At 64.9% G+C, this 230,686-nt stretch carries 197 protein-coding genes and 2 pseudogenes (2 of these 199 cut by a window edge); 102 read left to right on the top strand and 97 right to left on the bottom strand.

The genetic code is table 11. The features are described 5' to 3' along the window. Both LK459_RS08860 and LK459_RS08855 read right to left on the bottom strand, forming a co-directional pair. Positions 1 to 3,461: the 5' portion of a DUF4011 domain-containing protein gene (locus LK459_RS08860; RefSeq protein ID WP_227922816.1), read on the bottom strand. 2,590 nt of this gene lie to the left of the window's left edge; 3,461 of the gene's 6,051 nt are visible here — the first part of the coding sequence; its start codon is at positions 3,459 to 3,461; the stop codon falls past the left edge of the window. A 92-nt stretch (positions 3,462 to 3,553) separates the two neighbouring features. Next, positions 3,554 to 6,244 (bottom strand): AAA domain-containing protein, encoded by a 2,691-nt coding sequence (locus LK459_RS08855; RefSeq protein WP_227922814.1) that lies wholly within the window; start codon positions 6,242 to 6,244, stop codon positions 3,554 to 3,556. Positions 6,245 to 6,695: 451 nt separating this feature from the next. Here LK459_RS08855 and LK459_RS08850 point away from each other — a divergent pair, with 451 nt between their 5' ends. Next, positions 6,696 to 8,078, top strand: a complete 1,383-nt coding sequence (locus LK459_RS08850; protein ID WP_064868524.1) for an IS1380 family transposase — start codon at positions 6,696 to 6,698, stop codon at positions 8,076 to 8,078. A gap of 283 nt (positions 8,079 to 8,361) precedes the next feature. Here the strand turns inward: LK459_RS08850 and LK459_RS08845 are convergent, their stop codons facing one another. Next, a complete protein-coding gene (locus tag LK459_RS08845; RefSeq protein ID WP_227922813.1) occupies positions 8,362 to 9,819 on the bottom strand; it encodes a DNA phosphorothioation-associated putative methyltransferase in 1,458 nt (485 codons plus the stop codon). 203 nt (positions 9,820 to 10,022) lie between these two features. Between LK459_RS08845 and LK459_RS08840 the strand changes: the two genes are divergently transcribed. Together LK459_RS08840 and LK459_RS08835 are read left to right on the top strand one after the other, a co-directional pair. Continuing rightward, positions 10,023 to 11,165, top strand: coding sequence for a cysteine desulfurase family protein (locus tag LK459_RS08840; protein ID WP_227922806.1), 1,143 nt, complete (start codon positions 10,023 to 10,025; stop codon positions 11,163 to 11,165). Positions 11,166 to 11,178: 13 nt separating this feature from the next. After that, a complete protein-coding gene (locus LK459_RS08835) occupies positions 11,179 to 11,625 on the top strand; it encodes a DUF4007 family protein (protein ID WP_227922805.1) in 447 nt (148 codons plus the stop codon). Here the strand turns inward: LK459_RS08835 and LK459_RS08830 are convergent. The 5 genes from LK459_RS08830 to LK459_RS08810 all read right to left on the bottom strand — a co-directional run bounded on the left by LK459_RS08830 (position 11,603) and on the right by LK459_RS08810 (position 16,048). Then, positions 11,603 to 12,979, bottom strand: coding sequence for an IS1380-like element ISGbr1 family transposase (locus tag LK459_RS08830; RefSeq protein ID WP_064862420.1), 1,377 nt, complete (start codon positions 12,977 to 12,979; stop codon positions 11,603 to 11,605). The genes LK459_RS08835 and LK459_RS08830 overlap by 23 nt on opposite strands. An 83-nt stretch (positions 12,980 to 13,062) precedes the next feature. Continuing rightward, positions 13,063 to 13,722 (bottom strand): hypothetical protein, encoded by a 660-nt coding sequence (locus tag LK459_RS08825; RefSeq protein WP_227919371.1) that lies wholly within the window; start codon positions 13,720 to 13,722, stop codon positions 13,063 to 13,065. A gap of 102 nt (positions 13,723 to 13,824) precedes the next feature. After that, a complete protein-coding gene (locus LK459_RS08820) occupies positions 13,825 to 14,073 on the bottom strand; it encodes a hypothetical protein (RefSeq protein WP_227919372.1) in 249 nt (82 codons plus the stop codon). Between the two features lie 41 nt (positions 14,074 to 14,114). Continuing rightward, on the bottom strand, positions 14,115 to 15,491 hold the full coding sequence (locus tag LK459_RS08815) for an IS1380-like element ISGbr1 family transposase (protein ID WP_064862420.1): 1,377 nt from the start codon (positions 15,489 to 15,491) through the stop codon (positions 14,115 to 14,117). Positions 15,492 to 15,574: 83 nt separating this feature from the next. After that, complete coding sequence (locus LK459_RS08810; protein ID WP_227922804.1) at positions 15,575 to 16,048, bottom strand: HNH endonuclease; 474 nt, start codon at positions 16,046 to 16,048, stop codon at positions 15,575 to 15,577. Positions 16,049 to 16,175: 127 nt separating this feature from the next. Between LK459_RS08810 and LK459_RS08805 the strand changes: the two genes are divergently transcribed. Next, positions 16,176 to 18,134, top strand: coding sequence for a gamma-glutamyltransferase family protein (locus LK459_RS08805; RefSeq protein ID WP_227922803.1), 1,959 nt, complete (start codon positions 16,176 to 16,178; stop codon positions 18,132 to 18,134). 30 nt (positions 18,135 to 18,164) lie between these two features. On the opposite strand, the gene LK459_RS08800 is transcribed toward LK459_RS08805, so the two are convergent. Further along, positions 18,165 to 18,626, bottom strand: a complete 462-nt coding sequence (locus LK459_RS08800; protein ID WP_227922802.1) for an SRPBCC family protein — start codon at positions 18,624 to 18,626, stop codon at positions 18,165 to 18,167. 242 nt (positions 18,627 to 18,868) lie between these two features. Here LK459_RS08800 and LK459_RS08795 point away from each other — a divergent pair, with 242 nt between their 5' ends. Genes LK459_RS08795 through LK459_RS08785 form a run of 3 tightly spaced genes read left to right on the top strand, consistent with a single transcriptional unit; the run spans position 18,869 to position 21,638 of the window. Next, a complete protein-coding gene (locus tag LK459_RS08795; RefSeq protein ID WP_227922801.1) occupies positions 18,869 to 19,846 on the top strand; it encodes an amino acid ABC transporter permease in 978 nt (325 codons plus the stop codon). Continuing rightward, positions 19,843 to 20,649 (top strand): amino acid ABC transporter ATP-binding protein, encoded by an 807-nt coding sequence (locus tag LK459_RS08790; protein WP_227922800.1) that lies wholly within the window; start codon positions 19,843 to 19,845, stop codon positions 20,647 to 20,649. Before LK459_RS08795 ends, LK459_RS08790 begins: the two co-directional genes overlap by 4 nt. A gap of 53 nt (positions 20,650 to 20,702) precedes the next feature. Beyond that, complete coding sequence (locus tag LK459_RS08785) at positions 20,703 to 21,638, top strand: transporter substrate-binding domain-containing protein (RefSeq protein ID WP_227922795.1); 936 nt, start codon at positions 20,703 to 20,705, stop codon at positions 21,636 to 21,638. Positions 21,639 to 21,640: 2 nt separating this feature from the next. On the opposite strand, the gene LK459_RS08780 is transcribed toward LK459_RS08785, so the two are convergent. Beyond that, positions 21,641 to 22,087, bottom strand: a complete 447-nt coding sequence (locus LK459_RS08780; RefSeq protein ID WP_227922793.1) for a DUF5994 family protein — start codon at positions 22,085 to 22,087, stop codon at positions 21,641 to 21,643. 149 nt (positions 22,088 to 22,236) lie between these two features. Here LK459_RS08780 and LK459_RS08775 point away from each other — a divergent pair, with 149 nt between their 5' ends. The 3 genes from LK459_RS08775 (at position 22,237) to LK459_RS08765 (ending at position 24,297) form a co-directional block, all read left to right on the top strand. Then, positions 22,237 to 22,833, top strand: coding sequence for a sulfite oxidase-like oxidoreductase (locus tag LK459_RS08775; protein WP_227922791.1), 597 nt, complete (start codon positions 22,237 to 22,239; stop codon positions 22,831 to 22,833). 85 nt (positions 22,834 to 22,918) lie between these two features. Beyond that, positions 22,919 to 23,593, top strand: coding sequence for an FAD-binding oxidoreductase (locus LK459_RS08770; protein WP_227923638.1), 675 nt, complete (start codon positions 22,919 to 22,921; stop codon positions 23,591 to 23,593). A gap of 164 nt (positions 23,594 to 23,757) precedes the next feature. Beyond that, a complete protein-coding gene (locus LK459_RS08765) occupies positions 23,758 to 24,297 on the top strand; it encodes an SDR family oxidoreductase (RefSeq protein ID WP_227922790.1) in 540 nt (179 codons plus the stop codon). A 52-nt stretch (positions 24,298 to 24,349) separates the two neighbouring features. Here the strand turns inward: LK459_RS08765 and LK459_RS08760 are convergent. Both LK459_RS08760 and LK459_RS08755 read right to left on the bottom strand, forming a co-directional pair. Next, a pseudogene (locus LK459_RS08760) lies at positions 24,350 to 24,913 on the bottom strand (ABC transporter permease); the annotation flags it as partial. A 38-nt stretch (positions 24,914 to 24,951) separates the two neighbouring features. After that, the gene (locus tag LK459_RS08755; RefSeq protein WP_227922788.1) at positions 24,952 to 26,331 is read right to left on the bottom strand and encodes a serine hydrolase domain-containing protein; all 1,380 of its coding nucleotides are present in this window, start codon (positions 26,329 to 26,331) and stop codon (positions 24,952 to 24,954) included. A 484-nt stretch (positions 26,332 to 26,815) separates the two neighbouring features. Here LK459_RS08755 and LK459_RS08750 point away from each other — a divergent pair, with 484 nt between their 5' ends. Continuing rightward, entirely contained in the window at positions 26,816 to 27,313 is a 498-nt protein-coding gene (locus LK459_RS08750) for an HNH endonuclease (protein ID WP_007238754.1), read from the top strand. A gap of 51 nt (positions 27,314 to 27,364) precedes the next feature. Here the strand turns inward: LK459_RS08750 and LK459_RS08745 are convergent, their stop codons facing one another. Then, positions 27,365 to 27,937, bottom strand: coding sequence for a PE-PPE domain-containing protein (locus LK459_RS08745; RefSeq protein WP_227922786.1), 573 nt, complete (start codon positions 27,935 to 27,937; stop codon positions 27,365 to 27,367). Between the two features lie 431 nt (positions 27,938 to 28,368). Between LK459_RS08745 and LK459_RS08740 the strand changes: the two genes are divergently transcribed. Next, a complete protein-coding gene (locus tag LK459_RS08740) occupies positions 28,369 to 29,481 on the top strand; it encodes a ferredoxin reductase (RefSeq protein WP_227922785.1) in 1,113 nt (370 codons plus the stop codon). A 9-nt stretch (positions 29,482 to 29,490) separates the two neighbouring features. Continuing rightward, on the top strand, positions 29,491 to 30,732 hold the full coding sequence (locus LK459_RS08735) for a fatty acid desaturase family protein (protein WP_007238757.1): 1,242 nt from the start codon (positions 29,491 to 29,493) through the stop codon (positions 30,730 to 30,732). 28 nt (positions 30,733 to 30,760) lie between these two features. On the opposite strand, the gene LK459_RS08730 is transcribed toward LK459_RS08735, so the two are convergent. Continuing rightward, entirely contained in the window at positions 30,761 to 31,966 is a 1,206-nt protein-coding gene (locus tag LK459_RS08730) for a PucR family transcriptional regulator (RefSeq protein ID WP_227922783.1), read from the bottom strand. Positions 31,967 to 32,111: 145 nt separating this feature from the next. On the opposite strand from LK459_RS08730, the gene LK459_RS08725 reads away from it, so the two are divergent. Next, entirely contained in the window at positions 32,112 to 33,641 is a 1,530-nt protein-coding gene (locus tag LK459_RS08725; RefSeq protein ID WP_227922781.1) for a flavin-containing monooxygenase, read from the top strand. A gap of 195 nt (positions 33,642 to 33,836) precedes the next feature. Here the strand turns inward: LK459_RS08725 and LK459_RS23265 are convergent, their stop codons facing one another. The 3 genes from LK459_RS23265 to LK459_RS08710 form a co-directional block, all read right to left on the bottom strand. Then, entirely contained in the window at positions 33,837 to 34,478 is a 642-nt protein-coding gene (locus tag LK459_RS23265) for a DUF3558 family protein (RefSeq protein WP_227922779.1), read from the bottom strand. Positions 34,479 to 34,483: 5 nt separating this feature from the next. Then, the gene (locus tag LK459_RS08715) at positions 34,484 to 34,795 is read right to left on the bottom strand and encodes a hypothetical protein (protein ID WP_227922777.1); all 312 of its coding nucleotides are present in this window, start codon (positions 34,793 to 34,795) and stop codon (positions 34,484 to 34,486) included. Between the two features lie 337 nt (positions 34,796 to 35,132). After that, entirely contained in the window at positions 35,133 to 36,779 is a 1,647-nt protein-coding gene (locus LK459_RS08710; RefSeq protein ID WP_227922776.1) for a DUF6777 domain-containing protein, read from the bottom strand. A 274-nt stretch (positions 36,780 to 37,053) separates the two neighbouring features. Between LK459_RS08710 and LK459_RS08705 the strand changes: the two genes are divergently transcribed. Continuing rightward, a complete protein-coding gene (locus tag LK459_RS08705) occupies positions 37,054 to 37,686 on the top strand; it encodes a pyridoxamine 5'-phosphate oxidase family protein (RefSeq protein ID WP_007238763.1) in 633 nt (210 codons plus the stop codon). A 21-nt stretch (positions 37,687 to 37,707) separates the two neighbouring features. Here LK459_RS08705 and LK459_RS08700 read toward each other — a convergent pair whose 3' ends face one another. Next, the gene (locus LK459_RS08700) at positions 37,708 to 39,501 is read right to left on the bottom strand and encodes an AMP-binding protein (RefSeq protein ID WP_227922774.1); all 1,794 of its coding nucleotides are present in this window, start codon (positions 39,499 to 39,501) and stop codon (positions 37,708 to 37,710) included. Positions 39,502 to 39,612: 111 nt separating this feature from the next. On the opposite strand from LK459_RS08700, the gene LK459_RS08695 reads away from it, so the two are divergent. Together LK459_RS08695 and LK459_RS08690 are read left to right on the top strand one after the other, a co-directional pair. Next, on the top strand, positions 39,613 to 40,431 hold the full coding sequence (locus tag LK459_RS08695; RefSeq protein ID WP_227922772.1) for a LuxR C-terminal-related transcriptional regulator: 819 nt from the start codon (positions 39,613 to 39,615) through the stop codon (positions 40,429 to 40,431). Positions 40,432 to 40,433: 2 nt separating this feature from the next. After that, positions 40,434 to 41,228: an IclR family transcriptional regulator gene (locus LK459_RS08690; RefSeq protein WP_227922770.1), complete on the top strand. Its 795-nt coding sequence runs from the start codon at positions 40,434 to 40,436 to the stop codon at positions 41,226 to 41,228. Between the two features lies 1 nt (position 41,229). Here LK459_RS08690 and pcaC read toward each other — a convergent pair whose 3' ends face one another. From pcaC to LK459_RS08665, 5 genes are read right to left on the bottom strand one after another with little or no spacing between them, the layout of a single operon-like run. Then, complete coding sequence (pcaC, locus tag LK459_RS08685) at positions 41,230 to 41,598, bottom strand: 4-carboxymuconolactone decarboxylase (protein ID WP_227922769.1); 369 nt, start codon at positions 41,596 to 41,598, stop codon at positions 41,230 to 41,232. Beyond that, on the bottom strand, positions 41,595 to 42,836 hold the full coding sequence (locus LK459_RS08680; RefSeq protein WP_227922768.1) for a lyase family protein: 1,242 nt from the start codon (positions 42,834 to 42,836) through the stop codon (positions 41,595 to 41,597). Before LK459_RS08680 ends, pcaC begins: the two co-directional genes overlap by 4 nt. Then, a complete protein-coding gene (gene pcaG / locus LK459_RS08675) occupies positions 42,833 to 43,384 on the bottom strand; it encodes a protocatechuate 3,4-dioxygenase subunit alpha (protein ID WP_227922767.1) in 552 nt (183 codons plus the stop codon). Before pcaG ends, LK459_RS08680 begins: the two co-directional genes overlap by 4 nt. Continuing rightward, complete coding sequence (gene pcaH, locus LK459_RS08670; protein ID WP_227922766.1) at positions 43,381 to 44,223, bottom strand: protocatechuate 3,4-dioxygenase subunit beta; 843 nt, start codon at positions 44,221 to 44,223, stop codon at positions 43,381 to 43,383. Before pcaH ends, pcaG begins: the two co-directional genes overlap by 4 nt. Beyond that, on the bottom strand, positions 44,208 to 45,395 hold the full coding sequence (locus tag LK459_RS08665; protein ID WP_227922765.1) for a 4-hydroxybenzoate 3-monooxygenase: 1,188 nt from the start codon (positions 45,393 to 45,395) through the stop codon (positions 44,208 to 44,210). The genes pcaH and LK459_RS08665 overlap by 16 nt, the downstream gene beginning before the upstream one ends. A gap of 137 nt (positions 45,396 to 45,532) precedes the next feature. On the opposite strand from LK459_RS08665, the gene LK459_RS08660 reads away from it, so the two are divergent. The 9 genes from LK459_RS08660 (at position 45,533) to LK459_RS08620 (ending at position 56,804) form a co-directional block, all read left to right on the top strand. Then, on the top strand, positions 45,533 to 46,306 hold the full coding sequence (locus LK459_RS08660) for an IclR family transcriptional regulator (protein WP_227922764.1): 774 nt from the start codon (positions 45,533 to 45,535) through the stop codon (positions 46,304 to 46,306). Between the two features lie 81 nt (positions 46,307 to 46,387). Continuing rightward, on the top strand, positions 46,388 to 47,401 hold the full coding sequence (locus LK459_RS08655) for a PDR/VanB family oxidoreductase (protein ID WP_227922762.1): 1,014 nt from the start codon (positions 46,388 to 46,390) through the stop codon (positions 47,399 to 47,401). 63 nt (positions 47,402 to 47,464) lie between these two features. Beyond that, positions 47,465 to 48,703: a cytochrome P450 gene (locus LK459_RS08650; protein ID WP_227922761.1), complete on the top strand. Its 1,239-nt coding sequence runs from the start codon at positions 47,465 to 47,467 to the stop codon at positions 48,701 to 48,703. Positions 48,704 to 48,782: 79 nt separating this feature from the next. Next, the gene (locus LK459_RS08645; protein ID WP_227922759.1) at positions 48,783 to 50,219 is read left to right on the top strand and encodes an aldehyde dehydrogenase; all 1,437 of its coding nucleotides are present in this window, start codon (positions 48,783 to 48,785) and stop codon (positions 50,217 to 50,219) included. A gap of 139 nt (positions 50,220 to 50,358) precedes the next feature. After that, on the top strand, positions 50,359 to 52,860 hold the full coding sequence (locus LK459_RS08640; RefSeq protein ID WP_227922758.1) for an ATP-binding protein: 2,502 nt from the start codon (positions 50,359 to 50,361) through the stop codon (positions 52,858 to 52,860). A gap of 183 nt (positions 52,861 to 53,043) precedes the next feature. Beyond that, complete coding sequence (locus LK459_RS08635) at positions 53,044 to 53,244, top strand: ferredoxin (protein ID WP_007240886.1); 201 nt, start codon at positions 53,044 to 53,046, stop codon at positions 53,242 to 53,244. Continuing rightward, positions 53,241 to 54,428, top strand: coding sequence for an NAD(P)/FAD-dependent oxidoreductase (locus LK459_RS08630; RefSeq protein WP_227922756.1), 1,188 nt, complete (start codon positions 53,241 to 53,243; stop codon positions 54,426 to 54,428). The genes LK459_RS08635 and LK459_RS08630 overlap by 4 nt, the downstream gene beginning before the upstream one ends. A 16-nt stretch (positions 54,429 to 54,444) precedes the next feature. Further along, positions 54,445 to 55,629 (top strand): cytochrome P450, encoded by a 1,185-nt coding sequence (locus LK459_RS08625; protein WP_007240888.1) that lies wholly within the window; start codon positions 54,445 to 54,447, stop codon positions 55,627 to 55,629. 59 nt (positions 55,630 to 55,688) lie between these two features. Next, positions 55,689 to 56,804 (top strand): NAD(P)-dependent alcohol dehydrogenase, encoded by a 1,116-nt coding sequence (locus LK459_RS08620; RefSeq protein ID WP_227922754.1) that lies wholly within the window; start codon positions 55,689 to 55,691, stop codon positions 56,802 to 56,804. Here LK459_RS08620 and LK459_RS08615 read toward each other — a convergent pair. The 4 genes from LK459_RS08615 to LK459_RS08600 are packed head-to-tail and all read right to left on the bottom strand — an operon-like array spanning position 56,782 to position 61,240. Next, positions 56,782 to 57,669 (bottom strand): 2-hydroxyacid dehydrogenase, encoded by an 888-nt coding sequence (locus tag LK459_RS08615; protein ID WP_227923637.1) that lies wholly within the window; start codon positions 57,667 to 57,669, stop codon positions 56,782 to 56,784. The two genes, LK459_RS08620 and LK459_RS08615, sit on opposite strands and share 23 nt — an antisense overlap. A gap of 41 nt (positions 57,670 to 57,710) precedes the next feature. Continuing rightward, complete coding sequence (locus LK459_RS08610; protein ID WP_227922752.1) at positions 57,711 to 58,982, bottom strand: M20 family metallo-hydrolase; 1,272 nt, start codon at positions 58,980 to 58,982, stop codon at positions 57,711 to 57,713. 45 nt (positions 58,983 to 59,027) lie between these two features. Further along, positions 59,028 to 59,807: a class II aldolase/adducin family protein gene (locus LK459_RS08605; RefSeq protein ID WP_227922751.1), complete on the bottom strand. Its 780-nt coding sequence runs from the start codon at positions 59,805 to 59,807 to the stop codon at positions 59,028 to 59,030. A 47-nt stretch (positions 59,808 to 59,854) separates the two neighbouring features. Continuing rightward, a complete protein-coding gene (locus LK459_RS08600; RefSeq protein WP_007240893.1) occupies positions 59,855 to 61,240 on the bottom strand; it encodes an MFS transporter in 1,386 nt (461 codons plus the stop codon). A 291-nt stretch (positions 61,241 to 61,531) separates the two neighbouring features. On the opposite strand from LK459_RS08600, the gene LK459_RS08595 reads away from it, so the two are divergent. After that, positions 61,532 to 62,698, top strand: a complete 1,167-nt coding sequence (locus tag LK459_RS08595) for a helix-turn-helix domain-containing protein (protein ID WP_039994581.1) — start codon at positions 61,532 to 61,534, stop codon at positions 62,696 to 62,698. Between the two features lie 11 nt (positions 62,699 to 62,709). Here the strand turns inward: LK459_RS08595 and LK459_RS08590 are convergent, their stop codons facing one another. Beyond that, entirely contained in the window at positions 62,710 to 62,979 is a 270-nt protein-coding gene (locus LK459_RS08590) for a DUF7218 family protein (RefSeq protein ID WP_007240895.1), read from the bottom strand. A gap of 190 nt (positions 62,980 to 63,169) precedes the next feature. On the opposite strand from LK459_RS08590, the gene LK459_RS08585 reads away from it, so the two are divergent. The 3 genes from LK459_RS08585 (at position 63,170) to LK459_RS08575 (ending at position 66,184) form a co-directional block, all read left to right on the top strand. Then, positions 63,170 to 63,670: a hypothetical protein gene (locus tag LK459_RS08585; RefSeq protein WP_227922749.1), complete on the top strand. Its 501-nt coding sequence runs from the start codon at positions 63,170 to 63,172 to the stop codon at positions 63,668 to 63,670. Between the two features lie 125 nt (positions 63,671 to 63,795). Next, positions 63,796 to 64,851 carry an alcohol dehydrogenase catalytic domain-containing protein gene (locus LK459_RS08580; RefSeq protein ID WP_007240897.1) on the top strand — a complete coding sequence of 352 codons (1,056 nt, stop codon included), beginning with the start codon at positions 63,796 to 63,798 and terminating at the stop codon, positions 64,849 to 64,851. Positions 64,852 to 64,867: 16 nt separating this feature from the next. Continuing rightward, a complete protein-coding gene (locus LK459_RS08575; protein WP_373279046.1) occupies positions 64,868 to 66,184 on the top strand; it encodes a helix-turn-helix transcriptional regulator in 1,317 nt (438 codons plus the stop codon). A 29-nt stretch (positions 66,185 to 66,213) separates the two neighbouring features. Here the strand turns inward: LK459_RS08575 and LK459_RS08570 are convergent, their stop codons facing one another. Next, complete coding sequence (locus LK459_RS08570) at positions 66,214 to 67,989, bottom strand: sigma-54-dependent Fis family transcriptional regulator (protein ID WP_227922748.1); 1,776 nt, start codon at positions 67,987 to 67,989, stop codon at positions 66,214 to 66,216. Between the two features lie 188 nt (positions 67,990 to 68,177). Here LK459_RS08570 and LK459_RS08565 point away from each other — a divergent pair, with 188 nt between their 5' ends. The 8 genes and pseudogenes from LK459_RS08565 to LK459_RS08530 all read left to right on the top strand — a co-directional run bounded on the left by LK459_RS08565 (position 68,178) and on the right by LK459_RS08530 (position 77,124). Further along, positions 68,178 to 69,779, top strand: a complete 1,602-nt coding sequence (locus LK459_RS08565; RefSeq protein ID WP_227922746.1) for a flavin-containing monooxygenase — start codon at positions 68,178 to 68,180, stop codon at positions 69,777 to 69,779. Positions 69,780 to 69,842: 63 nt separating this feature from the next. Beyond that, entirely contained in the window at positions 69,843 to 71,048 is a 1,206-nt protein-coding gene (locus LK459_RS08560) for a serine hydrolase domain-containing protein (protein WP_227922744.1), read from the top strand. 129 nt (positions 71,049 to 71,177) lie between these two features. Next, positions 71,178 to 72,272 (top strand): S-(hydroxymethyl)mycothiol dehydrogenase, encoded by a 1,095-nt coding sequence (locus tag LK459_RS08555; RefSeq protein WP_007240902.1) that lies wholly within the window; start codon positions 71,178 to 71,180, stop codon positions 72,270 to 72,272. Further along, the gene (locus LK459_RS08550; RefSeq protein WP_007240903.1) at positions 72,269 to 72,898 is read left to right on the top strand and encodes an MBL fold metallo-hydrolase; all 630 of its coding nucleotides are present in this window, start codon (positions 72,269 to 72,271) and stop codon (positions 72,896 to 72,898) included. The genes LK459_RS08555 and LK459_RS08550 overlap by 4 nt, the downstream gene beginning before the upstream one ends. Before the next feature lie 70 nt (positions 72,899 to 72,968). Next, positions 72,969 to 73,145, top strand: coding sequence for a hypothetical protein (locus tag LK459_RS08545; RefSeq protein ID WP_227924031.1), 177 nt, complete (start codon positions 72,969 to 72,971; stop codon positions 73,143 to 73,145). A 39-nt stretch (positions 73,146 to 73,184) separates the two neighbouring features. Beyond that, a pseudogene (locus LK459_RS08540) lies at positions 73,185 to 73,646 on the top strand (DoxX family protein). A 125-nt stretch (positions 73,647 to 73,771) separates the two neighbouring features. Continuing rightward, positions 73,772 to 75,607 carry a SulP family inorganic anion transporter gene (locus LK459_RS08535; RefSeq protein ID WP_227922743.1) on the top strand — a complete coding sequence of 612 codons (1,836 nt, stop codon included), beginning with the start codon at positions 73,772 to 73,774 and terminating at the stop codon, positions 75,605 to 75,607. Next, positions 75,604 to 77,124, top strand: coding sequence for an ATP-dependent DNA ligase (locus tag LK459_RS08530; RefSeq protein ID WP_227922741.1), 1,521 nt, complete (start codon positions 75,604 to 75,606; stop codon positions 77,122 to 77,124). Before LK459_RS08535 ends, LK459_RS08530 begins: the two co-directional genes overlap by 4 nt. Positions 77,125 to 77,185: 61 nt before the next feature. Here LK459_RS08530 and LK459_RS08525 read toward each other — a convergent pair whose 3' ends face one another. The 13 genes from LK459_RS08525 to LK459_RS08465 form a co-directional block, all read right to left on the bottom strand. Next, entirely contained in the window at positions 77,186 to 78,010 is an 825-nt protein-coding gene (locus LK459_RS08525) for an IclR family transcriptional regulator (protein WP_227923636.1), read from the bottom strand. 175 nt (positions 78,011 to 78,185) lie between these two features. After that, positions 78,186 to 79,772 carry a GMC family oxidoreductase gene (locus LK459_RS08520; RefSeq protein ID WP_227922740.1) on the bottom strand — a complete coding sequence of 529 codons (1,587 nt, stop codon included), beginning with the start codon at positions 79,770 to 79,772 and terminating at the stop codon, positions 78,186 to 78,188. Position 79,773: 1 nt separating this feature from the next. Next, positions 79,774 to 81,333 carry an APC family permease gene (locus LK459_RS08515; RefSeq protein WP_227922738.1) on the bottom strand — a complete coding sequence of 520 codons (1,560 nt, stop codon included), beginning with the start codon at positions 81,331 to 81,333 and terminating at the stop codon, positions 79,774 to 79,776. 17 nt (positions 81,334 to 81,350) lie between these two features. Further along, positions 81,351 to 82,856: an aldehyde dehydrogenase family protein gene (locus tag LK459_RS08510; protein WP_227922736.1), complete on the bottom strand. Its 1,506-nt coding sequence runs from the start codon at positions 82,854 to 82,856 to the stop codon at positions 81,351 to 81,353. Further along, entirely contained in the window at positions 82,853 to 84,562 is a 1,710-nt protein-coding gene (locus tag LK459_RS08505; protein WP_227922732.1) for a BCCT family transporter, read from the bottom strand. Before LK459_RS08505 ends, LK459_RS08510 begins: the two co-directional genes overlap by 4 nt. A gap of 31 nt (positions 84,563 to 84,593) precedes the next feature. After that, complete coding sequence (locus LK459_RS08500; protein ID WP_227922730.1) at positions 84,594 to 87,050, bottom strand: GcvT family protein; 2,457 nt, start codon at positions 87,048 to 87,050, stop codon at positions 84,594 to 84,596. 77 nt (positions 87,051 to 87,127) lie between these two features. Further along, on the bottom strand, positions 87,128 to 87,976 hold the full coding sequence (gene purU / locus LK459_RS08495; RefSeq protein ID WP_007240913.1) for a formyltetrahydrofolate deformylase: 849 nt from the start codon (positions 87,974 to 87,976) through the stop codon (positions 87,128 to 87,130). Positions 87,977 to 87,990: 14 nt separating this feature from the next. After that, positions 87,991 to 88,572: a sarcosine oxidase subunit gamma gene (locus LK459_RS08490; RefSeq protein WP_007240914.1), complete on the bottom strand. Its 582-nt coding sequence runs from the start codon at positions 88,570 to 88,572 to the stop codon at positions 87,991 to 87,993. Continuing rightward, positions 88,565 to 91,369: a 2Fe-2S iron-sulfur cluster-binding protein gene (locus LK459_RS08485; protein ID WP_227922728.1), complete on the bottom strand. Its 2,805-nt coding sequence runs from the start codon at positions 91,367 to 91,369 to the stop codon at positions 88,565 to 88,567. The genes LK459_RS08490 and LK459_RS08485 overlap by 8 nt, the downstream gene beginning before the upstream one ends. After that, entirely contained in the window at positions 91,366 to 91,632 is a 267-nt protein-coding gene (locus LK459_RS08480) for a sarcosine oxidase subunit delta (protein WP_007239073.1), read from the bottom strand. The genes LK459_RS08485 and LK459_RS08480 overlap by 4 nt, the downstream gene beginning before the upstream one ends. A 31-nt stretch (positions 91,633 to 91,663) precedes the next feature. After that, positions 91,664 to 92,872, bottom strand: coding sequence for a sarcosine oxidase subunit beta family protein (locus tag LK459_RS08475; protein ID WP_007239072.1), 1,209 nt, complete (start codon positions 92,870 to 92,872; stop codon positions 91,664 to 91,666). Between the two features lie 8 nt (positions 92,873 to 92,880). Then, positions 92,881 to 93,939, bottom strand: coding sequence for a hybrid-cluster NAD(P)-dependent oxidoreductase (locus LK459_RS08470; RefSeq protein WP_039994077.1), 1,059 nt, complete (start codon positions 93,937 to 93,939; stop codon positions 92,881 to 92,883). Beyond that, positions 93,939 to 95,216 carry an aromatic ring-hydroxylating oxygenase subunit alpha gene (locus LK459_RS08465; RefSeq protein WP_039994083.1) on the bottom strand — a complete coding sequence of 426 codons (1,278 nt, stop codon included), beginning with the start codon at positions 95,214 to 95,216 and terminating at the stop codon, positions 93,939 to 93,941. The genes LK459_RS08470 and LK459_RS08465 overlap by 1 nt, the downstream gene beginning before the upstream one ends. Before the next feature lie 412 nt (positions 95,217 to 95,628). On the opposite strand from LK459_RS08465, the gene LK459_RS08460 reads away from it, so the two are divergent. Next, the gene (locus LK459_RS08460; protein ID WP_227922727.1) at positions 95,629 to 97,353 is read left to right on the top strand and encodes a flavin-containing monooxygenase; all 1,725 of its coding nucleotides are present in this window, start codon (positions 95,629 to 95,631) and stop codon (positions 97,351 to 97,353) included. Between the two features lie 66 nt (positions 97,354 to 97,419). On the opposite strand, the gene LK459_RS08455 is transcribed toward LK459_RS08460, so the two are convergent. The 11 genes from LK459_RS08455 to LK459_RS08405 all read right to left on the bottom strand — a co-directional run bounded on the left by LK459_RS08455 (position 97,420) and on the right by LK459_RS08405 (position 109,246). Further along, positions 97,420 to 98,217, bottom strand: coding sequence for an anti-sigma factor (locus tag LK459_RS08455; protein ID WP_007239068.1), 798 nt, complete (start codon positions 98,215 to 98,217; stop codon positions 97,420 to 97,422). Next, complete coding sequence (sigK, locus tag LK459_RS08450) at positions 98,210 to 98,779, bottom strand: ECF RNA polymerase sigma factor SigK (RefSeq protein WP_051997971.1); 570 nt, start codon at positions 98,777 to 98,779, stop codon at positions 98,210 to 98,212. Before sigK ends, LK459_RS08455 begins: the two co-directional genes overlap by 8 nt. Positions 98,780 to 98,883: 104 nt before the next feature. After that, a complete protein-coding gene (locus LK459_RS08445) occupies positions 98,884 to 99,714 on the bottom strand; it encodes a DUF1295 domain-containing protein (RefSeq protein ID WP_007239066.1) in 831 nt (276 codons plus the stop codon). Continuing rightward, positions 99,711 to 101,075 (bottom strand): class I SAM-dependent methyltransferase, encoded by a 1,365-nt coding sequence (locus LK459_RS08440; protein ID WP_007239065.1) that lies wholly within the window; start codon positions 101,073 to 101,075, stop codon positions 99,711 to 99,713. Before LK459_RS08440 ends, LK459_RS08445 begins: the two co-directional genes overlap by 4 nt. Continuing rightward, positions 101,072 to 101,947: a DUF1365 domain-containing protein gene (locus LK459_RS08435; protein WP_007239064.1), complete on the bottom strand. Its 876-nt coding sequence runs from the start codon at positions 101,945 to 101,947 to the stop codon at positions 101,072 to 101,074. Before LK459_RS08435 ends, LK459_RS08440 begins: the two co-directional genes overlap by 4 nt. Continuing rightward, positions 101,944 to 103,293: an NAD(P)/FAD-dependent oxidoreductase gene (locus LK459_RS08430; RefSeq protein ID WP_051997970.1), complete on the bottom strand. Its 1,350-nt coding sequence runs from the start codon at positions 103,291 to 103,293 to the stop codon at positions 101,944 to 101,946. The genes LK459_RS08435 and LK459_RS08430 overlap by 4 nt, the downstream gene beginning before the upstream one ends. Positions 103,294 to 103,371: 78 nt before the next feature. Continuing rightward, positions 103,372 to 103,788, bottom strand: coding sequence for a YccF domain-containing protein (locus LK459_RS08425; protein WP_039994079.1), 417 nt, complete (start codon positions 103,786 to 103,788; stop codon positions 103,372 to 103,374). 39 nt (positions 103,789 to 103,827) lie between these two features. Then, the gene (locus LK459_RS08420; RefSeq protein WP_227922725.1) at positions 103,828 to 105,762 is read right to left on the bottom strand and encodes a dipeptide ABC transporter ATP-binding protein; all 1,935 of its coding nucleotides are present in this window, start codon (positions 105,760 to 105,762) and stop codon (positions 103,828 to 103,830) included. Further along, positions 105,762 to 106,757, bottom strand: coding sequence for an ABC transporter permease (locus tag LK459_RS08415; RefSeq protein ID WP_007239014.1), 996 nt, complete (start codon positions 106,755 to 106,757; stop codon positions 105,762 to 105,764). The genes LK459_RS08420 and LK459_RS08415 overlap by 1 nt, the downstream gene beginning before the upstream one ends. Then, positions 106,750 to 107,643, bottom strand: coding sequence for an ABC transporter permease (locus tag LK459_RS08410; protein WP_039994061.1), 894 nt, complete (start codon positions 107,641 to 107,643; stop codon positions 106,750 to 106,752). Before LK459_RS08410 ends, LK459_RS08415 begins: the two co-directional genes overlap by 8 nt. A 37-nt stretch (positions 107,644 to 107,680) precedes the next feature. Then, complete coding sequence (locus tag LK459_RS08405) at positions 107,681 to 109,246, bottom strand: peptide ABC transporter substrate-binding protein (RefSeq protein WP_007239012.1); 1,566 nt, start codon at positions 109,244 to 109,246, stop codon at positions 107,681 to 107,683. 235 nt (positions 109,247 to 109,481) lie between these two features. Here LK459_RS08405 and LK459_RS08400 point away from each other — a divergent pair, with 235 nt between their 5' ends. From LK459_RS08400 to LK459_RS08380, 5 genes are all read left to right on the top strand, one after another. Beyond that, positions 109,482 to 109,739 (top strand): hypothetical protein, encoded by a 258-nt coding sequence (locus tag LK459_RS08400; protein WP_039994059.1) that lies wholly within the window; start codon positions 109,482 to 109,484, stop codon positions 109,737 to 109,739. 105 nt (positions 109,740 to 109,844) lie between these two features. Beyond that, positions 109,845 to 111,113: a helix-turn-helix domain-containing protein gene (locus LK459_RS08395; protein ID WP_039994058.1), complete on the top strand. Its 1,269-nt coding sequence runs from the start codon at positions 109,845 to 109,847 to the stop codon at positions 111,111 to 111,113. A gap of 178 nt (positions 111,114 to 111,291) precedes the next feature. Beyond that, positions 111,292 to 112,815: an acetaldehyde dehydrogenase ExaC gene (gene exaC, locus LK459_RS08390; RefSeq protein WP_007239009.1), complete on the top strand. Its 1,524-nt coding sequence runs from the start codon at positions 111,292 to 111,294 to the stop codon at positions 112,813 to 112,815. 128 nt (positions 112,816 to 112,943) lie between these two features. Next, complete coding sequence (locus LK459_RS08385) at positions 112,944 to 113,393, top strand: DUF779 domain-containing protein (RefSeq protein WP_007239008.1); 450 nt, start codon at positions 112,944 to 112,946, stop codon at positions 113,391 to 113,393. 153 nt (positions 113,394 to 113,546) lie between these two features. Next, on the top strand, positions 113,547 to 113,978 hold the full coding sequence (locus tag LK459_RS08380) for a beta/alpha barrel domain-containing protein (RefSeq protein ID WP_322590818.1): 432 nt from the start codon (positions 113,547 to 113,549) through the stop codon (positions 113,976 to 113,978). A 39-nt stretch (positions 113,979 to 114,017) separates the two neighbouring features. Here LK459_RS08380 and LK459_RS08375 read toward each other — a convergent pair whose 3' ends face one another. The 3 genes from LK459_RS08375 to LK459_RS08365 all read right to left on the bottom strand — a co-directional run bounded on the left by LK459_RS08375 (position 114,018) and on the right by LK459_RS08365 (position 115,677). Further along, a complete protein-coding gene (locus LK459_RS08375; protein ID WP_039994325.1) occupies positions 114,018 to 114,827 on the bottom strand; it encodes a PIG-L deacetylase family protein in 810 nt (269 codons plus the stop codon). Positions 114,828 to 115,033: 206 nt separating this feature from the next. Next, the gene (locus LK459_RS08370; RefSeq protein ID WP_227922723.1) at positions 115,034 to 115,474 is read right to left on the bottom strand and encodes a hypothetical protein; all 441 of its coding nucleotides are present in this window, start codon (positions 115,472 to 115,474) and stop codon (positions 115,034 to 115,036) included. Positions 115,475 to 115,530: 56 nt separating this feature from the next. Then, positions 115,531 to 115,677, bottom strand: a complete 147-nt coding sequence (locus LK459_RS08365) for a hypothetical protein (protein WP_169315827.1) — start codon at positions 115,675 to 115,677, stop codon at positions 115,531 to 115,533. Between the two features lie 36 nt (positions 115,678 to 115,713). On the opposite strand from LK459_RS08365, the gene LK459_RS08360 reads away from it, so the two are divergent. Then, positions 115,714 to 117,861: a DUF2254 family protein gene (locus LK459_RS08360; protein ID WP_227922722.1), complete on the top strand. Its 2,148-nt coding sequence runs from the start codon at positions 115,714 to 115,716 to the stop codon at positions 117,859 to 117,861. 16 nt (positions 117,862 to 117,877) lie between these two features. On the opposite strand, the gene LK459_RS08355 is transcribed toward LK459_RS08360, so the two are convergent. Then, positions 117,878 to 119,152 (bottom strand): sensor histidine kinase, encoded by a 1,275-nt coding sequence (locus tag LK459_RS08355; protein WP_007240071.1) that lies wholly within the window; start codon positions 119,150 to 119,152, stop codon positions 117,878 to 117,880. After that, positions 119,149 to 119,787, bottom strand: a complete 639-nt coding sequence (locus tag LK459_RS08350; RefSeq protein ID WP_039994316.1) for a response regulator — start codon at positions 119,785 to 119,787, stop codon at positions 119,149 to 119,151. Before LK459_RS08350 ends, LK459_RS08355 begins: the two co-directional genes overlap by 4 nt. Positions 119,788 to 120,151: 364 nt before the next feature. Here LK459_RS08350 and gltB point away from each other — a divergent pair, with 364 nt between their 5' ends. Next, positions 120,152 to 124,735 (top strand): glutamate synthase large subunit, encoded by a 4,584-nt coding sequence (gltB, locus tag LK459_RS08345; RefSeq protein ID WP_227922720.1) that lies wholly within the window; start codon positions 120,152 to 120,154, stop codon positions 124,733 to 124,735. Then, positions 124,728 to 126,182: a glutamate synthase subunit beta gene (locus tag LK459_RS08340; protein ID WP_227922718.1), complete on the top strand. Its 1,455-nt coding sequence runs from the start codon at positions 124,728 to 124,730 to the stop codon at positions 126,180 to 126,182. The genes gltB and LK459_RS08340 overlap by 8 nt, the downstream gene beginning before the upstream one ends. 87 nt (positions 126,183 to 126,269) lie before the next feature. Here LK459_RS08340 and LK459_RS08335 read toward each other — a convergent pair whose 3' ends face one another. Beyond that, positions 126,270 to 126,704, bottom strand: a complete 435-nt coding sequence (locus LK459_RS08335; RefSeq protein ID WP_227922716.1) for an SRPBCC family protein — start codon at positions 126,702 to 126,704, stop codon at positions 126,270 to 126,272. A gap of 220 nt (positions 126,705 to 126,924) precedes the next feature. Between LK459_RS08335 and LK459_RS08330 the strand changes: the two genes are divergently transcribed. Beyond that, the gene (locus LK459_RS08330) at positions 126,925 to 127,788 is read left to right on the top strand and encodes a cutinase family protein (RefSeq protein ID WP_227922715.1); all 864 of its coding nucleotides are present in this window, start codon (positions 126,925 to 126,927) and stop codon (positions 127,786 to 127,788) included. A gap of 131 nt (positions 127,789 to 127,919) precedes the next feature. Continuing rightward, positions 127,920 to 128,075 carry a hypothetical protein gene (locus tag LK459_RS08325; RefSeq protein WP_007240077.1) on the top strand — a complete coding sequence of 52 codons (156 nt, stop codon included), beginning with the start codon at positions 127,920 to 127,922 and terminating at the stop codon, positions 128,073 to 128,075. Between the two features lie 21 nt (positions 128,076 to 128,096). Here LK459_RS08325 and LK459_RS08320 read toward each other — a convergent pair whose 3' ends face one another. Next, positions 128,097 to 128,318: an RNA-binding S4 domain-containing protein gene (locus LK459_RS08320; protein ID WP_227922713.1), complete on the bottom strand. Its 222-nt coding sequence runs from the start codon at positions 128,316 to 128,318 to the stop codon at positions 128,097 to 128,099. Positions 128,319 to 128,387: 69 nt separating this feature from the next. On the opposite strand from LK459_RS08320, the gene lysX reads away from it, so the two are divergent. The 8 genes from lysX to LK459_RS08280 all read left to right on the top strand — a co-directional run bounded on the left by lysX (position 128,388) and on the right by LK459_RS08280 (position 139,743). Continuing rightward, complete coding sequence (lysX, locus tag LK459_RS08315; RefSeq protein WP_227922711.1) at positions 128,388 to 131,798, top strand: bifunctional lysylphosphatidylglycerol synthetase/lysine--tRNA ligase LysX; 3,411 nt, start codon at positions 128,388 to 128,390, stop codon at positions 131,796 to 131,798. A gap of 2 nt (positions 131,799 to 131,800) precedes the next feature. After that, a complete protein-coding gene (locus LK459_RS08310) occupies positions 131,801 to 132,727 on the top strand; it encodes an alpha/beta fold hydrolase (RefSeq protein WP_227922709.1) in 927 nt (308 codons plus the stop codon). A gap of 43 nt (positions 132,728 to 132,770) precedes the next feature. Continuing rightward, the gene (locus LK459_RS08305) at positions 132,771 to 133,565 is read left to right on the top strand and encodes a DUF3137 domain-containing protein (protein WP_007240081.1); all 795 of its coding nucleotides are present in this window, start codon (positions 132,771 to 132,773) and stop codon (positions 133,563 to 133,565) included. A 44-nt stretch (positions 133,566 to 133,609) separates the two neighbouring features. Beyond that, on the top strand, positions 133,610 to 134,161 hold the full coding sequence (locus LK459_RS08300; protein WP_407648788.1) for a LemA family protein: 552 nt from the start codon (positions 133,610 to 133,612) through the stop codon (positions 134,159 to 134,161). Between the two features lie 132 nt (positions 134,162 to 134,293). After that, positions 134,294 to 134,788: a ribonuclease E activity regulator RraA gene (gene rraA / locus LK459_RS08295; protein ID WP_227922705.1), complete on the top strand. Its 495-nt coding sequence runs from the start codon at positions 134,294 to 134,296 to the stop codon at positions 134,786 to 134,788. Between the two features lie 44 nt (positions 134,789 to 134,832). Continuing rightward, positions 134,833 to 136,386, top strand: coding sequence for a succinic semialdehyde dehydrogenase (locus tag LK459_RS08290; RefSeq protein ID WP_227922704.1), 1,554 nt, complete (start codon positions 134,833 to 134,835; stop codon positions 136,384 to 136,386). Positions 136,387 to 136,616: 230 nt separating this feature from the next. Beyond that, entirely contained in the window at positions 136,617 to 138,755 is a 2,139-nt protein-coding gene (locus tag LK459_RS08285; protein ID WP_227922702.1) for a glycosyltransferase family 39 protein, read from the top strand. 127 nt (positions 138,756 to 138,882) lie between these two features. After that, a complete protein-coding gene (locus tag LK459_RS08280; protein ID WP_227922701.1) occupies positions 138,883 to 139,743 on the top strand; it encodes an alpha/beta fold hydrolase in 861 nt (286 codons plus the stop codon). Between the two features lie 39 nt (positions 139,744 to 139,782). Here LK459_RS08280 and LK459_RS08275 read toward each other — a convergent pair whose 3' ends face one another. Both LK459_RS08275 and LK459_RS08270 read right to left on the bottom strand, forming a co-directional pair. Continuing rightward, positions 139,783 to 140,424 carry a hypothetical protein gene (locus LK459_RS08275; protein WP_227922699.1) on the bottom strand — a complete coding sequence of 214 codons (642 nt, stop codon included), beginning with the start codon at positions 140,422 to 140,424 and terminating at the stop codon, positions 139,783 to 139,785. 105 nt (positions 140,425 to 140,529) lie between these two features. Further along, positions 140,530 to 141,222 carry a DUF6474 family protein gene (locus LK459_RS08270; protein WP_007240091.1) on the bottom strand — a complete coding sequence of 231 codons (693 nt, stop codon included), beginning with the start codon at positions 141,220 to 141,222 and terminating at the stop codon, positions 140,530 to 140,532. 132 nt (positions 141,223 to 141,354) lie between these two features. Between LK459_RS08270 and LK459_RS08265 the strand changes: the two genes are divergently transcribed. Continuing rightward, positions 141,355 to 143,067 (top strand): TM0106 family RecB-like putative nuclease, encoded by a 1,713-nt coding sequence (locus tag LK459_RS08265; RefSeq protein WP_227922698.1) that lies wholly within the window; start codon positions 141,355 to 141,357, stop codon positions 143,065 to 143,067. Here the strand turns inward: LK459_RS08265 and LK459_RS08260 are convergent. Beyond that, positions 143,017 to 143,928, bottom strand: a complete 912-nt coding sequence (locus LK459_RS08260) for a hypothetical protein (RefSeq protein WP_227922697.1) — start codon at positions 143,926 to 143,928, stop codon at positions 143,017 to 143,019. The genes LK459_RS08265 and LK459_RS08260 overlap by 51 nt on opposite strands. A gap of 313 nt (positions 143,929 to 144,241) precedes the next feature. Between LK459_RS08260 and LK459_RS08255 the strand changes: the two genes are divergently transcribed. Genes LK459_RS08255 through LK459_RS08245 form a run of 3 tightly spaced genes read left to right on the top strand, consistent with a single transcriptional unit; the run spans position 144,242 to position 146,463 of the window. Then, positions 144,242 to 144,781: a helix-turn-helix transcriptional regulator gene (locus LK459_RS08255; RefSeq protein WP_007240094.1), complete on the top strand. Its 540-nt coding sequence runs from the start codon at positions 144,242 to 144,244 to the stop codon at positions 144,779 to 144,781. 21 nt (positions 144,782 to 144,802) lie between these two features. Next, positions 144,803 to 145,345, top strand: coding sequence for a hypothetical protein (locus LK459_RS08250; protein ID WP_227922696.1), 543 nt, complete (start codon positions 144,803 to 144,805; stop codon positions 145,343 to 145,345). Positions 145,346 to 145,356: 11 nt separating this feature from the next. Next, a complete protein-coding gene (locus tag LK459_RS08245) occupies positions 145,357 to 146,463 on the top strand; it encodes an MAB_1171c family putative transporter (RefSeq protein WP_227922695.1) in 1,107 nt (368 codons plus the stop codon). A 139-nt stretch (positions 146,464 to 146,602) separates the two neighbouring features. Here LK459_RS08245 and LK459_RS08240 read toward each other — a convergent pair whose 3' ends face one another. From LK459_RS08240 to LK459_RS08230, 3 genes are all read right to left on the bottom strand, one after another. Beyond that, positions 146,603 to 147,364 (bottom strand): SDR family NAD(P)-dependent oxidoreductase, encoded by a 762-nt coding sequence (locus LK459_RS08240; RefSeq protein WP_227922694.1) that lies wholly within the window; start codon positions 147,362 to 147,364, stop codon positions 146,603 to 146,605. Positions 147,365 to 147,487: 123 nt separating this feature from the next. After that, a complete protein-coding gene (locus LK459_RS08235) occupies positions 147,488 to 148,213 on the bottom strand; it encodes a TMEM165/GDT1 family protein (protein ID WP_227922692.1) in 726 nt (241 codons plus the stop codon). Between the two features lie 119 nt (positions 148,214 to 148,332). Beyond that, positions 148,333 to 148,857, bottom strand: coding sequence for a hypothetical protein (locus tag LK459_RS08230; RefSeq protein ID WP_007240099.1), 525 nt, complete (start codon positions 148,855 to 148,857; stop codon positions 148,333 to 148,335). Positions 148,858 to 149,032: 175 nt separating this feature from the next. On the opposite strand from LK459_RS08230, the gene LK459_RS08225 reads away from it, so the two are divergent. Beyond that, positions 149,033 to 151,159, top strand: a complete 2,127-nt coding sequence (locus LK459_RS08225; protein ID WP_227923635.1) for an ABC transporter ATP-binding protein — start codon at positions 149,033 to 149,035, stop codon at positions 151,157 to 151,159. Further along, complete coding sequence (locus LK459_RS08220) at positions 151,156 to 151,902, top strand: energy-coupling factor transporter transmembrane component T family protein (RefSeq protein WP_227922690.1); 747 nt, start codon at positions 151,156 to 151,158, stop codon at positions 151,900 to 151,902. Before LK459_RS08225 ends, LK459_RS08220 begins: the two co-directional genes overlap by 4 nt. A gap of 147 nt (positions 151,903 to 152,049) precedes the next feature. Here LK459_RS08220 and LK459_RS08215 read toward each other — a convergent pair whose 3' ends face one another. Then, the gene (locus LK459_RS08215; RefSeq protein WP_007240102.1) at positions 152,050 to 152,679 is read right to left on the bottom strand and encodes a superoxide dismutase; all 630 of its coding nucleotides are present in this window, start codon (positions 152,677 to 152,679) and stop codon (positions 152,050 to 152,052) included. A 541-nt stretch (positions 152,680 to 153,220) separates the two neighbouring features. Between LK459_RS08215 and LK459_RS23155 the strand changes: the two genes are divergently transcribed. Continuing rightward, positions 153,221 to 153,352, top strand: a complete 132-nt coding sequence (locus LK459_RS23155) for a hypothetical protein (RefSeq protein WP_265416860.1) — start codon at positions 153,221 to 153,223, stop codon at positions 153,350 to 153,352. Then, on the top strand, positions 153,349 to 154,422 hold the full coding sequence (locus LK459_RS08210) for a winged helix DNA-binding domain-containing protein (protein ID WP_227922688.1): 1,074 nt from the start codon (positions 153,349 to 153,351) through the stop codon (positions 154,420 to 154,422). The genes LK459_RS23155 and LK459_RS08210 overlap by 4 nt, the downstream gene beginning before the upstream one ends. A 16-nt stretch (positions 154,423 to 154,438) precedes the next feature. Here LK459_RS08210 and LK459_RS08205 read toward each other — a convergent pair whose 3' ends face one another. Beyond that, on the bottom strand, positions 154,439 to 155,182 hold the full coding sequence (locus LK459_RS08205) for a VOC family protein (protein WP_227922686.1): 744 nt from the start codon (positions 155,180 to 155,182) through the stop codon (positions 154,439 to 154,441). A 56-nt stretch (positions 155,183 to 155,238) separates the two neighbouring features. Between LK459_RS08205 and LK459_RS08200 the strand changes: the two genes are divergently transcribed. From LK459_RS08200 to LK459_RS08180, 5 genes are all read left to right on the top strand, one after another. Beyond that, positions 155,239 to 156,081: a S49 family peptidase gene (locus LK459_RS08200; RefSeq protein ID WP_227922684.1), complete on the top strand. Its 843-nt coding sequence runs from the start codon at positions 155,239 to 155,241 to the stop codon at positions 156,079 to 156,081. Positions 156,082 to 156,519: 438 nt separating this feature from the next. After that, positions 156,520 to 156,888: a rhodanese-like domain-containing protein gene (locus tag LK459_RS08195; RefSeq protein ID WP_227923634.1), complete on the top strand. Its 369-nt coding sequence runs from the start codon at positions 156,520 to 156,522 to the stop codon at positions 156,886 to 156,888. A 254-nt stretch (positions 156,889 to 157,142) separates the two neighbouring features. After that, positions 157,143 to 157,964, top strand: a complete 822-nt coding sequence (locus LK459_RS08190; RefSeq protein WP_227922683.1) for a DUF4328 domain-containing protein — start codon at positions 157,143 to 157,145, stop codon at positions 157,962 to 157,964. After that, the gene (locus tag LK459_RS08185) at positions 157,961 to 158,752 is read left to right on the top strand and encodes a glycerophosphodiester phosphodiesterase family protein (RefSeq protein ID WP_007240108.1); all 792 of its coding nucleotides are present in this window, start codon (positions 157,961 to 157,963) and stop codon (positions 158,750 to 158,752) included. The genes LK459_RS08190 and LK459_RS08185 overlap by 4 nt, the downstream gene beginning before the upstream one ends. 23 nt (positions 158,753 to 158,775) lie before the next feature. Continuing rightward, the gene (locus tag LK459_RS08180; RefSeq protein WP_227922681.1) at positions 158,776 to 159,762 is read left to right on the top strand and encodes a DUF5926 family protein; all 987 of its coding nucleotides are present in this window, start codon (positions 158,776 to 158,778) and stop codon (positions 159,760 to 159,762) included. A 4-nt stretch (positions 159,763 to 159,766) separates the two neighbouring features. Here LK459_RS08180 and LK459_RS08175 read toward each other — a convergent pair whose 3' ends face one another. Continuing rightward, positions 159,767 to 161,041, bottom strand: a complete 1,275-nt coding sequence (locus LK459_RS08175; protein ID WP_227922679.1) for a DUF7373 family lipoprotein — start codon at positions 161,039 to 161,041, stop codon at positions 159,767 to 159,769. Between the two features lie 336 nt (positions 161,042 to 161,377). Here LK459_RS08175 and LK459_RS08170 point away from each other — a divergent pair, with 336 nt between their 5' ends. From LK459_RS08170 to LK459_RS08135, 8 genes are all read left to right on the top strand, one after another. Further along, a complete protein-coding gene (locus tag LK459_RS08170; protein ID WP_227922677.1) occupies positions 161,378 to 163,210 on the top strand; it encodes a dynamin family protein in 1,833 nt (610 codons plus the stop codon). Then, positions 163,207 to 164,637 (top strand): GTPase, encoded by a 1,431-nt coding sequence (locus LK459_RS08165; protein ID WP_227922675.1) that lies wholly within the window; start codon positions 163,207 to 163,209, stop codon positions 164,635 to 164,637. Before LK459_RS08170 ends, LK459_RS08165 begins: the two co-directional genes overlap by 4 nt. A gap of 41 nt (positions 164,638 to 164,678) precedes the next feature. After that, positions 164,679 to 166,541, top strand: coding sequence for an Hsp70 family protein (locus LK459_RS08160; RefSeq protein WP_039994322.1), 1,863 nt, complete (start codon positions 164,679 to 164,681; stop codon positions 166,539 to 166,541). 111 nt (positions 166,542 to 166,652) lie between these two features. Next, positions 166,653 to 167,936 carry a hypothetical protein gene (locus tag LK459_RS08155; protein ID WP_227922673.1) on the top strand — a complete coding sequence of 428 codons (1,284 nt, stop codon included), beginning with the start codon at positions 166,653 to 166,655 and terminating at the stop codon, positions 167,934 to 167,936. 148 nt (positions 167,937 to 168,084) lie between these two features. Then, positions 168,085 to 170,400: an ATP-binding cassette domain-containing protein gene (locus LK459_RS08150; RefSeq protein ID WP_227922671.1), complete on the top strand. Its 2,316-nt coding sequence runs from the start codon at positions 168,085 to 168,087 to the stop codon at positions 170,398 to 170,400. 120 nt (positions 170,401 to 170,520) lie between these two features. After that, positions 170,521 to 170,949 carry a CD225/dispanin family protein gene (locus tag LK459_RS08145; RefSeq protein WP_007240116.1) on the top strand — a complete coding sequence of 143 codons (429 nt, stop codon included), beginning with the start codon at positions 170,521 to 170,523 and terminating at the stop codon, positions 170,947 to 170,949. An 81-nt stretch (positions 170,950 to 171,030) separates the two neighbouring features. Beyond that, entirely contained in the window at positions 171,031 to 171,444 is a 414-nt protein-coding gene (locus LK459_RS08140; RefSeq protein ID WP_007240117.1) for a hypothetical protein, read from the top strand. A 114-nt stretch (positions 171,445 to 171,558) separates the two neighbouring features. Continuing rightward, entirely contained in the window at positions 171,559 to 172,113 is a 555-nt protein-coding gene (locus LK459_RS08135) for an RNA polymerase sigma factor (RefSeq protein ID WP_227922670.1), read from the top strand. A 7-nt stretch (positions 172,114 to 172,120) separates the two neighbouring features. On the opposite strand, the gene LK459_RS08130 is transcribed toward LK459_RS08135, so the two are convergent. The 4 genes from LK459_RS08130 to LK459_RS08115 form a co-directional block, all read right to left on the bottom strand. Continuing rightward, entirely contained in the window at positions 172,121 to 173,482 is a 1,362-nt protein-coding gene (locus LK459_RS08130; RefSeq protein ID WP_227922668.1) for a MinD/ParA family ATP-binding protein, read from the bottom strand. A 200-nt stretch (positions 173,483 to 173,682) separates the two neighbouring features. Next, positions 173,683 to 175,305, bottom strand: coding sequence for an LCP family protein (locus LK459_RS08125; RefSeq protein ID WP_227922666.1), 1,623 nt, complete (start codon positions 175,303 to 175,305; stop codon positions 173,683 to 173,685). A gap of 86 nt (positions 175,306 to 175,391) precedes the next feature. Further along, positions 175,392 to 176,207 (bottom strand): CPBP family intramembrane glutamic endopeptidase, encoded by an 816-nt coding sequence (locus LK459_RS08120; protein WP_227922664.1) that lies wholly within the window; start codon positions 176,205 to 176,207, stop codon positions 175,392 to 175,394. Between the two features lie 195 nt (positions 176,208 to 176,402). After that, positions 176,403 to 177,200 carry a DUF2470 domain-containing protein gene (locus LK459_RS08115; RefSeq protein WP_227923630.1) on the bottom strand — a complete coding sequence of 266 codons (798 nt, stop codon included), beginning with the start codon at positions 177,198 to 177,200 and terminating at the stop codon, positions 176,403 to 176,405. Between the two features lie 171 nt (positions 177,201 to 177,371). On the opposite strand from LK459_RS08115, the gene pheA reads away from it, so the two are divergent. After that, entirely contained in the window at positions 177,372 to 178,364 is a 993-nt protein-coding gene (gene pheA, locus LK459_RS08110; RefSeq protein WP_227922662.1) for a prephenate dehydratase, read from the top strand. Continuing rightward, positions 178,364 to 179,044: a histidine phosphatase family protein gene (locus LK459_RS08105; RefSeq protein WP_227922660.1), complete on the top strand. Its 681-nt coding sequence runs from the start codon at positions 178,364 to 178,366 to the stop codon at positions 179,042 to 179,044. Before pheA ends, LK459_RS08105 begins: the two co-directional genes overlap by 1 nt. A gap of 520 nt (positions 179,045 to 179,564) precedes the next feature. Here LK459_RS08105 and LK459_RS08100 read toward each other — a convergent pair. Further along, the gene (locus LK459_RS08100) at positions 179,565 to 179,915 is read right to left on the bottom strand and encodes a metallopeptidase family protein (protein ID WP_227922659.1); all 351 of its coding nucleotides are present in this window, start codon (positions 179,913 to 179,915) and stop codon (positions 179,565 to 179,567) included. A gap of 15 nt (positions 179,916 to 179,930) precedes the next feature. Next, positions 179,931 to 181,310, bottom strand: a complete 1,380-nt coding sequence (locus LK459_RS08095) for a septum formation family protein (protein ID WP_227922658.1) — start codon at positions 181,308 to 181,310, stop codon at positions 179,931 to 179,933. A 64-nt stretch (positions 181,311 to 181,374) separates the two neighbouring features. On the opposite strand from LK459_RS08095, the gene LK459_RS08090 reads away from it, so the two are divergent. Genes LK459_RS08090 through LK459_RS08080 form a run of 3 tightly spaced genes read left to right on the top strand, consistent with a single transcriptional unit; the run spans position 181,375 to position 184,073 of the window. Beyond that, positions 181,375 to 181,770, top strand: a complete 396-nt coding sequence (locus LK459_RS08090; RefSeq protein ID WP_227922656.1) for an ankyrin repeat domain-containing protein — start codon at positions 181,375 to 181,377, stop codon at positions 181,768 to 181,770. 56 nt (positions 181,771 to 181,826) lie between these two features. Continuing rightward, a complete protein-coding gene (gene serS, locus LK459_RS08085; RefSeq protein ID WP_039994385.1) occupies positions 181,827 to 183,098 on the top strand; it encodes a serine--tRNA ligase in 1,272 nt (423 codons plus the stop codon). Between the two features lie 60 nt (positions 183,099 to 183,158). Further along, positions 183,159 to 184,073, top strand: coding sequence for a hypothetical protein (locus LK459_RS08080; RefSeq protein WP_007240300.1), 915 nt, complete (start codon positions 183,159 to 183,161; stop codon positions 184,071 to 184,073). A gap of 202 nt (positions 184,074 to 184,275) precedes the next feature. On the opposite strand, the gene LK459_RS08075 is transcribed toward LK459_RS08080, so the two are convergent. Beyond that, a complete protein-coding gene (locus tag LK459_RS08075; RefSeq protein WP_007240299.1) occupies positions 184,276 to 184,563 on the bottom strand; it encodes a GIY-YIG nuclease family protein in 288 nt (95 codons plus the stop codon). A 382-nt stretch (positions 184,564 to 184,945) separates the two neighbouring features. On the opposite strand from LK459_RS08075, the gene LK459_RS08070 reads away from it, so the two are divergent. After that, on the top strand, positions 184,946 to 185,800 hold the full coding sequence (locus LK459_RS08070) for a DMT family transporter (protein ID WP_227922654.1): 855 nt from the start codon (positions 184,946 to 184,948) through the stop codon (positions 185,798 to 185,800). Between the two features lie 93 nt (positions 185,801 to 185,893). Here the strand turns inward: LK459_RS08070 and LK459_RS08065 are convergent, their stop codons facing one another. Further along, on the bottom strand, positions 185,894 to 187,621 hold the full coding sequence (locus LK459_RS08065; RefSeq protein ID WP_227922653.1) for a glycerol-3-phosphate dehydrogenase/oxidase: 1,728 nt from the start codon (positions 187,619 to 187,621) through the stop codon (positions 185,894 to 185,896). Positions 187,622 to 187,706: 85 nt separating this feature from the next. Between LK459_RS08065 and LK459_RS08060 the strand changes: the two genes are divergently transcribed. Then, the gene (locus LK459_RS08060) at positions 187,707 to 188,690 is read left to right on the top strand and encodes a sugar-binding transcriptional regulator (protein WP_227922648.1); all 984 of its coding nucleotides are present in this window, start codon (positions 187,707 to 187,709) and stop codon (positions 188,688 to 188,690) included. Between the two features lie 28 nt (positions 188,691 to 188,718). On the opposite strand, the gene glpK (LK459_RS08055) is transcribed toward LK459_RS08060, so the two are convergent. Both glpK (LK459_RS08055) and LK459_RS08050 read right to left on the bottom strand, forming a co-directional pair. Then, the gene (gene glpK, locus LK459_RS08055; RefSeq protein ID WP_007240295.1) at positions 188,719 to 190,236 is read right to left on the bottom strand and encodes a glycerol kinase GlpK; all 1,518 of its coding nucleotides are present in this window, start codon (positions 190,234 to 190,236) and stop codon (positions 188,719 to 188,721) included. Between the two features lie 66 nt (positions 190,237 to 190,302). After that, complete coding sequence (locus tag LK459_RS08050) at positions 190,303 to 191,148, bottom strand: MIP/aquaporin family protein (RefSeq protein ID WP_007240294.1); 846 nt, start codon at positions 191,146 to 191,148, stop codon at positions 190,303 to 190,305. A 210-nt stretch (positions 191,149 to 191,358) separates the two neighbouring features. Here LK459_RS08050 and LK459_RS08045 point away from each other — a divergent pair, with 210 nt between their 5' ends. From LK459_RS08045 to LK459_RS08025, 5 genes are all read left to right on the top strand, one after another. Further along, entirely contained in the window at positions 191,359 to 192,117 is a 759-nt protein-coding gene (locus tag LK459_RS08045; RefSeq protein WP_227922646.1) for an IclR family transcriptional regulator, read from the top strand. Beyond that, entirely contained in the window at positions 192,114 to 193,619 is a 1,506-nt protein-coding gene (gene glpK, locus LK459_RS08040; protein ID WP_227922643.1) for a glycerol kinase GlpK, read from the top strand. The genes LK459_RS08045 and glpK (LK459_RS08040) overlap by 4 nt, the downstream gene beginning before the upstream one ends. Before the next feature lie 267 nt (positions 193,620 to 193,886). Continuing rightward, positions 193,887 to 196,430 carry an ATP-dependent Clp protease ATP-binding subunit gene (locus LK459_RS08035; protein WP_227922642.1) on the top strand — a complete coding sequence of 848 codons (2,544 nt, stop codon included), beginning with the start codon at positions 193,887 to 193,889 and terminating at the stop codon, positions 196,428 to 196,430. Between the two features lie 5 nt (positions 196,431 to 196,435). Then, positions 196,436 to 197,104, top strand: coding sequence for a hypothetical protein (locus LK459_RS08030; protein ID WP_227922640.1), 669 nt, complete (start codon positions 196,436 to 196,438; stop codon positions 197,102 to 197,104). A 121-nt stretch (positions 197,105 to 197,225) separates the two neighbouring features. Beyond that, a complete protein-coding gene (locus LK459_RS08025) occupies positions 197,226 to 198,443 on the top strand; it encodes a lipase family protein (RefSeq protein WP_227923628.1) in 1,218 nt (405 codons plus the stop codon). A gap of 27 nt (positions 198,444 to 198,470) precedes the next feature. Here LK459_RS08025 and LK459_RS08020 read toward each other — a convergent pair whose 3' ends face one another. Both LK459_RS08020 and LK459_RS08015 read right to left on the bottom strand, forming a co-directional pair. Beyond that, entirely contained in the window at positions 198,471 to 199,718 is a 1,248-nt protein-coding gene (locus tag LK459_RS08020; RefSeq protein ID WP_227922638.1) for an arginine deiminase, read from the bottom strand. Then, positions 199,715 to 201,271, bottom strand: a complete 1,557-nt coding sequence (locus tag LK459_RS08015; RefSeq protein WP_227922636.1) for a basic amino acid/polyamine antiporter — start codon at positions 201,269 to 201,271, stop codon at positions 199,715 to 199,717. Before LK459_RS08015 ends, LK459_RS08020 begins: the two co-directional genes overlap by 4 nt. Positions 201,272 to 201,477: 206 nt before the next feature. Between LK459_RS08015 and LK459_RS08010 the strand changes: the two genes are divergently transcribed. The 3 genes from LK459_RS08010 to LK459_RS08000 all read left to right on the top strand — a co-directional run bounded on the left by LK459_RS08010 (position 201,478) and on the right by LK459_RS08000 (position 205,809). After that, a complete protein-coding gene (locus LK459_RS08010; RefSeq protein ID WP_227922635.1) occupies positions 201,478 to 202,647 on the top strand; it encodes a Na/Pi symporter in 1,170 nt (389 codons plus the stop codon). A 158-nt stretch (positions 202,648 to 202,805) separates the two neighbouring features. Continuing rightward, a complete protein-coding gene (locus LK459_RS08005; protein WP_227922633.1) occupies positions 202,806 to 205,163 on the top strand; it encodes a sensor histidine kinase in 2,358 nt (785 codons plus the stop codon). A gap of 1 nt (position 205,164) precedes the next feature. After that, on the top strand, positions 205,165 to 205,809 hold the full coding sequence (locus LK459_RS08000; protein WP_227922628.1) for a helix-turn-helix transcriptional regulator: 645 nt from the start codon (positions 205,165 to 205,167) through the stop codon (positions 205,807 to 205,809). Here LK459_RS08000 and nhaC read toward each other — a convergent pair. The 5 genes from nhaC to LK459_RS07975 all read right to left on the bottom strand — a co-directional run bounded on the left by nhaC (position 205,801) and on the right by LK459_RS07975 (position 213,243). After that, entirely contained in the window at positions 205,801 to 207,318 is a 1,518-nt protein-coding gene (gene nhaC, locus LK459_RS07995; protein ID WP_227922626.1) for a Na+/H+ antiporter NhaC, read from the bottom strand. The two genes, LK459_RS08000 and nhaC, sit on opposite strands and share 9 nt — an antisense overlap. 173 nt (positions 207,319 to 207,491) lie before the next feature. Then, positions 207,492 to 208,853 carry a lipase family protein gene (locus LK459_RS07990; protein WP_227923626.1) on the bottom strand — a complete coding sequence of 454 codons (1,362 nt, stop codon included), beginning with the start codon at positions 208,851 to 208,853 and terminating at the stop codon, positions 207,492 to 207,494. Positions 208,854 to 209,373: 520 nt separating this feature from the next. Continuing rightward, complete coding sequence (locus tag LK459_RS07985; RefSeq protein WP_064862420.1) at positions 209,374 to 210,750, bottom strand: IS1380-like element ISGbr1 family transposase; 1,377 nt, start codon at positions 210,748 to 210,750, stop codon at positions 209,374 to 209,376. 194 nt (positions 210,751 to 210,944) lie between these two features. Further along, positions 210,945 to 211,583, bottom strand: a complete 639-nt coding sequence (locus tag LK459_RS07980) for a TetR/AcrR family transcriptional regulator (protein WP_227922623.1) — start codon at positions 211,581 to 211,583, stop codon at positions 210,945 to 210,947. Between the two features lie 10 nt (positions 211,584 to 211,593). Next, positions 211,594 to 213,243: a Rieske 2Fe-2S domain-containing protein gene (locus LK459_RS07975; RefSeq protein WP_227922621.1), complete on the bottom strand. Its 1,650-nt coding sequence runs from the start codon at positions 213,241 to 213,243 to the stop codon at positions 211,594 to 211,596. Positions 213,244 to 213,498: 255 nt separating this feature from the next. Between LK459_RS07975 and styD the strand changes: the two genes are divergently transcribed. The 3 genes from styD (at position 213,499) to LK459_RS07960 (ending at position 216,945) form a co-directional block, all read left to right on the top strand. After that, the gene (styD, locus tag LK459_RS07970) at positions 213,499 to 214,983 is read left to right on the top strand and encodes a phenylacetaldehyde dehydrogenase StyD (protein ID WP_227922620.1); all 1,485 of its coding nucleotides are present in this window, start codon (positions 213,499 to 213,501) and stop codon (positions 214,981 to 214,983) included. A gap of 65 nt (positions 214,984 to 215,048) precedes the next feature. After that, on the top strand, positions 215,049 to 216,161 hold the full coding sequence (locus tag LK459_RS07965; RefSeq protein WP_007238300.1) for an NDMA-dependent alcohol dehydrogenase: 1,113 nt from the start codon (positions 215,049 to 215,051) through the stop codon (positions 216,159 to 216,161). 13 nt (positions 216,162 to 216,174) lie between these two features. Beyond that, complete coding sequence (locus tag LK459_RS07960; RefSeq protein WP_227922618.1) at positions 216,175 to 216,945, top strand: alpha/beta fold hydrolase; 771 nt, start codon at positions 216,175 to 216,177, stop codon at positions 216,943 to 216,945. Between the two features lie 99 nt (positions 216,946 to 217,044). Here the strand turns inward: LK459_RS07960 and LK459_RS07955 are convergent, their stop codons facing one another. The 10 genes from LK459_RS07955 to LK459_RS07910 form a co-directional block, all read right to left on the bottom strand. Next, positions 217,045 to 217,995, bottom strand: coding sequence for an AraC-like ligand-binding domain-containing protein (locus LK459_RS07955; RefSeq protein ID WP_227922617.1), 951 nt, complete (start codon positions 217,993 to 217,995; stop codon positions 217,045 to 217,047). A 6-nt stretch (positions 217,996 to 218,001) separates the two neighbouring features. After that, positions 218,002 to 219,318 (bottom strand): phenylacetate--CoA ligase PaaK, encoded by a 1,317-nt coding sequence (gene paaK / locus LK459_RS07950; protein ID WP_007238297.1) that lies wholly within the window; start codon positions 219,316 to 219,318, stop codon positions 218,002 to 218,004. 80 nt (positions 219,319 to 219,398) lie between these two features. Then, positions 219,399 to 220,508 carry a 1,2-phenylacetyl-CoA epoxidase subunit PaaE gene (gene paaE, locus LK459_RS07945; RefSeq protein ID WP_227922614.1) on the bottom strand — a complete coding sequence of 370 codons (1,110 nt, stop codon included), beginning with the start codon at positions 220,506 to 220,508 and terminating at the stop codon, positions 219,399 to 219,401. A gap of 2 nt (positions 220,509 to 220,510) precedes the next feature. Next, positions 220,511 to 221,032, bottom strand: coding sequence for a 1,2-phenylacetyl-CoA epoxidase subunit PaaD (paaD, locus tag LK459_RS07940; protein WP_227922612.1), 522 nt, complete (start codon positions 221,030 to 221,032; stop codon positions 220,511 to 220,513). Position 221,033: 1 nt separating this feature from the next. Further along, positions 221,034 to 221,966, bottom strand: coding sequence for a 1,2-phenylacetyl-CoA epoxidase subunit PaaC (gene paaC / locus LK459_RS07935; protein ID WP_227922610.1), 933 nt, complete (start codon positions 221,964 to 221,966; stop codon positions 221,034 to 221,036). A 13-nt stretch (positions 221,967 to 221,979) separates the two neighbouring features. Further along, entirely contained in the window at positions 221,980 to 222,273 is a 294-nt protein-coding gene (paaB, locus tag LK459_RS07930; RefSeq protein WP_005178890.1) for a 1,2-phenylacetyl-CoA epoxidase subunit PaaB, read from the bottom strand. Further along, positions 222,270 to 223,247, bottom strand: a complete 978-nt coding sequence (gene paaA / locus LK459_RS07925) for a 1,2-phenylacetyl-CoA epoxidase subunit PaaA (protein ID WP_227922608.1) — start codon at positions 223,245 to 223,247, stop codon at positions 222,270 to 222,272. The genes paaB and paaA overlap by 4 nt, the downstream gene beginning before the upstream one ends. Before the next feature lie 59 nt (positions 223,248 to 223,306). After that, the gene (locus tag LK459_RS07920; RefSeq protein ID WP_227922606.1) at positions 223,307 to 224,095 is read right to left on the bottom strand and encodes an enoyl-CoA hydratase-related protein; all 789 of its coding nucleotides are present in this window, start codon (positions 224,093 to 224,095) and stop codon (positions 223,307 to 223,309) included. Next, positions 224,095 to 224,952, bottom strand: coding sequence for a 3-hydroxyacyl-CoA dehydrogenase family protein (locus LK459_RS07915; protein ID WP_227922604.1), 858 nt, complete (start codon positions 224,950 to 224,952; stop codon positions 224,095 to 224,097). The genes LK459_RS07920 and LK459_RS07915 overlap by 1 nt, the downstream gene beginning before the upstream one ends. After that, positions 224,949 to 225,719: an enoyl-CoA hydratase/isomerase family protein gene (locus LK459_RS07910; protein ID WP_007238291.1), complete on the bottom strand. Its 771-nt coding sequence runs from the start codon at positions 225,717 to 225,719 to the stop codon at positions 224,949 to 224,951. Before LK459_RS07910 ends, LK459_RS07915 begins: the two co-directional genes overlap by 4 nt. A 104-nt stretch (positions 225,720 to 225,823) precedes the next feature. Between LK459_RS07910 and LK459_RS07905 the strand changes: the two genes are divergently transcribed. The 5 genes from LK459_RS07905 (at position 225,824) to LK459_RS07885 (ending at position 230,176) form a co-directional block, all read left to right on the top strand. Then, positions 225,824 to 226,435, top strand: a complete 612-nt coding sequence (locus tag LK459_RS07905; protein WP_007238290.1) for a TetR/AcrR family transcriptional regulator — start codon at positions 225,824 to 225,826, stop codon at positions 226,433 to 226,435. A gap of 98 nt (positions 226,436 to 226,533) precedes the next feature. Continuing rightward, positions 226,534 to 228,564, top strand: coding sequence for a phenylacetic acid degradation bifunctional protein PaaZ (gene paaZ, locus LK459_RS07900; RefSeq protein WP_227922602.1), 2,031 nt, complete (start codon positions 226,534 to 226,536; stop codon positions 228,562 to 228,564). Positions 228,565 to 228,626: 62 nt separating this feature from the next. Continuing rightward, positions 228,627 to 228,944, top strand: a complete 318-nt coding sequence (locus LK459_RS07895; RefSeq protein WP_227922601.1) for an EthD family reductase — start codon at positions 228,627 to 228,629, stop codon at positions 228,942 to 228,944. A 52-nt stretch (positions 228,945 to 228,996) separates the two neighbouring features. Beyond that, the gene (paaI, locus tag LK459_RS07890) at positions 228,997 to 229,365 is read left to right on the top strand and encodes a hydroxyphenylacetyl-CoA thioesterase PaaI (RefSeq protein WP_407648787.1); all 369 of its coding nucleotides are present in this window, start codon (positions 228,997 to 228,999) and stop codon (positions 229,363 to 229,365) included. A 40-nt stretch (positions 229,366 to 229,405) separates the two neighbouring features. Continuing rightward, positions 229,406 to 230,176, top strand: coding sequence for a lysophospholipid acyltransferase family protein (locus LK459_RS07885; protein ID WP_227922596.1), 771 nt, complete (start codon positions 229,406 to 229,408; stop codon positions 230,174 to 230,176). A gap of 79 nt (positions 230,177 to 230,255) precedes the next feature. Here LK459_RS07885 and LK459_RS07880 read toward each other — a convergent pair whose 3' ends face one another. Next, positions 230,256 to 230,564, bottom strand: coding sequence for a hypothetical protein (locus tag LK459_RS07880; RefSeq protein WP_007238285.1), 309 nt, complete (start codon positions 230,562 to 230,564; stop codon positions 230,256 to 230,258). A 50-nt stretch (positions 230,565 to 230,614) separates the two neighbouring features. Between LK459_RS07880 and LK459_RS07875 the strand changes: the two genes are divergently transcribed. Beyond that, positions 230,615 to 230,686, top strand: partial view of a lysophospholipid acyltransferase family protein gene (locus LK459_RS07875; protein WP_007238284.1) — the start only. The gene runs 759 nt beyond the window's last position; 72 of the gene's 831 nt are visible here — the first part of the coding sequence; its start codon is at positions 230,615 to 230,617; its stop codon lies off the right edge, out of view.

Below are 230,686 nucleotides of genomic sequence, written 5' to 3'. Positions count from 1 at the left end.
CCCGACTCGGCAGCATCGGTATCCCACGCCTCCTGGGACTCAGTCCAACTCTCGATCCAGCCACGGCCGTTGAGCCAGCGCTTTGCATCATCGGTGGATGGACGCAGACGCCTGTGCCATGCCTCCCATGCCGACACGACGTGCTCAAGGACGCCGATGCTTGGTTCGTCGGGGAAGCCAACCGAGACCAGCAGGTTCCATGATGCAGCCTCGGACTGGGCGAATGCGGCTGTTGCCTCGACGTAAGTGAACGAATCACTCAGCGCGGCTTGCGCGTCCGGCGACAGCGGGTTCCAGCTGGCCGGCGCGTAGGGGCCGAGGGTCTGAGCGACGTCGGAGCGCAGGCGCATCGACGCATCTCGAATGGTGGGGATAGCGCGGAGCAATGGCAGTGCGCTCTCGGGGGCAAGTCCATTGCCATCTAGCGTGAATGGAGCGAGATCGCGTTGAAATTGCTCGTGGCGCTTCTTCTTTCCGAAGACCCCTTTCGACGCCTCCACGGCTTGGGCAATCAACGATTCGACGTCGCCGGACTCCACGAAGAGAGGAGTCAGTGCTGCGACGACGGATGCGCTACTGCTCTGCAGCGCCGTCAGCCCGGCGAACAGTGAGGCCTTCGTCGATGTGAACTGGGGTCCTTGCCACCACTGGACGATCTCTCTCTTGGGTATCGGTCGGCCGAGTTGACGACGTGCCTGGGGGAGTATCCGCGCGATTCGCTCGGGACCCTCGAGCTGTCGCAGCAGGTCGGTCAGCGAATGCTCGCTGACCAGCCGCAGCGACTGCGAGAGTTGAGCAGTAGCGGAAGAGATCTCATCCGCGGAAGAGGTTGACTCAGGACCGGCGATAGCCCATGGACTTCCCTTGGCCAACGTCACAGAACGAGCCGCACGAGAGAACTGTTCCAACGCGTCGACGATGGTGGATTGCGGTTCTTGTGGTTGCGTGACGTACGCCTTGGAAACGGGTGCCGACGGTCCATCACCGACAGCGACGACGGCTTCGTATGCGCGCCAGAGCGATTCGTCGATGCCATTGCGGCTGTGCACTTTGCTGGGATAGTCCTCTAGCGGCGCCGCCTTCGACCTGAACTCGGCAAGCCTGGCGCTCCACCCGTACTCGTTGTACGCGGTCGAGTTGTCCATTGCGCGACGTAACTGCTCGCGTATCTCGTTCGGGCGCAGCGATTTCCCGTGAAGATCTAGAGCGAAATCGGAGAGCCGGATTTTTGCCAGACGTGATTTCACGACGTCCAGTGCCGCTTGTTTCTCGGCCACGAAGAGGACGGTCTTGCCTTTGCTCAACGCGTGGGCGATCAAGTTGGTGATTGTCTGCGATTTACCGGTACCGGGAGGGCCTTCCAGCACGAATGAGCGTCCCTCCGCTGCGAGCGCGATCGCGCGCAGCTGCGACCCGTCCGCCGGGATAGGCACCGGAACCTGTGTCTCGTCGACAGGAATCTGTTCGAGAAGGGTGTCATCGTCGGCCTGTGGGTCGTGGAAGGAGGAGCCCGCATTGTGGGTTAGGTGCGCGACGATAGGGCTTTGTTCAAGGATCTCCCAGCTATCTTCGAGGTCTTTCCACATGCCGAAGGTGCCGAACTGGCAGATCGACACGGTCGCCACCTCGTCGATGCGTAGGTCGAGCTTCTCGGAGACGAGAGCCTCTCGGATGGACCGCAATGCATGGGAGATATCGATTCCGGACGCGTCGGTCTTGGGATTCTCGAGTGCGTCGATGATGACGTTGTGCTTGAGTTTGAGCCACTGGACGAGACAGTGGTTCGGAGTGGCGATTCCGGCCGAGTCGATCTCGATTCCGAACGGACTCCTCCCCGTCCCGCCGACGATCTTGATTGGTAGGAGGAACAAGGGTGCCCGCGCCTCAGTCCCGCTGGACACCTTGTGGATGATGGCGCCGAGCGTGAGGTAAAGGTTCGCGCTGCCGGTCTCTTCGAACATCGTTCGGGCTGTGCGTGACAGTTGCTTGAAGCGGCGCGTGTACGCGTCCTTGCTCAGCGCCACGTACACATTGCGGTCGCCCTGCAGGTATTCGAGAAGTAGTGACGGCTCGATGTCGGCCGCCCGGCGAGCACCTTGAAGCTGATGGATGGCGCTGAGTTCATCGCTCGGCGTGAATGTGATCCGCTTTCCTGCATGGGCTAGGTCGTCAAGTAGCGCGAGGCCACCACTGGGTACGTGAAGGTCGATAACCTCAGCGGAAGCCCGCAGGTTTAGGAGCCGGTTGCGCGTGCTGAGGTCGAGAAGGGACCTTTTCCAGTTCTGCACGCGTCGCGGTGCGTTGTCGTCGGTGGCCAGGATCGGATCGTCCGCCACGCTCGTGAGCAGTTCCGGGGGAAGCGACAGCGCGGGGCGCGGGCTCGACACCTCGTGTGCTGGTTGCGGTGGCGCGACTTCATCGGCGCTGGGCAGCGGCCTAACCCCATCGCGACGCGCGGCTGCGACACTGAGCACGCCCCTCAGCCGCGACGGGTCACCGAAGAACCTACGGCCCGACGACACTGCCGACGCGAAGGAACCCTCTTTGCCGCCCGCGTAGAAGATCGCATCGACGGGAATACCGATCCCGGACTCGACGAGATTGACCATCGCATTCTCTTCGAGGATGGAGCGCTGAGGGAGTGACGTCGAGTCGTCGCGCAGGAATCCGGCGAATGCATGGGTGTCCATGATCCACAGGAGAGGGCGCAATCCCGCGGCTTCGAGGCATGCTGCGTAGGCGACCGACAGGTCGATGCAGGTGCCAAAGCGCTCTTCGAGGACCTGCGACGTGGTGCGAACCTTCTGGCCTGTGTTTTCAAAGGACGCAGGCGGGTCTATATATCTGATCCCGCGGACATGTAGCGCCTCGTAGATGGCGGCGGCGATGAGCGCAGCGCGCTGCGGACCGCGCTGGTAGCCGCCGAGCGACGAGTCGCCGGTGTCGACGCGGAGGATCTCGGCAGCCTCGTTGAGGACCGCTGTTACGGAGTGCGTGTTGGGTTGCACGAATGCAGCGAGAGAGTCGTAGAAGACGGGCTGGGCGAACCATTCGTTGTGCGCGAGGACGCGAATCGGAATGGTGATCTGAGTTGGTGTCGCCCACACGCTCGATACCGACAGCGTGAGACTTCCGCGCTGACTTTCGTTCAAGGTCTTGAGGAACTCGGTAGCGGGCACGAACTGCGCGAAGTCGTCCCAGACGACGCTGGCTCCGGGCGCTATTCGGCCGTCGTGAGTGCGAGTGATCGGGGCAGTGAGTTCCGCCTCGCCGCTCAAGAGGTGAGCGGTGACCGTGAGATCGGTCAGCTCGACGTCGGCAGCGTTGGTGATCTCGATTGCCGATATCAGCGGGACGCCGTTATGGACGAGTGCCAGGTTGACCGCCGGCAGTGCGTGGATCGAAACTCGAAGACCATCCTGTTCCACGGTGTGGGTGGTTTCGACCGGCGTCGTGCTCATTGATCATCCTCCATCGCCCCTGGCGGGGCGTCGCGCTGAGAAGACAGTACGACGGGCGTACGACAGGGTTGCAGGAACCCGGACATTGCGCGCTACGCGGGTCGTGTCGACGCGAACTTGTCGCAGTACACGCACCACCCGCGGGTGCCGAATTTGAGGTTCTCGATTCGCGCCAACGGGCGGCCGCACTGGCATTTGTCCGGCCATTGGTCGCTGCCTTGGGCGCCGCCTTCAGTTCGGCGTCGGGTCATCATCCGTACCGCGTCGGCGAACTCCGCGCTTTCGGTCCGCAGCCAGGTCCCTCCGATGCGTTCTCCAAGTAGCGGTGTTGCCGACGACCAGACAACGTCACCGACGACCGCTAGTGACTCGTTCAGTGGCTTCGCGGGTCGCAAAAACACATCCGAAGTGGTGAGCCGTGTGACCGCCAAGGGGAGATCGCCATCCGGTTCTGGAGAGAACCACAGCGACACTGGTTGGTGTTGCGCCGCGTAGGCGAGCGGTTCGGTGAGTGGATGAAGGACGTCCGGAGAAACAGTCGCACTGCGGATCTCGATCGGTCCTGCGCTCTCGCAAATGTCGGTACGAAGGCGATCCAAATCGGTGACGACTTCGGTCGGTGCGCTCTGGCGCTGGCGAAAAACCTCGTCGATGCCGATGACGTTCGCGGTCTTGAGCAAATTCCGGAAGAACTCGTAGTTGGCGTCGGGCCGCCGGCGTTGGCGGTGAACGCGACCGAAGTCCGCAAGGAGTATCAATTGCTCGCGTGCCCTGCTGGCTCCAACGTTGATCAGCCGCGCGCCTTCGCCGCCAGCTTCACCATTGCCAAACCACGGATGTAGCTTGAAATTGCTGCCGTCGGCGTCGACGCAGTCGAAAAGCACAACATCCGCCTCGCCGCCCTGGAACCTGTGGACAGTCGAGCCAGATCGTTTGCTGTCCCTGGCAAATGCTCGAAGTAGAGACGATTGAGAATTGAACGGGGTGATCAACGCTGCCGATGCTGATGGCGGAATCGCCGCCACGATGGCTGCCGCGAGCTGGGCGTGCATCAGGTTGTAGCGCGAGCTCACCCCACCGCGTCGCGCGACCCATGTCCTCAGCTGCGACGTGTCGATTGCTACGGTTGGAGCCCCGTCGAAGGGAAGACCGCTAACTGGTTTCCTATCGGTTACCGAAGTTGCTGTGACGAGCGGACTTTCGCGGTAATAGCCTGCGCTGACCGCGTCACTGATGTTTGGACGCATGCGGTGCTGTGTTGTCAGCGCGACCAGTGATCGCGGTGGTCGTCCCCGTAGAACGTCGCTTGACACCTGTGAAGCTTCGAAAGGGCTCTGCGCCAGCCATTGTCGGGCATCGGGTGTATCGGAGAGCACGACAGGACTCAACTGGCGAAAATCGCCAGCGACGATGGTGTGACCGCTGCCGAGACCCGCGACCAGCATGGCGAGCGTGGTGGGCAGCATGCTGGCCTCGTCGATGACGACGACATCGAATGTCTGGTTCGCCAACGTATCGAGCACGCACTGGTGTGCTGTCGCCGCGACCAACTGTGCGTCACATACGACTTGCAGTCGGATATCACGAAGCGCTTCGTCAAGTTGCTTGATCAACTCCGAAGCTTCCGCGATCTGCTTGTGCACGTGTAGCTGCTCGGCATCCGACATCGTCGGCTCGCTGCTCAACGACTGCGCATGCAGACGTTCGGTAAGTGTCGCTTTGCGGTGCATCAGCTCGACGGACCGCCGAGCGATCCGCTCACCACGGGTTGCGGCGACTTCGTCGACGAGCACAGGATGCGGATTGTCGGCAAGTAACATGTCGACTGGCCTGCCAACGCGAACTATCCCACCGGGGGCCACGCTGGGGCACTGCTCCAAAATTCCGGAGAGCGCAACGTCAATTGCAGTATTCGTAGGGCCAGTCACCAAGACTCGCTTGCCCGCTGCCAACAGCTCACGGACGAGAACTGACAGTGTGGTGGTCTTGCCGGTACCGGGTGGCCCCCACAGCCAGGTGAGACCGTGAGAGAGCCCGAGTCGAACGGCATCGTTCTGCTCAGGGTTCAGGTGACTGTCCGGCTCGCGGTTGGGGAAGTGACGCGCGGGCTCATCGCTGCGCATCGCGACAGCGAGTGCGGCACTGGTGTTGAAACCATCTGGGCTATCAAGTAACGACATGAGTCGTCGCCGTTGCGACCGTAAGAGCCAGGTCAGGTCGATACGTAGCTGCCCTCGCGCGGTGTCAGGAAGGTCGTTTGGAACTACTAACGTGAGCCGGATTCCGAAGCGGCTGACCACTTCGACGGGATGTGTAGTTGCAGCTCCTCCGTAGCCGAGGACTAGCGTGGCCTCAGTTCCCTCGCGAACCTCGGTATCTTCTTCCATCTCGAAAACCATGAGATCGTGGATGTCCGTCGCCTGATGGCGTTGGCCGTTGTTCAGTCGGATTGTCTTCTCAGCTACCTGCTTCACGGAGGCGGTGATCTCAGCCGCGATCGCGTCGGCCGCATGCTGTCCGAGTTCATTCCACTGCGGGTGCAGTGGATAGGTCTTCGCCGCGGGTCGCGTCGGCGCATTGAGCCCGGCTTGCCGTCTGAGCTCCGCGACCTCCGTCTTCATCGCGGGGGTTCCGCGCTTGCCGATGCGGTATCCACTGCGCGGCTTGACCTGGTCTTCGATTACTCGGGTGCCCGGCAGCATCCACTCGGAGGTTGTCTGGTCGAACTGGGCAACGGGGCGCTCATTGCACAGCAGGAACAGCTCGCCGCTGGTAGACCGCAACCCGCGGCGACCGAGTTCTGCCACGACGGCGCTGTCCGCGATGGGGCCGTCGGCCAGTATCTTCGCTAGCTGGTCGAGGATCTGGTTACTTCTCGTGCGCTTCACAGTCCACCTTCATTCAGAGCTCAATGAGGTGTATCACACGAGTCGGACATACTGCCCGAAACGGTCGTTGGACAGCAAGTAGTTGCGCCGCGGACGGTCGCCTACTGGCCCTTTTGGCCAGGGCTAGAGTTTGCAGGCGCTGAGTCGTCGTACCGGGTAGCAGTCGAATACCTGGTTCAACTTGGTATTCGACAGAGTACAGACCTGCGTCCGCCTCTACGTCTTATCCTCGATCCACCGATTCGTATTCGTTTGGGCGGTGAGGGATAGACGAAATGCCCTGTCTGAGTGACAGAATGGGAATTGTCTAGGTTTCCATCCGTGCACGCAGAAGGGCATCTCGTAGATGCGATTGTCTCACAGTCATCCGGTCCGGTCTGCATCCTGTGATGATCCGAATCTCCTCGGCGCGGCGGGGTTGGTGCCGGTGATGACGTTGGCCGAGCAAGCGGGCCTGTCGGGGTTGGCTCTCGAGCATCTGACGGTGCCGACCGACAAGGGCGCCAATCCGGATCGGAAGGTGTTCTCGCTGGTCGCGGGCATGGTGGCCGGTGCCGACAGCATCGATGACATGGCCGTACTGCGGCACGGTGCGATGGGGAAGGTGTTCGACCATCCGTATGCCCCGTCGACGTTGGGGTCGTTTCTGCGCGAGTTCCGGTTCGGGCATGTCCGGCAATTGGATGCGATCGCCGCCCGCACGCTCGCTGGCCTGCACACCCACACCCCGGTACTGGCCGGGATCGACGGGCCGGTGATGGTCGACATCGACGACTCGATCATCGAGGTCCACGGCCCGGCCAAACAGGGCGCTGGGTTCGGCTACACCCGGGTACGGGGGCTCAACTCGGCGATCACCACCATCAGCACCGCCCACGGTGCACCGGTGATCGCTGCTCAACGACTACGCAAAGGAGCATGCAATTCCGCCCGCGGAGCCCATCGGTTGATCGCCGACACACTGGCTAGCGTGCGGCGTCTGCGGTCGACTGACGCGTCGGGGCCGGTGCTGGTGCGGGCGGATTCAGCGTTCTACGGTCACCGCGCCGTCAGTGCTGCGATCGGTGCCGGCGCCCAGGTATCGGTCACCGTGCGCCAAGACTTGCGGATACGTGCGGCGATCAGCGAGATCGCAGCCGATGCGTGGACAAAGATCGAGTACACCGACGCGATTCTCGACGCGGACACCGGACTGTGGATCTCACGTGCCGAGGTCGCCGAGATAGCGTTCACCGCGTTCACCTCCAAAGCCAAAGCGCTGCAGGTTCCCGGGCGGCTGGTGGTGCGCCGTATCCCCGACTTCCGACCCGAGGGCGACGGCCTGTTCGATGTGTGGCGATTCCACGCCTTCTTCACCACCAGCGACCTCGACACCGTCACCGCCGACAAGACCCACCGCGCCCACGCGGTCATCGAACAAGTTCACGCCGATCTCAAAGCCTCCGCGCTCGCGCATCTGCCGTCGGGAAAGTTCTGCGCGAACGCCGCCTGGCTGGTGTGTGCGGTCATCGCGTTCAACCTGACTCGTGCTGCCGCCAGCCTCAGCGGCGGGCGTCTGGCCAAAGCCACCACATCCACGGTCCGCCGCACCCTGATCTGCATTCCGGCGCGTATCGCGTCCTCAGCCCGGCGCATCACCATGCACCTACCCGCCCGATGGCCGTGGGAAACCGAATGGAACCTGTTGTTCGACAACACTATTCACCGAAGACCGCCAACCTGGCCCTAACCACCCCGGCCCAACAGCCTCGATCCCGAAACCCGGTGAAACAAGCCGACATCAGAGATCGGCAACTGACTCATGCCCGCCACCCAGGCCGAACGTGCTCAACACTTTTCACCACACCGCAAAAGCCGATCGGTGGATCGAGGCTTATTTATGCAGTCCGGTCCAATAGTCGCGTCCACGCCCAATTGTCATAGACCAAGCGAGCAGAATTGTTACAGATATTCGCGTTCGTTACCGCGATCTAATCACGATGAGAATCGGAGCCAAGCGCATTCTCGAAGGTTCAGAATACGCGGATAACCCGGTGCCCTCGTAGCATGACCCCACACCGCTTGAGCTCTGAATCCCATCCGCGCTCTAGTCCAATGAGCGTCGGGTTGGCGTACAGGCCGTGACGCACTTCAGAGGCGGTCAGGCGTCGATATTTGGCTGCCATGGGATCGGACGGGCTCAGAAATTCTTCTTTACGGTGCAGAAGTGGGCGGTTCTCCCTGTTTCCGAAGACTTGCCGCCTGCTCTCCAGGGTCGACATGTCAATCCCGAGGGTCCAGTCCAGCTTAGGGTGTGGGTCGGTGTCGAACTCGGGGTAGCTCGACCACGACACCCTTCGTCCGCGGTGGTCGAGCTTCAGGATGTTCCATCCGTCGGGGCGGCCAACCGCGACAGCTCCACAATGCTCGTACAGGCGTAGTACCACTGGAAGGTCTCGAAAGGCTCGAGTGTGGACATACAGTGCGGTAGCGGTCAGCTTTCCAACGGAGTTGCTCATGGCCCCGCGAATGTATGTGTCGTCGCGGATCTTGAGTAGTAGGCGGTCTGCTCGGGCACAGGCCTCCTTGTAGCTCGAGAAGCAATGCCGCACGTCGGCTTGGACGGTCACTGGGAGATTCGTGAACTGCGGTCTTCCACTGAAAATCGAGATTCCCAAGTAGAGGAGAGTGTCGAGTGTCGAGCGTTTGGTGCCTTCGGATAGCCTCGCCGGATCTGCCATCTTTTGGACAACACGTGCGAGTTCAGATCGATTGAGTTCGGCAACAAGCGCTGCGGCTTCTGAGGGGATCTCTTCGATGAGGGGAGGTCGGCCGCGACCCTCCGCAAATGCGACCACCCCCGCCAGCGCGGTGCCGCGGTCACTGCTCTCAGCCCATGTGTGGCTAGCAAAGGTAGTGCGCGCTAGGTACTGCAACTGATCCTCAGGGCGTCGGAACGCGTAGACCACGCCGGGCGTTGGGGAAACACAGCGTGTCCCGGTCGCTCCTTCGATCAGCGACTTCATCTCTTTCGTGGTGAACAGATGTTGAAAAGTGTCGCGCGAGGTAACGACACCGTCTCCGACGTTCGAGCCCTTGACCTGTGAGTCTTCCCATGTCAGGCGGCAACTGACGACAAGAGCTCGCTTTGTCAGGCCCCAAGCACAGGTGACAACTTCCTCGCGCTCGGCCGGGCTCTCAATGACGTTGAGAACGTACGTGAGCATAACGACGTCGGATTCCGTACGGGTGCCATCGGGCGCGTAGTGCGGGTCCCACCCCTGTGCTTCGTAACCCATGTGGCGAAGCCGCCGGAGGTCCTCTCCGCGGCCGCAACCGTAGTCGAGTAACGAGTTGCTGATTGTGAGCACCTGATCTCGGATCGTCACTCTCAGCGGCATAGAGATGTCGGCTCTGCGGATTGCCGTGAGTTGGCGTGACGTCCCCCACCCCACCGGTGTCCCATTTGAGCTATCAATCTTGTCGGACATGAGCGATAGCCTCCCTGGTGGATCACAGACCTGCGGCATTGAGTGGTTGTAAGGATGCTAGCTGCGCTGATGGCCTATTGGCGCAGATAGACCCCGATCAGAGGCTCATCTGCATCCAGGCAGGTGACGAGCTGGATCGAAGTGGACATGCGTCTGCGCGGCACATCGAACGAGCATCTCCCACGCGCTACGATCGGAGGATCATGATCTATCTCGACTACAACGGATCGACTCCCGTTGACCCCCGGGTTGCGAAGACCGTCGAGAGTGCTAGCTCAACGTACGCGAACCCGTCAAGCCTTCAGCATGGTGCGGGACAGGATGCCGCAGAGACTATCGAGGAAGCTAGAGAACGCGTGGCTGCGTTCGTCGGCCGCCCTGCTCGTGATGTGATATTTACGAGCGGTGCCAGTGAGGCTGCCGCAATCGGCATCGTGGGCCTTATGTTGGGCTTGGCTGACCGTCCCAACGTCGTCGTGAGCGCAACTGAGCACAAGGCGATCCTCGCTGCAGCGGAGCTGGGTACGCGCTTCACACAGGGCGAAGTGCGTAGTCTTCGTGTGCTCCTATCAGGAGAAATCGACCTCGATCACTTGACGACGTTGATCGATGACTCTGTCGGCCTGGTCATCGTGATGGCAGCGAACAATGAGACGGGCGTACTGAATCCCGTATCGGCCGCGCAGGAGCTTGTAGCGCCCTCGGGGGCACTGTTCTTTAGTGACATAACCCAGCTCGCCGGCAAGGCTGAGGTCCGAGGTATCTCGAGGTTGGCCGATGCGATGGTGATGAGTAGTCACAAGATTTACGGACCAAAGGGAGCAGGTGCGCTGGTAGCAGATCGCCGTGTGCAATCGCGTATCGTTCCGCTTTTGGCCGGTGGTGGACAAGAGCGGGGACTGCGCGGGGGAACCCAAAACACAGCTGCAATCGCAGGATTTGGACACGCTGCCGAGATAGCCGATGTGGAACTTCTTGCGGATAGCGTGCGTCTGAGCGCTATGACTAGGCAACTTTGGAAGAACCTCAACGACGCCCTCGACTCTGTGGAGCTGAACGGCCATGAAGCGCCTCGTGTGCCCAACACGCTCAACCTCCGTTTCGCAAATGCTGACGCAGACGCGGTGATGGCATCAATGCCCGACATCGCAGTTTCTTCGGGAAGTGCCTGCCAGTCTGCAACGCCTACTCAGTCACACGTGCTGCAAGCAATGGGATTAACAAGTCAGGCTGCATCGGAGTCGCTCCGTATATCGCTCGGTCGGCCAACCACCAAGTCAGAACTTGATTATGCGACAAGGGCGATTGTCGCCGCCGTCAGCCGGGTTCGCGAACTCGCGGCATAGGTAAGGAACAATAGTGACATTGGAGCAGGCTGCTCAGCCATTGTTTGCTAATCATCAAACATTTCACCCCCGGTTCGGCTGGATAAAGAAGGGGTACGACGCGGCCGAACATGATTATAATGCGTTCAGCGAGGTCGACGCGCCGGTCAAACTCGGTGTGGGCAAGAACATGGTCGAGGCTATTCGATTTTGGGCAACGGCAACCAGGGTTGTCATGCGACTTCCCGATCCCGAAAGGCCACGCCAGTCTATTTACGTCCCCACGCGCCTAGGCCAAGCGCTACTTAGCCTCGATCCACCGATCGGCTTTTTGATGTCTCGTGAAATGTGTTGTGTATGTTCGGGGTGGCGGTGGGCGTGGGTGAGTCGCCGATCTCTGGTGTCGGCGTGTTTCACTGGGTTTCGTGTCGGGGCCGGTTCTGGCCGATGGTTAGGGGTCAGGCTGAGTGTTGTCGTTTGATCGTGTTGTTGAACAACAGGTTCCACTCGCGTTCCCACGGCCATCGGGCGGGTAGATGCATCGTGATGCGCCGCGCTGAGGACGCGATTCGAGCGGGTATGCAGATCAGGGTGCGTCGGATGGTGGAGGTAGTCGCCTTCGCCAGACGCTGTCCACCGAGACAGGCTGCGGCGCGGGTCAGGTTGAACGCGATGACCGCACACACCAGCCATGCGGCGTTCGCGCAGAACTTTCCCGAGGGCAGATGCGCCAATGCGGAGGCTTTGAGGTCGGCGTGGACTTGCTCGATGATCGCATGACCGCGGTGAGTCTTGTCGGCGGTCACGGTGTCCAGGTCGCTGGTGGTGAAGAACGCATGAAACCGCCACACGTCGAACAAGCCGTCTCCCTCGGCTGCGAAGTCAGGGATACGGCGCACCACCAGCCGTCCGGATACCTGCAGGCGCTTGGCTTTGGAGGTGAACGCGGTGAACGGTACTTCGGCGACCTCGGCCCGCGAGACCCACTGGCCGCTGTCTTCGTCGAAGACGGCGTCGGTGTACTCGATCGGCGTCCATGCATCTGCCGGTACCTCGCTGATCGCTGCTCGGACGTGGGAATCCTGACGCACGGTGACCGACACCTGCGCACCGGCCCGGAGCGCGGTGGTGATCGCGCGATGGCCGTAGAACGCTGAATCCGCTCGCAGCAGTATCGGTCCCGACGCATCGGACGACCGTAGCCGCCGCACGGTGGCCAGGGTGTCGGCGATCAACCGATGCGCCCCGCGCGCGGAGTTACACGCCCCTTTGCGCAGGCGTTGAGCGGCGATCACCGGCGCACCGTCACCACAGGTGAGGGTGGTGATCGCCGAGTTCAGCCCACGCACTCGGGTGTAGCCGAATCCGACGCCCTGCTTGGCCGGGCCGTGGACCTCGATGATCGAGTCGTCGATATCGATCATCACCGGCCCGTCGATCCCCGCCAGCACCGGAGTATGGCGAGCCAGTCCCGCCAACAGCCGGGTGGCGATCGCATCGGCTTGGCGGACATGCCCGAACCGGAACTCGCGAAGAAACGATCCCAACGTCGACGGGGCGTAAGGATGGTCGAACACCTTGCCCATCGCGCCGTGTCGCAACACGGCCATGTCGTCGATGCTGTCGGCGCCCGCCACCATCCCCGCCACCAGGGAAAACATTTTCCGATCCGGATGGGCGCCCTTGTCGGTGGGCACGCTCAGATGCTCGCGGGCCAACTCCGACAGGCTGGCGCGTTCGGCCAGCGCCATCACCGGCACCACCCCCGCAGCGGCGAGGAGATTCGGATCGTCACAGGATGCAGACCGGACCGGGTGAGTGTGAGACAATCGCATCTACGACATGCCCTCCTGTGTGTGTGGATGGAACCCTAGAGAAGTCCCATTCTGTCACTCAGACAGGGCATTTCGTTTATCCCTCACCGACCGATCACAAGCAAATCGGTGGATCGAGGCTTAAACCGTCCTGCCGGGTACTCGTGGCGTAGGTCCCAGTGCCACCCGGAGTTGTAGGGCTGTGCCTCCGGGATGAGTCCGAAGCTCCTCAGTTCGGTCCGCAGTTCAATGAGCACGTTCATCTCTTGCTTAAGCGCCATGAGCTTTTGCCATGGTTCGCCCAGTCCAGCATCGAGTACAGCTTGCGGAGTGTCCACGTCCCCGAGTTGGGCAGCAATGTCGATCACCTGGCCGGAAACGTTGTCGAACAGTTCGCTGAGCTTGGTCGGGAACTCTCGTACACGCTTGAAAGCGGCTGCACGGGCAGTGTCGACGTTGGCTTGCCATGTCGCAGCAAGGGTTGCGTCCACCACTATCGGGTTGGGGAGGATCGCGGAGGCAACCACAGCATCAATCGTGAGGTCGTCGCGGTCTGCGAGTGCTTCCCCTGCACTGGTCGCCGTACGGGTCACATGATCTGTGTACGTCGCCGCCAAGGTGAGTGCATGGTGGGCGCGCTTAGCTGCGCTACGAGCGGTCTCGGCGTCCTTCTTAGCGACCAGTCCGACGTGTTCGAGGGGGTCAGCGAGGGCGTCAACTGCGGCAAGTTGCTGGTGGTCGTGTGCTTCAAGATTGAGAGCCATATTGGTAACACTTTCAAATAGGTTTGCGGAGACTAGTCCGCTTAGATAGTGCTGTGACCTGCTGTTTTGTTGAGCCGGCCTCAGTGTGTGGTCCGCTTAGAACTACCGGTCGAACTCGCCGTTCCAGCCGAACACTGGGTCCCCAACGCAGCCGTCGACGGGAATGCTCGTGTAGTTCGCGGGGTCGAAACGCGGGTTCACCCGCTGGTCGTGGCGGTAGACGGAGACGACACGGAGGTTTAGCCTCGATCCACCGATCGGCTTTTTGATGTCTCGTGAAATGTGTTGTGTATGTTCGGGGTGGCGGTGGGCGTGGGTGAGTCGCCGATCTCTGGTGTCGGCGTGTTTCACTGGGTTTCGTGTCGGGGCCGGTTCTGGCCGATGGTTAGGGGTCAGGCTGAGTGTTGTCGTTTGATCGTGTTGTTGAACAACAGGTTCCACTCGCGCTCCCACGGCCATCGGGCGGGTAGATGCATCGTGATGCGCCGCGCTGAGGACGCGATTCGAGCGGGTATGCAGATCAGGGTGCGTCGGATGGTGGAGGTAGTCGCCTTCGCCAGACGCTGTCCACCGAGACAGGCTGCGGCGCGGGTCAGGTTGAACGCGATGACCGCACACACCAGCCATGCGGCGTTCGCGCAGAACTTTCCCGAGGGCAGATGCGCCAATGCGGAGGCTTTGAGGTCGGCGTGGACTTGCTCGATGATCGCATGACCGCGGTGAGTCTTGTCGGCGGTCACGGTGTCCAGGTCGCTGGTGGTGAAGAACGCATGAAACCGCCACACGTCGAACAAGCCGTCTCCCTCGGCTGCGAAGTCAGGGATACGGCGCACCACCAGCCGTCCGGATACCTGCAGGCGCTTGGCTTTGGAGGTGAACGCGGTGAACGGTACTTCGGCGACCTCGGCCCGCGAGACCCACTGGCCGCTGTCTTCGTCGAAGACGGCGTCGGTGTACTCGATCGGCGTCCATGCATCTGCCGGTACCTCGCTGATCGCTGCTCGGACGTGGGAATCCTGACGCACGGTGACCGACACCTGCGCACCGGCCCGGAGCGCGGTGGTGATCGCGCGATGGCCGTAGAACGCTGAATCCGCTCGCAGCAGTATCGGTCCCGACGCATCGGACGACCGTAGCCGCCGCACGGTGGCCAGGGTGTCGGCGATCAACCGATGCGCCCCGCGCGCGGAGTTACACGCCCCTTTGCGCAGGCGTTGAGCGGCGATCACCGGCGCACCGTCACCACAGGTGAGGGTGGTGATCGCCGAGTTCAGCCCACGCACTCGGGTGTAGCCGAATCCGACGCCCTGCTTGGCCGGGCCGTGGACCTCGATGATCGAGTCGTCGATATCGATCATCACCGGCCCGTCGATCCCCGCCAGCACCGGAGTATGGCGAGCCAGTCCCGCCAACAGCCGGGTGGCGATCGCATCGGCTTGGCGGACATGCCCGAACCGGAACTCGCGAAGAAACGATCCCAACGTCGACGGGGCGTAAGGATGGTCGAACACCTTGCCCATCGCGCCGTGTCGCAACACGGCCATGTCGTCGATGCTGTCGGCGCCCGCCACCATCCCCGCCACCAGGGAAAACATTTTCCGATCCGGATGGGCGCCCTTGTCGGTGGGCACGCTCAGATGCTCGCGGGCCAACTCCGACAGGCTGGCGCGTTCGGCCAGCGCCATCACCGGCACCACCCCCGCAGCGGCGAGGAGATTCGGATCGTCACAGGATGCAGACCGGACCGGGTGAGTGTGAGACAATCGCATCTACGACATGCCCTCCTGTGTGTGTGGATGGAACCCTAGAGAAGTCCCATTCTGTCACTCAGACAGGGCATTTCGTTTATCCCTCACCGACCGATCACAAGCAAATCGGTGGATCGAGGCTTAGCTGAGTTGCGCAGCATCGAGGCGGTCACCCAATTGGTTTCATCGTCGACACCGCCTCGCGAAACCGGAATCAGGTGGTCGATCGTAGGGAATAGCTCCCAGAAAGCGAAGTGCGTATCTGACATCTTCCAATTCGGGTGAGCTGGAAAAGCTTCGGGGAATATTACGGAAAGGGTCCGCAGCACTGCCGGGTTGACCAGCTGCGTGCCCGAGTACCTATCGATGAAGCCGTCACCGAAGAATACTCGAAGGCACTGACGTTCAGTATAGCGACGAGTAACTCGGGATTCGGCGACGAATGGGTAATTAGCTCGTAGAGTCTCAGCGGCTGCGTCAACACCTGATGTGCTCAGCTCGGCACAGACATTAGCCAGCACCTCTGCCTTCGACTCGGGGGTTCCCTTGGAAGGTGTGCGTTGGCGGTTAGATGCCATCACAGAACTCTATCGGTTAGCATCGCGATCTAGCCAGGATGCTGTGCGGCGAAAACGAGCTAGGCTGCGTGCCGCTAGATTGGAGATCGCCGACGTTGACGACGCGAAAGCCCTACCCTTAATCCGCATGCGCCGTCCACCGCACGTAAGCACGCTCCTCCGCGCCGCAGCACTCGCCGTCGCGCCGGCCCTGATCCTGACCGCCTGTTCGTCGTCGAGCGACGACACGCAGGCACGCATGACCTGCGGCGAGCTGCACACCGGGACGCAGATCGACTCCAGTGCCACCGCGCAGTCGTCCGCCGACATCTCGACCCGGCCCGAGGCGGCGACCGGATACCGCACCGGGATGCAGCCGGTCCAGACCCACACCTACGCCGCGGCGACGGCGAATCCGCTCGCCACGAAGGCGGCGTGTGAGGTCCTTCGCGACGGGGGTACCGCGGCCGATGCCTTGGTGACGGCGCAGACGGTGCTCGGACTTGTCGAGCCGCAGTCGTCGGGAGTCGGCGGCGGCGCATTCGCGCTCTACTACGACGCCAATACCCACGAGGTGACCGCGTTCGACGGCCGGGAGACCGCACCCGCCGCAGTCACCGAGGACTACCTGCGCTACATCAGCCCCACCGACCACCGTGCACCGATCCCGAGCGCACGCGCCTCGGGTCGCTCCATCGGCGTACCGGGAGCGGTGCGGATGCTCGAGGAGATCCACAACGAGCACGGACGCACGGCCTGGAAGAATCTCTTCGACCCCGCAATCAGCCTCTCTGACAACGGCTTCGACATTTCGCCGCGCCTTGCGACTGCGATCGCCGAATCCGCCAACGACCTCAAGGCAGACGACGATGCGCGCTCGTACTTCCTCAACCCCGACGGGACACCGAAGGCGGCCGGCACACGACTGACCAATCCCGCCTACGCAAAGACACTGGGCGCGTTGGCAACCGACGGCGCGCAAGCGTTGTATTCAGGACCTATCGCCGCCGCAATCGTCGCGAAGGCCGGCTCCACGTCGAACGACATGACGCCGAGTCTGATGACCACCGACGACCTCAAGAACTACAAGGCGATGCGGCGGGAACCGGTATCGACCGAGTACCGCGGCCACCGGATTGTCGCGATGCCAGGACCATCGTCGGGCGGCATCACTGTTGCCGCGACGATGGGAATCCTCTCCAACTTCGACATCCCGTCGATGGCACCGACCGGCGTCGACCGCGACGGAGGGCACCCCAACCCAGAAGCGGTACACCTGATCAACGAAGCGGAGCGCCTCGCCTACGCCGACCGCGACAAGTACATCGCCGATCCCGACTTCATCCCGCTACCCGGCAAGGGTGTTGCGACAATGCTCGATCCCGCATACCTGAAACAACGTGCGGCACTGATCAAACCGAACACCTCGCTCGGCAAGGCACAGCCTGGCGATCTCGGCGAGGTCCCGCTTGGCTCCTACACCGGCACAGAGCACGGCACCAGCCACATCACCGTCGCCGACAAGTACGGCAACGTGGCGTCGATGACCACGACCGTCGAGTCGGCATTCGGCAGTTTCCACATGGTCGACGGCTTCATCCTCAACAACCAGCTCACCGACTTCTCCGCTGAACCACGCGATGACTCCGGACAGCTCCTCGCCAACCGCGTCTCACCCGGTAAGCGACCGCGCTCGTCGATGGCGCCGACCCTGGTCATGCAGCCCGGCACCAACGGCGCCCCGGACACCTTGACCGCAGCCCTCGGATCGCCCGGCGGATCAGTAATCATCCAGTTCGTCGTCAAAACCCTTGTCGGAATGCTGGATTGGAAGCTCAACCCACAGCAAGCTGTCTCGATGATCGACTTCGGAACGGCCAACACCCCGACGTCGAACGTCGGTGGCGAGCACCCGATGGTCAACACCACGAACGACGGCGCCGACGACCCGCTCGTCAAGGGGCTGCGCGAGCGGGGTGAGCAGGTGTCAGTCGAGGACCAGTCCAGCGGACTCAGTGCCCTGCAACGCGCGGGTGACGGCTGGCTCGGCGGGGCAGATCCGCGCCGCGAGGGTGCTGTGATGGGCGACGACGCGTCGTTGAAGTGATGCATGGTGTCACGACTGAATGCCCCTCTCTCAGTGCTGCTCGACCGTCCGTGCCAAGATCCCCAGCGTGGCGCGTAGCCCGGCCTCCGGGATGATCGGGAACCGGCCCTTGATGTCCGCGTCGGTGACGCGACTCCAGTCGTAGTACGAGGTGACGAGCGTGCCGTCGTCGGTCGGTTCAAGGCGGTAGCCGTAGCGATGATCGAGCGGCGGTTTCACGGTGCCGATGATGGTCCACTCGATCCACCGGTCCTGCTCGAAACCGGTGATGAGCACCCGCACGTCGTACTTGCCCATCGGCAGATCGTTGAGCGACTCCCGATCCATGTGGACGACGAACTCGTCGCCGACCGCACCGATCGGCGCACCTTCGGCGCTCTGCAGCATCCCTGAGCTGTCGATGGCGACATGGCCGTCGGGCGAGGTCAGCAGTGCGAAAACCGCAGCGGCGTCGGCGTGGATCAGACGGGTGATCTCGAATAGTTCGGACATCAGGCTCTCCTCGGTGTCGGCGGTCGCACACCACGGTAGGCGCTCGGAGGCACTGCACGGCCGAAACAATCTCCCACCCTGCTTTGCGACCCTAAGAATCCGGCAGATTCATACTCTCGGACAACCGTCGAAGCAGAACTACCGTTGCTTCGGTTATGAGAGCTGCGCCGCCGCTCTCGTCATAGACGCTCCCGCCATCGACATGCCGACCATCTACCAAGCCGAGGACGACACCGATTCCCGTGACCGCAGAACTGTCCGCAGCGCCGCAGCGTGCGTCGCTGTCCAGCGAGCCGCACGACGCCGAGCTGCTCTCCGCCAAGCTAGTCACGGCGCGCAAGCCCGGCCAGTGGGTGAGCAGCGCTGTCGTCCTCGTGCTTGCGGCGATGCTGGTGCACACGCTGATCACCAACCCGCGCTTCCAGTGGGATGTGGTCGGCCACTACTTCTTGCACGGATCCATCCTGCGCGGCCTGCGACTGACGCTGTGGCTGACCGCGGCGGTCATGGTGTGCGGGTTCACCTTGGGCATCGTCCTGGCGGTGATGCGGCTGTCGTCGAACCCCATCCTGTCGACGCTGAGCGCGGGATACGTGTGGCTCATACGATCCATCCCGCCGCTGGTCCAACTTCTGTTCTGGTACGAGCTGGCATCGTTGTATCCGCAACTGTCACTGGGTATTCCATTCGGGCCGGAGTTCGTCACCGCCGACACGGCACACCTCTTCTCCGGGGTGCTCGCCGCCTTCGTGGCCTTGACGATCGACGTCGCAGCGTTCGCCGCCGAGATCGTGCGCGGCGGCATCCTCGCCGTCGACCGAGGTCAGGCCGAGGCAGCAGAAGCGTTGGGACTCAGCCGATACCGCATCTTCCGGCGGATCATCCTGCCGCAGGCCATGCCCGCGATCGTGCCGGCGTCGGGCAACCTATTGATCGGACTGCTCAAGGCGACGTCGATCGTCAGTGTGATCGCAGTGCAGGACCTCCTGTACTCGACGCAACTCATCTACCAGCAGAACTACCTGATTCTGCCGCTGCTACTGGTCGCGACGATCTGGTACGTGATTGTCACAAGCGTGCTGTCGGTCGGACAGTACTTCGTCGAACGCCACTATTCGCGCGGCAATCGCCGCCCGCCACAGAGATTCTGGACGACGGTCCACGAGAACCTGCCACTGTTCGGACGTATCGGCAGCCGCAGGAACGGGGTGACGGTATGACCTCCTCGACGGCGAGCTCGCGAGATAACCACACATCCGCCGGCGAGCAACCCCTTGTCCGAATCCGCGGACTACGTAGGAGCTTCGGACTCCACAAGGTGCTCGATGGGATCGACGTCGACGTTCCGGCCGGCACCGTGACGGTTCTGCTCGGGCCATCGGGCTCGGGAAAGTCGACGCTGCTGCGCTGCATCAACCACCTCGAAAAGCCAGACGGCGGTTTCGTCGAGGTCGGCGGCGAGATCATCGGCTACCGGCCGTCGCCCGGCAAGCTGCACGAACTCTCCCACCGCGAGATCGCCCGACAGCGCGCGACCATCGGCATGGTGTTCCAGCAGTTCAACCTCTTCGGGCATATGACGGTGCTGCAGAACGTGATCGAGGGTCCACTGGCTTCGGGCGTACCGCGTCGCGACGCCGTCGTGAGAGCGGGTGAACTGCTCGAGAGTGTCGGCATGGCGGGCCGAGAGGACTCCTATCCACGACAGCTGTCCGGCGGCCAGCAGCAACGAGTCGCGATCGCCCGCGCGCTTGCGCTGAAACCGCGTCTGATGCTGTTCGACGAACCGACGAGCGCACTGGACCCCGAACTCGTCGGCGAAGTGCTGTCGGTGATCCGCGATCTCGCGAGCCGCGGCATGACGATGGTGATCGTGACCCACGAGATCGGCTTCGCGCGCGAGGTCGCCGACCAGGCCATCTTCCTCGACGGCGGGCGCATTGTCGAATCCGGTCCGCCCACAGAGATTCTCGACGATCCGCAGCATGAGCGCACGAAAGCCTTTCTGTCCGCGGTCCTGTGACAGTACGTCCGGACCACTGCCCACACCACACGTTCACGACGGGGGATTCACCGATGAAACACCCACAACGCATAGTCACCCTGCTGGCGTCGTTGGCGGTGATCGGCAGCGTCGCGCTGACCGGTTGCGGCTCGTCCGACGACACCGCAGGCTCCGCCGAGGCGTCGGCCGTTCCGACGCAGGACATCACGAGCGGTATCGTCAAGGACGAGAAACTCAGTGCGGAACTGCCGGAGAGCGTGCGATCGTTCGGCACGTTGACGGTCGGCACCACGCAGACACCGGGAACGTCGTCACTACCGCACGGCGGCGTCGTCGACGACAAGAATGTCGGCCTCGATCTCGACCTACGCAATGCCATCGGGAAAGTCCTCGGAGTCAACTGGAACGTGCAGTACGGCACGTTCGCCTCGATCATTCCTGGCGTGCAGAACGGTAAATACCAAGTCGGACAAGCCAACTTCGGTGTCACGGCCGAGCGTGAGAAAGTACTCGACTTCTCCACCTACCTCAACGACGGTCAGGGGTTCCTCGGGTCGTCGCGCGTCGACCTGCAGAAGGTGAACACCATCACCGACGTTTGTGGGTACTCGATCGCCACGACGCCCGGCTCGACCTTCCAGACCCTGCTCAGCTCACACGTCGACGACTGCGCCAAGGTCGGTAAGAAGCCGTGGACCGTGCAGTACTTCAACGACACCGCACCGATCTTCCTCGGACTCGGAAACGGCAAGGTGGACCTGTACTTCGGGCCGGTACTCAGCCTCAAGTACGACGAGAAGCATTTGCCCGGCACCAAGTTCCTCGGCGAGATCAGTTCAACGCCGGTCGGATTCGTCACGGCCAAGGATTCAGGTCTGGCCAAGCCGCTGACGGACGCGGTCAACAAGCTGATCGAGACCGGCGACTACGCCAAGATCTTCGACAAGTGGGGCGTCCCGGACACCCGTGTCGACAAGTCGACGGTCAATCCGCCGAGTACCTTCTGACGTCAGCGAACAACCGCGTCGTCGTCGAGTTCGGACATGTACTGCTCAGCGAGGGACAGGATGCGTCGCCCCTTGTTGCACTCCAGTGAGTACGTGTGGGCGCTTTGTAACTCGGTGTCACTTGCGAGGCGTAGCAGCATGGCCGCGAGCGACGACGACGTGCGACACGGGATCACCAGCAGCGTCGCGTCACGGTCGGTGGCGGAGATGGTCATCAGCGGCGGGATCGTCGGAGCGTCTTCGGAGTCGAGACCGGGGTAGCGACGATAGCTCTGCCAGTGCACCGAAATCGAGGTGATCTCCCCGAGGAGCGGCGTCACCGCCGCCGAGAGACTGCTGAGCTCTCCAGCGAGATTGGCCGTGTACGGATACCAGGCGCCCGCAACACGAGCGTCACGATCGCTGGTGAAACGAACACGCGTCGGACCCAAAACCGCGTTACCGAGCACTGCACTTCTCCTGACCGGCGATCACGCCGCATTCATCGGTGACAAACACACGACCAGGCGTCTACGTCGGCTATGAGTGCGCATCAGCTTTCAATCAGACTATACGCCCATGACCTGCGCAAAGCGTCGGCAGATCTACACTTGCAGACATGGCGATAGTCAACCGAGGGTTCGTCGGACGCCGTGACCGGATGGCCGATCGTCTGCCACCAGGGCAGTACTCGACGCTCGACTTTCCCGTGCTCTCCGCCGAGCCCACACCTGCGCTGCTACACGACAAGTGGCGCTTGACCATTCAGTCGTCTGATCATCGTGCGCACAGTCTGGATTGGGCGCAGTTCACCGCGCTGCCGCACGAGGACGTCACCACCGACATCCACTGCGTCACACGGTGGTCGAAGTTCGACACGCGCTGGCGTGGTGTGTCATTCGACGATCTGCTGGCAACTCTTCCCTGGCAACCCGACGACTTTGTGATGGCGCACTGCTACGGCGGATACACCACCAACGTCCCGCTCGACGACCTGACAGGCGGCAAAGCCTGGCTCGCCGATACCTTCGACGGTGAGCCCCTCGCGCCAGAGCACGGAGGACCGGTCCGGCTGCTGGTGCCTCATCTCTACTTCTGGAAGAGCGCGAAATGGGTTCGCCGCCTTCGATTCATGCCGAGTGACACGCCCGGATTCTGGGAGGAACGCGGCTACCACATATACGGCGATCCCTGGCGAGAGCAGCGGTACGCGTGAGGCAGTCGGGCCTAGCGCCAGGGGAATCGACGCAGGAAGACTGACGGCTGTGGACTGGCAGATCACGACCGTTGTCGGCGCCGAGATGCAGACGCCGACGGCGCGGTCGCTGCGACTTGCGCTGAGTGAACCGATGAGCGCCGACGCCGGAGCCCACGTCGACATCCGGCTCACTGCCGAGGACGGATATTCGACGGCCCGCCCGTACTCGCTGTCCGACGTGCGAGAGACGCGCACGATTGAAGTGACCGTCGAGAAGGTGGACGACGGCGAGGTATCGCCGTACCTGGTCGACGTCGTCGAGGTGGGTGAGCCGCTGGAGATCAGCGGACCGAATGGCAGATGGTTCACCTGGGATCCGGCGAGCACGAGTCCGGTGCAGCTGATCGGTGGTGGGTCGGGCATCGTGCCGCTCATGTCGATGATCCGCGAGCGTGAGGTGGCCGCACCGTCGACGCCGTTCAACCTCGTGTACTCGCTCCGTGCTCCGGAGCGGCGCTACTTCGCCGCAGAGCTCGACCAACTCGCCGCGCACGACCGGCTGCCCATCAGCCTCTTTCACACGCGGGTCGCGCAGCAGGACGATCTGCGCATGCCCGGGCGCGTCACCGCGGCCGAGCTCACCGCAGTGACCATCGCGCCCGAGCGTGAACCGGTGGTCTACATCTGTGGACCCAACGGCTTCGTCGAACATTGCGCTCGGGCGATGCTCGACGCGGGGCACCCCGCCGACAGGATCAGGACCGAGCGGTTCGGATAGAGAGGACGCACGCATGGCAGTCAAGAAGGCTCTGATCGTCGGGGCATCACGGGGCTTGGGCCTTGGCCTGACCACGCGTCTCACTGAACGCGGCTGGCAGGTGACGGCGACGAGCCGGCACTCCGGCGGCGAGTTGGGCACTTGCCACGGGGTCGGGAGGCTCTGTGACAGTGGAGAGCGTCGACATCAACGACGCCGCCTCGGTGACCGAGCTGCACGACCGGTTTTCCGACAGCACCTTTGATCTGATCTTTGTGAACGCAGGGATCACGCACGACCGCTGGGAGACCGTCGCCGACGTCTCGACGGAAACGTTCGACCGTGTGATGGTCCCCAATGCACTGAGCCCCATGCGCTTCGTCGAACGGTTCCATGACCTCGTCCCATCGTCCGGAACCATCGGCGTGATGTCATCCGGGCAGGGCAGCATCACCAACAACACGCGCGTGACGGGCTGGGAGATCTACCGGGCGAGCAAGTCGGCGTTGAACCAGTTGATGCGGAGTTTCGCGGCGAGGAACTCCGACGACCCACGCACGCTGCTCTTGATCGCACCGGGATGGGTCAAGACCGATCTGGGCGGCTCCGACGCCGCGCTGACCGTCGAAGACAGCACAGGCGGTGTAGCCGATGTCCTGGAAGCACAGTCCGGAGCAGGCGGGCTGCAGTTCCTGGACTATCGAGGTCAGACGGTGCCCTGGTAGTTCCCGTACTTCGCCAAGCTGGACCGGCGACACCACGACTTGACCGGCTGCGTCACGCCACCGCGAGCGCGTCCACGGGCGCCACGGCGACAGCCCGCCTGCTCGGCGGCAGCGAGGCAGCTGCCACCACGACGGCGATACCCGTGACGATCGCCACCAATGCGTACCAGGGCAGGCCGATGGGTACGCCCGAGGTCGCCTTGCCGATGAGCGATTGACTCCCCACGGTGCCGAAGATGATGCCCAGCACCAGTCCGGCGAGCACAGCGGTACCACTGAGGGCCAACGACTCTCGTACCACCATCGACCGAACCTGCCGCCCCGTGAACCCCATCGCACGCAGCATGCCGATCTCGCGCGTCCGACCGATCACTGTCAACGACATCGTCGACACGAATCCGACCGCGGCGATGATCGCCGAGATCGCGATCATCGCGAGCAGAATCGCGGTGATGACCGACAGCGATCGTTCGGTCTCAGCCATTTCTGCGGGAGGCATGTCCCAGCCATGAACCGGTTTCGTGAGTGAGCTCATGCCGGAGGCGATAGTGGTCACCAGCGTGACTCCGACGAGCAGGCCCACGGTCGACCGTGTGGTGCGCTGCGGATCCTGCATCAACTACACCGTGCCAGTTGATTCCGTGCTGCCGGCGGCTACCGCTTTCCGGGTGACTCCGGCAGGCCCGGAACACAGGTGATCGCGAAGCACCCGGGGTTGCCCTGGAACGGCGCTCGCAGTGGAGTGGAACCGCATCGTAGGACGGTGCAGTCCGACGGAGCATACGGCCCGAAACCCAACGCACCCAATGCGATGTTCGGGTCCGTGAACTGCACCGGATCGAAGTCCAGGTTCATGGTCGGCCGGTACGGTCCCGGGTCGGGAATGCGGGGCGTCCGGAACGCTGCGACGAGCTTGCGGAAGAACTCGCGGTAGAGCTCACTGTTGAGGCTCGCGCTCAGCAGTGTGCCGGGGTCGGGCGAAACGTCGCCGAGAATGCCGGTCCAACTCACCAGTAATCCGAGGCTCGGCACGATGAAGTTGTTCTGCTGCAGGAACCCGACCATGGCGTAGGCATCGGATGGCAGCCCCGCCAGCGGTGCCTGCGAGATGGTCTGACGTGACGGGAACGACGGGCCGGTGCACGGAGAGTCGTTGACCCAGAACAGATATCCGTAGCAATGATTCGACGACGACGGCGTGTGCGCCTGCCGGATGTAGTCGGACGAGATGATCCGCTGACCGCCCCAGACGCCGTCGTTGAGCATGAGGAGCCCGAGTCGTGAATAGTCGACTGGCGGCATGAACAAGAATGCGTATCCGTAGGTGTGGCCGGAGCGATCGCGCGCCCAGTAATAGTCGTGCTGATCGATTCCCAACGGCCCGAACAGGGTTCGCTGCGCGAACTGCTGCAGATCTTCGCCGACGGCGCGTTGCACGACGAATGCCAACAGGTCGGGTCCGTGCTGCGTGTACTCGAAGAACGTCCCCGGTGTGTGTTGAACAGGAAGGGCCAGTGCTTCTTTCGCGATGTCGGGGTCGACGTCGAGACCCGCGGTGAGTGCTTCGGTGATGATCGACTGGCGCAACCCGGACGACTGAGTCAGCAGATCACGCACAGTGATCGCTGCGTGCGCGCGGTCGACGTCGCCTGCGGGCAGATACTTCGCGATCGAGGCGCCGAGATCCAGTTTGCCCTGCGTGTAGGCTATTCCCGCCAGCATGGAGACCACACTCTTGGTGGAGCTGAACAGATTCCAGGGAACATTGCCCGTGACGTCGTTCAACGGCCCACGCACGATGAGGCAGTTGTTGCGGTACACCTCGATGTGCGTCCGCATCCTCGACGCCGCGAAAGCAATCGCATCGTCGAGTTTCGCTTTGTCGATCCCGACGCTCGACGGCGCGGCGGAGGCGGGGGCAGCGGAGCCCGCGGGCAGATCGCAGCGGACCTGTGTGGGCGCTGCGCTGGCAATGGGAGTCAACGTGAGGCTCGCGACCAGGACGCTGAGCACCACTCCGGCCAGAAGAACCACGCGCCTGTTGCGTGTGCGCGCACAAGTGCGAGACACCGACACCGCCGTGACCTCCTCGTCGTCGACAACTGCACTGCAGCGTTGCACGCGCGTCGGCCGGCGGCGTCGAGTTCGGAGAATCGGGGTGCATGGCGACGCGATCGTGTGCAGTTCGCCCGCGGAACGACCAAAGTGCACATCCGTCGAAGCTCGATTCCGCAGCATTCTCGGCCGGGAGTCGAATATGTCGTCGAAGTGAACGTCGGCTGGTATTTCGCCGCCACCGATGAAATGGCCTCGCGAGATCGGTGTATTGGCATTAGCGTGGAGCGCGCCACGTCCGAGCAGGTCATGGCGCCCACACAGAGCCGAGCAGAAAGGTCCGATAGGCGACGAGGAGGTGCCCCATGCGGACCCCATTGCGGAACTCAACGCGAATTCCAGCACCGATCCAACGGCATACAGATGATCTCGACGGCCCGCACGCGGCATCGGGAGGACTGTCATGACCATCTTCGTCACCAATGCGGGGCTGCAGATCCTGGCTCGCGTCACCTGGCGCCGCGCGGCGGTGCTGCTGACCACAGAGGTCGCGCGCAACGTCGAGGGCACGCCGGTCGTGCGTGTGGTGCATTCGCCCACCGTGACGCTGCCGATCCACAAGGTCGTCGCCATCAAACGCAATGCGTATCGCCCGTTTGCGGGGAAGTCGATGGACTCATACGCGTCGACGGCGACCATCCTGCGTCGCGATCAATGGATCTGCGCGTACTGCGACGGACCCGCTGACACCGTCGACCACATCGTGCCGGTCTCCAAGGGCGGCAAGAGCACCTTCGGTAACCAGGTGGCGGCGTGTAAGTCGTGCAACGGCTTCAAGGCCAACCGGACTCCGCGCCAGGCGGGGATGGCTATGCGGCACGCGCCGTTCGTCTACGACCCGTGGGCACAGGACCAGAAGGAAGTCTGGGAACTGTTCACGTTGCGTCCGAAGACTGGGTGAACTCGGTGGGTACGTCGGCATCGGACTCGCTCCGGTGCCGACGTACCTATGTCACGGGCCGACGAGATAGGTCGTGTTTCCCACGGTGGTGCGCACCCGGTTGCGCGGATCGCTGATCGAATTGCGTTGGTAGTTCGAGTGCGTGACCCACTTGCCGCGCCCCTGCAGGCGTAGCTGCGCACTGGCGTCCGCGGAGCCCGAGGAGCCTGCAGAACCGTTGTCGGCGCCGCCGGGCCAGTTGTCTGCGTTCGACCATCCGTCCCAGCGGCGCGAGAAGTCGACGACCTTGTACTGGGTGTAGTCCGGTGTCGGCTCCAACTGATGGCCGTCGAGAGTGCGCCCCATGCTCCCACCGAACCTGCGCTGCAGATTGCCGATCAGCACGAACGACAGGTCGGCCGCGGGTGGTGCGTCGGCTCGGCCCGCGTAGGTGCGGAGCCACTCCGACGCGATCTGCGCGCCCCTCGAGTATCCGAACACGATCTTCTTTCCGGGCGTGCGTCGGATGTAGTCGTTGAGAAGGTCACGGCCCCGGAGCAATCCGGCCCACCGCAGATCGACCACCGTCGGCACACGTACCGGTGTGCCGTGAGTCGGCGCGTACCGACTGAAGGTGGTGTTCATGATGTGGAGAATGCCGTCAGCTCCGAAGATGAGCGGCTCGCAGGTCAATACGGTCGTATGCGTCTGTCGGCCCGGCCGCGCGGTCGGGTCGAGTGGAGCAGCCGCGGAATGCGGCGGCGTGGCCACGTTCATGCAGATCACGCAGAGCAGAGCGGAGGTAATCAGAACAACGCTGCGGAACGCTCTTGTCATCGTCGGGCGGCCTTTCGTTTATGGCTTCATGCGCTCGGCCCCCGCTGAACAGAACTACCAGCGCAGGCGTCAGCCGACTCACCTCGAAAGTGAACTGTTATCGCGCAGCGTCACAACAGTCACATCGCTCTCGCGAATTTCCGACGAAACGGATGCTTTCCGGCCTGTGCGACAAGCCTGTGACCAGCGTCACCAGTCGTGTGTACACTTGTGCACTACGAGCTACCGGAGGGAGGCTGGTGAATCTTCTCAAGTGGAGTAAGCGGCCTGCGGCCGATGTCGACGCGACGCGGCCCGAGGTCAACATTTTGCGAGGGCTGATCGCACGAGCGACCACCCCGCTACTACCCGACGACTATCTCCACCTGATCAATCCGCTGTGGAGTGCTCGCGAACTGCGCGGCCGTGTCGAGGACGTGGTGAAGGAAACCGCCGACAGCGCCACGGTCGTGATCCGCACCGGTTGGGGATTTCCCGACAGCTACCGGCCCGGTCAGTACGTCGGTATCGGACTCGACGTCGACGGACGCTGGCACTGGCGCTCGTATTCGCTGACGTCATTCGGTAGCAACGACGACAAGACCATATCGATCACCGTCAAGGCGAACCCCGACGGATTTCTCTCGACACACCTCGTCGACGGCGTCGCGCCGGGCACCATCATTCGTCTCGCGGCACCGAAGGGCGATTTCCATCTGCCGGAGCCGGTCCCCGACGCGGTGTTATTCCTGACAGCAGGCAGCGGTATCACCCCGGTCATCGCGATGTTGCGCTCGATGAAGCACCGCGATCAGAGTCCCGACATCGTGCACATCCACGCCGCGCCGTCGCGCGAGTCGGTGATCTTCCTCGACGAACTCGAACAGTTCGACGACGACAACCCCAGTTACACACTCGATCTGCGACTCAGCTCGGAGGACGGGCGATTCGACGTCACTCAACTCGACGCCGCCGTGCCTGACTGGCGAGAACGGTCGTGCTGGGCATGTGGGCCGGTTGAATTCCTCGACGACATCGAAGAGGTCTTCGAGGAGAACGAACTCTCGGATCAGCTGCACATCGAGCGATTCGCCATCGCGCGCACCGACATCGGTGGCGAAGGCGGTACCGTCACGTTCGCGACGTCGGGCAAATCCGCCGAGATCGACGGCGCCACCACACTTCTTGAAGCAGGCGAGGAGTTGGGAATCCAGATGCCCTTCGGTTGTCGCATGGGCATCTGCCAGACCTGCGTCGTTCCGCTCGCGGCAGGCTACGTCCGCGATCTACGCAGCGGAGACGAACGACGTGAAGGTGACCGCATCCAGACATGTATTTCCACCGTGTCGGGTGAATGCACGCTAGACCTGTAGGGAGAATCCATGGCCATCACCGACATCGATCGGTACGCCCATCTCACCGAAGCCGACGTCGAAGCACTCGGTGCCGAACTCGACGCCATCCGGCGTGACATCGAGGAGTCCCGCGGGGTCCCCGATGCCAAGTACATTCGACGCACCATCGCATTCCAGCGAACGCTGGCGGCGGGCGGTCGGGTCGTGCTCATGTTCAGCAACCGAAAGCCCGCATGGCTACTCGGTACCGGGATGCTCGGCGTCGCCAAGATCATCGAGAACATGGAACTCGGCCACAATGTGATGCACGGCCAGTGGGATTGGATGAACGATCCCGAGATCCACTCGTCATCGTGGGAATGGGACACCACGTGTCCGAGCGTGCAGTGGAAGCACTCCCACAATTTCGTGCACCACAAGTACACCAACATCGTCGGCATGGACGACGACGTGGGCTACGGCATCCTGCGCGTCACCCGGGACCAGCCGTGGGAGTGGTGGAACGCCGGCAACTCCGTGTACAACTTCCTTCTCGCAACGTTTTTCGAGTGGGGCGTCGCATTGCACCACCTCGAGGCGGAGAAGCTGCGCAAGGGCGAGAAGTCGTACCGCGCTGCGTTGAAGGATCTGCGCGTGATCGGGCGCAAGGTCGGGAAACAGGCAGCCAAGGACTATCTGATCTTCCCCGCACTCGCCGGACCCAACTGGTTCACCACGCTGACCGCGAACGCGACCGCGAACTTCATCCGCAACTACTGGGCGTACGCGGTGATCTTCTGTGGGCACTTCCCCGACGGCGCCGAGAAGTTCACCGTCGAGGAGTACGAGGAAGAGGACCAGCCGCGCTGGTATCTGCGACAGATGTTGGGCTCGGCCAACTTTCATGCAGGCCCGGTCATGCGCTTCATGAGCGGAAACCTGAGCCATCAGATCGAGCACCATCTGTTCCCCGACCTTCCGAGCAACCGCTATGAGGAGATCGGTGTGCGGGTGCGCGAGCTGTGCGACAAGTACGACCTGCCGTACACCACCGGCTCACTGCTGCATCAGTACTGGTTGACGTTCCGGACGATCGGGAAACTGTCGGTGCCCAACGCGATGCTCAAGGCGAGTGCCGACGACGCACCGGAGACAGCATCGGAGTTGCGGTTCAACATCATCGAGGGCACCAAGACGCACTTCGGCGCTGATCCGGCGACCGGTCGTCGGCGTGGTCTGCGGTCTGCGCTGCGGGAGTTACGTTCGTCGAGGGTCGCCGCGCACACCTGAGGGTCCTGCTTATCAAGTCCTGGAATTATCACCCGCGCCAGCGCAGCACCTCCAACGCGACGCCGACGTCGAGCAGACTCTCGTCGAGCGGTCGGGGCAGCAGTTCCTCGGCGCGGGCGAGACGTCGAATCACGGTGTTGCGGTGTGTGTAGAGCACTTCGGAAGTGCGGGACGTGTTGCACTGCAGCGCGATCCAGGTCCGCAGTGTGTCGAGCAGAGCAGGTTCGGCGTGCGCCAGCTCGCCGAGTGTCTCGTCGACGAAGGCGGCGGTGTCGTCGGGCGACGACATCAGGAGCGACACCAGACGCACATCGTCGAATCGAACGATTCCGTGCGAGCCGCCGAGCTGTGCGACGATGCGCTGGGTGGCGAGAGCTTGGAAGTGGCTGGCGCGGAAGCCGTCGACACCGTCACCTGTTCTGCCGACTGCGACGTCGATCCCCGGCGACGGCGACATCCGATCAATCGATGCTTCGTCCGTGGGCAGCCATACCCACAGCGATGCGGCGCTGGCCACGACGGTGAGCCTGCTCCCGCAGCCCGCCGACGTCGCGAGCGTGTCGGCGGCGGATTCGAGCGTCGCGGCCTGATCGGGATGATGAGTCCAGAGGACGAGCGCGGTGTGGGGTCCGCGGAGTCGGTACCCGAGTTGCATTTCGGCGCGGTCGATCGGTATGGGCGCGCCCTCGAGCAGGAGAGCCACTGCTTCTCGACGCTGTGCATGGGTACCGCGGGTGAGTTCGTGACGCTCGCTGCGCATCCGCTCGCTCATGGCGTCGACGGTGTCGTCGATGAAGGTCGAGATGGACACCAGCGAGACGTCGAGAAGTTCACGGAGTTGCTCGGGGTCGTCGGTGAGACTGAAACACACCTTCATCCACAGCCGCCACGCGACGCTCTGTGCTGTGCGGAAGGCGTCGAGTGCGGACTCGTCGAGTCCTCGGCGCACGAGGTCGCGGGCGGCGGTGAGGATGTCGGGGGTGAGTTCGGCGGGTACACGTTGTCCGGGACGAAGCACATTGCTCCTGGCCCAGCGCATGGTGTTGGCCAGGTTTGTGCGTCGGGTGGCCTCGGCGAGCACAGGGTCGTCGGCGATGGCTTTCATGCGGAGACCGCCCAGCGAGGCTTCGTGGATCGCTTGAATCCACTCTTCCGGTGGGTCGAGAATGAGTTCGGCGCCACGTCGGATCAGGCTCATGGTTTCAGGCGACGCGGCGGGCCACGGCTCGGACATGTGAACAGTATGCACCCCTGGAGTCACGAACTATGTGCAATAGTCACCTGGCATCCGGCGCTGCAGAGGCGCATTCTGGAATGTAACAACGCATGGTGTCATATTCGCCGTCGGCGTGATCGACACACGATTTGAGGAGGCACGGGTGCCTACAACAGCCACACCTGTAGAGACGCTGGATGTCCTGATCGTCGGGGCGGGTGTCTCCGGGATCGGTGCAGCCCACTACGTGACCACGGAACTACCTGACAAAACGTACGCGCTGCTCGAAGGTCGGGAATCACTCGGCGGTACCTGGGACCTGTTCCGGTATCCGGGCATCCGCTCCGACAGTGATCTGCACACGTTCGGATTCGAGTTCAAGCCCTGGGTCGACAAGCAGTCGATCGCCGATGCGGACCGCATCATGCAGTACCTGCGCGAAGCCGTCGACGAGGACAAGATCAACGAGCACCTCCGGCTGCAGCACAAGGTGACGGCATTGAACTGGTCGTCGGACGAACAGCTGTGGACTGCGGAGGTCGATCGCCTCGACACCGGCGAGCACGTCCAGATCAAGGCGAACTGGGTCTACTGCGGGTCGGGCTACTACAACTACGACGAGGGCTTCACGCCATACTTCGAGGGACGTGACACCTTCAAGTGGCAGGTGGTGCACCCGCAGCACTGGCCGGAGGATCTGGACTACAAAGGCAAGAAGGTCGTCGTCATCGGAAGCGGCGCAACGGCCGTCACGTTGCTGCCGGCGATGGCGGGCGACACCGAGCACATCACCATGCTCCAGCGCACACCGACCTACATCCTCCCGCTACCCAAGCACGACCCATTTGCCAACGTCGCGCGGAGCATCCTGGGTGACGAGCGCGGATACGCCGTCGCACGGTGGAAGAACATCCTGCAGCAGCGGGTGCTGTACGAAGCGGCGCAACGCTTTCCGAAGACATCGCGCAAGGTGATCCGCAAGGTCAACCAGATGCTGCTGCCCGAGGGATACGACGTCGACACGCACTTCAACCCGCCGTACAACCCCTGGGACCAGCGTCTGTGCGCTGTGCCGGACGCCGACCTGTTCAAGACGATTCGATCGGGCAAGGCGTCGGTGGTCACCGACCGCATCAAGTCATTCACCGAGAACGGCATCCTGCTCGAGAGCGGCCGCGAGCTCGAGGCCGACATCATCGTGACTGCAACGGGATTGAACGTCCGACTGTTCGGAGGCATGGACCTTTCACTCGACGGCGAGCCGGTGGTGCTGCGCGATCATGTCATCTACCGGGGCATGATGCTCAGCGGTGTGCCGAACCTCGCGCTCGCCATCGGGTACACGAACTCGTCGTGGACGCTGAAGATCGGACTCATCGGCGAGTACTGGTGCAGGCTGATGGCGTACATGGACGCGCGGGGTTACCGCGAGGTGGAGCCCGTCGCCGACCCGACCATGGAGACGCGGCCCGCACTTGACTTCGGCGCCGGGTACATCAAGCGCGTCGAGGATCAGCTACCCAGGCAGGGTGCCCAGGCGCCGTGGCTGATGTCGATGAGCTTCTACAAGGACCGCAAGGCACTCGGCGTCGACGTCGCGGACTTCGAGAACCTGCGCTTCTCGAAGGCTGCGTCGTCGGTGGGTTCCGAACCTGCCGCGGACTCCGAGCCCGTGGAGTCGGCCGTCGGCTGAGGGAGTGGAGCGTCGGCCCGTAAGAAACACGTGTTTCTTACGGGCCGTGCCCTAGATACACGTGGTTTTTACGGGCCGTGCCGTAGATACGCGTGTTTCTGACAGATGCACCGAAAGTTTCGCTCGCAGGTGTCAGTTACGCGTGTATCTGCGGGGCCAGTGCTGGGGCGAGCGGCGGACAGTCGACGGCAGGGGCTACTCGGGCATTTGGTCGATGGTCGCGCGAGTGAAGGCGATTGCCTTGTCGCAGATCTCGGAGATGGGTGGGGGCTTGTAGATGAACAACGCAGATGTTGCAACAATTGAATTTCCAGACTCAAGATATGTGCCGCAACCTGTCTCGTCTCTCGACACTCCTAATGCCACGGGGCGCGTACTGACTTCGATATCGCCGAGCCAAGTAGTGTCGGTTCTCCGATTCTGCTTATAGACATCGAGGCCACGTGAATCGCCAACCGTTTGACTGAGACTGGCTAGCTCGTAGTCTTTATAGTCCCATGTGCATCCGCGAGCGGTCTGAAAGTCGACGGAGGCAGCATCTTTGACGCTTGACGCCTGTAGACCTGCAGTCTCAAGTAAGGTGCTATCGGCGGCGGTGCACGGTTCATACGGAGTGCCGTCGTTGCCGGAGTTCCACCTCCTCGGAAACCGTGTTGCGAACGGGAGGTTTTGTCCAGAATCATCCGACTGTCGCACGGTAGGCTGCAGTGCAGAACGATCTGCCGTCGCGATAGAGGTAGGTTGGGCTGCTCCTGAAGTTTCGCAGCTGCAAAGCAAAGAGAGCGCTAGCGCTGATAGTGCGAAGTGTCGAGCCAGTTTCCGGGTGCGGGTTCCCATTGCCGCTAAAAGCTTGTGGAGATCTGGTCGTCGGCGCTGTTGAGATCCGCGTTAGCCGCTATGCAAAGTTTCGATAGTTCTTGTAGCTTAGCCGCATGCGAGGCGAACTCTATGCGGGCAGTTGCCATAAGGCTGACTAATCGCTCATACACCTCCACGCCCTCTACCAAGTCGCCGAAGTAGTTGCTATCAGCGACGCTTTGAAGCTGTTTAAGCGCCTCCCGCAACCCCTCCGCCCCGTCGGCGGCGACCTTGGCGCGGGCTTCCCAGTCGACGGTGTTGAACCAGACGATGCCGCCGTCGTCGGGCTTCGGCACGGTGTTGCCGGGTGGCTGGGCGTACTGGCAGGTCCCCGATAACCGGTCCAGTCAGTTTGGCGTGTCCCCCGTGAACCGGACCGGTTCACGGGGGACACGCCAGTACGACATCGTGCTTCTGGAACTGTCGGGCGGGTTCACGACTCCGCCCGGCATGGTGAAGAAGTCGGTCATGTCCTTACCCCCTCGCAGAAGAACTGTCGTCAGCGCCCAGACAGTTAACCACGTCGGAGGGTGGTTCGTATGCCGGAATTGCCAGGCTGTGGACCAGTGGCGGTTGACCCGAAAGAGCGACGTCGGGAGCGTGGTCGCCCCCGACGTCGCCAGACGAACCTTCTCAGTTCGCGGGAACCTCTTCGGTCGTCGTTGTTGTCGTGGTCGTCTCTTCGGGAGTCGTTGTCTCGATGGTGGTTTCCGGAGTTGTCGTCTCCGGGGTGGTGGTCTCCGTTGTCGTTTCCGGAGTTGTCGTCTCGGTGGTCGTGGCCTCTGTCGTTGTCGTGGTGCTCGAAGTCTCAGCAGTGCGCCACGTTGCCGACTCGACGTCGACGGACACCGAACTCGATTGGTTCTCGGTCAGATTCAGTTTCCACACCTGCGTTGTCGGGTCGGTCGAGGAGGAGACCGACGACCTCTCCAGCGATGACGACGACACCGTGCGCATGACGCCGTCGCTACAGGTGAGATCGACGCTGCCAGTGGACGCTGAGGTCGGTACCTGGCAGCTCACACTCCGATCGTCGACGCGGAAAGTGAAGTCACCGATCGCGCCTCCCGTTCCGGAGAACTGTGTGGGACTGGGTTGGGCGCTGCTGGATGAACTGGGAGCTGACGACGCCGCTGACCCTTCCGACTGCGCTCCGGCAGTCCCTGACGCGGCAGCGTTCTGCTGTTGCTCCGGCGCCTGTGATGAATCGGGAGCACCCTCGGGCACGCCGCCGTTCGAGGTGGCACGCTCGGCGACTTCGGTGGCGGGTTCGCTGCTTCCTGCGCGGGCGAGCCCGTTCTCGGCGGCAGCTTCGTCGGACTTGGCGACGAACGGTGTGTTCAGCGCAGCGGGTGTCGGTAGTGCTGTCGTCAGGGGCGGTAAGCCACTCACGTCGATGATCCCGCCGACGGGACGTTCGAACTGCTGGCCGGTCGCAAGATTGAGGAGCGTCAGCACGGCGTCCGCGGGCGTGGCATTGTTCTGTGGCGCCTGGTTGATCACGGTCGTGGTGTTGTTGACGACCGTCACGTTCTGCGTGTTGTAAGCGATCCGGGTGACCTCGTGGGAGTGATAGTCGTGCCACGGATGCCCGGTCAATCGGTATCCGCCGATCGGTGTCGCGGCAGGCGGAGCGAGCGGGTTGCCGCAGGCACAACGCACACGGGGGACACCTGCACCATCGACGAGAACGGCTGTGCCCGACTGCAAGACCGACTGAAACGCATAGGCGCTTCCACCCTGGTACGAGTGGTTGGTCACCCAGGTGTCAGCCGTCAGCACGACCGGTGTCAACGTGTTCAGGTAGTAGGGGATCGACGCGGTGCTGATGCCGAAGACACTTGCCCATGCGCTGGCCTGACTCGGGTTGTTGGCCAGATAGTTGCCGAGAGCGGCTGTGTCGCAGGTCGATTCGCCTCCGGCATACAGTCCGGGCTGGGTGCCCGACACCACCCGCGCGCCGTTGTCGGGTGCACCCGACTGGCTGGCGAGCTTGACGTTGCTCGGAAGTTCCTTGTTGGTCAACGCGACGTTCGGGCCGAACGGATCCGGCCCGGCCTCACCACTGGTGAGCAGGCTGAGGCCGGGAATCCTCAGTCCACCATCCTTGTCTCGCAACACGATCACGAGAACGGACGCGAGGACCAATGCGAACACCACGACGACTGCCACCAGAGCGATGGTGCGGTTGCGTCGTTTCTGTTGGTCCCGCATCTGCTGGAACGGACCGGTGGGCGGCATCGCCGGAGCGCCGAAGGTTCCGGAGGGGGGATAAGACAATTGGATACTCTCCTGGTGTGCAGACTTGCGAGCGTGCATGCATCACCGGTTCCCGAGACCGATGTCAGACCGGTCCAGTATTCGAAGGGCCGTATCGCGGATCAACTGTTTGATCGTGAATTCACCCGTTCGGGCCAAGAACCTCACATGTTCGGATTACACACGTCGTACGACATCGGGCAGCGTGCACTGCGGGATGCGACGTCGAATCGGTTGAACTGCGACAGTGCGTAATCGAGTGGCGCGAGGGGCAGAGTTGGCCAACCATGGGTGTATGTCTGCAGCCTCCGATGACCAGCCCGACGTACTGACCGCACTGACCCGCAAGCCGGATCGTCAAGGAGACCGCGCGCTCCTCGACGAGATCCTCGACACGGCGCAGGTTGGGACGCTCTCCACGGTCATCGACGGCTGGCCGTGGTCGGTGCCGATGTTGTTCGCGCGCGTCGGCGACGACATCATCCTGCACGGCTCAACCGGAGCCGGCGCACTGCGTCAGGTGGCGTCGGGCGCGCCCGTCGCGTTCAGTGTTTTCGTGCTCGACGGGATCGTCGTCGCCGAGACGCTGTTCGACCACTCCGCCAACTATCGGTCTGCTGTGGTGCGTGGAGTGGCACGCAATGCCGAGATCCCCGCGGATGCCCTTGACGCGCTGAGCGACAAGCTGATCCCGGGCCGTGTGGCGGAGACTCCGACGACGACCCGGAAGGAGATCGCTGCGACGACCGCACTGCGACTCCCGATCGTCGACGGCGAGTGGATCACGAAGGCACGCACGGGCGGCCCCGGCGCCGACACCGACGCGTGGACGGGCGTCGTGCCCGTACGTACGGTGTTCGACGACCCCATCACCTACACCGGCGACGCCGACGACGTCCCGGCGTCCGTGCGCGCCCTGGTGGGGTGAACCGGTCTCGACCAGCCGAACTCAGCGCTGCCGCAAAATGAACCGCTGGATCTTGCCGCTCGGGGTCTTCGGAAGTGTGTCGACGAAGTGCACGGTGCGCGGGTATGCGTGCGCGGCGAAGCCGGTCTTGACCAGTTGTTGCAGCTCGGCTTCGAGGGCGTCGTCGCCGACCGCACCGTCGGCGAGCACGACGAACGCCTCGAGTACCTCGCCCCGTAGGTCGTCGGGACGTCCGACGACCGCGACGTCGATCACCGACGGGTGGGTGATAAGGACACTCTCGACGTCGAACGGTCCGATCCGATAGCCGGCCATGATGATGACGTCATCGTCGCGGGAACTGAAGTAGAAGTTGGCATCGGCGTCGGTGTGGCCGGTGTCGCCGGTCAGATACCAGCGGCCGTCCTCGGTGTAGCGCGATGCCGTCTTCTCCGGGGCGTCGAGGTATCCGGCAAACCAGTAGCCGGTGCTGGCCGGGACGTCGATCGCGATCTGTCCGGTGACGTTGGGCTCGGTGACCGGCTGCCCGGCGTCGTCGACGATGCCCGCGGCGAATCCGGGCATGGGCTGCCCCATCGAACCTGGGATGAGCCTGCGACGCAGATCGTCGGCCCAGTGGTTGTTGATGAACATGCCGTGCTCGGTCTGGCCGTAGTGGTCGCGCACCTCGGTGCCGAGAGCTGTTCGCGCCCAGGTGATCACGTCGGGGGTCAGCGGCTCGCCCGCCGACGATGCGCGGCGGAGAGAGAACCCGTTGATCGCCGGGTTCTTGCTCAGGGAGCGATACACGGTGGGGGCGGCGGCGAAGTTGCTGACCTCGAGTTCGGTGAGGACCGTGGCTGTGACCTCGGGTGTGAATCCGGCCTGCAGCAGCACGTTGGGTCGGCCGATCGCCATCGGGCCCAGAATCCCGTAGTAGAGCCCGTATGCCCAGCCGGGATCGGCGGCGTTCCAGAAGACGTCGGTATCGGAGACGTCGAGGCCGTAGCGCATGTAGCAGGAGAACGAGGCGAGCGCGCGTAACGGCACCGGGACGCCCTTGGGCGCTCCGGTGGTGCCACTGGTGAACAGCAGGATCAGCGTGCCGTCGCCGCCGATGGCCACGGAATGGTCGAGCGGCTCGTTGTCGGCGACGAGGGCGTCGAACTGCTCTCCGGCGACGATCGTCGTGAGGCCGTCGATCGCGTCGAGTTTGCTCGCCTGGCTCGGCTCGGTGATCACGACGGTCGCGTCGCCCGCGCGCAGCCGCATCTCGATCGCGGGGGTTGCGAAGGCGGTGAACAGCGGAATGTACACGGCCCCGAGTCGAGCAAGTGCCAGCAGCGACACGACGAGTTCGGAGCGCTTGCCCATGAGGACGCCGACGCGGTCGCCGCGCCCGACGCCCAACCGCGCGAGGGCAGCGGCGAAGCGTCGGGAGTCGGCGGCGAGCTGGCCGTAGGTGATCTCGACAAGCTCGATCAGCGGGGGTTGCTCGATCAGCGGGGGTTGCTCGATCAGCGGGGGGTGCTCGATCAGCGGGGGTTGCTCGATCAGCGGGGGGTGCTCGATCAGCGGGGGGTGCTCGATCAGCGGGGGTTGCTCGGCCTGGGGAGGCTGCCCGGCCTTCGCGGACGGCGCAGAATCCCGCAGCGAGACCGTGGTGAAGGCGATGGCCTCGGGGTCGTGGCGGTCGACGAGCAACGACGCGGCGTTGGCGTCGGGGGAGCCGAAGGTCTCGAGCCAGGCGTCGAGGTCTGCCGAGACAGCGGGGGTCAGTTCTGCCTGGATCGACTCGCGCCGAGCGCGGTCTCCGACTAGGGGCGTCTGTGTCATTTCCACACCTTTGCGGCCAGAGTAAGCTGAGTCACATTCGAGGAGTGATTCTCGAATGCGACGTCGCATGGGCAGAACCCCCCGAAGAGGGGTCAGGAGGTAGGTGGTGGCATGGCCGAGTCGTTGACCGCGCCCGTCACCGATGCGTTGCGTCGTCTCCGTCGCGGCACGGGGGTGTCGCTGGCGTTCGGTGGAGTTGTGCATGGCTCGCGCGGTCTGCGTCTGCGACATTTCGTCGGAGACACCTACGGTGCGTTGAACGGCGTTGCCGTTGATGCCGGGCACGGACTCGGCGGCAAGGTCATCGCGCTCAATCGCCCGATGGTCGTCGACGATTATCTGCGTACTCCGCGGATCACCCACCGATACAACGCGATCATCGCGGCCGAGGGCCTGCGTGCGATGGCGGCCGCGCCGGTCGTCGTCGGACGCAGGCCCGTCGCGGTGATCTACGGTGCGCTACGCACCGATGAGGCGATCGGTGACCGTACCCTCGACATGCTCGCGATCGAGGCGCGTGAACTCGAACAACAGATCGTCGCATCGCGCGCCACAGTTGCCGCGGGCGCCACCTCGACGGAAGGGGCTCTTCGCGACCGCATCACCGAGGCGTACGCACAGCTGCGGACTCTGGCCAGGGGCGTCGACGACGCCGAGGTCGCTGATCAGATCGCACGGATCTCCGACCTCCTGCTCGACGGTGCGGCCGGCGATGCCGCAGCAACGGGGGCAGCTGCAGCGCTGACCAGGCGCGAGCAGGATGTGATCGCATTGGCAGCACTCGGCTACACGAATGCGAGAATCGCCGAGGAACTCGGAATCGGAACACAGACGGCCAAGGGATACATGAAAGACGTACTGCGCAAGCTGGGGGCGTCGAGTCGCATGGAAGCTGTCGTGATCGCTCGACGATCAGGGCTGCTCCCGTAGCGATGGCAGGAAACACGTCGATCCCGGGCGCGTCGGTCGCGGCTCGAACCCTGGCTGTGCTGAGCACGTTCGACGAATCGCATCGCTCCCAGACACTCAGCGAGATGGCGCAGCGAGCCGATCTCGCGGTTCCCACGGCGCACCGGCTCGTCGGCGAGTTGGAACGGTGGGGGGCGCTGGTCCGACGCCCCGACGGCCGGTACGTGATCGGTCGGCGCATCTGGGACCTCGGGCTTCTCGCGCCGATCCAGACCGGTGTCCGCGAAATAGCCGAACCGTATGTCTACGACCTCTATGCGGCGACCAAGGCGACGGTGCACATCGCGGTGCGCGAGGGGACGTCCGTCCTCTACATCGACAGGATCTCCGGCAACGAGTCGGTACCGGTGGTGAGCAAGGTGGGTAGCCGCCTGCCGATGCCGCCGACCGGGGTGGGGAAGGTGCTGCTCGCGCACGCTCCCCAGGACATTCGCGACGAGGTGATGGCGTCGTTGACGCGGGTCACCCCGCGAACGCTGATCAGCCCGCAGCTGTTGGAGCAACAGCTGCGGCGGGTGCGGGACGAGGGCTATGCGACGACGGCCGAAGAGATGACCGCAGGAGCTTGCTCGATCGCGGTCCCGGTCTGGGGACCCGACGGCGTGGTCGCAGCGTTGGGTGTGGTGGTCGGGACACTGCGCGGGAATCGTCCGCGACTGCTCGCGGCCCTGCAGGTCGCGGCGCGCGGTATCGGGCGGCAGCTGGGTGCCCCCGGACCTGTTCCGCCGGGCAGAGCTGGGGTCGCAGACTCGGCCTAGGCTAGGACTCTTCGGCGAACGTCTGCTGTGCGATGCGGAAGGCCGTGTTGGCGTCGGGGACACCACAGTAGATCGCCGACTGCATGATGACCTCTTTGATCTCGTCGAGAGTGAGGCCGTTGCGGCGGGCGGCACGTAGATGCATCGCCAGTTCTTCGTGATGGCCACGGGCGATCAGGGCGGTGAGGGTGATCATCGACCGGCTGCGGCGATCCAGGCCGGGCCGGGTCCAGATGGTGCCCCACGCGTACTCGGTGATGAACTCCTGGAATTCGCGGGTCAGATCGGTGGCGGCGGCCGTCGCGCGGTCGACATGGGCGTCGCCGAGAACCTCGCGTCGTACAACCATTCCGTCGTCGTAGGTGGTCATCGGGTCCTCTCTGCGGGTGCGTTGCTTCGGTGGACAGCCTGGGCGCGACGCAGGGTCGCGTCGATGAGAAGCGGTGCGGCACCGAGAGGTTGGCCGCCCGGCTCGTGGCCGGCGAGCGAAGCCATCGATCGTTGCTCCGACAACACTGCGCTGCCGGCAGCGGAGAGGTTGAACGCCATCGCATCGGCATGGACGGTGAGATCGCGAACCAGGTCGGTGGCCTGTGAACCCGCAACAACGCTGCGCCGCAGCAGCATTCGCAAACTGTCCCATTCGGCGTGCCAGCCTCCTGGAGTGCGCTCGTCGACGGCATCGCTTGCAGCCAACTGCAGCGTCGACGCCAGTGGCGGTGTGGTCAGCGCAGTGCGTCGGATCAGCACCGACAACACCGGGTTGGCCTTGTGTGGCATGGTCGACGACCCGCCGCCTGCACCCTCGGTGACCTCGCCGATCTCCGAGCGGCTCAGCGTCAACACATCGTTGGCGATGTGACCCCACGCGGTCGTCGCGGTGGTGGCCGACGCCGCGTACCGGGTGAACGGTGTCCGTACGACGTGCCACGGCGACGCGGCGTCGAGTCCCAACGCCTGTGCGGCATGTCGAACGACCGCGAGTGCGCACTCCTGTGGATTCGGCTGCGCGCCAGCGAGTTCCACGAGTGCCGAGAGCGTCCCGGCCGCTCCGCCGAACTGGGCGGGAAAGGTCAGCGCTGCGGCCTCGTCGTGTGCGTCGAGCACACCGTCGAGCCAGTGCGCCACTTTCATCCCGAACGTCGACGGCACCGCCTGCTGGGTCAGCGTCCGCGCTATCTGCGGAGTCTCGCGGTGGGCCTCGGTGAGAGCCGCCAGCGTCTCCACCTGTGCCAGTAGCTGGTCCGCGATCGTCTCGAGGGCACGCCGCGACTCGAGCACGAGTGCGGTGTCGACGACGTCCTGACTGGTCATGCCGCGGTGCAGCCACGCCGCGGCAGGAGCGTCGAGCCGCAGTCGCAACGCGGACACGAGTGGGATGACCGGATTGCCGCCCGACTCGGAGTCGATGGAGAGCTGATCGAGGTCCAGATCTGAAGCGGCAGCGGATAACTGGTCGAACGTCACCAGCGAGTCTTCCGGTGCCACTCCCTGCGCGACGACCGCTTCCGACCACGCCGCCTCCACGCGCAGCATGGCGTCGCGGATGGCGGTGTCGGTGAAAAGGTCGCCTGCCCGGTGGTCGCCGGGCCACAACAGATCGCTCACGACTTCCAGTGTTGCAGGAACACCGTTTCCGATTCGCCCTGGAGGTGGATGTCGAAGCGGTAGCCGGTTGAATCGGGAACCGCAACGAGTGTCGCTCGACGGCTCGACTCGACTCCGGACAGCACCGCGTCGTCATCGAGCGCTGGGGACTCCGGGAGGTAGGCGCGGGTGAGCAGGCGATCGAGGAGTCCGCGGGCGAACACGCACACCGCGAAGAACGGGGCCTCGCCGTCTCGGGTGGCGCCCGGTGTGACCGTGCTGAACGAATAGTGTCCGACACGATCGGTCTTGGCGCGTCCCCAACCGGTGAAGGTGAACCCGTCGCGGCGTAGCGATCCGGGCATCGTGGGTACTGATCCGTTGGTGTCGGCTTGGCGGATCTCGATCAGGGCGTCGGGGATCGGCATTCCGTTGCCATCGAAGACGGTGCCGTGCAGCCGAATCCGATCCGGATGTCCCGACGGTACGAGTTCGTTGTCACCGTCGTAGGGCAGGGCGTAGTGGAAGAACGGGCCGACCGTCTGGCCGGGCGTCGGGGTGAGACTCATGCGTCGTCCTCCATGGGGGTGCGTGCGCTTCCGTCGAGCACGATGTCCCAGCGGTAGCCGGTGCACCATTCGTGTTGGGTCAGGTCGTGGTCGTAGCTGGCGACGAGTCGCTCACGAGCCGCAGGGTCGACGATCGACTGGTAGATCGGGTCGAGATCGAACAGCGGATCGCCGGGGAAGTACATCTGGGTCACCAACCGCTGCGTGAAATCCGTTCCGAACAGCGAGAAATGGATGTGTGCGGGCCGCCAGGCGTTGTGGTGGTTCTTCCACGGGTACGGGCCCGGCTTGATGGTGGTGAAGTGGTAATTGCCCTCGTTGTCGGTGAGGCATCGGCCGACGCCGGTGAAGTTCGGGTCGATCGGAGCATGGTGTTGGTCGCGCTTGTGGATGTAGCGTCCTGCGGCGTTGGCCTGCCAGATCTCCACCAGCTGGTTGCGTACAGGCCTGCCGTCGGCGTCGAGGACACGGCCGGTGAGGACAAGCCGTTCACCCACAGGATCGCCGCTGGCCTGAATCGTGAGGTCGGCTTCGAGCGGGTCGACGTCGCGCTGGCCGAAGGCGGGCGCCCACAATTCGATGCCTTCGGGGTCGGCGTGATGCGGATCCTTGGTCGGATGGCGCAGGATGCTCGACCGATAGGGGGCGTAGTCGAGTCGCGGACGGATCTCCTCGGCCGCTCCCGCCTGCCGTTCACGCTGGTATTCGGCTGAGAGCGAGCCGATTTCGGCGCTGATCTGCGCTTGGGTACCGGCTGCGGCATCGGAGGAGATGACGGGTGGTGTGGCGTCGACGTCGGGCACCGTCGGTGCCTCACGCGGGATCAGTGGTGTGGCCATCCTGTGTAACCTTCTGCGAGATAGGTGGAACCGGCCTCGGACGAGACCAGGGTGGTGAGCTCACCGAGCTGTCGGAGCTCATCGAAATCAGAGGCGTCGGGTGAGCGATGCAGCATCGTCGTCATCCAGTAGGAGAAATGCTGCGCCTTCCAGACACGGGTGAGGGCACGTGAGGTGTAGGAGTCGAGCGCCGCGTCGTCGTTCTTGACCAGGGCACGCTCGACGACGTCGGCCAGCACGCGTACGTCGGCGAGCGCCAGGTTGAGACCCTTCGCGCCGGTCGGGGGCACGGTGTGTGCGGCGTCGCCCGCGAGGAGGAGCTTCCCGTCGCGCATCGGGGACTGCACGAAGCTGCGGAAGGGCAGTACCGAGCGTTGGATGATCGGGCCCTCGTTCAGGCTGAAGCCGTCGTCGCCCGCTACGCGGCGTTGCAGTTCCGCCCAGATCCGGTCGTCGGACCAGTCGTCGGGGTTCTCGTCGGAGTCGCATTGGAAGTACATGCGCTGCACGGTCGGGGTGCGCTGGCTGATCAGCGCGAAGCCGTGCGGGGAACGGGTGTAGATCAGCTCGGGGGCGCTCTGCGGTGCTTCGGCCAGGATGCCGAACCAGGCGAACGGGTACTCACGGAAGTAGCGCTGCGGATCGGCGACGAGGTCGCGGCAGATGCTGCGCGAACCGTCCGCGCCGACGACGAGTTCGGCGGTGATCTCATGGCGCGTGCCGTCGGCATCGGTGTAGGTGACGTGCGGCTCGTCGCGATGGTCGGTGACCGCAGCGTCGGAGATCCCGTACCGCAGATCGCCGCCGTCGCGGGTGCGTGCCGCGTGCAGATCGATGAAGACGTCGGTCTGTGGGTAGAGCCAGCACGACGCCCCGACGAGTTTCTGGAAGTCGATGCGGTGGCTGACGCCGCCGAAGCGAATGTCGATGCCCTGATGTTCGTGTCCGTCTCGGAGAACCCTGTCGGAGACACCCGAGTCGAGCAGCAGTCTGACACTGTCGCGCTCCAGAATGCCTGCGCGATGGGTGGTCTCGATCTCGTGGTAGGTCCGGTTGTCGATGACGACGCTGTCGATCCCGGCGACGTGCAGCAGATGCGACAGCGCGAGGCCGGCGGGGCCGCCACCGACGATGGCGACCCGGGTGCGCGTCGTGCTCACGTAGTTGGTCATCTGTGACCTCCCTTCTGAATGAACCATAGGGAGAGCTGAGTCACAGAACCTAGCAGGTGTTTTCACTGAGTGAGAAACAAGAGCACAGGACTGCCGAATCGGCAGCAGCGATCGTCGGAAACTGTCACCGTCGCAGCATGGCGAGATCTTCTGCCGGCGAGTCGGTCCTGACCCGTGCCGTGCGCATTCTCGAGGTCTTCGATCCCGACAACGTGGCGATCCCGCTCGGCGTGATCGCCGAGCAGGCCGACCTCCCGCTGTCGACGGCGTCGCGGCTCGTCGACGAACTGGTGGCGCATGGCCTACTACGCAGAGATGAGCAGCGGCGGGTGCGAATCGGGGTTCGCCTCTGGGAACTCGCGTCTCGGGCGTCGCCGACCCGCGACCTCCGTGACGCCGCCATGCCCTTCCTCGAGGATCTCCATGCAGTGGTCGGTCACCACGTCCAGCTCGGCGTCCTGGAGGACGACGAGCTGCTCTTCATCGAGCGGCTGTCCAATCCAGGGGCGGTCATCAACGTCACCCGCATCGCCGGACGGTTGCCGCTGCACGCGTCGTCGTCGGGCCTGGTGTTGCTCGCCAACGCCTCGGCAGACCTGCAGGATCGGATTCTTCGGCGTCCGTTGACCTCGTATACGGCGAATACCATCTCCGACCCGAAGACGTTGCGTACCGTGCTTGCCGAGATCAGGCGCACCGGCGTCGCCGTCTGTCCCGGATTCATCCACGACGACGCGCTCGGTATCGCGGTCCCGTTGAAGGACAGCGCAGGTGGGGTGGCCGCGGCGTTGTCGGTGATCGTCCCGTGCGCCGACAACCCGATGGCCCACATCCCGGCACTTCAGGCGGCTGCTCACGGCATACGTCGGGAACTCGGCCGCCCGCTCGTTCCCGCGCCACCGGAGCGCTGAGCGAGCGTCGAGGAACGAGACGCTTCCATTGAATGGAAATGGCATTGTGGCGCCGAGCGCACCGCGCCACCCTGTGTGACCATGACCACAACGACCGTGCCCTCGGCTCCCCCGGGACTCGTTGCCGACATCCCCCGTCTCGTTCCGTCTGCTGCCGCCGATGGGTTGTCCCTGCGAGTCGTCGACAAACAGTTGGTCGCCGATGGCGTCTGCGCGATCACGCTCGCCCACCCAGACGGATTCCGACTTCCCGACTGGGCGCCCGGCTCGCACATCGACGTCATACTGCCGGGCGAGCTGGTCCGTCAGTACTCGCTCTGCGGCGACCGCTGGGACCCGTTCCGCTACCGCATCGCGGTGTTGCTGGAACCTTCGGGACGCGGTGGATCGGCGTACGTGCACGACTCACTCGATGTCGGCGACGTGCTCCCGATCGGTGGCCCGCGAAACAACTTCGCGCTCGTACCGTCAGCGCATTACCTGTTCATCGCGGGTGGCATCGGGATCACGCCGATCATCCCGATGACCCGACAGGCCGACCTGCTCGGCACCGACTGGTCGATGCTCTACGGCGGGCGAACCCGGTCGTCGATGGCGTTCGCCGACGAACTCGCCGCCGACAGCCGCGTGAGGGTCCTTCCCCAGGACCAGCACGGACTGCTCGAGCTCGACGAGGCGCTGGCCGCAACGCCCGCCGACACGACCATCTACTGCTGCGGGCCCGCCCCGTTGCTCGAGGCCGTCACCGCGGCGGCCAAGCGGTATCGTCCTGGTCGACTGCGTATCGAGAGGTTCGTCGCCGCCGAGTTGCCCGCCCCTGCCCGAACCTGCGACTTCGACGTGCACCTCGCACGAAGTGGAACGACCGTGACCGTCGCGCCCGACCAATCGGTACTCGAAGCGATCAACGCCGCAGGCGTTCCGATGCTCTCGTCGTGCCGCCAGGGCATCTGCGGAACGTGCGAAGCCGACGTCCTCGAAGGTGTTCCCGACCATCGTGATTCGCTCCTGACCGACACCGAACGGGCCGAGAACTCCTGCATGTTCGTGTGTGTGTCCCGCTCGCGGTCCGACAGGCTCGTACTTGATCTCTGAACGCAACCGAAACTCCCTACGCTTCCACAGCTTCGGTCATCACTCATCGACAAAGGCGGCCCCATGACACTGACCCACCCTGATACGCAACCGTCCGGCGTGGACGCCGGTCTCCCGGAGACCGATGCCGACCCGTTCGGTCCGGACATCCTCGAAGACCCGGGCGAATTCCATACGGCGCTACGCGACGCCGGACCGTTGGTCCATCTCACCCGCTACGACGTCTACGCGATGGGACGGTACGAAGAGGTCCATGCTGCTCTCACCGACTGGCAGTCCTTCCAGTCCGGTGCCGGCGTCGGCCTGAGCAACTTCCGGTTCGAAAAGCCCTGGCGCCCGCCGAGTCTGCTGCTGGAGAGCGATCCTCCAGTCCACGACGCACCTCGGTCGGTGTTGTCGTCGATTCTGAGCCCCCGTGCGCTGCGCCGACTGCGTGAGCACTGGTTCGCCGACGCCGAGGATTTCGTCGACTCGCTGCCCGACGGCGAACTCGACGCGATCACCGACATCGCACAGAAGTTCCCGCTGCGCGTCTTTCCCGACGCGGTCGGCGTCGGCCTCGACGGCCGCGAGAATCTGCTGCCCTACGGGGACCATCTGTTCAACGCGTTCGGGCCGTCGAACGTACTCGTACAGAAGGGACTTCCACGTATCGGCGAGATCTCGGCGTGGGTGAACGAGCAGTGTGCGCGGGAGTCGCTGTCGGCGACCGTGTACGACGGCGAGGCCACCTTCGGTGGACAGATCTGGGCCGCAGCCGACCGCGGTGACATCACCGCCGAGCAGGCCCCGACCATCGTGCGCTCGCTGTTGTCGGCGGGCGTGGACACCACCGTGCTCGGTATCGGAGCGGTGCTCGCGAGCTTCGCCACGCATCCCGATCAGTGGGAAATGCTGCGCCGCAACCCATCTCTGGCCCGAATCGCATTCGACGAGGCTGTGCGTCTCGAGTCGCCGGTGCAGACGTTCTTCCGTACCGCGACGCATCCGGTCATGGTCGGCGACCATCTGGTGCCGGACGGTAAGAAGATCCTGATGTTCCTCGGATCGGCGAACCGGGACCCGCGTCGGTGGCGTGCCCCCGACTCCTTCGACCTCTCCCGTGATCCCTCGGGCCATGTCGGCTTCGGGATGGGCATTCACCAGTGCGTCGGACAGCACGTCGCGCGGCTTGAAGCCGAGGCGGTTCTCACCGCACTCGTGCGCAGATTCCGACGACTCGACGTCGTCGGGGTCCCCCGTCGACACCACAACAACACGCTGCGTGCGTGGGAACACTTTCCCATCGCGCTCGTGTCCTGACATCTGCGGTCCACATCCAGCCCACAACCCGCATCCAGTCCACAACCCGCATCCAGTCCACAACAGAGAGAAGAACGACATGATCACCTACGACAAGCTCTTCATCGGCGGATGGACCACACCCGCGTCGAACGAGCGCATCGACGTCACCTCGGCGAGCACCGAGGAGCCCATCGGCTCGGTACCCGCGGCCACAGAAGCCGACGTGGATGCCGCGGTCGCCGCCGCGCGCAGGGCATTCGACGATCCGCAGGGGTGGGCGAACTGGGAGCCTGCTCGTCGCGCGGATGCACTCGATCAGCTCGCCGACAAGCTCGAGGCCAAGGGGGAGGAGATGGCTCGCCGGGTGTCGGCGCAGAACGGTATGCCGATCACCATCTCGTCGCAGCTCGAAGCGGGCTTCCCGTTGATCTTGTTGAGGTACTACGCGAATCTGTTGCGTGGCTTCGAGTTCGAGGTCGAGCAGGACCATCTCATGGGCGGCAAGACCTACGTGCGCCGCGAGCCGGTCGGCGTTGTCGGTGCGATCGCTCCGTGGAACTACCCTCAAGCACTTGCCGCGTTCAAACACGCCCCCGCCTTGGCGGCGGGCTGTGCGATCGTTCTCAAGCCGTCTCCGGAGACGGTCCTCGACGCCTTCTTGTTCGCCGAAGCCGTGGCGGAGACTGACATTCCCGAGGGGGTGGTCAACATCGTCCCCGGTGGACGGGAGATCGGCGCCTACCTGGTTGCCCACCCCGACATCGACAAGGTGGCGTTCACCGGCTCGACGGCAGCGGGTAGGCAGATCGCCACCACCTGCGGGCAGATGCTGCGCCCGGTCACGCTCGAACTCGGCGGGAAGTCGGCGGCCATCGTGCTCGACGACGCGAACCTCGACCTGTCGGTGATGGGGGAGCGGCTCTTCGAGAGCCTGTTGGTCAACAATGGTCAGACATGCTATCTGGGGACCCGAATCCTGGCCCCCGACAACAGGTACGACGAGGTGGTCGACACGCTCGCCGCGTTCATGTCCAGCTTGCCCGTGGGTGACGCGCTCGACGCGTCGACGATGATCGGCCCGATGGCCAGCCGCACACACCGCGACCGTGTCGAGGGATTCATCGACAAGGGCAAGGGCGACGGTGCGCGCGTGGTGGTCGGCGGCGGCAGAAGCGACCGTGACCGCGGATGGTTCGTCGAGCCGACATTGTTCGCCGACGTCGACAACAAGTCGACGATCGCCCAGGAGGAGATCTTCGGGCCGGTGTTGTCGGTGATCCGCTACTCCGACGTCGACAACGCGATCGCGATCGCCAACGACTCCGACTACGGTCTCGGCGGCAGTGTGTGGACGTCGGATCCCGATCGTGGTCGCGACGTCGCACGTCGCGTGCGGACCGGCACGATCGGGATCAATCGCTACCTCCCCGATCCCGGCGCACCGTTCGGCGGCGTCAAGGACAGCGGTATCGGACGCGAACTCGGGCCGCAGTCGCTGGACTCCTACCTCGTCTACAAATCGATCTACGCCTGATCACTCGGCGGTCGTCGACACCGCCGATGTCGACGACCGCCGTTGGTGTGTCGGGGGTTCCGGGCGCGTCCAACCCAAACCTCGACACGGGTTCTCCCACATAGGTCGACGATCTTCACAGTGCAACGAAGGGCTGTGCATGACAACAGGGGTGACTCCGGCGTCGTCGGTCGCCGGCGCAGCGGGTATCGACGTGCCCAACGGTGTGCGGCGGGGCGAGATCCGCTCGACCAGCTTCGTGGGTCGTCGGCGACAGATGTCGGAGATCCGCGCGGCGCTCGGGGCATCGAGACTGGTGTCGCTGACAGGTCCGGGCGGCGTCGGAAAGACCCGTCTCGCAGTGGAGATGGCGCGCGAGGTCGGCAGGCTCTACCGCGACGGCGTCGCGTTGGTTGAGCTGGATTCGATCTCCGACGACGCTGAGGTTCCGGCGGCGATCGTCCACGCCCTCGGAATCAGCGACCAATCTGCGCGAGATCCGGTACAGAAGGTCATCGACCATCTCTACGCTCGCGAGATGCTGCTGGTGCTCGACAACTGCGAGCACGTGCTCGAGGGCAGCACAGCGATCACCGACGCGATCCTGAGGTCGTCGAGCCGCGTGCACATCATGGCGACGTCGCGGATCTCGTTGGGAATCACCGAGGAACGCCTGTGTTGCGTCCCGCATCTGACGATCCCGCCGGACGACGAACACCACAGCGCCGCTTCGGTCGCGCAGTACGAGTCGGTGCGATTGCTCACCGAGCGGGCTGCCGCCGCAGCGCCGGAGTTCAGGCTCGACGACGCCACGGCCGCCGACGCGGCGCAACTGTGCATCCGGCTGGAAGGGTCACCGCTGGCGATCGAACTCGCCGTCGCACGCTTACGCACCCTGACGTTGTCGGAGCTCGTAGCGCGTTTGTCCGATCGTTTCGCGTTGTTGTCCAAGGGAAGTCGTTGCGCCGCGCCGCGTCAGCAGACCCTGCGCGCGATGATCGACTGGAGTTACGCGCTGTGCACCCCCTCGCAGCGTCGACTCTGGGCCCGTCTGTCTGTGTTCGCGGGTGGATTCGATCTCACTGCGGCCGAAGGGGTGTGCGCCGGCGTCGTATCCGACGAGGCGAAGTCCGACGACGCGGTGCCGAGTGAGTCGGGCATGGTGGATCTGCTCGGCGAACTGATCGATCAGTCGTTGCTGTACGTGGACACGACCGGCCCCACCAGACGATTTCGGATGCTCGAGACCATCAGGGAGTACGGCGCGGAGCGCTTGGCTCTGCTCGGCGAGGCGCAGGAAATCGCACGCCGCCACTGTCGGTACTACCTGGAGCTGACCGAGGCGATCACCGAGAACTGGTGTGGCCCGGATCAGCGTGTGGCGGTCGAGAGCCTGCGCGACGAGCGGAGCAACGTGCGCGCGGCGATGGACTGGTGCACTGCACGTCATGACTACGAGACGGCGCTGAAAATCTTCAGCGCCCTGCGATTTCGGTGGTACGCCGACGGCCACATCGCGGAAGGGCGACGTCGGGCAGACGAACTACTCGACAACGCGGCATCCGATCACGTGGCACCGCGCATTCGCGCCAACGCACTCTGGGTCGCCACCTGGGTCTGTCTGCTCCAGGGGGAGCAGCGTGCTGCCGACCGTCGACTCGGTGAATGTGCGCGTCTGGCATTCGAACTCGACGATCCGCTGATCGACGGCTACGTGCACAAGCTGCGGGGCCTGACCGCGCTCTTCACCGGAGAACTGGATCTCGCCATCGACAACTACCGTGTCGCCACCACGGCATTGCGCGGCTGTGGTGAGTGGGCCGGTTACCTGTCGGCCTCGTTCCAGTACGCGTTGGCGTTGGCACTGGTGGGGCGTAGCGAGGAGTGTCGGGCCGTCACGGCCGATGCGTTGGCCGTGTGCGCCGAACACGACGAGCGGTGGGACCGGTCCTACATCCAATGGGTGCGTGCGCTGGATCATTGGTTGTGCGGTGACCTCGAGAGTGCGCAGACGCTCGGGCGGGAGGCCGTGGCGCTTCATGTGATCTTCAATCACTCCGTCGGTACCGCGCTGATGACCGAACTGCTCGCGTGGATCGCACAGTCGGCAGGTGACCCCGATCGTTCGGCTGAACTCCTGGGCGCAGCGGGAGCGCTGTGGGACCGGTCGGGGACATCGATAGCAGCGTTCGGTCCCGACCTGTCAGAACGTCACGCCCGCTGCGAGATCGGGGTTCGAACAGAGCTGTCGCCCAGCAGGTTGCGAGATCACCTCCGGATGTTCGCCGATCGCTCACACGCGGAACTGGTCGGGCGTGTACTGGGTGACACGCGTGTGCTGGGTGAGGACGGTCGGACGTCGGTCTCCGTACCGCTTGGCGGGTGCTGTCCGTTGTGTGGTGACGAGTGCGCCGAAGACGCGCACGACTCCCCGCCCGCACAGTCGGTCGCAGGACAGCCACTCGACAATCCACTGACCAGCAGGCAGACCGAGATCGCCGCAATGGTTGCACGCGGCATGAGCAACAAGCAGATCGCCGAGCGGCTCGTGGTCTCGGTGCGCACCGTCGAGAGCCACGTCGAACGAGCCCTGGTGCGACTGGGTTTTCACACCAGAACCGAACTCGCCTCCTGGTACATCGCCGCGCATACGAGCGCGTGAGATAGCGCATCGGCAGCGGTCGTAAGCGCCGTGGAGTCGTCCTCGGCGGTAGCCCACCTGCGGCACCTCCACTGCCGTAGGCACTGCAGTAGTCCTACGGACGCCCCGAATCCCGGATGTGACCACCATTGCATCAGTACATCCTCAGTGGGGTACATCACGTCCACGAGCGGAGGAGGAACGATGCGCGTCGAATTCGACGAACCGCGTTGCGATGGATTCGGCTTCTGCGAGGAAGTCGCTCCCGAGGTCTTCGAGACCGACGACGAGGGAATGCTCACCATTCTGATGGATGAGATACCTGACGAGCTCGCCGACAAGGTGGAAGCGGCCACCCGCGCATGCCCGGTGGCGGCTCTCAAGCTCGCGAAGACACAGCGATGAGCGCACGCGGTGTCGTGATCGTCGGCGGCGGTCTCGCGGGCATGACGACTGCCAGTGAATTGGTCGACCTCGGATATCCGCACCCCATCACGGTTCTCGGGGACGAGAGGCACCAGGCATATGCACGCCCACCGCTGTCGAAAGGAGTGCTGAAAGGCACGGACGCCGACAACTCGGTGCTGCTGCCCGATTCTCCCAGCGGCCAGATCAGGGTTCGGGTGTCGAGTGCCGTGATCGGGCTCGACGTGGCAGCGCGCCAGGTGGCCTTGGCCGACGGCCGGGTGATCGGATACGACAACCTCGTCATCGCCAGTGGCGGACGCCCACGACGACTCGGCGACGGGACCGGACAGCACGTCGTGCGCACGATCGACGACACCCTCCGGCTACGGGACGCGCTTCGTGATGCCGCTGACGTCGTGGTGATCGGTGGTGGTTTCCTCGGCATGGAGGTCGCTTCTGCCGCTCTCTCGTTCGGGGCACGCGTGCGTGTCATCGACGTCAGGACTCCGCTCGTGCCGGTCCTGGGTGAGACGCTGGGCCGCTTGACTCTGGCCGCCGCGCACGAGCACGGGGTGAAGGTCGAGGTCTGTCCCGCCGGGGTCGTCGTCGAATGCGAGGAGTCGGGGCAGGTTCGTCGTGTCACGTCGCGTGATGGACGTGCCTTCCCGGCAGACGTTGTGGTCACGGCGATCGGCGACATGCCGAACACCGAATGGTTGCGCGGAAGCGGCGTTGCTCTCGACGCACAGGGGTGGGTCGTCGTCGACGACTACGCCAGGGCGCACGGTGACGGCTTCGCGCCCGGTGAGATCCTCGCCGCCGGCGATGTCGCCCTGCTCCCGCAGTCTGGTGAGTATCGGCGAATGCCGCACTGGGAGAACGCCATCGGCCAGGCGAAGGCGGTCGCTCGAACGCTCGTCGACGGTCCCAGGGAAACGTACACACCTGACCCCTACTTCTGGACGGAAGCGTTCGGCATCGCCTACAAGATCGCAGGACCGATTCCACCAGAGGGCGAACCAGAGGTCATCAAGGGTGATCTCGACGACCGTTGTGCACTCGTTCGGTGGGCAGGCGCGGCCGGAACGACGGTCGCAGCAGTCAATCACCGCATCCCCGTCGCCAAACTGCGGAGGCAGGCACGCCGACCCCAGAACGTCCCAACAGTTCAATTTCAATGAGGAAGGAACCGTCACAATGACAACAGCCCCGATCTCGGTCGACAGTGACATCGATCTGTTCACCGATGAGGCACTGGACAATCCGTTTCCGTTGTACAAGACCTTGCGCGATCTCGGTCCCGCGACGCGTCTGACCGCCCATGACATCTGGTTCCTCTCCCGCTACGACGTCGTGCGCGAGGCGCTCGGCGATTGGGAGACCTTCTCGTCGGCGGCAGGCCCCGGCCTGAACCCTGTCATCAACGAGGCGTGGGCACACGCGATCATCGCGGTAGACCCGCCCGTCCACACGAAGCTGCGCAAGCTGTTCACCGATCGCCTCGGACCACGCCAGCTCCGTCCGCTGGCCGAGACCATCGATCAGCGCGCGGACGAACTCGCCGAACGACTCGTCGAGATGGGCGAATTCGACGGTGTCACAGACCTTGCCGAGGATCTGCCGGTGAATGTGATCATGGATCTCGTCGGCTGGCCTGCCGACGAACGGGCCAAACTCCTCGACTTCGCAGCGGGCAGCTTCGACTGCTGCGGGCCGCAGAACGAACGCATGGCCAATGCGATGCCCAAGCTGGCAGGCTCGGTCGAGTACGTCACCGAGATGTTCGACTCCAGACGACTCGCTCCCGGGACATTCGGCGCGACGATCGCCGACGCCGCCTACGAGGGCGAGATCTCCAAAGACGATGCGCTCGGCCTGCTGCTTGCCTACGTGGTCGCCGCCTTCGACACCACCATCAACGCGATGTCGACTGGAACATGGCTGTTCGCACAGCATCCCGAGCAGTGGCAGAAGCTGCGCGACGATCCCTCGAAGGTTCCGGCCGCGTTCAACGAGATCATCCGACTAGAGAGTCCCATCCAGTACTTCTCCCGGACCACGACCCGCGACGTCGACCTCGGTGAAGGCGTCGTGATCCCGAAGGACGCCCGCGTGCTGCACAGCTACGGGTCAGCCAATCGCGACGAGCGCCACTATGAGAACCCGGACGTCTTCGACGTCGATCGAAATCCCATGGACCACCTGGGCTTCGGCCTCGGGAATCACGGTTGCGCCGGGCAGAACCTGGCCCGACTCGAGGCCCTCGCCGTGTTCAAGGCGCTCGTTCCGCGTGTGCGTGGGTTCGAGTTGACCGGCGAACCGGTACGGGCGCTCAACAATGTCACACGCGGATTCGCCTCCGTTCCGGTGCGGATCTCCTGACGTCACTCACCCACACATCCCTTCGTCGTCACCCTCCGAGAAAGAAAAGAACCAAAGCCATGACCGAAACACGTGCGGCCGTCATCGAATCCACCGGGGCGCCGTTCACCATCGACACGATCACCCTCGACGAACCTCGCGCAGACGAGGTGGTGGTCCGTATCGTCGCCGCCGGCCTGTGCCACACCGACCTGGTAGTACAGGGCGGTGCCATTCCATTCAAGTTCCCGGGTGTCCTCGGCCATGAGGGGGCCGGCGTCGTCGAACGCGTCGGCGCCGGCGTGACCAAGGTGAAGCCGGGCGACAGGGTTCTGCTCAGCTTCACCAGTTGCGGCCGATGCGTGAAGTGCCGTGCAGGGCATCCCGCGTACTGCCTCGAGTTCGTGCCGCGCAACCTCATCTGCGGCACGTGGCCCGATGGCAGCGCACCGCTGCATCGCGGTGACGAGGAGATCGGCGGCAGCTTCTTCGGTCAGTCGTCGTTCGCTGAGATGGCGCTCGTGACCGAGCGCAGCATCGTCAAGGTCGCCGACGACCTGTCTGACGACGACCTGTCGATCATCGCGCCGTTGGGCTGCGGTGTGCAGACCGGTATCGGTGCCATCTGGAACATCCTGAAGCCAGAACCAGGCTCGACCATCGCCGTGTTCGGGAACGGTGCTGTTGGCTTGTCGGCGATCTACGCGGCCTCGCAGACTCCCGACGCCACGATCGTCGCGATCGATCTGGTCGCCGAGCGACTGGAGACGGCGAAGGAATTCGGCGCAACCCACACCATCGACGCGTCGACTCAGGATGTCGCAGAAGAACTCGGCAAGCTCACCGGAGGTCTCGGTCTGGATTACGCGGTGGAGACCACCGGGGTGCCCGCAGTCCTCAAGACCGCGGTGCTCGCTCTCGGAGTCGACGGTACCTGCGGTGTCATCGGCGCACCATCGGTCGCGGGCGCGGAGGTGTCGCTCGGCGTCCAGGACATGCTGGTGGGCAAGAAGGTCATCGGCATCACCGAGGGGGACAGCGAACCCGAGACCCTCCTGCCGGTCCTCGTCGACCTGTACCGCAGCGGATCATTCCCGCTGCGGTCGATCGTTGCGCACTACAAGCTCGACGAGATCAACGCCGCCACCGACGACATGCACCACGGCAAGACCATCAAACCGGTGATCCGGCTCTGATCGACGCCGCGAGAACATCGGCGAATCGTTGCACCGGTCGATGAATACTCCTGTCCGACAACCAGGCCGCGTGCGGTGTGAGCAACACGTTCGGCGCTGAGAGGAGCGGATGGTCTGCCGGTGGCGGTTCGGTCGAGAGAACATCGAGCGCCGCTGACGCGAGGTCGCCGTCGCGCAAAGCCCTTGCGACGGCGACCTCGTCGATCAGTTCGCCGCGCGCGACATTCACCAGATGTGCACGCGCGGGCATGCGTGACAGGGCATCGCGATCGAGTCGTCCCCGCGTGGCTGATGTCAGTGGGACGTGAAGGGAGAGAACGTTGCTGGAGCACAGAAGTTCCTCCCAGGAGACCTGGCGCACACTGTGGTCGTCGATCGGGCGTCGCGTGTGGACGAGGACCTTCATTTTTAGTGCGATTGCGCGATGTGCCAGCGCTTGTGCGATTGGGCCGAATCCCCACAAACCCAGTGTGGTGTCCGCAAGAAGCGACGGTGGTCGAGTCGGCAATGCCCATTGTCCTCGTCGTATTTCGCGGTCGAGTATCGGAAGGTGTCGGACTGATGCGAGGACCAGTGCGAGAGCATGGTCAGCTACTTCTGCAGTGCAGTACGCAGGTGTGTTGCTGGTGATCACACCGCGAGCAGCTGCCGCAACCTCGTCGAGGTGATCTGTGCCCACTGAGGTGGCGTGGAGGATCTGGAGATCGGGTAGAGCGTCGAGTGTGGAGGGTCCGACTGTCCCCGATTCGGGGCTGATTGCCAACGCGTGGATTCCCTCACCACGGGGTACGGTCCGCGCTGTACTCCACGACCACCCCCGCGGAGGAGTGAGATGATCCGTCGTCAGGATCTGTTTGCCGTCCACGATCACCGCGTGACGGATGCGCTGATCGTGCCGATCGCGTGTCACCGCCGATCCGAGAGACGACCCGCCATCATGCGGTACACGACCTCGGTGAGCATGGCGACTCCCGCCGTCGAGTCCTCGTCGCGCGTGTACTCACCCTCGTTATGGGATATGCCGTCGACACTGGGAACGAACAGCATGACCGTGGGTACGACATCTTTCACATTCGTGGAATCGTGACCTGCCACGGTGTACATGGTCCGGTGGGAAAGTCCCAGATCGTCGGCGACGGCGCGACTGAGTGCGACGCCTTCGGGCTGATACGAGTCGACGTTCCAGGCGTGGGTTCGCTCGATACGGATGTCGACCTGCGCCAGGTCCTCGACTTCGGCGATACGCGTGGTCAGATCGTGCTCAGCCTTCTCCAGTACCTCGTCGTCGGGTGACCGCAGATCTAGATGCAGCACGGCTTCACGTGTAATGACAACTGGCGAGTTCGGTTCGGCGACGATCTGGCTGACGGAGGTGTGCAGAGGAGCTTCGGCGTAGGTGTCGGCAAGTTCACGACCGAATACGATGAGGTGGGCGGCACCAAGTAGAGCGTCACGTCGGTCGGCCATCACGGTGGCGCCGGTGTGTGACTGATCTCCGATGACGGTGATTCGGAACTTGCGCGCCGCCCACGTGGCGGCAACGAGACCGATTGTCGTGCGTGTGTTCTCGAGTATGCGACCCTGTTCGATGTGGATCTCGGCATACGAGCTGAGCTTCGGTGGCTCGAAATCTCCGACGGTACCCATCGATGTCAGCGACGTCTGCACGCTCACACCCGCTGAGTCGACGGTGGACAGTGCCTCTGCCGCAGCGAGTTTGCCGGTGAAGACCGAACTCCCCATCATGCTGGGGGTGAAGCGACTGCCCTCTTCGTTGAACCAGTTCACAACGGCGATGTTGAACGCGGGTCGCTCACCGGACTGCCGCCATCGGGCGATCGCGCGAGTGGCTGCGTGTGCCGATGCCAGAACACCGTAGGCGCCGTCGAACCTACCGCCGAGGGGTTGACTATCGAGGTGCGATCCGGTGAGTACGTACGGTGCATCGGCATCGAAAGTGTACAGGCCGAACTGATTTCCGATCAGGTCATACCTGACGTCGAATCCGTGATCGGTAAGCCAAGTGTGCAACCAGGCACGTTGTTCCCCGTCTGCGGTCGTCCCTGCCTGCCGATCGACGCCGCCTCGTGGCGTCGCGCCGAACGTTGACAGGGTTGCGAAATCGACGAGGAAATCGGTGTCGAGTGTCGACTCGATCGTGGGCATGATGTCGGTCATTGCATCTCCAGGATTGTTTCGAGCGTGGTTGGGCGTGGCGGGACGTCAGTCGCGGTAGTCAGGGGCAATGCGATCGGCCATGCGTAGCAACGCATCCCACGCGAGATCCCAACTGTCGCTGTTGTCGAGATCGTTGCCGGAGGTGTCCGAGCTTTCGTGATTGATCTGCCTCGCGGTGTGCTCGCAGACATCTGCCGGCGGAACAAGGAGTTGTGCACCGGTAGCCTGCGCGGCCACTTGGATCTCGCACGCGCGATCGAGGTAGAACATCCGCATGAAGGCTCGACCGGCGGTCTCCCCGGTGGTGAGGAGTCCGTGGTTTCGTAGTATCAGGGCGTTGTGCTCGCCGAGGTCGGTTACCAGTCGAGACTTCTCGTCCTGGTCGAGGGCGATGCCTTCATAGTCGTGGTAGCCGACGCGCTCGTAGAACTCCATCGACATCTGATTGAGCGGCAGTAAGCCATCGGCCTGAGCGGCGACCGCGCATCCGCTACGAGTGTGCGTATGGAGTACACAGTGTGCATCCCGGCGTGCTTCGTGGATCGCGCTGTGGATGACGAACCCTGCCGGATTGACCCGATAGTGCGACGGCGCAACCAGATTGCCCTGCAGATCGACTTCCACCAGGCTAGATGCGGTGATCTCGGAGAACATCAGCCCGTACGGATTGATGAGGAATCTAGGTTCGTCTCCCGGGAGGCGCGAGGAGATATGAGTGAAGATCAAGTCAGTCATCTTGAAGTGATCGACGAGGCGGTATACCGCGGCGAGTTCCTCCCGCAGTTGTTGCTCGGTGGGGGTGACGGGAACGGATACAACGGACATCGTGAACTCCTCTCGGGACTGTGCTGCTCGGGACGGCGGGGGTGTGATCAGATCCGCAAACCCTCCTCGGCCACGTGGAGTCGACGCGAAACGAGAGCTCCGAGAGCCGTGAGCAGAGAGATGACTATCAGCATCACTGCTGCGGGCCACAGCGTGTCGCCGGTGATCGTGAGGACCGATGCGGCGATCAAGGGGACGAGGCCGCCGAAGACTCCAGAGAGGTTGGAGCAGATGGCTACGCCGCTGTATCGGATCTTGGTGGGGAACAGGCTCGTAACGATAGCCCCCTGCACCGCGTATGCGTAGGAGAGCGTCGCCACTGCAACAGTCATGGCGATCACCACGGCCACCGGGTTGGCGGTTCCGATCACGAGGAAGACCGGGAATGCGACGAGCGCAGTGACGATGCCCGAACACATCACGACCCTGGTCGCGCCGAACTTGACGCCCCAGCGGCCCCCTGTCCAGATCACGAGCAGTTCGACACAGGCCGCTATCAGCGTCGCGAACAGGAGAAGACTCGCCGGAAGATCCAGAACACGCTTGCCGTAGCTGATCACGAAGGTAGTGACGAGGTAGAAGCCCGCGACACCGAGCAGACCGACGGCGGTTCCTGCGAGCAGTTGGCGCCAGCTGTTCGAGAAGACCTGCAGAACAGGGGCTTTCGCTACCTCTCCCTCCTCCTGAAGTTCCAGAAATGCGGGCGACTCTTCGAGCCTCGAGCGAAGCATGACGCACGCGATGAGTAGAGGGAGCGCGAGAAGGAAGGGAATGCGCCAGCCCCACGCGTCGAAGTTGCTCTCTGACATCAGTCCCGCAGTGATGAAGAATGCACCCGACGAGAGAATCGTGCCGACCGGTGAACCGAGCTGCGGGACCGACGCCCATTTCGCCCGTTCTTCAGTCGGCGAGTTCTCGGCGGCGATAGTAACCGCACCGCTCCACTCACCGCCGATGGCCAGACCCTGGACGACGCGGAGGGTGACCAGCAGGATCGGTGCTACCACGCCGATGGCGTAGTAGTTCGGCAGCAACCCGATCAAGACCGTCGAGACTCCGATTCCCACGATCGTGGTGAGAAGTACCGATCGTCTGCCGATTCGATCGCCGAGCCACCCGAAGAGCAACCCGCCGAACGGCCGGGCGGCGAATCCGACCGCGAGGGTCGCGAACGACGCAAGCGTGGCCGCCGCTGCGCTTCCCGAGACGAAGAACTGTGCGTTGAAGACCAGCGCCGCGGCGGTGGTGAAAAGGAAGAAGTCGTACCACTCCATTGCGGTACCCACGAATGCGGCGAGCGCGACCTTCTTGGTGGTCTCCAGAGACGAGACCGGTATATCGGAAGTCACGGCCCCTGCGGGGGGAGGGTCGATCGGTGCGGTGTCGACCTTGTCGGCATCGCTTGCTTGCGGCTGTGATGTCGAGAGTGTCATGTGCTGTCCTCATCCGTACGAACGTGCTGGTCTCGCAGACGTCGTTGTCGTCTCACACAACGGTGTCACGGTCCAGGTCGATGCGGAATCGCCACTCGCCCTCGATTGGCGACACTAGAATGTGCATATGCACACTCCACGGTTGTTCGTGTTTCACGACGTCCAGCTCGCTGGGTGCCGTATTTGCGCAGCTCGACGGCTTGTGGCGGTGACCGCTGATGTTCCTGCGCCGTCATCGGGCGGTACGTGCCCGTCACAGGGACGTAATCTCCGAAACCGCGAGCTTGGTTGATGCAGAATCTCGCAGAGCGGCGGCGGGACACGCGACGACGCTGGTTGGCGCTGGTCGAAGCGACCACAGCAAGGCTCGACGAGCTCGTCGACGCCTTCTTGGCGGAGGTTCGCGCGGCGTCGACCTACGAAACAGGACTCATCGACGACGAGGAACTGCGCGAAACGGCGGTGTCGTCGATCGGGCTCATCCTCCGTGCTGTGTCGTCGGAAACCCCAGTGAGTGAACTGGGCCCGGTGCCCGCAGAGCTGGGTCGCCGCCGTGCGCGCCAAGGCGTGCCCGCCGACGATCTCGTGGCCGCCGTGCGCATCGACTTCAATGTCATCTGGTCAGCACTGTTGTGGCAGGCGACTGTGCCGGATATGGCTGTGCTGGCGTTGCACGTCGACGAGCTGTGGGCCGTCGTCGACGAGTATGCGCGAAGCGTGCAGAACAGTCATCATGAGGAGCGGGCTGTGATGTCGGCAAGCATGCGCGAAGAACAACAGGCCTATCTCGCAGAACTGTTCGCCCCGGGAGGCTCGCTCCCGATTCGGATCTCGCGTATAGCGCGGGCGCTGGACGTCGACCCTCACGCCCTGTTTCGTGTCGCGGCACTCGACGAAACCGATTCGGATGCGGCTCACAGAGCGGCGCGGAGAGCCGAGGCATCGCACGCACAGATGTATGTGGTGCGCCGCCCCGGCCATGTCGTCGTGTTCTGGCCAGCCGACGATGTGAGCCGTGAGGGGCATCTCGTCGAACGCCAGACGACGGCGCTGGACGGGGTGAACGGAGGACTACTCCTCAGGGTCGACGGTCTCGCTCAGGTTCCGGCGGCGGTGCAGCCTGCAGTGGATATTCTGCGGGTGACTGACTCGAGCACTCCAGGCCTGCGGACTGTCGAGGATCGCTGGGCCCAGTTGAGCAAAGCTCATCTTGACAGTGGGCAGAGATTCACGGCCACAGTCCGTGCTGAACTCGACGAGCTGTCAGAGCCCGACCGTGTGGCGCTTCTCGACACGGTGGGCGCTTACCTCGACTCCGGTAGCGTCAACGAGGCCGCGCGACATAGCTTTTGTCATCGCAACACTGTTCTCAATCGGATAGCTAGATTCAAGAATCTCACCGGCCTCGACATCACCGTGCCGCGCGACGCAGCACTGGCGGTACTTCTCCTCGCGTGACGGCGAGGCGATCAGTGCTCACGCAACTTGTCGATCAGGTCGTCTTTCTTGAGGTCCGAATAGTTGCTCAAACCCAGTTCTTTTGCCCGCGAGCGGAGTTCGTCGACCGTCCAGTCCTCGTATGACCCGGACTCGCCGCCCTTCTCGCCGACCTTCGAACGCCCCTGTGCGGCAGCCGCATTGGCGATACGTGCGGACTTCTCCTTGGAGTTGCCCTCGTCTCGGAGCTTCTCGTAGAGCTCGTCGTCCTTGATCGACGGGCCCGGATCGCGCTCTGGCATGACGCCTCCTCGTCGGACTGAGATCGATAGATGTGCGACACTTCCCACGCTACGCGCCCGGCGCGACCTCGACGATGTCTTCGCGCTCGCGACACGGCAACCTCGTCGATAATCCGCCTCCATCAGGAGCGGAGTGCCTACTCTCGGGTACGGGGGTCCTGTACGTACGAGACGACGAAGGGCACAAGGCATGGGCGAGAAGAAGGCAATCAAACGTCTGCAGAAGCAGATCGGCGAGCTCCAACAGAGCCTCGACGATGTGCGGAAGTTGGCAGAGAAACAGATCGGCAAGGCAGCGAGCGAAACCGACGCACTGCGTCGGGAACTGCTGAAGCGAATCGGTGCCGTCTCCGGCGAATCCGAGAACAAGGGCAGCGACTCATCGACGAAGGACTCGGCGAGGGCCGTCGTCGCGCCGAAACCCACACCGAGCACCTCGGCAACGAAACCCAAGCCCGCTGCCACAAAGTCTGCTGGATCGACCACATCGACCGGTGCTGCGAAGCAGCCCGGCGGGACCAAGTCTGCGACGACGTCGTCGGCATCCAAAACGAAGACGGCGGGGAAGTCCGCCAAGGCCAAATCACCGACGGTCAAGCAGCTGCGCGAGCAGGCAAAGGCGAAGGGCGTCAAGGGGTACTCGTCGATGTCCAAGGCGGAACTGCAGGCGGCCCTGGGGTCTGCGGGTTGAGCCAGCCCGTCTCAACCTGAGACCGGCTTCGCGAACTCGGCCTCCATTGATGCGGTGAAGCCCATACTGGGGAGGGGATTCCGGGGGACATGCCGCACCGCTGTGCGGCCCGAAGGAGGCCAGGTATGAAAGCGCTCGTCTATCACGGTCCCGGCAGCAAGGCGTGGGAGGACGTTCCCGATCCCGTACTCCAGGATCCGACGGACGCCATCGTCCGAGTGGAGACGACGACGATCTGCGGCACCGATCTGCACATTCTGTCCGGCGACGTGCCAGCGGTCACCAAGGGGCGCGTCCTCGGGCACGAGGGTGTCGGCGTCGTCACCGAGGTCGGACCGGAATGCACTCGTGTCAAGGTCGGCGACCGCGTCATCATCTCGTGCGTCACCAAATGTGGTCGGTGCGAATACTGCGTGGCGGGCATGCCGTCGCACTGTCAGACGGTCGGCGGAATCGGTTGGATCTTCGGCCATCTCATCGACGGCACGCAGGCCGAGTTCGTCAGGGTTCCGTTCGCCGACAACGGGCTCATCCCGCTGCCCGAGAGTGTGACCGCAGAGCAGGGTGTCATGCTCAGCGACATCCTGCCGACGGGCTTCGAGATCGGTGTGCTCTACGGTGCCGTGAAGGAGGGCGACGTCGTTGCCGTCGTCGGAGCGGGGCCGGTCGGTCTCGCGTCGGTGATGACCGCCCGGTCGAGTGGGGCGTCGCGGGTGATCGCGGTGGACGGCAACAAGTTTCGCCTCGAGCGGTCACTCGACTTCGGCGCCACCGACACCATCGACATCCTCGCGGGTGGCAATACCGTGGAACAGATCAAGGCACTCAGTCGTGGTGGACTCGGCGTCGACGTCGCGATCGAAGCGGTCGGTCTCGGACCCGCGTTCCGCACGTCACTGGACTGTCTGCGTCCCGGTGGGCACCTCGCTAATGTCGGAGTGCACGGCCGTTCCGTCGAATTGCCGATCGACCGGGACTGGATCAACAACCTGACGCTGACGACGGGCCTGGTCAACGCAACCACGGCACCCGAACTGCTCACCCAGATCGAGCAGGGCATCATCTCCCCGGAGAAGTTCGTGACGCATCACTTCACCTTCGACGAGTTCGACCGCGCCTACGACACGTTCTCCAACGCGGCCGACGAGCACGCACTGAAGGTGATCATCAGCAACGGGTGACAATGGTGAAGTGACCCTGGAAGTACAGTCCGAGCGCTCGAGCGATGCGACGACGACGCTGTCGTCGACTCGGTGGCAGCAGTTCGTCGGTGTGGTGAATGGCCCGTTGCCGCGGATCGCCGAGCGATTCTCCAAGTTCCTCCTATCGGCGCATCCGCACGACGCGCTGATCATCTACACCCGCGAGTGCACCGGCCGACCCCGCAAGGTGGCCGGCGCAGCCGCGATCGTCGAGCGCGCCACGATCGCCGAACTCGACGCGATCAAGGAGTCGGTCGCGCGCGGGAACGTCCTGCACGGACACGCGGTGATCGGGGGCTCGCGACGAAGGGTGCTCGCGGTGCGCGACGTCAGCGACACACTGCTGGTGATGGTGCCGAAAACGACCAGGGCAACCAAGACGACCGCGACAACCAAGAGCACGCCCCACGTCGTCGATGATCTGCTCGCTGCGTGGTTCGCCCTGGTGGCAACGTCGATCCGGCAGCAGGTGGCCCAGGCGAGTCCCGACTATCTCGCCGAGTCTCGCGCCGCGTCGACAGAACGGGCCTGGACGATCACGCAGTTGACCGAGCAACACGAGGACACACTGGCGTCGATACTCGGGACGCTGCGCTCGCGCGACCTCGACGACGGGGCCGCTCGTACAGTCGCGGCGGAGACGGCGTCGGCCGCTCTGATCGCGCTGCGCTCCGTCGGAGACACCAACCGGGCCCTCGCCACTGAGGCCAGCGGTGTGGCCTTCCGCCGACTGCGCGCAGAGCTCGAGCCGGTGCTGCGCGACCTCGACGCCGACGTCGAGTTCGTGGAACCCGACGGTGATGCGACGCTGCCCGGCGAGATCGCCCACGCGGCACGGGCCATCGTGCGGGCGGTGGCCGTCGCAGTCGCCGCTCAACCCCACGTGACACGCTTGCGGATCGCGTGGGGGCGTCGCGGCGACGACCTCGTGATCGACGTCCGGGACCAGGGACAGGGCGAGCTCGACGGCGATGGCCTGACCCGACAGCTGGCGGGACGGTTGCGAGCCGTGGACGGGGTGCTCGACGTCGAATCGCTCGCCGGGTGGGGAAGCCGGGTCACGGCACGAATACCACTGGAAACACCCGTGTCTCGACCGGAGAAGGACCTGCTCGCCTCGCTGAACCCGCGCGAGGTCGAGGTGCTCGGCCATCTCGCGCTCGGTCGACGCAACAAGGCGATCGCAGCCGAGCTCGGGGTCAGCGAGAGCACTATCAAGTTCCACGTCGCGGCGATCCTGCAGAAGCTGCAGGTGTCCAATCGCGGGGAGGCTGGATTGCTCGCCGCGGGTGCAGGGATCACGGCGGGGTAGCCCCGGCCTGTTCGATCAGCGGTGGGGGATCAGATCCCGGTGATTCCGTAGCTGTGGATCTTGCGGTAGATCGAACTGCGGGACATGCCGAGCGCCTGCGCGGCACGAACCCGGTTACCGCCGCATTCGTCCAGAACGCGGACGATGGCGTCGCGCTCGGTGACCTCCAGCGTGGTGAGGACCCGATGGGCGGTGGTACGGCAGAAACCGGGCAGGTCCTCGGGCTGTATCTCTCCGACGGGTCGTCGTCGAAGAGCTGACTCGAGTGCCGAGTGCAATTGCGTCAGGTTCTTCGGCCACGAGTACGCGGCGATGATGCGCATGGCCTGCGGACTGATGCGGGTAGTGCGTTGTGGTGCAAGCTCCCTGAGTATGCGGTGCACCAACGGTTGCAGGTCTGGCCCGCGGAGGCGCAGTGGCGGCAGCGTGACCGAGTGCTCGAACAATCCGAGGAGCCCTCCGAAGTCTGTGACGGTTGCCTCCCGCGGAGGTGATGCGGTAGCCGCGAGGACGTATCCCGCGGCAGTGGCGTCGTCGATGGCAGAGCGCAACATCGGGGGCACTTGACCGTCGATGGCATCGACGTGACGAAGTACCAGCAGTCCGTTCCCGTCGGTCGGAGGGGGCGGGTGAGCGCTACACGTGGACGGCTGTGCGATGTCGACGACGACCACCGGTGCAGTGGGGTTGTCACCACGGAAAGCATCCGTCAGTACAGACAGGCGTCCACTGCCTGGCTCGCCGACCACGACCACCGCGCGACCGCACGCGAGTGACTGCACGACCTCGTTGTACGCGTGAACCCATGTCGGACTGCGCATTCCGTGAGCAGAAGAGGGCGGCAGCGCCGCCGTCCGAGAGACGGTTTCGGCGGCATCCGTCTCCGGCTGCCGGCCTCGATCCTCGTCGAGAACCGCCACCACTCCCACGACATCGCCGCGGCTGGTGATGTGTGTGGTCCGCATCCGGATCTGTCGGCCACCCTCGAGGGTCACCGTGTGTAAAGCGTTGTCGTGCTTGGACATCAAGTACTCGGCGTACTGACCGATGGTGGCCTGTTCGTCGGGATCCAGCAGTGCGCGGGCAGCTTCGTTCACCATGATCGTCTCGCCCAGGGCGATCACAGCGCGACCGGGTCGGGCGGAAGCTCGAAGATACGTCTCGAACACGGCGCGGGTGTCCTGGCTCCGGTCGAGGAGGAGATTGCGGCTGATGTCGGTCGCTGCTGAACGCACCAGTGCGTCGACGAGGCTGTTCCAACTCTCCGCCAACATGCTCGCGTCGAGCACCCCGACGACCCGCCCGGTCAGCGGATCTAGAATCGGCGCACCTGTGCAGGCGAACTGGACCAGCGACTGGTTGAAGTGTTCGGAGCCCACGACGCTCACCGGCGCCCCGACCTCGAACAACGTGCCGACCCCGTTGGTTCCGATACTGCTCTCCTCGAACGAGAATCCGCGGTCGAAGTCGACGCGGTCGAGCACCCGTCCAACCGCTGTCGAGCAATCGCGACGGTCGACGATCCTGGCCTGTGCGTCGGTGAGGGCGATGGTGACAGGGACGTCGGACATGTCGCCGGTGAGTCGTTCGAGAACCGGCCGGGCACAGCGCGCCAACCGCGAATCGAAGTCGATGTCGTCGTGGTAGGCGACCTGGTACTTGTCGGCGTCGAGCCCCGCGGACGCGCTTCTCGACCACGACGCCGCGACGACGTCGCCGACGCCGGCTGCTCCCTGCGGGCCGTATTCCAGGAAGTCTGCACGAGCAGCAGCGATACGGAGCTGCTCATCTCGTCTGTCACGCATGTGCTGCTCCCTCCCGCCCTGTGCGCATCGTTGTGACGCACGGCACAGCCGATTATTCATCGAGTGGCCATCCGGCGACCACCACCGATCGGACAGGATTGCTGTCCCAATTTGGGACACGTCGGATATGTGAGACAGGTCAAACATTCACCTCCAGGTGATCACAATCACATCAATGGAGGAGAACAATGTCTGACAGAACACTCGACGCGGTCGTGATCGGAGCCGGGGTCGCCGGTCTTTATCAACTGCATCAGCTTCGTGAACAGGGTCTTGACGTCAGGGCGTACGACACGGCATCCGGTGTCGGCGGCACCTGGTACTGGAACAGGTACCCGGGTGCGAAGTTCGATTCCGAGGCCTACATCTACCAGTACCTGTTCGACGAGGATCTCTACAAAGGCTGGAGCTGGAGCAGCAGGTTCCCCGGACAACGCGAGATCGAACAGTGGCTCAACTACGTCGCCGATGCGCTCGATCTGCGGCGCGACATCTCCTTCGGCACGACGATCACCAGTGCGGTCTTCGACGAGGAGACCAACCGCTGGACGGTGACCACCGACAGTGGCGAAACGATCGACACCCAGTACCTCGTCACCTGCTGCGGGATGCTCTCGGCGCCAATGTCCGACATCTTCCCGGGACAGAGTGACTTTTCCGGCGAGATCTTCCACACCGCACGGTGGCCACGCGACGGCGTCGAACTGTCCGGGAAGCGCGTCGGCGTGATCGGTAACGGGGCGACGGGTATCCAGGTCATCCAAACGATCGCCGATCAGGTCGACCAACTGACGGTGTTCATCAGGACGCCCCAATATGCGTTGCCGATGAAGAATCCGAGCTACGGTCCCGACGACGTCGAGGCCTACAAAGCGCGCTACGACGAGCTGCGGGAGAACCTGCCGAACACCTTCACCGGCTTCGAGTACGACTTCGACGTCGCGTGGGCCGACCTCACGCCCGCGCAGCGTCGGGAGCGTCTCGAGGCCGACTACGAGAACGGCTCGCTCAAGCTGTGGTTGGCGTCGTTTGCCGAGATCTTCTCCGACGAGCAGGTCAGTGAAGAGGTGTCGGAGTTCGTGCGCGAGAAGATGCGCGCCCGTCTGCAGGATCCGGAACTGTGCGATCTGCTGATCCCCTCCGACTATGGTTTCGGTACTCACCGGGTGCCGTTGGAGTCCGGCTATCTCGAGGTCTATCACCGCGACAACGTGCAGGCTGTGCCCGTCAAGAACAACCCGATCGCCCGAATCGTCCCCGAGGGGATCGTGCTCGAGGACGGCACGCTGTACGAACTCGATGTGATCGTCATGGCGACGGGCTTCGACGCCGGCACCGGCGCATTGACCAGGATCGACATACGTGGGCGTGACGGACGCTCGCTCCGCGAGGACTGGGGCCACGACATCCGCACCACCATGGGCCTGATGGTGCACGGTTATCCGAACCTGTTGACCACCGGTGCACCGCTGGCGCCGTCGGCTGCGCTGTGCAACATGACGACCTGCCTGCAGCAGCAGACCGAGTGGATCAGCGACGCCATCGGGTACCTGCGTGCCAACGGCAAGTCGGTCATCGAACCCACCGAAGAGGGTCAGGACGCGTGGGTGGCCCACCACGACGAACTGGCCGATGCGAATCTCATCTCGAAGACGCACTCGTGGTATGTCGGCTCCAACGTCCCGGGCAAGCCCAGGCGAGTGCTGTCCTACGTCGGCGGAGTGGGGGCCTACCGGGCTGCGACGTTGGAGGCCGCAGCAGCAGGCTACAAGGGATTCGCGCTGTCGTGAAGCGGCCAACCGTATGACGAAAAACGTTGACAATCGCAGTTTTTCATCGAAAGGACAGATCAGATGACCAGTTCAATCACCGGTGTCGACCGGGGCACGCTCACCCGGTCGGAGGACGTCGTTCTGAAGTCGGCGATCGACGCCGAGGCGCCCGTGGCGGGTGTCGTGGCGATGGTGACGGATCGCAGCGGCAACATCTACGAGGGGGCTGCCGGTAAGCGTCGCATCGACGGCGACGCCGCAATCACCACCGACGACGTCTTCGCGCTCTTCTCCACGACCAAGGCGATCACCGCGACCGCGGCATTGCAGCTCGTGGAGGAGGGTCAGCTCGACCTCGACCGTCCGGCATCCGACTACGCACCCGAGATCGGCGAACTCCAGGTGATCGAGGGCTTCGACGACGATGGCGCACCGAGGCTACGGCCACCGAAGTCGATTCCGACGACGCGGCAACTCCTCACTCACACCGGAGGTTTCGGATACGACTTCTTCGATGAGGTCTACTCCCGGCTCGCCGACGAGCAGGGCCAGCCGAGTGTGATCACGGCGACCAAGGCCGCGTTGACCACGCCACTGCTCTTCGACCCGGGCGAACGATGGCAGTACGGCACCAACCTCGACTGGGTCGGGCAGGTCGTCGAGCGACTTCGCGGCAAGCGGCTCGGAGAGGTATTCGAGGAGCGGATCTTCGCGCCATTGGGTATCGAGAACATGAGTTTCGTTCTGCGTGAGGACTTCCGCCCGCGGCTCGCCGAAATGCACGCGCGCAACGCCGATGGGTCTCTGACCCCGATGGACTTCGAGTTGCCGTCGCCGCCGGAGGTCGACTTCGGCGGTCACGGACTGTACGGCACCGTGGGCGACTACATGACGTTCATCCGGATGTGGCTCAACGACGGGGCCGGGGAGCACGGCCGGGTGCTCAAGCAGGAGACCGTCGAGATGGCTGTGCAGAACCATCTCGGTGACCTACCGGTGACGATGCTTCCGGGTGTGATCCCGTCGCTGTCGAACGATGCGGAATTCTTTCCCGGCCAATCGAAGTCGTGGTCGCTTCCGTTCATGATCAACAATGAACAGGCGCCGACCGGACGTCCAGCGGGTTCGCTGGGCTGGGCTGGGTTGGCGAATCTCTTCTACTGGATCGATCGGAAGAACGGCTACGGCGGATACTGGGCGACGCAGATCCTGCCATTCGGTGATCCGACGTCATTCACGAAGTACATGGACTTCGAGACCGCGCTCTACCGGTCGCTGGATCACTAGCAACGAAGGGGCGACATTCCTGTACTTTCGACCAGGTAGAACCATCCATTCGGATGGATGCATGTCTCGTGGCCTGCCACAAGACTGTGTTGAGTACAAGGTTCTCACCATCGAGAGGTTGAAAGCGGAATGTCGCAAACGGTCAAGGGAGTCATCTCGCGCAGCAAGGGCGCGGCCACGGAACTCGTCGACGTGGTCGTGCCCGACCCGGGACCCAACGACGTCGTCGTCGACATCGAGGCGTGCGGCGTGTGCCATACCGACCTGGCGTACAAGGAAGGCGGCATCAACGACGAATACCCGTTCCTGTTGGGTCACGAGGCAGCGGGCATCGTCGAGGCCGTCGGGTCGGAGGTGACACACGTCGAGGTCGGCGACTTCGTCGTCCTCAACTGGCGTGCTGTCTGCGGCGAGTGCCGCGCCTGCAAGCGCGGAAAGCCGTGGTACTGCTTCAACACCCACAACGCGTCGAAGTCGATGACGCTGACCGACGGAACGGAACTTACCCCGGCGCTGGGCATCGGAGCCTTCATCGAGAAGACGATCGTCCACGAGGGGCAGTGCACCAAGGTCAATCCGGAGACCGATCCCGCTGTCGCCGGTCTGCTGGGGTGCGGGGTGATGGCCGGGCTTGGCGCGGCGATGAACACCGGGAATGTCGGACGCGGCGACTCCGTCGCGGTCATCGGCTGCGGCGGAGTCGGCGACGCCGCCATCGCGGGCGCACGACTGGCGGGCGCCACGAAGATCATCGCGATCGACCGGGACCCGGCGAAGTTGGAGTGGGCAACCGAGCTCGGGGCGACCCACACCATCAATGGCGCAGAGGTCGACGACGTCGTCACCGCTGTGCAGGACCTGACCGACGGCAACGGCGTGGACGTCGTCGTCGACGCCGTCGGTCGGCCGGAAACCTACAAGCAGGCGTTCTACCTGCGTGACCTCGCCGGAACCGTTGTGCTGGTAGGTGTTCCGACGCCGGAGATGAAGCTCGAGCTGCCGCTGGTCGACTACTTCTCGCGGGGCGGGTCGCTCAAGTCGTCGTGGTACGGCGACTGCCTGCCCGAGCGCGACTTCCCGATGCTCATCGATCTCTACGAGCAGGGCCGACTCCCTCTCGACAAGTTCGTCACCGAACGCGTCGGACTCGGGGACGTCGAGGCAGCGTTCGAGGCGATGAAGGGCGGCAAGGTACTGCGCTCGGTGGTAGAGCTGAAGTCATGAGCAACGCGAGCATCGACAATGTGGTCACGTCCGGCACCTTCTCGCTCGACGGCGGTACCTGGGACGTCGACAACAACGTCTGGATAGTCGGTGACGACAGCGAGGTGGTGATCATCGACGCCGCGCACAGCGCCAAGCCCATCCTCGACGCTGTCGGAGACCGGACCGTCAAGGCGATCGTGCTGACACACGGCCACAACGACCACATCACTGTGGCACCGGAATTGTCGAAGGAAACCGGTGCGCCGATCCTGTTGCATCCCGGGGACAACATGTTGTGGAACGAGACCCACCCCGATGTGACGCCCGGCAACCTCGACGACGGCCAGGAGATCGAGGTCGCGGGGACGTCGTTGAAAATCATCAACACGCCGGGCCATTCACCGGGGTCGTCGGTGATCTACGCGCCGGAACTCGGCGTGCTCTTCAGTGGCGACACGCTCTTCAACGGCGGACCGGGCGCGACGGGTCGTTCCTTCTCGAGCTTCCCGAAGATCATCGAATCCATCAAGGAGAAGATCTTCGTGCTCGATCCGGAGACCAAGGTCTACACCGGGCATGGAGACGGCACGACGGTCGGCGACGAAGCACCGCACCTCGAGGAATGGATCAAACGGGGTAGCTGACCCCTCCAGCCTGTCCCAGCGCCGGACCTTCAGCGCCGTGCTCTTCTGTGCCGTATCCCGGTGTCACCCGATGACACCGGGATACGGCGGTACGGGCCTCGCAAACTGCGGTGCTCGTGTTCCCGACACGGTCGCTGATTTCGGTGTCGCCTGGATGGGTGTGTACCTCGCGGTCGCCGGCGTGCTGACGTTGATCGCGCCGTGGTCGGTGCGTGAGACGCGGACGGTGGATCTCTCCGAGGTGTGACGGGTTGCGGACCGCCCATCCTTGCCTGATAGTAAGGTAATGCTTACCTCACTCGGTAGGGCTGCGCCGTGGGCACTGGGCGTGTTCCGCATCGTTGTCGGATTCCTGTTTCTGTGCCACGGCACGTCGACGCTGTTCGGATGGCCGATCCCGCCGTACTCGGGCGTCACCGCCGAATTCGGGGCCTGGCCGTCGTGATGGGTCGTGATGATCGAACTGATCGGCGGTGCGGCGATCATTGCGGGTGTCGGCACCCGGATCGCCGCGTTCATCGGCTCCGGGGCGATGGCCATCGCGTACTTCTGGAAGCACCAGGGTGACGGGCTGTTCCCCATCGAGAACGAGGGCGAAGCGGCAGCGTTGTTCTGCTGGTCGCTGCTGCTGTTGGTGTTCCTCGGACCCGTCCGACCGGCGTTGGGACCGGTGCTCGCCGCCGGGTTCGGACGCAAGCGTGCCGAGCGGGATCCCCGTGGCGACGCCGCCATCGGCAGCGCTGCATGACGAAGCAGCGCTGAGTGACGAAGTAGCGCTGCGTCACGAACCTGCGGCGCCAAGGCGGGCGTCGTGGGTGCCGCGCCGGGTAACCTCGGCGGGGTGAGCGAACCGTCGAGTCGCAGGCAGCGGGCGTGAGCGCGGCGGAGACGCGCTCGGCGACGGTGCGTCGGACACTGCCACCGGCATTGCGCGGGTACCAACGCAGCTGGCTGCGCGCAGACATCCTCGCCGGTGTCACCCTCGCCGCTGTGGCCATACCGGAATCGATGGGCTACAGCACGATTGCTCACGTGCCGGTCGTGTCCGGCCTCTACACGATCATCCTGCCGACCGTCGTCTTCGCGGTCATCGGATCGTCGAGGTTGATGGTCGTCGGAGCCGACTCCGCGACGGCGGCCATACTCGGATCGGGCATCGCGGGCATCGGGGTGGCCGGATTGCAACCGGATTCGGCGGAGTGGCTGGGATTCGCCTCGCTGATCGCGATCGTGACCGGTGTGATGCTCGCGGTGGCGCGGCTCGCACGACTCGGCTTCCTCGGCGACTTCCTCTCCACCGCAGTTCTTGTCGGGTTTCTCGCGGGTACCGGCATCAGTGTGCTCACCGGGCAGATACCTGGCATGCTCGGCATCTCGGGCAGCGACGGGCGGATCTGGGAGCGATGGGAGCACGTACTCCAGGAACTTGGTTCGATCCGTTGGGCCGCAGTGGCTTTCGCGGTCGCAACCCTGCTGCTGCTCGCGGTGGGGCGGCGCTGGTTGACGCGGATACCGATGCCGATCGTCGTCGTTGTCGCGTCGATCGTCGTGGTCTACGCGTTCGGCTGGTCCGACGACGTCCCGGTGATCGGCACTCTGCATGGAGGGTGGCCACAGTTCGGACTCCCCGATGGTGTCTCCTGGGTCGACATCCCGAAGGCTGCGACGGTGGCGATCGGTTGCGCGGTGGTGATTCTCGCGCAGAGCGCGGCAACATCGCGGAGTTTCGCGCAGCGTCACGGTGAGGAGGCCAACGTCAACCGCGACATCGTCGGCCTGTCGGCGGCGAACATCGTCGCGGGCTTCTCGTCGACGTTCGTCGTCAACGGCAGTCCGACGAAAACCCAACTGGTCGAGGAAGAACACGGTCGGACCCAGGTGGCCAACGTGACGATGGCGGTGGTGGCGCTGATCGTCGTGGTCTTCTTCGACGACGCGCTGGGTTACCTCCCGCATGCTGTCCTGTCGGCGATCGTCGCGGTGGTCGCCGTCCGGCTGATCGACGTCTCGCAGTTTCGCCGCATGTGGCGGGTACGCAGGTACGAATTCACCATCGCGATACTCACCGCGGTCGTCGTGCTGGTGTTCGGAGTGCAGACCGGTGTCATCACAGCGATGGGGGCGTCGCTGCTGGCGATGGTCAGGCGTCAGTATCGGCCGGAGCGGTTCGTCGTGGGCGTTTCCGACCACGGACGTCACCGGCGGTACGAGTCCGCCACGCCCGGCGCCGAATCGATGCCGGGATTGATCGTCTTCCGCTACGACGCCGACCTGTTCTACGCCAATGCGAGTCGATTCGCCGACGAGGTCATGGCCCTGGTGAAGGCGGCACCGCATCCGGTGCGATGGATGGTGCTCGACTGCACGGTGATCAGCGATGTCGACTACACGGCATCGACGATGCTGAAAGATCTGATCACCTTCGTGCACAAGCGGAATGCGCACTTCGTGCTGGCGGGCGTCGACCCCGAACTCGGCGATGACCTGCTCACCGAAGGAGTGCTCGCCGGATTGAATCCCGACCACGTGTTCGCGACCGTCGGCGCCGCTGTGCGGGCTTACGAGGCCGACTACCCCGACGCCGTCGAGGCTGCGCGCCGAGAGGATTCGACGTCGGCGAAGACGCCGGCGGAGGGCGATGACTCGGGTGGAACCGCTGGATCTGGCCGTGCATCCTCGGGGGCTGCCGACGGCGGGGGTGCCTCGTGAAGCTCACTCGTGTGGTCACGGCGTCGGCCGCGATGGCTGCCACACGCTCGCGCAAACGAAAGACCGCCGAGCTCGTCGAACTGCTGCGGGCCGCCTCGGCCGATGAGATGCCGATCGTGGTCACATGGCTGTCGGGCGAGGTACCGCAGGGCAAGCTCGGCGTCGGATGGCGCTCATTAGCGGCACTCGACGTCGCACCTGTCGCGGAGCCGATGCTCGACGTCGTGGACGTCGACGACGTGTTCGAGCTGCTGGCCGCTGCGCGGGGCGCGGGTTCGGCAGCCGCGCGAACCGACTATCTGGCAGGGCTTTTCGGGCGTGCGACCGATGACGAGCAGGGGTTCCTGCGAAGATTACTGACCGGCGAGTTACGGCAGGGTTCTCTCGCAGGATTGATGGTCGACGCCGTTGCTGCCGCGACGGATCAGCGCGTCGATCTGGTTCGGAAGGCGCACATGCTGACCGGGTCGCTGTCTGAGACGGCGGTCCTCGCAGCCCGTGGCGGCGAAGAGGCACTCACCGGCGTGCGCCTCGAAGTCGGTCGGGCCATCGCGCCGATGCTGGCGACCCCCGCGGACGACCTGACGTCGGCGGTCGCCGATCTCGGACCGGACGTCGTCGTCGACTTCAAACTCGACGGCGCGCGAATCCAGGTGCACCGCAACGATGATGACGTGAAAGTGTTCACACGCACATTGCGCGACGTGACGAGTCGCGTACCGGACATCGTTGCCGTGGTGCGCGATCTTCCCTGTGACACCGTCATTCTCGACGGTGAGACGCTGATGCTCAGCGACGATGGACGTCCACGGCCGTTCCAGGAAACGATGAGCAGGTTCGGTTCGGCGGTCGACGAACAGAACCCGCGTCTGCTGCAGCCCTTCTTCTTCGACTGTCTGCATCTCGATGGGGTCGATCTGATCGACCTACCCCTCACACAGCGACTCGACGCGCTCAACTCCGTTGCGCCGCAGTTCCGCATCCCCTCGGTCACCGACCCGACGCCGATGCAGGCACAGGCCCAGTTCGACGCCGCGATCGCCGCCGGACACGAGGGCGTCATGGTGAAGTCGCGCAGCGGTGTCTATGCGGCGGGACGTCGAGGACGGTCGTGGCAGAAGGTCAAGCCCGTCCACACACTCGACCTGGTGGTGATCGCCGCAGAGTGGGGATCGGGGCGTCGACGAGGGTGGCTGTCGAATCTGCATCTCGGCGCGCGGGACCCCGACGGCGGACCGCCGGTGATGGTCGGAAAGACGTTCAAGGGGCTCACCGACGAGATCCTCCGCTGGCAGACCGACGAGTTCCCACTGCATGAGGTGTCGCGCACCGAGTACACGGTGTTCCTGCGGCCGGAGATCGTCGTCGAGATCGAACTCGACGGGGTTCAGCGGAGTTCGAGGTATCCCGGTGGCGTGGCACTGAGGTTCGCGCGTGTGCTGCGGTACCGGCCGGACAAGACCGCCGCGGAGGCCGACACGATCGACACCGTGCGAGAACTGCTGCCCGGCCAGTGAATCGAGTCCAGCGGTGAACACGCGGGGCCGGACCCGACCGGCCCCACATCGAGCCGCGTGGTCAGCCGCGGTAGCCCAGGCGCCGACTGACCGTGTTCGCCGCCCGAACCACGCCCTCGGCCAGTTCGGGGGCGTCCGCGGGGTCGAGGCGGTAGCGCGGTCCGGAGATGCTGAGCGCGGAGACGACAGCGCCCGAGTGATCGCGGACGGGGGCGGCCAGCGCGACCAGCCCGACCTCCAGCTCCTCGTCGGCGAGTGCCCAACCGCGTGCGGCCGAGGTGGCGACGTCGGCGACGAGCTCGTCGACGTCGGTGATGGTGTTGTCGGTGAAACCTGGCAGACCGCCGGGGTAGAGCGCACGCAGTTCGGCTTCACTCAGGCCGGTGAGCAGCGCCTTTCCCGAGGACGTGGCGTGCGCCGGTGACGGTTGGCCGATCCAGGTTTTCAACGCGACGCTCGACGATCCCTGCGATTCGACGACGTTGATGGCCTGCGCGGCGTCGAGGACAGCGAGATTCGTTGTCTCGCCGGTTCTCTCGGCGACCTCGTCGCAGACGTCCTGCCCGAGCTTGGCGAGGTCGGTGGTGGCCGTGGTCGAGCCGGCGAGTCGGACCACCGTGAATCCGATGCGGTACTTCCGACCACCAGGGGCCTGCTCCACGAAGCCGCGTGACTCCAGCGACGCGACGATTCTCGAGACTGTCGACTTGTGCACGCCGAGAGCGACGGACAGCTCGGTGATCCCCGCGGTACCGGCGTCGGCGATGAGCTCCATGATCCGTAGGGCGCGGTCGACGGACTGCACGGCGCCGCCCGCAGCCCGGTCACCGTCGGGCGCGTCAGCGGCCGCAGCCCGATCATTGCCGGGTGCGTCGTCTGTGCTCATGATGCTCATGAGCCTACCTTTGCGGTTCGACCGGCCGGGTCGGTTGTCTCCGTACACCCAATTGTCTCTGTACACAATGTGGACGTGAGCGGGGCGCCACGACAATAATCTCCTCGACACCCCGCTGAGGTGCGAGTTGTGTACGTACCGCCGCGCCCCGTCGCTCTGCTGGCTGTCATCGTCCGCGGTGCGCCGTCGTGATCAGGTCGGCGCACTTCTCGGCCATGGTCATCACGGTGATGTTCGGGTTGACGACGGGGAGCTTCGGCATCGCCGAGGCGTCGACGACCCGCAGCCCCGTGACGCCCTTGACACGCAGTTCGGGGTCGAGCACTGCCATCGGGTCCGATGTCGCGCCCATCCGCGCCGTCCCCGCAGGATGGTAGACGGTGTTGTGCGTCTTGTGCATGTAGTCGACGAGTTCGTCGTCGGTGACGGCGTCGAGCCCCGGTGCGAGTTCGCGTTCGACCCATTCGGCCAGAGGGCTCTGCGCACCGATCTCACGCGCGAGTCTGATTCCGGCTAGCATCATGGCCTCGTCGTGCCCGTCTGGGTCGGTGAAGTATCGCGGGTCGACGCGCGGCCGGTCACGGAAATCGCGCGACCGCAGCGTGACCGTGCCACGTGAAAGGCCCTGCGTCACATTGGGAGTGAGGCAGAATGCCGACTCGGCGGTCGGATAGCCCCAGCGCAGCGTGTTCATGTCGAATGGCACACTGCCGTAGTGCATCATCAGGTCCGAGTGGTCGAGACCGTCCTGCGTGGTCGCGAACAGCCCGATCTCCCACCACTGCGTCGACTCGGTGACCATGGGCCGCGACGCCTCCCAGAAGACGAGACCTTCGACGTGATCGTCGAGATTCTCGCCGACGCCGGGCGAATCGACGCGCACCGGAACCCCGACCTCACGCAGGTGCGCGGCGGGTCCGATACCGCTGAGCATCAACAGTTTCGGCGTATCGATGGCGCCGGCGGTCACGATCACCTCACGACGGGCATCGGCGGTGTCGTATCCAGTGAGATCCGGTCGTAGATATCGCACGCCCGTCGCGCGCAGCGCGTCATCGATCACGATCTCACTGACCCAACTCTCGGTCAGCACGGTGAGATTGGGCCGTTTGCCCAGTATCGGATGCAGATACGCATGCGACGACGACATCCGTTCGCCGCGCGCGTTGGCGTTGATCTGCAGCCAGCCGGCCGCATTCAGTTGCCAGTCGTCGCGATTGAAGGCGACGGTGGGCAGCCCGACCTTGGCCGCGGAATCCAGCACTGCCTGCCCGCACGGATCGTTCGGTGGTACGTCGCGCAACTCGACCGGCCCGCTGTGACCATGCGGGTAGCCCTGGTATGTACCCGTCGCCACGTTGTTCTCGACGCGCGATACATACGGCAGTACTCCCTCGGGCCCCCACCCCGTGGCGCCCATCGCCTCCCAGTCGGACAGACCCTGCGCCAGGGGCCAGAACGCGATACACGAATTGTGCGACGAACACCCACCGAGAACCTTCGCACGCGCGTGCCGCAGGAAGCTGTTGCCCTTCTCCTGCGGCTCGACGGGGTAGTCCCAGTCGTAGCCGGAATCGAGCAGGTGCATCCAGTCGGTCAACACGAGGATGGCGGGATCGTCGACGTCGCTCGGACCTGCTTCGATGAGACAGACGGTAACCCCGGGGTCCTCCGAGAGGCGCGCAGCGAGAACACATCCCGCGGTACCACCGCCGGCGATGACGTAGTCGTAGACAGCGTGCGAAGGATTCATGTCAGAGACCTCCACCGATCACGTCTGCGGGTGAACTCGCATGCGACGCGAGGGTCCCGATGTGGCGACGCCCCACCGTGAAGTACCAGAGCAACCCGAGACCGAGGATGATCCCGATGTAGACGAAGGCGCCCCACGTGTTGAACCACGGTGTGCCGTAGACGGCTGAGCGCGGCCATGCGAGGTTCAGCGCCATGCCGATGCCCCAGACGACGGCGAGGAGATTGACCGCCAGACCCCAGCGGCCCATCGTGAAGTACCCGCCCTCGGCGAGATCCTTGGGCGGCCACTCTCCTCGAAACCGCTTGAGCAGCATGGGCATCGTCACCAAGAGATAGGCAAGGTAGATCATGATGATCGCGATCGACGTGAGCACCGTGAAGATCTTCGGCTGGCCGATGTTGACGACCAGGATGAGCACGGCGAGGATGCCGATCACGAAGGCCGGAATCACCGGTGTCTGACGCTTGGGATCGACCTTCGCCAGGTGCGCCCCGAATGGCAGTGCGTTGTCGCGCGCCATCGCGAACATCAGGCGGATCGCGGCGGTGTGCACCGCGAGCGAACACACGATGACCGCGATGACGATCGCGACGAGGAAGATCTTGCCGAGCGGGCCCCACATCACCGCCTCGACGATGTACTGCAGGCTGCCGTCAGGCCGACCGAGCTTCGGGTCGTCGAGATCCGGGGCCGCCATGATCGCGAACACCAGTATCGCGCCGCCGATCACGAACGATGCCAGGATCGCGCGCAGGATCGCCTTGGGGGCTGTGCGTCGAGGTTCGACGGTCTCCTCGCCGAGAGAACTGGCGGTGTCGAACCCGTACATGACGTAGCCGGAGGCAAGTGACGCGACAAGGAAGGCGCCGAGATACCCGCCACTCTCGCCGGCACCGTAGCCGTGCGTGGAGAAGAAGACCTGGGGGTCGCGAGTGACGTTGCACGCGAGGATGACTGCGATGAGTACGGCTGCGATCAACTCGACGAACACCCCGACGCTGTTGATCAGCGCCATGAGACGAACACTCCACGCGTTGATCGCGGTGGTGATCGCGATGAGAATCGCACCGAGGATGACGGCGTTCACCGCATACGACGTCGCAGTGGTGCCGTCGCCGTAGATCTGAAAGCCGCTCCACAGTCGGGGCAGATTGAGCTGTAGTGCCAGTACGACGGCGGCGAGCGTCACGATCGACGCCGTCAGCATCAGCCATCCCGCCGACCAGCCGACGAGTTGGGTGCCCAGCCGCTTGGCCCAGTTGTAGACCGACCCCGCCACCGGGTACTTGGCCGCGAGTTCCATGAAACACAGTGCGACGCAGAGCTGTCCGACGAAGACGATGGGCCACGACCACAGATAGGCGGGTCCTGCCGTGCCGAAACCGAAATAGAAGAGTTGGAAGGTGCCGGTGAGGATCGAAATGTAGCTGACGCCGGCGGCGAAGCTCGCGAACTTACCGATACTACGGTCGAGTGACTGTTTGTATCCGAAGTCTTCGAGGCCGTCGGCCCCCGGTGTCGTCGACGGCGTGGATGTCGGCGTGGACTCTGTGGCCATGGTTCCTCATCATGTGATCATTCCGGTCCGAACCACCGCGACGCCGACGGCGCGGTGTTGTGCCAGATGTGCTTTGTCTCTTGATATTCCGCGAGCCCTGTTGGCCCGAGCTCTCGGCCGTTACCGGACTTGCCGAATCCTCCCCATTCGGCGGCTGGTGTGTAGTAGCCGAAGTCGTTGAGCCACACCGTTCCGTGACGGAGGCCGCGCACCATGCGTTCGCCGAGCGCGGCGTCGGACGTCCGGACGCCTGCGGCGAGCCCGTAGGAGGTGTCGTTCCCGAGGGCGAGTGCCTGCTTCTCGGTGTCGAAGCGCTCGACGGTGAGGATCGGTCCGAACGTCTCGTCGCGGACGATCGCCATCGACCGATCGCAGTGGTCGAAGATGGTGGGGGAGAAGAAGTATCCTCCCGGATCGAGGTCATCGCGGTCCGGTCGACCGCCACCGCAACGCAGTACCGCGCCCTCGTCCTTGGCGGCTGCGACGTAGGCGTGCATCTTGTCGAGTTGTGCCTGCGACACCAGGGGGCCGGTCTTGCTGGTCGGGTCGAGCCCATCGCCCATGCGAATCGTGCCGGCCCCGGCCACCAGGGCGTCGACGAAGTCGTCGGCGATCGACGAGTGCACGATGAGGCGAGTGCCTGACGAGCAGACCTGTCCGGAATGCAGGAAGACGCCAGTGAGCACCTGATCGACCGACGACCCCCAATCGGCGTCGGGAAAGACGATGTGGGGGTTCTTCCCGCCGAGTTCGACGGCGACCTTGGTGACGTGTTTGGCCGCGGTCTCGGAGATCACGATGCCGGTCTGCAGTCCACCGGTGAACGAGATGAAGTCGACCTCGGGATTGTCGGTGAGCGCGGAGCCGAGAGCAGCACCGGAACCCTGCACGAGGTTGAGCACACCGGCCGGGACGCCTGCCTCCTCGCACAGCCTGACGAACGCGATGGTCGACAGCGGCGTCACCTCACTGGGTTTGACGACCATCGTGCAGCCCGCGGCGAGTGCCGGCGCGATCTTCCAGGAGATCTGCAGGAGCGGATAGTTCCACGGCGCGATGAGGACACAGACGCCGATCGGCTCACGCACCACGCGGCTGATCACCGCTGGGTTGCCCACGTCGACCACCCGGTCGGCGGAGGTCTCGATCAGCGCCGCGTAGTAGCGGAAGACCGATTCGACATCGTCGATGTCGATCTCACTTTCCGCCAGGGTCTTCCCGGTGTCGAGCGTCTCGATGCGGGCGAGTTCGGCCTTGTCGCGGACGAGGAGGTCGGCGATGCGACGCAGCAGCGCGGCCCTGTCGGCCACGGTCGTCGCCGACCACTCGCCCGCGTCGAATGTCGCGCGCGCCGCGGCGACGGCGGCTCGTGCATCCTCAGGGGTGGCCTCGTCGACGGAGACGAACTCCGCTCCGGTCGCAGGGTTGATCAGTGCCCGGACACCGCCGTCGGACGCCGAGCGCCATGCGCCGTCGATGTAGAGCTGGTGCGTGCCGATCAACCCTGCGAGCGGTGTGGTCATTCGTTTCTGTCGCCTTTCGCCCCGGGCACGCGTGCCCCGGTGAAGTTCGTCTCGACCGTGTCGTTGACGGGCGGGACGATCGGATCGCCGGACTCGGGATCGAGTGCGGCGAACTCGCTGGTCTCGATCTTGACTGCTTCTTCGCGGATGTGCTCGTCGACGCGTTCGGACAGCATGGTCCGCGCGACGATCAAGGGATCGCGACGCAGGTCCATGTACAGCGACACGCACATGCCCACCATCACCAGGACGAACGGCAGGGCAGCGATGATGGCCATCTGTTTGATGCCGTTGAGCCCGTCGTCGCCGCTGACGGCCAGCAGCACCGCGGCGACCGCACCGGTCGAGACACCCCAGAAGATCGTGACCCACCGGCTCGGCTCGGGTGACCCGCGTTGTGACAGCGTGCCCATCACCAACGACGCCGAGTCGGCTCCGGAGACGAAGAAGATGGCCACCAGGATCATCACCAGGGCTGAGGCGATCGCTGTCCACGGCAGGTTCGCCAGGACGTCGAACAGGGTGTCCTCGCTCGCGCTCGTGTCGGGATCGAAGGGCAGTTTTCCGTCGGTGAACTGCCGGATCGCCGACCCGCCGAAGATGCAGAACCACAGCAGCGACACGACGGTCGGGACGATCATGACTCCGACGACGAACTCGCGGATGGTGCGGCCTTTGGAGATCTTCGCCAGGAACATACCGACGAAGGGCGTCCAGGACACCCACCACGCCCAGTAGAAGATGGTCCACGAGGCCAACCAGCTCTCGCCGTCGGCGTCGACGGTGGCACCCGACCGCGCCGAGAAGCCGAGGACGTCGTTGGCGTACGCGCCCATCGTGGTGGGCAACAGATTGAGGATGAACACGGTGGGGCCGACCACGAAGACGAAGACCGCGAGGATCAGCGCGAGCACCATGTTGATGTTCGACAGCCACTGGATGCCCTTGGCGATGCCGGAGACAGCCGAGGCGACGAATGCCGCGGTGAGTACCGCGATGATCGTGACCAGCACCATGGTCGACGGGCTCTTGACCCAGCCCACCTTGTCGAGGCCGGAACCGATCTGCAGCGCACCGAGCCCCAGCGAGGCGACGGTGCCGAACAGCGTCGCGAAGATCGCGAGGATGTCGATGATCTTGCCGATGGGGCCGTTCGCCGAATTGCCCAGCAGCGGAGCGAACACCGCGCTCATGAGCTGACTGCGACCGAGGCGATACGTGGAGTACGCGATGGCCAGACCCACCACCGCGTACATGGCCCACGGGTGGAATCCCCAGTGGAACATGGTCGTTGCCATGGCGACCTGGACGTCGCGCGCCGAATAACCCGGTGGTGCCTTGACGAAGTGGAACAGCGGTTCGTATGCACCGAAGAACATCAGACCGATGCCCATGCCCGCGCTGAACATCATCGCGATCCAACTCACGGTGCGGTATTCGGGTTTGTCGCCGTCCTTGCCGAGCGGAATCCGACCGTACTTGCTGACCGCCAGCCAGATCGCGAAGATCACGAAGGCGGTCGAGGTGAGGATGAACAGCCAGCCGAGGTTGTCGGTGATCCAGTTCAGGACGTCCGACGAGACGGACGAGAGATTATGAGGTTTGACCAGTCCCCAGATGAGGAACGCGATGATGAGTGCTGCGGTCACCCCGAAGACCACAGGGTCGAGGGTGTAGCGTTTTCGCACTTCGTTCAGGTTCGCCATGGCGCCTCATTTCGCAGGTAGCGGTCGACACTTACTGCTTGATTCGTGCCATCTCGGGGTCGAACACAGGATCCGAGATCACTAAGGAACCATACGACGTGCGCAAGTAATCGACCTCAAGGGCGGTCGAATCGGGCAGATCCGACGGAAGCCACGCGTACGCGAGACAGGCACCGACAGTGGGCGACCACCCCGCGCTCGTGACATATCCGACGACATCTCCGTCGACGCTCACCGGCTCTTTTCCGAGTACGACCGCGGCGGGGTCGTCCAAGCGCAGCGTGCGCAGGCGCGACGAGCAGGTTCGGTGCGCGAGCGCCTTCTTGCCGACGAAATCGTCCTTGGTCATCCGCACCGCGAAATCGAGTCCAGCGGCCGCAGGCGTGTGCTCTGTGGTCATGTCGACACCCGCTGATCGATACCCCTTCTCGATCCGCAAGGAGTTGAACGCGATTCGTCCCGCGGCGATGATCTTCTGCGCCTGCCCCGCGATCATCAGGAGGTCCCACAGACCCCGGCCGTACTCGGCGTCGGTGTAGATCTCCCAGCCGAGTTCTCCCACGTAGGAAACCCGCATCAGCGTCACGGGCACGGAGCCGATCGTTGTCCGAACACAACGGAAGTATCTGAGCCCGTCGTTGGTGAGGTCGGTCGGGGTGAGCGGTGCGAGGACCTCGCGGGCCAACGGACCCCAGAGCCCGATGCAGCAGGTGGCACCCGTGATGTCGCGCAGGGTCACGCTGCGGTCGGCCGGCAGATGTCGGGACAGCCAGTCGAGGTCGATCGGTCCGTTGGCGCCCACCTGGAACAGTTCGACGCCGAGCCGGGCAACGGTCAGATCCGAGCGAATGCCGCCGACGTCGTCGAGCATCAGTGTGTAGGTGATCGATCCCACCGACTTGTCGACGTCGTTGGTGGTCAGCTGTTGCAGGAATTCGACCGCACCCGGCCCGGAGACCTCGTAGCGTGTCAGCGGCGTCATGTCGTACATCGCGACGTGGCTGCGGGTCCACGACGCCTCGGCGACCGAGATAGGCGACCAGTGCCGCGCCGACCAGTCGTCGCGTTGCGGAACCTGCAGGCCGCCGGCGACGAGCTCATCGAGCAGTGGACCGTTGGCCTCGAACCATGCCGGTCGCTCCCACAGCCCGCCGACCCAGAACTGCGCGCCGAGGTCGACCTCGCGGTCGTAGAACGGGCTGGTGCGAACGCCACGCGGTGCGGCGGGCTGGTCGTGCGGATGGATGATGTCGTAGACCTCGACGAACGACTGCGAACTACTCGTCAGGATGTAGTCGTCGGTGAGGGCCGCTTTCTCGAAGCGATACAGATCGAACTCGTGGGTGTCGACGCCGGGCGTCCCGTCGACCATCCACTCGGCGACCGTGCGCGCGATACCCGCGGAGTGCGTGACCCAGACCGCCTCGGCGACCCAGAACCCCTTCAGTTCCCGATGCTCTCCGACCACCGAGTGCCCGTCGGGTGTGAAGGAGAAGATGCCGTTGAAGCCGTCGTCGACCTTGCCGGTGGACAGTTCGGGGATGAGCGACACGGTCTGTTCCCACGCGTCGGCGAAGTCGTCCGGCGTGAACATCAGTTTCGACGGCATCTCCTCGAGCGAGATCGTCGTGTCGTAGTCGAGTGCGCCGACGTCGGCTGGCATGGGCCGGTGACCGTAGTAGCCGATACCGAGTCGGTCGCCGTGTTCGCGGTAGTAGAGGTCGTGGTCCTGGTGGCGCAGGATCGGCAACGACGCTTCTGCCAGCTCGGAATTGACGCCACGGCGCGATTCGAGTGGTGTCGTGTACGCGTACTGGTGGGCCATCGGCACAAGCGGAATGGTCAGTCCGACACGACTCCCGAACTCTCTGCCCCAGAACCCGGTGCAGCACACCACGATGTCGGCGTCGACGACCCCGGTGGACGTCCGCACCCCGCGCACCTCGCCGTTCTGTTCGACGACGTCGATCACGTCGGTATTGCCGACGAACCGCGCACCGCGCGATGCCGCGCGCGCAGCCTGTGCCTGCGCGGCGCGCAATGCCTTGGCGAGACCGTCTCGCGGCGTGAAGTATCCGCCGACGATCCGGTCGGGATCGAGGAGTGGGTACTTCGCGTGACATTGTTCGGGAGAAAGGATTTCGTGTTCGACGCCGCGCGAGGCCGCCCATCCCGCCTTGCGGTGGAGATCGTCGAGCCGGGCCTCGGTCGTCGCCACTTCCAGCCCGCCGAGATGGCTGAAACACCAGCCGTCGGGGTGCTCGAGCGCCGAGAACTTCTCGAGCGTGTACGTGGCGAGTTCGGTCATCGTCTTCGACGGATTGGTCGCGAAGACGAGTCCCGGTGCGTGCGAGGTCGATCCGCCCGTGGCGAAGAGCGGACCGCGGTCGAGGACGGTGACGTCGGTCCAGTCGCGCGCGGTGAGTTCGTCGGCGAGTGAGGTCCCGACGATCCCCGCGCCGACGATGACGACTGTGGGTGTTGGCATGAGGCTTTTCCTTCTTGTGGGGATCTGGCGCTTGTGGGGATCCGGTGCCCTGCGGGATCTGGTGTGAACGTGCGGATCTAGCTGAAGACCACGGTGCTGGTGCCGTTCATCAACACTCGGTTCTCGCTGTGCCAACGCACCGCGCGGGAGAGTGCCAGAGCTTCGGCATCGCTGCCGACGGTGGCCAGTCGGTGCGGGTCGTGGGTGTGGTCGATGCGGATGACCTCCTGCTCGATGATCGGTCCCTCATCGAGGTCTGCGGTCACGTAATGTGCTGTGGCGCCGACGTATTTGACACCGCGTTCGTGTGCCTGGTGATACGGTTTGGCGCCCTTGAAGCCGGGCAGGAACGAGTGGTGGATGTTGATCGCTCGGCCACGCAGTCTCGCACAGGTCTCGTCGGACAGGATCTGCATGTAGCGGGCGAGGACGACGAGGTCGGCGTCGAACTCGTCGATCGTGGCCAACAGCCGTGTCTCGGCGTCGGCCCTGGTGTCCGGTGAGACCGGTAGATGCCGGAACGGCAGTCCCGCGGACGTGGCCATCGGTTCGAGATCGACGTGATTGGAGACGACGGCGACGAGCTCACCCCCGAGTGTGCCCGCACGCCAGCGGAAGATCAGGTCGTTGAGACAGTGCCCGAGTCGCGAGACCATGACGACGATTCGCGCCGGCGTCTGGTCGTGGATCTCGAACTCGGCGTCGATCCCGGCGGCGAGATGCTCGAACGCACGAGTGATGTCGGTGGCGCTCGATTGCCGCGCCGACACGAATTCGGTTCGTACGAACAACGTGTGGGTGGTCGGATCGTCGAACTGTCGGTGGTCGATGACCTCGCAACCGTGGCTGTAGAGGAACGAGGAGACCGCGTGCATGATGCCTCCGCGGGACGGGCAGCGGAGGGTCAGCGTGAAAGTGGACGGCATGGGCTGTGCTTTCGCTATGGGGCCGAGGAGTCGAGAACCACGTACTCCGTCGCGGCGTCGACGAGCCACTGGGCGAGATGGTCGGCGAACGAGGAGCGCACGAACAACGCGAGTCCATCGGGTGATTCGTGAGTCGACCGATGGATGACGACGCCGGTCTGCGCCAGCAGGGTCGAGACGGCGCGGTCTACGGGGAATGCCGTGTCCGACAGATCGATGGCGCACCCGTGGGCCACTATCGTGCGCGCGTGGGGTCCGCCGAGGACGAGGCGGGTACGCTGCCCGGTCGCGTCCATGACGTATGCGCCGTCGCGACCGCGGGCAGCGATGTCTGCTGCGAACTCGTGGCCGCTGACGTATGCGCGGTAGAGCAGCCATTCGTCGGGTCCGAGCCAGACGGCGACCTCACCGTCGTCGTGGCGACGCATCGCGCAGACGCCCGGTAGGGCGAGGTGTGTAATGGCATCGGCATCGGTGGTGCGGACGATCGCTTGGGCCACAGGGGTTTCGGCGAGGTACACCGCCGGCGCGAGCGCATCGAACGTCGACGCCCAGCCGTCCAGCGGTGAGCGTGGTGCGAGCGAGGTGTCAGCCATCGCGTCGGGTTCCTTCCGGGTCGACGAGCACGGGAGAGGTGACCTCCGCTTCGACGAGGCGGTCACCGACGGGTACGGACACCCGCGTACCCACGAGGTCGCGTCCACCCTTCAGCAGGGCCAACGCGAAGGGACGCCCGAGCGCTGCGCTGCGATAGCTCGACGTGATGTGGCCCAGCATGGGCACCGGCGGGGGCGGCAGCGTGCCGTCGACGCTGAGCGCGACGATCTGTGATCCTTCCGGCAGTACGGTCGACGCATCCGTGGGGAGCAGTCCGACGAAGTGCTTGCGCAACGGGTCGGTGTTCGACGCCCGCGCGAACGAACGCTTGCCGATGAAGTCGGCCTTCTTCTTCGACACCACCCAGCTCATGCCGAGATCATGGGGCGTCACGGTGCCATCGGTGTCCTGGCCGATGATCGGATACCCCTTCTCCGCGCGCAGAACGTGCATGGTCTCGGTTCCGTAGGGGGCGATCTGGTGAGGCTCTCCGGCGTCGAGTAGTGCGTGCCAGATGTCCAGCGCGTACTCCGCGGCCACATTGACCTCGAACGCGAGCTCGCCGGAGAAGCTGACACGCCCGATTCGGACAGGTACGCCGCCGAACGTGGTGTCGTGCCACTGCATGAAGCCGAAGGCGTCATTGCTGACGTCCAGCTCGGTGAAGACGGCTCCCACGACGTCGCGCGACCGCGGACCAACGACAGGGAACGTCGCAACATGGTCGGTCAGCGACGTGGTGAACACCTGCAGCTGCGGCCATTCGGTCTGATGCCACTCCTCCATCCAGTCGAGGACTGCCGCCGCGTTCCCGGTGGTGGTGTAGACCGTGTAGCGATCGTCGGCGATACGCATCACGGTGCCGTCGTCCTTCACCATGCCGTCGGGTCCGCACATCACCCCGTAGCGGATACTGCCGACCGGCAGGGTGCTCATCATGTTGGTGTAGAGCATGTCGAGGAAGGCGGGCGCGTCGCGGCCGGCGACGTCGATGACGCCAAGTGTCGAACCGTCGAGAATGCCGACCCCTGAACGGACGGCGGCACATTCGCGTAGAACGGCAGACGTCATGTCCTCGCCGCCGCGCGGGTAGAAGCGGGCACGTTTCCATTGCCCGACGTCCTCGAACACCGCACCGTGGTCGACATGCCACTGGTGCATGGGAGTTCGACGCACCGGGTCGAAGCGATCGCCACGGTCACGTCCGGCCAGCGCCGCGAATGACACGGGGGTGTAGGGAGGGCGGAATGTCGTGGTGCCGGCGTCGTTGACGTCGACGCCGAGCAGTTCCGCGACGATGCCCGACGTGACGATGCCCGACGTCTTGCCCTGGTCGTGTGCCGTGCCGATCGTGGTGTAGCGCTTGACATGCTCCACCGAGGTCATCCCGGCGCCGAGAGCGCGGCTGACGTCGGCGAGTGTCGCGTCGCGTTGGAGGTCGACGAAGGAGATCGAGGCGTCGGCTTCCGCAACACGCCAGCACACGTCGGTCGCGGCCGGCGTGCGTTCGCCGACGTGCGGCACCGCGCGCAGTTCGGGAGCCACTGCTCCGAGCGCGCGGACGGCGGAGAGTCCTGCCCGTCGCCCATCGGCGAGACACGAGGCGACGGTGAGCATTCCGGCTGCGGCCCCGGCGATGTCGGTTGTCGGCAGCTCTCCTGTCGGTAGGAAGGCGGCTGCGGATGCATCGAAGGTCAATGCCCCACGGAGCTGACTCCACAGGTGCGCTGCGGGATTCCAGCCCCCGGACACCAGGACCGTGTCGCACTCGATCGATGTTCCGTCACGCAGCTCGACGCCGCTGACCGCGTCGGTCCCGAGGGCCCCGACCACCGCGCTGTCGGTGTGCAGCGTGATGCCCAGCGCCGCAGCCTGTTCGGTGAGATCAGTTGCCACATCCGTGCGGACGTCGACGATCGCGCGGACGTCGACACCCGCCTCGGCGAGTGTGAACGCGGCGTCGTACGCGGCGTCGCACGCGGTGAAGACGACGGCGCTGGTTCCGACGACGACCCCGTAGCGGCGGAGGAAGTCCGCAGCCGCGCCGGCCAGCATGACGCCGGGAAGGTCGTTGTTCCCGAAGATGATCGGGCGTTCGTGTGCGCCCGCGCAGACAACGGTGTGGCGAGCTCGGATGCGATGGATTCGCTGTCTCGAGACCTGTCGCGGAGCAGCAAGTCCGAGGTGGTCGGTGCGCCGTTCGACGGCGAGGACGAAGCCGTCGTCATACGCGCCGAACGCGGTGGTCCGAACAAGCCGTGAGGTGGTGTCGAACGCGTCGAACTCGGCAACCGCCTCGGTGACCCACGGCGCCCGCGGGGTCGCGCCTCCGGCTTCGGTGCGCTCGTCGACGAGGAGCACTCGCAGACCTGCGCGGGCGGCGATGAGTGACGCCATGAGCCCTGCGGCTCCGGCGCCGACGACCAGCACGTCCGGATGATGATGCAGCGAGTCATATCGTGCGGTGTCGACGTCAGACGACAGTGCACCGAGTCCTGCGACACCGTGCGCGACGAGACCGGGGCACAACTCGACGGTCGTCGCGGGCACCATGGGCTCGCTGTACGGGGCGTCGATGCCGATCTGCGCGGTGGCGTCGTCGGCCCACGAACCCGTCACACCGCGGGGCCTGCCGAGGATGACGCTGCTGGTGATCGTGCGAATCCCGTTGGCCAGCAGTGCAGAAGCAAGTGTGTCGCCCGGATGACCGGTGTACGCGACGCCGTCGAACTCGAACTCGATCGGCACGCTCCGATCGATGCGGCCGCCGGTCGTGGCGCGGTGGGACCGGGTCATCGTACGTCCTCCGCAGCCGGTTGCGGCGAGATCGTGTAGGTCACGGTGTCACGTTCGACGGTGAACCACTGGCGGCAGCCCGCGCTGTGGCACCAGCGTTCGCGCAGTGCGCCCTTCGGGTTCGGGCGGAAGAACAGGTAGCGCGCCCACGCGACGTCGTCGAGTTCTGCTGGATTGTCGGGATAGGCGACACCGGCGGCAGCGCCGTAGTGGAACTCGACTTCTTCGCGCGGTCCGCAGTACGGGCAGGTGATGAGTTGCAACGGATCTCCAGATGTTCGGGGGACACGGTGGTCAATGGGCCACCGCTGCGGCGCCGTGTTCGTCGATGAGGTCGCCGGTGGTGAAGCGGTCGATGGTGAAGGGTGCATTGATCTCGTGCGGTGCCCCGGTCGCCACGGTGTGCGCGAGACACCAGCCGACAGCAGGGGTTGCCTTGAAACCGCCGGTGCCCCATCCGCAATTGAGGAACAGGTTGTCGTACGGTGTGGCTCCGAGGATGGGCGACGCATCCGGCGTGACGTCGACGATGCCCGCCCAGGTCCGCAGGAGGCGTGCGCGACCGAAGATCGGGAACAGTTCGACGGCCGCGGCCATCTGACGTTCGATGATGTGGAAGGCGCCACGCTGGCCGTATCCGTTGTAGGAGTCGACGCCGGCTCCCATCACCAGTTCGCCCTTGTGGGCCTGCGACACGTAGACGTGCACGGCGTTGGACATCACGACAGTGGGGTGGACGGGTTCGAGTAGTTCGGACACGAGCGCCTGCAGTGGATGACTCTGCAGCGGGAGGTCGATGCCGAGTTGATCGGTGAGCGTCGAGGTGTGGCCCGCGGCGCAGAGGGCGACCGTGCCCGCACCGATCCGCCCACGGCTGGTGTTGACCGCGGTGACCCTACCGGCGTCGGTCTCGAATCCGGTGACCTCGCAGTTCTGGATGATGTCGATCCCGGCGTCGCTTGCGCTGCGGGCGAATCCCCAGGCGACCCAATCATGTTTGGCGATACCGCCGCGAGGCTGGAATGTGGCACCGAGCACCGGATAGCGGATGTCGGCGGAGGTGTTGACGATGGGACACACCTCGGCAACCTGTTTGGGATCGAGCCATTCTGCATCGATTCCGTTGAGTCGGTTGGCCTCCACCCGTCGGACGGAATCTCGGACGTCCTGCTCGGTGTGGGCGAGATTGAGCACTCCCCGTTGGCTGAACAGGATCGGGTAGCCGAGCTCGTCCTCGAGTCCTTCCCACAGCGTGAGGGAGTGCTCGTAGATGGCAGCGCTCTCGTCCCACAGGTAGTTCGAGCGGATGAGGGTGGTGTTGCGCGCCATGTTGCCGCCCGCGAGCCAACCACGTTCGAGCACCGCGACATTCGTGATCCCGTGGTTGCGCGCGAGGTAGTGGGCGGTGGCGAGCCCGTGCCCGCCCCCGCCGACGATCACCACGTCGTAGGTGGGCGCAGGATCAGGGTTGCGCCACAGGAAGTCGGGGTGCGGGCTGGTCATGGTGGTCCTCACAGATCGATCACTACGGGTGAGAGGGGCTCGGAACAACAGAGCAGGATCTTGCCCTGTTCGATCTCGCGGCGGTGGATTCCGCCCTGGTGGTTCATCACGACGTCGCCCGAGGTCTTGGTGACCTTGCACGATCCGCACAGACCAACGCCGCACGACGAGGGAAGCGTGACGCCCGCGGCCGCTGCCGCCGCGAGGATCGTGGTGCCCGCGCTGACGTGGATGCGACGTGCGCGTCGGGTGAAGTCGACGCTGACGCCCTCGGGCGTCTCGCCGGGCGCGCCGTCGTCGACGGTGGGTAGCCGGAATCCGAAGCTCTCCTCGTGGATGTGGGCGAGTGTGCCGCCGGAGGCGACGAGCGACGAACGCACACCGGCACGGAACTGCCCCGGACCGCAGAGGAACACCTCCCGCTCTGCGAGATCGGGGCAGATACGCGTGAGCGTCGCCGCATCGAGGCGGCCACGGTGCCCCGACCATGAGGCGCTCGTGTCGTCGTCGACGAGTCGCGTGCAGGCGAAGGCGACGGTGACCCCGGGGTGATGGACTGCGAGGTCGTCGAGTTCGGTGCGGAACGGGATGTCGTCGAGTGTGCGTGCACTGTGGATGAACACGATGTCGGGGACGGAGCCGTCGTGTTCGCGCACCGCTGCGTCGGAATCGGTGGCTGCACGCAGCATCGACATCACCGGGGTGATGCCGCTGCCCGCGGAGATCAGCAGCAGTTTGGTGGCGGGTTTGTCGATGTAGCTGAACCGTCCGAGCGGACCTGATGCGGTGAGAGTCCGGCCGGGAGACATGTTGTCGTGCAACCAGTTCGACACGTGGCCGCCGGCTTTGCGTTTCACCGAGATCGACAGGGTGTCGGGTCGGGTGGGCGACGACGAGATGGAGTAGCAACGCTCGACCGTGCGGCCGTCGATCTCGACACCGACCGAGAGGAACTGTCCCGGATTGAAGACGAAGGTGTAGGGCTCGACGGTGCGGAACGTGAAGGTGGCCATGTCGCGGGTCAGTTCGGTGCGGTCGACGCAGACGAGCAGGTGGTCGGTGCTCATCACGCACTCTCCGCGATTTGGTCGGTAGCAGCCTGCTGTTCGACGTCGAGACCCAGGTTCGCTCGCAGCCGGGTGATGTACCAGTTGATGAACGCCTCGACCTGGAACTCCGACGGCCCGTACGGGCCGGGAACGTATGCGGGATCCGAGATCCCCCGGTGTGCGAGCTGCACCAGATCGGCATCCTGCTGGTTGGTGATCTCCCAGACGCCGGTGAGTCGATCGATGTCGTAATCGACGCCTTCGGTCGCGGCGCTGTTGACCAACCAGGTGGTTCGCACCAGTGTCTCGCCGGGACTGATCGGTATGACCGAGAACAGCACGGCGTGGTCGCTGGTGATGTGCAACCACATGTTGGGCTGCAGGTGCATCGACAGGCGACCCAGCCGGCGATCGGGGAGCGTATCGGTCAGGGGGCGGGTGCAGGCGATGGTGCCGTCGAGCGTGAACGACTCGCCTGCCAGGTCCATCGCCTCGCGTTCGATGTGGAATCCCGTGGGGCGGGTGTCGAGTTGCGCGATGCGCGGATAGGGCAGGCCGAGCCGCGTCCAGGTGTCGATGAGCTCAGTCGTCGCCCGTCGGTAGCGATCGACGACGGCGGCGAGGCGGTCGGGGATGGCGTCGGAATCGTCGTATCCCCATGTCGGGAAGAAGACATTGAGGAGTTCGGGATGCCCGCCGCAGTGATAGCACTCGCGGTTGTTCTCCATCGCGAGCTTCCAGTTTCCGTTCTCGACGAGGTCGGTCTGCTTGGCCACCTTCGCCTCCGCCAGCCGGTGTGGGGCGAGGTAGGGCTCGACGATGCGCGCGACATCATCGATGTCTGCCGGCGGATCGTCGGCGAGACAGATGAATACGAGGCCAGCGATGGTGCGGACTGCGACCGGCCGTAGTGAGTAGCACCGCTTGTCGAAGCCAGGCGCCTGGGCCTCGGCGTACATGAGTCTGCCGTCGGTGCCGTAGGTCCACGAGTGGTACGAGCACACGATGGTGCCCGTCGAGCCGTTCGGCTGCGTGAGCAGCCGTGCGCCGCGATGCCGACACACGTTGTGGTGAGCACGGACGACGCCGTGACTGTCACGCGTGATGATGACCGAACGTGTGCCGAACCCGACGGTCACGAAGTCGCCGGGCTCGGCGATCTCCGGTTCGGTGGCGACGAAGATCCACTGCTTGGCGAAGATCTCGTCGAGATCGAGGTCGAACCACTCCTGATGGGTGTAGCACTCGCCGACGAGGCTCTCGCCTGGGATGCGTGAGGTGATCAGCGTACGCATCGGGGTGCCGAGACCGACGAAAGCAGTTGTTGCAGAAGGCGTCTCGTGGTGTGCGTCAGTGGCCATCGGCGCTCGGTGTCTTTCTCGGTTCGCAGCCGCGTCGCGTACACGTCGGCGCGGGTGCATGCCGACGTCGTCGAGGTGAGGAAGGGGGCGGGTGATGTTGTTCATTACGCAACGATGCGCACGTGATGCAACAAGTCTGCGGGCTATAAGAGGCGCTGTCAATACGGCGAGACACAAACATTCGCCGACGTGTCCGTTTGGACGGTTTCGCGGAGAACAAGAAAATGCCGTCCCACCAGCGAATCTCGGTGCCACGCGAGCGAGCAGGTGATGTTAGCCTTACCTAAATAAACCTAAATCTCAGTCGGGTGACACAACAACGCCCCGCGGACGCAAAGGAATGGCGATGAAGGTGTGTGTCGTGGGCGCGGGCCCGTGCTGGTTGACGACGATCAAGCAACTACGCGACGAGGGGCATGACGTCGTCTGCTTCGACAAGAACGCAGATCTCGGTGGCTTGTGGTTGCGTCACGAAGACCCGCAGACCGACGCCGACGAGATGAAGGCGTACGACAATCTGATGCTGACGATCTCGATGAAACTGATGGCGTACTCCGACCACCCGTTCGGCGACGGCCGCGTCTTCTACACGCGTGCACAGTATCTGGAGTACTTGCATGGTTACGCGGATCGCTTCGGTCTCGCCGAGTGCGTGAGCTTCGGTGCCGAGGTCACCGATATCAGGCGCGAGGGGCGGAGGTGGACCGTGACGACCGTGCGCGAGGGAGTGACGTCGTCGGAGACGTTCGATGCCGTAGCGGTCTGCTCGGGTCCGTTCAAGACTCCGAACCGACAGATTCCGGGACTCGAGAGCTTCACCGGCGAGGTCGTGCATTCGTCGGAGTACCGCAACAGGGATCGGTTCGCGGGCAAACGGGTACTGATAGTCGGTATGGCCGAGTCGGGTGCCGACCTGGTGCGCGAGATCGGCGATGCGGCAACGGAATGCACGCTTGCGATCCGCTCGTATACCTACCTGTTGCCGCGTGTGTTCAACCGCACGCGCACGACCGACAACGGCACCGTGCGCGCCCACGCCCACGAGATGTGCCGCCGATCGTCGGAGTATCCATTCGTCCTCGACACCGTGTGGGGGCGAAACTCCCTGGTGAAGGCGGTGTTCCTGACGGTGTCGGTGGTGCTGGGCATCCTGACGACGGCGACGGGTGTGGTGCGAGCCTTCGCGGGCAGGGCACCAGGTGGCCGACGCACCGTCGTACCCGACGTCAATCCGTTGGGCCAGCCGATGGAACCCGCGAAGATCGACATCGACACACTCGACAACGCCGCCAATTGGGACATGATCAGGACGTGGAATCGGCGCTCGCATCCGGACGGGAGTTGGGCGCAGCGGACGATCTTCTGCAAGAACGTGAGTTTCGTTCCGAGCCTCGTCGACGGCCGGGTGTCGTTGAACGACAGCGGGATCATCGGATCGGACGGGTCGACGGTACGCTTCCGCGACGGCAGTTCCGGCCAGTTCGACGCCGTCGTGCTGTGTACCGGCTTCACCACGGAGAAGCTGTCGATCGGTGACCTCCAGGTCAAGGACGGCAACGTGCGCAACCTCTACAAGCACTTCGTCCATCCCGAACACGACGGCACCGCGGTGTTCATCGGGTTCGTTCGTCCGTTCTCCGGTGGAATCCCGATCTGTGCCGAGATGCAGGCGCGTTACTTCGCCCGGCTGTGCAGCGGGAAGCTGACGCTGCCGTCGAACATCGACGAGCGCATCGGTCGCGAGAAGGAGTGGGAGGAGCACTGGACCGCGTTGAGTCCCGGCCACACGGAGGCGATCCCGTCGCAGGTGCTGTATCTGGACGCGCTCGCCCGCGAGATCGGTTGCCTGGTACCCGCATGGCGAATGATGTTGAACCCCAGGCTGTTCATCCAGCTGTGGTTCGGCAGCTTCAACCAGTCGTGCTATCGGATCGTCGGACCGCACAAGCTGGGCAGGGCCGCGCTCGACGACCTGTATTCCGAGACCGTCGAGAACCGGTGGCAGATGGCCGGCCAGTTGGCGTTGTTGCAGTTGGCACCGAGGCGTGTGCATCCGAAGCATCTGATCTGAGAAGTTGTGTGGGATCCACGGGTACAGAAATGCCCCCGTGGATCCCACACAACATGCTTGCTCTCGTCAGGTCAGCGGTAGCTCTGCGACAAAGCTCCCCGTCGGTGTCTTCGAACCGCCCGGTGGTTCGACACTGAACGCCAGCGACCTCGCGCCACCGATGTGCTGGATCACCGCCGTCGTCGACGGCGCGACGTCCTTGTCGGTCATGGTCCCCGCCGACGTTGCGCCCTCGGGCCCGACCAGCCACATCTGGTAGACCGTGCCCGACTTGGGTGGCGGCACATCGTTCATGACGAGCACGCCGGCGTCGGCGCTCTCGGAGTACGCGACCGTCGCCCTGCCCGACGCGACCGTCCCCGACGCGGTGCGGATGTCCTTCGCGTCGAACACCTGCTGTGCCGTGGTCTGCTGGGGCGTGTCGTCCGACGACGAGAGGTTGGCGCCGATGGCCCAGCCCACGGCACCGATCGCGACCGCCACGATCGCGGCCGCCGCGAGGTAGACGATACGACGGCGCGCCGGGAAGGTGACGACCTCTCCGCTGGGACTCGCCGGTGGGTCGTCGTGCTCGTCGGTGACCGGGGTCTGCTCTTGCGGTTCGTTCTGGATCAGGTGCAGCAGACGTGCGCGCAACTCCGGTGGGGGAGCGGCCGAGGTGGCTGAACTGACTGACGCCATCGTCTCGCGCGTGCGTCGCACATCCCGGTCGAATGCGGTGCGGTCGATGTCGGACGCTTTCGCGCGGCGTCGTTCCACCGAGTCCAGCTCGGCCGGGCCGAGTGCGTCGAGGCCGAGCATCGGTGCGAGGCTGACCAGGTTGTCGTCGGAAGACGGTGCCTCCGTCTGTCTTTCGTCAGACATCGGCACCCCCGAGGCAGGTGCGCAGGCGTGCGAGTCCGTCGCGGATCCGACTCTTGATGGTGGGCAGCGCCACCGACAGTCGTTCGGACACCTCGCGATAGGTGAGGCCCTCGTAGTAGGCGAGGCCGATGGACTCGCGCTGGACGTCGGTCAACGTCTCGAGGCACCCCCTGACCTGCGAGCTGGTTTCACGTTTGTCGACCGCTTCGCTGACCTCGTCGAACATCGCGGTGTAGTCCTCGGCCCCGTAGGTCTCCTCGCGGCGTGCGCTTGCAGTCTCCGACCGGACACGGTCGACGGCGCGGCGGTGCGCCAACGTGATCAACCAGCTCAACGCGGAGCCGAGTTCGGGACGGAACGTCGACGCCGAGCGCCAGACCTGCAGGTAGACCTCCTGAGTGGTCTCCTCGCTGTAGCCGGGATCGCGCAGCACCCGCAGCACCATGCCGTAGACGCGGTGACTGGTGAGGTCGTAGAACTCGGAGAACGCCGTCTCGTCGCCGGATGCGATCTTCTCCAGAAGTATGGGCAGCCGGGTGCCGGCGTCGTGGTCAGCGGTCACCGACAGGCCTCTGCGTTCATCGCAGTTCACCCTAATTGGCGACGTGTCGGGCCTCAACCAGCCGGGGTCTGTCGCCGACCATCGAGGCGCGGTGAGCAGGGCGGTCATGGGGTGGATCCCTGACTACCCGCCCCCTCACCCTTCTTCGGCGGCAGAGGGAAGAAATACGAGGTACGTCGTTGGTACTCGGGGTAGCCGTCGCGCTTGCTCATCGACTGTTCGAGCAGCCGTGCGCCGGTCGCATACACCAGGAAGTAGGTCATCACGACCGGCGAGAGCACCGTGACAACGCCCGGCCACGCGGACGCGGCGATGAGCCACATGCCCCACCACACGGCAGAGTCGCCGAAGTAGTTCGGGTGACGGGTCCATGCCCACAGCCCGCGATCCATGATCGTGCCCTTGTTGGCCGGGTCGGCCTTGAACGCTTTCATCTGCGCGTCGCCGACGGCCTCGAAGGTGATACCCACAGCCCACACGAGAACGCCCGCGATCAGCACGATCCACCAGATCCCATGCGTGGCATGGGTTACCGACGACACCTGCAGCGGCAGGGAGACGAACCACTGCGCCGCGGCCTGGGTCCCGAAGATCTTGCGGATGACCAGGCCAGCCGAGGGGTTCTCGCCGAGGATCTTCGCGTACCGCGGGTCCTCACCCTTGCCACGGACCTTGCCGACCATGTGCCAGGTCAGTCGAAGGCCCCAGATACTGACGGCGATGGCGAGAATCCAGCGCCTCGTCGCATCACCTCCACCGAGGATCAGCGCAAGCCAGCCGATGCCGACGAAGCCGAATCCCCAGATGACGTCGACGACGTTGTAGTGGCCCAGACGTCGGCCGATGGCGAACGTGATGGCCTGCAGCACGAGGATGAAGAGCAGCGACGCTCCGGTGACCACTCCGAACCCGGCCCAGCCGGTCAGCCCGGTCACGGGCGCACGTCCTGGGGTTCGTCGCGGGTGAACACCAACTGGTGGACATCGAGGTACCCGGCGCGAAAGCCCGCCTCCGAGTAAGCGAGATAGAACTGCCACATCCGCATGAACGTCGGATCGAATCCGAGCGCTGCGACGTCGGCACGACGCGCCGTGAAGCGTTCACGCCACAGTCTCAACGTCTCCGCATAGTGCGCGCCCATGGAGAGGTTGTCGCGCAGGCGGAGTCGTGTGTGTTCGGTGGTGACGTCGCGGAGGGCAGGCAGTGAGGTGAGTTGTCCGCCGGGGAAGATGTACTTGTGCACCCAGGTGTAGGTGTTCCGGGATGCGCGCATCCGGTCGTGCGGCATGGTGATCGCCTGGATGGCGACTCGTCCGCCTGGTGCGAGAACCCTGTCGATCGTCGAAAAGTAGACGGGCCAGTACTTCTCGCCGACCGCTTCGATCATCTCCACCGATATCACCGCGTCGTAGGTTCCGGTGACGTGCCGGTAGTCGAGGAGGTCGATCTGCACGCGGTCGGCGAAGCCCGCCTGCTCGACGCGCTGCATGGCGAGGGCGCGCTGTTCACTCGAGAGCGTCACCGATCTGACTGTGGCGCCGCGTGCCGCCGCACGTAGACAGAGCTCACCCCAGCCGGTGCCGATCTCGAGAACCCTGGTGCCCGCGCCGACACCTGCGGCGTCGAGAAGGCGGTCGATCTTGCGTCGCTGAGCGTCGGCGAGGTCATCCCAGGTCGCCAGGCTGGGTTGAGGGTGTGCAGCAGGTGCGTCCGCGGCGGTGAGTCCGGGTTCGAACAGTGCACTCGAGTACGTCATCGTCTCGTCGAGGAAGGTCGCGAACAGGTCGTTCGACAGGTCGTAGTGCCGTGCGATGTTGGTGCGCGTGTTGGTGGTCGTGTTCTCCTCGTCAGCGGGATGTCGGGGAAGGACCAGCGACCGCAGCGTCTGCAGCGGCTTGGGGACGAGTCGCGCGACTCGTTCGGCGAACGGTGTGAGGACTCCGACGAGGTCGTCGGTGGTCCAATCGCCCGCCATGAACGACTCGCCGAACCCGATGAGACCGAGCGAGCCGACCCGACGCGAGAACGCCACAGGCCGTCGGACGATCATGCGGGGCAACACCTCGTCGGTCTTCGATCCTCGTCGTGACCCGTCGGGCAATTCGATGCGCACGCCGATTCCGGCCGTGGCATGGCGGAACAACCATGCGGCAGCTCGGCCGCGGATGCGGGCCGCCGTTCCGGTTGGCACCGCGGCGACGTCGGGCCAGCGGCGTGCGTCGGCAGCGGAGAGGTCGGTGCCGAGTGCACGCGACTCGGTGCCCGACGAATCGGAGTCGGTGGTGGGACTACTCATCGGTGACCTTTCGGATAGTGGGTGGTCTCGACATGGCTGCTCGCCGCACTCGCGGCCCGCCCGGCCAGCGGTTGGGGATGCTCGACCAGCGGGCCGTCGGAGGGGTCGGTTTCACGTGGAACGGTGTGGCCGCGAAGGCCGTCACGGGGAACGATCGGAAGTCGCTTGGCCCACAGTCGGATTCCCTGAAACCTGATACGAGCCGAGACCACCAGGGGGACAAGTGGCGTGCGGACCTGCGTCGCCAGCACGGCGCGCGGCGTCGCCGGCTCGGTGCGTCCGGACAGCGAGGCGACGAACGGCGCATGTCCGGCACGTTCGAGGACGATGGACACGGCCACCCGATCGCCGGTGGGCGGCGGCATCCGCAGTCGGTAGTGCCCGGAGACGTCGTTGAAGGGCGAGACGTAGAACTGCTTGTCGACTTCGGCGCGCCCGTGGTCGTCGAGATCGACGACGTAGCAGTGACGTCCGCCGTAGGTGTTGTGGACCTCGGCCACCGCGAACGCGAGCGAGCCGTCGGCGTGGTGACACCAGAACACACTCAGCGGATTGAAGACGTATCCCGCGACCCGCGGCGACATCAGTGCGACCACCCTGCCGTTTGGCGGTTCGACGCCGACACTGAGCAGATGCGCGGTCAGCCGGTCGCGCAGGGTCTGGTCGTCGATCATCGGTTCAGGGAAGTGGTCGGCCGCACGAAACCGCGCAAAGGCTCTCAGCGGGGCCGGAACCGTCGGGAGATCGTCGATGTCGACCAGCCACGACACACTGCGGTAGGTGAACGCGTGCCGGATAGGGGTGGTGCGGGTGTGCGTGATCCGAGTGCGGACGAGTTGTGCGGTGAAGCCGGATGTGGGGGAGTTCGTCATGCCGGCTCCCGTTCGTCGTCGGCGTTGACCGGTTGTGGTGCATCCCATACGACACCGAGACGTGCGGCGGCGCGGGTACCCGACAGTGCGCCGTCCTCGTGGAAACCCCAGCCGTGGTAGGCGCCCGCGAAGACCACCGAGTCGGTGTCGATGTCAGGTAGGAGTGCTTGTGCTGCAACCGATTCCGTGGTGTAGACGGGGTGCTCATATGTCATCGACGCGATGATCGTCGTCGGGTCGACGAGATCGGTGCGTCCCAGCGTGACGAGCATGCGTGGATGATTGGGATCGAGTCGCATGAGGCGGGTCAGATCGTAGGTGACGGCGACCTGTGAGTCGTCGACCACGCCGGACCCGTCGTCGTGGATCTGATAGTTCCACGACGCCCAGGCACGTCTGGCTCGCGGCATCACCGATGTATCCGAGTGCAGCACTGCGGGTTTCGGCGAGTACTCGATTGCCGAAAGCACTCGACGCTGCTCGGCTGTCGGTGCGTCGAGTAGTCGCAGAGCCTGATGCGGATGGGTGCCGAGTACGACGGCGTCGAACCGAGCGGGACCTGCCGAGGTGACGAGTTCGACCGTCCCGTCTTCTTTCTCTGCGATGTGGCGAACCGGAGTGTCGACGTGCACGTCGCCACCCCGGCGTCGAATCCCGTCGGCGACCGCCTGCACGTACTGCCTCGATCCTCCCGTCACCGTGCGCCAGGTCGGCGAACCGAACACCGACAGCATGCCGTGGTGGTCGAGGAACGTGAACAGGTAGCGCGCCGGGTAGCGACTCGCGGACGCGGCGTCGCACGACCACACCGCCGCGACGAGAGGCAACATGAAGTGTTCACGAAAGTAGGTCGAGAAGTGCTCACGATCGAGGAAGTCGTCGAGTGGTTCGTCAGAGTCCGGCGTGTCGAGCAGCGTGCGTGCCGCGCGGTGGAACCGCACGACCTCCCCGAGCATGCGGAGATATCGGGGCCGGGTGAGGTTCCGCGGTGTCGGGAAGAGTCCGGAGGGTCCGAGGGCACCCGCGTACTCGAGGCCGCTGACGCGCGAGGAGACCGACATCGACATGTCGGTCTCTTGCGTGTCGACGCCGAGCTCGGCGAACAGCCGCAGCAGCGTCGGATAGGTGCGGTCGTTGTGGACGATGAACCCTGAATCGACGCCGACGGCACTGCCGTCGGGCATCGCGACGGAATGGGTGTGCGCATGGCCGCCGAGCCGGTCGTCGGCCTCGAACAGTGAGACGCGTGCGCGCGTCGACAGGACATGCGCCGCGGTGAGACCGGCCACTCCACTACCGACGACGGCGACTGTCGACGGTGGCGTGGAACGTTGGCGCGGTGTCATGCCCGGTGTTCGGATCCGGACACCGGTGCGGATGGGTGGGATCGAACACTGTGTCTCGGCCGCATCGCGGTCACCGGATCACGCCGCTCTCGGAGCGGCCATCACGGAATCGATCGAGGTCGACCCACTGGGCACGATCCTCGCCCCGAGCGGCATCAGCGAGATGGGGATCATCTTGAAACTCGCGATACCCAGCGGGATGCCGATGATCGTCAGGCACATCGCGATGCCGGTGGTCAGATGGCCGATGGCCAGCCACAGCCCGGCCACGATGATCCAGATGACATTGCCGATCACCGACCACGCACCCGACTCGGGATCGCGGACCACGGTGCGTCCGAAAGGCCACAGCGCGTAGTTGGCCATCCGGAACGACGCGATACCAAATGGGATGGTGATGATCAGGATGCAGCAGATGATGCCCGCGATGACATAGCCCAACGCCATCCAGAACCCGCACAGCACCAACCAGATGATGTTCAGCAACGTCTTCATGAACACCATTGTGGTCCTCGCCGAAGGCAGAGGCGAGGACTACTGGTGAACTTCGAGATCCCGTCCCGGGATCGCCGCGAGCAGTTCACGCGTGTAGTCCGACGTCGGATTGTCGAAGACGTCGTCGGCGGTGCCGCTGTCGACGACCTTGCCCTTCTGCATGACCAGCACGCGATCGGCGATCTGCCGGACGACGGCGAGGTCGTGCGTGATGAACAGGTAGGTGAGGTCGAGTTCGCGCTGCAGGTCGTCGAGGAGGGTGAGGATCTGCTCCTGGACGAGCACGTCGAGCGCCGACACCGCCTCGTCGCACACCACGACCTCGGGATTGAGTGCGAGTGCGCGGGCGATGGCGACTCGTTGACGTTGGCCACCCGAGAGCTCGTTCGGGAATCGTTGCATCACCGACGACGGCAGCGCGACCAGGTCGAGCAGTTCGCGGACCCGGGCGATGCGCGAGCTCTTGTCACCGATCTTGTGCACGACGAGCGGCTCGGAGATCGCGCGGTAGATCGAGTACATCGGGTCGAGTGAGCCGTAGGGGTTCTGGAACACGGGCTGCACACGGCGTCGAAAAGCCTTCGCACGCGTGCCCGTCAACGAGGTCACGTCGTCGCCGTCGAAGTGCACGGTGCCCGACGTCGGTTCGATCAGACCGAGGACCATGCGCGCCACGGTCGACTTGCCGGACCCGGATTCACCGACGACGGCCGTCGTTGTGCCACGGTCGAGTGTGAAACTCACGTCGTCGACGGCGCGGAACGGCGTTGCCTTGCGGAACGGCACCGAACTGCGAATCGGGAAGTCCTTCACCAGGTTCGCCGCGACGACCACTGCGGAGTCGGGCGTGGCCTCGACGCGGCTGCTCGCTGCGCTCGCGGCCGGCTCGGCCAGCGGGGAGGTTGTGGCTGGCTCGACCAGCGGGGAGGTTGTGGCCGGCTCGACCAGCGGGGAGGTTGTGGCCGGCTCGACCAGCGGGGAGGTTGTGGCCGGCTCGGCCAGCGGGGAGGTTGCGGTCGGCTCGACCAGCGGGGAGGTTGTGGTCGGCTCGGCCAGCGGGGAGGTTGTGGTCGGCTCGGCCAGCGGGGAGGTTGCGGTCGGCTCGGCGGGAGTGTGCCGGTCGGCGCGGCGCGACGACAGTGACGGCGCGGCCGCGACGAGACGTTTGGTGTACTCGTGGTGCGGATTGGTGAGGATCTCTTGCGCCGGACCGGATTCGACGATGCGGCCGCGGTACATCACCACGAGGTGACTGGCGCGCTCTGCGGCCAGGCCGAGGTCGTGGGTGATCAGCAGGACGGCCGTGCCGAGTTCGTCGGTGAGCGACTCGAGGTGGTCGAGGATCTCGCGTTGCACCGTGACGTCCAGTGCCGAGGTCGGTTCGTCGGCGATGAGCAGCTTGGGTTTACCGGCGAGGCCGATGGCGATGAGCGCGCGCTGCTTCATACCGCCGGAGAACTCGTGCGGATACTGCGCGGCGCGCTTCTCGGGATCGCGTAGGCCCGCCTGACGGAGCACTTCGACTGCGCGAGTGCGGGCCTCGCCGCGGGTGGCCGCACCGTTGGCCACGAGCGTCTCGCGGACCTGGAAGCCGACTCGCCACACCGGGTCGAGGTTGGTATTGGGATCCTGTGGCACGAGTCCGATCCCGCTACCCCTGACCTTCTCGAACTCACGCCGCGACGCATGTGCGAGATCGTTGCCGTCGAACAGGATCTGGCCACCGGTCACCGCACCGTTGCCCGGCAGCAGGCCGAGGACCGCCGCGGCCGTCGTCGATTTGCCCGAGCCGGACTCGCCGACGATCGCGACGGTCTGACCGGGATACACCGTGAGTCCGACGCCGCGCACAGCGGGGACGTCGCGGCCCCGTGAGTGGAAATCGACTCGCAGGTCCTTGATCTCGAGCAGCGGCGTAGATGCGGCGGCCTCGTTCTCCGAGGTGTCCTCGGAGTACCGTGTGTCGGTCGTCATCAGCGGGTCCTCGCCTTCGGGTCGAGCGCGTCGCGCAGTACGTCACCGAGCATCATGAACACCAGCACCGTGATGGCAAGTGCGGCAGCGGGGTAGAACAGGATCGGCTGGCCCTCACGCAGCAGCTGCTGACCCGCGGCGATGTCGATGCCCCACGAGACGGCGGTCGACGGCAGGCCGATACCCAGGTACGACAGGGTCGCCTCGGTGACGATGAAGACGCCGAGCGAGATCGTCGAGATCACGATGACCGGGCCGAGTGAGTTGGGTATGACGTGCGTGAACAGCGTGCGCAGTCGTGTCGAGCCCAGTGAGCGTGAGGCGTCGACGAACTCCTCGTTGCGAGCCGAGATCGCCGAACTGCGTGCAATGCGGGCGATCTGGGGCCAACTGAAGATGGCGAGCACCACCACAACCGTGTAGACGGTACGAGCCGAGACCATCTGCATCGTTACCACGGCGGCGAGGATGAGCGGGATCGCGAAGAAGATGTCGGCGAGGCGCGAGATGACGGAGTCGAGCCAACCGCCGTAGAAACCCGCGAAGACGCCCAGCAGTCCGCCGACGATCACGACAGCCAACGTGGTCAGGATGCCGACGAGTACCGAGTCGCGGGCGCCGTAGATCACTCGCGAGTAGATGTCGTGTCCCTGGAGGTCGGTGCCGAACCAGTGCGCGGAACTCGGTGAGAGCAGCGAATCCTCGAGATTCGCGTACTGCGGGTCCTGGTGTGCGAAGAGGCCGGGGAACGCGACGATCAGCAAGATGATGACCAGGAGGATCATCGAGATGATGAACACCGGCTTGGTGCGGATCTCCTGCCAGGCCGACTTCCAGAAGCCGGCGGGGTCGACGTCGTCGACGAACTCGTCGACCTTGCGCAGCTCGACGTCGTCGACGTCGGCGACGAACCGGTCCTGGCCGGGGAAGACACTCCGGGCGGCGTTGGGAACCTCGCCCCTCTTGAGTGCATCGGTGCGTGGTGTGTCAGGCATAGCGAATCCTCGGATCGAGTGCGGCATAGAGCAAGTCGACGACGATGTTGCAGACGAGGTAGATCAGGACGAGCACTGTCACGAACGAGACGACCGTCGGCGCCTCGCCACGGATGACCGCTTGATAGATCGTCCCGCCGACGCCGGGGATGTTGAAGATGCCCTCGGTGACGACGGCTCCGCCCATCAGCACGCCGACATCCGTGCCGATGAACGTGACGACCGGGATCAACGAATTACGTAGGACGTGCACCGTGATCACCCGGGGGCGGCGCAACCCCTTGGCCGACGCTGTACGCACATAGTCTGCGGTCAGATTGTCGGCGACCTCGGAGCGCGTGAGGCGCACGATGTAGGCGAAAGAGACTGCGCCGAGCACGAATCCGGGAAGTATCAGGTGGTAGAAGTCGAGGTTGCCGCCGACGGTGACCGGGAACAGGTGCCACTTCACGCCGAGTAGATACTGCGCGACGAAGCCGAGCACGAAGATCGGGATCGCGATGATGATCAGGGTGACGATCAGGATCGCGGTGTCGTACCAGCGACCCTTGTTCAGCCCGGAGATCACACCGAACACCACACCGCCGATGGTTTCGACGACCAGCGCGATCAGCGTCAGGTTCACCGTGACTGGGAATGCGCGCTTCATCACGTCGAATACCGGTTGTCCGGAGAAGGAGGTGCCGAAGTCGAGGTGGAACACCCCGCCGATGTAGTTGAAGTACTGGACGTAGAACGGTTGGTCGAGGTGGTACTGGGCGCGCAGTTGCGCGATGAGCGCGGGCGACATGGGTTTTCCGCCGCCGAGCGCCGCGATGGGATCGGCCGGCACCAGAAAGACCATCGCGTAGATCAGGAAGGTGGCGCCGAAGAACACGATCACCATCTGGCCAAGTCGGATAAGGAGATATCTCGTCACCGGTTCACTCCTTCGCTTCCTTGGTGATGCCCGGGTAGTCGGGCAGGCCGTTCCACGACAGTTGGGCGGTGACCTCCGACGCTGTTCCGCCGGCGCCGATGTAGTCCCACAGCGGGATGTTGGGTAGATCCTGCAGCAGGGTTTCCTGGGCGACATTGGTGAGTCTGTAGGACTCGTCGTCGGAGCGTGCCCGCTGTGCGGCGTTCAGCTCTGAGTCGAATGTGGGTGACACGTACTGCGAGTCGTTGGAACCTGCACCCGTCACGAAGATCGGCGCGAGGAACTCCAACATCGACGGATAGTCGCCCTGCCACCCGGTTCGCGCGGCGGTCTTGATCGTCTTCGCGGTGATCTCCGATCGGATCTGCTTGAAGGTCGGCTGCGGCGCCCCGTGCGAGTCGATGCCGAGAGTGTTCTTGATCTGGTTGCAGACTGCGTCGACCCAGACCTGGTGATCACCGTCGGAGTTGTAGGCGATCTGGAACGAGCCGTTCCACGGAGCGATGGCGTTGGCCTCCTGCCAGAGTTGCTTCGCCTTGTCGGGGTTGTAGTCGAGGACCTCGCTGCCCGGGATGTCGCCGCTCCAACCGGGGAGCGACCGCGCGGTGAAGTCTCTCGACGGCGTGCGCGCGCCGCGGAAGACCACCTTGGTGACCTCAGGGCGGTCGATGGCCATCGAGATCGCCGCTCGACGCAACTGTCCCTCGCGGCCCGCGGCGAAATGCGGCAGGTAGTAAGGGATCGCGATCTGCTGGTTGGAGGCCGTCGGCTTGGTCAGTGCGTGTGCGCCGAGCGCCTTCTTGTACGAGTTGAGCGCGCTCACCGGAATCGTGTCCGTGACGTCGAGGTTGCCCGAGGTGAGATCGGTGTAGGCGGTGTCGAGGCTGGAGTACAGCACGAAGTTGATTCCGCCGTTGTGCGCCTTGTCGGGACCCTTGTAGTCGTCGTTGCGCACCACGTTGATCTGGACGTTGTGTCGCCAGGCATCGGAGCCCGCCATCTTGTAGGCGCCGTTGCCGATCGGGTGTTCACCGAATTCCTTTGCGCCCTCGGTGAAGAAGACGTCGGGAAGCGGTTTGAACGGCGTGAACCCGAGGCCCAGTTTGAAATCGATGTTCGGTTGCGTCAGCCGAACCGTGAAGGTGTAGTCGTCGACGACCTTCAGACCCGACATCTCGTCGGCGGTCGAATTCTCGCCTGCGACAACGTCGTAGCCGTCGATCGGCTCGAAGAAGCTCTGCTGCAACTGTGCGTTCTTGGTTGCGGCACCGAAATTCCATGCGCGAACGTAGTTTTCAGCCTTCACAGGCGTACCGTCGGTGAACTTCCAGTCCCTCTTGAGATGGATTGTGTAGTTCTGGTTGTCGGCGGAATCGACCGATTCCGCGTTCGCCAGCTGCGGCTTGCCGTCGGCGTCGTAGGCGTAGAGGCCGGTGAACAGCGCGTCCACCACGCGGCCGCCGCCGTTCTCTGCGGTGTTCGTCGTGACGAGACCGTTCTGCGGTTCGGTGCCGTTGACGCTGATGATCGCGTTCGGTCCGGTCGTGTTGACCGTACGTGCGCCGTCCATGCTGCAGCCCGTGGCGACCAGTGCGGTCGCCGAAGCCAGAACGAACAGGACCTGCGCGACGTGCCGGCGTGGACGATGTCGGCGTCGCAAACGAGCCTCCCCCGGGTCATGGTGTTGTAGACATTCCCACTGACCTTACGGCTTGATTAGTTAGACAGATTCACGAAATCGGACCTATCGGACAGCCAACTTCTCCAGCCCTGCTCAGGGCATCGAAGATCGATACGCTGGTGCGGTGAATGCCAGCTCGTCGGAGCAGACTCGCGTTGTGCTGTGGTCGGTGGTGACCGCGCTCGTCCTCGTCGTCCGCTTCCTCGCTGTGCTGGTCACGGCTGTGTGCGTGATCGCGTGGGTCATTGCCATGGTGCGCGACTCCTGGAACAACATGTTCTTCATCCCGGCGATCGTCGCGGCCGCCGCACTCCTGGTCAGCACCTACCTCTACAGCTACCTTCGGGCGCGATATCCCCGTCGGAACGGGCGTCTTCTGTGATCAGGCTCGTGGACTCCGGTCCGCATTGTGCGGCCCGTTGTTGCTGAGATCACACCTTCCACGGCACAATCGGGGGAACATCGGGGTGATCATCGGAGGGCGCGCATGACAGATGCTGCAGCTGTGTCCTCGTCGATCCGTCGTGCGTACGAAGAATTTCTGGCGGGCGGGTCTGTGCCCGAGACGGTGAGATCGGTCGTCCGCGACTCGTGGGCACGCTCGCTCGAACGCGGAATCGACCCGGGGGCCGGCGTCGACTCGTCATTGGCGATGACTGACGAGGAGTTCGCACGCTATCGCGAGGCGCACCCGATCACCGCAGTGCGGCCAGTCGTGCAGTCCCTGATGCTCGACGACATCGCTGATTCCGGCGTCGTACTGGCGCTGACCGACAACGTCGGCAGGCTGCTGTGGGTAGAAGGCGAGTCGTCGGCTCGTGATCGGGCCAGCCACATCAACTTCGTCGAGGGGTCGGTGTGGAGTGAAGAGGTCGTCGGTACCAACGCGCCGGGTCTGGCCCTTGCCACCGGCAAGAGCGTCCAGGTGGTCGGGCCGGAACACTTCTCGAGCCCCGTGCAGGAGTGGAGTTGCGCTGCCGCACCGGTGCACGACCCTGCGACAGGGCACGTCATCGGTGTCATCGACGTGACCGGTGGGCGCGAGGTTGCGGCCCCGTTCGCGCTCGCCGCGGTGCGGTCGGTGGTCGCCGTGGTCGAACGTGAACTGAAGGCGCGAGCCGTCGACCTGTCGCAGTCGTCGACGTTTGACACGGGTTCACGGGCTCGGCTGACGGTGCTCGCCGACAACTCATATCGATGGCAGCGTGGTGTCGGTGCGCCGGGCGGCCGGGCACTGTCGCGGCGGCACGCGGAGATCCTGCTGCTGTTGCAGCACTATCCCGAGGGTCTCAACACCGAACAGCTCGCGTTGATGCTGGCCGACGACGGCGTGGACCCGGTCACCGTCCGCGCTGAGATCTCCCGCCTGCGTCGCGATCTGGGAACCGACGTGATCGAATCGCGCCCGTACCGCCTGACCGTCGAATTGTCGTCGGATGTCGGCGACCTGCGGAACCAGATCGCCAACCACGGCGATCTGGTTCCGGTGATCGAGGCGATCGGCCGCGGAGGACTTCTGGTGGAGTCCAACGCTCCCGGCATCACGGAGATCTTCGAGGAGATCCGCGAGGACGTCCGCTCGCGAGTGATCGCCGAGGGCCAGGTCCCGGTGTTGCGTGCCTGGACGTCGTCGGTGCACGGCCGCGACGATCTGGTCGCCTGGCGCAGGCTGGAACATCGGCTGCCGGTCGGACATCCGGATCGGGCGCTCGTCGGGGGCCGGATCAGGCTCCTCGACCGCCGGTACGGCGTCTGATTCTCGCGACACCGGCTCGCCCCCAGGCTTCTGAGCTGGGATTTTGTTGAGTTGCAACGTTGCAAACGCAACTGCAACGTGGCTGCAACCACATAGCTCATACTCTGTGCACCAGATCACACAAGGCCCTGTCTGAGGCATGTGTGGCAATGAGAAACTGGCACTGAGGAGCTACACAATGACTGTCTACGCAAAGCCGGGCACCGACGGCTCGGTGATGTCCTTCGAGTCCCGCTACGACAACTGGATCGGTGGACAGTGGGTCCCGCCGGTGAAGGGGCAGTACTTCGAGAACCCCTCGCCGGTCGACGGCAAGACCTTCTGCGAGGTCGCGCGCTCGACGGCCGAGGACATCGACCTCGCGCTCGACGCCGCGCACAAGGCTGCTCCCGAGTGGGGCAAGACACCCGTTGCGGAGCGTGCGCTGGTGCTGCTGCGCATCGCTGATCGTCTCGAGGAGAACCTCGAGAAGATCGCCATCGCCGAGACGTGGGACAACGGCAAGGCCGTCCGCGAGACCCTCGCCGCCGACATTCCGCTGGCGATCGATCACTTCCGCTACTTCGCCGGTGCGCTGCGTGCGCAGGAGGGCTCGATCTCGGAGGTCGACGAAGACACCGTCGCTTACCACTTCCACGAGCCGCTCGGCGTCGTCGGCCAGATCATCCCGTGGAACTTCCCGATTCTGATGGCTGTCTGGAAGCTCGCCCCGGCCCTCGCCGCAGGCAACGCCGTCGTCCTCAAGCCCGCTGAGCAGACTCCCGCGTCGATCCTCTACGTGATGAGCCTGATCGCCGACCTGCTTCCCGCCGGTGTCATCAACATCGTGAACGGCTTCGGTGTCGAGGCGGGCAAGCCGCTCGCGTCGAGCAACCGCATCCGCAAGATCGCGTTCACCGGCGAAACCACCACCGGCCGTCTGATCATGCAGTACGCGTCGGAGAACCTGATCCCGGTCACCCTCGAGCTCGGCGGCAAGAGCCCGAACATCTTCTTCAACGATGTGATGGCTGCCGACGACGGCTTCTTCGACCGTGCGCTCGAGGGCTTCTCGATGTTCGCGCTCAACCAGGGTGAGGTCTGCACCTGCCCGAGTCGCGCACTCATCCAGGAGGACATCTACAACGACTTCATCGACAAGGCGATCGACCGCGTCTCGAAGATCAAGCAGGGCAACCCGCTCGACACCGAGACGATGATGGGCGCCCAGGCGTCGAACGATCAGTACGAGAAGATCCAGTCGTACCTTGCGATCGGCAAGGAAGAGGGCGCCAAGGTGCTCATCGGCGGCGAGGCCGCACACCTCGGTGGCGACCTGGAGGGCGGCTACTACATCAAGCCGACCGTCTTCGCCGGTCAGAACAACATGCGCATCTTCCAGGAGGAGATCTTCGGCCCGGTGCTGGCCGTGACGACCTTCAAGGACTACGCCGACGCCATCCACATCGCCAACGACACCCTGTACGGGCTCGGTGCCGGAGTGTGGAGCCGCGACGGTGCGACCGCCTACCGTGCGGGGCGTGAGATCCAGGCAGGCCGAGTGTGGACAAACACCTACCACGACTACCCGGCCCACGCCGCCTTCGGTGGCTACAAGCAGTCGGGTATCGGCCGCGAGACGCACCTGATGATGCTCGAGCACTACCAGCAGACCAAGAACCTGCTGGTCGGCTACGCGCAGAACGCCAAGGGCTTCTTCTGATCCCTGACGACACATCGACGCCGTCGCGCAACCCTTTCCCGGGTTGTGCGGCGGCGTTCGTCGTGTGCAACGCGCCTGCAACCAGAAAGCGACTAGTCTGTGGTTCAGATCACAGTGAGAGGTAGACGATGAGCAGTGCAGAGTCCAGCACGCCAGCCGCTGACGCGGAAGTTCCTGATCGAGTGATCGCCACGGACGCCGCCGTGCAGCTCCTGACCAAGTTGTCGGAGCTGCACGGCGGGCTCATGATCCATCAGTCGGGCGGATGCTGCGACGGGTCGGCGCCCATGTGTTACCCGGTAGGCGACTACCGTGTTGGCCAGCGCGATGTCCTCGTCGGAACCATTGATCTGCCCGAGCCGCTGCCGAATGTGCGGGTCTGGATCAACGGCGATCAGTTCGAGTTGTGGAAGCACACTCAGCTGATTCTCGACGTGGTGAAGGGGCGCGGCGCGGGCTTCAGTCTCGAGGCTCCCGAAGGGGTGCGATTCCTCTCTCGCGCAAGGGCCTTCACTGAGGAGGAGAACGCACTCCTCGCCGCCAACCCGCCGCTGACCGGGGCCACCGCCGACGTCTGATCGCTCAGGTGGGCGTGTTTGTGCCGCCCGATGAGTCCAATTTCGTAATCGGGCAGGATCACCTCAGCCAAGGTGAACGACAACGACGGCTCGTTGGAGTTGGCGACCTCGGCATCGAAGCAACGGCGGGCGTCGTATCACTCGGCTGGCAACTTGCCGTTGGCCGACATCGCGAACACGCCGCTCAGCTTCGAGAAGTCTGCAGGCAATGCCAACTGGCAGATCCGCATCACCGGCGCCAACACCGGTGAGCCCAGTGGCTTCGCGACGCTGGTGTGGTCGGCGCCCGATAATGCGGGCAAGGTGGATGCGGCCTCGTCGGATCAATGGTGGGCGACGCGGGACCTGCCCGGTATTGCGCGTGGACACAACGCGACCCTGAGCGATCTGATCGCGGCCGCGGACTCGAACGGCAAGAAGGCTGTCGTCGATCTTTACGGAATCTCCAGCCAACCGGGTGGAACAGCTGACGCGAAGGTGAACGTCGACCAGGTGACCTTCCACGGCTGCACCACCAACTTTGCCGTATCCAAGGGCGGAAACGGTTCGCTCGGTTTCGAGCTGCCGAGCTTCGGCTCCTCCTAGTCTCCGGGCGCCCCACAGTACGGGTCACCTGGCCGGACATCAGACCCGGTCGAGCCACCAACCCCGCACCATGCCGGGCGGCCGACCGGGTTCGATGTAGTGCTCGGTGCCGAACACGAACGGAAACACCTCGGCGGGTAGGGCCAGGAGTTGACGTACGTCGCTCTGGCTGGCGTGACAGGCGAGCGCTTCGCGTTTGGCTGTGACGTCGTCGCCGAGGTCGACAGCCCAGTGCAGTTCGGCCTCGGGCGTTCCAATCGGATTGCCGTCGTCCCCGGCGGTGTCCGGGTTCAATTCGCTGGGATCCATCCCGGTGGTCATGCCCATCTCAGTCGCGAGAACGACCAAATGCCGCATCAGGTCACGATTCATCGTGACCTCCAGATACCGAGGGGTCTTGTGTGCGAGCTCTGTCGCGGCTCGGGTGGTGCGGTGCAGCATGACGTGATCGGGATGGCCATAGCCGCCGTGCCAGTCGTAGCCGACGACGACGTCGGCGTCCTCCTCGTCGAGAATGTCGGCGAGACGACGAGCCGCTTCGTCGAGGGGTGCTCGCGAGAAGACGCCGTCGGCGTCGTTCTGTGCCCAGCCGGTCATTCCTGAGTCGCCGTACCCAAGCCACGCCACGCGTGCGGTGCCGGTGATCGCCGCCGAGGCCTCCGCCTCGCCGCGTCGTCTGCTCACCACCGTTTCGCCGGGCGCCAGATCGTCGGGGACGTCGCCGGGATCGCCGTCGGTGCAGTAGACGACGACTACTCTGTGGCCCTCACGCGCTGCTCGGATCATGCTTCCCGCAGTGGCGGTGCCCTCATCGTCGGGGTGGGCGTGGACGAAGACGAGTGTGCTCACGCCCTCCAGCATCTCAGGTCGTGTGTCTGGATGCTGCAGTGATCCACGCTCGCGCATCCCCTGATCGGTGGATGACCGCTCATCCATCGGATCAACCGCACAGCGGATGGGGGACAGGGGATTTCGGCAGCAGACTCAATGGTGTTCAAGGAAACAGCATCGGTCGCGGGACCGAGATTCGAGGAAGTCACCATGTTCACCACCGCTCAAGACCGCATCAACCCCACCGCTGGCACCGTGGCTCCGACGAACCCCATCCGCCGCCGGAAGCTGGTGGTGGGAATCGTCGCAGGCCTGGCCCTCGTCATCGCCGTCATCGCCGGAGCGCTGATGGTCGGCCACGGAGGTTCGACGCACGCCGCCACCGCGCCGTACAGCGCATCCTCATCGACGAGTGGCGGATCGTCCCAGCCGTCCAACGGCACGGGTACGGTCTCGCCTGCTGTGCCGTCGACTCCGACGAATAATGTCTCGCCTGCTGTGCCGTCGACTCCGACGAATAACGTCTCGCCTGCTGTGCCGTCGACTCCGACGAATAATGTCTCGCCTGCTGTGCCGTCGACTCCGACGAATAATGTCTCGCCTGCTGTGCCGTCGACTCCGACGAATAATGTCTCGCCTGCTGTGCCGTCGACTCCGACGAACAATGTCTCGCCTGCTCAGCCGTCGACCCCGACGACTGCAAGCGGCTCGTCGGCGACGATCACTTCGGCAGCCTGAGCGACTCGAGCGCACGAGGGCCGTGACCACTGTGGTCGCGGCCCTCGTTCTGTTCGCCGTCGTGTTTTGCTGTCGGGTTGCCGGTGATCACCCCTGCAGCCGGCAGCATGGGCAGTAGGCTCATCGACATCGAGACGACGTTGTGGGCGCAGGCGAAGGCACTGCGATGACGGCCTGGTTCCATCATTCGATCGTTGAGCCGGGCCGTCTTCCGCTGTTCCTATTCCTCATCGCGTTCATCGTGACCTTCGTGTTCATCAGGATCAGCGTGCGGTTGATCCGTGCCGAAGTGAGTTGGTGGCCCGGCAATGTCGCCCCGGGTGGCCTCCATCTGCACCACGAGTTCTTCGGCGTGATCGTCATGGTGTTGTCAGGTTTCGGCCTGATCGCTGTGGCGCGCTTCGACACCCCGATCGCCGACTGCGTGCTGGCCGCAGTATTCGGGGTGGGGTGCGCTCTCGTCCTCGACGAGTTCGCACTCATCCTGCATCTGCGAGACGTCTACTGGGAGAAGGAGGGCAGGGCGTCGGTCGACGCCGTGTTCGTCGCCATCGCGATCGGGGCGCTGTTTCTGATGGGGTTCCGCCCACTCGATCTCACCTCGGCCGCAGACGAATTCAGAGACGATCCCAACGTTGCGGCACGGATCGTGGTGGTCGCGGGTATCGCGGTGAACGTTGTCCTGGCGGCCATCACGCTCGCAAAGGGCAAGCTGTGGACCGGTCTGGTCGGGATGTTCATCCCGGTTCTCCTGGTGGTAGGCGCCATTCGAATCGCACGACCTTCCTCCCCGTGGGCCCGGTGGTTCTACGGGACTCGAGAGGGTAAGTACGACAAGGCGGTACGTCGTGAACAGCGACTTCGTGAACCGCTGATTCGATGGAAGATCGTCGTGCAGGAGGCGCTCGCGGGCAGATTCGGCGTGCCCGACCGGCCGCCGGACGTGCTGACCGAAGGCATCGGCACGGAATCGCCTGTGACCACACCTGCAGAGGTCACCGTCCCCAGCAGGGTTGCGACAGCGGTGCGGTGGCGACGGACACGGCGTCGACTGCGGGTCGTTCCCACCTGGCGGCTTCCCGTCGTACTCGTGGTGTGCGCGATCGTCGCGGCGGTGCTGTGCATCACGATCGACGAGAATCTCGGCCTCGATGTCGACTCGGGAACACTGGCGACCGTGCTGGGCGTGATCGCTGGTGCCACGGCCACTCTCACCGGTCTGGTGTTCACCGCGGTGACGCTCGCGATGCAATTCGGTGCGTCGCAGATCTCGGTACGTGTCATCCCCATGCTGCAACGCGAACCGGTGATGCGCTGGTCCATCGGGTTCTTTCTCGCGACATTCGTGTTCAGCGTGATCGTCGCGATGGATCTCGCACTGTCGGGCCCCGACGACGGGACTCCCGGCGCGTCGACCGCGATCGCTGCCTTCTTGACCGTGGTCTCTGCGATCCTCTTCATCGCGCTGATCGCCAAGGTCGGTTCGGTTCTCAACGTCGCACAGTTGATGAGATGGATTGCGGCTGACGGCCGGGCCTCGATTCGACGCCTCTATCCGGCGACACACGCCCGGGTGGCGACAGCGCGGACGACGCGCGACAGGACCTTCGACGACGAACCGAGGCACGTCATCACGCTGCGCGAGTTCGGGTCCAGAGGCCGAGTCCTTCTCGCAGTCAACGTGCCAATGCTCGAACGCTACGCCGCGACGTGGGGCGTGCGGTTCGATCTGCTCGTGATGGTCGGCGACAACGTGCCGCACAACGTCGGCGTGATCGCGGTGGTGGGGCAACCACGCGGCGGTCCGGTCGCTGAATACAAAGTGTTGCGGTGCCTGCTGTTCGGCGATCTGCATCAGCCGTCGGTGAGTCCGGTCGCCGCGCTGCAGGCCATCTCGGATATCGCGCTGAAGGCCATCTCCACTGCGGGCAACGATCCGAGCACCGTCGTCCTGGCTCTCGACCACATCGAGGACCTGCTGTTGATGCTCGCGCCGCGCGTCCACGCAGACGCGATCACGCGGTCGAATGCGGTGCGTGGCTACCGGCGCACCTGGGCGGATTACGTCGCGATCGGCACGGACGAGATCCGCCGACACAGTCACGGGCAGGCACAGGTCCACCGTCGGCTGCGGGCACTGTTCGTCACCGTGGCCCGACAGTGCTCTGCTGATCAGCAGCCGCCCATCGCCGCGCGGCTCGAGGCGCTCGATGAGCAGGTCGGCCACGAGTGGCCGATCGCGTTGGACCGCCGTCTGGCATCGGAATCGGACCGACAGGGCTACGGGTCGGAGCGCGGCTCGACGCTCGAGTGAGCGCACGTACCGCGACCTACGCGTTGGTTGCCGGTACCTCGGCGATCGCGGCGGTGCCACCACCGGGACGTCGGGTGACCGTCAAGGAGCCGCCCTGCTGTTCGAGGCGCACACGCCGCGACACCAGCCCGATGTGTCCCTCGGCGACTCTGCGGTCGAGCGTTGCGTCGTCGACGCCGCGCCCGTCGTCGACGACGACGACCCTGGCCATCCCGTCGTCGAATTCGACGGACAGCTCGACGTTGCGCGCGTCGGCGTGCTTGACCACGTTTGTGAGCAACTCGCGTGCGGTGGCGAACAGCATCGGGTCCGACGTGGTGCGCAGGTCCGCGGGCCAGCCCACTGTGTCGACCGAGATACGCAGCGCCGTGCGGCGTTCGACCGCCGCCGCGAGGTCGGTGATCGCGGCGGCGAGCCCCGCTTGTTCGAGTACGGCGGGGTGCAGTTCGCCGAGGGTCGAGCGCAGTAGTCGCGACGCTTCTCGGAGCGCGTCGTCAGCTCTGTCGAGTGCGTCGGGGTCGCTACCGTTGCGCACCGAGTCGAGCTCCTGTCGTGCTCCGAGCACGTACTGCAGCGCGCCGTCGTGGAGATGCTCTGCCAGTTCTCGACGCTCTCGCTCCTCGATGCGGACTGTGTCGTCGAGCAGCCGAGCACGTTGTGCCGCAAGTGTTCCGATGGTCGAGACCCTCGATCGCTGAACCGTCGAGAGCATCACCGCACCCAGACCGAGAGTCGCGACGACCAATGTGCGCATCGCGATCAGAGACCACGGCTCCCCGTTGGGGACACGGGCCAGTGCGCTCGCGACGAAGTAGACGACGACGGTCGGGATGACAACCAGCGCACAGATTTTCGGCCGCAATTGGGTCGCGGCGATCATCGGCACGACGACGAACCCGTTGACGAGGACGTCAGAGGTCCAACTCGTCTGGTCGGAGCGGCTCGCGACGACGGCGAGGACCACCAGCACAGCGAGATCGACGAAGAGCGCGAGCCACGCGAACCGGATCATCCTGATCCGGATGCGCGAGACCGCGACGAGTCCGACCGCGCACCAGATCGCATAGAGCACGGCGACGACGATGCAGAACGCGGCTCCGTCGGCGGGCGGGTCGAGCAACACCGTTGCGAGCACGAACACCGCGAGCAGCATGCGCAGCACCACCTGCACGCGAATGCCGCGCAGTGCGTGGTCGACGAGTATCTCGGAGATGTCGGGCTCGTCGACCAACTCGGTCAGGTGCAGGAGCGGGCCCGCGGTCGTCGTCCCACGTGTGCCCCGCATGATCATTCGAGCAGGCCGCGACGCATCGCCTCGGCGACGGCAGCGGCGCGGTCAGACACCCCGAGCTTCTCGTAGAGGTGCTGCGCATGTGTCTTGACCGTGGACGCGCCGATGAAGAGTTCCCCCGCAAGCTGCGGAATAGACAAACCGCGCGCGAAGCCCTCGAGTACCTGCCGCTCGCGCTCACTCAGGGCTGGTCCGTCTCCCCGGGCGTGTGCCCTGATCTCACCGACGAGTCCCGCTGCCAGCTCGGCGGGGACCACCGTCTCGCCCTTGGCGACGCGTGTGACGGCTCCGACGATCTCGTCGCGTCCCGACTCCTTGCTCAGATATCCCGCAGCACCCTTCTCCAGTGCGGCGAAGACGATCGGGGCGTCGGTGACTGCGGACAGCAGCAGGACGCGCGTCGGCAGCCCGTCACGGGTGACGGCATGCGCGACGTCGACTCCGGTCAGCCCCGGCATCTGATAGTCGACGACCGCGACGTCGGGTTGCTCATCGCGGATCAGCTCGAGCCCCGTGGTGCCGTCACCCGCCTCGCCGACCACACGGACGCGCCCGCTCTGGGTGAGTCCGCGGGATATGCCGTCACGAAAGAACGGGTGATCATCGACGACCACGGCCGTCACCAGCGATTCCACCGGCCCAGAATAGGCGCCCGTCGTCGCTACGAGTCTGCGATACCCATATCGGCCGGAGAACTCGCATTTGTCGCGCGTACCCTGCACATTCAGCAGCAATGTGGTAGCCGGATTTCGATACTGGGTACCCCCCGTGAGAAAATATCTGACAATGCTCATGAAGCAGTGGGGTGTCAGCGCGATCGCAGGGTCGGCGCACCCCCGCCAGCAACGGCGCTGGCACGAGGCAGCCGCCGAGCGATCACAGGATCAGCCCAGGTCAGCCCACGATGAGGGTCGATTCTGTTGGTTCGGGCGAGCTGCTGTCCACGACGAATACGGGTGACAGCTCTGCGCAATGTCGCGCACCTAGTGAGGCGAATACATGAAGCACGCTCCGGGCCCCGTCGGGCTCTATGACCCGGCCAACGAGCACGATTCGTGCGGTGTCGCGTTTGTCGTCGACATGCACGGTCGGCGCAGCCGCGACATCGTCGACAAGGCCATCACCGCGCTGATCAACCTCGAGCATCGCGGTGCCGCGGGTGCCGAGCCGAACACCGGCGACGGTGCGGGCATCATGATCCAGGTTCCCGACCGCTTCCTGCGCGAGGTCGTCGACTTCGAGCTACCCGAGGAGGGTAGCTACGCGACGGGTATCGCCTTCCTGCCGCAGGGTTCGCACGATGCGGCGACCGCAGCCGAGGGCGTCGAGAAGATCATCGAGTCCGAGGGTCTGTCCGTGCTCGGGTGGCGCGAGGTGCCGACCAACGAGAACGGCCTCGGAGCGCTCGCGCGCGACGCGATGCCGACCTTCCGTCAGGTGTTCCTCGGTGGCGCGTCGGGCATGGAACTCGAGCGCAAGGCGTTCGTCGTGCGCAAGCGTGTGCAGCACGAACTCGGCAACAAGGGTGCGGGCGCCGACGGCCCCGGCCGCGAGACCGTCTACTTCCCGAGCCTGTCGGGCACCACATTCGTCTACAAGGGCATGCTGACCACCCCGCAGCTGCGCGAGTTCTACCTCGACTTGCAGGACTCCCGTGTGGAGAGCGCTCTTGGCCTCGTGCACTCGCGTTTCTCGACCAACACCTTCCCGTCGTGGCCGCTGGCACACCCGTTCCGCCGCGTCGCGCACAACGGCGAGATCAACACCGTCACCGGCAACGAGAACTGGATGCGCGCCCGTGAGGCACTGATCGACACGTCGCTGTTCGGCGACGGGGCGGCGCAGAAGATCTTCCCGGTGTGCACGCCGGGCGCGTCGGATACCGCACGCTTCGACGAAGTACTCGAGATGCTGCACCTCGGCGGCCGCAGCCTGCCGCACGCCGTGCTGATGATGATCCCGGAGGCCTGGGAACGTCAGGAAGCAATGAAACCCGAGCACCGTGCGTTCTACGAGTATCACGCGGCGCTCATGGAGCCGTGGGACGGACCGGCGTCGGTGTGCTTCACCGATGGCACCGTCGTGGGTGCGGTGCTCGACCGAAACGGCCTGCGTCCCAGCCGCATCTGGGTCACCAAGGACGGCCTCGTCGTGATGGCGTCGGAGGTCGGTGTCCTCGACATCGACCAGGCCGACGTGGTCCAGAAGATGCGGCTGCAGCCGGGCCGCATGTTCCTCGTCGACACCGCGGCGGGCCGCATCGTCGACGACGAGGAGATCAAGGACGAACTCGCCGCCGAGCACCCGTATGCGGAGTGGCTCGAGAAGGGTCTCGTCCACATCGACAAGGTCAAGGCGCTGCCGCACGAGCACATGTCCCATCACCGGGTCACGTTGCGCCAGCTGGTCTTCGGTTACACCACCGAGGAGCTCAACCTCCTGGTGGCGCCGATGGCGAAGACCGGCGCGGAAGCGATCGGCTCGATGGGCACCGATACGCCGATCGCCGTGTTGTCGGCCCGGCCGCGCATGCTGTTCGACTACTTCCAGCAGCTCTTCGCGCAGGTGACCAACCCGCCGCTCGACGCGATCCGCGAGGAGATCGTCACCAGCATCGGCGGAACCATCGGCTCCGAGGCCGACCTGCTGCACCCCGGACCGGAATCGTGCCGCCAGATCGCGCTCTCCTCACCGGTGCTCGACAACGACACGCTGGCCAAGCTCGTACGGATCAACGACGACGAGTCGCTGCCGGACTTCCGCAGCATCCAGATCCACGGCCTCTATCCGGTCGCCGACGGTGGTGCCGGCCTACGCAAGGCGCTCGACGAGATCCGCGCCAAGGTCAGTGCTGCCATCGACGACGGCGTGTCGCTCGTCGTGCTCAGCGACCGTGAATCCGACGAGACCCTTGCGCCGATTCCGTCGTTGCTCCTGACCGCGGCGGTGCACCATCACCTCGTCCGTGAGCGCAAGCGCACGCGCGTCGGCCTGATCATCGAGTCGGGCGATTGCCGCGAGGTACACCATGTGGCCACGCTGGTGGGATTCGGTGCCGCAGCCGTCAATCCGTACATGGCCTTCGAGTCGATCGAGGACATGGTCGAGCGCGGCATGCTCGGCGACATCGACTTCGAGACCGCGCGCAAGAATTACATCAAGGCCGCCGGCAAGGGTGTGCTCAAGGTGATGAGCAAGATGGGCATCTCCACCGTCGCCTCGTACACCGGCGCACAGCTCTTCCAGGTCATCGGCCTCGACCAGGCGTGCGTCGACGAATACTTCAGCGGTATGAACAGCCAGCTCGGCGGTGTCGGGCTCGACGAGATCGCGGCGGATGTGGCCGCCCGACATGCGTTGGCGTTCAACGAGCGTCCCTCGGAACGCGCACATCGTGAGCTGCCGGTGGGTGGCGAATACCAGTGGCGTCGCGAGGGTGAGTACCACCTGTTCAACCCCGACACGGTCTTCAAGCTCCAGCACTCCACGCGCACCGGGCAATACAAGGTGTTCAAGGAGTACACCAAGATGGTCGACGACCAGTCGGCCCGAATGGCAACTCTGCGTGGGCTGTTCGACTTCAACTTCGGCGACCGCGACCCGATTCCGATCGACAAGGTCGAGCCCGCGAGCGAGATCGTCAAGCGCTTCTCGACCGGTGCGATGAGTTTCGGCTCGATCTCGGCCGAGGCGCACGAAACACTGGCCATCGCCATGAACCGCCTCGGCGGACGCTCGAATTCCGGTGAGGGCGGCGAGGATCCGCGTCGTTTCCATCACGACGAGAACGGTGACTGGCGACGGAGCGCGATCAAGCAGGTCGCGTCGGGACGCTTCGGCGTCACCTCGCACTACCTGAGCAACTGCACCGACATCCAGATCAAGATGGCGCAGGGTGCCAAACCCGGTGAGGGCGGCCAGCTTCCGCCGCACAAGGTCTACCCGTGGGTGGCCGAGGTGCGTGGTTCGACGCCCGGCGTCGGCCTCATCTCGCCGCCGCCGCACCACGACATCTATTCGATCGAGGATCTCGCGCAGCTGATCCACGACCTGAAGAACGCCAATCCGCAGGCGCGCATACACGTCAAGCTCGTCAGCGAACTCGGTGTGGGCACGGTTGCCGCGGGTGTGTCGAAGGCACACGCCGATGTCGTGCTGATCTCCGGACACGACGGTGGTACCGGTGCATCGCCGCTCACGTCGCTGAAGCACGCAGGTGCGCCGTGGGAGATCGGGTTGGCCGAGACGCAGCAGACGCTGCTGCTCAACGGACTTCGCGACCGCATCTCTGTCCAGGTCGACGGCCAGCTCAAGACCGGCCGCGATGTGGTGATCGGTGCGCTCCTCGGTGCCGAGGAGTTCGGTTTCGCCACCGCGCCCCTGGTCGTGTCGGGCTGTGTGATGATGCGCGTCTGTCATCTCGACACCTGCCCCGTGGGCGTCGCCACGCAGAATCCTTTGCTGCGTGAGCGTTTCACCGGCAAGCCGGAATTCGTCGAGAACTTCTTCATGTTCATCGCCGAGGAGGTACGCGAACTCCTGGCACGGCTGGGCTTCCGCACCCTGCAGGAGGCCGTCGGACACGTCGATGCACTCGACACCACCAAGGCATTGGCCCACTGGAAGTCGTCGAAAGCGGGCAAGCTCGACCTGTCGCCGATCCTGTCGACGCCTGAGTCGCCGTTCATGAACCAGGACCTCTACTGCTCCGGCGTGCAGGATCACGGACTTGGGAAGGCGCTCGACCAGCAACTCATCGCGCAGAGCCGTGAGGCCATCGACCACGGCACCAGGGTGTCGTTCACGTCGAAGATCACCAACGTGAACCGCACCGTCGGCACGATGCTGGGCCACGAGGTCACCAAGACCCGTGGTGCACAGGGGCTTCCCGAGGGGACGATCATCATCGACTTCACCGGGTCGGCGGGCAACAGCTTCGGTGCATTCGTACCCAAGGGCATCACGCTGCGTCTCGAGGGCGACGCCAACGACTTCGTCGGTAAGGGACTCTCGGGCGGGCGCATCGTGGTGCGGCCGCCGTCGAATGCCGCCGACGGGTTCGTCGCAGAGGACAACATCATCGCGGGCAACGTGATCGGCTTCGGCGCGACCAAGGGAAAGATCTTCCTGCGAGGCGTCGTAGGTGAGCGTTTCTGCGTCCGTAACTCCGGCGCCACCGCGGTGGTGGAAGGCGTGGGCGACCACGGTTGTGAGTACATGACCGGCGGACGAGTGGTGGTCCTCGGCGAGACCGGGCGTAACTTCGCGGCCGGCATGTCGGGCGGTATCGCCTACGTGTACGACCCGGAGAACAATCTGCCGAGCAACCTGAACCCGGAACTCGTCGACCTCGAGCCGCTCGACGACGACGACATCGAGTTCCTGTCCGGCATCATCGGCGAGCACCGGGGCGAGACCGCATCTCCGGTCGCCGCCGCGATCCTCGACGACTGGGCGAACACCCAGCGGGCTTTCGCCAAGGTCATGCCGCGCGACTTCAAGCGCGTGCTGGCCGCGATCGACACCGCGGAGAAGACCGGACGAGACGTGAACGAAGCGATCATGGAGGCCGCACGTGGCTGACCCCAGAGGATTCCTCAAGCACACCGAGCGCGAACTGCCCGAGCGGCGTCCCGTCGACCTGCGGCTGCTCGACTGGAAAGAGGTCTACACAGACTTTGACAAAGCGGATCTGCAGACACAGGCGAGCCGCTGCATGGACTGCGGTATCCCGTTCTGCCACAACGGTTGTCCACTGGGTAACTTGATCCCTGAGTGGAACGACCTGGTCTACCGGGATCAGTGGAAAGAGGGCATCGAACGCCTGCACGCGACCAACAACTTCCCGGAGTTCACCGGTCGTCTGTGCCCTGCGCCGTGCGAGGCGTCGTGCGTCCTCGGCATCAACCAGCCTGCGGTGACCATCAAGCAGGTCGAGGTGGAGCTGATCGACAACGCCTTCGACAGCGGCTGGGTCCAGCCGGTTCTGCCGAGCGAGCGGACCGGCAAGTCGGTCGCGGTCGTCGGATCGGGGCCTGCGGGACTCGCTGCGGCGCAACAGCTGACACGTGCCGGTCACACGGTGTACGTCTACGAGCGCAACGATCGCATCGGTGGCCTGCTGCGCTACGGCATCCCCGAGTTCAAGATGGAGAAGCGCCACATCGACCGTCGTCTCGAGCAGATGAAGGCCGAAGGAACCGTCTTCAGGACCGGCGTGAACGTCGGCGTCGACATCTCCGTCGCTCAGCTGCGTGCGGACTTCGACGCTGTTGTCCTCGCCATGGGTTCGACCATCGGTCGCGATCTCCCGATTCCCGGTCGCGAACTCGACGGCGTCCACCAGGCGATGGAGTTCCTGCCGCAGGCCAACCGTGTCCAGCTCGGCGACACCGTCGACAACCAGATCACTGCTCGCGGCAAGAAGGTCGTCATCATCGGTGGCGGCGACACCGGCGCCGACTGCCTGGGCACCTCACTGCGTCAGGGCGCGGAGATCGTGCATCAGTTCGAGATCATGCCGAAGCCACCGACCGAGCGTGCGGAGTCGACCCCGTGGCCGACGTACCCGCTGATGTACCGGGTCTCGTCGGCCCACGAAGAGGGCGGCGAGCGTGTCTTCTCGGTCAACACCGAGCAGTTCGTCGGCGAGAACGGCAAGGTCACCGCGCTCAAGGCGCACGAGGTCGTCATGCGCGACGGTCGATTCGAGAAGGTCGAGGGCAGCGACTTCGACCTCGAGTGTGACCTGGTGCTGCTCGCGATGGGCTTCGTCGGCCCCGAGCGCGCCGATCTGCTCGACAAGCTCGGCGTCGAGTACGACCAGCGCGGCAACATCAAGCGCGACAACGACTTCGCGGCCGTCGGCCAGGAGGGCGTGTTCGTCGCGGGCGATGCCGGTCGCGGTCAGTCGCTGATCGTGTGGGCGATTGCCGAGGGCCGCTCTGCTGCTGCGGCCGCCGACCGCTACCTCGCGGGAGCGTCGGATCTGCCTGCCCCGATCGTGCCCACGCAGGTCGCGCAACGCTGAGCCGACCATCGGCACAATCAGCTCCACAAGCCCCGCTCACCGGTACACATTCGACCGGCGGGCGGGGCTTGTTCGCTGGCCGTGGGCTCAGAGCTTCTCGAGGACGCTCGTCATCTTCTCAGGGACCGAGTCGGCGAGCTTGCCGAAGATGAAGCCGAACAGTGGGTCACCGATGAGCTTGAAGCGGTGGAACTCGACCAGCGCACGGTAGGTGACGCTCGTCGTTCCATCGCCTCGATCGGTGAACGAAAGGTCGTCGGACGTCGTTGCAGTCTTGTTCGACCCGGAGAACACGATGTGGTCGGGATCGTCGCGGGTGAGCTCGTAGGTGAGTTCGGTCGAGATCCCGTACAGCTTGGACTTGTTGTGCCAGCGGGTGCCGAGTGCGATGGGTCCGTCGTCTTCCTGCGTGCACTCGACGGTCCCCGGGTCCCACTGCTCGGCGTGGGCGAAGTCGCGCAGGTAGGCGACGATCACCTCTCGTGGTTGTCGGACGGTGAAGGTGCGTGAGACGTCGACCACCGTGGTCTCCTCATGTGTTGGACAGCGCTGCTGCTCATGTGCTGGACAGCGCGGCTGCTCATGTGTGGGGCAGCTCAGCTGCCGTGACGAACGTTCTCTAAGAGTTCGGTGAAGTGACGCTGACGGATGGGTCGAGGCCTGCCTACACTCACTGGGTCGGTAGGCGGCGGGTTCGTCGCGAACGGTCGTGGAGGGTGGGTCCGTGCGCAGGCTTTTCGGAATGACGGTGGCGGCAGTGCTGGCCGCGTGCGGGATCGGTGTCGCGGCAGCGCCGTCGGCATCGGCGGCGCCGGGAGCGTGCCCCAAGGTGTACGTGCTCGCGATCCCGGGCACATGGTCGGAGGGGCCGGGGCTTCTCGGTGCCGTGACGTCGGGACTCGGGCCGGACGTCAAGGTCTCCTACGTCGGCTACGACGCCACGGCGTTCCCGTGGGAGAGCACCGTGTACGGGAAGTCGAAAGCCCAGGCCGTCGCGAACACCAAGGGTCTTGCGTCGACGATGCTCAAGCGCTGCCCAGGCACCAAGATCGCGCTCACCGGCTACAGCCAGGGCGCCGACGCCGCGGGCGACGTTGCGTCCGAGATCGGCACCGGTAGGGAGAAGATCCGTCCGCAGCAGGTCGCGGGCGTGGTGCTGATCGCCGACCCACGGCGGTCATCGAAGGACAATCTGGTGGGTCCGCCGCTGGCGGGTCAGGGCAGTGGTGGGCCGCGACTGGACGGCATGGGATATGTGCTTCCTCGCGCATTCACCATCTGTGCGCCCAAGGACCTCTACTGCAACGTGCCTCGCGAGTACTACGTGACACGCGTGATCGGATATCTCGCGGAGACCAGCGATCCCACGCCGAGCCAGGTCGGGCAGTACCAGGCTGAAGCGGGTGCGATCGTCAACGAAATGCTGACCAGGGGCGGGCCGGGCAACGTCGTCATGGAGCTCAGCAACGCCAGAGCGCGACAGCAGATCATCGAGTTCAACCGATTCCTACAGTCGGGCTCACACGGCGACTACGGGAGCTTCCAGGTCAAACCGGGAGTGACAGCTGTGGCGTGGGCGCATCAATTCCTCGCCGGGTTGGGCTGAGCAGCGCGTCGGTCGCTGATTGGTAACGAACCGTGTGTGACGATCGATACGTAAGGGTGAGTTGCGCCGAGGAACTCGGCAATACAAGATAGTAAAGATTGAATCCGTTCTGACGCAGGAAACGTATCGTCATGAAGCTGGCAGCAACGTTCCAGACACCCCGTCGACACTCGATGCTGAGTGCCATCACCGGCGGCCGGTTCGGCCGTCACCGCGTGGCGCATCGGTTCCCCGCCGAGGCCGAGCGCCTCATCACGCCCGCGGAACTCAAGCGATTGACCGCCTGATCTCCCTGGCTCGACGGCTCGTCACCCGAGGGTGACCCGCGCCGACGTGCCGCCCAGCGAGATCACATCGCCGACGGCCAGTTGTCTGCCGCGACGCGTCTCGACATCCCCGTTGACCGTGACCATGCCGTCGGCGATCACTTCCTTGGCCTCGGCGCCGGACTCGATCAGGTTGGCCAGCTTCAAGAACTGGCCGAGTCTGATCCCGTCGCCGCGCACCGGGACATCGAATGCGTCGTCCATGCGTCGAAGATACTGCGTGGCGGCCGGACTCCACGCACCGTCGAACCTCCGGTGATCTACCTTTGATCCATGGCGGTCGAGACCCCATCCCAGACACCCCGAAGCGCTCCGACGCACCCCGACACCGCAGCGCAGCGGGTGGAGCGGGCAGATGCGGACCGGAGGTCGGCCGACCTCCTCGAGCGAATCCGGCACCCGCGCGGGTTCGGTAGCCACGCACCACGGATCGCCGGACTCGTGGTCGGCATCATGGCGACGATCGCGCTGCTGTCGAGCATCTTCCCGTTCTTCCGTCACTGGATCCACGTGCCGCGCGACTATGTCGACGACTTCATCATCTCGATGCCGGACACCAGCTTCGCGTGGTCGTTCGTCCTCGCCCTGGTCGCCATCGCGCTGACAGCACGTAAACGCATCGCATGGTGGATCTGCGTGATCTACCTGCTGCTGTTCATGGCGGGAAACGCGTTGTTGCTGTGGCAGCCGGTCGCTGACGACTTCGACGTCGACGACACCGAGCGCATGAACATCGTGATCGGCCTGGGGATCGACCTGATCGCGCTGGTCTTCCTGCTCGTGACCTACCGGCAGTTCTACACACGGGTTCGGCGCGCGGCCCTACTGCGCGCTCTCGTGGTTCTGGTGGTCGGATTGGCGATAGCGACGGCGGTCGGGTTCGCACTCGTCTGGCTGTTCCCCGGAAGCCTGGAGCGATCCGAGCGGCTGCCCTACGCGTTCAACCGGGTGGTCGCGTTCGCGGCAATCGACCAGCGAACCTTCGACGGCCACCACACGTATCCGCCGGTCAACGGCGCGCTCGGACTGTTCGGCGCGCTCGCGCTCATCGTCGCGGCGTCTGTTCTGTTCCGCTCGCAACGCCTGAAGTCGTTGATGACGGCCACGGACGAGCGCCTGATCCGCGCACTGATCGCACGATTCAACGACGACGATTCGTTGGCGTACTTCTCGACGCGCCGCGACAAAGCGGTGGTGTTCTCTCGTGATGGCCGAGCCGCGATCACCTACCGCGTCGAACTCGGGGTCGGTCTCGCAGGTGGCGACCCGATCGGCGACCCCGACTCGTGGCCGGACGCGATAGCCGAGTTCCTGGTGCTGTGCGAGCGCTACGGGTGGCATCCGGCGGCGATGGGGTCGAGTGAGCGTGGGGCGGCGGCCTTCGAGGCTGCGGGCTTCACGTCGCTCAACATCGGCGACGAAGCGATCCTGCACACACGCCAGTTCACACTGAGCGGCCCGACGATGAAGAGCGTACGGCAGGCGGTGACCCGCACCCGTCGTGCCGGCGTGACCACGCGAATCCGCAGACACGCCGACATCCCGCCCGCCGAGATGGCACAGGTGATCGCACGGGCCGACGCGTGGCGCGACACCGAGGAGGAGCGTGGCTTCGCGATGGCGTTGTCGCGGCTGGGTGATCCCGCCGACGGTGATTGCCTGCTGGTCGAGGCGGTGCTCGACGAGGGCGGACCAGACGAGAAGGTCGTCGGGATGCTGTCGTTCGTGCCCTGGGGCCGACGCGGTGTCTCGCTGGACCTGATGCGCCGCGACCGCAGCGGGATCAACGGCGTGGTCGAGACCATGGTGACCGACCTCTGCCGCGACTCCGAGAACTTCGGCATCACCGAGATCTCCCTGAACTTCGCGACCTTCCGCGCGGTGTTCGAGAAGGGACAGGAGATCGGAGCCGGGCCGGTCATGCGTGCCAGCTACGCGGTGTTGATGTTCGGCTCCAAGTTCTTTCAGATGGAGTCGTTGTACCGGTCCAACGCCAAGTACCTACCCGACTGGCAGCCCAGGTTCCTGTGCTTCGAGGACAACCGCATGATCGCCCGGGCCGGACTCGCAGCCGTCGTCACGGAGGGGTTCGTCAGGCTTCCACGGATCGGCCGGAAGGAACAGTACGCAGCAGGGCAGTCGTCGGTACCCGCGGGAATCGACGTCGACGCACTGATCGCAGAGCTCGACGCCGAGGCGGCGGCGCAGAACTCCGTCGCCGCGCATCGCCCCGAGCAGGTCAGGGTGCGACTTGCCAAGCTGGACACCATGATCGACGAGGGCGTCGATCCGTACCCGCCCGCAGACCCGCCGTCACACACCATCGCGCAGGCCCTCGAGGTGGCTGCGGGGACGCCGGTGTCGGTGGCGGGACGCATCACTCGTCTACGTGACTTCGGCAAGGTCGTGTTCGCGGATATCCACGACTGGTCGGGACAGGTACAGATCCTCGTCGAGACCTCCCGGCTCGACGCCGGATCACGGGACTTCGCCGCAGACGTCGACCTCGGTGACCTCGTGGAGGTGCACGGCGAGATGGGCACCAGCCGCACGGGCGAGCTGTCCGTGCTGGTTGACCGATGGGCGATGATCGGCAAGTCGTTGCGCCCGCTGCCGGACAAATGGGCGGGCCTGACCGATCCGGAAGCCCGTGTGCGGCAACGATATGTCGACCTCGCAATCAACCCGCGGTCGCGCGAGCTGCTGGCGACGCGCAGCGTCGTCGTCAAGGCGCTGCGCGACTTCCTCTCCGCACGCGGTTATCTCGAGGTGGAGACGCCGATCCTCCAACGCATCCACGGTGGCGCGAATGCGACTCCGTTCACCACGCACATCAACGCCTACAACCTGGACCTCTATCTGCGTATCGCGCCCGAGCTGTACCTCAAGAGGCTGTGCGTCGGCGGGATGGAGAAGGTCTTCGAGATCGGACGGAACTTCCGCAACGAGGGAGTCGACTTCAGTCACAACCCGGAGTTCACGAGCCTCGAAGCCTATGAGGCGCACAGTGATTACCTGAAGATGCTCGACCTCACGCGCGAGATGATCCAGTACGCCGCCACCGCCGCATACGGCGAACCGGTCATCATCCGCTACGACGAGGACGGCACCGAGCAGCGGATCGACATCTCAGGACGCTGGCCGGTGAAAACCGTGTACGGGGTGGTGTCCGAAGGTGCAGGGGAGCAGATCACCCCCGAGACCACGGTGGATCAGCTACGGGACGTCTGCCACCGGCTCGGCATCGCCATCCGCCCCGATTGGGACGCTGGTGCCATTGTGCAGGAACTCTACGAGCATCTTGGCGAGGATCGCACCACGTTTCCCACGTTCTACAAGGATTTCCCGACGTCGGTGTCGCCGTTGACGCGCACGCATCGGAGTGAACGAGGGGTTGCCGAGCGCTGGGACCTCGTCGCATGGGGCGTCGAGCTGGGCACCGCCTACACCGAGCTGACCGATCCCGTCGAGCAACGTAAAAGGCTTACCGCGCAGTCGATCCTGGCCGCTGACGGAGATCCGGAGGCCATGGAGCTCGACGAGGACTTTCTGCAGGCGCTCGAGTACGCGATGCCGCCGACGGGCGGACTCGGTGTCGGGGTCGACCGCGTGGTCATGCTGATCACCGGACAGTCGATTCGCGAATCGTTGGCCTTCCCGCTGGCCAAGCCGCAGGAGAACTAGCTGTGCAGGGCGGTCAGGGTGAGGTTGATCGGCCGCCACCAGGGCGGTTCGTGAACGTCGAGGGCCAGCGCGTCCACGTCGTCGACGAAGGGTCGGGCACACCGCTGCTGTTGATGGCGGCGATGGGCAGCAACTGGTTCGATCTCGATCATCTCGCGGTCCGACTCGTCGAACGCGGCTGGCGGGTGATCCGCTTCGACCGGCCGGGATACGGCCTGTCGGAGCCGCTTCCTCGAGGTCGCGTCCTGACGCTCCGGCTCGAGGTGTCGTGGATGGTCGGGGTGCTCGACGAACTCGGCGTCGTCGAGCCGGTCACCGTCGTCGGACATTCGGTTGCCACCCTCTATGTGGAGGCCTTTGCGCGTCTACACCCGGCACGCACCGCAGGTATCGCAATGCTCGACGGGTCGTATGTGCTCTTACCTTGGCGGTTCCTGCCGCTCGGCGCGCGAATCGACAACGCGCACAGGGCTGTCGGTGCGGGTCGTGCGATCACCAAGCGTCTCCGACTCCCGCGGCGCGGATTCTCACGTATGCGCACCGTGGTGCTCCCGACGCCGCCGGAGGGCTTCTACGACCACGAACATTACTGGGCTGGACGGTTTTTCGGCGGTTGGCCGATGCTGTTGGCCACGATGGTCGAGAACGCGGCGTTCCCGACGCTCAACGCCTCGCTGCGTCGAATGCGTAAACACAGTCCGATGCCCGACGTTCCGGATGTCGTCGTCGCCGCATTGTCGGGGCCGAAGCCGTGGCGCAGTTTCTGGTTGTGGAAACAGTCACGCTATGCCCGCATGCTCGGCGGTCGACTGGTGCCGGTGGCTGCAAGCCACTTCGTGGTGCTGGAGATACCGGACGAGATCGCCGACGTGATCGACGATCTCGGTGCTGCGGAGCGCGAAGCGACGCCGAGACATTCACCTGACTGACGGCTCTCCGGTGGTCGAAGAGTTCGATCGCTAGGGTATCCGCATGACATCGGCGGGACCGTTCTGGTCGAGATCCTGGTTCACCTCGCTGATCACAGCGGTCACGTTTGTCGGATTGGTCGCTTTTCACGTCTGGTGGTGGATGGGCCATGGAAAGCCAGTGGCGTGGATACTCCTACTCGGCACGCCCTTTCTCGCATTCCTGCCTGCCGGGGTGATCGCCAAGCTGTCGCAACGTCGATGGGCGCGTGAATGGGCGCAGGCCAACGGATTCGCGTACTTTCCGGAAACGAATTGGCCGGTTCCGACATGGGATTTCCCGCCCTTCTCGACGGGACGCGCACGTGCCAAGCGTGTCCGCGACGGGATGAGCGGAATGGTGGGCACCCATCCGGCCACCTTCTTTCGATACACCTGGATCAACAACAATCGAGTGCAGATCACGACGCATCAGCGCAGCGTGTTCGTGCTGCGGCTACCGACGGCTCTTCCGCGGTTGACCCTCGGAACCACCATGGACCTGTCGACCGGGAAACGCGTCGAGTTCGAGTCCGAGGATTTCAACAGCAGGTTCTTCGTCCACTCGACCGACCCCGGCTTCGCGCATGCGGTGTTCACGCCCAGGACGATCGACGCCTTGATGTCGTTGCGCAAGGCGCGTGGTGCGCTGCTGGTGACCAAGATCGAGATCGCGGGCAGTGAGCTTGTCGCGACCTCGACGATGGCCAGCAGACCGGAGGCAATCACCGCGGTATTCGAGGTGATGCGCATCATCGCCGACGGTATTCCGCGCTACCTGTGGATTGATCGAGGCCAGAACGAAGGGGCGTGGCAGTGAGTACGTGGGTCATCATCGTGGTGGTCGTCGTGGCGGTGCTCGTCATGATCACCTGGTATTTCTCGTCTTTCAACAGCTTTGTGCGCCTGCGTAATCTGGTCGACGAGTCGTGGCGACAGGTCGATGTGGAACTGCAGCGGCGGCACGACCTGGTGCCGAACCTGGTAGCGACCGTGTCTGCGTCGGCTGCTTTCGAACAGACGACTCTCGAATCGGTCACGAGTGCGCGCGCCGCGGCGTTGAATCTCGGTCAGGACGCCGACGTCGCCGCGATCGCGTCCGCCGAGAATCTGTTGTCGGCCGCGCTGTCGCGACTGCAGGCGTTGACCGAGCAGTATCCGCAACTCCAGGCGGTTCGTGGCTACGACGCACTGCGCCGAGAACTCGAGGACACGGAGGACCGGATCGCTGCGGCGCGTCGGCTCTACAACGGCAACGTGCGTGCGCTGAACACGCGGATCGAGTCGATGCCCGCGTCGCTGGTTGCCTCGGTGCATCACGTACCGCGCGCCGAGTACTTCGAGATCAGCGAACCCGCACGGCGCGCCGTCGACGTCGCGGGTCTGCTGAACCCAGACGGCGACCAGGGCCGTTGACACCGGGTCGCCGCATCGGATCAACGACGAGGTAACAGCGACGAGGTAGCCGTCCGCCCGTGCCGGTGTGGGTAAGGGTTGTTTTCGCTACCCGCCGGTAACCGCAGGTACCCATGACTGTGCGTCACACCTATGCTGTACGTCATGGCAGAGCTCACCTTCACGCCCACAGCCGACCTCGTCGACGAGATCGGTGCAGACGTCCGAAGCTGCGACACCCAGTTCACCCAGTACGGCGGGGTGCGCGAGTTCGTGGGCACCGTGACCACCGTCCGGTGCTTCCAGGACAACGCGCTGCTCAAATCCATCCTCGGTGAGGCGAATCCCGGCGGGGTGCTCGTCATCGACGGTGATGCGTCGGTACACACCGCGCTGGTCGGCGACATCATCGCGGAGCTCGGGCGTTCGAACGGGTGGGTCGGGATCATCGCCAACGGCGCTATCCGCGACGCCAAGACCATCGGCGGAATGGAGATCGGTGTGAAGGCGCTCGGAACCAACCCGCGCAAGTCCACCAAGTCCGGAGCGGGCGAGCGCGACGTGCCGGTGACGCTCGGTGGAGTCACCTTCACCCCCGGCGACACCGTGTATTCCGACGACGACGGCATCGTGCTCGTCGCGCCCTGACCTGATCCTTCCGTCACTACTCGCTCACGCACCAGGAGGCCCCGATGCCCAAGCCAACTCCCGACTATTTCGACCGCCTCGGCGCCTTGGTCGCGATCGACAACGCGGCTGCACGCCCCACCCGCTCCATTCTCGAGGCATTCAGCGGCGTCGAGATGGCGACCATCCCGGTCGGTACCGCAGAAGACCTCGAGACCGCGGTGTCGCGAGCGCGGGCCGCGCAGCAGGGGTGGGCGAAGCAGTCCCCGGACGAGCGCGCCAAGGTGCTCAAGAAGTTCTCCGAACTTGTGCACTCCAACGCGGCGTCGTTGATGGACATCGCGCAGGCCGAGACCGGTAAGGCCCGATCCTATGCGCAGGAAGAGGTCATCGACGTCGCACTGACGGCGCGCTATTACGCGACGCACGGCCCGAAGATGCTCGCCGAGCGGAAGGTCCAGGGCATGCTTCCCGGCGCCACCAAGGTGCGGGTGCGGTATCAACCCAAGGGCGTCGTCGGTGTCATCAGTCCGTGGAATTACCCGCTGACCCTGGCGGTTTCGGATGCGGTGGCCGCTCTGCTCGCGGGCAACGGGGTGGTGATCAAACCGGACAGCCAGACGCCGTACTGTGCCCTCGCCCTGGCTGAACTGCTGTACGAGGCTGGTTTGCCGCCTGCGCTCTTCGCTGTGGTTCCGGGTCCGGGAAGCGTTGTGGGACAAGCCATCATGGCCAATTGTGATTACGTGATGTTCACCGGTTCGTCGGAGACCGGCGCGTCGCTCGCCGAGCAGGCGGGTCGTCGACTCATCGGTTTCTCGGCGGAGCTCGGTGGCAAGAACCCGATGATCGTCACGGCCAACGCCAAGATCGACCACGCCGTCGAAGGCGCTGCGCGCGCGTGCTATTCGAACTCCGGACAGCTGTGTATCTCGATCGAGCGGCTCTACGTCGACAAGGCGATCTCCGACGAGTTCACCGAGAAGTTCGGCGCCTTCGTGCGCGACATGAAGCTCGGCGCCACCTACGACTTCACCGTCGACATGGGATCACTGGCCTCGGCGGCACAGGTCGAGACGGCCGAAGCGCACGTCGACGACGCCGTAGCGAAGGGTGCAACGGTGATTGCCGGTGGCAAGCGTCGTGCCGACCTCGGCCCGTTCTTTTTCGAGCCGACGGTGCTGTCGGGTGTCACCGACGAGATGACATGCTTCCGCAACGAGACGTTCGGGCCGGTGGTGTCCGTCTATCCCGTCGACTCCACCGACGAGGCGATCAAGCTGGCCAACGACACCGACTACGGACTCAACGCGAGCGTGTTCGCCGGGAGCAGTGAGGAAGCGCAGGCCATCGCCGAGCAGTTGCGTGCCGGGACCGTCAACATCAACGAGGGCTACGCCGCCGCGTGGGCGTCGACCGCTGCGCCGATGGGCGGCATGGGCATCTCGGGGGTCGGCCGACGACACGGCGAAGAGGGATTGCTCAAGTACACCGAGCCGCAGACGATCGCCGAGCAGCGCTTCATCGGCATCGACAAGGCTCCCGGCGTGCCGAAGAACGTCTACCGCGCGGTGACGCCGCTGGCGGTTCGGTCGCTGAAGTTCTTGCCGGGACGGTAGTTCGGCGGGAAGCACGGCGACGCGACGGGCCCGACCGTGAGAAACACGTGTTCCTGACATCTGCGAGTGAAGTTCTGTGCGCATCTGTCAGGAACACGTGCATTTCGCGCGCCTTGTCGCCGACTGACGCACCCGCGCGCTCACAGACTTCTCCCAGTGAGGGTCCAGGGTCGCGGTAGCGGGGTCTCGGACTCTGGTAGTCGAACCGAACCGAGACTTCTGGAGGAACGATGACCGCAGTTCTGGAGCGGCCGGACGTGTCGCCGCCCGCCGACGATTCGCCGCCGACTCACAAGCGCGCACGCCGGGCGCGACGGCCCGTGCGGTGGAGCCCGTTCGCACTCGCTGGGTTGCTCGTGGCCACCGCAGCGCTCTACCTGTGGAATCTGTCGGCCAGCGGCTACGGCAACACGTTCTACGCGGCCGCGGCGTGGGCGGGCTCCGAGAGCTGGAAAGCGTGGTTCTTCGGCGCGCTCGACCCGTCGAACTTCATCACCGTCGACAAGCCCCCTGCCTCGTTGTGGGTGACCGGATTGTCGGTGCACATCTTCGGCATGAACAGTTGGGCCGTGTTGGTGCCGCAGGCGCTCATGGGGGTTGCGGCCGTGGCACTGATGTACGTGACGATGCGTCGGGTGATCACCGATCCACGGCAGGGGACCGTTGCGGGACTGATCGCCGGTGCGGTGCTCGCCTTCACGCCCGCAGCTGCGCTGATGTTTCGCTTCAACAACCCCGACGCCCTGCTGGTGCTACTGATGGTCGCGGCAGGCTACTGCCTTGCACGGGCGATCGCGACGAACTCCGGGCGGTGGCTTGTACTGGTCGGTGTCGCACTGGGTTTCGCATTCCTGACCAAGATGCTGCAGGGCCTGCTGGTGCTGCCCGCATTCGGACTCGCATACCTGCTCTTCGCAAACAACGGGTGGCTCAGGAGGATTGCGCAGTTGCTCGGTGCCGCTGTGGCTCTCGTCGTGTCCGCAGGGTGGTTCGTCGTCGCGACGATTCTGACTCCCGCGAGTTCGCGCCCCTACATCGGCGGGTCGACGAACAACACCTTCATGGACCTCGTGTTGGGCTACAACGGCGTGGGCCGCATCAGCGGTGGTTCAGGTGGCGGACCGGGCGGAGGAGGTGCGGGCGGCTCCTTCGGCGGCTCGACGGGCCTGAGTCGGCTCTTCAGCTCGGAGATGGGTAATGAGATCTCGTGGCTGCTGCCCGTATCGCTGTTCGCGATCACCTTCTGTGTCTATCTGATGATCCGTAGCTTCCCGATCTTCAGCTACCGCAACGGAATTCACCGCACCGAAGGCGGCGCCGTGGTTGCCTGGGGCGGTTGGCTGCTGGTTACCGCGATGATCTTCAGCTACATGAGCGGGACCATCCATCCCTACTACACCGTTGCCCTGGCGCCTGCCGTCGCTGCGATGGTTGCTCTCGGTGGGGTGTTCGCATGGCGACGCCGCGCCAACTGGGACGGACGAATTGCGTTGAGTGTCATCATCGGACTCGCCGCCTGGTGGTCGATCGTCTTGCTCAACCGCAACGAGTGGGGACCGCTGTGGTGCCGGTGGATCATCGGTGTCGTCGCCGTGTTCGCAGTGATCGGTGTGCTCGCAGGGGGTGCGCTCGGACTCAAGAAGCTGTTCGTGGCCTCGGTGATCGCGGGCGCGATCGCGGGATTCGCTGGGACGGCGGCGTTCTCGATCGCCACCGCAGCGACAGCGCACCACGGCTCGATTCCGACGGCTGTGCAGACCAACGGCGTCCAGGGCGGAATGGGAGGCCCGGGCGGCGGCGGACCCGGCGGAACCCGTGGCGCACAGAGCGGTAGCGCCCCGAACGGCACGGCCCAGAGTGGCACCGCTCAGAGCGGCACGGTGCCCAACGGTGTGGCGCAACCGAACGGGAGCGGAACCGCGCAGTCGGGAACAGCGCAGTCGGGAACAGCGCAGTCGGGGACAGCGCAGTCGGGAACAGCGCAGGCCCAGAGTGGCGCCCAGCGCGACCGCACACGCGGTGGTGGTATGGGAATGGGCGGTCCGGGCGGCGAGTCGTCGACCAACGCCGAGTTGGTGAAGCTGCTGAAGAACACCAACACCACCTGGGCGGCAGCGACCAACGGGTCGCAGTCGGCGTCGACCATCGAGATCGCATCGGGCAAGGCCGTGATGGCGATCGGCGGGTGGAGCGGTGATCCCGCGCCGACGCTCGACGAGTTCAAGCAGTACGTGAAGGACGGCAAGATCGCGTACTACATCGGCGGTGGTCAGGGCGGTCCCGGCGGCAACTCGGCGATCTCGACCTGGGTGGCGCAGAACTTCACGGCGACGACGGTCGGAGGCACGACGGTGTACGAGTTGATCTGACCGAGCGGCGATGCCGGGTCGAGGCGTCGACACGTATCGTCGAGGAACCAGCGGCGGCCCATTTCCGTGAGCGGGGGCCGCCGCTGGTTCTGATGCGAGCGCCAGTCGACCCGGAATCGGAGAGGCCATGTCCGACAAGATCACTCAGTTCACGCGAGACGGATTGCTCTTCGACGTCGCGGACTCCGGCCCACAGTCACCGACGGCGTCGGAACTCCCGGTCATTCTGCTGCACGGTTTTCCCGAGCGCGCCTCGTGCTGGGAGGGAGTGACATCGTTACTCAACGAGCGCGGGTTACGAACCGTCGCGCCAGATCAGCGCGGATACTCACGGGGTGCTCGGCCACGACCCATCCGCGCCTATCGGATGGATGAGCTCGTCGACGACGTGATCGCGCTCGCCGACGCACTCGACGCCCCGCGTTTCCATCTGGTCGGACACGACTGGGGCGCGTCCGTCGCATATCTGGTGGCTGCCGGACATCCCGACCGTGTGGCGACGCTGACGACCCTGGCCGTTCCGCATCCGGCAGCCTTCCTCCGGGCGATGCCGCACGGTCAGGCGATCAAGTCGTGGTACATGGCGTTCTTCCAACTCCCCGGACTGCCCGAGCGGGCGCTCACCTACCTCGCGAGGAGTGGCGGCGGCCCCGGCGGCCGCTTCGAGTTGTATCCGGGCTACTCGGAGCGGCTGTCGCGCGAGATCGTCGACGACGGCGCGCTGACCGGCGGACTCAACTGGTACAGGGCGATGCGTTACCAGTCGGTGCGCTCGCTCGCGGACGAGATCGTCCGGGTGCCGACCACCTACGTCTACGGTGACAAGGACTCGTTCCTCGGCAAGGCAGGCGCACGCGGTTGTGCTGCCTTCGTCGACGCGCCATACGAGTTCATCGTTGCCGAGGGCGTCGATCACTGGATGCCGGAACGTGTCCCCGAACTCGTCGCCGACGCGGTCGTCGCACGCGTGGAGTCGCAGCCGAGCTGACGTCGCCGACCGAGTTGAATCATCGGCCACGCCGAAGGGCTAGCGTCGGTGTCGCCGCCAACGCAAAACGATCAGCAGTGCGACAGCCAGAGCGGCGAGAGCTCCACCGATCGCACCGAAGGCGATGGGCATTGCGGGGTTCATCGCGGGGACTCTTGTCTCGCCGGCACTGACTCGTGCGAAACCGGCTCTCCGAGCGTCGGATTCGGCGACAGGGTCGCGCTGTGCGGGCGTAGCCGGCGACTGTGGGGCAGGGGCCGAGGTCGTAGAGGCCGCGGCGAGCCGCGCTGGCGTCGGCTCGTCGGCGGTCTCGAACAACGTCGGCTCCCCCGTGGCCGCGGGCGGAGTGGCCTTCGGGGGTGCCTTCTTCTCCGCAGCCTTCGTGGGCGGGGCTTTCTTCGCCGGCGACGGATTCGCCTTCTTGGCGGGGGCCTTCTTTGCTGCGGGGGACCGGTCACCGGCTGCAGGCCCGTTCGTGGCAGTGGACTTCTTCCCCGGAGTCGTCTTCTTTGCGCCCCCGGTCTTCTTTGCGCCCGCAGTCTTCTTTGCGACGGCGGACTTCTTGGCGGGAGCGGACTTTCTGGCCGCGGCAGGCTTCTCGGCGGGCTCGGTCGTCTCGCCAGTCGTTGCCTTCTGCGACGTGTCGTCGGACGGTGTGTCGCCAGAAGTCGGGTCGGTCATGTCGGGACGCCCCCTGCAGGTCGGTCTGGATGAGTCCTCATCGTAAGCACGGCGTCGACTACGTGTCAGACGCTCTCGACGCCGTGCGCGATCGAGCGAATGCGATTACGTACGCACCCCGAGCCGGGCCATCACGTCGGCATCGATGGCGCTCAACTCGTTGTCGACTGCCTTGTGTGCGGTCTTGCGCTGCGGAGCAGCCATCGATTCGGCAGCGTCGACCGCGATCGCGAGGTTGTCCAGGCGTGCCGTCATGGCGTCGACGAACTGCTTGGTGTCAGACGACGTGTCCTGCGCGGACACCTTCTGCAACGATGTGCGCAGCGCCTCGATCCGAGCCAGGAGAGGCGCGCCGTAGCCCGAGTACTTCACCAACTGCGACGGCGACACGCCGATCCGCTTGGCCTGGAGTTCGGTGACCTTGCCGCGCCCCGCGACGGCGGCACGGTAGACCACGGGCACCGCGATCGGTGCCACCAAACGTGCCACGGTGAGGAATCGTTTGACGCTCGCGGGACTGAACGGCTTGGCGTCGGCAGTCGCTTTTGCTTTCGCGGCAACGGTTTTGGCTTCGGCTTTCGCGATCTTCTGTGCAGCCTTCGCCTCGGCCTTGACTGTCTTGCGCTGGGCCTTCAGCTGCTTCTCGACGACCTTGGTGCGCGATTTGTGCAATTCCTTGGACGCTTTACGCCTGTCCTTCGCAGCCAGCTTCGCTTCGACCTTCGCCTTGGCCTTGAGCGCTTTGGTCTCCGCGCGTCGCTGTGCACGAGTCTTACCGTCGGACGAGAACAATCCCATGCGGGCACCTTTCCCTGCGCCAGTTTGCTACAAGCATTGCATAGGCTCGACACAGACCGATCACATCCGTCACACCGGCGGTGCGATCGACAGCCCATGTGTCCGATGAGCCGGTGAGAATCGAGGTGAGGTGTGGCTGCGGCCGTGTTGCATCCACGCGACCTGGCAGGGTGCGAGCACCGGGTCGCGCTCGACTTCGGCCACCCCGACCTCGTCCGCGACCGCGCCGACACCCCCGAGGCGGCCCGCCGGAAGGAATCAGCGCAACTCCGTCGTGAGCGGGTCCGCGACCTGTTGATCGGACTCCACAGCGGCGAGCCGGAAGGGACGTTCGTCGTCGTCGACGACGGTCCGCATGCGCAGCGAGTCGCTGCCACGCGTGCGGCGTGCGCAGCGGGGGCGACGTGGATCTGGAATGCGACGCTGCCCACCGACCGTGAGCACGGCAGGCGCGGCCACTCGGAGTTGCTGTTGCGTGTCGGCGGACCCGACGATGCCGCGTGGGGCTACATCCCGATCATCGTGGTCAACCATCGCGTGACGTATCCGGCCCGGTCACCCCGCCTGAACACCATCGAACCGCCGAAACTGATCACCAGTCCGCTGTGGGGGTGGATTCCGGCGCCCGATCCGTTCCGCTCACCCCGCAGCAATCGGCGCGACCAGCTGCGTCTGGCACATCTGACGCAGATGCTGCTCGACGAAGGCCTCGCGCCCGGCGTCGCAGAGGACGAGTTGCGTGCGGGCGTGATCGGACTCGACGCCGACTGCATCGTCGTCCATCACATCGGGACGTCGTTGCCGGAGTATCGCGAGGTCTTCGACCGCAGACAGCTCATCGCCGCGGGCGAGATCGCGACGACGCCGCGCAGGATAGGCGAGTGCCGCGGATGTCCGTGGTGGGGGCGTTGCGGTCCCGAACTCGAGGCACGACGCGACGTCAGCCTGGTCGCCAACGGCAATCAGGGTGATGCACTCCGGGCAGCGGGGATCACGACGATCGACCAGCTCGCACGGTTCGAGGGCGATCCGCCCGCGGACTGGCCTGCCAATCAGAGTTTCGACGACGCCGTGGTCGGCGCGATCGCGTGGCTCGCCGACATCGCGCTGATCCGGCGGGTCGAGATCCCGACAGTCGCACGGGCCGACGTCGAGGTCGACGTCGACATGGAGAGCTTCGGGGAGGACGGGGCGTATCTGTGGGGCACTCTGCTGACCGACACCACCGACCCCGACCGTGAGGTGATCTATCGGGGATTCGCCACCTGGACACCGCTGCCGACCGCCGACGAGGGTCGTGCCTTCGCGGAGTTCTGGACGTGGCTGATGACCCAACGCGCCGACGCGCACGCAGCGGGCAAGACCTTCGCTGCCTATTGCTATTCGGAGCAGGCAGAGAACCGGTGGCTGCGGGCGTCGGCCGACCGGTTCGGCGACCAGCAGGGCGTACCGTCCCGAGCCGAGGTCGAGCAGTTCATCGCCTCTCCGGAGTGGGTGGACGTTTTCGAAGCCGTCGGACGCAACTTCGTCGCACCGAACGGCAAGGGACTCAAGCGGGTTGCTCCGGTAGCAGGATTCACGTGGCGCGATGCCGAGGCCGGCGGTGAGGCGTCGATGGACTGGTACCGGCAGGCCGTCGGGATCGGTGGCGTCGACGTCGACCTCAGCCAGCGCGACCGACTGCTCGAATACAACGAGGACGACGTGCGCGCGACCAAGGTGCTGCGCGAGTGGATGGATGGTCGCGGGGTCGGGCAACTACCGCTGGCCGCCGACTTGCTTGCATTCCGACGCTCAGGCGCGAGTCGAGCGGAGAGCATCGAGGAACGACCCGCTCCCGAGTAGCGCGACAGCGCCGAGAAGAAGAAGTGCGCCGGGGGCGATGTCGGCGACGAATCCCGTCACACTGCTCAGGGTGATGCCCTGGGACCTGGTGGGTGTCGACGCCGCGTGCTTCTCAGCGGACGCCTGCGACGGGGCCGAGTGTGAACCGCTCGGCACAGACGGCTGCGCGCCGCCTGCGGCGGGGGAGGAGTCCTGTGGCTGGGCTGCCGAGAGCCGTGGTGCACCCGCAGGCGGCGGCGCCATCGGCACCGCCAGTGCGGCTGCCGGGGGTGCGGCCGGGACGGGCGCAGAACCGCCGGGTGAGGCCGAGCCCGGCGGACCGGGCGCTGCAGGTGCGGCATTGCCTCCGGAACCCGCCCCGGGGCCCGGCGGTGTACCGGCTGACGGCCCGACGGGCGGTACGACAGGCGCCGCACCCGAGTGCGTCGTCGTCGAGCTGGATTCCACCTTCGTCGTCGAATCGTCACTGCTGGTTGAGCCGGTGCTCGGCGCCACCGAGCCGGTTTCCGACGGCCCGGTGGTTTCCGACGGCTCGGCGGTGGTGTTGGTCGGGGTTTCGGATTTGGTCGGTTGCGTCGGGACCGGCGTACCGGTGTGGTGGTGACCCGACCCGTGCCCCCCGTGCCCAGAACCGCCGTGCCCAGAACCGTGGTGGCCGCCGCCGTGGTCGGAGCCGTCGTGCCCCGAGCTGCCGCCGCCGTGCGACGACCCGCCCTGTCCGGTGCCGCCGCCGGTCTCGGGTTCGTCGGCCCAACCGATACCACTGCCGATCGACAGGAACACCACGGCACACAGTGCGAGAATCAGAGCAGACACGCGCCCCCGCGCCGGGCGGCGATTGTCGCTGACGCGATGCGCCATTCTGCACTCCTGACCGTTTCTTGACCTCGATATCCGTGCAAACGGTACCGTGGTCCGCATAATAGAGGACGTTGTAATCAGATCGAGATGAAATGTTCACCCACGGGGAGGTGTTCGTGATCAAACTGTGAATAATGCCACAGCCATGGATTGGTAACGACATCGTGGCTGGTTACCAGCTCGTCGGCGGGGATGCAGTGTTCACTTAGCACGGTCATCGTTGCATCGGGGATGCGTGACGAGCTTTAATGTTTGCAAGTTCAAATGTCGGCTTTCGGAGAGTTGAATGACTTCACAAGGGACGGATAAGCCCATGGGTGACGCCGGTAGGGGTGGGTCCGACGTGCGCTCCGGGTCCGTTGATCCAGGTTTGTTTGCTAGACGGCTCGAAGAGCTTTTTCGGACGGTGCCGGGCCCGAACGGACGCGCATACAGCGCGAAGGCGATAGCTGCCCGTAGTACGGAGCGGGGATTCAGGCTGGGGGAGTCGTACCTGAGCCAGCTGCGTTCGGGTAAGGCCAAGTCGCCGTCGTTTCGGACCGTAGAGGGAATCGCCGCTGCTTTCGGGGTGGATGTCCACTACTTCCTCGAGGACAGGGCCGCGCAACGGACGCGCGACGAGATCGATCTGATGCGGCTGCAGGCCGACACAGACGTCCAGTTGGCCGCATTCCGCCTCGCTGGACTGTCCAGTGATTCGGTCACCGTGGTCAACGAACTGATCAAGGTGCTCCGCGAGCAGCAGGGTCTGCCCAAGGACCCGCCGGACGTGGTGGCTGCGGGCCTGACCGACGACGAGGCCGAGGCCATCGAGGCCCGGCTGCGAGTCGTCGGCTTGGCCAATGACGACTAGAACCGCACGGACCTGCATTCTGTGACATCGTCAGGATCGACCGACGAGGGCCCCCGCCGCAGCCAGCGGTCTCTGTGGGCCTTCGTTCGCCGTTCTCTCGACGGACTCGACCTCGACCTCCCGCTCGACGTCGAGCAGCTCTGTGAGCGGTATGGCCAGCGGCGTGGTCGTCCCATCAAGCCGCTCCCGTACGCACTTCCCGCGGGCATGCCGAACGGGGTGTGGCTCGCGGCCAGGGACGCGGACTACTTCTTCTACCAGGAGAACACGTCGCCGCTTCACCGAGACCAGATCATCGTGCACGAGTTCGGGCACCTCATCGCCGGGCACCAGATGCTCGGCGAGGCGTCGTTGACGGCTCCGCCCGCCGCTGCGGGAGACGAATCCGACGCCGCACTGCGTCGAACGTGCTACTCCGACGTGCGCGAGTGGGAAGCCGAGACGTTGGCTTCTATGATCCTGACGTGGGCCCAATCGGCAGGTAACAGTGTCGGGGTGACCGCCGACAACAAAGAGGTACGTGGCCTCCAACGTCTCCTCGGAGGGCACAAAGGCTGGCTGTGAGGTGACTGGAGATGCCCGGGATCATCAATCTCGTAGCACTCGTCGTCTTCGTGCTCGCGCTGTGCTGGCGGTTGGACCGCATCAGACGCGGTGACGGGGGTCTGCAGGCCATCGCGATGACGGTCGCGATCTCCGCGTTGACACTGGCCTTCGTGGTGAGCGCCAAGACAGGCGCACACTTTCTCGACGAACACATCTACGTCGGCGTCTCGAGATGGCTCTTCTACGCTCTGCTCGCACTCGGTGTGGCGGCGCTGATCGTCGTGTTCTTCTTTCCCAGCGGGGATTCGACCCGAGAACGCCGTGCGGGGCACGAAGCGTTACCGCTCGTCGTCGCCCTGATCGGCCTGCAGGTAGCGCTGCTGGTCACGCCGACCTCGCTGCGCGCGTCGTCGGTCAGCGAATGGAGCTTCAAGAACTGGGGGTTCGCGCTCTTCTACGTGATCGCCAGCGCGTACCTCGCGTATGGCTTCGGCGCGTGCCTGTACAACGTGCGCAAGTTCTATCGCATGGCGCAGGGGTATCTCCGGTTCTCACTCGGCTTGTTGGTCATCGGGTTCGCGCTGCTCACCATCGCCTCGATCCTGCAGGTCCTTGCCGTTCTCGGAAGCGCGAGCGGCCTTGTGGGGGCGGTCAATTCGCTGATCGCAGTGCGCACTCTCGAGATCGTCGGGGTCGTTGTCTTTCTCCTGGGCATCAGCTTTCCGATGCTGCACTCGCGCTGGACCGGAATCGCCGCGCGGCGCCGCCATCGACGTGATGCGACCGCACTCGAGCCGCTGTGGCAGCTGGTGACGGCCGCGATCCCCGAGGTGGTGCTGCCAACAGAGAGCAACTCGCCGACGCAGCGTCTGCATCGCGAGGTCGTCGAGATCAGAGACGCGCTGACCCAGTTGAGCCCTCTCGTGCCGGACGAGTTCGACGAGGTCGACGACGAGGTGAAGGTCGCGATGTTGCGCGATGCCGTCGAGGCCTACCGAGAGGAAGGTGGCGCGTCGGGTCCGGTGCGGCCGATGGTCCCCGCCGACGGCGGCGGGCTCGACGCCGAGGCCGCACCCCTCATCCGGCTGTCCCGCTTCGTCGCACTCGAGGACGCGAGCGTCGATTCGGCCGCATGACCCCTCGCGAGCGCGCGGCGCGCCGATGGCGCGTTCGAGGGGGCAGCGCTCACGAGGGGCCCCGCGCTCGTGAACGCGCGGCGCTCACGAGGGTCTCGGGGGTTACACCGGGCATCTGGTTACACCGGGCATCTGCAGCTCAGCGCGGAGCCATTCGTAGCGCGCCGTCCATGCGGATGGTCTCGCCATTGAGGTAGTTGTGCGTGACGATGAATTCCGCCAGCTCGGCGTACTCAGCCGCTTCTCCGAGCCGGTGCGGGAACGGGATCGCCTCCGCGAGGGTCTTCTGGAACTCGGGTGTGATGCCCGCGAGCATCGGTGTGCTGATCGTTCCCGGCGCGATGGTGCAGACCCGAATGCCCACGCGCGCGAGGTCGCGAGCCGCGGAGATGGTCATCGCATGCACGCCTCCCTTCGACGCCGCGTATGCGATCTGTCCGATCTGCCCCTCGAACGCCGCGACGGATGCGGTGTTCACGATGACGCCGCGCGCGCCGTCGGCGTCGACCTCCGGCTCGTCCTTCATCTGGTTGGCCGCCAGTCGCATCACGTTGAATGTGCCGACGAGGTTGATGTCGACGATCTTGCGGAACAGGTCGAGGTCGTGTGGCCCGTCCTTGGTGAGGATGCGCGAGGCCCATCCGACGCCAGCGCAGTTGACGGCGACGCGCAGCGGAGCCCCCGCAGCAGCGATGGTGTCGATGGCCGACTGCACCTGTGCCTCGTCGGTGACATCGGTCGGAATCAATGTGACGCCGCCGGCGGGGGCGGCCTTGTCGATGGAGGGAGCCAGGTCGAGACCGAAGACCTGAGCCCCGGCAGCCGCGAAGCGGGCGGCGGTCGCTGCGCCCAGTCCTGACGCTGCACCGGTGACGAGCACTGAGGAGCCGGAGATGTCCATCGGCGGGATTTCCTTTCGGTTGGCGGTCGGTCTGCATCACCATAAATGGGGACCGCCACCCGAATACGAGGAACCCCTAGTAAAACCGACCGATCGCTCGGGAAATGCCCCTATCGACGAATGTCACTGCAGGTCAGGACCGGAACCGGTGCGGACCGGATGGGCATGGGGAGCGTCGTCATCGAGCTTTGCCCGGTGAACCCTGTGGATGTAGTAGGAACCGACCCCGACTAGCACCACCACCACGGACAGCGTCGCGACGACGGTGATCGACGACGAGTCGCGCAGGCCCTTGTAGAGCAACCACGCGGCGAAACCGAAGAACAGCACCGACGCGCCGATCGCGATGGTCCGCTCGGGCAGGTGCTTGCCGAGCAGGGCACCGAGCGCAATCGCCAGCGCGTCTGCGGCCACCATGCCGAGTGTCGAGCCGATCCACACACCCAGCCAATTGCTGTGCGCGGACAGTGTGATGGTGGCGAGCATCGTCTTGTCGCCGAGTTCGGCGAGGAAGAACGAGGACATCACCGCGAAGAACACCGATTTGCCGACGCGGTCGGCCTTGCCCTGCTCGGCGTCGTCGAGGCTGTCGCCGCGCAGCGTCCACAGGCCGAAGACCAACATAGCGATGCCCGCGACGATGGACATCACGTTCGATGGGATCGACAGGCCGAGGAAGTGTCCGAAGAACACCGACACCGCGTGCACCGCAGTGGTGGCGACGGTGATCGCGAGCAGGACGACCCACCACTTGTAACGCAGTGCGTAGGTCATAGCCATCAGCTGCGACTTGTCGCCGAGTTCGGCGACGAAGATCACGCCGAAACTCAACAGCAGGGCAGCAATCATGAACGCAAGGTTAGTCAGACCTCACTCACAGTTGCAACAGATCGCAGAGCCGCATTTGTGCTGGTAGGGGGCTCAAATCCGGAAGTTCGGGTACCCGGAGAACGGCGATTCGGATGATCTCAGGCGACCAACAACATGGCCAGGACTGCGGTGTCGGGGTCGGCATTGGGGTCGATTCCGACCTTGTTGCGCAGATTGACGACCGTGCCGTCGGCCTCGGCTTCAGCCCACCCTGCGCGGTGTTCGAGCCCGAGCTCGGGCAGCCCTGGGAGCAATACGCAGCCCGACGCGACGTCGGAGCACTCGGGCAGTGACGGGCGCGTGCGCGAGGGTGGGTGCAGCATCACCAGAGCGGGTGGGTTGCTGTCGAATTTGCCGGCTTCGACAAAGCTGTCGTCGACGACATTGCCGATGGCGACCATCATTCCGACCGCGGGTTCGTCGAGGTCCTCGGGTCGTTCCTCGACCACCCGGAATATCGTGGTCGTCGGTAGGAAGCCGGGTCGGCAGGCGATGCGTACCGAGGCGACGAGGGTCTGGGTCCATTCGAGTGTCGACTCCGGCCAGCGTCCAGAGATGAGGATTCCGTTGAGGTGTCCGCTCTGATGAACCGGCGTGAGTCCGATCGGGATCGACGACTGCATCTGTTGACCTCCGTCTCCGTGTGGAGTGAACGTGAGAGAAATATCCACCCGCCGGTGCTCGCCGTCCAGCCGAAGCGCCGTGTTGTGACGCTTCGTTTACACGGTGTAACGACAGACGCGACCAGGGGTGGTCGGGGTCACCAGGCACTATGGATACGTGCACTCCCCGTCCGATATGTCAGGCGCGCGAACTCGCGGCGCGTTACGTCCGCTCGAGATCGCATGGATCGCGATCTTCGGCGGACTCGCCGTTGCGGCGGTCGTCATCGGTTCTGTCATTCCCCTGGCCGGCGCGGTTCGTCTGCTCGCGCCCGTTCCACTCGCGCTGATCGGGGCGCGCACGCGTCCGCGCGCAATGGTCGCCGCGACCGTCTCGACCGCTGCCGTGAGCTTCGCGATGGCCGGGTCACGGGCTGCGCTCGCCCTGCTCGGTGCAGCGGTGGTCGGAGGTGTCGTCGGCGAGATCAAGCGGCGTGGACGCGGCTGGCCGACGCTGCTCGTCGTCTCCGCGGTCGCGTCGCCACTGATCGGTGGGGTGTCGGTTGTGGCGCTGCTGATCCTGAAACCGCTGCGTGAGCTGGCGCTCGAAGCGACGTCGAACACGCTCGGCGGGATTGCGAAGTGGGTCGGGAAGATCCCGTCGGCGCAATCGTTGGCCGACGGCATCGACGGCCTGCGCGACAACGTCGTCACGTACTGGTGGGCGTGGATGTGGTCGATGGGTGCGGCGGGCACCCTCCTCACGATGGTGGTCGCCTGGTGGATTCTCGGCGCAGTGATCGATCGGCTCGCCGACATCCCGAGCGAGGACACTCTCGACGACGCCGCCACCGAAAACGACGGCAGGCAGGTCAACCCGCTGCCATTGCAACTCGACCACGTCGGATTCTCCTACCAGTCCGACGGACCGGAAGTCCTCTCTGACATAGACCTGCGGATCGCGCCGGGCGAATTCGTCGCCGTCGTCGGAGCCAATGGGTCGGGTAAGTCGACACTGTCGAAGATCCTCGCCGGTCGGCGACCGACCACCGGCGCCGTCCACCGGCCGGGTGCGGCCGGGCTCGGCAGGCACGGCGGAACCGCGATGGTGCTGCAGCGTCCGGAAACGCAGATGCTCGGCGCACGCGTGGCCGACGACGTGGTGTGGGGCCTTCCCGAGGGAACCGATGTCGACGTCGACGCGCTGCTCGCCGAGGTCGGGTTGGCCGGGCTCGGTGATCGGGAGACCTCCGACCTCTCGGGCGGCCAGCAGCAACGCCTGTCCATCGCAGCAGCACTCGCGCGCGATCCCGCGCTGCTGATCGCCGACGAGGCGACGTCGATGGTCGACCCGGCGGGACGTGCCGAGATCCTCGAGGTTCTCGGCGACCTGCCACGCACCCGCGGCATCGCCGTCGTGATGATCACCCATCGCGCGGTCGAGGCTGTCGCCGCCGACCGCATCGTGCACCTGGTCGCGGGTCGTATCGTGCCCTACAGCCCCGACTGGTTGTCGGAACTACACGAGGCCGAAGCCGGGGCGGCCAGCAGGTACGAACTCGACGCGTCGTGGCATGAGGCGTCGAGCGGCGACGTGATGTCGGGGCCGGAACCGACGAGCGAGCCCGTGCTGTCACTGAGTGGTGTGGGATACACGTACCTGCTCGGATCCCCGTGGGAGGTCAACGCCCTCCACGACGTCGACCTCACCGTCCATCGCGGCGAGGGACTGCTGATCGTCGGCGGAAACGGTTCGGGCAAAACAACTCTCGCGTGGATCATGGCCGGGCTCATCGAACCGACCGACGGCACGTGTCTGCTCCACCTGCCCGAGCGGCAGGGTCTGGGCGAGCCTGTGAGCAAGCATGTCGGTGAGGTCGGGCTCGCATTCCAGCACGCACGTCTGCAATTGCAGAAGCCGAACGTCGGCGACGACATCATGGCGGTCGGTGGCCTCAAGATCGGGACGACCGAGGTGGCGCGCACGCTCGAGTCCGTCGGGCTACCGCGGACGATGGCAATCCGTCGGATCGATGCGCTCAGCGGCGGTCAGATGCGGCGCGTCGTGCTGGCCGGGCTGATCGCGCGAGCCCCGCAGGTGATGATCCTCGACGAGCCGCTCGCCGGACTCGATCCCGTGGCGCGCGACGAGGTGATCGCATTGCTGGCCACACTCCGTGCCGATGGCATGACCATCGTGATCATCTCGCACGACTTCGCCTCCCTGGGCCAACTGTGCACACGACGGGTACGGCTTGCCGGCGGAACGCTGGTTCCCGACGCCGAATCCGCAGACAACCCGATGCCGAGGAGGACGCCATGAGCATGCGCACCGTCCCGTTGCGCCAGGTGCCCGGCGACTCACCGATCCATCGGCTCTGGGCGGGTACCAAGCTGATCGGGGTGTTCGTGCTGGGACTGATGACCGTGGTGCTGCCGACCTGGCCGTCGCTCGTTCTGGTCGCAGGGGTCATGCTCGTCACCGCGGTCATCGCCGGGATCCCGCTGGGCGCGGTGCCGCGGCCACCCTGGTGGTTCTGGGGCCTGATCGCGATCGGCGTCGCGGTCAACGCGTCCTTCGGCCTCGCCGCCGCGATCGTCTTCCTCCGCGCGATCGCGCTCGCCCTCGTGTTGGTCGCCAGCTCGGTGCTCGTCATCTGGACGACACCGATGGCCGAGGTGGCCCCAGCTCTCGCGCGGCTGATGTGGCCGCTACGAAAGCTACGCATGCCCGTCGACGAGTGGGCGGTGTGTATCGCGCTGTGTCTGCGCGGGCTGCCGCTGTTGATCGAGGAGATCCGGCTGCTCGTCGCAGTGCACCGGTTGCGCCCGACCTCGGGACGTTCGGATCACCCGTCGGCCGAGATGGGGATCATGGACATGGTGATCGCAGCCATGTCGTCGGCGCTGCGTCGGAGTTCGGAGATGTCGGAAGCGATCACTGCGCGCGGCGGTACCGGCCGGCTGACAGCTACGAAGTCCGGACCGCATCGACGGGATGCGATCGCGCTCGGTCTTCTGGTGATCGTGTGCGCCGTCGCGATCACGTTGTCGATGGTGTTGTAGACGCGCCCGATCCACCTCGTCTGTGCACATCTACCTTCGGCACCGCTAAAGGTAGATGTGCACCGATGAGGTATTTCGTACGGGGAAACGCGCGATGCGGCGGTCGCCGGGGGTGACCGCCGCATCGGCGTAGGGAGATGTCTGCGCTCAGGCGGAGACGACGAGTCCCGGGCCCTGCTTGGTTGCGGTGGCGAAGCGCTCGGCGGCGTCCGCCCAGTTCACGACGTTCCACCAGGCCTTGACGTAGTCGGGCTTGACGTTCTGGTAGTCGAGGTAGAAGGCATGCTCCCACATGTCGAGCATGACGATCGGGATGATCGCTGCGGGGATGTTGCCGCTCTGGTCGGTGAGCTGCAGAATCACCAGGTTGCCTGCGATGGTGTCGTATCCGAGGATCGCCCAACCGCTGCCCTGCAGGGTGGTGGCTGCGCTGGTGAAGTGCGACTGGAACTTGTCGAAGCTGCCGAACTGTGCGTCGATCGCGGCGGCGAGATCACCTTCGGGCTTGTCGCCGCCGTCCGGCGACAGGTTCTTCCAGAAGATGGAGTGGTTGGTGTGACCACCGAGGTGGAAGGCCAGCGTCGCCGACAGCCCGTAGACCTTTCCGGCGATGCTGCCGTCTTCGCGGGCCTCTGCCAGCTTGGCGAGGGTGTCGTTGGCGCCCTTCACATAGGTCGCGTGGTGCTTGTCGTGATGGAGTTCCATGATCCTGCCGGAGATGTGCGGCTCGAGTGCCGCGTAGTCGTACGGAAGATCCGGCAAGGTGTATTCAGCCACGGTTTTCCTCTCTCTGCGCAAGCCTTCGAGTCTGTGCTCAACCTTCGAGCGCTCATACCGTCGGGCTCTGCGTTCGGGTACTGCTCTGCGTTCGATACTGCTCTTGGTCACGCGCGGAAGCCTGTTTCCCGGAGGTGGAGTACTACCGCGCGGGTACTTCCAATCTTCCGCAGACAGTGGTGGAATGCAACAAACTCGCGCCAACTAACCTCAAGTCCTGTTGAGGTTCGCGGCCGTGTCCGGCGCGAATGCGATCGTGAAAAGTGTTGCGGTGCATCCCGAGTCGCTCATACGAGCATGAGTACGAGTAAGAGGACGAGAAGCCCCACGATGCTGAGTCCGATCGTGAGGCACGAGTGTCGCACATTGTAAACGGCGCTCGGTACACCCGGGCGGGTCGACATCAGTCGCGGCTGGCGCGATGCATTCAATGCCATCCGATTCCCGTCTCGAGTGGACGACGGCGACGCCGTCGTCGGGCTGAAAGTGACCGGTGTCACAGGGGCTACGTTTAGCCAGAATAATAGACACAGGTGCGGCTATGACTCAAGTCACCATGGTCGTGCGCACCGAGGGCTCACGTACAGTCGTGGTCATGATGCCCTCTGACCTGCCCATTCGCGCGTCCGGGTACGACTCCGAGCTGGCTGCGGACGGCTCGATCAGACGGTGACGGAGCGGATCACGGCGCGGCAGGCCAATCGAACACTGCTCGCGCGTCAGCACCTCACACAACGTGTCGACGAGGATGCCATCGAGGTCATCGACCGTATCGTCGGGATGCAGTCGCAGGATCCGTCGAGCGCCTTTTACGGCCTCGCGTCGCGGATAGCGGGATTCGAGCCGGACGAACTCGACGCACTGCTCAACGAGCGTGAGGTGGTGCGAATCGCGTTGTTACGCAACACGGTTTTCTTGATCGATGGCGAGGACGCCCGGTGGATCAGGGCGCTGGCGCAAGACACCATCGACGCCGGTGTGCGCGCAAACCGTCGGCACGACCTGGCGTCGTCGACGCCGGATCGGGTCGTCGCCGACGCCGCGGAACTGCTCGCCGGACGCGCGCTCGGGCTCGCCGAGCTCAAGGAGGCATTGCAGCGTCGACATCCGGATGAGAACCCAGCGACGCTGGCCACCCACGCGAGGTGTGGTTTGCCGCTCGTGCAGGTGCCGCCCCGCGGGTTGTGGAGGCGAGGAGGTGCTCCGACCTATCAACTCCTCGACGACTGGATCGGTCCCGGGGAGCCGGCCGTTGTCGGTGACGAAGCGCGAAAAGAGCTGATACGCCTGTATCTTCGCGGTTTCGGTCCGGCGTCGGCGAAGGCGATCAGCACCTGGTCGGGCCTGACGCGACTACAACCGATTTTGAACGCGATGGTCGACGACTGGGAGTTGGAACGTCTCGAGGGACCGTCCGGGGAGGTGCTGTTCGACCTCGATGGTCTCGGACTCGCCGACCCCGACACTCCCGCGCCCGTGCGACTTGTCGGTCCGTTCGATCACGTCCTGGTGGCGCAGGCCGACCGGTATCGAATCGCCGACAAGGACTTCTTCGAGCGCACGGTCACACCCAACGGGCGGTCGCCCGGCTTCGTGCTGGTCGACGGGTGGCTTGCGGGTACGTGGCGGTTGGCCGGGTGCGACGGCGTCGACGTCGAACTGTTCGGCACCGTGACGAAGACACAGCGAGCAGAACTCGACGACGAGATCGAACTACTGCGCGCGTTTCGGGCGAAGCACTGAGCGTTCGACCTCGGGCTCAGTCGCCGGTGCGCGGATTGCGCGAGGTGATGCAGTAGGGCCGCCCCACGGGATCGGACATCACGGTCCAGTGCTCGCGACTCTCAACCAGTCGGGCTCCCCAATCCTCGTGCCGCGCGACCTCCTGGGCGACCGAATTGGTCGCGAGGTCGACATGACCGGTGGCTGTGGGCACAACCCCGAAGTCCTGACGCTGCAGCAGAATGCCGACGGCCAGCTGCGGGTCGCGTTGCAGCCGAACGTATTCGGGCCGCGAGATCCTCTGTGTCTCCCATCCGGTGAGCTGTGCCCAGAACGTGACCTCACGGTCGAACAGGCCGGTGGGCACGTCGATGCACACCTGGTCGATGATGCTGATCGTGTCGTCCGGCCAGCGGATCGGTCGGGATCGTCTGGATTCGCCGGTCCAGTTGACGAGGCAGAAGACGAATCCCGCCGGTGATTCGAGCACGAGTAGGTGGCCGTTGTCGTTGCGGATCGTGGCGCCGAGCCCGACCGCCTCGACGGCCGCGGTTCGCGGGTCGTCGACATGGAGGTCGATGTGAACTCCACCGGGCCCCCTCCCGATGCGTTGGACGCGTAGGTGGGGATCGCCGTTGAACGGTTCGAGAGTGGCGAACTCACGCTGCTCGCCGCGCGGCGGCGACACGGTGCTGCCCGCGATCGCGCGCCAGAACGTGACCTCGTCACCGAACGTGTCGGCCGGAAAATCCAGAAACGCGGTGAGCCACCGGATGTCCACGGACGTGAGTCTACGGTTCGCCCGACAGCCCGGTGGACACGTCTAGACTCGATCCAATGAACGGGGCCGTCGGCAAGATCGTCAAGAAGTTCCAGCACTCGCGTGCCGAGAAAGTCGCCGTGGTGCGTCTCGACGGTGTCATCGGTCATGTGGGAGCGGGACGGGGAATGACCATTGAGTCGGTCGAACCCGCCCTCAAGCGTGCCTTCGAGACGGAGCACGTCAAGGCCGTCGTCATCGTGATCAACTCGCCTGGCGGGTCGCCCGCGCAGTCGGAGTACATCGCCGAGCGCATTCGGCAGCTTTCCTCGGAGAAGGGTGTACCGGTCCTCGCGTTCTGTGAGGACGTCGCGGCGTCGGGTGGCTACTGGATCGCGTGCGCAGCCGACGAGATCTTCGCCGCGCACACCTCGCTCGTCGGTTCGATCGGCGTCGTCTCGTCCGGCTTCGGCTTCAACGAGGTGCTCGACAGGATCGGTGTGCAGCGCAGGCTCTACACGGCCGGCGACAACAAGGCTCGGCTCGACGTCTTCTCGCCGGAGAATCCCGACGACGTCGCGTGGCTGAAAGGCATGCAGTCCGAGCTGCACCAGGCGTTCATCGCGTGGGTCAAGCAGCGTCGTGGCAAGAAGTTGGCGGGCTCCGACACCGAGTTGTTCAACGGTGATATCTGGATCGGGGAGAGAGCCCGCGATGTGGGCCTCGTCGACGGTATCGGGGTCATGCGATCGGTGGTGGCCGAGCGCTATCCCGACGTCGAGATCTCGGTGATCTCCGCGCCGAAGCCGATTCTGGCGCGTCTGCTGAACGGTCCGACCGGTGCTGCAGCGCTCACCGACGCAATCGTCTCGGGCATGCTCTCTGCTGCCCAGAAGGCACAGCGCATCGACTTCCGCTGAGGGCCATCCACAGTTGTCCCCAGGTTGTCCACAGCCTTTGTGATGTCGGCGACACTGTCCGTTACGGCGACGTCATATGCACGATCGCAAAGGGAATATAGTGGTTGACCAACGTTTCGGTGACCGGCATCACATGTCGAGGCCGTGATCGGACAAGTTGTCCACAAATTCACAGCCTCATTCACAGGTTGATACTCCCGCGAGTTGCCTCAAGCGCTGCTTGTCAAACCAGCATGTGGATAGCGTTATGACGACATACATAGATGTCTGCGTGAGGTCCCGTAGGTCCCGGGCAGTGTCAAATCGCGCGTCACGCAATGGATCGACTCCATGCGCAAGGTCGACGGGGCGACGCGCCGGTGGCCGCGGCGGCGGTGGTCATCTTCATCGAGGCGGCAGTGGTCGACTCGCGCGATGTGCCACCATGGGAACGTGAGTATGGGCGACATTCCACAGGTACCGGTGACCGAGTTGCCGGACGATTTCACCGATGAGCCCGGCCGCGTCCTACTCGACGTCCGCGAGGATGACGAATGGAACGCAGGGCATGTGCGGGGAGCGCTGCACATCCCCCTCGGCGAGATCCCCGCTCGTTTGGACGAGATCGACCTCGACTCGGAACTCCTCGTCATCTGCCACTCCAGTGGCCGCTCGATGCGGGTACTGCAGTACCTCGAGCAGGTCGGCGTCGACGGGTCGTGTGTGCGTGGTGGGATGCTCGCCTGGCTCGAGAACGAGAAGCCGGTCCAGACAGGGTCGGGTGACTCGCGATCGTCCGACGCGGGGTCGGCCGGGGACGCGAAGTAGCGACGCCGATGTACGACATGTGTCCGCGATGCCGCATCCAGGCGCCGCACCGGGACGGGCGTGAGCACTGTCCGCGCTGTGGCGGCAACCTGGTTGTGGTGGAGTCGGCGCAGGCGGCTGCCCGTGTGCCGCGCGTGTCGCAGCCGGTCCCCGCTCACATCACGCAGCGGTCCGGGGGGCTGCAGGGGTCGGTACCGTTCCGGCAGCCGACGCCTCGACCGGTCGCGCCGTCGCGGCCAGCGCAGGCTCCACGCATGTACCGCAGCCGCAACGTTCGTTGGGTGGCGCGGCGGCCACCGGAGTCGTTCCCGGCGCGCCGACCGCAGGCGTATCGCGGACCGCGTCTCATCCCGCGCTACACCTACCTTCCGCGCTGGGGCCTGCGCGACGAGCCGATCGACGAGAACCGGATCGACGCACCGGTCACGCACGCCGCTGATGCGCTGCGTACGGCTTTGCTGGCGTGCGCGGGAACGCTCGCGGCGTCGGCGCTGATGCATCTGTTCCGCTATATCCTGCTGGTGATCAACCGCAGCACGCCGCTGCCGGCGTGGCTGATCGTCGTCAGCAGTGCACTGGTGATTCTCGCGGGAGTTCTCGCGCTGATCACTGTTCTCGGTACCGTCGTCGTCTCGGTGCGGTGGCTCGCTGCAGTGCGCGACCGGGCATATCGACGGCGCGGCAACCGCGATCCCCGTCCGCGGTGGCAGATCGTCGTCCTGGCGGGCATTCCGGTCGTCAATGTCGTCGGATCTCCTCTGCTCCTGCACGAGGCGGCCAACGCGGCGGCAGCGGACTGGCGTGAGCGCGGCGTCGACGGCGTGACGCGAGCCGCGCTGGACCGCCTCTGGATCGCGTGGGCCCTCGTCAACGCACTGGCGATCTGGGCGGCAATCACCTGGGCGGTCTCGGTGGGTTCTGGGTCGATCCAGACCGGTGCCGACGCCCTCGCGCTGATCACGATCAGTGCGGCAGTCTCTGCAGTCTTCGCGTTGTGGGCCTCCCGGCATCTCCCGGAAGTACTGAGCTCCGACTCCGAGCCCACCGTCACCAAGCGGTGGGTGGCGGTCGCATGAGCGTGAACGACAAGGTCTCGCGATCGGGAAAGCCCGCCGTCGTCGCGCATCGTGGCGCGTCGTCACAGGCGCCCGAACACACCCTGGCAGCCTACGAACTGGCCCTCGACCAGGGGGCCGACGGCTTGGAATGCGACGTCCGGCTCACTGCCGATCATGAGCTGGTCTGTATCCACGACCGAACGGTCGATCGCACCTCCAACGGCTCGGGCATCGTCAGCGAGATGACCCTCGCGCAACTCCGTGAACTCGACTTCGGTAGCTGGCACGACACCGACACCCCGGCAGTGGTCCTCACTCTGCGCGAACTGCTGACGTTGACCCTCGATTGGCGACGCCCGGTGCGGTTGTTCATCGAGACCAAACATCCCGTCCGCTACGGCAGTCTCGTCGAGCAACAGCTCCTCGAATTGCTGCACGAGTTCGGTGTCGCGTCACCGCCCTCGGCCGATCACAGCCGCGCGGTGGTGATCTCGTTCTCGTCCGCGGGTGTGTGGCGTATCCGTCGACACGCGCCCATGCTGCCGACGATCCTGCTCGGCGACACCGCCCGGGTGCTCGGCGGTTCGGCGGCGACAGCAGTCGGCGCCACCGGTATCGGGCCTTCGGTCGAGACGCTGCGCATGCATCCCGACATCGTCGACAAGGCGGCGGCAGCCGGACGCGTCACCTACTGCTGGACCGTCGACGAGCAGCCCGACGTCCAGCTCTGCGCCGACCTCGGCGTGCGGTGGGTGGCCACCAACCGACCCGCCAAGGTGCGTGACTGGCTGGTGACCGTCGACTGACCGGTACGTGAGAGGGTGGACCAATGGCCAAGAAGAGCAAACGAGGATCAGGTCCGCGTCCCGGTAGTAACCGGGCAGAGCGCGTTGCCGCGCGAAAGGCGCGCGCCGCCGCGACGCTCGAGCCTTCCCCCCGACCGTTCGCGGGCCTCGCTGCCGAGTGTGATCTCGTCGCGCTGAGGTCGTTCGTCAGCTCCGCGACCGCGGTACTCGACCTGGTCGAGCCCGGCCCCACGATTCCCGAACCCACGTCGGTGATGCCAGACGACGCCCCTCGCCCCGCGCCGAAAGCCGGAGAACGCAACGAGGTGCTTCTGGCGACGATCCTCCCCGGTGCCATCCCCGCGCTGGTTCGCGAATTCCGTGGTGCACCACAGGGAGTCGCGGCAACACAGACCGATCCCGAACCGGCGGACGTCAGCTCCGCTCTCGCGCAATCGATCTCGTGGGCTGCACACGCGAAGATCGGCGACGAGTACGCGGGACCGGGTATTGAATCGGGACAGACCCTGGCCGACGTACTGAAAGCCGATGCACCGCTGGACATCATCGTGTATGACGACTTCTCCTGGTGGTTCCCCGACGGTGCCGAGGTTCCCGCGGAGATCGCGCCGATGGTCGAGCGCGCGAGCGACACCGTACTGCCGACGGCGCGGCTGCACCCCAAGAGCGGCATCGGCGCGCCGTGGTGGGTCGACGCGGGCGATCGCGCGCACCTGCGCTGGGTGCGCCCCGAGTCCGAGGACGAACTGATGAACGCGTTGGCGCGACTGCACGCCGCGGGGCGGCTCACGCTCGGTGAGGGCTCGCGCTTCGCGGGCTCGTTCCGCACACACGGACTACTGGTGCCCGTCTTCGATCTCGACAACGAAATGCACCACGAGGAGTGGTACGAAGGCCTCGATCGGTTCGACACCTGGCTCACCGAAGCTCTCGGTGAGCCAGGCGATCTGACGATCGAGGAGCGAAGCTCGCGTGACGGCCTGCGGACCCGTCAGGTGACGATCCGCTGACCGATCAGTTGGCCTTCTGATCGGCCTTCGTCAGGATGACGTACTGGGCCGCGGTCTGCTGGTAGATGTCCTTCTTGTCGGTCCCTGAGATTTCGCCGACATACCGACCGACCTTCACCTCACACCAGTAATAGAGAAGCTCGTTGTCGTTCTTGCTAAGGCATTTGGCCACGGGCAGATTCGGCGGCGCAGCCTCTGCCTTCCACCCGTCGTTGATCTGGCCGCTGTACCACTCGTTGAAGATCCGCGTTCCGCCGTCATCGGTCTTGGCTCGATAGACCGTCGTTCTCTCGACCGCGTTCGCGGTGGAACCCACATCGGTCAGCAGCTTGAACGTGGTCGGCGGATCAGTGCTGCGCAACGCCATTCCGCGCGGGCCGTAGACGGCGCGGGTACTGCCCTGGCTGACCTCTCGCGTCTTACCCTCCTTGAGTTCCTCGTCGGTGTAGGGCAGCGCGTAGATGAGGATGTGATCCTGGTCCATCAGCGTGTTCGACGGGGGCAGGTTCTTGGCCTTGGCCTCCGCCTTGGTGGGCGTGGCGGGGAACTGGTCGATCAACGGACCCTGGAGCGCGATCGCCTTCTTGATAGCGGGTTCGATCGTGTCCTTCTGCGCATTCGACGCCTGGTACCACGTGTAGAGCACGTAGTCGTTGTGTTGCGTGTAGGCGGACACCGACGTCGTGTCGTCGTATCCGGCGTAGGACATGACGCGGCTTCCGGACATCCCGGCGGGATGGATCTCGGTGTTCCTCGGCTGCTTGGCGTTCAGATCGCCCATCTGCTTCACCGCCTCGGCGGCGTCGTCAGGGGTCATGTATCGCAGCACCATGTTGACCACTGATCGCCGGTTGCCCTGGCGGAGGTTGACGTCGGGGGTTCCCGCGGTGGCGACGTAGCCATACAGCATGGCCTTTTTGTTCACGTCGACGCTCGCCACATCCTCGGTGAGGACCCCCTTGAGTGCATTCGTGCCGGTTAACGCGTACGTCGGATTGCTGACGCGCGTGAGGTCCTGGTCGATCTCGAAGGGTGCCACGATGTACTGCGCCATGCGTTGGGCTTCGTACTCGAGGATGTACTCGGTGCCTGGTTTGCCGAACGGGGGTCGCGGATTGGTGGGGTACTTGCCGGTGTCGAGCGCTTTGATGTCGACGGCTGCCTGCGCGGCGGGATCGGCGTCGCTCACGGCGTGGCCGTCCGTCGAGCATGCAGAGAACACGCCTGCCAGGAGCGCACACGCCGCCACCGCAACGGCTTTCCCGATCGGCTTCTGCATGGTGAGCAATTTCCTTTCCACTACTCCCGCGTCGGCGGGTCGCTGAGGAGTGGTTCTCCTCTGCCGAGGAATTGTCGTGTCCGGTCGTGACGGCCGTTTCCCCGCTCAGCAGGCTATTACATGCCGCTCAGTTATGGGCAAGCGCGTCATTTGGGCGTCCGGCTGATGGCGGTTTGGCAGAACGGCACTAGACTCACGCCCTGGCAGGAGGAGTCGAGCTCGTCAGAGGTCTGGACTCGTACAAAGAACCAGGGCGTACGGCGTGACAGTGCTCCGCCACACGAGTGCGGGTAACTGCTACATTTCGCCCGCCGAGACGATCAGAAGTGGACAGAAATGGGCGCACAGACACGCACCGCGGGGGAGAACAAACCCGCAGGCGCGGACGCGTCCGCAATTGTCGAGGCAGCACTGACTGTGCTGCGGGCGTACAAGATGGACGCTGTGGCCGACCTCGCGGCGACGAAACTCTCCCGCGATCGGCAGGCACGCACTGTTGTCGTGGTGGGCGAGGTGCAGCGCGGCAAGAGTTCACTCATCAACGCCCTGGTCGGTCGGCGCGACCTGTGCCCGGTGGGCGTCGAGGTGACGTCGTCGACCGCGGTGTCGGTGACTGTCGACTCCGCGCTCGACGTCGACGAGGCCGCCGAACTGTTCTTCCCGTCCGGAACCCAGCGACAGGTCGAGGTCGGTGAGCTCGCGCAGTGGGTGACCACCGACGGTGAGCAGGTCCTCGACCCGCAGGTCGACGAACTCCCCACGTCCGCGGCCATCGCGATCCGAACAGCCCGTGTCGCGGATGTGACCCTGGTCGATACTCCCGGCGTCGGTGGACTCGACGTCGGATTGGCGAAGCTCGCATCGCAGTCCGCGCAGCAGGCGTGCGTGCTGGTGCTGGTGTGTGATGCGTCGTCCCCCCTCACCGCGCCCGAGATGGCATTTGTCCGCGAAGCGTCGTCGACGGTCGATTCGGTTGTGGTCGTGGTGACCAAAACCGACAAGAACCTGCGCAAATGGCGGGAGATCGTCGCAGAGGACGAGCGCTTGATCTCCCGCGAGATCGGCCGCCCGTTCCCGGTGTTCGGGGTGTCGAGTCTGCTCGCGTCGATCGCAGCGGAATTGCCGGACACCGCGGAAAGCGAACGCCTCGAGCAGGAGAGTGGCATCGCGACGTTGCGTGCCGAACTCTCACGCAGGCTCGACGCAGCCGCCGACCTGCCCGAGGCGGACGCGGTCCGCACCAGTCTCGAAGGTCTGAAAGTGGTGCGCGGCAAGATCTCTCGAGAACTCGACGCAGTTCAGGCAGGGGCGAAGGCGCTTCCGGACCTCACCGCCGAGCGCGATCGACTGACCGAACTGCAGGAGCAGGCACGTGAATGGGAGCAGTACCTCGCGCGAGATATCACGCTGCTCCGACAGCAGGCGGTCGACGATCTCGAGCGCCGTCTCGACGACGTGCGGGACAAGTGGACGCTCTACGTCAACAAGCACGGCATGCAGGTGCTGCGGCGCAGCGAGCAGAAGTTCACCGCCGACATGCACGCTGATCTGCAGTTGGCGATGGCGCAGACACTCGCCGAATTCTTGCAGCGTCTCCATGACACCGTGATCGCGCCTCGGTTCGCCGACGATCCCACGGTGTGGGAAGAGCTGCGTACCCAGATCGTCGAATCCATGCAGGACAAGCGCATCGAGACGCATCAGGTCGCGAGCAAGCGGCACGGCCTGCTCGATCCGACGCTGCTCACGATGGGTGTCGTCGGATCGTCGACCCTCGGCGGGATACTCGGACTGAGCGCGCTCATGGGCGTCGGCGTCGTGGTCGGCACGGTGTGGGTCGGTGTCAATCTCGGATTCCGAGCGATCCGGGCGGGCAAGGCCAATCTGCTCACCTGGTTGCGCGAGACCATTGCCGCGACGAAGGCGGCGACGGGCAGACTCCTCGACAGTGCAGTCGCGCAGGCGCGTCCCGAGATCGTGATCCGGTACCGCAACTATCTGCGCGAGAACATCGAGACCCTGCAGAACACGATCAACGAGGTCCAGAAGACCGCGAAGGCCGACGCCGCGTCACGGGAGAAGACAGTGACCCGGCTGACGTCGAATCTCGAGGTCGTCGACAAACGGATCGCGTCGGCCGAAAAATACCTCGCCGGGGTCAACCGATGAGTGTGGCCCCTGGGAACGACCCGGTGCACGCCGCTCTCGACAGGGGGCTGCGACAACTCGCAGGCCTCGGCGGCGACCTCGTCGAGCATGCGAACTCGATCGGGGCGATCTTGTGGTCGCCACCTCGCGTGGTGATCGTCGGTCGGTTGAAGGCGGGTAAGTCGACGCTGGTCAACGCGTTGATCGGCGCACCCGTCGCCGAGACCGCCGCGCTCGAGGCAACCAACGTGGTGACCGTGTACTCCGACGGCAGCCCATCGCGTGCAGAGGTCGTCGGGGTAGACGGCCGACGCCATCGGGTGGCCGTACACGCCCATCAGCCGGTCGAGCTGCCGCTGCCCTCGTCGGAAATCCAGTTCGTCGAACGGTGGATGCCCTCGGGCTCGCTCCGGCAACTGACGCTCATCGACACACCGGGGTTGTCGACGTTGACGGCGGAGAACGACACGGCCACGAGGCGTGCGGTGATCGACGGTTTCGAGCAGACGCGCACTGCGTCGGTTGACGCAGATGCCGCTGTCTTCCTGTTCGATGCCGCGCCCCGCACCGACGAGATCGAGTTCCTCTCGCAATTGCCGTTCACCCCGCTCAACATGCTTGGTGTCCTCTCGCGTGCCGATTCGTTCGGTGAGGGTGCGCTGGGTAGGCGCGACCCGATTCCGCACGCCGCCGAGCACGCGCGGGTTCTCGCGAAGCAACTGTCGGAGACGGTGAGCGACGTCCTACCGATTTCTGGACTGATGGCGCAGACGAGCCACACGGGGATGTTGACCGAGGAGCTGGCGGCGGCGCTCGCCCTGCTATCCCCGCTGTCACGGCTCGACGTGGTGCGCACCTTCGACAACGACGACGTCCATGGCGTGCTCGCGCCGCAGCTCCGTGCGCGACTGTTGGGCCTGCTCGGCGAGTACGGCGTCCTCAACGGGAGGCAGATCGCCACCCGCGGTGCCGCGGAGCTCAATTCGTGGTTGACGTCGTTGTCGGGTGTCGACCAACTGCGTCGAGCACTGGGCACGTCGACAGCCCGGTTCGCGGTCCTGCACCGGGCACACCGTATCCTTGCCCGACTCGATCAGTTGGCTTTCACCCATCCGGCCCGGGACCACATCCGGACGCTCGCGGTGGGGCTTCGTAACGCACCCGAATTGCATCTGGTCACCGTTCTGGAGGACTACCAGCGCATGCTCCGTACCGATCCGCGCGCAGCGGTGACAGAGGAACTCCGCACGATCCTGCGTGCGACGTCGCCTGCCGGCCGTGTCGGACTGCCGGCAGACGCACCGCAGCATGCGGTCGCCGCCGAGGCGCAGCGTCGACTCGCAATGGCTCATCAGCGGTCGCTCGCCACGAGTTCGGCGGCCGAGGATGCTGCGCTCGTCACACTGATCCGAAGCTATACGACCCTGACCACACCCGATAATCGGTGAGCGCGCAGCTCACGCACCCGACACAGGACACTCACACTCATATGTCATCGACCTGGATTCTGGCCATCGACTTCGGTACCTCGAACTCGGCCGCTGCGCATTCGGGCGCAACGAGCGGCACCATCGAGACGCTCTCGCTCTCGCATGCCAGCAATCTGATGCCATCGAGTGTGTACATCGCCGCGCCCGACCGGATCTCGGTCGGCGACGCCGCGCGCAACCTGGCCCAGCAGAATCCGGTGGGTTTCGTCGCTTCGCCGAAGCGACTCATCACGGGAGCCCCCACGACGACGGTCGCCGGTTACACGTTGCCGTCGGCGCTTCCGGTTGCCGCCGTGATGTCGGCAATCATCAGTCGCGGTAAGGCGGCACACGCCGGACAGCTCCCGACACAGGTCGTGCTGACGCATCCCGAGGCGTGGGCCCCTGCGCAGATCCACGTGTTGGTGGAAGCGGCGATGCGCGCCGGAATCGACGGATCGCGGATCAGTACGATCTCTGAACCACGCGCTGCTGCAGCGCATTACAGTCGATCACACTCGATGCAGCCCGGTGCCCGGATCGCAGTCTTCGACTTCGGTGGCGGCACCCTCGACGTCGCGGTGCTCACGGTCACCGCGGGCAACGCCTTCCAGGTGATCGCGGCGCGGGGCGACAACGGACTCGGCGGCAAGAACATCGACGCCGCGATCCAGCGCTGGGTGGAACAGCGCCTCTCCGACCGGGATCCGGCGCTGGTGGAGTGGCTGCGATCAGCGGCGACAGTCGACGTCATGCAGAGCCTGCAGGAGTCGATCCGCAGTGCCAAGGAACTGCTGTCCGAAGCGCCGTCGGCGACGATCACGATCAACAACACCCCGCAGGGCAGGCAGACGCTCCAGATCACCCGCGATGAGTTCGACGAGTTGATCACGCCCGCTGCCGAGCAGGCTCTTCGCTTGACCAGGGCCACCCTGTTCGACGCCGGTATCACCCATCCCGAGCAATTGACGGCGCTGTACCTCACCGGTGGATCGTCGCGCATCCCGCTCATCCAGCAGCGTCTCGCCGAGGTCGGGCCGGTCGCCACGCTCGACGACCCCAAAACAGTTGTCGCGCAGGGTGCGTTGGTGACCGCGATCGGTGACCGGGGCGCGGATACCCGTGAGCGACCACCGGCGCCGACTGCGGCGGCACTGATGCCACAGGGCGGCACAGAGCCGCCGAGGTCCCCGCAGTACCGGCCGGAACCGTCACAGCCTACGGCTGACCAACGCGGTGCGGCGGGTACGGTGCCGTCGCGGACGGCGGGCGGCAGACGCTGGGGCAGGATCGCGCTGATCGGCGTCGCCGCGGTGGCTGTGGTCGGCATCGCGATAGGTGCCGTGACGCTGTCGAAGGGCGGCGGTGGTGGTAGCGACGATCAGGCGGCCACCGCGACGAGCTCGGCTGCCGCGGGGCAGACGGCTTCGAACGGCAGCACGATCATCACTGACGAGAAGCAGCTGTACAGCACTCTGCCCGCGTCCCTGCAGAACGGCGTGGAGAACTGCCGGAAGAACAGTTTTGCCAACTCCGGTGCGCTGGAGATGATGTGCTCCGTCAAGTCCGACGGCTCGCTGGCTTCCTTGTTCCTGGCGTATTCGGACAGCGACAAGTCCCAGGGCTTCATCACCTTCTCGTCGGATACGAGTGCCGCGCAGTCGACGATCACCGATCTGCGAAAAGGTACGTACAGCGATGGCAAGGGCACTCTGGTCGAGAACACTGCTCGCGATGCGGCTGCGGAGATCGACAAGGATCTCGGAGACGGCTACGGCATCGACTACGCCAACACATCCACGGGGCTCAAGCTGACGGTGTTCAAGGTGAAGTCACTCGATGACGGCAAGACCTTCCTGAGCCGATCCGGATTGATTTCCTGACGCGGGGCACATTTCCCGAACCCCACCGCATCCAATTCCCGAACGCAACAAGCAAGCCCGATCGGCCGGAGCGAACGAAGTCCGACGGGCACGGAGAGAAAGAAGAGTGACATGAGCGGAACACCCAACCCGGAGCTCGCAGGACTCGACGTCGAAGGCAACCTCACCACCGATTCCGTCGAGGACACCAACCACGACGGCGTTCCCGAGACCGTCCACATGCACGACGACGCCGGAAACAAGATCGACGCGGTCATCGGCGACAACGGCGACGTGACCTTCACCGAGAACGGCAAGCCCGCAGGCACCGTCAGCGGCGAAGACGTCGGCGCGGCCGCGACCGGTACCGATCCCGCCGCAGCCGATCCGTCCGCATCCACCGCCGACGCGAGCCAGGCCCCCGCCGACGCACAGGCGCCGACGAGCACGCAGGTCCCGGAGAACGACTCGGCCCCCGCCGACGCTCAGCCGCAGGCCCCGGCGTCGGATCAGGATGCCAAGCCGAGCATCAGCCCCGACGAGCCCTACGAAGAGAAGTCGGATCAGCAGAACCAGGCGAGCCCCGCCGACGCGCACTCAGACAACTCGCAGACCGAGGCTGCCGCTCCGACCGAGGCTGCTGCGCCCGCTGACGCGTCGGCTCCCGCTGCTGCCCCGACCGAGGCTGCCGCTCCGACCGAGGCTGCTGCCCCGACCGAGGCTCCCGCTCCGACCGAGGCTGCAGCACCCACGACGACATCGGCGCCCGAGCAGACGCCCGCCGAGTCCGAGAGTGGCCTGCACGCGGATTCCGCGGTGGACACCGATGGCGACGGCGACGCCGACGTCGTCCATCTCACCGACGATGCGGGCAACCACGTCAACGCCTACCTCGACAATTCGGGCAACGTCACGCTGGTCGAGGGTGACGCCGACGGTGACGGCAAGATGGACACCGTCGCCTACGCCGGCCAGGACGGCACCACCGTCGTCGAATCGGACTCCGATGGCGACGGGCACGCCGATCTGCGTGCGATCCTCGACCCCGCCGGCGAGGTCCGCGAGGTCGACACTCTCGACGCACACGGCAACGTCACCAGCGCAACGCTGGACGTGAACCAGGACGGCACTCCCGACGTCAAGCTCATCGACAGCGATCACGACGGGCGCTTCGACACCACGGTCCTCGACGTCGACCATGACGGTGTGCCCGACACCGTGCTCACCGACACGGACGGCGACGGCAACGCAGACACCGTGAGCTACGTCTACGGCGGCCCGGACGGAACCACCGACCCGTCCGCGCATGACGAGTCGGCCGTCCCGCAGGAGACGTACGGAACCGACGCGGATGCCTACGAAGACCATGGTGCGCACGACGCACATGCCGATGTGCACGGAGATGCCTCCATCTGATCGCTTCCGTCTGATCGCATCAGTCGCGTAACAAGCATTGCTGAACCCATACCGGGCGGCAGCCTCAACCGCAGATCGCGGAGGCTGCCGCCCGGTGATCGTTGCGGCCCGTGTACGAGCGGCGCTCTCTTGAGAAGGCGGATCGGCCATGACCACCACTGTCCCCACACGTGGAACCGTGTGCGTCGAATCGTGCGTGTATGCGCTCGGGGAAACGACGCGGATCACGGTGGGTTCAGCCCCCGACAACGACGTCGTCGTCGTTCACCGGGACGTACACGCCCACCATCTCGTCATCGAATGGCGCGCTGACGCATGGCATCTCGTGAGCGTCGGCGAGGCGCTGCTGGTCACGTCGGGCGCGTCGGTCGTCGACCTCCCGATCGCATCGACGACCGCAGTGCACCTGGGGCCGCCGATGTCGGCGCCCGTTCTCGTCGTCGCACTCGCCGCACACGAGTCGGCGACACCTCCGCCCGACCGTGGCATGTCGTCGTCGACCGGCGTCGACGCCCCGCTTCCGAAGGAACGGAATCAGCACGAGACGGACGCCTCCACGAGATTGGTGACGCTCATCGGCCGCGCCCCGGCCAATGACCTCGTCGTCGACGACGTGCTGGCCTCGCGGCGACATGCGCGGCTCACCGTCGGACCCGGGACGCTGCATCTGGAAGACCTCGGCAGTGTCAATGGCACATTCGTCAACGGTCACAGGGTGGGCCGAGTCGCAGTTGTCGACGGTGACGTGGTCACCGTCGGCAACACCGACCTCGTTGTTCGCGGCAGTGACCTCGTCACTGCCGGGGCGTCCGTCGCAGGGGGAGGCCTGCTCGCCGAAGGCGTCGGCCTCGTCGTCGAGCGCGGCAAGGAACTCCTGCACGACGTCGATCTCGTCGCTCGCCCCGGCACGTTGACCGCACTCATCGGTCCGTCCGGTGCGGGGAAGTCGACGCTGTCGTCGATCGTCGCAGGTCTCAGTGCTCCGACGTCGGGAAGTGTGCTGTTCGACGGCCACGACGTCCATGCCGAGTACGAGTCGCTGCGCACTCGTATCGGCATGGTGCCCCAGCACGACGTGCTGCATCGCAAACTGACTCTCCGCCAGGCACTTCGGTTCGCGGCAGAATTGCGTCTGCCCGAGGATCTGCCTGCATCCGAGCGTGACCGTGTGATCGCGGGAGTTCTCGACGAATTGCAATTGTCAGAGCACCTCGACACCCGTGTCGACGCACTTTCCGGCGGACAACGTAAACGCGCATCGGTGGCGATGGAGTTGCTCACCGGACCGTCGCTCCTCATTCTCGACGAGCCGACGTCGGGCCTCGACCCGGCGCTCGACCGCCAGGTGATGCTCACGTTGCGCAGACTCGCCGACGCCGGCCGCACCGTCATCGTCGTCACCCATTCGCTGACACACCTCGCGCTCTGTGATCAGGTGTTGTTGCTCGCGCCAGGAGGCAAGACCGCATTCTGCGGACGCCCGGCCGACGTGACGTCGGCGCTGGGCAGCAGTGAGTGGGCGGAGATATTCGCTTACGTGGCAAAGCATCCTGATGATGCGCACCGCCGACACCTGGCACGAGCCGAAGGGCGTACCCCGCATCGATGTCGGTCGAGGCCGAATGCTCCGGTCCTGCACACCCCGCCGCAGACAAGTGCGCAACAGCAGGCGAGCACCATCGCTCGGCGGCAGTTGAGGCTGATTTTCGCCGATCGGGGATACCTGACCTTTCTCGCGGTCATGCCCATCGTGCTGGGGCTACTCACATTGGTGATTCCCGGCACTGCGGGTTTCGGCGTCAACACGGCCCAGGACACCGCGGGAGAGCCGCTGCAGATTCTCGTCATCCTGGTGATCGGCGCCTGCTTCATGGGCACCGCGCTGACAGTGCGCGATCTGGTCGGCGAACGCGACATCTTCGAGCGGGAACGAGCCGTCGGGCTCCGGTCCACGTCGTACTTGACTGCCAAGATCGGTGTCTATTTCGGTGTGGCGATCGTGCAGTCGACAGTGATGGTGGTGATCTGCTATCTGGGTAAAGGCCTTCCGTCCGGAGGTGTCCTGGGAGCGGCGCCGCTCGAGTTGCTCGGTGCTGTGGCGACCATCGCATGCGTGAGTGCACTTGTCGGACTTGCTATCTCAGCGACAGTGAAGTCCAACGAACAGACGATGCCGCCGCTCGTCGTCCTCGTCATCTCGCAGTTGGTGTTCTGCGGCGGGCTATTTCGGCTCGACGCTCCGGTGCTGTCCCAGTTCGCGTGGCTGTTCCCCTCCTACTGGGGGTACGCAGGGGCGGCGATGGCGGTCGACTTGCGATCGATCGCCCCCCTGGCCCCCCAGACACGCGGTACACACCTGTGGGAACCTGCCTTCGGCAACACGCTCCTCGTGACCAGCGTGTTGGCCTTGCTCGGCGTGGTGCTCATCGCGTACACGGCGTCGAAGCTCCAGTTGAAGCGCTGAGCGCACCATAAGTGATCCACCTCACACAATTGGTACGACTCCGCGGGCACATTCCGACGGTCCGGCCGCATCCAATCTCTGACAGCGTGAGAAGCGCTCCAGACACAACGAGGAGATCAGATGTACCCCAATCAGAACCAGCCGATGCCCGCCTTCCGTGCCAACCACGCCGGACCCGACGGCCGCACGACCGTCATGCGAACCTCGGGTCGTGAGCTGAACGCCACTCCCGGCCAGCGCCCGTCGCAGCAGGCAAGCGCTCCGGCGTCGGCCGTACCGGTCACCTGCCCGCCGTCGAACATGGGTTGGGCGGCTGCGGCGGTGATCTTCTTCTGGCCGCTGGCCTTCGCTGCTTTCGGACACGCGGGTAGCGTCGCGACGCTGTGGCTCTCCGGCGACCAGGCAGGGGCCCAGCACGCGTCTGACCAGGCCAAGAGGCTCGGGAAGTACGCGCTGATCGTGTTCGCCGTGCTGTTCGTGATCTCGATCGTGCTCTATGTCGCGGTGATCGCGTCAGCGGTGTCGTCGATGGCGGCGTACACCGGCTGAGGCACACCTGGCAGCATCTAAGAGAGAAGGCGGGCGAGCGGTGACATCAACTACCGCCCGCCACTGACGAAGGAGACACGGATGAGCGCTGAGGACGACTCCGTCTTGACTGCGCTGGGCATCTCGCCCGACGACGTGCAGCCGCCTCCGCCTGGAGCGTTCGAGCATGCACTGTCCGTCGCGTTCGAGTCCGACGCGCCGGCAGACGACAGCACGGTCCCGGACATGGACGACGAGCCGGTCGTGCCTGCCGACGACGTCGTCGTGGAAGACGGCCTCTACCACGAGGCGCACGGCGACGATGGTCACAACGACGGCGCCGATCACGATCAGGGCGCGATCGCGGCAGACCCCGCGGTTCTGCACGGCGAGGACGACCCGACCCTGCAGCACGACGACTCGACCGGCGGGCACGACGTCGACCTCGCCGAGCACGACGATGGCGGTGACCACCACGGTGGCGGATTCCACGACGGGGGCGACTACCACCTGTGAGCGGCTACCACCTGTGAGCATTGAATGAGTGAAGTACTGAAGATCGCACAGAGTCTTCGCGCCGGTGACGAATCCGTCACCGGCGCGTCGGTGCATGATTGATCGGGAGTATCTGTGGACGAAGCCGTACTGGTGATGCAGGCGCGCGATGGCGACCAGCGTGCCTTTGCCGACCTCGTCAACGGCCATCGCAACCAGATCTGGGCCGTGTGCCTGCAGATCTGCGGAAACCAGCACGACGCCGAGGATGCGTTGCAGGCAACGCTTCTCGCCGCCTGGCGCAACCTCGACAAGTTCCGTGGTGAGGCGAGATTCTCGACGTGGATGCACCGCATCGCCGCCAACAACGCGCTCGCCCTGATCCGCAAGCGCAAGGCGAACACCACCCTGACGGACTTCAGTGATCCAGAGCAGCCGGTGACACTCGACGCCGACGAGTCGGCACCCCGGTTCGACGAGCAGATCGCCCTCCGCGACGCATTACGCGAAGCGCTACAACAGCTTTCCGACGACATCCGTGAGGCTGTGGTTCTGCGTGAATTCGGCGACTTCAGTTATGCCGACATCGCCGAGCACCAGGGAGTAGGCGTGCAGACGGTGAAGTCGCGGCTCAACCGGGGACGGACCCAGTTGGCCGAGTTGTTGCGCGGGCGCCTGGAAGTTCAGTGAGGATTCTTCATCTGCGCTCTGCGGATTGAGTTCTCGGTCCGCCGACGAGTGTGAAATCCTCCGCAACGGTCGCGGCCAGTTCGACGAATGCGCGTCGAGTCGGTTTTGCGAGGAGATCGAGGTCGACCTCGGCGCCCTCGGACAGATGCTCGTCGAACGGGATCACCTGTACCGCGCGGGTTCTCGCGAGGAAGTGCTGCGCGAGTTGGGTGAGGTCGATACTGGCGCTGCCCCGCCGCGGTCCGCTCAGGACGACGACCGCCCGTGCCACCAGATGGCCGTAACCGTGCGCTTCGAGCCAATCGAGTGTCGCGCTGGCGCTGCGCGCACCGTCGAGGGCTGCCGTCGACACGATGATCAGTGAGTGCGCCAGGTCGAGGACGCCATCCATCGCCGAATGTGACAGTCCGGTGCCGCAATCGGTGAGGATGATGTTGTAGAAGCGTTCGAGGACCCCGATGACCGTGCGGTAGTCCTGTTCGTCGAACGTCTCGGCAGTGGCCGGATCGCGTTCGGAGGCAAGAACTTCCAGGCGGCTGACAGATTGCGACGTGTGTCGTCGGATATCGGAGTATCGGTAGATCTGCTCGTCGAGCAGCACGTCCTGCACCGTCGAGGACGTCTGCTGGGGTACGCGCTGCGACAGCGTGCCGAGGTCGGGGTTGGCGTCGACGGCGATCACGCGATCGCCGCGCAGGCTGGCGAACGTCGAGCCGAGCCCGACAGTCGTGGTTGTCTTCCCGACGCCGCCCTTGAGCGACAGCACCGCAATGCGGAAGTCGCCCTCGACCGGCGCATTCAACTGCCTCACCAGTTCATCGTGGTACACGGTTGCGCGCGACTCGCCGGGGCTGATCGTGCCCCCGGTGATGCGGTGCACCGTACGGCGCCAACCCGACCGCGGTGGTCGACGCGCCTTGCGTAGAAGCATTCCGGTATCAAGACCCGGTGCGCCCTGCTCGTGCTGAGCGGGGGGCGCGCCGAACTGTGGCGGCGGCCCGTACTCGTAGGGCGCGCTCCCCTGCGGTGGTGGACCCTGCCGAGTGGAGGAATTCTGCGGTGGGGCGTCGTTCTGCGGTGGAGTGGCGAACGGGGGCCCGATGAAGGGCGGTCCGGCAAAAGGATGTGCGGCCTGGGGTGGCGCACTCTGGGGCGGAGCACTCTGGGGCGGCGCGGTGAACCCGTGTGCGCGCGCATGCGGGGGCGTCGCTGGGGGAGGGACGTCCGAATCGTGCCGGATGGCATCGTGCCGGGACGCATCGTGTTGGTTCGGATCGTGATCTGCCCGGTCGTGTCCGGCGGCGGGAATCCAACTCGGCAGCGGTTGTCCTTCCGAACGTGGCTCGGTGCGTTCCGATGACGTGCTCATGTCCGGGGAAGCCGCGGCCGAGTGAGATGGTGCCTCATTGACTGGGGTGGGTGAACCACCCAGCCATGGCGGAACGCTGGGTGCTCGGTTGTTGTCGGCCGTCACGGTACATCCTCGTAATGTCGAAGTTCGGCCCTGACGATACAGCCGGGCCAGTGGCGGTGCGGAATCGCAAGGGTGTGAGAAGGGGCCTTTGTCATTCACCCGATTGCGCCACCCTGATTCGACAGCAGATCCTTCGGAATCTCCTTGCCGCTCCGGATGGCGTCGAAGAACTGTGTCGTGTTGTCGCCGACCGCGAGTGAGTCGCCGTCGTCGGTCTGCTCTGACCCCGCCGTCGGCGTCGTGGTGGTGATCGGGTCGTCACTGAGCCACCAGGCGAGCATGCCGAGGTGCCACAGATGGGTGCTGTTGTCGACGGTCAGGCCGTCGACGGCTCCGCTGATGAACGGGAACAGCCGGAACGGATTGAGGAGCACGCCGGGGCTGGTGGCCTTCGACATCAACGCCGACAGGAACTTTCGCTGGTTGACCACGCGCTCGAGGTCGGCGTTGGGGAATGCGCGGGTGCGGACAAGGCCGAGCGCCTGCTGACCGTTGAGGTCATGGCAGCCCTTCGACAGCCTGAGTCCCGCCTTGGGGTCGTTCAGCGACTGGTCGATGCAGATGTTCACGCCGCCGACGGCGTCGACGAGGGTGTCGAAACCGCCGAATCCGATCTCGGCGTAGTGATCGATCCGAATGCCGGTGAGCTGCTCGATGGTCTTGGCGAGCAGTTGCGGACCGCCGAAGTTGTAGGCGGCGTTGATCTTGTGGTTGCCCTGCCCGGGGATGGGCACGTAGAGGTCGCGCGGGATGCTGATCAGCGCGGCCTTACCGCTGCGTGCCTTGTAGGCGAGCATGATGGTGTCGGTGCGCGATCCGTCGCTGTCGCCGGTGGCCAGATTGTCCTTCTGCTGCTGGGTCAAGCCCTCGCGGGAGTCGCTGCCGACGATCAGCCAGGTGGTTCCGGGAGTATCGGTCGGGCGTCCGGCATAGCCGGGCAGGGCGTCGACGCGGTGCAGTTTGCTGTCGTAGTAGAAGAGCAGCCCCACGGATCCGACGACGATCACGAGGAGGATGACCAGGATGATCCTGCCGATGCGTCGGGGTCGTCCGAGCTTGGGCCGACGCAGGCGTGGAATGCGTCGTCGGGGTGGAGACGCCGGAGCCTCACCACGGCCGCGATCGGGGCGTCGAGGTGGAGACGATGCGCCGCCGCGACCCGGCCGCTGGTTGTCGCGGGAGATGGGCTCCGGCTTCTGCGTCGGTGCGTACGCCCGGGCGGCGTCCGCGCCCGCTACGGCTCCGAGGGCTGCGGGTGCACGTCCTGCGTGGTCTCGGTCCCGCTGACCGGCGTGATCCCGGTCCCGCTGGGCGGGCGCGGGGCGCGGGGCGTTGGTCGGTGCGGGGCGGCGAGGACGTCCCGGCTGCGCTCGGTCCGGGGTCGCCGACCATGCCAGGGGTGGCTGATACTCCCCGACCCGTCGCGCCCGGTCGTTCTGGGCGGCACCGGCCACGTGGCGGGTCGGATCGTTGGCATCCGGCGGTGCGGGGCGTCGGGGTTGTTGTCCGTGTGATCGCGGATCGGGTCGCAGGCCGGGCGGCTGCTGGGACGGGTTGTGGGGCCGTTGTCCGCCAGGTGGCGCAGGGGCCGGATTGCGTCTCTGACCTGCGGGAGCAACGTGCCGACCCGGAGGTGAGGGTGCCGGATTCCGCGGCTGCTGGTCGCGCGGTGGCGGACCACCGCGGCGGCGCATGTAGCGCGGATCTGGCTCGTTCATCAGATCAAATGTACGCAACGCCCTGCGCGGGAGCGTCATTCACGGGATGCACGGTGGCCGGGTCGTCGCCCACCTGGTGCGGATTCTCAGCCCACCCACGAGAGATGGTCATGCAGTAGCGCGTATCCGAGGAACGCGACGACGTCGATCACGGCATGGGCGATGACCAGCGGCCACACCCGGTTGGTGAGTTGGTAGTAGCGGCCGAAGACCAACCCCATCACGAGGTTCCCGACGCCTGCGCCGACGCCCTGGTAGAGGTGATAACCGCCACGCAGGACGGCGCTGGCCGCGAGCGACACGTTCTCCGACGCTCCGAGCTGGCGCAGCCGGGTGATGAAGTAGGCGACCACGATGATCTCCTCCGCGGCGGCGTTGCCGACGGCGATGAGGATAAGGACCGGCCAACGCCACCACGGGCCGTCGACCTCGCTCGGAACGAGGTGTGCGTTCATTCCCAGCGCCCGAGCAGCGGCGACGAGCGCCAGACCGGGCAGCCCGATCACGGCGGCGAGTATCAGCCCCGGCGGGACGTCGCGGCCTGCCGGACGGGTGAGTCCGATCGCGCGTGGCTTCAGCCCCGAGCGCCACAGGAGATAGACGCCGAGCCCGGCAATGGCGAACAGTCGGACCGCACTCATCAGTTGGCGCAGGAAATCGATCAGTCCCACCGACGACCGGCTCGGGTTCAGCGCGACAGTCGCGTTGCCGATACCGCTGGTCAGTTGCAGTTCGATCAGCGAGAGCATCGCGGAGATGGCCGAGAACCCGAAGGTCAGCACGCCGACGATGGCGAGCTCGAGGATCAGCGCGCGTCGCTCGCGGGAGTCGGTGACGACGTCGACGACCCGTTGCGCAACAGGCTTGAGCAGCGTCGTGAGTCCGCGCTTCACCTCGGCCATGGCCGACAGCCTACGGCTGATCGGATCGCCATCTGCGCCGGGCGCGGACGCTTCGGCGTACCCAACCGGGCGGACGCTGCACGTCGGAGAAAGAGTCGGGCGCGCGGTCGGGCAGCCCTCCCGACCGCGCGCCCTGGCAGTCCAGCCGATCTGGACGAGGGGTCATCCGATCCGACTGGGCGGGGGTGGTCTCGGTCAGTCAGGCAGGCTGTTCATGTACGGGCAGCCTGCCAGGTTGCGCAGTGCCCGGGACAGTTCGCTGACGTCGTTCACCGGATGCGGGAACGGGAGCCGGACGTCGGAGTCGCCTGCCGAGCCCTCGACGCGGAATCGCAACCCGAAACGGTCGAGTCCGAGCGGGCGCACCCGGCCTTGCCGCAGATGGCGAGGAAGCCGGCGTGCCAGTTGTCCGACGATGTCGGCGTGCGCGGCGTCGAGGTGGCTGATCCACTCGTTCTCGTACTCCCAGAACGGGTCGGGTTCTGCGCGGGCCAGCTCGTCGGCCGGTACCGACGCCGCACCCGCGCCGCACGCGACGACGGCGGTCTCGATCTGCAAGCGCATCATCGACCGTCCGTGTCCGATGTCGAGGAGCCCTTCGTCGGGGTGCTCGGTGGCGATCTCGACGGCCAGGTCGCGTTCCAGATTCGCCGGGATGTGGTGCAGGCGTCCGTTGAGCCAGATCAGCGAGCGGACCCGCTCACGCAGGTCGATGGGGGCACAGTCGGTGATCTCGACCATCGCGGGTAGGCCGCCGGTGCTGTCGGCAGCGGCTCGCATCGCCGGACCTGCCGTCGGCACCAGGAGAAACGCCTGGGTATCGAAGAGATGGACGAGGTCGACCTGGGTCGGGGTGGCGAGATCCGCTGCGGTGTCGTGTGGTGTCCGCGCGTTCTGCGAGGGCTCGACGGCCAGCATCGCGCTACCGGCCCTCCGGCATGCGGTGGCGATGACCTCTGCCTCCGTCGGTCGGTCGGTGACGGCTCGTGTCATGCGGTGCTCACTCCCGTTCGGCTGATATGCAGTCCAGCTCATAATAGGTAATCCTAACCTAAAGTGATTGCGAGCGATCCGTCAATGGTTCAACTCAGGCGGGGTTTCACTTCGCCGGGTCGTCCGCGCAGGTCAGACAGATGTTCATCTGGCGTCGACTAAGCTCTTGTCGTGTCAGTGTTCGCGTACTTCGGTCCGGCAGGGACCTTCACCGAGATGGCGTTGGACAAGATCCTCGCGACCGAGACGGGTGCCGCTGGAGTACCTCGCCGCGACGATCAGGATGACGTGCGCAAGATTGCGGCGGCCAGTCCTGCCGCGGCGATAGCGATGGTGCGCTCCGGCGAGGCCGATTTCGCGTGCGTGCCCATCGAGAGTTCGCTCGAGGGGTCGGTTCCCGCCACGATGGACGCGCTCGTACCCGATGGGGTCAGCCGGGTGCAAGTGGTCGCCGAGACCGTGCTCGACGTCGCTTTCGCCATTGCCGCCCCGACGGCGATCGATGCCGCCCAGGTGAAACGTATTGCCGCATACCCCGTTGCGTCTGCCCAGGTCCGCCTGTCCGTCGACAAGCTCTATCCCGGGGCGGAATTCGTCATAGCGTCGTCGAATGCCGGTGCTGCGCAGGATGTGTCGGAGGGTAAGGCCGACGCTGCGGTGACCACCCGGCTCGCTGCGGAGCTGTCCGGACTCACCGTGATCGCCGACGAGGTGTCGGATGCCGTCGATGCCACGACGCGGTTCCTGCTCGTCGGGCGACCGGTGTCTCCGCCACCGCGGACCGGGACCGACCGCACCGCCGTGATTCTCGAACTGCCCAACGAGCCGGGCAGCCTCATGTCGGCGATGAACCAGTTCGCCTCGCGCGGAATCGATCTCACGAGGATCGAATCCAGGCCGCGACGGGATCCGGCGACGGGCGAATCGAACCCCGGACAGTACCGATTCTTCCTCGACGCCGTCGGCCACATCGACGACGACGCGGTGGCCGAGGCATTGCAGGCGCTCTTCCGTGAGGCCGACCGCATCGTGTATCTCGGATCGTGGACTGCGCGTGGGGTGATCGGATCGCCGCCGCCCGACCAGGCTGCAAGCTCGGAGTGGGTGTCGGCGATGCGTCGGGGGACAGGAGATGTCGACGACGTCGAGGACGGTGATGACTGATGGCCCGCTTGTATCTGGTCCGCCACGGCGAGACCACGTCGAATGTGATGCGTCGACTCGACACGGCGCTACCCGGCGCATCGCTCACCGATTTCGGTGTGCGACAAGCCGTTCGGTACGGACTGGAGAACCAGGTAGCTGAGCGCGGCGTCGAACCTGATGCGGGTCGGGTGCTGCTCAGTTCGCAGGCAACGCGTGCACAGCAGACCGCCGAGGTGATCGCATCGGTGTGGGGAGCCGATGCCGACGTCGTCGCGGGGGTTCACGAAGTGCAGGCGGGCGAGCTCGAGGACCGCACCGACGACGAGGCGCACGGCACCTTCCGTGAGATCCTCGACCGTTGGTACTCAGGTGATCCCGACGCGCCGATCCCCGGCGGGGAGTCGCTCACCATGGTGTTGGAGCGTTATCTGCCCGTCGTCACCGATCTGGCACAGCGATACCTCTCCGGCCCCGACGCACGCGACGTCTATCTCGTCAGTCACGGCGCCGCCATCCGGCTGGTCGCCGCACATCTCGCGGGCATCGACGGAAAGTTTGCCGCCGCGACACATCTGGCCAACACCGGGTCGATCGAGCTGGAGTACACCGACGGGCTATGGGTCCCGCAGCGCTGGGGCGCCACCCGCGCGCCGTTCGAACTCGTCGACGAACCGCTCGTCGCCGACCCGATGGGGTAAGCGGCCCGGCGGAGGGGTGCGGACTGCGGCTGGATCGGGGGTCGGCAGCGTCGGCGTGCAGAAAGTGGGGGAAGGGTCCGGCCGACGTGCAGGAACCCGGGGAAGGGTCCGGCCTGCGTGCAGAAAGTCGGGGAAGGATCTGTTCCGCGGGTTTTGTGCGTTTCCGTGGGTTGTTTCTCGGGGAAGTGCGCAGAACTGGGGGAAGGGCTGCGCGGGTGGGCAGAAACTGAGGGAAGGGCGCGGCCGTAGGGAAGAAACTGGGGGAGAAGCGCGGCCTGCGGGCAGAGACTCCCGGGCGGGGACAGCATCGGCGTGCAGGAACTAGGGGAAGGATCTGTTCCCCGGGTTTTGTGCGTTTCCGCGGGTTGTTTCTCGGGGAAGTGCGCAGAACTAGGGGAAGGACCCCGGGCTCCGGGCAGAAACTAGGGGAAAGGCACCGCCAGCGGGCAGAAACTAGGGGAAGAGCCTCGGCCGGCGCGCAGAAACCCAGCGCCCGCCGCGTGCGAAACCCCGACGCCCCTCAGCCCCAGCCGTGGGCGTGCAGCCAGGCGTCGTCGATGCCGAAGTGGTGGGCGATCTCGTGGATCACCGTGACCGCGACCTCGTGCACCACCTGCTCCCGGGAGTGGCACATGCCGAGAATCGGCTCGCGGTAGATCGTGATGGTGTCGGGAAGGAAGCCGCCGTAGTCGTGGTCCCTGCTCGTGAGCGCGACGCCGGAGTACAGCCCGAGGATGTTCGGGGACTCGGGATTGTTCGGCTCGACGAGGATCACCACGTTGTCGATGGCGTCGGTCAGTTCCTTGGGGATGGTGTCGAGGGCGTCGGATACCAAACCCTCGAACTCGTCGTCGGACATGGCGACGGGCATGGGTGCGTCTCCTGATCAGCCGGCGGGGGCCGGAACCTCTTCGGGGTTCGGTTGGATGCCGGGCGGTAGCGGCACCGGGGTTGGTAGTACGCGGCCGGGCGGTGCCTGCGGAGGCGGTACCGGGAGCTTGCCGTTGATCAGGAGCGTCTGGCGCGCGTCGCCGACCAACGTCGCGAATCCGCCGCGATCAGGCAGTCCGATGTAGCAGACCACCTTTCGGCTGCCGGCGAGCCAGCTCGGCTCGCTGATCACCGACCACTGCGTGTTCAGCGTCGTGGCGTCGAGTTTCTCCTTGCCACCGAGGAACCGCTGCGCCTGGCCGGGGCAGATCCCCGCGAGGAATTTGTTCTGGTCGGCGATCTCCGGCCAGGGCTTGCCCGACGTACGGTTGCCGAAGCGTGCCGACAGGTCGACGATGCCCGTCGTCTGGAAAGCATGTGGTTCGCTACAACCGACGACCGTGGCGGGCACGGTGGGCCGTCGGGTTTGCTGGTCGATCCCGATGCACGTGCCGGGGGGCCAGGAGAACGACTGATCGTTGTCGAGGACGCGACCGGCCACCTGCTCGGGCTGACCGCCCTTGCCGGTCTGCTGCAGACCGCACCGTAGCTCGCGAGCGCCCTTGTCCCATTGCGCTTGTGACGGGTACATCATTCCGACGGAATAGCGGCCCTGCGGATCGAGCTTGCCCTGCAGATAGTCGTCGACGATGACCGGGCACTGCTCGTCGCGGATCGCCGCGAACCGTTCGGCCCCCGGCCACGCGGCCGAGTCGCCGAACTCCGAGCCCGGCAGTACCGCCGTATTGAGGGGACCTGCGACTTCGAAGCGGTGCGGTTGGTCGCACCCCACCTTCGACGGCTGGCCGGGCTGGCCGTCGGGCCAATCGAGACAGTCGCCCGCGACCGACCGCGTGAAGGCGTTCTCGGTGAGTCTCTCGTTCTCGCCGATGTCAGTCGTCCCGACGTTTCCGTTGTCGGTGAAGACGCCGAGCGCGAACGCGATACCACCGGCGACGAGCGCACCGATCACCACCGCGGCCAGCACCACCCGCATCGGGTTCGCCGCAAGCGTGCCGCTCACGCCGCGACGCCGCGAGCGCGCCGCGGCGTCGTCCGCAGAGTCGGAGCCCGCAGGGAAGGAGTCCACAGAGTCGGAGTCCGCAGGGAAGGAGTCCACAGAGTCGGAGCCCGCAGGGTAGGAGTCCACAGAGCGGAAGTCCGCAGAGTCGTCACCGGCAGGGTTGTCGCCGAGGTCGACGCCCTCGCGATCATCCGTGGTGTGCGCGGTGTCATCGGTCGCGCTCTCGGCTCCGGCGACGTCGGGTGTCTTGCCGGCCGCCGCGGACTCGGGCCTCTCGTCGGCGTCGGACACCTTGTCAGGATCGTCGTTCATCGGCATCCATCATGCACTTTTCGCCGGTCCCGGTGAGCCGATACCTCTGCCTAGACTCGACAAGATGAGTGAGAACGACGCACAGCCGAGCGCTGACCTCGAAGAACTGGCTGGTCGACTCTTCGACATGGCGCGCGCCGGGGATGCCGCGACACTGGCCGCCTACCTCGACGCTGGAGTGCCGGTTGACCTGCGGAATCAGGCTGGTGATTCGCTGCTGATGCTCGCGGCCTATCACGGCGATGCGGCGACGGTCGCGACGCTGATAGAACACGGCGCCGACGTCGACCTCGCGAACGACAAGGGCCAGACGCCCCTCGCGGGTGCGGTGTTCAAGGGATTCGACGACGTCGTCACCGCGCTCGTCGCAGCTGGCGCGGATCCGCGTGCGGGAACACCGAGTGCACACGACGCCGCGTCGATGTTCGGCAGGGCCGACTACCTGGAGTACTGGCAGTAGCCCCCTGACAGCGTCCGACGATCCGACCGATCGGCGCTCCAGTATCGTTGACAGGCGTGATCGACCTCAAGATCGTCCGCGACGACCCCGACCTCGTCCGTGCCTCGCAACGCGTCCGCGGTGAAGACCCCGGCCTCGTCGACGTCCTGCTCGACGCCGACACCGCGCGTCGATCCGCCATCGTCGAAGCCGATTCGCTGCGCTCGGAGCAGAAGGCGTTGGGCAAGCAGGTCGGCAAGGCGTCGGGCGACGAGAAGGCCGCATTGCTGGCCAAGGGCAAGGAACTCGCCGAACAGGTGAAGTCCGCTGTCGCCCGCCAGAACGAGGCCGACGACGCGGCGTCGAATGCGCAACGCGCGATCTCCAACATCGTCGAGGGGGCGCCTCCCGGTGGCGAGGACGACTACGTGGTCCTCGAACACGTCGGGCAGCCGCGCGAGATCGAGAATCCTCGAGATCATCTCGAACTCGGCGAATCCCTCGGGCTGATCGACATGGAGCGCGGCGCCAAGGTGTCGGGTTCGCGGTTCTACTTCCTCACCGGTCAGGGTGCGATGCTGCAGCTGGGCCTGCTCACGATGGCCGCGCAGAAGGCCACGGCCAACGGGTTCACGCTGATGATCCCGCCGGTGCTGGTCCGGCCGGAGGTCATGGGCGGCACAGGCTTCCTCGGTGCGCACGCCGACGAGGTCTACCACCTCGACAAGGACGACGACCTCTACCTGGTCGGAACGTCTGAGGTACCGCTCGCCGGCTACCACATGGACGAGATCATCGACCTCTCCGACGGTCCGAAGCGCTACGCCGGATGGTCGACGTGTTTCCGACGCGAGGCCGGCAGCTACGGCAAGGACACCCGCGGCATCATCCGCGTGCACCAGTTCGACAAGGTCGAGGGCTTCGTCTACTGCAAACCCGAGGATGCCGCGGCTGAGCACCAGAAACTGCTCGGTTGGGAGAAGGAGATGCTCGCCGCGATCGACGTCCCGTATCGGGTCATCGACGTCGCCGGCGGCGACCTGGGATCGTCGGCCGCTCGCAAATTCGATTGTGAGGCATGGGTTCCCACGCAGCAGACCTACCGTGAGCTGACCTCGACGTCGAATTGCACGACATTCCAGGCCCGACGCCTCTCCATTCGTTATCGCGACGAGGCGGGGAAGCCGCAAGTGGCTGCGACCCTCAACGGGACGCTGGCGACCACACGATGGATCGTCGCAATCCTGGAGAATCATCAGCAGGCCGACGGTTCGGTTGTGTTGCCCGAAGAACTTGCGCGGTACGTCGGCACCGACGTGCTCAAGCCCCACGCGCTCAAGACTCAGTAGCGTCCGTCGTATGACGCGTGGTGGGCCTGCGTTCGTTACGCGATGGGGCCGGGTGGTCGGATGACACTCGGAATCGTCATCGCGGTGATCGGTGCACTCTCGTTCGCTGCGGCATCGGTCCTGCAGGCCCTCGGTGCCGAGCGTGTGGCGCAACGCGCCGAACACCGTGACGAACTCCGGTCGACCACACCACATCCGACGCTGCGCTCGACCGCTGCGACGATGCTGACGGTGCCGTTCCTCGTCGGCTTCGTGTTCGACATCGTCGGTTTCGTCGCGACCATTGTGTCTGCACGTCTGATCCCGCTCTTCCTCTCGCAGACCATCATCTCCGCGCGGATGGTCGCGACCGCGGTGCTGGCCGCGATCGTGTTGAAGGTGAGTCTCACCTGGCGAGAATGGGTTTCGGGTGCGGTCGTCATCATGTCGCTGGTCCTGTTGGCGATCTCGGCGGGCCGTGAGGGCAACGACTACGACGCCTGGATGAGTTGGGCAGTGCTCGTGGCGGGCCCACTGTTGATCGTGATCGGTATCGCCGGAGCGCGTGTGCTCAAGCGTCGGATCGCAGCGTTCGCCGGTTTGATCGCCGGTGCCATCTTCGGAGTGATGGCTGTGGCGTCGCGTGTTCTGACCGGGGTGTCGCCGTTGGATCTCGGTGTGCTGTTCACCGACCCCGCGCTCTATGCCCTCCTGATCAGTGGGATCGGCGGGTTCTACCTGTTCACCGTTGCGTTGCAGACGGGTTCTGTCAACGGCGCGGCCGCTGCGCTGGTCGTCGGCCAGACGGTACTCCCCGGCGCCGTCGGCATCATCTTTCTCGGTGACGTCACGCGATCCGGCTGGGGCCCGGCAGCGATTGTCGCCTTCGTCGCCGCGGTGGTGGGCGGCGTGATTCTGGCGTCGTCGGGGGCCGTTACGGCCGTCGAGAAGGCCGAGTCGGTGAATCTACCCGCGGGGTACGGGCACGGCGGCTGAGCGCACCGAACCTCGCTGGTTGAGCCGGCCGGCTCACTTGGCCCCGCTGGTTGAACCGGCCGGCTCACTTGGCCCCGCTGGTTGAACCGGCCAGCTCACTTGGCCCCGCTGGTTGAGTCGGCCGGCTCACTTGGCCCCGCTGGTTGAGCCGGCGCGAGCGCAAGCGAGTTGCCGTGTCGAAACCAGCCAGCGAGCAACCACATCACTGCCGATAACCGCGCCGTGAGTACGCGCGCAGCGCATCGAAGTTCCCGTCGATCAATGCACGACGCTTGGCCCGCGACCATCCGTGCACACGCTTCTCGAACGCGTAGGCCTCGGCGATCGTGGCGAACTCGGCGCAGTACACCAGACGGACGGGCCTTCTACGGCTGGTGTACTCCGCGCCCTTACCGCTGTTGTGTTGGTCGACGCGCTTCTCGACGTCGCGAGTGCTTCCGACGTAGTAGCTGCCGTCAGCGCATTCCAAGATGTACATGAAACCGGACATTCCTATGTTTACCCAGTGTTCCGGACAGAACACGAGGCATCTATCCACAGGCACCGGCGTGAATGCGGGTCCGCGGTGTTGGGTGTTGGGGGTGGCTTCGACTCGGCGCCTCGCTGCGCTCGAGGCCGGCTCAACCAGCGGCTGTTACTCGCGGGCCGGCTCAACCAGCGGTTGGTGTGCGGGGTGGCTTCGACTCGGCGCCTCGCTGCGCTCGGGGCCGGCTCAACCAGCGGTTGTTACTCGCGGGCCGGCTCAACCAGCGGCTGTTACTCGCGGGCCGGCTCAACCAGCGGCTGTTACTCGCGGGCCGGCTCAACCAGCGGTTGGTGTGCGGGGCGGGTCAGTCGGCTCGGCTGGCGGAACAGTGCTGAATACTGTTCCCATGGTGATCGGCATCGTCGCGGCAGTACTGGCGGCGTTCGCGTACGGTACGGCCTCGGTGCTGCAGGCGCGCGGCGCGCAGAGCGTCGACGACCAGTCCGCAGGAGCGGCGCCGACGTTGCGTTCGACCGTCACAGCGATGCTGACCGTCTCGTTTCTCACCGGTCTGGCACTCGACGGGCTCGGGTTTGCCGGGAACCTCGTCGCGGACAGACTCATACCGTTGTTCCTGGCTCAACCGATCGTCAGTGCGAACCTGGTGGTCACGGCCGTACTCGCCACCATCGTCCTCGATGCGCGGTTGAGTCGTCGCGAGTGGACCGCGGTGATCGTCGTCGTGGTGGCGCTCGTCGTTCTCGGGCTCGGCGCCGGCGACGAGGGGCACCGTGACCGCGCATGGCTTCACTGGGTGCTGCTCGTCGTCGGCATCGGACTGTTCGTTCTGATCACCGCTGTGACCCGCGTGATCCGCAAAGGGGTCGCGGTCGTTGCGGGTCTCGGTGGAGGTGCGTTGTTCGGGCTGATGGCCGTCGCGATCCGCGTCCTGGACGGACTCGACCCCTTCGATCCGGGTGCGATGCTCACCGACCCTGCCCTGTACGCCGTTGTGATCTGCGGCGTCGGCGGGTTCTACCTGTTCACCGTCGCGCTGCAGACGGGCGCGGTCAGCGCAGCCGCCGCGTCGATCGTGGTGGGCGAGACCGTGATACCCGGCGCGCTGGGCATCGCGCTTCTCGGCGACACGACGCGCGCGGGATGGGGAGTGGTCACGGTGCTCGCCTTCGTCGCCGCGGTCATCGGCGCGGTCGTCGTTGCGACGTCGTCGGCCGTCGAAGTGACGGAGTCCGCGGGCTGACCTTTCGAAACGGAACCACCTCGTCTGTGCACACTCACCTTCGACGGCGCCGAAGGTAAGCGTGCACAGATCGGGTATCTGTAACCGGGCCGCTCAGACGGTCGCGGTGGTCGTCGTCACCTCGACGCGGTGATCGTCGCGCAACGTGTCGACAGCGGCCTCGATCTCGGCTGCGCGCTGCTGGCCGTCCCAGCCGCAGATCTGCGCCATCGCATCACCGAGCTCGCTGAGCACTGCGCCGCTCACACCGCCGACGAAGGCCAGATCCGTACGGCGCAACAAGATGTCGCTGATGTGGACCGCCTGCTCGACCTCGATCATGTACCGCAACTCGGCCGTCGACAGCCCGCTGGCGGGCAGCGGTGCGTCGGGTCCGGCGGAGATCGCGTCGATCACGTCGCTGGCGCGGGTGCCGTAGCGGGTGAGGAGCACCTCGGCACGGTCGGCCGGGACGTCGCCGCGGCGGCTGGCCACCCAAGCTCGACGCTGCGCATCCGTGGTCGGGTAGTCGCGACCGCCACCGATGGGCAGGCCGACAGTGGAGACCTGACGGGCCGCGCCGAGTAGCTCCATGATCCGGTCGGACAGCTGCTCGCCGAGGGCGCGGAACGTGGTCCACTTGCCGCCAACCAGGCTGAGCACCGGCACCGAGACCCCGGGCAGCTGTGTGCTTTCGACGTTGTAGTCACGCGAGACGAAGCCCGGCGTCGTGTCGTCGTGGCGCGGCAGCGGCCGGATACCGGAGAAGGAGTACACGATGTCGTCACGCGACACCGCGATGTCGGGGAACACGTGCTTGATGAGATCGAAGAAGTAGTCGATCTCCTCGTCGGTGCAGTGTGTCGGCCGGCTGGGATCGGCGTCGATGTCGGTGGTGCCCACCAGAACCCGATCCTTGAGCGGGTAGATCAACACGATGCGACCGTCGGAGTGCTCGAAGAAGATCTCTCGTCCGCGCGTCGCGGCAACCAGATCCGGATGATCGAGCACGATGTGGGATCCCTTGGTGCCGCCCATGTATCGGGTGTCGCCGCCGAGTGCGTCGTTGGTGAGGTCGGTCCACGGGCCGCTCGCATTGACGATGACCTCGGCCGAGACGGTGAACTGCTCACCGCTGACGCGGTCGGCCAGCACGACCTCGCCGTCGCGGATGGCCACGGCCTCGACGTGGTTGGTTGCCCGCGCATGTGGACCGGTGGCCAGACCGTCCTTGAGGACGTCGAGTGCGAGTCGTTCGGGATCGTGCACCGATGCGTCGAAGTACGTTGCGGTGTAACGAATTCCGGAGTTCATGCGCGGCATGTCGGCACGGGCCTTGTTGCCCACACGGAACTTGTGCCGCGGTACGCGACGCTTACCCGCGCCGGAGAAGGCGTCGTACATCACCAGCCCGGCCTTGATCAGCGCGGCGCCGCGCTCGTTCGGCTTTCCGGTGTTGTGGGTGAGGAAACGACGCGGCGCGTTGAGGATTCCGCTGAACGTCGAGAAGATCGGGACCGTCGTCTCGAGCGGCTTGACGTAGTGCGGCGCGATCTCGAGCAGGCCGTTACGCTCGTGCACCGATTCACGGACGAGTCGGAACTCGCCGTTCTCGAGGTAGCGGATACCGCCGTGGATCATGTGGCTCGACGCCGACGATGCGCCGCTGACCCAGTCGTTGCGCTCGACGAGAACGACGTCGACGCCCTGCAGGGCCAGGTCGCGGAAAGTGGAGATGCCATTGATGCCGCCACCGATGATCAGGACCTGCGCCGACGGGCGCTCGGTGAGCGCCGCGACGCCGGGCCGCAACGGAGCGATCTTGTTGAGATTTTCGGTCATGATGTCATCCTGTCGACTCGTGCACATAAGCGCAATAGATCTGCACGTATGTGCAGTGGTGGATTCTGCTGGTAGAACGTGTGGGGTGGAACGACTCACGGCGGCTGATCCGAAGCGCACCGCACTCGCGGTACGCGCGGCGCACCTGTATTACATGCAGGATCTCGACATGGCCGCGATCGGACGTGAGTTGGGTATGTCGCGCTCGTCGGTCTCGCGACTGTTGAGCTTCGCGCGGGCGAGCGGTCTCGTCGACATTCACATCCATGCCCCCGCGGGACGCACGGGTGAGATCGCCGACGAGTTCGGGCGACGATTCGGTGTGACCGCCTCCGTCGTGCCGACGACCGCGCAGATGTCCGATGCCGACCGTCTCGAAAGGGTCGGACAGGAGGCCGCTCGCGTGCTCGGCAGGGCGCTCGACGCCAACACGACGCTCGGTGTCGCGTGGGGTGCAACGGTCAGCGTGGTCAGCAGACACGTCGTGCCCAAGGAGTTGTGGAACACCCAGATCGTGCAACTCAACGGCGCGGGCAATCCCACGAGTTCCGGAATCGACTACGCCAGCGAGATCCTGCGCCGCTTTGCCACCGCCTATTCGGCTCGCGTCGAACAGTTTCCGGTGCCTGCCTTCTTCGACGACCCGAACACCAAGGTCGCACTCTGGCGCGAGCGGAGCACGAGGAGGGTCCTCGACGTCCAGCGGTCGATGGATGTCGTGCTCTTCGGTCTCGGCGCCCCTACCGCCGACGTGCCGAGCCACGTCTACACCGGTGGCTACCTCGAGCCGGACGACTTCGACTCGTTGCGTGCCGAGGCGGTCGTCGGCGATGTCGCGACCGTGTTCTTCCGTCACGACGGCAGCGACTCCGGAATCGAGTTGAACAAGCGGTCGTCCGGACCGGATCTCGACGTGATCCGTGCGGTCCCGCGTCGGATCTGTGTCGTGTCGGGAGAGTCGAAGGCCGCGGCGACCGAGGGAGCGTTCGCCGCGGGCCTCATCACCGACATCGTGCTGGACGAGAACCTTGCCCGGCTGCTCATCCACCGCAACGCTGAGCGCGGGTGAGTGATGGCAGCCGGACGCAGTCATGTCGTCAGTCCACATCCACCCAGTCGAGGGTGCGCTCAACGGCTTTGCGCCACTGCTTGTAGCCCGACTCGCGCTGCTTGTCGTCCCACTCGGGGGTCCACCGGCGCGCTTCGTTCCAGTTCTCCCGTAGCTCGTCGGTGTTGTCCCAGAATCCCACGGCCAGACCGGCGGCGTAGGCGGCGCCGAGCGCCGTCGTCTCTGCGACGACGGGACGACTGACCGGTACGCCGAGGACGTCGGCCTGGATCTGCATGCACAGCTCGTTGGCGGTCACACCGCCGTCGACCTTGAGGACATCAAGCGAGACACCGGAATCGGCGACCATCGCCTCGGTGACGTCGCGCGTCTGGTAGCAGATCGACTCGAGCGTTGCCCGTGCGAGGTGTGCGTTGGTGTTGAACCGCGACAACCCGACGATCGCACCGCGCGCATCCGAGCGCCAGTACGGTGCGAACAGACCGGAGAACGCGGGCACGAAGTAGACGCCGCCGTTGTCCTCGACCTGACGTGCGAGGGCTTCCGATTGCGATGCACCACTGATGATTCCGAGCTGGTCGCGCAGCCACTGCACCGCAGACCCGGTGACCGCGATCGATCCTTCGAGCGCGTAGACGGGCTTCTCGTCGCCGAGCTGGTAGGCGACGGTGGTGAGTAGTCCCGACTTGGATCGGACGATGTCGGTGCCGGTGTTGAGCAGCATGAAATTGCCTGTGCCGTAGGTGTTCTTTGCTTCGCCCGGGGCGAAGCACACCTGACCGACGGTTGCCGCCTGCTGATCGCCGAGCACGCCGGTGATCGGAACCTCGCCGGCGAGCGGACCCGTCGACTCCGTGACGCCGAATGCCTTCGGACTCGACGACGGGAGGATGTCGGGGAGCATCGCTCGCGGAATGTTGAAGAGCGCCAGCAATTCGTCGTCCCAGTCGAGGGTCTCGAGATTCATCAGCATGGTGCGGCTGGCGTTGGTGACGTCTGTGACGTGCTCGCCGCCGCGATATCCGCCGGTCAGATGCCAGGTGAGCCAGGTGTCGGTGGTGCCGAAGATGGCGTCACCGCGTTCGGCCGCCTCGCGGACGCCGGGCACGTTCTCCAGAATCCACTGGATCTTGCCGCCTGCGAAGTAGGTGGCGGGCGGTAGTCCGGCCTTGTGGCGGATCGTGTCACCGTGCCCGTTGCGTTCGAGTGCGCTGGCGATCTTGTCGGTACGGGTGTCCTGCCAGACGATCGCGTTGTAGTACGGACGTCCCGTTCGTCGATCCCAGACGACGCTGGTCTCGCGCTGGTTGGTGATGCCGAGCGCTGCGAGGTCCGACGACGCCAAACCGGCTTTGCCCAGTGCGGTCTGGATGACCGCCGAGGTGCGCTCCCAGATCTCGACGGGATTGTGCTCGACCCAGCCCGCGCGGGGCAGGATCTGCTCGTGCTCGAGTTGGTGACGTGCCACCTCGTTTCCGGAATGGTCGAAGATCATGAAGCGTGTGCTGGTGGTTCCCTGGTCGACGGAACCGACGAATTCTGGCATGGGTGTCTCTCGTTCTGTGTGCGTCCACGGACGCGAGTGGGTTGGGATCGGTGAATGTGTGTGAAGTCAGTGTCTCGCGCCGACGTGCTCGGACTCAGTCGGTTCGCTGACTCCGATCTCCTGGCTGTCGTCGGACTCCGACGGCAGGAAGCGCTCGATACCGAAGACGAAGATCGCGCCGCCGAGCAGTCCGCCGATGATGGGGGCCACGATGGGCACCCAGAAGTAGAGTTCGGGACCGTTCGCCGAGAACATCGCGTCGCCGTAGCCGGTCAGCAGCGAGGCGAGGCGAGGTCCGAAGTCGCGGGCCGGGTTGATGGCGTAGCCGGCATTGGTGCCCCACGCCATGCCGATCGCGACGACGAGGATGCCGATGATGAGCGGCGCCATGTTGCCGAGCGGTGGATTGTTGACCGCGTTGGTCAGGGCGAAGATGACGGCCACCAGGATGGCGGTGCCGATCACCTGGTCGATGAACGCCGTGGTCATCGACACACCGGCGCCCGGAGACGTGGAGAAGATGCCCTGCGTGGCCTTGGTGTGGTCGGGATCGATTGCCCTGATCTGGTCGGCGTAGGCGAATCGGACGATCAGTGCGCCGATGAACGCGCCGACCATCTGTGCGCCGATGAACGGAAGCACCTTACGCCGGTCGAATCCCTTGAAGACCGCGAGCGCGATCGTGACCGCGGGGTTGAGGTGGGCGCCGCTGAGGCGTCCGGCGACGTACACCGCGAGGGCGACGCCGAAGCCCCACGCGAAGGCGATCGAATTGTGGTCGCCCGCTCCGAGCGATTTGGGGAATCCGCCACCGATCACCTGGGCGACAACTCCGCAGCCGAACAGGATGAGGATCATCGTGCCAAGGCATTCGGCGGAGAGTTCACCCACCAGCGGGATTTTCTTCGTCATGGTTTCACTCCTTTGTGACCGGCCCGATGTCGCGATGTGTTGTCGGTGACTGCCGGATGGAGGAAAAACTAGGGCGCAGGTGTGACCCAGATCAATGATTACCGTTCGACAATGTCGAACGAACGTCGGCCATTCTTGATTGCAGCAGGTGTAGCGCACCGTAGAGTCGGCCGAGACGAGCAACGTCGCACCTCATGGGAGGAGGTCAGGGTGCCGGGACCGATCCAGTCGATACAGCGTGCTGCAGCCGTGCTCGACCTGCTCGAGCGCAGTCCTCGGTCGCTCTCCCTGCGCGAGATCGCAGCTGAACTGGCGCTGCCGAAGGCAACCGTGCACGGGATCCTCAGCACACTGGCACACATCGGCTATGTCGATCAGGAGGAGGACGGCTCGTACGCGCCGGGGGTCCGCCACAGCGGCGGCGCATCGGTTCTCGACGGCAACGTGCTGCGGTCGGCGGCGATGGGCTGGTGCGACACCTTGGCGTCGATGCTGGACATGCAGGTCTGGCTGGAGGTGCTCAACGTCGACGCAGCAGAGGTGGTGCACCATGTTTTCCGGCCGGACGACTCGCCGCAGCGGATGCGGGTCGGTGAGCGACTGCCACTGCATGCCTCGGCGGGCGGGAAGCTGCTGCTGGCCTACTCCCAGGATCGGGACAGACTGCTGCGCAACATGATCCTCGACAGGTTCACGTCCGAGACCGTCGTGTCACGCACCGACCTCACTGCAGAGATCGCCACCGTGCGACAGACCGGACTCGCCATCGAACACGGTGAGTACGAACACGGCACCGCCGCCGCAGCGGTACCCCTGCACGGGCGTCGGCCGGGTGAGATCGGGGCGCTCGTGGTCGTGGGACCGCCGTCGTCGGTCTTCCGGTCGGGTTCGTTGCCACGCAATCAGGTCATCGATCAGATGCGCCAGGCCGCCACTTCGATAGACCGTGAACTGGGGGTTCATCGGTGAGCAGGTCGTCGGACGACGGAGCTGTGGTGGCGTCCATCGACGTCGGCACGACGTCGTCGCGGTGCATGCTGTTCGATCGGCACGGGCGGATGGTGTCGATCGCCCAACTCGAACAGAAGCAGTCGTTCCCGCGCCCCGGCTGGGTGGAACAGAATGCTCACGAGTTGTGGGTCAACGTGCAGAAGGTCGTTCCCAAGGCATTGGCTCTCGCGGGACGTACGCCTTCCGACGTCGCCGCCCTCGGTGTCGCGAACCAGCGTGAGACGACGGTGATCTGGGACCGCCGCACCGGCCGCCCGCTTGCCCCCGCGATCACCTGGCAGGACACGCGTACCGGGCCGATGGTCGACCAACTCGGGGAGCACGCGAGTGAGATCCGCGATGTGACCGGACTCGACCCCGCGACCTACTTCGCCGCACCGCGTCTGCGGTGGCTTCTCGACAACATCGGGGGTGCGGAGGCCGCAGCCCAGCACGGTGAAGTGCTGTTCGGGACCCTGGAGACGTGGCTGATCTGGAATCTGACCGGGGGGCCGAAGGGCGGTATCCACATCACCGACGTCACCAATGCGAGCCGCACCCTGCTCCTCGATCTGCGACGCCGTGACTGGAGTTCACGGATGCTTCGTCTCCTCGACATCCCCGAGTCGATGATGCCCAGGGTCGTCGCAAGCAGTGAGGTGTATGCCAAGTGTGTTCGAGTGCTCCCCGGTGTACCGATCGGTAGTGCGCTCGGTGATCAGCAGTCGGCACTGTTCGGACAGACGTGCTTCGACCCTGGTGATGTCAAATGCACCTATGGCACAGGTGCTTTCGTGTTGATGAATGTGGGAACCTCGATCGTTCCGTCGGCGCGCGGTCTCGTTCCGACCATCGCCTACAGCCTTCCCGGCCAGGCGCCTGTGTACGCACTGGAGGGGCCGATCGCCGTGACCGGATCGCTGGTGGGATGGTGTCGTGACCAGCTCGGCTTGATCGACTCGGCGCCGGAGATCGAGACACTCGCCCGTACCGTCGACGACAACGGCGGCTGTTACGTCGTGCCCGCGTTCTCGGGTTTGTATGCGCCGCACTGGAATTCGGAGGCCCGCGGAATCGTCACCGGGCTGACGTCGTACGTCACCAAGGGGCATCTCGCCCGCGCCGTCCTCGAGGCCACTGCGTGGCAGACCGCAGACGTCGTCGAGGCGATGCGCGATGTCGCCGGGATCGAACTGCAGCGTTTGGCGGTCGACGGTGGAATGACGGCCAACAACCTGCTCATGCAGCACGTCGCGGACGTTCTCGACGTTCCCGTGGTCAGGCCGTTCGTTTCCGAAACAGTCTCGCTCGGTGCGGCCTACGCGGCTGGGCTCGCGGTCGGATACTGGGACGATCTGGACTCACTGCGCGACAACCGGCACCTGGCCGCATCGTGGGCTCCGTCGATGGACCCGCAGCGCAGACGTCGTGAGGCTGCTGGATGGCAGTCGGCGGTGCGTCGAGCGCTTGCCGACGTCTGAGGTGTGAGTCCCTCGGCCACCGACCACTGCCGAGATCGGATTGATATGCGTTGGTGTCGAGCGCATTGCAGATCTCGTGGCGAACCTTCGGCATAGCGGCTACGGTCGAAAGAGAGGTTCCTCTTCGCGTGACCGGGACAGACGAGCGACGTCCCGGAAGTTGAGTTGTTCTGGCGTCGGTGATGTCGCGCTCCTGTCATCGCCGCCCTCGACAATGCCCGCATGGCCACAGGAAAACTGCGCGTGCTCAAGTGAAATGAGGAAACCTTGTCCGAGTCATGGTTCGGTAGCGACCCTTTCAGCAATGACGCCTTCGGCGACATCTTCAACCAATTCTTCGGCAGCAGCGGTAGCCGCCCGCAGGTGCAGCGCGTCGACGTCAACCGGTTGTTCAGTGACGACACCAAACGCCTGGTGTCGACGGCAGCACAGGCAGCCGTCGAGTGGGGAAACGCAGAGATCACGCCGGAACATCTCCTGTATGGCGCGACGCAGGTGGAGCCGTCACGTTCGATCATCGAACAGACCGGGCTCGATCCCGACACGGTTGCCTCCCAGATGCAGGCGATCTCCGGAGTCGACTCAGGAGCCTCCTCGGGTGACGAGAGCCCGGGCCTGAGCCCCGCGTCGAGGCAGGCGTTACGCAATGCCCAACAGCAGGCCGCGCGCGCCAACGTCGGCTACGTGGGACCCGAGCACGTGCTGCTCGGCATCGCGATGCTGCCGTCCGACATTCCTGCCGCCCGGTTGCTGAAGGGCGGCGCGGGTATCGACGAGGGACGCAAGACCGAGGCCGCCAAGCCCGCCCAGACCGACACACCGACGCTCGACGAATACGGACGTGACCTGACCGAGGAGGCCAGGGAGGGCAACGTCGACCCCGTGGTCGGGCGCAACGACGAGATCGAGGAAACCATCGAAATCCTCTCCCGACGTCGCAAGAACAACCCGGTGCTCATCGGCGACCCCGGCGTCGGCAAGACGGCCATCGTCGAAGGTCTTGCGCAGCGAATCGTCAACGGCGACGTGCCGTCGACGCTCGCAGGCCGCCGCGTCATCGCGTTGGACATGAGTTCGATGGTCGCGGGCGCCAAGTATCGCGGCGAGTTCGAGGAACGATTGACGAAGGTGCTCGACGAGGTGCGTGAGCATTCCGATGAGCTCGTCCTGTTCATCGATGAGTTGCACACCATCGTCGGAGCGGGTTCGGGCGGCGAGGGCTCGATGGATGCGGGCAACATGCTCAAACCCGCACTCGCCCGCGGCGAACTACACACGATCGGCGCGACCACGATCGACGAATACCGCAAGTACATCGAGAAGGACGCGGCACTCGAACGTCGATTCCAACCGGTGATGATCTCCGAGCCATCGGTCGATGACACCATTCAGATCCTCGAAGGCCTCGCCGACGTCTACGAGGAGCATCACCAGGTTCGTTACACCAAGGAAGCCCTCGTGGCCGCGGCGGAACTGACGGATCGATACGTGACCGACAGGTTCATGCCGGACAAGGCGATCGACGTGATCGACCAGGCCGGCGCGCGAGTTCGGTTACGCACCAAGACTCCCGACCCGCAGACGCGTGAATTCCAAGAGGAGATCGCACGACTCGAACGCGAGAAGGAATCGGCCGTCGCCAATGAGGATTACGAGCGGGCGAATCAACTCAAGAGCGAGATCGACGAGAAGCGTGCCGACGCGGGCGCGGAAGGTCAGTCGCCCACTCCCGAGGTGACCGTCATGGACATCGCGGAGGTGGTGTCGCGTCAGACCGGAATTCCGGTGTCGGAGTTGACAACCGAGGAACGCGAGAAGCTCCTGGGGCTGGAGAACACGCTGCATGACAGGGTGATCGGACAGGACAAGGCGGTCACCGCGGTCGCCGAGGCGGTCCGTCGGGCCAGGGCAGGACTCTCCGATCCCAACCGGCCCATCGGATCTTTCCTGTTCCTCGGACCGACCGGTGTCGGCAAGACCGAACTCGCCAAGGCACTCGCCGCAGCGGTCTTCGGCGACGAGGACCGCATGATCCGCTTCGACATGAGCGAGTTCCAGGAGAAGCACAACGTGGCGCGGCTCGTCGGCGCTCCTCCCGGATATGTCGGGTACGAGGACGCAGGGCAGCTCACCGACAAGGTTCGTCGCCAGCCATATTCGGTGATCCTCTTCGACGAGATCGAGAAGGCGCACCCGGATGTGTTCAACGTCCTGCTGCAGCTGCTCGACGACGGTCGGGTGACCGACGGCCAGGGTCGCACCGTCGATTTCAAGAACACGCTGGTGATCATGACGAGCAACATCGGTTCCGACCTCATCCTCAACGCGCCGGATGGCGATGTCGAGAAGGTCGTCCCCGACGTGATGGATCTGCTGCGCCAACGGTTCCGCCCCGAATTCCTCAACCGCATCGACGAGACCGTCGTGTTCGATCGACTCGACAAGACACAACTGCGGCAGATCGTCGACCTCACCCTCGACGGAACGCGCCGTATGCTCAAGTCGCAGAGCATCGCTCTCGAGGTCACCGACGCGGCGAAGGACCAACTCGCCGAAGAAGGATACGAGCCGGAGTTCGGCGCTCGTCCGTTGCGCCGCCTGATCCAGAAACAGCTCGACAACGAACTGTCGAACCTCGTCCTGAAGGGAGCCGTCGAGCCGGGTGACACTGTCGTCGTCGACGCCGGGGAGCCGAGACTGACGCTGTCGGTCGAGAAGGACACGGCAGCACAGAAACCTGCGGATGAACTGGCCGAGGCGCCGACCGACTCCCAACCGCACGCCGCATCGGCTGCAGCTGAGGAGAACTGACACACGTGAATGCACACAACCGCAAGACCCGCGACGCCATCCTCGGACACCCGGCGCCCCGCGACATCGAGTGGACGCAGTTCATCAACATGTGGGAGGACGTCGCCGACGACGTCGAGCAGGAACACGGGGACCGTTTGTCGGTGTCGCTCAACGGGCATCGTGAGGTCTTCCACCGGCCGCACAACGGGCGTGTCTCGATCGAGGACATCGAGCGTGCTCGCCATCTCCTCGCTGAGACCCCGAAGGACCAGGGCGACGGTTCGCTCGCGGTGGTGACCGTCGACGCCAAGGGTGATCGCATACTGACCTTCGATCTCGACGAGGCGAAGGTGACCGACTCCAGCGAGAAGGTGCGCGACAAGCGGCCCGTGGCGCGGCACCTGCGTGCGGTCGAACGTGCGACCGGAAAAGACGACGAGAAGGAACTCGACACCTTCTTCAAGGAGCTCTCCGGGTCTATCAAGCTCGATCTCGGCGACAGGTCTTTCGTGCTGCTCGGGCACGGCAAGGGTAAAGCCGATGTGGCTGAGCAGTTCACGAAGTGGCTCGCCGAGCATGATGAGTCGGTCTACAGCCACATTCTGGGTGTGGCAGCCATCGATCTGTCGGCTGCGACGGACTCCGACATCGAGCAGCGGGCCCTCGAGGTGACGCGCGGAGGAGCGGTCTGACGGGACGGTTTCGGGACAATGCCCTGCGTGCGGTAGAGCGCTGGTCTAGTTTGAGCGGGTGCGCAGAGCAGATGTGACTCATCGGTCGGGGGGCCTGCGGGTCGCGTTCGGCGTCATCGCCATGTGTGTGGCGCTGTTCGGTGTATCGGCCGGCGTGTCGTCCGCGGCCCCTCCGGCACAGTCGATACCACCGAGCCCGGCTGCGGCGCCACGCGTTCTGCCAATCGACGATCCGTTCTACACGCCGCGAGTTCCGATCGGCGGGTTGGCGCCCGGCGCGGTGATCGGCTCGCGGGTTGTGACGCTCGGTACGAACGGGACGAGTCTCCCCGCCACCGGAACCCAGCTGCTCTACCGCACCACCGACGCCTTCGGAGCACCGTCGTCGACGGTCACCACGATCATCTCGCCGCCTGGCGCAAAGCGCGGCACCCCGCGACGCATGATCTCCTACCACGAGTTCTACGACGCGCTCGGCAGCCAGTGCGATCCGTCGTACACCTTGCGCGGCGGCAGGTCGTCTGCAGGCGCCGTCGACACGACGATGATCGCGACCATGGTGGCCGCGGGTTACACCGTGGTGGTTCCCGATTACGAGGGCCCCGATCTGAGGTGGACGATCGGCAAGGAATCGGCGCACGCGGCGCTCGACGGAATCCGCGCGGCTCAACGGTTCCTGCGCATATCCGCGTCGACGCCCGTCGGCCTGTACGGCTACTCGGGCGGCTCCATCCCCACCGGCTTCGGGGCAGAACTGGCGCCGACGTATGCGCCAGAACTGAATCTGATCGGTGCAACGGCCGGTGGGGTGTTGGTGAACCCCCGCAACAACCTGGCCTACGTGAACGGCGCCCCGCGGTGGTCTGCGGTCATACCGGCGCTGATGAGCGTGTACGACGAAACCTACGATCTCGGTATCGAGAAATTCCTGTCACCCAAGGGCACCCAGGTTCTCTCGGATATCCGTGGCGAGTGCATCAACAACTTCCTGGGTAAGTATCCCAACCTCACGGATTCGTCCCTGCTGTTGCCCCGGTATCCGTCGCTGCTGGACGTGCCAGGCATTCGGGCTGCGATGAGCAAGAACGTGATGGGTACCGTCGGCACACCGCGGGCACCGATGATGCTCGGGGTCGGTGACGCCGACGGTCGCGGTGACGGCGTGATGCTCACCGCTGACGTGGTCGGATTGGCCCACACCTATTGCGCGCGTGGACTACCGACCACGGTGCACGTCTATCACGGACTCACGCACGCCGAAGCCCTCGTGCCGTGGACCGGTGACGCGCTGGCCTATCTCAACGACCGCTTCGCCGGGCGACCCGCGAGCGTCTGCTGAGCGGCACGCCGACTGACCAGCCGCGGGTCACGACGGAAGCGGGTCGCGGATCAGGGGGCAGGTCATGCAGTGACCGCCGCCGCGTCCGCGTCCGAGTTCGGCGCCGACGATCATGATGACCTCGACGCCCTGCTTGCGTAGCAGCCCGTTCGTATAGGTGTTGCGGTCGTAGGCGAACACGACGCCGGGTTCGACGGCCACGAGGTTGTTGCCGCTGTCCCACTGCTGTCGTTCGGAATCGTAGGCGCTGCCACCTGCCTCCACCACGCGCAGGCCGTCGAGGCCGAGCGCCTGCTGCACCACCTTGAGGAAGTGATCGGACTCGGCGATCACCTCGACACCGGGCTCGCTGTCGGAGGGAAGCAGTGTGAACGGCCGGATGGCGTCGACGATGCGTGGATACACCGACACCAGATCGCGATCGGCGAAGGTGAACACGGTGTCGAGATGCATGGCAGAACGCAGCTTGGGCATGCCCGCGACGACGACCTTGTGCGCCGCGCCGCTGGCGAACAGTTCGAGCGCGACCTGCGTGACCGCCTGCCGTGAGGTGCGCTCACTCATGCCGATGAGAACCACACCGTCTCCCGGTACGAGAACATCCCCGCCCTCGATCGTCGCTGCGCCCCAGGAGAGTTCGGGATCACCCCACCAGACTGTCGCGCCGACGAAGTCCGGGTGGAACTGATAGACAGCCTTCATCAGTAGTGTCTCGTCGTGGCGGGCCTGCCAGAACAGCGGGTTCAGGGTGACTCCGCCGTAGATCCAGCAGGTGGTGTCGCGGGTGTAAAGGGTGTTGGGCAGCGGAGGCATCAGGTACTCACCGCGCCCGTTGGCCTCGTCGACGAGGGCCACGTACTTCGGTCGCAGCTCGATCGGCAGGTCGACGGTCGACAGTCCCCCGATCAGGAACTTTGCCAACTCCCGGGACGGGAGCTCGTCGAGGAACTGACGTGTGGCACCGATCAACCCGATCCCGGTTTCGTTGGCGACGATCTTTCGGTCGAGCAGCCACGTCCGTGCTTCCGGGATGTCCATCGTCTCGCTCAGTGCATTGTGCAGTTCGACGACGTCGACGCCTCGGTCACGCATCTTGGTGATGAAGTCGAAGTGGTCGCGCTTGGCGTTCTGCACCCAGAGCACGTCGTCGAAGAGCAGTTCGTCCGCGTTGGAGGGTGTCAGACGCTCATGTGCGAGACCAGGAGCGCAAACCAGGACCTTGCGCAATTTGCCGACCTCGGAGTGGACGCCGTAGTGCGATGCGGGTGTCGTCATGATGTGCCTTTCGTGTGGTCCGGATGGTGGTGCGCAGTGGGGTCGTCGACGTAGTACGAATGTCGTTCGTGTTCTGGCTCGTCGAAGATGTCCTCCGAACCCGTTGCAAGATAGATGATTCCGCCGATCGCGCCGACGAGGAACACTCCGAACAGCGCTGCTTCCGCCGGCCGGAAGACACGCAGCTTCTGTTCACGGCGTGCGATGACGTACAGAATGGTGCCCGGCGCGTAGAGGATGCACGACAGCAGGAGCTTGTCCCACCCTGCGGCCCAGACGAGAAAACCGGTGTAGATCACCGCGACGGCCGCGACCACCATGTCGACCGCGCGGGTGCTGCCGTCGATCTCGCGTTCGCGGCTGCCATAGGTTTCGCGGGTCAGTGTCAATTTCAACATGTATGCGGCTGCCAGTAGATAGGGGAGCAACGCCAGTGCCGCGGTGAGATCGAGCATGAAGTCGAGGCCGTCGTCGACGAACAGGATCAGGATCAGCAGCAGTTGTACTAGTCCGGTTGCGAAGATCAGCGCGGGCACCGGTGCGCCGGCCTTGTTCTCGCGTCCGAGGAACCGCGGCATGTCGTTGCTACGCGCGGGTATGTAGAGGACCTCGGCGGCCATGAGTGTCCAGGCGAGGTACGCGCCGAGTACCGACAGGATGACGCCGATTCGGATGAATATCGAACCCCACTCGCCCACAAGTGATTCCAACACCGAAGCCATCGACGGCTGGTCGATGTTCGCAAGCTCTCCCTGCGGCATCGCTCCGTAGGAGACCAGTGTCACCAGTGCGAAGACACCGAGAACCCCGACGAAACCGAGAACCGTTGCACGACCCACGTCTTCACGCTTCCGCGCGAAGCGCGAGTACATGCTGGCACCCTCGATGCCGAGGAACACGAAGACCGTGATCAGCATCGTCCCCTTGACCTGCTCCCACAGCGACCCTACTTCGATGCCGTTGCCGCCCCAGAAGTTGTCGGAGAAGTACCCCGCGTCGAGCATGATCAGTGCCAGCACGATGAACACGAGGATGGGCACCACCTTGGCGATCGTGGCGATGCGGTTGATGATGGCTGCCTGCTGCACCCCGCGGCTGATCAGCCAGAAGAACAGCCACAATCCGATCGAGGACAGGACCACGGCCAGGACCGTCGAACCGTCGCCGAGTGCGGGGAACAATGCACTCGTTGTCGCCATGATCAGCACCCAATACGACGTGTTTCCCGCGCACGCGGACGCCCAGAAGCCGAACGCGGAATTGAAGCCGACGTAATCGCCGAATCCGGCCTTGGCGTAAGCGAAGATGCCGGCGTCGAGTGTTGGCTTGCGCACTGCGAGGCGCTGGAAGACGAAGGCCAGCATCAGCATTCCGGTACCGGCGATCGCCCACGCGATGAGGGCGCCGAGCACGCCGGTCTCGGTGCCGAATCGCCTGGGAAGCAGAAAGACTCCCGACCCGACCATCGAACCGACCACCATCGCCGTCAGGGTCGGCAGGTTGACCTTCTGGTCCGCGTCAGTTGTCGTGGTGGCTGATCCTGTAGTCGCCATGCCTGCTCCTGGGTTCAGTATGTCGGCGGGTCAATAGTGCCTCCTGGTGGCGGCAGGGGTAGGCCGAACGTGTGTCCGCACTTCGGGGGTCACGGGGGCCTGGAGTCCGCCGACATCGCAGGTCAGTGATGGTCGCAGTCCTCAGTTCGCGTGCCGTGCACCGAATGTTCACCACACGCGTCGAGGTGCATTTCTACCGTTGTCCCATGGCTGTCACGCCGAATCACAGAACCGAGCCAACCGCTCGACGTTCCGTTCTTCGCGTCACCGTGCTCTGGCTCGCCGTCGTGCTGGCGCTGTTGCTTCTGATCAGCGCGGTGAGCGTCATCGGACGAGGATTCAGGCTGTTGGGCGACGACCGCGCGCATCAACTCTTCGCTTTCGCCGGGAATCCTTTTGTGGGGCTTGCCGTCGGGGTGCTCGCAACGGTGATCGTCCAGTCGTCGACAACTGTGACGGCCATCGTCGTCACCGCCGTCGGAACAGGCGCGTTGACAGTCAACGAGTCGGTTCCCATCATCATGGGCTCGAATGTCGGGACGACGGTCACCTGTACGTTCGTCGCACTCGGATTCGTCGGTTCGCGCGAGGAGTTTCGTCGAGCATTGATGGCGTCGACGATTCACGACTTCTTCAATGTGCTGGCGCTCGTCATCTTCTTTCCACTTGAACTGATCTTCCATCCCCTCGCGCGAATCTCCGGGTGGCTCACTGATCTGCTCTATGGCAGCAGTCTTCCCGATCCGTCGAACATGAATGTGATCCGCTGGTTGACGCGGCCGGTGGTGACACTCGTCGTCGATGTCGTCGGACGAATCGGAACCGTATATGTCGGTGCACTTCTCGTGGTTGTCGTCGGGATCGCCATGATCTTTGTCGCGATCAGATTCCTGTCGCGGTTACTCAAGGTTCTGATGGTCGGGCGAGCTCGCGACGCACTGATGGTCGCCGTTGATCGAGGTCCGCTGCGCGCGATGCTCACCGGATTCGGTGTGACAGTGATGACGCAGTCGTCGACCGTGACGAACACGATTCTCGTGCCCTTCGTCGGGACAGGAGCGATCACTCCGAAGCAGGTCTACCCGGTGACGCTCGGTGCCAACCTCGGCACCACGCTGACAGCGCTGCTCGCGGCATTCGCGGTCACCGGTTCCAACGCCAAGACCGGTTTGCAGACCGCCCTGGTGCATGTCGTCTACAACGTCGCCGCAGTGGCGGTCATATTCGGGATTCCGTTCCTGCGCCGAATCCCGCTCGGCTGCGCGGCGTGGCTCGCCGATCGATCGGTCGACAGCAAGAGATTCCTGGCGACCTATCTGGTCGTCGTGTTCATCGTGTTGCCCATGTCGGTGATTCTGTTGAGCCTTGTCTTCTGAGCCGGTTCCTTCGATTCGCAGGTCCCGTGCGGGCCACCCAGTCCGCGACAGCGACCGATTCGGACACGGGGCGTAGGTCTCTACTTCTCCCGTCCGGCCAGCAGAAACACGCGTGCTCTGGGATCATCTGTGCACGTAGTAGTGCGGAGGTGCATCTCATGGTGGATTCGATGCTCACGCAGCGGACGCCCCTGCCGTCGCCGAACGCCACCGGCGCCGCTCACCCGCCTTCTGGTGCGGCGTCTGCCCGCTCGCGTCACCGGCACCCGGCTGCGCGTCATCCCGCACATCGTGCCGCCGACAGGCCTACTGCCCGCTCGTCTGTCCCGACCCCGCCCGCGTCCTATTCGGTCGGGGTGACCGGGGTGCTGCGTTCGGCGGCTCTTGTCTGGTCCGGTGTGATGCCGGTGGCCCAGTTCATCGCCTACTCCGATTCGGTGCACTCCTTCGACAGCGCGATGCTGATCCGCGGGTTGTTCGTCGCGCACGCGCTCTGCTGGGTGGCAACTCTGACCACTCGGTCGACAATGTGGGCGCCGGTGATGACCTGGTCGATGATCTGCGTGGGGCTCGCGGTGTCGGCGGAGCCCACCGATGTCGCCGCGCTGCGCATCGTGCTGAACGTGTGCCTCTGCGTCGGCATTGTCGCTGCCCTCGTGGGAGCGAAACGGACGGCTCTGTCCGTGGCCGGTGCGCTGTCTGGAGCGGCATCGGTTGCCATCGCGGTGAACTACCTGGCGCTCCAGGGCACTCCGGAGACCGGGCTCGGCCGCGTCGCGCAGTACTACGCGCTCGCGATACCTGTGTACACGGTGTGTTCCACCGCGGCCGTCGCTCTTCTGGCCGCAGGATGGCGCGACATCGCCGAGTTGACCGACCGTCATCGCGCGTCTCGCGAGCACAGTGAGCGCGCGATGGTCCGCGGAATCGCGAAGGCCGAACTCGGTAGTCATCAATCGCGCGTCCTGCACGACACCGTCGTGAACACCCTCGGCGCGGTGGCAAATGGTGCGGTGGTCAGCGATCGCGAGGGTCTCCGTGAGCGGTGCCGTGCTGATGTCGCTGCAATCGATGCCCTCGAAGAGTTCCGGATACCCGGCGTTGCGACGGTCTCGGACCTCATCAGCTATGCGGGGACTCTGGACATCGACCTCGTGGTGCACGACCGCGCTGCGCTCGACGCACTCATCGCACGACAACCGCTGTGGCGACGACAAGAGATCGTGGGTCTCCTCGGCGAGTCGATCACCAACGCCGCCAAGCACTCGCAAGTCGATCGCGTCAGTGTCTCGGTCGACGGGTTGGCGGGACAGGTCGCCATCAGGGACGAGGGGGTGGGAACCGCAGACACCGCGGCCCTCGTTGCGGCACTGGATCTTCGCGCGCGAGATGGGATGACGCTCGTCGACGTCGAGTCGGCTCCCGGCGCGGGAATGACGGTCACACTCACCGTGCCGCCGTTGCAGAGCGTCGAGGGCCGAAACGTTCTGGCCGACGCCGTCGCGGGGATCACCGTGCGACTCGTGCCGGTGCTGCTCGCCGAGTTTCTCGCTGTCGCCGCACTTGCCTCAGCGTTTCGGACCGGATGGTCGATGCATGCCATGATCCCGGCGCTCGTGGCGTGGATGATCGTTGCGGCGGTGCTGGTCACGCTCACCGTCGCGCCGCGTCGAGACGGGCATCTGTCCGCACTCGTCGTCACTGCGGGCTACCTCGGAATGGTCGCCGCAGGAGTCGTTGCCGTGGCGGGACCGTTCATCGAAGCCACGTCGTCGGGCAACGGATTCATCTCGTCGAACATGTCGTGGCTCGGCGACGCGGCGGCAGGAGTGTGCATCTGTTTCATCCTCGTCGACGGCCGACGTGCCGTGGTGTTGCCGCCCTTGGTGATCGGAGCGGCCGGTCTGACCGTCACGATGATGATCTCCGGACGCGCGGCGACGTCGGCGGTCGTCACATTGTTCGCCGACGCTCTGCTGATCGCGGTGTTCATGGTCGTGCGAACTCGGATGGCGGACATGGCCGCGGAGATCGAGAATCTGCATCGTCGTGAACTGCTCCGGCGTGAGGAGCTCGAGCGGTCCGCAGTCGAGGCGAGTTTTCATGCGGTACAGGGTCCGTCGTTGCTGTCGTCGGCGAGAGCCCTGCTGACCGAGCTCATCGCGGCGCCGGAGCGTTCCGCGGAGTACGAGACGCGCGCGGCGGCGCGCCACGAGGAGAGTTGTCTACGAGCCCTGATCACGATTCCGGTCGGACAGGAGTCCCGATGGATGCCGGTGATCGAGATGGCCAGATCAGCTGGCGTCCTGCTCACGCTGCACTTCTTCGGCGGCGGCGGACGGCAGGCGGACGAGGACGTGGGCGACGAGGTCATCGGCGCAGTCGTCGACAGCGTCGGGGCAGCGCGAGCCGGCGAACGCGTGACGGTGGGGGTTTTCGCCGAGGATTTACCTGTGCGGGTGACCGTCGTCGCCGACAGTCTCAGCGGGGGCATCGTCGAGTTGGGAGGGGTGTGAGATGGCGCGTCTGGCACTCGTCGACGACCACACGCTCGTCCGCGAGGCGGTGGCTGCTCGGCTGACGGGGTGGGGACACGAGGTGGTGATGAGCGGACCCGACCTCGATCAGGTGATCGCGCGAGACGACGTCGATCTGGTGGTGCTCGATCTGGACCTGGGTGTCGCCGGTATCGCCGACGACGCGGCTGTGGCGGCTGTCGTGAACCGAGGTGTCGGGGTGATCGTGTTGTCGGCGTTGGCCAGTGCGCGTCACGTGCGACGCATGGTCGGTGCCGGTTGCTGTGCGGTGGTGTCCAAGCAGGACGAGCTGGCCGATCTGCAGTCCGCCGTCGACGCCGCGCTCGTTGGCGACATGTGGATGACGCCGACGCTTGCGAGAGCATTTCTCGAGGATCGCGGTGCGGGGCGACCTGAATTGTCGCGCAAGGAGATCGAGGCGTTACGCCTGTACGCGTGTGGCATGAAGCTAGACACTGTTGCGCGACGGATGGGCATCGCGCCCAGTACTGCCAAGCAGTACATCGATCGCGTACGACACAAGTACGAGGTGCTCGGGCACCGCGCACGAACCAGATCCGAACTCTACAGTGCGGCAGTCGATGACGGCTTCATCCCCAGGGATGGACCGCAGGTCTCATGCTGACGCTTCGAGTGCCTCGGCTTCGTCGGTGGAGAGTGTCTTGACCTTGAAACCCGTGAAACCGTAGATCACGCTGAGGATCGGACTCGCGTAACAGAACACGGCGAAGGGGAGATAGGAGAGCGTGGCGACTCCGAGGACCGCGCCCATGAAGGCGCCGCAGGAGTTCCAAGGGATCAGCGGAGAGGTGACCGTTGCGCTGTCGGCGCACAGTCGTGAAAGGTTCTGTGGTGCAATCCGTCTCTGGATGAACACTGTCCGATAGATGCGACTCGGGAGAACAAGCGCGATGTACTGGTCGCCCGCCACGACGTTGAGGCCGAAACAGGTGGCGAACACTGTCAGAAAGAGTCGCCCGCGGGTCTTGGCTGCTGCGATCAGCGGGTCGATGATGCGATTGATGAGGCCGAACTTCTCCAGTAGTGCGCCGAAGGTCACCGCGCCGATGATCAGCCAGATCGTCAGCAGCATGCTGTCCATGCCGCCACGGGATACGAGGCGATCGATGTCTGCAACCCCCGTGCTTGCCTCGAAGCCGTTGGCCATCGCCTTCCACCCGGCCTGAAGCGCGCTGATGACCGGATTGGTCGACCCGTCGAACCCCGCGACGAATGCGGTCAGCGCGTCGTGCTGGGTGAACGGCGCCATGATCGCGGCGAACAGCGACGCGGTGAGGAGCGCGAGGTACGGCGGCCACTTCCGGACCGACAGCACGATCAGCAAGACAAGCGGTAGCAGGTTGAGCGGATTGATCCAGAACACGCCGTTGAGGCCCGCCAGTTCGACCTCTTCTCCGGGCGTCGGCGAAACGGCGGGTCCGGCCACACCGAGGATGGCGAAGACGATGCAGGCGATCGCGAAGGCCGGTAGCGATGTCCACGCCTGGTTCTTGATGTGTGTGTAGAGATCGACCTTCACCATTTGCGCTGTGAGAACAGTGGTTTCGGAGAGTGGTGAGAGCTTGTCACCGAGATAGGCTCCTGAGATCACCGCCCCGGCGCAGATCGCTGTGGACACTCCGAGAAGTCCCGCGATGCCGACGAGGCCGACTCCGATCGTGCCCGCGGTGGTCCACGAGCTCCCGATGGACATGGCGATGATGCCGCAGACGAGTGCCGCCGCGACGTAGAAATAGCCCGGCGACAGGATCTGGATGCCGTAGTACACCAACGTCGGGATCGTGCCCGACAGGTTCCAGGTACCGATCAGTGCGCCGACTGCGAGCAGGATGAACAGCGCTGATGTGATCGACGAGAGGGCCCCGCGGCTTGCCTCCTCGACGTGGTCCCACCGATACCCGTTCTTGAACAGGATCAGGGTCACGATCGCGCAGCACAGGATGAGCGCGACCTGGAGAGGTCCGTCGAGCGCATCGAGTCCGAAGAGCGCCAGCGACCCGGCGATCAACACGGCGAGCGCGATGATCGGTACGAGGGCGTCGGCCATGCTCGGGGGGCGTGGCTCCGGTCGTGAGTCGGCCGAACGCGTACTGGTGCCGTGCTCCTCGGTCATCGCGTGTCCATCCCGTCGAGAAGTGATCTGGTGTGCGCGCTGGCAACACCGCTTCTCATTGTCACGTGTGGAGGCGATTCACATCGCGTGACCGCGGCACTGAGAATGACCGCAATTCGGGGGACAGGACCCGAGCACCTGTGCGCTCGACCTGCGGTGAGGTGTCAGATCACTCAGGGATGCACCGGGATTCGACCCAGCTGTTGGCCGACGAGTGCAGCGAGGTTGTTCCCCACCAGGTTGACGAACGCGGGCCAGGTGTCGGGATTGAGCGCCATCGTCCCCTGATCGCTGGTACTGCAGCCACGTCGAACCGGCTTGCCGTCAAGTCTGTCGGCCATCCAGACCACCGCAGGAGCAAAGCCTTCGACGGCCAGCGTGATGTGTTCGCTGAAGTGGTCGCGCGTGTAGGTGATGTCTGCGTCGGGTCTGCTGCAGTAGGTCTTCACCAGGGTGTTCACCGGTCCGACGGGTGCGATCCAGTCGGGATTGGACTGGTAGATGAACATCGGGAAGTCGGGGGTGGTGCGACCCATCTTCAACTCGTTCAAAACTCTTCGGGGCGTGGGATAGTCGAGTGGGTCGCCTGGCACATTGATCAGGCCCTTGATGTTGAGGAAGGGTGCCAGCGCGGCCTGATAGGTCAGGCAGAGCGGGTTCTTGGCTCCGATCAACGCCTTGCCGAGTGGATTCATGTGTGCCCGAAGGAAAGCCGCCAGTTCCGGATACGCGCGGCTCACGCCGATGACACCTGCGAGTATCAGGCCCGACGCAGCGTTGTTGTTCGCCAGGTCGACCAGGGCCCGGATGTTCGCGGGAACGCCACCTTCCGCAGCGCCGACGATGGGCAGCTCGGGTGCGTAGGAACGATGGAGTTCCGACGCCCAACCGGTGGCGATGGCACCACCCGAGTAGCCCATCAGCCCGACGCGAAGATCATTCTTGAGCCCGAGCGGACGGAAGTTCCGCGCGCCGCGGATCGCGTCGAGGGTGATACGTCCGGCGAGGGGTCCTGCCGCGAATGCTGAATCAGGTCCCTGGTGATCGGGAATGACCACCGAATAGCCAGCTGCGACAAGCGATGTGATCTGTAGGAGCTCGAAGGTGGAGTCGACCGATCCGGTCAGGTTCCCCGGAATCGATGCCTGCTGTAGCGCGTAGGACGGAGCACAATACTGTGCCGTCGAATCCTCCGCGGATTGCCAGGAGACGAGCTTCGAGGGTCCGGGCTTGACCGGTCCGCGGGGCTTGAGCACGGTGGCGACCGATGCGATCGGTTCGCCGCGCGTGTTGGTCGAGCGGAACGAGTACTGCCAGCTGTCGACGTTCAGCGGAAAGATGGACAGCGCAGCGAGATTCACGCGGCGTGCTGCGATGAGTTCACCGGGCTTCTTCGCGGCGACGGTGGCGGCGGGCGGCTGATAGAAGGCCTTGTCGAACTCGGGGATCGCGGGCGGGACGGGGAAGGGGGGCGCGGGTGCGACAGGGACGGCAGCTGCGCTACCCGCGCCGGTGGTCACGAGCGCACACAGCACGAGGAGAACGGCGGTGACGACTCCGAGTAGGGGTGTCTGTGACCGGGTTCTGGCTCGCCGATCGCGTGACTGCTGGTTGTGTGTCCGCTGCAAGTGCACCTCTACCCGACCCACGTGTGCACACCTTTCGTCGACGACTCTCATGTGAGACACGTATGTCTCATAATTTCGACGACAGTATCGGGTTGTGGCGTCAGACACAAGAGTGGGGAATCGTCAGGTGAGTCACTCGGTGGCGACAGCGACCCGGTCGAACGAGAAGCTCGACCCCGAGGCATACGCTCTTCCCGGGGGCGGGGAGCGTGCGCGCGAGGGGGCGAGGCCGAGCCTCTCATCTGTGAGACACGTATGTCTCACATCGGAAGCCTAAGCCTCGATCCACCGATCGGCTTTTTGATGTCTCGTGAAATGTGTTGTGTATGTTCGGGGTGGCGGTGGGCGTGGGTGAGTCGCCGATCTCTGGTGTCGGCGTGTTTCACTGGGTTTCGTGTCGGGGCCGGTTCTGGCCGATGGTTAGGGGTCAGGCTGAGTGTTGTCGTTTGATCGTGTTGTTGAACAACAGGTTCCACTCGCGCTCCCACGGCCATCGGGCGGGTAGATGCATCGTGATGCGCCGCGCTGAGGACGCGATTCGAGCGGGTATGCAGATCAGGGTGCGTCGGATGGTGGAGGTAGTCGCCTTCGCCAGACGCTGTCCACCGAGACAGGCTGCGGCGCGGGTCAGGTTGAACGCGATGACCGCACACACCAGCCATGCGGCGTTCGCGCAGAACTTTCCCGAGGGCAGATGCGCCAATGCGGAGGCTTTGAGGTCGGCGTGGACTTGCTCGATGATCGCATGACCGCGGTGAGTCTTGTCGGCGGTCACGGTGTCCAGGTCGCTGGTGGTGAAGAACGCATGAAACCGCCACACGTCGAACAAGCCGTCTCCCTCGGCTGCGAAGTCAGGGATACGGCGCACCACCAGCCGTCCGGATACCTGCAGGCGCTTGGCTTTGGAGGTGAACGCGGTGAACGGTACTTCGGCGACCTCGGCCCGCGAGACCCACTGGCCGCTGTCTTCGTCGAAGACGGCGTCGGTGTACTCGATCGGCGTCCATGCATCTGCCGGTACCTCGCTGATCGCTGCTCGGACGTGGGAATCCTGACGCACGGTGACCGACACCTGCGCACCGGCCCGGAGCGCGGTGGTGATCGCGCGATGGCCGTAGAACGCTGAATCCGCTCGCAGCAGTATCGGTCCCGACGCATCGGACGACCGTAGCCGCCGCACGGTGGCCAGGGTGTCGGCGATCAACCGATGCGCCCCGCGCGCGGAGTTACACGCCCCTTTGCGCAGGCGTTGAGCGGCGATCACCGGCGCACCGTCACCACAGGTGAGGGTGGTGATCGCCGAGTTCAGCCCACGCACTCGGGTGTAGCCGAATCCGACGCCCTGCTTGGCCGGGCCGTGGACCTCGATGATCGAGTCGTCGATATCGATCATCACCGGCCCGTCGATCCCCGCCAGCACCGGAGTATGGCGAGCCAGTCCCGCCAACAGCCGGGTGGCGATCGCATCGGCTTGGCGGACATGCCCGAACCGGAACTCGCGAAGAAACGATCCCAACGTCGACGGGGCGTAAGGATGGTCGAACACCTTGCCCATCGCGCCGTGTCGCAACACGGCCATGTCGTCGATGCTGTCGGCGCCCGCCACCATCCCCGCCACCAGGGAAAACATTTTCCGATCCGGATGGGCGCCCTTGTCGGTGGGCACGCTCAGATGCTCGCGGGCCAACTCCGACAGGCTGGCGCGTTCGGCCAGCGCCATCACCGGCACCACCCCCGCAGCGGCGAGGAGATTCGGATCGTCACAGGATGCAGACCGGACCGGGTGAGTGTGAGACAATCGCATCTACGACATGCCCTCCTGTGTGTGTGGATGGAACCCTAGAGAAGTCCCATTCTGTCACTCAGACAGGGCATTTCGTTTATCCCTCACCGACCGATCACAAGCAAATCGGTGGATCGAGGCTAAGCCAGGTCGTTCGCGGCGACAAATCATACGTGGACGATAGTGAACAGGTCAGAGGACGATAGTGAAAAGGTTCAGATCTCGGCGAATGCGAGCAGGATATCGGTGAGGACGTCGACCACTGTGTCGAGCGCATCAGGCTCGGGCGCCAGGCTCCAGCGGTGGACAACTGCGGTGAGGGCGCCGACGAAAGCGATTCCGAGTTGTCGGCCGCGGGCGTCTTCGGGGCGTCCGGCAAAGGTCGACATCGCGGCGACGAAGTAGTCCGCCCAGTCGTCACGACCCTCGAGTCGGTGTTGCTCGACACGCGGGCTGACGCCGACGACCTGTACGAATGAGACTTCTGCCCGGCGTGGATCGGTGCCGACCGACTGCATGTACGCGCTCATCGCGGCGTTGGAGAGTTCGCGGACCTCCTGCGATGGCGATTGTGCCAAGGCCGACGCGACGGCATCGCGCGCTGCGCCCTGGATCTCGTCGTAGACGGCGATGAGAAGTTCTTCCCTGTCGGAGAACAACTCATAGAACTGACGGCGGGAGAGCCCCGCGGCCCGACATATCGAGGTGACAGACGACCCCGCGTAACCGGTAGAGGCGAACTCGTCGAGTGCGGCGTCGAGGAAGCGTCGACGACGCTCGGCGAGCCGATCGGCAATGGGACGCCCGGCGTAGGTGCGCTGGGCCCGTTCAGTCGTCACCGGCTCGGTTGGCACGGTTCGGGCGTCACTGTGTCGGGGCGTCGAGGTGCTTGGCCCGAAGCTCGTGGCCCTTCGACGTCAGGCAGCGTCCCGACGGGAGGTCCCACTGCCAGCCGTGCAGATTGCAGGTGAGCTTCTCGCCCTCGATCACCCCGAACTTCGACAGGTCGGCCTTGAGGTGCGGGCAGCGGCGCTGAATCTCCCAGCCGTCCTTGACGATCGACGCCGAGTCGTCGTGCGCCTCGGAGAACCAGCCGTCGGCATAGGCGATCCGCTCGTCGGTGAGGCACTTGAAGAACGTGTAGAGGTACTCGTTGTAGCCGCCGATGCGCCACGTGGTGAAGCGCGTCGACAGGAAGATGGTGTTGACCCAGTCGGGCTCCTGATCCCGCAGCACCGTGCGAACCAGTTCGGGTGCGATCCGAAAACCGTAGCGGTACTTTCCTTCTCCCTCTTTGGGCTCACGCACGATGCGATTGGGGAAGTCGAGTACGACGGTCTGCGCCTGCGGGTGGTCGGCGCCGTCCTTACCGTGGAAGTCCGGCGTGATCACCAGGCCCACCGGGTATCCGATGCCGTCGCAGATCAGATCCGACTGTGCCATGATCGGCTCGAACAATTCGCGCAGTGGTTCGAGGAGTGACTCGCCGTCGTCGACGGCCCAGGTCTGCTTCTGCGCCGCGATGACCGGCGCGAACTTCTCCTTCATCCGCTCGAGATAGGCCTGCTTGTTCTCGCCGAAGACGTCGTGCGGCGCGTACGGGTGGCTGACCTCATCGAGCGTCGAACCGGTGAAGCGGGCGGTCGAGCCCGACACCATCATCAGACCGCGATGACGCTCACCGTCGTCGGTGCCGTGGATGCGCATCTGCTCCAGGAAGGTCTCCTGGTCGGGGAAGATCGACGTCACATCGCCCGGGCGGGCGTTCTGAGACGGATCGTCGATCCCGGAGCCGAAGTCGTTCAGGGCGAACAGGTCGTCGTCGAGGAACATCGGTGGGCCGGCCGAGGGGATCACCCAGGTGGCTCCGACCTGTTCGATGTAGGAGCGGGCGCGGTCCATGCCGCGTTGACGCTTCTGTGCGGCGAAGTTGGCCTTGGAGCGCTTCGGGATGTCGTAGACCATCGGGTACCAGATGGCGCCCGAGTACTGCAGCATGTGGACATCGACGTGCCCGAACTGGTCGGCGATGACGTCGAGGTCGATGGGCCGGGCGTCGTTCATGTTGAAGGCGGTGGTCTCGCCGTCTGAGACGACGAGCCCTGAGTCGCCGATCGGGCCGTCGGCCGGTGCGCGCAACGCGATGATCATGACGTCGAGGTCGCCCTTGGGGCCGGAGACCGTCGTCTTGACCGAATCGGTGGTCTCGACGAACTTCGTGAAGCCGAGCTTCTCGAGTTCGCGCTTGAGGTCGGGGACCGGATAGTCGGGGAGCAGGACGGTGGCGTCCTTGCTGACGTTCTCGCGCAGGTTGCGCTCGTCGAAGTGGTCGAGGTGCAGGTGTGAGACGTAGAGGTAGTCACACTGACCGAGTGCCTTCCAGTTCAGCTCGGAGTTGTCGGGAAACGGCACCCACGACGCGAAGTACGTCGGATTGGTCCAGGGGTCGCAGAGGATCGAACCGGCGTTGGTCTGGAGGTGGAAACCGGCGTGTCCGATGCTGGTGATCTGCACGTGGGGCCTTTCGTGTTCGCGCGGGCTGTTCTCGGTGGCTGGTGCGCGCGGCGGAGCTCTCGACCATCCAATCTATCGAGTGGGCGCAAGTCGCGTCGTGGGCCTCAAGGCCCGACCATCGACGGTCGCGATCTGACAACTATTCATGCGCATCAGTGCAAGTAAGTGACACCTCTGCCCAGAGAGGATTGTGTCAACGGTCACACCGCTGGAGGGTGGCCGGCCCAGATGCAGTTCGACCAGAGGGGATGCGCGATGACCGCAGTTGACGAGACGATCCGGCCCGAGCTGTCGGCAGGAGCCAGAACACAACTGCTCGTGGACGGCACCTGGCGTGACGCGGCCGGAGGTGAGACCTTCGAGGATCTGAACCCCGCGACGGCGACCGTGTTGGCCAGTATCGCGGCGGCAACCCCGCGCGATGTCGACGACGCGGTGCGTGCTGCGCGGGCGAGTCTCGAGGAAGAGTGGGGTGCGACACCCGGTGCGGTACGCGGTGCAATCCTCAACCGGGTCGCGGATCTGATCGACCGTGACGCCGAGACGCTCGCCCACCTGGAGGCGCTCGACGTGGGCAAGCCCGTCGGCCAGCCAGGGATGCTCGATGTGCCCAACGCGGCTGCGACCTTCCGTCACTTCGCCGGCTGGGCCGACAAGATCACGGGTGAGACGATCCCGACGGCGGGCTATTTCGGTCAGCCCACACACTCGTACACCGTGCGCGAACCGGTCGGTGTGATCGGTGCGATCATCCCGTGGAACACGCCGCTGATGATCGCGGCATGGAAGATTGCACCGGCGTTGGCGGCGGGCAACACGATGGTGGTCAAGCCGCCGGAGGATGCGCCGTTGTCGATTCTCCACCTCGCCGGTCTCCTGCAGGAGGCCGGACTGCCCGACGGCGTGGTCAACGTACTTCCCGGACTCGGCGACGTGACGGGCGAAGCGATCGTGACCCACCCCGACGTCGACAAGGTCAGCTTCACCGGCAGCCCACGCGTGGGCAAGCACATCGCCCGCGCAGCAGCGGAGACATTCAAGCGTGTGACTCTCGAACTCGGCGGAAAGTCGCCCCAGATCATCCTTGCCGACGCCGACCTGGAGGCCGCGATCAACGGCACGGCCATGGGTCTGTTCTTCAACCAGGGTGAGGTGTGTGCCGCGGGCACGAGGGTCTTCGTGCACAGGTCTGTGTACGACCAGGTGGTCGAAGGATTGGCCGCGGCGGCGGCTGCGCAGGTGGTCGGCGACCCGCTCGATCCTGCGACCACCATGGGAGCGCTGGTGAATGCGCGGCAACTCGACACCGTGCTCTCCTACATCGAGAGCGGCAAGGAGCAGGGCGCGCGACTCGCGGCCGGTGGCGAGCGGGCCGAGGGCGATGGATTCTTCGTGCGCCCAACCATATTCGCCGATGCGACCAACGACATGAAGATCGCTCGTGAGGAGATCTTCGGTCCTGTGGGAACCGTGATCGCTTTCGACGACGTGGATGACGCCATCGCGATGGCCAACGACACCGATTACGGTCTCGCGGCGTCGATCTGGACTCGCGACGTTTCACTCGCGCACTCGCTGGCGGGCAGGGTTCGTGCCGGTGCTGTGTGGGTCAATGGCTGGGCTGCAATAGATCCTGCGCTTCCCTGGGGAGGGATGAAGACCAGCGGGGTGGGCCGCGAACTCGGATGGGCGGGCATCCTCGCCAATACCGAGGAGAAGGTTGTCACCGTCGTCCTCTGACGTCAGGTCGACGTCGATAGATTTCTGTAATACACACTGCAACAACACTTCTGGGAGGAATAGCGGTGAAAACGCAAGCAGCAGTACTGTGGGAGCCCGGTCAGGACTGGCAGATCGAGGAACTCGAACTCGACGCTCCCCGGTGGGGTGAGGTGAAGGTCGAGCTCGCGGCATCGGGCATGTGTCACTCGGACGAGCACGTCCGCGACGGCAGCGTACCGGTCGGGATGTACCCCTACATCGGCGGTCACGAGGGGGCCGGTGTCGTGACGGAGATCGGCCCGGGTGTCAAAAGCGTCGAGGTCGGCGATCACGTCGCGCTGGGGTTCATCCCCGCGTGCGGGCGTTGCCCGTCGTGTGCCAAGGGCATGTCCAGCATCTGCGATCTCGGTGCGAACCTCCTTGCGGGGGTCCAGCTCTCCGATGGCACCGCACGCCATCACGTCAACGGGCAGGATGCGGGGCTGATGTGTCTGCTCGGCACGTTCGCGCCGGTCACCGTCGTCAACGAGGCCTCGTGCGTGAAACTCACCAACGACATCCCGCTCGACAAGGCTGCACTCGTCGGTTGTGGTGTGACCACGGGCTGGGGTTCTTCGGTGTACGCGGCCGGTGTCTCTGCAGGTGAAACCGTCGTGGTGCTGGGAATGGGCGGCGTCGGCTGCGGTGCCGTGCAAGGAGCGGCGCTCGCGGGCGCACGGCACGTCGTTCTGGTAGATCCGTCACCCTTCAAGCGTGAGCAGGCCAAGGTGTTCGGGGCGACCCACGCGGTGGCGACGGTCGACGAGGCGCTCGAACTCCTGCAGGAGATCACCTGGGGTCAGCTTGCCGACAAGGTGCTGATCACGGTCGACGTCGCCCGTGGCGAGCTCGTCGGCCAGGCGATGAGTCTCGTCGCGAAAGGTGGTGTCTGCGTTCAGGTGTCGGTCGGTGACCTGACCGCCACTGATGTCACGATGAGCCTCTTCGATCTGACTGCGATGCGAAAGACGTTCAAGGGCGCGTGGTTCGGGAACGCCAACATCCGGTTCGACATCCCGCACCTGTTGCGGCTGTACATGGAGGGCCAACTCAAGCTCGACGAGATGATCACGCATACCTACTCTCTCGATCAGGTCAACGAGGGATACGCGGCCATGCGGAGAGCGGAGAACATCCGCGGCGTGATCATGTACTGAGCGGGAGACTCTCATGTCAGAACTGCGCACTCCGCTGGTGTGTCTCCACGGACTGACCGGAAGTCCACGGAACTGGGATTCGATTCGGCAGTCGGTGGAGGAATACCACCGGGTTGTCACGCCGACGATTCCCGGTCACCGCGACGGACCGGACTTCGTTGCGCGTGAGGGTGTCTCGGCAGTGAACGTGCTGGCGGACGGCATCGAACAGCAGCTGGATTCGGCCGGTGTCGGTGACGCGCATCTGGTCGGGAACTCGCTCGGCGGCTGGCTCGCACTCGAACTCGCGGCGCGCGGGAGAGCCCGATCGGTCGTGTGTCTGTCGTTTGCTTTCGGTTGGTCGAAAGGAGCACACGTCGAGGCCGTGTTCCGGGGTTTCGAGGTGGGTCGGCGGGTGTACCGTGCAGTCGGCCCGGTCGGAGCAGCCGTGACCAGGTCACGGACTGCCCGGAAGATGTTGTTCGGCAAAGTGATACACAGAACCGATCAACTGGATTCTGTGTCGGCGGTAGGAATCATCGACGACAACCTCGCCTGTCGCGCCTTCCACCCGCTCATCGCAGCATTCCGCACCGAGCCGCTTCCGGAATTGGGGCCGATCGATGTGCCGGTCACACTCGCGTGGGGGACCGAGGACGTGTTGATTCCGGAATCGGCCTTCGGCACCCGTTTTGCCGAACTGGTGCCGAAGGCCGAGCGTCGTAGCATCGCAGGGGTCGGGCATGTACCCATGTATGACGATCCCAACGCTGTCAGCGCCGAGATACTGCGTGTAACGGCGTGATTCGTCGGTATCCCATACAGCCGTGCGCTTCATCCGCGGTGTGAACAGACCGTTCACACCGCGGATGACGAAGTCATACCGCGGCGTGCGACCAATGCTCTACTGCCTGTCGCGATACTCCCGCGGACTCATCCCGTATGTGCTTTTGAACAGCTTGGAGAAGTGGGCTGCGTCGACCAGTCCATTCGACGCAGCGATGTCGCCGATGCTTCGGTGAGCCTGACGGGGATCGGCGAGATCGCGTCGACTGCGCGCCAGCCGCCGTTGCCGGATGAAGCCGGACACCGTCTGGCCATCGTGCGCGAACAGCTTCTGTAGCTGACGGACCGAGATGTGATGTTTCGCAGCCACCGCGGCCGGCGACAAGGTGATGTCGCCGAGAGTGCTCTCGATGTAGGAGCGTGCCGACATCAACACTGTTTCTCCGCTGCCGAGGTGGTTGGGTGTGGCCGCGCGTAGTGCCGCACTGACCAGGTCGGCGACTGCTTCGGTGACAAGCGGATTGTCGGTGGCATCCGAATGCGGCTGTCGGACCTGCTCATCGAGCGAGGTGAGTACGGGCCGCAGCAGTGCACCGATTCCGGTCGACGATGCGATGGTTCTGGCTGTCGCATCGCGCAATTCGTTCTCTCCGATGCGTATCGCGGCGCGGCCGACCACTGCGACGAGCATCTCGAAAGAATCGTTCAACGACAGCTCGTAGCAATGGCTGGTGTCGTAGACCGCGATATCCCCGGGGCCGAGCGCTGCGACACGGCCGTGCTGTGTGACGGTCGAATGACCACGAACCTGCAGGGCGACCTTGATCACGCCGGGGTCGGAGCGACGTATGGTGATCGGCGAACGCCGAATACGCGCTCGGGAGCCGATCACTCCGGACATCTGGAGCTCACCGAGGTCCGCGCTGGAGAGCGCGCCGCGGAAGGGCTCGCCGTGGCCCTGGAGCGGGATGGCATCAAGCGGAACGAACGCCGACGAAACCGCCTCGCGCCATTCATCGAACCCCGCATCCCGGAGTATCTGGGGCGAAGGTTCGCGAGTGGTCCGCATCGTCGTCTAGTCCTTGGGTCGGTTGTCCACCAGTCGCTTCGCTTTCCCTGTCGAACGCTGCAGGGAGCCCGGCTCGGCGATCATGACGTCTACGGTAACGCCGATGCGATTCTTGATGAGTCGTTTCAGGTTTGCCGCGGCAGGGGCTCGGTGGTGTTCGGCGACATCGGGCCGGTACTCGACGCGGACGGTCAACGTGTCCATGCGACCGGGGCGGTCGAGTACACACTGGAATTGTGGAGCCAGTGCCGGTTCGGTGAGGATCAATTCCTCGATCTGGGTGGGGAAGAGGTTGACGCCACGCAGGATGATCATGTCGTCGGTTCGGCCGGTCACCTTCTGCATCCGCCGCATGGTGCGCGCAGTACCCGGGAGCAGCCGGGTGAGGTCGCGGGTGCGGTACCTGATGATTGGCATGGCTTCTTTGGTGAGCGAGGTGAAGACCAGTTCGCCCTCCTCGCCGTCCGGCAGGACCTCACCTGTCATGGGGTCGATGATCTCCGGGTAGAAGTGGTCCTCCCAGATGTGCAGCCCGTCTTTCGTTTCCACGCACTCCTGCGCAACGCCCGGACCCATCACCTCCGACAGGCCGTAGATGTCGACGGCGTCCATCGCGAGGGTGGCTTCGAGTTCCGTCCGCATCTGCTCGGTCCACGGCTCGGCGCCGAACACCCCGGTGCGTAGCGAGGTTTTCGCGGGATCGATGCCCTGGCGCTGCATGGCGTCGACGATGGTCAGCATGTACGACGGCGTCACCATGATCGCGTCGGGCTCGAAGTCCTCGATGAGCTGAATCTGCCGTTCGGTCATACCGCCCGACATCGGAATCACCGTGCAGCCCAGACGTTCTGCACCATAGTGGGCACCGAGCCCGCCGGTGAACAGCCCGTAGCCATAGGCGACGTGCACCTTGTCACTCGGTCTGACTCCCGCCGCGCGCAGACTGCGCGCAACCAGGTCGGCCCAGTTGTCGAGATCCCGACTCGTGTAGCCGACGACGGTGGGTCGTCCGGTGGTTCCCGACGACGCGTGCAGGCGGGAGATCTCGTCCTGCGCAACCGCGAACATGCCGAACGGATAGTTGTTGCGCAGGTCGGCCTTTGCGGTGAACGGGAAGAGCGCGAGATCGCCGAGACTCTTCAGGTCGTTCGGGTGAACACCCTTGGCATCGAACGCTTGTCGATAGTGCGGAACGTTGTCGTATGCGTGCTGCAGCGTCCAGCGCAGGCGCTCGAGTTGGAGTGCGCTGATCTCGTCGCGGGAAGCGAACTCGATCTCGGACGTGTCGTGTCCGCCGGTGGAGGTAGGAAGTGTGGTGGTCATCGTGGGCTCCGTGGTGAGGATTGTGGACTGTGTGGGATCGTGCTGAGCCGAGCGGGGCCGGGCGAGAACAGTGGCGTGGGTCAGCTGTCGAAGTCGACGGCGACGGTGTCACTGACCGGATAGGTCTGACAGGTCAGGACGAACCCCGCGTCGACCTCGGACTGCTCGAGCGCGTAGTTGCGCACCATGTCGACCTCGCCGCAGGTGATCTTTGCGCGACAGGTGCCGCACACGCCTCCCTTGCACGCGAACGGGAGGTCCGCGCGCAGCGTTTCTCCGGATTCGAGGATGGTCTCGTCGCGAGCGAGTGTCCCGGTGACCGATCGTCCGTCGAGTGTGAGGGTGACCTCGCTCGTGGGTCCGGAACCGGTTGACTCGCGGTGGCGGGCGACAGGTGGTGGAACTGCCTCGACGTAGAACAGCTCGTTGTGGATACGAACGGCGTCGACGCCACGTTCGGCCAGAGATCGCTTGGCCCCCTCGACCATGTCGAGTGGTCCGCAGAGCCAGAAGTCATCGACATCGTCAGTGGGAACCACGGTGTCGAGGATCGAGTCGAGGCGCTCACGGTCGAGACGCCCGCTGAACAGTTCGACTTCACGCGGTTCCCGGGACAGCACGTGGATGATGTCGAACCTCGGGCCGTACTCGTCTTTGAGATCGGCGAGTTCTTCGGCGAACATGACCGATCGCGTACGGCGATTGACGTAGATGACGGTTACCTGCGCGTCGGAGCGCTCCAGCAGTGACGACGCGATCGAGAGCATCGGTGTGATGCCCGAACCTGCCGCGATCAGCAGATGTCTACCACCCGCATGCGGGTCTGCGTAGAAGGTTCCGCTCGGTGCCATCACGTCGATCTGATCGCCCGCGCGGACCTCGTGGACGAGCCACGAGGAGAAGAGGCCGCCATCGATCTCGCGTACACCGACTCGTGGCGCGGTACCGACGGGTGCGCAGATCGAGTAGGACCGGCGATGCTCGACGCCGTCGACAACCCGACGGAGCGTGAGTGACTCGCCGGGTCGGAAGGCGAAGTGCTCGGAGAGGTCGGCGGGGACCTCGAACGTCACGGCGGCGGCGTCGTCGCACAGCTGCTCGACGTCGGCGACGGTGAGGGTGTGAAAGTCTCGTGAGCGTGCCGACGGCCTGCTCTGTGTCGACCCGGTGGCCATGGTGGTGGTGGACATCGTCAGATCTCCTTGACGTGGTCGAACGGTTCCGCGCATTCGATACAGCGGTAGTGCGCCTTACAGAGTGTTGCGCCGAACTCGGAAACGAGTGTCGTTGCAGCCGAGCCGCAGTGAGGACATTCGACGTCGCGGGGGCGAGTGGTCAACGTGAGCGGTATCGGTCCGGTGGTGCGCCGTGGGGCAGGTCCCGGCGCGGAGTAGCCGGCGGCAACGAGCTTGCGGCGCCCGGTGGCAGTGATCCAGTCGGTCGTCCACGCCGGTTCGAGCTGGGTGACGATCTCGACGTCACGGTAGCCGTGACGGGCAAGCGCGGATTCTATGTCGGATCTAATTGTCGCCATGGCGGGGCACCCGGAGTAGGTAGGGGTGATCAGCACTCTGACGAGGTCGTCCGCCACTGTCACGTCGCGCACGATACCGAGGTCGGCGAGAGTGACCATCGGCATCTCCGGGTCGAGGACAGCTCCGACGACCTCCGCGGGTGTCGACGTGTATGGGTCAGCCGTTGTGGCGCTTGTCATCTCACCACGACGCTTCGGGATGTGCACGGGCAACGCTCTGCATTTCGGCGAGCAGGTGGCCGAGGAACTCGGTGTGCGCGCCGTCTCGACCGGCACGTCCTCCGAGTCTGCCCGCGGTGGCGGTTTCAGGAGCATCGACTTCCGCGGCGGAGAAGATGTGCTCGAGAACGTCGTCGAATTCCATTCGGACAGTGCGCGGGTCGACGCCGACGCCGACCGCGGCGAGCTCGAGCTCGTCGGCGGTGGGTTCGAACAACTCGTTCACGTACGGCCAGATCCGTTCCAGCCCTTCGATGAGTCGACGACGCGATTCGTCGGTACCGCAGCCGAACGTGACCATCCATCGCGCTGCGTAGTCGCGGTGATAGGTCAACTCCTTGACGCCCTTTCGCGCGACCGCCGCCAGTACGGGGTCACGCGAGTCGCGTAGTCGGGCGAACAGCGCCAGGCGCCAGGCCGACAGGATTGTCAGCCACGCCATCGACTGTGCGAAGTCTCCGTTCTCGATCTCGGCAATGCGTACGTTGCGGAAGTCGTTCTCATCGCGGAAGAACGCCAATGCGTCCTCGGGTGGCGCGGGCGATGTCGGGGTGACGAAGGGCACGAGCGAGGCGTCTGCCGCTGCTGCGCGTGCGAAGAGCAGTCGGGTCTGACCGAGGAGGTCGAGCGCCACATTGGCGATGGCCACCTCCTCCTCGAGCTCCGGGGCGTGGGTGGTCCATTCGGTCAATCGCTGCGCGGCGACGAGGGCGTCGTCGCCGAGCATGAGGCAGTATCGGCCCAGGGCCGCGGTGTCGACATCGTCGGGGACCGTGGTGTCCACACCGGCGAGCGGGTCGTCGAAGCTCGTGCCGAAAGCCCACTGTCCATGCTGGTCTTCGGGGATGTCGTGTGTGTCGACGAGTCCCTGGTAAGCGTTGTCGTGATCTGTCATCGTCGTATCGCTCTCACATGTGCGGGACGTTGTCGGGGATGTCGTAGAACGTGGGATGCCGGTAGACCTTGTCGCCGCTCGGCGCGAAGAACGGGTCCTTTTCCGACGGACTCGACGCGGTGATATCGGCGGACCTGACCACCCAGATGCTGACGCCCTCGTTGCGGCGGGTGTAGACGTCGCGCGCATGCCGAAGGGCCATCTCATCATCTGCAGCGTGCAGTGAACCGACATGCACGTGGTTGAGTCCGCGCTTGCCCCGCACGAACACCTCGTACAGCGGCCATTCTGCTTTGATCTGACTCATTTGTTCATCTCCTGCTCGTGGTCGGTGCGGTGTTGGCGGGCAGCGAAGGCCGCGGCGGCCTCGCGGACCCACGCACCGTTGTCGTGGGCTGCGCGACGTACGCGGATGCGCTCATGGTTGAGCGGCCCGTCCCCTTTGACCACGGCGGTGAACTCACTCCAGTCCGGCTCACCGAAGTCATAGGACTCGCGGTCGGGGTTCCAGGTGAGGTCGGGGTCGGGGAGTGTGACGCCGAGCGCCTGTGCCTGCGGCACGGTCATGTCGACGAAGCGCTGGCGTAGTTCATCGTTGCTGTGACGCTTGATGTGCCAGGCCATCGACTGTTCTGTGTTCGGCGACTGTTCGTCGGGCGGGCCGAACATCATCAGCGCCGGCCACCAGAACCGGTTGACCGATTCCTGCACCATCTCCCGTTGGGCGTCGGTGCCCCCCATCATGACGGTCAGTAGTTCGTAACCCTGACGCTGGTGGAAGGACTCCTCTTTGCAGACCCGGATCATTGCGCGACCATATGGACCGAAAGAGCTGCGGCACAGCGGAACCTGGTTGCAGATTGCCGCACCGTCGACGAGCCAGCCGATGGTACCGACATCGGCGAAGGTCAGCGTCGGATAGTTGAAGATCGACGAGTATTTCTGCCTGCCCGACAACAGTTTGTCGACGAGATCGTCGCGGTCGGCGCCGAGTGTCTCGGCGGCAGAGTAGAGGTAGAGCCCGTGGCCTGCCTCGTCCTGGACCTTCGCGGTCAGGATTGCCTTGCGCCGCAACGATGGTGCGCGCGTCAGCCAGTTGCCTTCCGGCTGCATCCCGATGATCTCCGAATGCGCGTGCTGGGCAATCTGGCGGATGAGGGTCTTGCGATAGCCGTCAGGCATCCAGTCGCGCGGCTCGATCCGCTGGTCGTCGGCGATCGTCTGGTCGAAAACGGTGAGGAGCTCGTCCTCTGTCGGGCTGTCCGCGTGCGATGTGGTCATGGGTGGCAATTCCTTGGGCTGGAGTCGAACGGTGTTCTCGGGTCGGGATCGTGGTGCTGTCAGTGGCCGACGAACCGGGGCTTCTCTTTGGCGAGGAACGCCTCCACGGCCGCCCGATGATCGGTGGTCTGACCGAGCATGCGTTGTGCTGCTGCCTCGCGGTCGAGCGCATCGTCGAGACCGGTATCGGGTGCGTGAACCAGGCGGACGATCTCGCGGAATGCGGCCGTGGGTCCGGACGCGAGCCGATTGGCGAGCTCTGTTGCGGTGGCACGTACCGCGTCGTCCTCGACCACTCGATGGACGAGGCCCCAATCGAGTGCCTGCGCTGCGGGTACGCGATCGCCGAGCATGAGCAGTCCGGTTGCGCGACTCGGGCCGAGAAGTCGTACGAGTTGATAGCTCAAGCCGGAATCCGCGGCCAGGCCGATTCCCGCGAATGCGGTGGCGAAGCTCGACGATTCTCCTGCGACGCGGATGTCGCCGGCCAGTGCGATACCGAATCCCGCACCTACACAAGCACCCTGGATGCCGACGACCACCGGTACGTCGATCGCGGTGAGTGCTCGTACCAGTGGGTTGTAGTCGTCGACGACCGTGTCCATGGCAGACGCCGGCGACGCCTCCAGGGCGCTCACGTGTTCCGCGAGATCCTGCCCGACGCAGAAGTTCTTTCCGTCGGCGAGGAGAAGTAGTGCACGAACGGAGTCATCGTCGGCGGCGGATTCGAGTGCCGCGCGCAAGGCCGTCTTGGTGGAGCGGTCCAGAGCGTTGTGCGCACCGGGCCGGGCGAGGGTCACGGTCAGCACACCGTCGTCGACGGACGTGGTGACGGTCTCGGTGGTCATTACCTGTTCCATTCGTAGAATCCCTTTCCGGACTTTCGGCCAAGCTCGCCGCGAGCAACCTTGTCGCGCAGCAACTGTGGCGGTGCGAAACGATCGCCGAGCGTCGTCGCGAGATGTTCGGCGATCGCCAGGCGGACGTCGAGACCGACGAGATCGGTGGAACGCAACGGGCCCATCGGATGCCGATAACCCAGTTCCATGGCGCGGTCGATGGACTCGGCGTCGGCAACACCTTCTTCGACCATGCGGATCGCCTCGAGTCCGAGGCAGACACCGAGTCGGCTGGTGGCGAAGCCGGGTGAATCATTGACGACCACCGCGGTCTTGCCGAGACCTTGGACCCAGGTACGAACCGCGGCGGTGGTCGACTCCGACGTCGCCGGTGCTCGCACGATCTCGACGAGATCGGATACCGGCACCGGGTTGAAGAAGTGCATGCCGATGAACCGTGCGGGGTCCTCGAGTGCCGTCCCGAGCTCACTGATGGACAACGAGCTGGTGTTGCTGGCGATGATTGTCGAGGCACTCACCGTCTTGCCGACGATGCCGAGTACCTCGACCTTGAGTACCGGGTCTTCCGGCACTGCTTCGACGACGAGGTCGGCGTCGGACGGGATGTCCTCGGGTGCGCCGACGAACGTCACCCGGGAGAGCACCTCGGCCGCCGGCTGTCCGCCGAGGGCGTCACGCTCGGTTGCGCGATCGAGACCGATGCGGACACGCTCGGCTGCCGCGTCGCGATCGGCGGCTTCGGCGACAGTCACCGACGAGCCGGCGGTGGCGAAGACCTGGGCGATTCCCGCGCCCATGCGGCCGCCACCGATCACTGCGACACGAGACGGGGTGGGCGAGCTCATTTCTTCCTCTCCAAAAAGTTGGTCATGCGCGTGCGCTTGTCGTCGGTTTCGAAGAGCACTGCCTGCGCGACGTCGGTGGCCCAGGCGTGATCGCCAGGCGCGTCGATGACCGTTTTCGACAAGCGGACCGCGAGCGGGGCCTGACGGGTGATTCGATCGACTACGCCGTGTGCCGCATTGAGCGGATCGTCGACGACGTCCATGACGAGGCCGAACCGCAATGCGGCGTCGGCATCGAGGTTGCGCCCGCCGAGCAGGACCTGCTTCGCCACCGACATGCCGACGAGGTCGGGAAGGCGGTAGCTCGCCCCCGCCGCCGCGAGGATGCCGAGACCGGGCTCGGGGTTGCCGAACACCGCGGTGGACGAAGCGATCCTGATGTCGCAGGCGTACGCCAGTTCTGCACCGCCACCGAGTGCGTAGCCCGACACCGCCGCGACCGTGGGTAACGGGAGCCGAGCGACACGGTCGAAGAGGCGACGATTGATACCGGCGAGTGCGTCATCACGATTGCGTGCGCGCAACTCGGCTATGTCGGCACCCCCCGCGAAATGGTCACCATCGCCGACGACGATGACCGGTTTGGGGTCGCGCTCGATGACTGCACATGCGCTGTGGAGTTCGTCGATCATGTCGCCGCTGATCGCGTTGCGTTGCTGCGGTCGTGTCAGTGTCACCACATAGCGGTCCCGGGTGGCTTCTACCCGGATCAGCGAGAAGTCAGAGGCCGAAGTCTCGTGCGTGTCGCAAGTCACTTGCTGTGACATACGGAATCTCCCTCACGTTGTGGACATCTTCATTAATAACCGACTATTTGGTCGGTTCGCAAGTGTTTGCCGAAACCGGACCCTGCTCCTGAGAGGATGGATTCATGACGACCTCACGAACTGCGCGTCGGGCCGGGAAGGTCGGCCGCCCGGGCTACGACCTGGATTCGCTGCTGGCTGCGGCGGTCAAGGTGTTCAACGAGAAGGGTTACGACGGCACCAGCATGGATGTGTTGGCTGCGCGCCTGGGCTTGTCGAAGTCGTCGATCTATCACCACGTCTCCGGTAAGCAGGAGCTGCTCGAGTTGGCGCTCAATCGCGCGCTCAATGCGCTGTTCGCCGCGACCACGGAGTCGGGAGCCACGCAGGGGCGTGCGATCGACCGACTCGAATACCTGGTCAGGCGCAGCGTCGACATTCTCTCGACGGAGCTGCCGTACGTGACCCTGTTGCTGCGGGTGCGCGGGAACACCGCGGTGGAAAAGCGTGCACTCGCTCGGCGTCGAGAATTCGACGAGTTCGTCGGCGACCTGGTCGTCGCGGCCGCGCGGGAGGGTGACATCGCAGAGGGAACGGACCCCGCGTTGGTGTCGCGCCTGCTGTTCGGCACGGTGAACTCGCTCATCGAGTGGTATCGCCCGCGGGCCGGGATCTCCTCGGAGGCGCTCGCCGACGCGGTCGTGGCGATGACCTTCGACGGACTGCGACGCAAGTAGCGGGGTCTCCCGTGGCCGTTTTGGTGCCGCTCTTGACAACTCGCGTGCCCTCTGGAGATGGTAATAACCGACCGAATGGACGGTAGAGGGAGAAAAGCGTGAGCGGTGTGCTGAAAAGCTATGCGTGTGGGAAGTGGTTCTCGGCGGAGGATGAGGGCACCCCACTGCTGAGTGCGGTGGACGCTCACGAGGTTGCCCGCATCTCGTCGACCGGTCTGGATCTGCAGGCGATGACCGACTACGCACGAGAGGTCGGAGGTCCGGCTCTGGGCGCGCTGACCTTCCACGAACGGGCTGCCCTTCTCAAGCAACTCGGCCTCATGCTGATGGCGGGTAAGGACGAGTTCTACGAACTCTCGCGTCACACCGGCGCCAGCACCCGTGATTCGGGCGTCGACATCGACGGCGGGTTCGGGACGTTGCTGAGCTACGCGAGCAAAGCACGTCGCGAGTTACCCAACGACACGATCGCCCTCGACGGTGATGTCGAACCACTCGGCAAGGGGGGAACGTTCGTCGGCCAACACGTCTACACGTCACGCCGAGGAGTCGCGGTACAGATCAATGCCTTCAATTTTCCGGTCTGGGGATTCCTGGAAAAACTCGCACCGGCATTCATCGCGGGCGTGCCCTCGATAGTCAAGCCTGCGAGTCAGACCGCGTATCTCACCGAGTTGGTGTTCCGACGGATCGTCGAGAGTGGGATTCTCCCGGAGGGCTCTGTTCAGTTGCTGTGCGGCAGTGCGCGCGACCTTCTCGACCACCTCGGTGGCCAGGATTCGGTCGCGTTCACCGGTTCTGCCGACACCGCTGCGATGCTCCGTGCGCACCCAGCGGTCACGGGGACCGGTTTGCACTTCACCGCCGAAGCCGACTCGCTGAACGCATCGATTCTGGGAACCGATGTGTCAGAAGATGATCCGGAGTTCGAGCTGTACGTCAAGCAACTCGTCACGGAGATGACGGTCAAGGCGGGTCAGAAGTGTACGGCGATCCGTCGGGCGCTCGTGCCCGAGTCCCTCGTCGACGCGGTGATCGGTGCGGCGTCGACCAGACTTGGTCGCGTTGTCGTCGGTGATCCCGTGTCCGAGGGTGTGACCATGGGGGCTCTGGCGAGCGTGGAGCAGCGTGACGAAGTGCTGAAATCGCTTCGAGGACTGACCAAGTCGGCAGAGGTGGTGTTCGGCGACCCGGACCACGTCGACGTAGTGGGTGCAGACCCCGCCAAGGGTGCCTTCATGTCGCCGATCCTGCTGCGCGCCAACGACAAAGAGGCGCCAGAGCCGCACGACATCGAAGCCTTCGGTCCGGTCGCGACGGTGATCGGGTATACCGACCCTGCTGACGCTGTCTCGCTGGCGGCGCGCGGCAAGGGCAGTCTGGTCGCTTCGGTGGTGACCAAGGACGCCGCGCTCGCCGCCGAGATCGTGCGTGGACTTGCGCCGTACCACGGACGCGTGCTCGTCCTGAACGAAGAGGATGCCCGTGAGTCGACAGGGCACGGATCACCCTTGCCGGTACTCGTCCACGGGGGACCGGGCCGAGCCGGCGGCGGTGAGGAACTCGGCGGTATCCGAGGCGTGTTCCACCATATGCAGCGCACGGCGATTCAGGGCTCGCCGGATGTGGTGACCGCTGTCGGCAACCGTTGGGTCGCGGGATCTCAGCGCATCGCCTCCGAAGTACACCCCTTCCGAAAAGATCTGGGTCAGTTGATGATCGGTGACACGATCGTCGGCGGCCCCCGCAAGGTCACCCGCGCCGACATCGATCACTTCGCCGAGTTCACCGGCGACACCTTCTACGCTCACACCGATCCCGAAGCGGCAGCGGCCAATCCGCTGTTCGGTGGGATCGTTGCGCACGGCTACCTCGTCGTCTCGCTGGCAGCCGGGTTGTTCGTCGACCCGGCACCGGGGCCGGTCCTGGCCAACTTCGGCGTCGACAACCTCCGGTTCCTCACGCCGGTCAAGGCCGACGATTCGTTGACCGTCACGCTGACCGCCAAACAGATCACCCCGAGGCAGAACGCTGACTACGGTGAGGTGCGGTGGGACGCCGTGGTGACCAACCAGAACGACGACCCGGTCGCGAGCTATGACGTCCTGACGTTGGTCGCGAAACCCTGACAATCACCTGGCAGCCCTGAACGATTCAGGCAGCCTGTAGAACCGTCCAGCAAGGAGAGGTCATGACAGTACGTGTTGCGGTGTGTTACGGCGCGCCAACCGACCCGGCAGCGTTCGACGACTATTACCGGCGAGTCCACATCCCGCTCGCTCGCAAGATTCCCGGACTGTCGGGATTCACGTGGGGTAAGGCGGCGTCACTGGACGGATCGGAGCCGCCCTATTACGCGATTGCGAGTCTCTACTTTCCCGATGCCGACACCATGCGCGCGGGGCTTGTCTCGGAGGAGATGCGGGTGGCGGGAGCCGACGTGCAGAACTTCGCCACCGGTGGAGCGACCATGTTCACCCATGACGAGGAGTCGGTTCTCGGTGACTGATCAGATGTCGACGGCGGCGGTCGAGTCCGTTCCGCACGCGATCGCGCGTCGTATGTTCGCCGACGATGTCGCGTCGCGTCGGCTCGGTATCGAACTACTCGAACTCGGCGACGGGTGCGCGACGACGAGAATGACCGTCTCGGCCGACATGGTCAATGGGCACGCGATCACGCACGGCGGCTTTGTGTTCGCGCTCGCCGACACGACCTTCGCGCTGGCCTGCAACAGCCGTGACGAGGCTGCGGTCGCGGCTCGCTGCGACATCCGCTATCTCCAACCGACACGGGAGGGCGACGTCCTCGTCGCCCGGGCAACCGAGCTTCGACGATTCGGGCGGAACGGCATCTATGACGTGTCCGTGTCGTGTGGCGACACCGTCGTGGCCGAGTTCCGAGGAGACAGTCGCGTCGTCCGAATGTGACCCTCGCGGCCGCGGTTGCGGCCCTCGCTAAGCTCATCACATGGAACCCGTGTACGCCTCCGTCATCACCACCGCGCGATTGTTGTGGCTGGCCGAGGGCTTGAAGTTCAAGATCTCCGGTGTCGAGAACGTTCCGAAGAGCGGCCCGGGCGTCGTCGCTCTCAACCACACGGGCTACATGGACTTCACCTACGCGGGCATCCCGGCATACCTGCAGGGCAAGCGGTACGTGCGCTTCATGGCGAAGAAGGAGGTCTTCGACAACAAGGTGTCCGGGCCCATCATGCGCGCGCTCAAGCACATCCCGGTCGATCGCTCGCATGGCGCCGAGAGCTACCACGCCGCCGTCGACTACCTCAAACAGGGCGAACTGGTCGGGGTGTACCCCGAGGCGACGATCAGTCGGAGCTTCGAACTCAAGGAGTTCAAGACCGGAGCAGCGCGCATGGCGTTGGAGGCGAACGCCCCGCTGATTCCGACGGTGATCTGGGGAGCCCAGCGCGTGTGGACCAAGGGATTCCCCAAGCGCCTCGGTCGTACCGGTTTCACGATCATGGTCGGCGTCGCCGAACCGATCGAACCGGTCGGCGACCCGAAGACATTGACGGCACAACTGCACAAGTCGATGAGCGAGAAGCTGCTCGAACTGCAGGACGCCTACGGCGAACACCCCAAGGGTGAGTTCTGGGTGCCTGCGCGGCTGGGTGGATCGGCTCCGACACTCGAAGAAGCCAACCGCCTCGACGCCGAGGAGAAGGCAGCGCGGCGGGACGCGCGCAATGCTCAGCGCGGCGACACGCCTTCCTCGTAACTGGGCTCGACGGCACTCAGTCGTGGGTTCGCCCTGATCGGGTTCGATGCGCCCAGGTCGGGGATCGGGCAGTCCCTTCTTACACGTGTACGACGATGCTGATGTCCGGTCCGTCGCCGGGCTCGGGGATGGTTGCGCTGCAGTCGTCGCGTCCGCAATCGCACGTGAACACAGTGCTCGAGAGAAGCGCTTCTACTCTGTGCTGCGTCATCCCGCGCGTGCGGGCGATGCGTTTGGCGAGATCGGCGAAGCCGTCTGCCGATCCATTGATGCCGGTCGTGTTGTCGACGAGGCGCTCGACGAGTTCGGAAAGCATGCGGTACTGCGCCCAAGCGAGATACGACCGACCTCGATCGAGTTCGTACACGCCGATCACGAGCGCGTTCACATCGGCGCGGTCGAGGTCGGCGGGATGAGACGGCCCGATACGCTGGACCGGTGAGTTCTGAGGTCTCGGGTGCTTCGTCGTCGGATGCGACGGTGCGTTCGCGAACCGGGCGACGTCGGGAA

The sequence above is a fragment of the Gordonia otitidis genome (assembly GCF_020735545.1).
Classification (GTDB): domain Bacteria; phylum Actinomycetota; class Actinomycetes; order Mycobacteriales; family Mycobacteriaceae; genus Gordonia; species Gordonia otitidis.
Note: the sequence above shows the minus strand (reverse complement) of the source record. Positions and strands in the feature narration are given on the sequence as shown.

Bases quoted from the DNA above. Each gene is read 5' to 3' on its own strand.
- LK459_RS08850 (WP_064868524.1), top strand. From the start codon at position 6,696: ATGCGATTGTCTCACAGTCATCCGGTCCGGTCTGCATCCTGTGATGAT.
- LK459_RS08845 (WP_227922813.1), bottom strand. From the start codon at position 9,819: ATGTCCGACAAGATTGATAGCTCAAATGGGACACCGGTGGGGTGGGGG.
- LK459_RS08840 (WP_227922806.1), top strand. From the start codon at position 10,023: ATGATCTATCTCGACTACAACGGATCGACTCCCGTTGACCCCCGGGTT.
- LK459_RS08830 (WP_064862420.1), bottom strand. From the start codon at position 12,979: ATGCGATTGTCTCACACTCACCCGGTCCGGTCTGCATCCTGTGACGAT.
- LK459_RS08825 (WP_227919371.1), bottom strand. From the start codon at position 13,722: ATGGCTCTCAATCTTGAAGCACACGACCACCAGCAACTTGCCGCAGTT.
- LK459_RS08815 (WP_064862420.1), bottom strand. From the start codon at position 15,491: ATGCGATTGTCTCACACTCACCCGGTCCGGTCTGCATCCTGTGACGAT.
- LK459_RS08810 (WP_227922804.1), bottom strand. From the start codon at position 16,048: ATGGCATCTAACCGCCAACGCACACCTTCCAAGGGAACCCCCGAGTCG.
- LK459_RS08805 (WP_227922803.1), top strand. From the start codon at position 16,176: ATGCGCCGTCCACCGCACGTAAGCACGCTCCTCCGCGCCGCAGCACTC.
- LK459_RS08800 (WP_227922802.1), bottom strand. From the start codon at position 18,626: ATGTCCGAACTATTCGAGATCACCCGTCTGATCCACGCCGACGCCGCT.
- LK459_RS08790 (WP_227922800.1), top strand. From the start codon at position 19,843: ATGACCTCCTCGACGGCGAGCTCGCGAGATAACCACACATCCGCCGGC.
- LK459_RS08785 (WP_227922795.1), top strand. From the start codon at position 20,703: ATGAAACACCCACAACGCATAGTCACCCTGCTGGCGTCGTTGGCGGTG.
- LK459_RS08775 (WP_227922791.1), top strand. From the start codon at position 22,237: ATGGCGATAGTCAACCGAGGGTTCGTCGGACGCCGTGACCGGATGGCC.
- LK459_RS08770 (WP_227923638.1), top strand. From the start codon at position 22,919: ATGCAGACGCCGACGGCGCGGTCGCTGCGACTTGCGCTGAGTGAACCG.
- LK459_RS08750 (WP_007238754.1), top strand. From the start codon at position 26,816: ATGACCATCTTCGTCACCAATGCGGGGCTGCAGATCCTGGCTCGCGTC.
- LK459_RS08745 (WP_227922786.1), bottom strand. From the start codon at position 27,937: ATGAACACCACCTTCAGTCGGTACGCGCCGACTCACGGCACACCGGTA.
- LK459_RS08735 (WP_007238757.1), top strand. From the start codon at position 29,491: ATGGCCATCACCGACATCGATCGGTACGCCCATCTCACCGAAGCCGAC.
- LK459_RS08730 (WP_227922783.1), bottom strand. From the start codon at position 31,966: ATGTCCGAGCCGTGGCCCGCCGCGTCGCCTGAAACCATGAGCCTGATC.
- LK459_RS23265 (WP_227922779.1), bottom strand. From the start codon at position 34,478: ATGGGAACCCGCACCCGGAAACTGGCTCGACACTTCGCACTATCAGCG.
- LK459_RS08705 (WP_007238763.1), top strand. From the start codon at position 37,054: ATGTCTGCAGCCTCCGATGACCAGCCCGACGTACTGACCGCACTGACC.
- LK459_RS08700 (WP_227922774.1), bottom strand. From the start codon at position 39,501: ATGACACAGACGCCCCTAGTCGGAGACCGCGCTCGGCGCGAGTCGATC.
- LK459_RS08695 (WP_227922772.1), top strand. From the start codon at position 39,613: ATGGCCGAGTCGTTGACCGCGCCCGTCACCGATGCGTTGCGTCGTCTC.
- LK459_RS08690 (WP_227922770.1), top strand. From the start codon at position 40,434: ATGGCAGGAAACACGTCGATCCCGGGCGCGTCGGTCGCGGCTCGAACC.
- pcaC (WP_227922769.1), bottom strand. From the start codon at position 41,598: ATGACCACCTACGACGACGGAATGGTTGTACGACGCGAGGTTCTCGGC.
- pcaG (WP_227922767.1), bottom strand. From the start codon at position 43,384: ATGAGTCTCACCCCGACGCCCGGCCAGACGGTCGGCCCGTTCTTCCAC.
- pcaH (WP_227922766.1), bottom strand. From the start codon at position 44,223: ATGGCCACACCACTGATCCCGCGTGAGGCACCGACGGTGCCCGACGTC.
- LK459_RS08665 (WP_227922765.1), bottom strand. From the start codon at position 45,395: ATGACCAACTACGTGAGCACGACGCGCACCCGGGTCGCCATCGTCGGT.
- LK459_RS08660 (WP_227922764.1), top strand. From the start codon at position 45,533: ATGGCGAGATCTTCTGCCGGCGAGTCGGTCCTGACCCGTGCCGTGCGC.
- LK459_RS08655 (WP_227922762.1), top strand. From the start codon at position 46,388: ATGACCACAACGACCGTGCCCTCGGCTCCCCCGGGACTCGTTGCCGAC.
- LK459_RS08650 (WP_227922761.1), top strand. From the start codon at position 47,465: ATGACACTGACCCACCCTGATACGCAACCGTCCGGCGTGGACGCCGGT.
- LK459_RS08645 (WP_227922759.1), top strand. From the start codon at position 48,783: ATGATCACCTACGACAAGCTCTTCATCGGCGGATGGACCACACCCGCG.
- LK459_RS08640 (WP_227922758.1), top strand. From the start codon at position 50,359: ATGACAACAGGGGTGACTCCGGCGTCGTCGGTCGCCGGCGCAGCGGGT.
- LK459_RS08635 (WP_007240886.1), top strand. From the start codon at position 53,044: ATGCGCGTCGAATTCGACGAACCGCGTTGCGATGGATTCGGCTTCTGC.
- LK459_RS08630 (WP_227922756.1), top strand. From the start codon at position 53,241: ATGAGCGCACGCGGTGTCGTGATCGTCGGCGGCGGTCTCGCGGGCATG.
- LK459_RS08625 (WP_007240888.1), top strand. From the start codon at position 54,445: ATGACAACAGCCCCGATCTCGGTCGACAGTGACATCGATCTGTTCACC.
- LK459_RS08620 (WP_227922754.1), top strand. From the start codon at position 55,689: ATGACCGAAACACGTGCGGCCGTCATCGAATCCACCGGGGCGCCGTTC.
- LK459_RS08610 (WP_227922752.1), bottom strand. From the start codon at position 58,982: ATGACCGACATCATGCCCACGATCGAGTCGACACTCGACACCGATTTC.
- LK459_RS08605 (WP_227922751.1), bottom strand. From the start codon at position 59,807: ATGTCCGTTGTATCCGTTCCCGTCACCCCCACCGAGCAACAACTGCGG.
- LK459_RS08600 (WP_007240893.1), bottom strand. From the start codon at position 61,240: ATGACACTCTCGACATCACAGCCGCAAGCAAGCGATGCCGACAAGGTC.
- LK459_RS08595 (WP_039994581.1), top strand. From the start codon at position 61,532: ATGCAGAATCTCGCAGAGCGGCGGCGGGACACGCGACGACGCTGGTTG.
- LK459_RS08590 (WP_007240895.1), bottom strand. From the start codon at position 62,979: ATGCCAGAGCGCGATCCGGGCCCGTCGATCAAGGACGACGAGCTCTAC.
- LK459_RS08585 (WP_227922749.1), top strand. From the start codon at position 63,170: ATGGGCGAGAAGAAGGCAATCAAACGTCTGCAGAAGCAGATCGGCGAG.
- LK459_RS08580 (WP_007240897.1), top strand. From the start codon at position 63,796: ATGAAAGCGCTCGTCTATCACGGTCCCGGCAGCAAGGCGTGGGAGGAC.
- LK459_RS08570 (WP_227922748.1), bottom strand. From the start codon at position 67,989: ATGCGTGACAGACGAGATGAGCAGCTCCGTATCGCTGCTGCTCGTGCA.
- LK459_RS08565 (WP_227922746.1), top strand. From the start codon at position 68,178: ATGTCTGACAGAACACTCGACGCGGTCGTGATCGGAGCCGGGGTCGCC.
- LK459_RS08560 (WP_227922744.1), top strand. From the start codon at position 69,843: ATGACCAGTTCAATCACCGGTGTCGACCGGGGCACGCTCACCCGGTCG.
- LK459_RS08555 (WP_007240902.1), top strand. From the start codon at position 71,178: ATGTCGCAAACGGTCAAGGGAGTCATCTCGCGCAGCAAGGGCGCGGCC.
- LK459_RS08550 (WP_007240903.1), top strand. From the start codon at position 72,269: ATGAGCAACGCGAGCATCGACAATGTGGTCACGTCCGGCACCTTCTCG.
- LK459_RS08545 (WP_227924031.1), top strand. From the start codon at position 72,969: ATGACACCGGGATACGGCGGTACGGGCCTCGCAAACTGCGGTGCTCGT.
- LK459_RS08525 (WP_227923636.1), bottom strand. From the start codon at position 78,010: ATGAGCACAGACGACGCACCCGGCAATGATCGGGCTGCGGCCGCTGAC.
- LK459_RS08520 (WP_227922740.1), bottom strand. From the start codon at position 79,772: ATGAATCCTTCGCACGCTGTCTACGACTACGTCATCGCCGGCGGTGGT.
- LK459_RS08515 (WP_227922738.1), bottom strand. From the start codon at position 81,333: ATGGCCACAGAGTCCACGCCGACATCCACGCCGTCGACGACACCGGGG.
- LK459_RS08510 (WP_227922736.1), bottom strand. From the start codon at position 82,856: ATGACCACACCGCTCGCAGGGTTGATCGGCACGCACCAGCTCTACATC.
- LK459_RS08505 (WP_227922732.1), bottom strand. From the start codon at position 84,562: ATGGCGAACCTGAACGAAGTGCGAAAACGCTACACCCTCGACCCTGTG.
- LK459_RS08500 (WP_227922730.1), bottom strand. From the start codon at position 87,050: ATGCCAACACCCACAGTCGTCATCGTCGGCGCGGGGATCGTCGGGACC.
- purU (WP_007240913.1), bottom strand. From the start codon at position 87,976: ATGCCGTCCACTTTCACGCTGACCCTCCGCTGCCCGTCCCGCGGAGGC.
- LK459_RS08490 (WP_007240914.1), bottom strand. From the start codon at position 88,572: ATGGCTGACACCTCGCTCGCACCACGCTCACCGCTGGACGGCTGGGCG.
- LK459_RS08485 (WP_227922728.1), bottom strand. From the start codon at position 91,369: ATGACCCGGTCCCACCGCGCCACGACCGGCGGCCGCATCGATCGGAGC.
- LK459_RS08475 (WP_007239072.1), bottom strand. From the start codon at position 92,872: ATGACCAGCCCGCACCCCGACTTCCTGTGGCGCAACCCTGATCCTGCG.
- LK459_RS08470 (WP_039994077.1), bottom strand. From the start codon at position 93,939: ATGAGCACCGACCACCTGCTCGTCTGCGTCGACCGCACCGAACTGACC.
- LK459_RS08465 (WP_039994083.1), bottom strand. From the start codon at position 95,216: ATGCGTACGCTGATCACCTCACGCATCCCAGGCGAGAGCCTCGTCGGC.
- LK459_RS08460 (WP_227922727.1), top strand. From the start codon at position 95,629: ATGAAGGTGTGTGTCGTGGGCGCGGGCCCGTGCTGGTTGACGACGATC.
- LK459_RS08455 (WP_007239068.1), bottom strand. From the start codon at position 98,217: ATGTCTGACGAAAGACAGACGGAGGCACCGTCTTCCGACGACAACCTG.
- LK459_RS08440 (WP_007239065.1), bottom strand. From the start codon at position 101,075: ATGAGTAGTCCCACCACCGACTCCGATTCGTCGGGCACCGAGTCGCGT.
- LK459_RS08435 (WP_007239064.1), bottom strand. From the start codon at position 101,947: ATGACGAACTCCCCCACATCCGGCTTCACCGCACAACTCGTCCGCACT.
- LK459_RS08430 (WP_051997970.1), bottom strand. From the start codon at position 103,293: ATGACACCGCGCCAACGTTCCACGCCACCGTCGACAGTCGCCGTCGTC.
- LK459_RS08425 (WP_039994079.1), bottom strand. From the start codon at position 103,788: ATGAAGACGTTGCTGAACATCATCTGGTTGGTGCTGTGCGGGTTCTGG.
- LK459_RS08420 (WP_227922725.1), bottom strand. From the start codon at position 105,762: ATGACGACCGACACACGGTACTCCGAGGACACCTCGGAGAACGAGGCC.
- LK459_RS08415 (WP_007239014.1), bottom strand. From the start codon at position 106,757: ATGCCTGACACACCACGCACCGATGCACTCAAGAGGGGCGAGGTTCCC.
- LK459_RS08410 (WP_039994061.1), bottom strand. From the start codon at position 107,643: ATGGTGATCGTGTTCTTCGGCGCCACCTTCCTGATCTACGCGATGGTC.
- LK459_RS08405 (WP_007239012.1), bottom strand. From the start codon at position 109,246: ATGGACGGCGCACGTACGGTCAACACGACCGGACCGAACGCGATCATC.
- LK459_RS08395 (WP_039994058.1), top strand. From the start codon at position 109,845: ATGACAGATGCTGCAGCTGTGTCCTCGTCGATCCGTCGTGCGTACGAA.
- exaC (WP_007239009.1), top strand. From the start codon at position 111,292: ATGACTGTCTACGCAAAGCCGGGCACCGACGGCTCGGTGATGTCCTTC.
- LK459_RS08385 (WP_007239008.1), top strand. From the start codon at position 112,944: ATGAGCAGTGCAGAGTCCAGCACGCCAGCCGCTGACGCGGAAGTTCCT.
- LK459_RS08365 (WP_169315827.1), bottom strand. From the start codon at position 115,677: ATGTCGATGAGCCTACTGCCCATGCTGCCGGCTGCAGGGGTGATCACC.
- LK459_RS08360 (WP_227922722.1), top strand. From the start codon at position 115,714: ATGACGGCCTGGTTCCATCATTCGATCGTTGAGCCGGGCCGTCTTCCG.
- LK459_RS08355 (WP_007240071.1), bottom strand. From the start codon at position 119,152: ATGATCATGCGGGGCACACGTGGGACGACGACCGCGGGCCCGCTCCTG.
- gltB (WP_227922720.1), top strand. From the start codon at position 120,152: ATGAAGCACGCTCCGGGCCCCGTCGGGCTCTATGACCCGGCCAACGAG.
- LK459_RS08330 (WP_227922715.1), top strand. From the start codon at position 126,925: ATGACGGTGGCGGCAGTGCTGGCCGCGTGCGGGATCGGTGTCGCGGCA.
- LK459_RS08325 (WP_007240077.1), top strand. From the start codon at position 127,920: ATGAAGCTGGCAGCAACGTTCCAGACACCCCGTCGACACTCGATGCTG.
- LK459_RS08320 (WP_227922713.1), bottom strand. From the start codon at position 128,318: ATGGACGACGCATTCGATGTCCCGGTGCGCGGCGACGGGATCAGACTC.
- lysX (WP_227922711.1), top strand. From the start codon at position 128,388: ATGGCGGTCGAGACCCCATCCCAGACACCCCGAAGCGCTCCGACGCAC.
- LK459_RS08305 (WP_007240081.1), top strand. From the start codon at position 132,771: ATGACATCGGCGGGACCGTTCTGGTCGAGATCCTGGTTCACCTCGCTG.
- LK459_RS08300 (WP_407648788.1), top strand. From the start codon at position 133,610: ATGATCACCTGGTATTTCTCGTCTTTCAACAGCTTTGTGCGCCTGCGT.
- rraA (WP_227922705.1), top strand. From the start codon at position 134,294: ATGCTGTACGTCATGGCAGAGCTCACCTTCACGCCCACAGCCGACCTC.
- LK459_RS08290 (WP_227922704.1), top strand. From the start codon at position 134,833: ATGCCCAAGCCAACTCCCGACTATTTCGACCGCCTCGGCGCCTTGGTC.
- LK459_RS08285 (WP_227922702.1), top strand. From the start codon at position 136,617: ATGACCGCAGTTCTGGAGCGGCCGGACGTGTCGCCGCCCGCCGACGAT.
- LK459_RS08280 (WP_227922701.1), top strand. From the start codon at position 138,883: ATGTCCGACAAGATCACTCAGTTCACGCGAGACGGATTGCTCTTCGAC.
- LK459_RS08275 (WP_227922699.1), bottom strand. From the start codon at position 140,424: ATGACCGACCCGACTTCTGGCGACACACCGTCCGACGACACGTCGCAG.
- LK459_RS08270 (WP_007240091.1), bottom strand. From the start codon at position 141,222: ATGGGATTGTTCTCGTCCGACGGTAAGACTCGTGCACAGCGACGCGCG.
- LK459_RS08260 (WP_227922697.1), bottom strand. From the start codon at position 143,928: ATGGCGCATCGCGTCAGCGACAATCGCCGCCCGGCGCGGGGGCGCGTG.
- LK459_RS08255 (WP_007240094.1), top strand. From the start codon at position 144,242: ATGGGTGACGCCGGTAGGGGTGGGTCCGACGTGCGCTCCGGGTCCGTT.
- LK459_RS08245 (WP_227922695.1), top strand. From the start codon at position 145,357: ATGCCCGGGATCATCAATCTCGTAGCACTCGTCGTCTTCGTGCTCGCG.
- LK459_RS08240 (WP_227922694.1), bottom strand. From the start codon at position 147,364: ATGGACATCTCCGGCTCCTCAGTGCTCGTCACCGGTGCAGCGTCAGGA.
- LK459_RS08235 (WP_227922692.1), bottom strand. From the start codon at position 148,213: ATGATTGCTGCCCTGCTGTTGAGTTTCGGCGTGATCTTCGTCGCCGAA.
- LK459_RS08230 (WP_007240099.1), bottom strand. From the start codon at position 148,857: ATGCAGTCGTCGATCCCGATCGGACTCACGCCGGTTCATCAGAGCGGA.
- LK459_RS08225 (WP_227923635.1), top strand. From the start codon at position 149,033: ATGTCAGGCGCGCGAACTCGCGGCGCGTTACGTCCGCTCGAGATCGCA.
- LK459_RS08220 (WP_227922690.1), top strand. From the start codon at position 151,156: ATGAGCATGCGCACCGTCCCGTTGCGCCAGGTGCCCGGCGACTCACCG.
- LK459_RS23155 (WP_265416860.1), top strand. From the start codon at position 153,221: ATGACTCAAGTCACCATGGTCGTGCGCACCGAGGGCTCACGTACAGTC.
- LK459_RS08200 (WP_227922684.1), top strand. From the start codon at position 155,239: ATGAACGGGGCCGTCGGCAAGATCGTCAAGAAGTTCCAGCACTCGCGT.
- LK459_RS08195 (WP_227923634.1), top strand. From the start codon at position 156,520: ATGGGCGACATTCCACAGGTACCGGTGACCGAGTTGCCGGACGATTTC.
- LK459_RS08190 (WP_227922683.1), top strand. From the start codon at position 157,143: ATGTACCGCAGCCGCAACGTTCGTTGGGTGGCGCGGCGGCCACCGGAG.
- LK459_RS08185 (WP_007240108.1), top strand. From the start codon at position 157,961: ATGAGCGTGAACGACAAGGTCTCGCGATCGGGAAAGCCCGCCGTCGTC.
- LK459_RS08180 (WP_227922681.1), top strand. From the start codon at position 158,776: ATGGCCAAGAAGAGCAAACGAGGATCAGGTCCGCGTCCCGGTAGTAAC.
- LK459_RS08175 (WP_227922679.1), bottom strand. From the start codon at position 161,041: ATGCAGAAGCCGATCGGGAAAGCCGTTGCGGTGGCGGCGTGTGCGCTC.
- LK459_RS08170 (WP_227922677.1), top strand. From the start codon at position 161,378: ATGGGCGCACAGACACGCACCGCGGGGGAGAACAAACCCGCAGGCGCG.
- LK459_RS08165 (WP_227922675.1), top strand. From the start codon at position 163,207: ATGAGTGTGGCCCCTGGGAACGACCCGGTGCACGCCGCTCTCGACAGG.
- LK459_RS08160 (WP_039994322.1), top strand. From the start codon at position 164,679: ATGTCATCGACCTGGATTCTGGCCATCGACTTCGGTACCTCGAACTCG.
- LK459_RS08155 (WP_227922673.1), top strand. From the start codon at position 166,653: ATGAGCGGAACACCCAACCCGGAGCTCGCAGGACTCGACGTCGAAGGC.
- LK459_RS08150 (WP_227922671.1), top strand. From the start codon at position 168,085: ATGACCACCACTGTCCCCACACGTGGAACCGTGTGCGTCGAATCGTGC.
- LK459_RS08145 (WP_007240116.1), top strand. From the start codon at position 170,521: ATGTACCCCAATCAGAACCAGCCGATGCCCGCCTTCCGTGCCAACCAC.
- LK459_RS08140 (WP_007240117.1), top strand. From the start codon at position 171,031: ATGAGCGCTGAGGACGACTCCGTCTTGACTGCGCTGGGCATCTCGCCC.
- LK459_RS08130 (WP_227922668.1), bottom strand. From the start codon at position 173,482: ATGAGCACGTCATCGGAACGCACCGAGCCACGTTCGGAAGGACAACCG.
- LK459_RS08125 (WP_227922666.1), bottom strand. From the start codon at position 175,305: ATGAACGAGCCAGATCCGCGCTACATGCGCCGCCGCGGTGGTCCGCCA.
- LK459_RS08120 (WP_227922664.1), bottom strand. From the start codon at position 176,207: ATGGCCGAGGTGAAGCGCGGACTCACGACGCTGCTCAAGCCTGTTGCG.
- LK459_RS08115 (WP_227923630.1), bottom strand. From the start codon at position 177,200: ATGACACGAGCCGTCACCGACCGACCGACGGAGGCAGAGGTCATCGCC.
- LK459_RS08105 (WP_227922660.1), top strand. From the start codon at position 178,364: ATGGCCCGCTTGTATCTGGTCCGCCACGGCGAGACCACGTCGAATGTG.
- LK459_RS08100 (WP_227922659.1), bottom strand. From the start codon at position 179,915: ATGCCCGTCGCCATGTCCGACGACGAGTTCGAGGGTTTGGTATCCGAC.
- LK459_RS08095 (WP_227922658.1), bottom strand. From the start codon at position 181,310: ATGAACGACGATCCTGACAAGGTGTCCGACGCCGACGAGAGGCCCGAG.
- LK459_RS08090 (WP_227922656.1), top strand. From the start codon at position 181,375: ATGAGTGAGAACGACGCACAGCCGAGCGCTGACCTCGAAGAACTGGCT.
- LK459_RS08080 (WP_007240300.1), top strand. From the start codon at position 183,159: ATGACACTCGGAATCGTCATCGCGGTGATCGGTGCACTCTCGTTCGCT.
- LK459_RS08075 (WP_007240299.1), bottom strand. From the start codon at position 184,563: ATGTCCGGTTTCATGTACATCTTGGAATGCGCTGACGGCAGCTACTAC.
- LK459_RS08070 (WP_227922654.1), top strand. From the start codon at position 184,946: ATGGTGATCGGCATCGTCGCGGCAGTACTGGCGGCGTTCGCGTACGGT.
- LK459_RS08065 (WP_227922653.1), bottom strand. From the start codon at position 187,621: ATGACCGAAAATCTCAACAAGATCGCTCCGTTGCGGCCCGGCGTCGCG.
- glpK (WP_007240295.1), bottom strand. From the start codon at position 190,236: ATGCCAGAATTCGTCGGTTCCGTCGACCAGGGAACCACCAGCACACGC.
- LK459_RS08050 (WP_007240294.1), bottom strand. From the start codon at position 191,148: ATGACGAAGAAAATCCCGCTGGTGGGTGAACTCTCCGCCGAATGCCTT.
- LK459_RS08025 (WP_227923628.1), top strand. From the start codon at position 197,226: ATGTGTGTGGCGCTGTTCGGTGTATCGGCCGGCGTGTCGTCCGCGGCC.
- LK459_RS08020 (WP_227922638.1), bottom strand. From the start codon at position 199,718: ATGACGACACCCGCATCGCACTACGGCGTCCACTCCGAGGTCGGCAAA.
- LK459_RS08015 (WP_227922636.1), bottom strand. From the start codon at position 201,271: ATGGCGACTACAGGATCAGCCACCACGACAACTGACGCGGACCAGAAG.
- LK459_RS08010 (WP_227922635.1), top strand. From the start codon at position 201,478: ATGGCTGTCACGCCGAATCACAGAACCGAGCCAACCGCTCGACGTTCC.
- LK459_RS08005 (WP_227922633.1), top strand. From the start codon at position 202,806: ATGGTGGATTCGATGCTCACGCAGCGGACGCCCCTGCCGTCGCCGAAC.
- LK459_RS08000 (WP_227922628.1), top strand. From the start codon at position 205,165: ATGGCGCGTCTGGCACTCGTCGACGACCACACGCTCGTCCGCGAGGCG.
- nhaC (WP_227922626.1), bottom strand. From the start codon at position 207,318: ATGACCGAGGAGCACGGCACCAGTACGCGTTCGGCCGACTCACGACCG.
- LK459_RS07985 (WP_064862420.1), bottom strand. From the start codon at position 210,750: ATGCGATTGTCTCACACTCACCCGGTCCGGTCTGCATCCTGTGACGAT.
- styD (WP_227922620.1), top strand. From the start codon at position 213,499: ATGACCGCAGTTGACGAGACGATCCGGCCCGAGCTGTCGGCAGGAGCC.
- LK459_RS07960 (WP_227922618.1), top strand. From the start codon at position 216,175: ATGTCAGAACTGCGCACTCCGCTGGTGTGTCTCCACGGACTGACCGGA.
- LK459_RS07955 (WP_227922617.1), bottom strand. From the start codon at position 217,995: ATGCGGACCACTCGCGAACCTTCGCCCCAGATACTCCGGGATGCGGGG.
- paaK (WP_007238297.1), bottom strand. From the start codon at position 219,318: ATGACCACCACACTTCCTACCTCCACCGGCGGACACGACACGTCCGAG.
- paaE (WP_227922614.1), bottom strand. From the start codon at position 220,508: ATGTCCACCACCACCATGGCCACCGGGTCGACACAGAGCAGGCCGTCG.
- paaD (WP_227922612.1), bottom strand. From the start codon at position 221,032: ATGACAAGCGCCACAACGGCTGACCCATACACGTCGACACCCGCGGAG.
- paaC (WP_227922610.1), bottom strand. From the start codon at position 221,966: ATGACAGATCACGACAACGCTTACCAGGGACTCGTCGACACACACGAC.
- paaB (WP_005178890.1), bottom strand. From the start codon at position 222,273: ATGAGTCAGATCAAAGCAGAATGGCCGCTGTACGAGGTGTTCGTGCGG.
- paaA (WP_227922608.1), bottom strand. From the start codon at position 223,247: ATGACCACATCGCACGCGGACAGCCCGACAGAGGACGAGCTCCTCACC.
- LK459_RS07920 (WP_227922606.1), bottom strand. From the start codon at position 224,095: ATGACCACCGAGACCGTCACCACGTCCGTCGACGACGGTGTGCTGACC.
- LK459_RS07915 (WP_227922604.1), bottom strand. From the start codon at position 224,952: ATGAGCTCGCCCACCCCGTCTCGTGTCGCAGTGATCGGTGGCGGCCGC.
- LK459_RS07910 (WP_007238291.1), bottom strand. From the start codon at position 225,719: ATGTCACAGCAAGTGACTTGCGACACGCACGAGACTTCGGCCTCTGAC.
- LK459_RS07905 (WP_007238290.1), top strand. From the start codon at position 225,824: ATGACGACCTCACGAACTGCGCGTCGGGCCGGGAAGGTCGGCCGCCCG.
- LK459_RS07895 (WP_227922601.1), top strand. From the start codon at position 228,627: ATGACAGTACGTGTTGCGGTGTGTTACGGCGCGCCAACCGACCCGGCA.
- paaI (WP_407648787.1), top strand. From the start codon at position 228,997: ATGTTCGCCGACGATGTCGCGTCGCGTCGGCTCGGTATCGAACTACTC.
- LK459_RS07885 (WP_227922596.1), top strand. From the start codon at position 229,406: ATGGAACCCGTGTACGCCTCCGTCATCACCACCGCGCGATTGTTGTGG.